Source organism: Cupriavidus sp. DL-D2, from assembly GCF_039710735.1.
In the GTDB taxonomy this organism is placed as follows: Bacteria; Pseudomonadota; Gammaproteobacteria; order Burkholderiales; family Burkholderiaceae; genus Cupriavidus.
Genome location: NZ_JBDKXK010000014.1, coordinates 1 through 230236, shown reverse-complemented (window position 1 = coordinate 230236; position 230236 = coordinate 1). Strand labels below are relative to the sequence as shown.

The window sequence follows — 230236 nt, the reverse complement described above, 5'->3', positions numbered from 1 at the left end:
CGCGAATTCGGTGAGACCGACCTGATCGAGCAAGTCCATCGCACGCGCATCCAGCACGTCGAGCGAGCGCTCGCTGCGCCAGAACTGGAACGCGGTGCCGAGTTGACGCTGCAACCCGATGCGCACGTTCTCGCGCACGGTCAGGTGCGGGAACACGGCGGAAATCTGGAACGAGCGAATCACGCCGCGCCGCGCAATCTGTGCGGGCTTCTCGCGCGTGATGTCGATACCGTTGAAAAGAATGGTGCCCGTGGTGGGCTCCAGGAACTTGGTGAGCAGGTTGAAGCAGGTGGTCTTGCCCGCGCCGTTCGGCCCGATCAATGCATGGATCGAGCCGCGACGTACGCGCAGATTGACGTCGCTCACTGCGGTGAACCCCTTGAATTCCTTCGTGAGGTTCTTTGTTTCCAGGATGATTTCCTGAGTCATAGTCTCCTGCCCGCCCTCTTGCTGCGATGCCGGGTTGTGCCCGGCAACTGACAATGGTTCGAACTCCGGCGCTGTCGCCATATTTGCCGCGTTGTAGTGGTTGTGATGAACGGCGCGGCTGCCGTAGATAACGATGCGCCAAGTGAAGACTCAGGCACCGTATACCGGCAACTATTGTGTGCGCCTGCTGCGTCGCAAAACATCGGGGTTTGCACTAGGCGTAATACATTCGCCACGTGGCGCATAGGCGACGTGCGGCCCTGTACCGACGCCGCATGCGGGGCTGCCGCCCATACGACGCCGTGTATCGTGGAAGACCCTTATAGGGCGGCTACGCCGAAACCGGGGTGACGATTTCCGGCGAAATTGCTGCGCCGCTCGCACGCGCCTTGCGATCCGCGCGAATCATCTCGCTGGCACGCTCCGCGATCATGATCGTCGGGGAGTTGGTGTTGCCCGATGTGATGAGCGGCATGACGGAGGCATCGACCACGCGCAGCCCCGCAATACCGCGCACGCGGAGCCGGTTATCCACCACGGCGGCGGGATCGTCAGCGGCGCCCATGCGGCACGTACCCACTGGATGGAAGATCGTCGTGCCGATGGCGCCAGCGGCTTCGGCCAGTTGCTCGTCGGTCTGGAACGCGGGACCGGGCAGCCACTCCTGCGGCTTGTAAGGCGCCAGCGCGGGCGATGCCACGATGCGGCGCGTGAGCCGGATCGAATCGGCCGCCACCTTGCGATCTTCGTCGGTGGAGAGATAGTTGGGTGCGATGCGCGGTGCGCGCCGGAAATCGGCGTCCTCGATATGCACGCTACCGCGCGACGTGGGACGCAGGTTACACACGCTCGCGGTGAAGGCGTTGAAGGCATGCAGCGGATCACCGAACTTGTCGAGCGACAGCGGCTGCACGTGGTACTCCACATTGGCGCGCGCCTGGCTGTCGTCGCTGCGCGCGAACGCGCCCAATTGCGACGGCGCCATGCTCATCGGCCCGCTCTGGTTGAAGGCATATTGCAGGCCGATGCCGAGCTTGCCCCACCACTTCGACGCCTGCGTGTTGAGCGTGCGCACGCCATCCACCTTGATGACCGTGCGCAGTTGCAGGTGATCCTGCAGGTTCTCGCCCACGCCCGGCAAGGCATGGCGCACGCGGATGCCCAGCGCCTGCAGGCGCTCCGGCTGGCCGATGCCGGACAACTCCAGCAGTTGCGGCGAATTCACGGCCCCAGCGGCCAGGATCACTTCCTCGGTCGCTTGCGCCTCCGCCGGCTTGCCACCGCCCAGGTATTGAACGCCTGTGCAACGACGGCCATCGGGTGTATCGAACGTCAGCGCACTGACCTGCGCGCCGGTCACGATGGTCAGGTTGGGCCGCTCGGATGCCTTGCGCAGGAATGCCTTGGCCGTGTTCCAGCGGATGCCGCGACGCTGGTTCACCTCGAAATAGCCCACGCCGAAGTTGTCACCGCGATTGAAATCGTCGGTGCGCGGAATGCCCGCCTGCTCGGCGGCATCGATGAATCGTTCGAGGATGTCCCAGTGCAGCCGTTGCCCCTCCACGCGCCATTCACCACCCGCGCCATGGAATTCGTTGGCCCCCCGATGATGATCCTCGCTGCGCTTGAACAGCGGGAGCACGTTCTCCCAGCGCCAGCCGTCATCGCCGGTGAGGCTGGCCCATGCGTCGTAGTCCTCGCGCTGGCCGCGCATGTAGATCATGCCGTTGATCGACGAGGAGCCGCCCAGCACACGCCCGCGCGGATAGCCCAGCGACCGGCCGTTCAGGCCCGCCTCTTCCGCCGTGCGATACAGCCAGTCTGTACGTGGATTGCCGATGCAGTAGAGATAGCCGACCGGAATATGGATCCAGTGATAGTCATCCTTGCCGCCTGCTTCGAGCAGCAGCACCTTCACGCCGGGGTCCTGCGTCAGGCGGTTGGCCAGCACGCAGCCGGCGGAACCGGCCCCCACGATGATGTAGTCGTACGTCTCCATGTCCCCTTGCATCCTTGCAGGCCCTGAGGGCCGTGGCTGTCATTGTCGGAATGCCGGAGATCATCGCACGACTTTCACCGCGCGGGCGTCAGGGCTTTACCGGAACCTCCAGGTGGCGGCCCAGCCATTCGTCCAATGCGGCGAATACCTCGCCACGCAACGGCTGCGTCTCGTTGAAGATCTCGTGGTAGCCGGTATCGAACCAGTGCATCTCCGCAACCCCTTCCGGAATGCCGTCGAAGAACGTGCGGCTGCCCTGCGGATCGACAAGGGTGTCCGCGCCGCCGACGAGCATCAGCGTGGGGACTTCGAGCCGCCCTGCATCGCCCTGCGCCTGCGCCATGCCGCGCAGGAACGATTCGAGCACACTGGCGCTGATGGTGCTCTGCACAAGCGGATCGTTACGGTAGTCGCGGACGACTTCTGCGTCATGCGACAGCATGCGTGCATCGATGGGATTCGGCACGCGCATACGCGGCGCCAGTGCCAGCAGCACGCGCTGCAGCGTCAGCATCGTGTTTGACAGCTTCAGTGCGAGCGCGGGTGACGAGAAGATCAGCGCACGAATCGGGCGCACACGCGCCGTGGCGAACTGCGCCGCGACGAGTCCACCCATGCTGTGGCCGAGCACCATCGGCAGCTCATGCCACTGGCGCTCGGCGGCATCGTAGATTTCTGCCAGGTCATCGACGTAGGCCGTGGGGCCGGGGACCACCATGCGCGGACCGCCACTGGCACCGTGCCCACGGTGGTCGTAGGCACGTACGCGCAAGCCCCTTTCGCATAACGCAGCCGCAACGTGGTCATAGCGCCCGCTGTGTTCGGCCAGGCCGTGGACGAGCAGGACGGTGCCGAGAGGTTCTGCGGTAGCGGGAAGCCATGTACGGACTAACAGTTCGGTGCCATCGCGCATGCGTTGGCGGGATTGGGTGGCGGTCATGCGTGGGTCTCCCGAATTGTTTTTTGATCTTTTGTTTTGCGCCCCTCTCCCACGCAGTGGGAGAGGGGTTGGGGGAGAGGGCTGGAGGTTCTGCTTGCCTACCACCTCGAAATTTGAACCGCTTGCCCTCTCCCCCGCCCCTCTCCCGCAAGGCGGGAGAGGGGAGAAAACCAATAGCGAGAGATACTCAACCTTCCCTACCCATGACACCCCGCCCTTTCCATATCCGACAAAATCGGACAATCCGGCCTGTCATCACCGGAACACGCTTCCGCCAAAGACTTCAACGTATCCCGCATCGCAGCCAGCTCGGAGATCCTGACTTCGAGATCCGCCACGTGCTTCAACGTCAGCGCTTTCACATCGGCGCTGGCCCGTCCGCGATCGTGCCAGAGCGATAGCAGTCCGCGGATCTCGTCGAGCGAGAAGCCGAGATTACGGGCGCGGCGCACGAAGCGCAAGGTGTGCACGGCGCGTTCGTCGTAGCGGCGATACCCGCCATCGCTACGCGGCGGCGCATCGACCAGGCCGATGGACTCATAGTGCCGGATCATCTTCGCCGACACGCCGGATGCCTGCGCGGCTTCTCCAATGTTCATCGCGATGTCTCCTTGTCGATCTCCGGATGCCAGCGGCGCAGCAGCAGCGCATTGCCCACCACGCTGACGCTTGAGAACGCCATCGCCGCGCCTGCCACCACGGGATTCAGCAGCCCCGCCGCAGCCAGCGGAATGCCCACCACGTTATAGACGAAGGCCCAGAACAGGTTCTGACGAATCTTGCGCACGGTGCGATGCGAAAGCGACAGTGCATCGGCCACCAGCGACGGGTCGCCACGCATCACCGTGATACCGGCTGCATGCATCGCGACATCGGTGCCCGTGGACATTGCCACACCGACATCGGCAGCGGCCAGCGCGGGGGCATCGTTGATGCCGTCACCGACCATCGCCACCACGGCGCCGCCTTGCTTGAGTGCCGCCACACGCGCGGCCTTGTCCTGCGGCAGCACTTCGGCCTGTACTTCATCGAGTCCGAGCAACTCGCCCACACGCGCCGCAGCGCCGGCGTTGTCGCCCGTGAGCATGACGGTGCGAATGCCTGCATCGCGCAATCGTGCGATGGCCGCTGCAGCACCGGGCTTTACAGCATCGCCGAATGCCACGAGTCCGAGCACGCGCGATGCCGCCACGTCGATCAGCCACGACACCGTGCGACCTTGATCGCGCAATCGATCCGCTTGCGCACCGAGCGCACCCGCGTCTGCGTGTAGCGACACACGCAGCCCTTCGCTGCCGAGCTGAAGTGTTTGTCCATCGACCACGCCTGCGATGCCACGTCCCGGCAACGCGTGCACATCGGTGGCAACAGGCACCGCAATGCCGCGCGTACTGGCCATCGCCATCACCGCACGCGCCAGCGGATGTTCGCTACCGCTCTGCAGCGCGGCGAGCTTCGCGAGTACGACCGCGTCATCGCCATCCACAGCATGCAGCGCCACAACCTCGGGCTTGCCGACGGTCAGCGTGCCCGTCTTGTCGAAGGCCACCACGGACACGCGATGCGCGAGTTCCAGCGCCTCCGCATCCTTGATCAGAATGCCTGCGCGCGCACCCGCGCCGGTGCCCGCCATGATCGCGGTTGGCGTGGCCAGACCCAGCGCGCAAGGGCACGCGATGACGAGCACGGCCACCGCGTTGAGCAGCGCGGTGCTCCAGTCATGCGCCACCAGTCCCCACCCGAGCAACGTGGCCAGGGCGATGCCAAGCACCACGGGCACGAAGACCGCGCTAACGCGATCGACGAGTCGCTGGATCGGCGCCTTGGCGGCCTGCGCATGCTCCACCATGCGGATGATCTTCGCGAGTACGGTCTCCGCGCCCACGGCCACGGTACGCGCCACCAGCAGTCCATCCTGGTTGATCGCGCCACCTGTGAGCCGATCACCGCGTTGGCGTACTACCGGCACCGGCTCGCCGGTCAGCATCGATTCATCGACGTGGCTGCTGCCTTCGATCACTTCCGCATCGACGGGAATCCGTTCACCGGGCCGCACCACGATATCGTCGCCCACGCGTACCTGCGCCAGCGGCACGGTCTGCTCCACACCGTTGCGGCGGACCTGCGCGGTATCGGGACGCAACGCGGCCAGCGCGCGGATTGCCTCGGCGGTCTGGCGCTTGGCGCGCGTCTCCAGCCACTTGCCGAGCCGCACCAGCGTGATGACCACTGCCGCGCTCTCAAAATAGAGATGCGGCATGGTGTCGCCCGCCGTGAACATCTGCCAGAGGGAGAGTCCATAGGCAGCCGATGTACCCAGCGCCACGAGCAGATCCATGTTGCCGGCCCCGGCGCGCACCGCCTTGTAGCCGGCCTTGTAGAAGCGCCAGCCGAACACGAACTGCACCGGCGTGGCCAGCAGCCACTGGAACCAACCGGGCAGCATCGCGTGGATGCCGAACCATTCGAGCACCATCGGTGCCACCAGCGGCAACGACAATGCGGCAGAGATCGCCACCGGCCATGGGCCCGACCAGAAGTCGGCTCGCGGCGTGGCCGTACCCGGTGCTGCGATGGTTTCCACCACGGGCTGGGCGCCATAACCTGCGAGCGTCACGACCTCGGCCAGCGTCGCGGCATCGGCAGCACCGCGCAGCACGGTCACCGTGGCGCGTTCCGTCGCCAGGTTCACCTGGGCATCGACCACCCCCGGCAAGGCGCGCAGCGCGCGTTCTACGCGGCCTACGCAGGATGCGCAGGTCATGTCGGCGATATCGAGTGCGATTTCGTCATGCGGCACTTCGTAGCCCGCCGCGCTCACGGCTTGCGCCGCCGCAGCCAGCACCGCACCGTTGTCGGCCTGGAGGGTGGCCTGCTCCGTGGCGAGGTTCACGGCCACATCGCGCACACCCGGCACCTTGGCCAAAGCGTTTTCCACGCGCCGCACGCATGACGCGCAAGTCATGCCTTCCACGGGAAGGCGCCATTCGGAGGGGTTCAGCGAGGAAGCTGGCGTGGTCATGGAAGCGGACTCAGGGCATCGGCAATACAGGCACTGTGGACCTTACCACCATTGGAAGGTCAAGGTTTTCACGCAATGCACGCCCGCGTTGCGCTGTCCCTTATCTTCCCCTTGCGCTTCCCACGATGGGAAGGTTCATACTCCAGTCCGAGATCGTTTCTTTCCTCCCCATTTCAAGGAGTTTCCATGATCCAGTTCCAGGTAGAAGGCATGTCCTGCGGCCATTGCGTGAGCGCCATCACCAAGGCCGTGCACGCGGTGGACCCGGCTGCACAGGTCAGCGCCGATGTGCCCACGCAGGCGGTCAAGGTAGAGTCCGCCGCAGACCGATCGGCACTGCAGCAGGCGATCGAAGGTGCGGGCTATCCGGTTAAGAGCGCCGCATAACGTACAAAGGGCACCCCGAGGGGTGCCCTTCTTCACTGCTGGTCCCCGCAGGGGATCAGAAGCGGTAGCCGACGTTCAGGAAGGTCACGATCGGGTCGATCTTGATCTTCGTGTGCGACTCGACCTTGGCGCCGTTGGCCAGCGTGGTCGTGAAGTTAGCCGTCGTGGAGATCGGCACATACGACACCGACAGACCCACGAACCAGTTATCCGTGACAGCGTAGCTGGCACCGATGTTGAACACCGGATTCCAGGACGACTTGGCCGTGGCGGCCATCGTCGAACCCGGGCCGAATTCGCCCTGAACAAAACTCTGGTTCGTCACGGTCTCGCCCGTGAACCACGTGTAGTTCACACCGATACCGACGTACGGGCGGAATTTCGTCTTGGCATCGAAGAAGTGCCACTTCGCCACGATGGCCGGGCTCCACTGGCGCACCGTGCCGAGCTTGCCGTACTTCTCGTAGCCACGGTCACCGCTCACGTCATGCTTCGGCGGCACACCCAGCACAAACTCGGCCGAGATGTTGTCGGTGAAGAAATGCGACATCGTCAGGCCCAGCGTATCGGCCGAATCGATCGTGGCACCGGTGTTCTGGCGCTGCAGACCACCCGTCGGGCGACCGGCGACGGAATCGATGGTCAGAAATTCGGAATGCCCCTGGGGCATCACCCGCATCCAGCCGAAGCTGACGATGTTACTGCCCGCGGACTGGGCCTGTGCGACGCCAGCCAGTGCCATGGCGGCGCCTGCCACCAGCATCTTCTTATAGATCTTTTTCATTGTTCCTCTTGCTCCATCCTCTTTGAATACAACCACTGCTGGGTCGCATTATCCTGCGCGGCCCGCGCAGCCTGTTTCAAACACGGAACGGGATCATAGAAGAAATGCCCTAAAGGCAGGGTTAACCCAAAACAGCGGGTGACCAATTAGGAGTTTTCCGAAAGAAAGCGACGCGTCAGCGCAACGGTTCTGTTTCAAAACTGAGAAACATTACCCACAACATGGCTATTTTGACGAGTCAACGGCGCTGGCCAGCACGCACGCGGCGAGGTCCCACAGCGCATAGCCCACGCTCTTGAACACCAGCGGGCTGCCGGCCTTCGTCCGCAGCGCCTCGCCCTGCAGAATCGCAGTCTGGAAGGGCTGCACGTCGTTCCAGTCGATACCGGCCTGCAACAGATCCCCGGCTTCGTCCTCGATCCCGAACAGGGTGTCGGCCAGCAGACGGCCACTGGCTGCGGCGGCATGGCAGAGCTGCGGGGGCAGTTCGCACATGTCGGGGCGGAAAGCGCCGACGCCCGCCACGAAGTGCCGGTCCGTCCAGAGTCCGCTATCGAGATCGGGCAGCACGGCGGTACGGCTCGATGTCACCGTGACCACCATCGATACGCGCGGCAGCACTGCAGCCACCTCGTCGATCACCTCCGCCTCCACGCCTAGCTCGCGCGCATGGTCGGCCAGTGCCTCTGCTTTGGCCCGTGTCCGAGACTGGAACCACACCTTGCGCACCTGCAGCCCGGCGACGAAGGCTTCGAGGTGCGTCTCGGCCTGCACCCCAGCGCCGACGATCAACAGTTCGCCGTCCGGCACCGGAGCGAATTGTTGCGCGGCCAGCAATGACACCGCAGCGGTGCGGCGACCCGTGACCGTGGGTCCGTCGAGCATGGCGATGCGCTCGCCGGTATGGGCATTGGCGACGAGCACTTCGCCGAGGATCGTTGCAAGGCCGCGCCGAGGGTTGTCCGGATGCACCGTGATGTTCTTGGTCATCACCAGGTCGCGGTTGCGCGCCGGCATCACCAGCAGCGTGCCAGCACCGTGCTGTGCATCGCCAATGGGCAGCGCGATGCGTGGTGGCGCCATGGCCGTGCCATCGCGCAACTCGCCAAGCATGGCGGCGATGGCCTGCGCCAGTTCGGGATACGGCAGACGGGCGGCCGTGGCGGCGGCATCGAGCGGCTGGAACGAATGGGTCATCGGAAAGCCTTGCAGGTCACGTCAGGAGGCGAGCATTGTCGCCGACACCAGCGACAGGCAGGTTCAACGCCGCGCAGAGACCTTCTGCGGCCCAGCGTCCTTCACGCTGGCGCCGCGCACCTCGATGCCGATGTCATGAACGACCTTGCCTGCGGCATCCACCAGTTGTACACGATGCCGTCCCGGCCACGGCAGCCATGCCACCTGCCCGCCGCGGCCCAGGGGCTTGCCATCCATTCGCCAGCTCACCGCATTCGCAGTCTGACCGGTCAGACCATCGGCATGGAACCAGACGCGTTGCGCAGCAGGCGGAATATCCGGATCGAGCGCGAAGATCGTGCCGTCGGCGGGGCTTGCGATGGCTGGCGCGCTCTGCGTCTTGCCCGTGGAGCCCACGCGGATCTGGCTGACTGCCGTCCCCGTCACGAAGACTTCCTCGCGCGCCGGTTCGAGATTGCCGTCGAACGTCAGCGCCACACGCTCCACGCCCGCAGGCATCGTGGGTGCCTGGCTCGGCGTGCTGCCATGCAGGGCCTCCATGACCTCGTGCCAGACCGGCGCCGCACCCGACACACCGGACACGTCATGCATGCTCGCACCGCTGGCATTGCCCACCCACACGCCCACGGTGTAGCGCTGCGACCAGCCTACCGCCCAGTTGTCGCGCATGTCCTTGCTCGTGCCGGTCTTCACCGCCGTCCAGAAGCGCGTGGTCAGCGGACTGTCGAGTCCGAACGTGCGCGCTCGCGCATGGCGATCCGACAGCACATCGCCAATCACGTACGCCGAGGCTGGCGACATCACAGTGCGCGGCGCAGCGACCGTAGTGGACGTCATCCGCGCAGGCGAATACGCCCCCGCATTCGCGAAGCTCCGATAGGCATTGGTCAGCGACAGCAGCGATACATCGGCACTACCTAGCGCGAGGCTATAGCCGTAGTAATCGCCCGACTGCGTCAGCGGCAGACCGAGCGCAACAAGCCGGCGATGAAAGCGATGCGGCGTGACCATGACGAGCGTGCGCACGGCCGGCACGTTCAATGACGCACCAAGCGCCGCGCGCAGGCTCACCCAGCCCGCATAGCGATGATCGTAGTTCTGCGGAATGTAGAGGCCACCGCCTGTGGGCAGATTGACGGGCCGGTCATCGAGCAACGATGCCGCCGTCAGCCTGCGTTCCTCGATGGCCTGCGCATAGAGGAACGGCTTCAACGTGGAACCCGCCTGCCGCAGCGCCGCCGCGTGATCGACCTGCGCCGCCGCCGACAGCGCGCCCGACGATCCCACGTAAGCGAGCACGTCGCCACTGACGTTGTCGATGACGACTACCGCACCGTCCTCGACATTGCGGCCCGACAGTTCACGCAGATGTCGGTCGAGACTGTTCACGGCCACGCGCTGCAAGTTGGCATCGAGCGTGGTGGCGATGCGCGGTGGCAGTGGGTTGCCTGCCGGTGTCATCGCACGGGTTTGCGCGATCACGGCACGCGCCAGGTGCGGCGCAAGATTGCCACGCCGCGTCGCCATGCCGTCGCCAGGCAGGCTAACCGCTTTCGCGAGCATCAGCGCCGTGAAGCCTTCGAGTCCGTCGCACTCGCGCGGCTGCTTCATCTCGCGCAGGATGCCGCACGCGCGCTTCGATACCTGTTGTGCGGAAGCATTGGGGCTGCGCACGAGCGCCACGGCCACCGCCGACTCCCGCGCATCGAGTCCGCTCGGCGCCTTGCCGAACAGCGTCTGCGACATCGCCGACAAGCCAACGAGTTCGCCGCGAAACGGCACGAGATTCAGATAGGCTTCAAGAATCTGATCCTTGCGCCAGCCGCGTTCCAGCGACGCTGCACTGACAACCTGCCCCACCTTCTGCCCGACGCTGCGGCCCCGCCCCGTGCGCAGATCCTCGTCGAGCAGGCCCGCCAGTTGCATCGTCAGCGTGGACGCACCACGCGTGCGCGTGTTCCACAGATTGGCCCACACCGCAGCGGCCACGCCCTGCCAGTCCACGCCGCTGTGCGCGTAGAAGCGCCGGTCCTCGGACATCACGATGGCCGTACGCAGCGCTGGCGAGGTATCGGCAAGCGCCACCCAGTCACCGCGCCGTGCCTTGAAATCATCGCGCACACGCGCCACGGTTTCTCCATGCCGATCGGTCACGACGATATCGGCGCTGCGCCAGTTGTCGCGTACCTCGCGGAAACCAGGTACGGCGTGGGCCGTAACCGCCGACATCAGCAGGCAGGCCGCAGCCACAAGGCGGATACGAGAGCAGAGGCGCAACTTCAGCATGTCATCTTTGCTCGCCACACTCGCTGCAGACGCTGCGTTCGCGCGGTCCCGATACCAGGCCCGCCACCAGCAACACCTGCGCAATCGCATAGGTCCACCAGATGCCGAGCTGGTAGGTATCGAATGGCGACAGGAACTTCGCCATGCCGATCATTGCGTCGGACGCCACAAAGAACAGCGCACCGATCGCAGCCAGCGGCGTGGGCAATCTCGCCATCAGTGCCGAACACGCCATGATCGCGACGATCACGATATAGGCGCTCACGGCCACTTTCAGTTCGCCAAGGTTCGGCCAGAACCGGCCCAGCATCGCACCCGCAGCACCGAGCACGATGCCGCAACCGACCAGTCGATGCGGACGCAGATCTTCGATCAGCGGAATGAAAATCCGCATGTAAGCCATATGCGCCAGCAGGAACGCGCCGAGTCCGCCCAGGAACGAAATCCGCAGCCCCGGTAGCGCCAGCAGCAGATCGCCAAGTGCGGAGAACAGCAGCGCCGTGACGAGCCAGCGCCGCTCCTGCTTCGGCTGATGGAACCACGCCGCGCGCGCCAGCAGCAACGCCATCGCTGCCTTCCATAGCGGCTGATAGGCAATCCTGCCCGTCAACGGCGCGCCAGCCGGCAGATCCAGCGAGACCTGGAACAACAGCAGTCCATAGGTGATGCCGGCCAGCGTGCCGACCAACCACCATTCACGCACGCGCGGGGGCATCCGCATGGTGATGAAGGTCACTTGCCAGCTCCTACAACGACCTTCTGGTTAGGCGTTTCGCCAAAGACATCGGGCGCGTACATGGCTTCCACACGCGATGGCGGCAATGCAAACTCGCCAACATTGTTCAGCCGCACCGTGTACTCCACCTGCAGCGCGCCCTTCGGCACATAGCTGAAATATTCGCGATACGCCTCGGTGGTGCGCTCGGTGAAGTCGGACCATGCCTTCTTCTCGTCGCGCGTGGCAATCACCGAATCACGGCCCAGGCCGCTGCCGAGGATCGTGGCGCCAGTGGGCACCGGATCGCTGACCACCACCCACGTCATGTCGGACTGTGCATCGATATCGAGCTTCACGCGGTATGTATCGCCGCGCGACCACTTGCCCGCCACCGCCTGCTCCACCGGTGTCACGGTGCGGCGCACACGATAGCCCGCCGAGACCGGTTCGGTCAGCGGCACCGCCGCCAGTGCGCGCACCGTGGCCCACGGACGGCCCGTGCCCTGCTGCTCCACCTGCAGCGCGCCGAGTGCGGGGTTGCCTGCGGACGTTGCCGGCCACGGCAGATCCACCGCGCCGCTGGCCACGCCTTCGGTCTGCTTCGCCTTGCTCCAGTCGAACGTACGCGTGGCATCGCCGAGCGTGGCGCGCGCCGTGCCCGCCACCGGTGTTTTCTCGTAGACCTGCGCGTAACGCTTGATCGCCAGCACGCCCCACGCATTGGCCGTGGTGGTCATCCATGCACCGCGCGTCTGGCGGCCGAGCAGGCCCGTCACCAGTTGCGGTACATCGTCCTTCCACGTGGGCAGCTCGGAAGCCAGCGCCAGCAGCTTGGCCGCGTTGACATCGCCGCCCTGCATCAGCCACCACCAGTTGTCGCTGCGTTCAGTAGAGAACACCAGCCGCGTGCCCTGCACTGTCAGGCGACTACGCAGCAGTTGCGTGGCATCGGCCATGCGCTTGTCGCGCTCGGGAACGTCCTGCATGCGGGAGAGAATCGAGAGCCAGTCGATCAGCGCCGCAGTCGGCCACTGGTCAGGCAGGATCTGGATCGAGCCGAGCATGCGCGCCTGTGCGCGGCCGCTACGCGACAACGCTTCGATGGCGGCGAGCTTGCGCACGTCGAGATCCATCGATGCCGAAGCCGGCGCCCAGCGCGGCGGGGTGATGCGTCCTTCCACGAACGCGATCAGTCCACGCTCCATCTGCTCGCGCTGCGCATCGGGAATGCGCATTGGCAGGCCAGCACGCGACGCCTCGTTGGCAATCGTCAGCAGATACGCGGTCAGCACCTCGCTGCCCGATTGCCCATCGCTGCGCAGCGGGAAGTAGGAAGCCAGCCCGTTAGTGTCGAGATACGACGGCAGTTGCGCCATCAGTGCATCCCATGCCGATGCATCGGCCAGACCCAGGGACTTTGACGTACGTTGCTCCAGGCAACTGAACGGATAGTTGCGGAACCACTCGCGCACGCCCGGCATGCCACCTGCCAGCGACGATTGCAGCGAGACCTGCATGCCACCACGCAACCGGCCCGATGGATCGGCCAACGCGCCAGCAGGCGCCTGCACCGGCACGGACAGGTTCGGCGTGAGCTGCGCGAGCATCGCCTGCTGCACCGTCACCGGCACGGCGGGCACAATCTGCTGCGATACCTTGAGCTTGTCAGTGGCACCGCCGCCACCCTTCTCGGTAGCGGCAACTTCCCAGAGGATCGTGCCGCTGCGAGAGTACGCGAGCAGCGCAGGCGCGGTGATATCCCAGTTGACTTCGCGCGCTTCGCCCGCAGGAATCTGCACCGTTTGCGTAGGCAGCGTCTGCGCATCGACCAGCGTCGCGCGGGCCGTGGCCTCGACCGTCATCGCGCGCTGCGTGGTATTGCGCAGCGTGAACATCGCACGGTACTTGTCGTCCTCGCGCACCAGCAGCGGCAGGCCCGAAATCATCTGCAGGTCCTGCGTCGCGGCAATCGATGCACTACCCGTGCCGAAGCGGTTCACGCCGAGGTCCGCCACGGCCACGATGCGGAAGCTCGTCAGCGAATCATTGAGCGGCACCTCCAGCGTGGCCTTGCCTTCCGCGTCGAGCTGCACGCGCGGATTCCAGAGCAGCAGCGTGTCGAACAGTTCGCGCGTCGGACTCTTGCCGCCGCCACCACCGGCCGGCACCGCCTTGCGGCCATAGTGGCGTCGTCCGATGATTTCCATCTGCGCCGTGGACGTTTCCACGCCATAGCTACGCCGCTGCACCATCGCATCGAGCAGGTTCCAGCTACCGTTCGGCATCAGTTCGAGCAGCGCCTGATCCACGGCAGCCAGCGCCACTTCGCCATTCGCTGCGGGCTTGCCATCGGGCAGCTTGACCTGCACCACCACGCGCGCCTTGCCGCGCACCGGATACGTCGCCTTGTCAGGCGTCACCGAAACATCGAGGCGATACGCTTCACTGCCCACGCGGATCTCCGCGAGGCCCAGGCGGAACGCTGGCTTCGACAGGTCCACCAGCGGCGACGGCGCCACGTACTCCTTGCCCTCGCTGCGGAACGCACGCCACCAGTCCAGGGGCTGGCGCCAGCCCCACGAGAAGAACGAGTACCACGGCACTTCACGCAGGCGTCCGCGAATGCTCAGGACCGATACATACACGTTCGGTCCCCACTCCGGCTTCACCTTGAGCTTGATCGTCGGATCGCTGCCGTTGAGTTCGACGACCTGCGTTTCCAGGATGCCTTCGCGCTCGATGGCCACCAGTGCCGTCGCGCGGCGGAACGGCATGCGCACCTGGAACACGGCGGTGTCGCCGGGCGCATAGCTCTTCTTCTCGGGCAGTACATCCATGCGGTCGTGGTTCTCACCGCCGAACCAGAGTTCACCCTGGCGCGTCACCCACACCGTGGTGGCCGCCTGCGCCATGCGGCCATCGGCATCGCGCGCATTGGCAATCAGTTCGACTTCGCCGGCCTGCGAGAGCGCCACCTCGCAGCGCGCCCTGCCCTGCGCATCGGTGCGCGCTTCGCACACCACGCCGAGGTCCTTCGTCTCGCTACGGTTGTCGTAGCGGTAGAAGCCGCCCACTACACGCTTGCGCGCAGATGTGGTGATGCGGGCACGCGCCTTGATCTGCACGGGCGAGTCCGCAATCGGCTTGCCTTGCGTATCGACCACCACCGTCTGCACCGCCAGCTTCTGGCTGACCGATACCCAGCTTGCCGCGCGAATGCCCACCACCACGGCCGAGGGCCACAGCGAGACGTTCTGGCGCAGCGTCTGGATCTCGCCGTTCGGATCGGCAAAGCCGGCTTCGAGCACGAGGTCGCCCGGCGTGGTCACCTTCGGCAGATCCTTGATCGTGACCTTGCCGTTGCCGTCCTTGTCGAGCGTCATCGGCAGCTTGTCCGCCACGAGCTTCTCGCTCTCGCGTGCACTCTCGCTGTCCTGGTCTTCTTCCTCGTCGCCGCCGCTGCTGCTCGACTGCTGCTGCGCACGCGGCGGGTTGAACGAGAACTCGTCGTAGTCCGCAAAGTTCACGGACTTGCCGCGCAGCAGTGCGGAGACACGCACCGGCAGGCCCGCCGCACCACCACCGTTCAGGTAGTGGATCTCCACGCCCACCGGCACCTCGGTGGGCGCCACCAGTGCGTTGCCCTTGATCTTCGGGTCCTTGGTGATCGACAGCGAACCCGACATCACCGGCAGGCGGAACGCTTCCACACGGAAACTGCCGCTCTCCAGCGTGCGATTGTTCGTGTAGACCAGCGCCACGTCATAGACGCCGAGCTTGGCCGATGGCGGCACCTGGAACGTGTTCTCTGCACTACGCCCGCCCGTCGCGGTATTGCGCCACGCCAACGGCATCTCGTACTTCTGGCCGCTGCCCTGATGCGTGATCACCAGCGTCTCGGGCATGTCCTTCGGCAACGTAAAGCCCTGTGCGGTCTCGTTGCGGATCAGGTGCTTCATCGACACCGTCTCGCCAGCACGCACCAGCGTGCGATCGAAGATGGTGTGCGCGCGAACCGTCTGCTTGGTGCTCAGGTCCGTGGGCACGTTGAAGCGCCAGTTCTCGATGCCGCGCGTCCAGTCGGACATCACAAACGCCATGTCGGCCTTGCCACGCGCCTGCGGATGATCGGCGGCGATGCGTGCGGACACGAAGTAGCCATCCATGCCGTTGGCGCAGTCCTTGTGACGGCGATCCGGCAGCTTGGCAAAGCGCGCCACGCCCGTGGCATCGCTGACACCTTCGCCCAGCAGTTCGCCATCGCAGTTGCGCACTGCAAGCCTGGCATTGGCCACGGGCTTGCCATCGTCAAGCGTGGTGACCCACGCCATGCCGCTCATGTCACCTTCACCCTCACCGCGTGCGAGCTTGAAATGCACGCCGAGGTTGGTCACGAGCACGGCGGTCCGCACGTACATCGGCGCCTTCTTGCCGAGCAGCGCTTCACCCAGCATCGGCGACGCGATTTCCACGACGTGGAAGCCGGGCTCCGGCAACGGAATGCCCACCACTTCGAAGGGGCGCGGGTTGGTGTCGGTCGACTTGGGAATGGCGAGTGTCCTGGCGCCCGTCACGCCGTTGAGCAGCGACACCGCACGGGTTTCCACAGCCGGTGCATCGCGCGGGCTGCGCACGCTGTACGGCGCCTGGCCGGTGCGGATCGCGGCGATCTGCTCCTTGGTCCAGGTGTTCTCGTGCATGCGCTTGACCATGCCGAACCAGCGCAGGATGGCGCCGTCGTCATCGACCTTGAGCCGCGCCACGGTGCCAGCCTCGGCACGCACGGACAACGTGGGCAGGTCTGCCTCGACGTTGCGCAGCGTCACCGGCAGCAGCGGCGGAAAATCATTGGGCGACTTGCCGCGCGGCACATCGGCAAAGCGCTCCACCACGCCGAACGGTGCGGCGGCGAACTTGGCCAGCGGCGGCAACGTGGCCGTGGTCAGCTTGATCGGGAACAGGTCGGCATTGGCGAGCGCGCGGCCGCTTTCGTCCTTGAGATCCTTTGGCGCTTCAATCGTCAGACTGGCCTTCTCCGCGAACGGCCCCTTGAACTGCACCGACGAGACGGGTGCATCGGCAGCCTCGTCCGGATCGAAAGCGGGCTTCTGCGGACCCGATGGGCCTTTGAGCACGATGCCTTCGGCCAGCTTGCGTGGCACCGGCGACGAGAACGTGACCGTCATGGGCCGCAGCGGTGTGCAAGGTGCCTCGGCACGTTCACGCTCGCAGGTGAAACCCGCGGTAAAAGGTTCGCGCACGGTGAAGTCGAAGCGACGCGCCGCAGTGGTGGCCAGCCCCGATGGCGTGGCAATGCCGGCGTCGAGCACCAGTTGCATCCGCGCGCCGCCGGGCAGCCGCTGCTGGCAGGCCAGCAGGTGGATAGCGTCACCCTCGCGCTTGGCCACTTCCTTCCAGTGCAGCGCCTCGATGACGGTGTCGCGATCCTTGCCGGTCAGCAGCCGCACGGGGATGCGCTCTCCAAGACCTTCGGCCTGGCACCACGCATGCTGGCGAATCGAGCCCGCAGTGGCCGCACCGTTGAAGCGCAGCGCAAAGACCTGGTCTTCCTCGACCTCACCGCCCGAGGGGCGGGCCGATACAACAATCGGGCCGCCCGTCTCGAACTTGTATTCGGTCTTGCCGGCGAAGTCCTTGCCGGCCACGCTCTTGAGTCCGCTGCTCATCCGTACCGTGCAGCGCACACCGGGTGGCAGGTCGCGTTCGAAGTCGTAGACCCAGTTGGTGGCGTTGACCCAGCGGCCCGAGCCGCCCACGCTGCCGCCCGTGCAGGAGACCGCAGCAGGCGGCGCGGCCTTGAGGTCGCCCATCGGCACCATTGGCTCGTCAAAGCGGATCGCCACCTGGCGGACCTGCGGGTTCACCCCTTCGGGCGAAAAGCGCGTGACCTGCGCCGCCGTGGCGGCCGGCGACCACGCCAGCGCACTCAATACCAGACCTGCGGCGGTGGCGCGTGCCACCGTGGCGATCTTCCCGATCATGCTGACTTCTCCGGATTTTTGGCTCCGGGCGAGGGTGACACGCGCCGATGCCAAGCGCAAGCCTCGGCACATTTCGGCAGAACTACATTCCGGGTCAGCGCAGATGCGACAGCGGCAACGCCCCCTCACGCTTGAGGGCCGTCAGGACGATATTCGAACGCACGCTTTCCACACCGGGCACGCGCATGAGCCGTTTCATCGTGAATTCGGCCAGCGTGGGCAGGTCCGGCACCACCACGCGTACCAGGTAGTCAGCCTCGCCGGCCACGGTGTAGCACTCCTGCACTTCTTCAAGCAGCAGGATTTCCTCCTTGAACCGCTCGATGATCGTGTCGCCATGGTGGGCCAGCTTCACACTGATGAAGACCAGCACCCCCAGCCCCAGCGCCTGTGGCGACAGGTTGACCCGATAGCCGGTGATCACGCCATCGGCTTCCAGCTTCGCGAGCCGCCGCCCGACCTGGCTGGGCGAAAGGTGGACGCGCTCGGCCAGTTGCTGGTGGGTGGAGCGTCCGTCGCTCTGCAGCGCCGCGAGAAGCGCCAGGTCGTAGGGGTCGAGGTCGGTGGGGCTCATGGCGCGCAGGAATTCCGCATGACGAATCGAAGATGTGCGGATTATATGCATCGACATCGCAAAAATCACTGCTTTTGCGGCCAGTCCGCGCGCTTGCATGGCTAGACTATGCGTAAAACCCGCATCGGAGACACCCCATGAACCTTTCGGCCGCCACGACCGAAGCCGCAACGGAAGCCAGCTTTGCCGGCACGATGACCGCGAAGCTCCAGGAACAGTTCGAAGCCGGCCTGCTGTCCGGCCAGGAACTGCGCGCCGACTTCACCATCGCCCAGCCGGTCCACCGCTATACCGAGACCGACCATGCGATCTGGCGCAAGCTGTACGACCGCCAGGCGTCGATGCTGCAAGGCCGTGTCTGCGACGAGTTCCTGCAGGGTCTGGCCACACTCGGCATGGAACGCGACCGTGTGCCCGAGTTCGATCAGTTGAACGAGATGCTGATGCGCGCCACGGGCTGGCAGGTAGTGGCAGTGCCGGGACTGGTGCCGGATGAAGTGTTCTTCGATCACCTGGCCAATCGCCGCTTTCCGGCAAGCTGGTGGATGCGCAAGCCGGAGCAGCTCGACTACCTGCAGGAGCCGGATTGCTTTCACGACGTGTTCGGCCATGTGCCGCTGCTGATCAACCCGGTGTTCGCGGACTACATGGAAGCCTACGGCAAGGGCGGCCTCAAGGCCGCGCGGCTGGGTGCGCTCGACATGTTGTCGCGCCTGTACTGGTACACCGTGGAATTCGGCCTGATCCAGACGCGGGACGGTCTGCGCATTTTCGGCGCGGGCATTCTGTCGAGCCAGGGCGAATCGATCTACAGCCTCGACTCCGCCAGCCCGAACCGCATCGGTTTCGACCTGCACCGCATCATGCGCACGCGCTATCGCATCGACACGTTCCAGAAGACGTACTTCGTGATCGACGATTTCGAACAACTGTTCGATGCCACGCGTCCGGATTTCACATCGCTGTACGCCGAACTGCGCGCGCTGCCGACGCTGGGCGCCGGTGACATCGCAGAAGGCGATCAAGTGATCCAGGTGGGCAACCGCGAAGGCTGGGCCGATAGCGACGACATCTGAACCGCCGTACCATCGTCTTTTATCCTTTTGATCGAGCCCGACATGACACCCCTTTCCCAAGAGGCACGCAAGCCTCTGCTCGCTACCCTGCCCGGCTGGACCCCGGTCAAGGACCGCGACGCCATCCAGAAATCGTTCAGCTTCGCGGACTTCAACGCCGCGTTCGGCTTCATGACCCGCGTGGCCCTGCGCGCCGACAAGGTGGATCACCACCCCGAGTGGTTCAACGTGTACAACCGTGTTGACATCACGCTGTCCACCCACGACGCCAACGGCCTGACGCAGCGTGACATCGACCTTGCGCAGTTCATCGAGAAGGCTGCTGCGGGGCTGGTGCGGTAGACGATCTGCAACAATCGCGACTTTCGTAAAGCTGCGATTTTCACCGTTCCCTTGTCTCGATATCGTCGCGCTCCTGATCCGGCGTGTGACGATTCCGTGGATGCAACGTCCACGGTCTGAACTGATTCCTGTATGTCGCGCCGATCCTCTTTCGGAGCGAGTCGGTGCGGGACAACGGGAACGGTCGGAAACATCTTCTACAAAATGCAGGGCGTTTGGCGATAGGTACTCTGCTCGCCCTGCCCCTGCTTGCCATGGCGCAGACTGCGCCTACCCTTCCCCAACGCGACACCCAGGAACAACTGCGGCAGCAGGAGCGCGAGCGCGCCCTGCGTGAGCGCGAGGAAGTCTCACCCGACGCCAGACTGGAAGCACCTGCGGTTGCCGCTTCCGAACGAATTCCGGAAAACGAATCGCCCTGCTTCCGGATCGACCGCATCACGCTGACAGGTGATGCGGCAGAGCGATTCCACTGGGCTGCGAATGCGGCCAACGCATCGGATGTTTCCGACGATCCCGCCATCGGCCGATGCCTGGGGTCGCAAGGCATCAACGTCGTCATGGCCCGTGTGCAGGACGCCATCGTCCGCAAGGGCTACGTCACCACGCGCGTACTGGCTGCGCCACAGGATCTGAAGACGGGCACGCTGACGCTGACCGTTATCCCCGGCCGCATCCGCGACATCCGCTTCAGCGACGATTCCAGCATGCGCGCGACGTTGTGGAATGCAATGCCCGCGCATCCGGGTGACATCCTGAACCTGCGCGATATCGAACAGGCGCTGGAGAACTTCAAGCGCGTACCCACGGCCGAGGCCGATATCCAGATCACGCCCGCCGAAGGCCCCGACGCGCAGCCCGGGGAGAGCGATCTCGTCATCCGCTGGCATCAAGGCATGCCGTTCCGCATCAGCGCCACAGTGGACGACTCGGGCAGCAAGCAGACCGGCAAGTACCAGGGCAACGTCACGGTGTCGTTCGATCACTGGTGGACACTGAACGATCTCTTCTACGCGAGCCTGAATCACGACCTGGGCGGCGGCGGTGCAGGCAGCAACGGCACGCGTGGCTACACGGTCCATTATTCGGTTCCCTATGACCGCTGGCTGCTCGGCATCACTGCCAGCGGCAACCAGTATCACCAGACCGTATTCGGCTACAGCCAGAACTATCGCTACAGCGGCGAAAGCCGTAACGCCGATCTCCGCCTGTCTCGGCTGCTGTATCGCGATGCCTCGCGCAAGACCACCGCCTACGCGCGCGGCTGGGCGCGTGGCTCCGGCAACTACATCGACGACACCGAGGTGCGGAACCAGCGCCGCCGCACGGCGGGCTGGGAACTCGGCCTCGTACATCGCGAGTTCCTCGGCCATGCATCGCTCGACACCAACCTCGCCTATCGACGCGGCACCGGTGCGATGGCCTCGCTGCGCGCCCCCGAGGAACGGTTCGATGAAGGCACGTCACGTCCGGAAATCCTGCTTGCCGACGCACAACTGACCGTGCCCTTCGTGCTGGCCGCACAGCGCCTGCGTTACACGGGCGCCGTACGTGGCCAGTGGAACTTCACGCCGCTGGTGCCGCAGGACCGCTTCTCCATCGGCAACCGCTACACGGTGCGCGGCTTCGATGGCGAATCCACGCTGATCGGCGACCGGGGATGGTTCGTGCGCAACGAACTGGCCCTCTCGCTGGCCGGGAGTGGATTCGAACTGTATGCCGGTGCGGACTACGGGCAGGTCAATGGACGCAGCGCGGCGTACCTCGTGGGCACGCAACTGGCCGGTGCCGTGATGGGCATGCGTGGTGGGTATCGCGGCCTCCATGCCGATCTCTTTATCGGCAAGCCCCTCTACAAGCCAAGTGGCTTCGTCACCGCCAGCACGACGGCGGGCTTCAACGTGAGCTGGTCGTACTGAACCGCCACGCGCATTCCTTTCTCGGAAATGGGTCAATGAACAAGCGTCTGTACCGCATCGTCTTCGTGCTCGGCCAGGTCTCACTGGTCACCACTGCCACCGCACAGATCGTCGCGGACCCAAACGCACCGGGCCAGCAGCGGCCCACGGTCCTGACCGCGCCCAATGGCACGCCGCTGGTCAACATCCAGACCCCGAGCGCGGCCGGCGTGTCGCGCAACGCGTACAGCCAGTTCGATGTGCAGGAACGGGGCGCCATCCTGAACAACGCCCGCCAGAACGCGCAGACGCAACTAGGCGGATGGGTGCAAGGCAATCCGTGGCTCTCGGGCGGCACGGCACGCGTGATTCTCAACGAAGTGAACAGCAGCAACCCCAGCCAGTTGCGCGGCTACACGGAAGTGGCCGGTGACCGGGCGCAGGTGGTGATCGCCAACCCCGCAGGCATCACGTGCGATGGCTGCGGCTTCCTGAACGCCAATCGTGTGACGATGACCACCGGCACGCCCATCGTCAACGGCGGGAACCTGGAAGGCTATCGCGTACGTGGAGGCGGCATCGACATCACGGGCCACGGCATGGACGTGAGCCGCGTGAGCTACACCGAACTGCTTGCGCGTGCGGTGCGCGTCAATGCCGGCATCTGGGCAGAGGACTTGAAGGTTGCGACAGGTGCACACGATGCCGATGCCACGTTGGCCTCGATCACACCGGCGAGCGGTTCTGGTTCGGCACCGGCCTACGCACTCGATGTCAGCGCGCTCGGCGGCATGTACGCGGGAAAGATCGCACTGATCGGCACGGAACACGGCGTTGGCATGCGCAATGTCGGGCATATCGGCGCACAGGCGGGCGAACTGTCGGTGACCAGCGATGGCCGGTTGGAGAACACCGGTGTCCTGCAAGCGATGAGCGATGCGCGCATTGCCGCGGTGGCCGTGCGCAATGCCGGCACGATGATGGCCGGCGCCACGCTGGCAGTCACCGTCGGTGAAGCCATCGACAACCGGGGCGGCGCCCTGTACGCGGCCGACAACGTCGAGCTACGTGGCAGCACCGTTGCAAACGGTGACGATGGTTTCGTCGCGTCGTCTCGCGGCAGCATCGACATCGCCACGCAACATGCCGTCGACAACGCAGGCGGCACGCTACAGGCCGCAAAGGGACGACTCGGCATCTCGGCATCGACGCTGCACAACGTGGAAGGTTCGGTGCTCGGCGCGGATGTCGATATCGATACGCGCAGTGGAGAACTCGGCAATACCGCTGGCAGGATCGCCGCGCTCGATGGAGTGCTCGATATCCGCAGTGGCGCACTCGACAACAACGCTGGGTTGCTGCAGGCATCCGTGGCACTGCATGTCGATACTTCGGGACAGGGGCTGACCAATGACCTCGACGGCCATATCGGCAGCGCCGGAAGCCTTTCAATCGCGGCTGGCTATCTCGAGAACGCAGGCACGATCATCGCCGATGGGCGCGCGGACATCGACACCGACTGGATAGGGAACAAGGGCACGGTACAGGCGCATGGACTGGCGTTGCGTACGACTTACATCGACAACCTGCTGGCCGGGGTGATCCAGGGTGGCACGACCACCATCGTGGCGCGCAACACACTCTTCAATGAAGGCCTGATCGATGGCGGCTTCACGCGTGTGGAGTCCGACTATCTATACAACTCCGGCTCAGCCCGGCTCTACAGTGACCGACTGGCCATCCAGGCGAGACAGCTGTTCAATAACAAGCATGTCGACGACGACAAGGCCAGCACCCCCACCATCGCCGCGCGCGAGCAACTCGATATCGGCGCAGGCGAGATCATCAATCGCGACCAGGGGCTGATCTTCAGCGGGGGCACGCTCAACATCGGCGGCGCGCTCGACGAATATGGCTACGCCACAGGCCGCGCCGACTACCTCAGCAATACCAGCGCCACGATCGAATCGCTCCGTGACATGTCGCTCGCCACGGAGTCGCTGCGCAACACCGACCACAGTTTCCGTACCGAGCGCGTACAGGTGGGCGATTCCGTCCGCAGACAAACTGTCCAGCCGCAGAACGATCCGAACCAGTACGACCTCGACACGCTGCAATGGGAATCATGGAGCCGTGCAGGCCGCTATCGCGGCAAGGCCGACGCCGACTCCGCCATCGCCGGGCAGCCCATCCAGAACTACACGGACTACGACTTCACCGAAACGCGCTCTGTCGACCGCGTGACACAGAGCACACCGGCCATCATTCGCGCGGGCGGGTCGATCGATATCGATGGCGAGGACCTGCTCAACGCCTACAGCCAGATCATGGCCGGCGGCGCGCTGACTGGGGAGGCGGACAAGATCGAGAACCGCGATGCCCTGGGTTACGAGGTGATTCAGCGCGTTGGCACCAGCCAGTACACATATGGGCGATGGCGCGGCGGCGTGCGGCGCTACACCACTCGCGAGCGAGATCCAAAGATTGCTTACACGCCCGCCGACGAGTATCGCAGGTTCGACCTGGGCCTGGCGGTCATACGTGCAAACCACCAGGGAGAGGACAGCGGCAACGGCATCGAGGGCCGCCGTGCGAATGGCGACACCCGTGTGCGCCTTATCGAAATCGCCACGACGGGCAGCGACGATCCGTCAACAGTCCGCACCATCGACTTCCGCCCCGAGATTCCGTCGGGCAGCCTGTTCCGCCCAGGCAGCGGCACCCACCTGATCGAAACCGATGCGCGATTCACCGACTATCGGCAATGGCTGTCATCGGACTCCATGCTCGATCAACTCGGCATCGATCCCGCGACGATCGAGAAACGTCTGGGCGACGGCTTCTACGAACAGCAGCTCGTGCGCGAACAGATCGGGCAGTTGACCGGCCGACGCTTCCTCGACGGATACCGCAGCGACGAAGCGCAATATCGCGCGCTGCTCGCCAATGGCGTCACGGTGGCGCGCGACATGCAATTGCGTCCCGGCGTCGCGCTCACCGCTGCGCAGATTGCACAACTCACAAGCGACATCGTGTGGCTCGTCGAGCAACGCGTCACGCTACCCGATGGCACCACTGCCACCGCACTCGTGCCGCAGGTCTACGTCCGCACGAAACCGGGCGATCTCAGGGGCGACGGCACGCTCATCGCCGCCAACGTGGTCGACCTGTCGCTGCGTGGCGATCTGTCCAATACGGGCACTATCGCCGGGCGCCGCGCCATCCGGCTCGATGCCGCGAACGTGCGCAACCTCGGCGGTCGCATCACGGGCGATGCGGTCGGCGTGCGGGCGCGTGAGGATATCGAGAGCATTGGTGGAACCATCGATGCAGGCTCTGCTTTGCGGGTCGTGGCCACGCGTGACCTGCGGCTGGCCTCGACCACTCGCAGCAGCGAGACACAGTCGGGCGAGAGCACGTTCAGCCGTACCAACGTGGATCGTGTGGCGGGTCTCTACGTCAGCAAGCCAGGTGCCACGCTCACGGCGCTGGCGGGCCGAGACATGGTGCTCGACGGTGCACAGATCTCGAACACGGGCAAGGCAGGCAAGACCGTCATCGCAGCAGGCCGCGACCTGACGCTTGGCACCGTTCGCGTTGGCGTGCAGGAAGACAACGTGCGCAACGCGGGCAACGCCCTGCGTCAAGGCAGCACGCAGGAGATCGGCACATCGATCCGCACGAACGGCGACGTCACCCTCTCGGCGGAACGCGACCTCCGTGCGCGCGCCGCGCAGGTGACGAGCGATGCGGGCGCGCTGCTGGCGGTGGCGGGTCGCAACACCACGCTCACGGCTGGCGAGAACACCAGCAACTGGAGCGAAGACCGCGATCAACAGCGCAGCGGTCTGCTCGGATCGTCTCGCACCACCACGCGCGACAGCCTGCGCGAGACAACGTCGCTGGCCACCACGTTCAGCGGCAGCACCGTCGAGCTTCATGCGGGTCAGAACATCGACATCACAGGCAGCAATGTCGTCTCCGATCTCGGCACCAGGGTCGTGGCCAGGGGCACGCTCTCGATCGAGGCAGCGCAGAACACCACCACCGAGAGCCACTTCAAGGAAACGAAGAAGAGCGGCTTCCTCTACAGCGGCGGCACGGCGTTCACCATCGGCACACAGCAGCAGAGCAACGACGCACGCAACACCCGGACTTCGGCAGCGGCGTCCACCATTGGCGCGACCCAAGGCGATGTCACGCTGATTGCCGGCGACGCCTATCGGCAGACAGGCAGCCATGTGGTGGCGCCCAAGGGCGACATCGGCATCTTTGCCAGGAAGGGCGAGATCGTGGAGGCGCGCGAGGCGAGCCAGAGCACCGAGGAAAGCCGCTTCCGGCAATCGGGGCTGACCATGGCGGTGACCGCTCCTGCCATCGCGCTCATCGAAACCGCGCAGCAGATGAAGCGCGCAGGCGGCAATACCTCGGACACCCGCATGCAGGCACTGGCCGGCGCCACGACCGCACTGGCAGCGAAGAATGCGGCCGATGCCGTGATGGCCGATCCGAGCAGCGGTGGCGGTGTTGGGCTCTCGATCACGGTGGGCAGCAGCCAGAACCAGAGCCGCACCACCAATCGGGCGGATGTGGCAGCGCGCTCGACCGTCGCGGCAGGCGGCAACGTGCGCATCATGGCGACGGGCAACGGCCAGGATTCGGAACTGACGATTCGCGGCGCAGAGGTACGCGCGGGAGAGGACCTCCATTTGAAGGCCGAGGGCAAGGTGCACTTGCTGGGCGCAGAAAACGTATCGGACATGCGCCGGCAGAGCAAGAGTTCCAACGTCGGCATGGGGGTCGGGTTTCAGGCAGGCCAGGGCGGCACATCGTTCGGCGTGACGGCCAGCGCGAGTGGCTCGCGCGGCAAGGGCGAAGGCACTGATCGCACGTGGACCCATTCGCGGGTCGATGCCGGCCAGACACTCAAGATCGAATCGGGCGGCGATACGGAGCTGAATGGTGCCGTGGCCCGCGGCCGGATGATCGATGCGGACATCGGCGGCCATCTCCAGATCGGCAGCCTGCAGGACATCCACGACTACAAGAGCAAGGACCAGAGCGCGGGTGGCAGCGTCACGGTGGGTGGCGGCCTCTCCGGCAGCGCGAACATCGGGCAGCAGAAGATCGACAGCCGCTATGCCAGCGTGACCGAGCAATCGGGCCTGAAGGCGGGCGACGGCGGCTTCGACATCCGCGTGAAGGGCAACACATCGCTCGACGGCGGCGTGATCACCTCGACGCGCAAGGCAGCGGAAGAAAAATTAAACCGCCTCGACACCCGCACGCTGACCACCAGCGACATCGACAACAAGGCGAGCTACACGGCCAGCAGCGTCAGCATCGGCGGCGGGTTCGCGTCGAAGGGGAGCAGCAAGCAAACGGGCGGCGACGATGGGAGCACTGCGGGGAGCACTGCAGGCGGCGTCGACACAGTCGGCACGAACCAGCAGGGGCAAGCCGCCACGGGCGGCGACAAGGTGCCGGGCAGCAACCTGCCATCGATGGGCGGATTCAGCGCCGCACCACCCGTGGCCATCGGCGCCAAAGGCAAGTCGAGCAGCACCACGCGCAGCGGCATCAGCGACGCCGCCATCACCATTCGCGATACCGAGGCGCAGCAGGCGCTGACGGGCAAATCGGCTGACGACACGCTGGCCGAACTGAACCGCGATGTCTCCAGCGAAGTCGACGGCAGCAATGCGCTCAATCCGATTTTCAACGAGAAGGAGATCAAAGCCGGCTTCGAGATCGTCGGCGCGTTGCAGCGGGAGACGGGGGCGTTTTTGAACAATCGGGCGAAAGAAGCCGACGCCATCAAGCGCGCCCGCGACAACGAGACCGACCCCGCGCGCCGCGCCGATCTGGACGAGCAATACCAGGACGCCGCCAAGTGGGGCCCCGGTGGCACATATCGACGCATCACCACGGCACTCACCGCTGCCGCAGGCGGCAACGTCACCGGATCAACCACACAGTTCGTGCAGGGCGCAGCGGTCGGCTATCTGCAAGGACTCGGCGCCACCGGCGTCAAACAGATCGCCGCCGGCATCGGCGATGGCACCCCGGGCGCCGAATCCGCACGCGCCGCCCTGCACGCCATCGTCGGCTGCGCAGGCGCGGCAGCCGCAAGCCAGTCATGCAGTGCTGGCGCGATGGGCGCAGCGACCAGCTCGGTCGTTGGCTCGCTGATGGCACCCGCTGATGGTCTGACGAACGAACAGAAGCAAGCCCGCCTCGATGCGATGCGCAGCCTCGTGGCGGGCATCGCCAGCGTCGGCGACATCGACGCCGGCACTGCGGCCAATGCGGCGACGATCGAAGGGGAGAACAATCAGTTCGCGCCGCGTCCGAATCCACAGAACAACGGCGGCATAGTTGGCGGCGGCGGAAAAACAGGGCAGCCCCTCGATCCTTTCAAAACCCCAGCCCGGCCCGCCGATCCGGGCGAAGCCACGGTCATGGGGCAGCCCGACGAGTCGGGCGCCAACGGCGCCAAAGTGCTGATCCAGCCGGTTTGGGATCTGCTGGAAGACGGGGTAGAGCGGGTCAAGAACCCGCTCTATATTCCGCTGAAGGTGGTGGAGGGGTTGGGGGCGATATTTAGTGAGGGCAAATCGGGGCAAGATGCACCTCGATATGCGCCTACCGAAAAGCACGCTCGTGGTGGTTGGGGAACACCGATGGATCTGGACGACCGCACTGCCCAGGAAGTCTTGAACAATTCGATCCAGGATGGAAAGCAACGATATGGAATTAAGGATGGAAAAATTTATGAGTTTCAACCCGACAATGTCGGCGGCTGGCATGGTTATCCCATCCCTGGCAAGGAAACTTCGGCCGATGTCCTGAGGGAATTCGTTCGTCGAGGGGACCTCAGCAAATCACAGTACGGAAAATCCAGGAAAGGAAAATGATAAATAAACTACGCTTGAATTTCGATGCCATCCTTGGTGCATCCCCGAAGCAACTTGGTTTCAATGAGGATGCACAACTCGGGTCGGTGCAGTTGGCAATAGTGATGCCATCGCGTCATGAACCCGTGGAGGTAATGACAGTAAATTGGGATATTTGCGCACCCCTGACATGGCTTAGAGAAAACAAGAAATATCTGCTGGACGAAGATATACCGCCATTCATTGAATGGGGAGGGTCAATACATCATTCCATTGAAAAATTCTGGGACAGAGAGGATTTCAGCGACGCCGAGGAAGATCAGAACTTCAACTATAGGAAGCGACATGAACTCTGCTTCGCCTTTCGGGGCATCCAAATCCCTACCATCTACATCGGGAAGGGGATAGACGGCTGGGAAGTATCAGGCGTGCGTGAAGAAACGCAATTTTTTTACCGTGTCGATCTGCCCGAATTTTTTGATGATTTGGATAAGAAATTTCCGTCTACCGAAGATGGCCAAAAAATTAATTATTAAGGTAGGTTCATAAGATATGAGTAATAATAATGAAATGCAGAATAAATACCGATCGACATCCACGATTATTAACATTTGACGATGCGTTTTCGGAGCATGGCCTTCGCACGATCAAGGGCGGTGGCTATGCGGACCTATCAATCGGACTTGTAGAATGGTTGTCGGATGTCACTTTTCGAGACAACAAACTACATCATTTTTCGCTGTGCGTTGACGATGCCTGGAAATGTATCTCAAATCTCAGTCCCAATATGAGATTCTGGTTAGTGGGCGGCGATCCTAGTTGGCGACCAAACGATCGCATCGCTAGATACAAGCGACCGACTAGAGATCCTGAGATTCAGAGAATGCTCAGCGGAAACCCAGATGATGTAATCGAGCTACTACTGGAAAAGCAAAACGGCTTGAAATACTCGCTCGCCGTTCGAATACAGTATGAAAAGATTCGAGAAATGATTTCATTTTTTTACCAATCCAATTTCTCGTTCCTGGTTGCTACGAACTCATCACCCGATTGGTATAACGTGCTGGGGAAGGGAATCCCGTCGAAGGACTGTTGGAGCAGATGCGATGAGTTCGCTGCGACCATCATCAGAGCAGGAGGCTTCGTAATACGACGGGTTGGTTTTTTTGATGATCTTGAAATTGGGGTGCAGGCGCTAGCCCCGTCGGGCTTAGTCCAACAAGTTCGCGCCAATGCAGAAAAGTCTGGACATATCCGGACTGCCCCATCGAAGACGTCCATGTGATAGATCGTTACCAGATCAACTAAGTCGCCGTTCCTAGATCCAAAGAGGCAGTTCACCACGTCCAGCTTCACTGCCCTCCCCATCCCCGCCCCCCCACCCCCGTCAGCCAACTGAAAGGCAACGCCCAAAACTGTCGGTACAATTCGTGACATTGTTACAACCGCTCAAAGTCACGGTCTGCCATGCGTATCCTGCTGATCGAAGATGATCGTCAAATCGCCAGCGGCGTGGAGGCTGGCCTGTCGCGGGCTGGGCACCAGGTTCGCGTGGTGCATGACGGCGTCTATGCCACTGACCATCTGCTCAAGGAGCAGCATGACCTCGTTATCCTGGATCTGGGCCTGCCCGGTATCGATGGGATGACGCTTCTTGCGCGCTATCGGGCGCGCAACCGCACCACGCCGGTGATCATTCTCACCGCGCGGGACGAGCTCGAAGACAAGCTCTCCGGCCTCAATGCCGGTGCGGACGACTATCTGGTGAAGCCTTTCGCGCTGCCCGAGCTGGAAGCGCGCGTGCGCGTGCTGCTGCGTCGCAGCCAGCATGGCGAGGCGGCGCCGGAGCGCGATGTGCGTCTGGGTCGACTGCGGCTGTCGGGCAATGATCGGCGGATGTTCGTCGATGGCCGGCCGCTGGAGTTGTCGCCGCGCGAGTTCGCGGTGCTGGAGTTGCTGCTGCAGCGCCAGGGTCGTGTGGTGAGCAAGGCACAGTTGCAGGATCACCTCGCCACGTTTGCGCACCCTGCCGGTGAAGGCGGCGATACGGTTGGCGATACGGCGATCGAGGTCTACGTGCACCGGGTTCGCAAGAAGCTGGAAGATGCGGACGTGGAAATCGTCACCGTGCGCGGCTTTGGTTATCTGCTGCAGATCCGTGCCGGACACTGAGCCCTGCCCTGCAGAGCGCTCGCCCGCGCACCCTTCGACGTCCTGAATCGCCATGTGGCCGCGTTCGCAATCCTCCTCCGCTCAGCCAGGCGAACCCACCGCGCGGGTGAAGAACCGGCGCGGCAGCACGATGCTCCGCACGTCGAACCAGAGTCTGCGGATTCACCTGCTGCGCGCGCTGGCCACGCCGCTGTTCGCACTGGTGCTGACCAGCGGATCGCTGTCGTACTGGCTGGCCGCTCACTACACCACGCAGGTTTTTGACCGCGCCTTGTATGGCGTGGCCAACAACATCGCGCAGCAGATCCGCATTGCCGGCCCGCGGCTGGAACAGGACATTCCAACGATTGCGCAGACACTGGTCGAAGCCGAAGGCTCGGATCGCATCTACTGGCGCATCCATGGGCCTGACGGGCTGATCGGTGGCATGGACACCTGGCTCGGCTATGGCACGGGCCAGACATCGCTGCACGATGCGAGGCTGTTCTACGCGTGGTTCAGCGGCAAGCAGGTGCGTGCGGTGCGGCTGCCGGTCAGCCTGCCGAGCGCGGCCAACGATGAACTGGGTACGACGGCGGAGCCGCAACTGCCGCGTGGGCCGATAGTCGTGGAAGTGGCGGAGTTGCTGGATCGGCGGGAAACGGCGGCCAACGAGATCCTGCTGTCGGTGTCGGTGCCGCTGATCCTGTTGCTGCTGGTGGGTAGCCTGATCCTGTCGCACGTGCTCAAGGAAGAGCTGGTGCCGCTGCAGATCCTGACCGACAAGCTGAATCGCCAGACGGCCAGGTCGATGGCCCCGCTCGACGAGACCCAGGTGCCGGCCGAGGTGGAGCCGCTGATCCGGGGCCTCAATGCGCTGCTGTCGCGACTGCGCGATGCGCTCGATGCGCAGCGCAAGTTCATCGCGGATGCCGCGCACCAGTTGCGCACGCCGCTGACCGCCGTGAAGCTTCATGCCGACCGGGCGATGGAAGCCGATACGCTGGAGGTGGCCCGCCAGGCGTTGCGTGAAGTACAGACCGCATCGGACCGGGCCGTGCGCTTGTCGAATCAGTTGCTGTCGCTGGCACGTGCCGAACCGGGCCTGTCGCTGGAGCGGCTCGGGCCCGTCGAACATTTCGACCTGGCGGAACTGGCGTTCGAAGTGGGGGCGGAATGGGTGCCGCAGGCACTGGCGCGGCGCGTGGATCTCGGCTTCGAAGTCCTGCCCGGCCCAACGTTCACGGGCAGCGCGCCAGCCGTGGTGCGCGGCAATCGGCTGCTGATGCGCGAAGCGCTATCGAATCTCGTGGATAACGCCGTGAAGTACGTGCCGGCTGGCGGCCGCATCACCGTGCGCGCCGGTGGCGAGACGATGGGGCATCGCGGCATGGCCGTGGTGATGGTGGAGGACAACGGTCCCGGCATCGCCCCCGCGCGCCGCGAGGAAGTGTTCAAGCGCTTCTTCCGCGGCGATCACACGCCGGGTACGCAACCGGCGCAAGCGGCACCGAGTGGCGCCGGCCTGGGCCTGGCCATCGTCAACGAGATCGTGTTGCTGCATCAGGGCACGATCCGTATCGAGGACGCTCCCGCGCCTCAGCCCACCGCATCGGCAAGTTTTGCCCCCGCTATCGCAGGCGCCGAGGATGGTGCGGCGCCCGAGATCCAGGAGCGCCGTGCGTCGATGCGCTTCGTGATCCGGATTCCGTGCGAAGCGCCGGGCACGGCGCAGGGCTGATTCCCGCTTACTTCTTGTCCTTCGGGGCCAGCATGGTGTGGCGGCACTTCGGGCTGCCGCAACGGCACTCGTATTCCTTCTTCAGCTTCTTGGTATAGCGCGCGTCAATCACCAGACCGTAGTCATAGAACAGCTCTTCACCTGCGGCGATATCGCGCAGCGCGTGGATAAAGACCTGTCCCTTCTTCTCGCGCGCCTCGCAGTTCGGTTCGCAGGCGTGGTTGATCCAGCGCGCCCGGTTGCCGCCGTACTTGGCGTCGATCACGTTGCCGTCTTCCAGACTGAAATAGAACGTGTGATTGGGATCGGTCGGATCGTGCGGATGGCGGTTGAGCGCCTCCTTCCACGAGATGTGCTCGCCCTTGTACTCGATCACCCGCTCGCCCTCGCCAATGGCGCCAATCGCGTATACGCCCTTGCCATGCACGCCAGACTGTCGCACTTCGATGCGATCGCTGGCGGTTTTCTTCTTGCCTGCCTTCTTCTCTTTGGCGTCCTTGGGCTTGTCCGACATGTGCTGAGGTTCCTGGGGGTGGGGAAATGGGCCGCCGGTCCAGTCCGGCGCGAACCGGATGATACCTGCGCGCCATGCGCAGGTATACGCTCGCCCGACGTATACCGATGTGGATAACCGCGCCATTTTCTGTGGATAAGCGCGCGTGTTTCGTGTGGGCTGCCTGGGGTTGGCCTGGGGAAGGTATACGAACAAGTCAGCACGTATACGTGACCCCCTTCCATCGAACGGATGAGTCATCCACGGCGGCCAACATTTCCTCCCTACGGTTTCGGTATACGTAAACGCTTGATCCTATTCACGTATACGTACTTATCCACAGAAACGGGCGGTGCTTATCTATCACTACTATTTGTATACATGAAAGAAAGATGTAAACCGTACGGTTGAGATACGAAGGAGGGGCGTATACGGCGGCCCTCTGGAATTTCCCTCTTTTTTTGCTGCGATGAAAAAATGAGCAGTCAGAACGCTGCCAGCAGGGGGGCGATGAATCTGCAGGTCCGGTATACCGCGTATACCGGCGTGACTTGACCACTGTAAGTCCCGATGTGCCTTCCGCGGTCCTCAGAAGCTCTTGGAGGCGTTTTGCCGACGTATACGTCCCCGAGCCGCTCTTGGCGCCCAAAACGCCGTATACGCCTTCTGAGCGCCTCTGACGCATTAGATGACGTATACGCAGGGGTATACGTCGCGGCGGCGAGCTGCGAAACGGCTGCTCGAAAGACCCCCGGCCAGTACTCCAAATCCCCGCGAACCGTGTCCTGAGGCGGGTTGGCGGCGACTCTCCGTAACAAACCTTTCCCGGTGCGGCGTGTCCGACACGGTATGATGTGGCCCGCGGCGTCTTTGCCAGGGCGGCTTTCCCGAGGAAAGTCCCAGGGCCGGACGTCAGTTTTTCCAACTCGATACGGAGTGAAGCATGACGAAAACCGAACTGATCGACGCAATCGCAGCTGGCGTGGACGGTCTGACCAAGGCCAAGGCCGAGCAAGCCCTGAACGTGACGCTGGGCGCCATCATGGACGCCGTTGCCAAGGGTGACACCCTGAGCCTGATCGGCTTTGGCACGTTCAGCAAGGGCGAGCGCGGCGAGCGCATGGCCCGCAACCCGCGCACCGGCGAAGAAATCAAGGTCGAAGCTGCGAAGACCGTGAAGTTCAAGGCAGGCCAGAAGTTCAAGGACGCCGTGAATCAGTAATGCCGACGGGCACGTTGCTGGCCCGGTCCGCATGACCCCGCCGTGCCGCCGCCGGAGCCCTTCAGCGGCACAGGCGCGCAGCGCGCGGGGACGTTATCCACAAAGCATTCCCCTCGGATTCACGTGCAGAATTGCACAGTTGGCAGCACCGTTACGGACGCTGTCTGCATGAGTCAGAAATCCCCGTTCGCGCTTGTCTGAACAAGGCTTTGCGCGAAATCAGGAATCCCGGGTCGGCATGACCGCCCTGCTTGTCGATGCGCAATTCTCCACAGCGTTATGCACAACGCTTTCCACACAAGGTTCCACAGCGTTCTCCACAGGCCGTGAAGCGCGCCTGGCGAACTGTTGCGAGCGTTCTGGCAGTCGCCCTGGTCTGCGGTTGCACCACGGCGCCACCGCGCACCGCGCGTCCGCAGGCGGTGCCATTGCCTGACTATGAGCGGGTGAGTACGCCACCCGGCGCGACGCCGCGCGAACGCATCGTCGATATCGCGCTGCAGGAGTGGCGCAAATGGGGCAGCCAGGTCGTACACATCGCACGTGACGATACGGCTTGCGTGACGCATAGCCCGCTGCCCGCCCCGAACCTCACAGCCGCCGCAGAGACGGGTGCGCCGAATTCCCGGAATGGTGCCGCTTCCGGTGCGTCGGCGGATGTCGATGCCGAAGAGCATGGCGATAACGCCAGTTGCCTGCGCTTTCCCGATGGCACGGGCATGGAAGCCACGCCGCAAGGGTGCCGCATGGCGCAACGCTATTGGGGCATCGTGGGCGAGGCGCCCGACTGCCGGCAGGTCACGCAAGGTGCGTGGGCGTGGTCGGCGGTGTTCATTTCCTGGGTCATGCGTCGCGCGGGACTCGACAATGACCAGTTCCTGACCGGCCAGTCGCATTCGATGTACGTGGTGGACGCGCGCGACGGCATCCTGCCGCGTCCGGCCTTCCACGTCGAACCGCTGCCGGCGCTACCCCGCCCCGGCGACATGATCTGCGCCGGCCGGGGACGCGACAAATACATCGACGATCCCGCCGATATCGGTTTTGGCACGACACCCATGCATTGCGATATCGTGGTCGAGGTCGATCGCGCGGCGAAGGTGGTCAAGGCGATCGGCGGCAATGTCCAGCAGTCGGTATCGATGGACGTGATCGACCTGAACGACGCTGGCCAGCTCGACGGCTTCACGAACTCGCACCTGCCGTGGCTGCTGATCCTGCGTAACGACCTGCAGTAAGGCGCGAGCAACGGGCAGCGACCTGATTCGATACCGGTAGTCGCTTCACACCATCGCCCCGCTGCATTGACGCAAATGTGGGTGGCGCGGAACACTGCGCGTTCGGTTTTTCGCCTTTCGCCTGCATGTCCACGCCTTCGCTTTCCAATCCGCTGGTCTCCCCCACCCTCGCCCGCCGACTCCTTGCCGAAGCACTGGGGACGGCCCTGCTTGTTGCCATCGTCGTTGGGTCGGGCATCCGCGCCGAACAACTGGCGGCCGGCAACACGGCCCTCGCCCTGCTGTGCAATGCCTTGGCCACCGGCGCAGGACTCGTCGCGTTGCTGATATCGCTCGGGCCGGTCTCGGGTGGGCACTTCAACCCGGCCGTCACGTTGGCACATCTATTGTCCAGACGGATTTCAATGACCACCGCATCGGGGTATATATTCGTCCAATTGATAGGTGCGATGGCGGGAGTGGTTGCTGCGCATGCAATGTTCGGCCTGCCCTGGATATCGATGTCGATGCAGGCGCGTACCGGTGCGCCGATGTGGTGGAGCGAATCCCTGGCCACGTTTGGCCTGATCGGGCTTGGGATTGCCACCGGTCGTCATCGACCTGCCATGCTGCCATTTGTCGTGGGCGGCTACATCATGGCGGGATACTGGTTCACCTCATCCACCTCGTTCGCCAACCCCGCCCTGACTATCGCCTGTGCCTTCACCAATACTTTTACAGGTATTCGTTTTATGGATGTGATGGCTTTTATTTTTTCTCAGATATTTGGTGCGACGAATGCAGTGGCGTTATTTGATTGGTTGAGTGGATATCAGTCACCCAGAAATCCCATCCAATCATCCATCATGGAGCGGGGATCACAAGCCCCGCTTACCAGCGTCGATTGAGCTGGACGCCAAAGATCGAGCCGCTGGCCTGAGTGGCCCAGGCGTCAGCCGGCGCGGCGAAGGTGATGCCGTCCACATCGTTGGCGCGGCTATACGTGTAGAAGGCCCGCAGATTTGCGTTGCCGGTGGCCTTGCCGAGCGTCAGCGTCGGTGCCACGGTGAACGCCGTACGCTGGCCGCCCACCCCAAACCCGGACGAAATCTGGTCGTGCGCCACCTCGAAGGTCAGCTTGAACTGGTCGCTGGCCACAAAGGCCGGACGCACGCGCGTGGCAGCCCATTGCAGGGTGCCCATATGGGAGCGGTCCAGTTGCAGGCTCGATTCCACCGATCCGGCCAGGCCGGATTTGCCCTTCCACTCCATGGATTCCGCTACGCGTACCCGCGAGAGGTCCGTCCCCATGCCGGTGTATCCGGTCATGGCGGTGCGGGAACCCTGCCCGTACTGCACGCCCAGCCGATTGGTGCCGAACAGCACGCCTTTTTGCTCGTGCATGGCGGAAGCCCACCAGGCGCTGCCGGTATCGGCGATTTCCTGCAGGGGTTCTACACGCGTGAAGCCAAGTTGGACAGAACCCTGGTCATTGGTGCCGATCGGGGACGTCCGCACGGTGTGATAGCTGGGCAGCTTGGCGCCATTTAGATCGTTACGCGCGGTGTATTGATAACTCAGCCCGTAATTGCCCACTTTGGCGTTGTCGATGCCGAACCGCATGGACGATGAGTTCGGCGGCAACAGGCCCGACGACATCAGGAAGGCGTTGCTGTCCCGGCGCCCGGCCCAGACGCTGGCCTCGTTAAGAACCGAGATGCCGGACAAGCCGCTGACCGAGGTGTAGAAGTTAGGCAGCAGCGCGTAGGGATCCACGGCAGCGGCCGTGCCGTTGACCGAGGTGGTGTTGGTCCCCTTGGCCTGCGCCACGAGCTGCACCTGCGTGCCGCCGCCCATGTCCACGAGCGATTCGCGGATCTTCACTTCCCCCGAACTGGTACAGGCCAGGCCCTGGCCGAAGCCAGCCGAGGGTGTACCACCGCCGGGGCAGGCTCGTTGGGTACCAGCGCGGTCTTCCACCGCCGCGCGTCCGCTATAGCCGAGTCGCCACACGGAGTCGCCCGCCGGGTCATCGGCAGGTAACTGGGAGCGGAGAACTGGCGGAGCATCGGATGGCGTTTCTGAAGTGGAAGATTCGCCACCCTCCTGCGCAGCCACGGGTGCCTGGCGCGGTGCGGCGGCCAAGGCGGGAAACTCGCCCAACCGGTTCGGAAACAGCACCAAAGGTGGCGGCGGCGGCGCCAGCGCATCGGGCGGCCCGACGAAGTCGGGATTGACATCTGCAACGGTGGTCTCGGCAGGCGGCGCGGCTTCCGTGGCGGTGGATTCCGTATTTGACGCAGCCTGAATCAGCGCCGCCAGCGGATCGGCCGCCGCCGGTGCAGCAGGCGCTGCGGATGTCGTCGCAGCCACGGGTACGGCACCCGCAGCCACTGCGGAGTTGGGCTGCGCCGTACCGCGTTCCGCGATCATCGGCGGCGGAGCCAGACTGGTGCTGGCCGATGTGTTTCCCGTCAGGCTCCCCGATTGCGCACATGCCGTCATCCCCCACGCGGCCAGCACGGCAAATGCCAGGCGACGGCGGGCGAAATATCGGAACGGAGGCGAAACGGATGGCGGCATGGATACAACGGAACCGAACAGAACCGGCAGAGCCAGCACCGATGGAAGCTTGGGGAGTGAGGGCTCTGGTTTTAACAGTCGGACTTTTTGACCGCAAGCCGGGTTACAAAATCCATCAATCGTGCCGAAAAGCGTGCGAAATCCCACATCGCGAAACCTTTTTGAAACCTTTTCAGCCGTCGACCGGCTGCCTTCCAGGCACCGTTTTCGAGCATGCGGGAAAACCGTTGCAGAACTGCTACCGACTAGCGAAAACCCCCATCCTGCCGGCACTCCGTGCCCAAAACGCCACAGCTATAATCGTCCGACCTGTCTTCCAGGCCACGCCTTGGGGTCAAGGCAGTCTGCATACATATCAATATAAAAGAGGAGATATTCATGGAACGCCGTTCCTTCCTGTTGAAAGCATCGGCTGTCGCCGCCACTGGCGCGCTCGCCGCCTGCGGCAAGGAAGACAAGCCCGCCGCCCCCGCCGCCTCGGCCAGCGCGCCGGCGGCCCCGGCCGTGGTGGGTAGCAACCCGGCGGTGGAATGGCGCCTGGCGTCGAGCTTCCCGAAGTCGCTGGACACCATCTATGGCGGCGCCGAACTGCTGAGCCAACGGGTGAAGGAACTGACCGACGGCAAGTTCAACATCAAGGTGTTTGCCGCCGGTGAAATCGTGCCGGGCTTGCAGGTGCTGGATGCGGTGCAGAACCAGACCGTGCAGATTGGCCACACGGCCGGCTACTACTATTTCGGCAAGAACCCGACGCTGTGCTTCGACACGACGATCCCGTTTGGCCTGACCGCGCGCCAGCAGAACGCATGGATGATGCAAGGCAACGGCATGAAGCTGATGCGCGAGTTCTTCAAGGAATACAACGTCGTCAACTTCATGGGCGGCAACACCTGCGCCCAGATGGGCGGCTGGTTCCGCAAGGAAATCAAGACCGTGGCGGACCTGCAGGGCCTGAAGTACCGCGTGGCCGGGTTTGCCGGCGTGGTGCTGGCGCGCCTGGGCGTGGTGCCGCAGCAGATTGCCGGTGGCGACATCTACCCGGCGCTGGAAAAAGGCACCATCGACGCGGCCGAATGGGTGGGTCCGTACGATGACGAGAAGCTCGGCTTCTACAAGGTGGCACCGTACTACTACTACCCGGGCTGGTGGGAAGGCAGCGCGCAGCTGTCGTTCTACGCTTCGCAACCGGAGTTCGACAAGCTGCCGCCGCTGTACAAGCGCGCACTGGAAACGGCCACGATCGAGGCGCACACGAACATGATGGCGAAGTACGACACCGTGAACCCGCAGGCGCTGGCCCGTCTGCTGGAAAATGGTGTGAAGCTGCGTCCGTTCTCGAAGGAGATCATGGAGGCATGCTTCAAGGCCACGCAGGAAGCGTACGCCGACGAAAGCGCCAAGAACCCGTCGTTCAAGAAGATCTTCGAAGACTGGCGCGTGTTTCGCAACAACGAAGCCGCCTGGTTCAACGTGGCCGAGCAGTCGTTCTCGCAGTTCAGCTTCACGCGCAAGCTGTAACCCGTTTCGGACGATGCAGCGAAACCCGGCTCCGGCCGGGTTTTTTTCATGGCGCACAGCATGGGGGCAGGTTCATACGCAACCGGGCCACCGCGGGTAGAATCCGCCGCACCACAGGATATCTCCCATGCAACTCGGCATTCTCTACGCCTTGCTGGCGTACATCATCTGGGGCCTGCTGCCCCTCTATATCAAATCGCTGCACGGCGTGGCGCCCCTCGAAATCCTGCTGCACCGGATGGTCTGGTCGCTGGTGTTCCTCGGCGCGATCCTGTTGTGGCGCCGTCACTTCGGCTGGCTGCGCGAGGTGGCGGCCAACCCAAAGCTGATCCTCAACTTCGCGGCCAGTGCGGGACTGCTCTGTTGCAACTGGTTCCTCTATATCTGGGCGGTGTCCGCGGATCGTGTGGTGGATGCCAGCCTCGGCTACTTCATCAATCCGCTGGTCAGCGTGCTGCTGGGTGTGTTGCTGCTGCACGAACGCCTGCGCTGGGGTCAGTGGCTGGCTATTGCCGTCGCCGGGGCCGGAGTGCTGTGGCTGACGTGGTCGGCGGGACATTTGCCGTGGATCGCGCTCGGCCTGGCGGCATCGTTCGGCGGCTACGGCCTGCTGCGCAAGACGGGTGCGCTGGGTGCGCTCGAAGGCTTGTCGCTGGAGACGCTGCTGTTATTTCCGGTGGCCGCCGTCGCGCTGGGTTCTCTTTTCATCACCGGGCACGACACCACGCGTGCAGCCACGCCGCTCACGCAGATGCTGTTGCTGCTGGCCGGGCCGGTGACGGCGGTGCCCTTGCTATTCTTCGCTGCGGGCGCCCGCCGGATTCCGCTCTCGATGCTCGGCATCCTGCAATACGCGGGACCGACGATCCAGCTCGCGCTGGGTATCTGGCTGTGGCACGAGCCCTTCCCGCAGACGAAGCAGATCGGCTATGCCCTGATCTGGATCTCGCTGGCGATCTACGCTGTGGAAGGATTGGTCGTCAGTCGCTGGAAATCGCGAGAGGCGATTGATACGAAAAATAAAGCTCATAAAATTTAGCCATTAAAATTCGTGCGATAGATATAAAGATGGGCGTGTGATCGCCGTTTCCTTAAATTGGCGACCACACTATACTGTACATCCATACAGTAATCCAACGTCTCCTCTGACTCATGGCCTCCGTACCCCGGCGAATTGCTCATCTCGACATGGATGCGTTCTACGCATCGGTCGAACTGCTGCGGTACCCGGATCTGCGCGGCCAGGCCGTGGTGATCGGTGGGGGCCGCAACGCGATACCGGAGACGTTGCCGGATGGCAGCCGCCGCTACGCGCGGCTGCGCGACTACGTGGGGCGCGGCGTCGTCACCACATCCACCTACGAGGCGCGGGCGCTGGGCGTGTTTTCGGCGATGGGCATGATGAAGGCGGCCAAGCTCGCGCCCGACGCCATCCTGCTGCCGACCGACTTCGACGCTTACCGCCGCTACTCGGGACTGTTCAAGGCCGCTGTACGAGCATTCACGGAACAAATAGAGGATCGCGGGATCGATGAGATATATATCGATCTTACGAATATTGAGGGTGAGGCCAGGCAGGTGGCTGCGGATATCAAGGCTGCGGTGAACGATGCCACCGGCCTGACCTGCTCGATCTGCGTGGCGCCGAACAAGCTGCTGGCCAAGATCGGTTCGGAACTCGACAAGCCCAACGGCCTGACCATTCTGACGCCTGCCGATATTCCGCTGCGGATCTGGCCGCTGCCGGCCCGCAAGGTCAATGGGATTGGTCCGAAGGCGGCGGAGAAGCTGGCGGCCATTGGCATCGAGACCGTGGCGCAGCTGGCCGAGGCGGATCTGGCGCTGCTGCAGACCCATTTCGGACGCAACTATGCGGCGTGGCTCGTGGAAGTGGCCCACGGCCGCGACGAGCGCCAGGTGGTGGTCAGTTCCGAGCCCAAATCCATGAGCCGCGAGACCACCTTCGAGCGCGACCTTCATCCGCGCGGGGACCGTCCCGTGCTATCCGAGCAGTTCACGAAGCTGTGCATGCGGGTGGGCGAAGATCTGCGGCGCAAGGGCTACGTGGGGCGCACCGTCGGCATCAAGCTGCGCTTCGACGATTTCCATACGGTCACACGCGATCTGACGATGACCGCGCACACCGCCGATGGTGGCGACATCCGGCGCGGCGCCACGGAATGCCTGAAGCGCATTCCGCTGGAACGCCGCATCCGGCTGCTTGGCGTGCGCGTGAGTGCCTTGATGCCAGCCGCCGAGCAGGGCGACAACCCCGCGCCGGTACAGGAGGCATTCCGGTTCGACGAGGACGGTTCCGAAGACTCACAAGTCGACGCACACGACGAAAGACAGGAGGAGGACGACCGCGCCGAGCCACCGGCCTAAGCCCTCCGCCCTGCACGCCTATCTATCTCCCGGTAGAATCGGCGGCTTCCCCCGGTACGCCGAAACAGGTGCGGGGAGTTCTCCACAAGCCGCCCCATGACCTCCACCACCGCACAACGCGCGGCCGCGCCCGCTGCATGGATCACGCCGCTGCTGGCCGTGGCCTGCGGCATGATCGTCGCGAATCTCTACTATGCCCAGCCGCTGGTGGGGCCGATTGCGCAGGCGCTTCACCTCTCGCCGGAGGTGGCGGGCCTGATCGTGACGCTGATCCAGATTGGCTACTGCGTAGGCCTGCTGCTGCTGGTGCCACTCGGCGATATCGTCGAGAACCGCAAGCTCGTGCTGACGCTGGTAGCCGGGTGCGCGGTGGCGCTACTGGCTGCATCGCTGTCCACCCATGCTGGCGTGTTCCTGGTGGCGGGATGCGCGATCGGACTGTGCTCCGTGGCCGTGCAGGTGCTGGTGCCATTTGCCGCACACCTCGCGCCCGAACACATGCGCGGCCGGGCCGTCGGCAATGTCACCAGCGGCCTGCTGATGGGGATCATGCTGGCGCGCCCGGTGGCGGGCCTGGTCTCGGACGCATTCGGCTGGCACGCCATCTTTGCTGCCTCGGCCGTTGCCATGGTGCTGCTCGCCGTGGTGCTGGCGCGCAAGCTGCCGCAGCGCCGCCCCGCGCCAGGCGTTCACTACATCGCGCTGCTCGGTTCGATGATTCACCTGCTGCGCACCGAGCCGGTGCTGCGTCGCCGTGCGGCGTACCAGGCCAGCATGTTCGGCGTGTTCAGCCTGTTCTGGACCACCACGCCGCTGTACCTGGCCGGGCCGGCCTTCCGGATGTCGCAGACCGGTATTGCGATCTTTGCGCTGGTGGGCGTGGCGGGTGCCGTCGCCGCACCGATGGCAGGCCGCTATGCGGATCGCGGTCACAGCCGCCAGATGACCGCGCTCGCCCTGGCGCTGGGGGCGGGATCGTTCCTGCTGAGCCGACTCGGCGTGGAAGGATCGACGCTCTCGTTGTTGTCGCTCACGGCTGCGGCCATCCTGCTGGACTTCGCCGTCTCCACGAATCTGGTGATCGGCCAACGCGCCATCTTTGCATTGTCCGAGGCGCACCGCAGCCGCCTCAATGGTCTCTACATGGCGATCTTCTTCGTGGGCGGCGCCATCGGGTCATCGGTAGGCGCGTGGGCATTTGCGCGGGCCGGCTGGCCGCTGGCAAGCTGGATCGGGTTTGCGCTGCCCGCGCTCGCCCTGCTCTACTTCCGCACAGAACGTCGTTGATCCCGTAGACCGGTCTGCCGCGCGACGCCGGGCGTCGCGCGGCACCTGCCGTCCTTCCTCCCCTTCCCCCCTTCTCCTTCTCCTTGCGCCACCGCAATTCCCTGCGATAGCCGCCGCCAGGCGCCTGCACTACACTGTGCCGGTTGCGCCGCAGGACACGCCTGCGCGCCATCATTGCCGCACGCTGCATTTCTCATTGCCACCGCCTGCCGAATGCCGACGTTGTCGACGGCGCGAAACGCGGGCCTTGCCGGGAGAGACGTTCCGATGAGTTGGCGCAAATTGCTACCGAGCCCGCGATGGCTGCCTCGCGAGGTGCTGATGCATCCGCATCGCGTGGTGGTAGTGGGTTTCGGTATTGCCATGGTGTTGATGATCAGCGTGGGTGCGCGCGATCTCTACCTGTTGCGTGAACGCGTACTGGGCGCGCGCCAGCATGACCTGACCCTGCGCGCGCTCGGCATCGATGCGGTGATCTCTGCCGAACGTTTCAAGCTCGAATTCGTACGCGACTACGCGCAGCAGCTGATCTCTATCCAGCAAGGTCCCGACGCATTGCCGACCGATACGGTGATCGAGGAAGCCTACGCCGCCCGCAACCACGCCGAATGGACCATGGCGGTCCCCGAGGGCGATGCTTCCGTGGTGGGCGTCTCTGCGGACAGGCTGCATGGCCTGGAGGGATTCGAGCGTCGCGACGCGGATCTGCGTTCGGATCTCTACGCCGCGCGCCAGCTCAGCCATGTGCTAGGCATCAGCCAGCGCAGCAACGACGATACCGAGAGCGTCGTCACGTTTATCTCGAGCAACGGCTTCTATGTCACCTATCCGCCGCTGTCCGAGGCCAAGGCCGGCGAGCTGATGCAACGTTTCAGCCAGATGCCCTACTACCGCAATCTGCTGCCCGACCGGAATCCCGAGCGCATCATGCGGCTCGCGCCGATCTACACGCAGTTCGAGAGCACCCGGCAACGCACCACGACGCTGAGCATCCCGGTCTACGTGGGCAATCGTTTTCGTGGCGTGGCGGCGCTCGATGTGGACCTGCCGAAGTTGCGCACGCTGATCGGCGAACCCGAACAGCATGGCGCCGTGCGCTATCTCATGGATCGCAACGGCGCGATCTTCGCAACGAGCGACAGCCGGGAGCGGATCGACCTGCGCTGGCCCGCCGATGTGGGCGCGCGGTGGCGCCACACGTCGCTGGCCGACTTGTTTGCCAAGGGCAACGGCATGCTGCATGTCGATGGGCAATATCTGCTGTTCCAGCAGGCCGGCGGGCGCGGCAACTGGCTGATCTTCGAGACCTTCGATGACGCCGATGTCTATCGCGCGGTGTTCCAGCGGACCAGCCTGCCGCTGCTGGCGATCTGGCTGGCGTTGCCGCTGCTGATGCTGGTCACGCTGCGCGTGGTCAACCACCTGTTCAGCCACTACCTTGCCGTCGGTGAAAAGCTGCAGGCGATGGCGGAGACCGACCCGCTCACGGAACTGGCGAATCGTCGATCGTTCAGCAACCGGTTCGCCGTCGAATCCGCGCGGCGGCACCGCGACGGCGAGCCACTGGCCATGCTGATGCTCGATATCGACTTCTTCAAACGCGTGAACGACAGATGGGGCCACGCCAGCGGCGACCAAGTGCTGCAGGCGTTGTCGCACGCGCTGCGCAACAACCTGCGTGAAATGGATGTGCCCGCACGAATCGGTGGCGAGGAGTTCGCAGTGCTGCTGCCGGGCGACACGCTGGCGGAAGCCACCGCTACCGCCGAGCGTCTGCGCGCAATCGTGGAGACGCTCGGCGTTGTACCGGCGCCCGATGCGCCGCCAGCCGGGATGGCCGACGGACGCATCCGCTTCACCGTATCGATTGGCGTCGCAGAAGCCGGGATCGACGGGTGCCAGACACTCGATGCCATGCTGGCGACGGTCGACCGCCGTCTTTATGCCGCCAAGGCAGCGGGACGCAATCAGGTGTGCGCGGCGGATGGGCAGGACGGCAATGCAGCGGCGCCGCCAATCCAGGCATGAGGCAGTTCATGGTCGTCTCCCCAGAAACCAGTGACAGGTCACGCGTACGGTCAGCGCAGCAGGAATGCGATGTCGTCGGCCGTGATGACCGAGACAGGAATACCTTTGCGACGCTGGAACAGGATGTGCTGCTGCACGCGGCTGCGCTGGTCCGCGAACGTGGCCGGATCGATCGGCGTACCAGCGCGCACGTAGTGCTGTACCAGCAGCTTGTAGGCACGATGGCGGATCTGCAGCGTCTCGTTGTCCGCGCGTAGCCTCTGCCATTCGGAGGGACTCAGATCCAGCGTGTGATTCAGTTCATCGACCGTGCGCGTATGCAGGTCGCGATACAGATCACGCTCGGCCTCGGCGCGATGCAGCTCGTCGCGCAGCGCCATGATCTTGTGCTGCAGCTTCAGCGTCTGCCCGACCGCTGCCTGCATGCCCTTGGCGGCTTCCAGCGCCTGGTTGGCGGCGGCGACCGTGCTTTTCCACAGGCCGCGATCGGCCCCCACGTCGAGCTCCGGCGGCCAGCCGTCCGACGTCTTGATCGATGTATCCATGCGTGTTGACCCCTTAGACACTCTGCTTCTTTTTTAAAACACCCGACCTACCCGAAACCTGCATTTCCGGATACCCGAGATCCGGAGTGGCCGTCGCCTCGTCGTGCGGCGGTCCTTGTCTGCATGCGGAGGTGTTCCGCATCGTCGTCTGCGCCCGTGTCGGTGCGGCAGATGACCGAAGTCAATCGTAGAGAGATGTCGGACGTCCGCCAAGTCAAAGATGTGCAGATCAGATATGGGACACCCGACGATGCCAAAAAACGACAAGGGCCATGCAGACGGACACCGGCACGGGCCCGCGACACCCACGTAAACCCCGAGCATAAAGCTGTCGTTTTGACAGGAATTTGACAGTTCGGCGCTCCTAGAATCCGGCCCAGGATGCCAATAAAACCCAGGAGACTCACCATGCCCCGCTCGCTTGCCCGATTTACTCACGCCTTCGTTGCCACGGCCACGCTTGCGGCCGCCGTGGTGGCAGCGCCCGCCTACGCGGTGGACAACCTCAAGGTGATGATCGGCGCCAATCCCGGCGGTGGCTACGACCAGACCGGCCGCACCATCGGCGCGGCCATGATTGCGGCGGGCACGGCCAAGAGCGCGTCCTATGACAACAAGGGCGGCGCGGGCGGCACCATCGGCCTGACCCAGTTCGTGAACACGGACAAGGGCAACCCCAATGCGCTGATCGTGACCGGCGCGGTGATGGTGGGTGCGATCGAGACCAACAAGCCGCCCGTGACGCTGAAGAACGCCACGCCAATCGCGCGACTGTTCGCCGACACGATGGTGCTGACGGTGGCGGCCAATTCGCCGATCAAGTCGCTCAAGGACCTGACCACGCAACTGAAGGCCAACCCCGGCAGCGTGAGCTGGGGCGGCGGCTCGAAGGGTTCGATCGACCACATCCTGGCCGGCCTGATTGCCAAGGAAGTGGGCGTGGATCCGAAGAAGGTCAACTACGTGCCGTTTGCCGGCGGTGGCGAGGCATCGGCATCGATCCTGGGCGGCCACGTGACCGTGGGCATCGCTGGCGTTTCCGAATTCCTGCCGTTCATCAAGACGGGCAAGATGCGCGCGCTGGCCGTGACGTCGAAGGACCGCACCGCCGAGATCCCCACGCTCAAGGAGCAAGGCGTGAACGTGGAGATCTACAACTGGCGCGGCGTCTACGGCGCGCCCGGCACCACGCCCGAACAGCGCAAGGCCATGATCGATGCCGTGGTCAAGGGCACCGAGAACAAGGTCTGGAAGGACGCGCTGCAGAAGAACGACTGGACGCCGTTCCTGCTGACCGGCGACGAGTTCGGCAAGTTCGTGGATGCGGAATCCGCGCGCCTGGGTAGCACGCTGCGCGAACTGGGCGTGGCGAAGTAATTCGCGCAAGCACGTCCCGCGCGATTCGCATTACAAGAACGATCCAAGAGATCGGCATGACCGGACGCACCGCGTGGTGCGTCCCCTCGCCTTACCCCACCACATCCCCCGCACAGCGCGGATGGCTCGTTCATCCGGGAGCGCCATCATGAAACCGTCCCACGTCTGCATCGGTGTCGCCGTCCTGGCGCTGTCCGTATTTTTCTTTGCCGGCCTGCCGGGCATTTCGGGCGAGGAAGGCTACGCCGGCCTGTCGCCGCGATTCGTGCCCACACTCGTCGCCATCGGCCTCGCCGTATGCGGTGCGTTGCTGACATGGCAAGGCGTGCGCGGCGGCTTCCGCAACATGCCGGAGGAAGATGCCGAGCTGCCCGCGGCGCCGCACAACTTCAAGGGCTTCCTGTGGGTGGCAGCCGGCCTCGTGGCCAACATGGCACTGATCGGCATGCTGGGTTTCGTGTTCTCGTCGACGCTGATGATGGTGTGCGTGGCACGCGGTTACGGCAGCCGGCGCATCGTGCGCGATGCGCTGATTGGCTTGCTGCTCACGGTGCCGATGTGGGCACTGTTCGATTTCCTGCTCGGCATCAACCTGCCGCTGCTGCCGGTGGCGGGCTTCTGAGTCCGCACCTGACTGCCAACAACGGGAGGCTTCTGACATGGATACCCTGAACCAACTCATGCACGGCTTTGCCGTGGCCATCACGCCCATCAATCTGCTGTGGGCACTGGTGGGCTGCTTCCTCGGCACCGCCATCGGCGTGCTGCCCGGCATCGGCCCGGCACTGACCGTGGCCATGCTGCTGCCGCTGACCACCAAGGTGGAACCGACTGCCGCGCTGATCATGTTCGCGGGCATCTACTACGGCGCGATGTACGGCGGATCGACGACATCGATCCTGATGAACACGCCGGGCGAATCGTCGACCATGGTCACGGCGATGGAAGGCAACCTGATGGCCAAGAACGGCCGTGCGGGTCCGGCACTCGCCACCGCGGCGATTGGCTCGTTCGTGGCGGGCACGATCGCCACCGTGCTGCTGTCGATGTTCGCGCCGGTGGCGGCGGACGTGGCGCTGCAGTTCGGCCCGGGCGAATACTTCATGATCATGCTGCTGGCCTTCACGACGGTCTCTGCCGTGCTGGGCTCGTCGCTGCTGCGCGGTATGACTGCATTGTTCCTGGGTCTGGGCATCGGCCTGATCGGCATGGACTCGTTGTCGGGCCAGACGCGCTATTCGATGAACGTGCAGGAGTTGTACGACGGTGTGGATATCGTCGTGGTGGCCGTGGGCCTGTTCGCCGTGGGCGAGGCACTGTTCAACGCGTTCTTCCCGCAACCTGATGGCAGCTTCAACAAGCTGAGTTCGGTGCATATGAATCGCTCGGACTGGAAGCGCTCGGTGCCCGCGTGGATTCGCGGCACGCTGATCGGCTTTCCGTTCGGCCTGATTCCCGCAGGCGGCGCAGAGATTCCCACGTTCCTGTCGTACGCCACCGAGAAGAAGCTGTCCAATCACAAGGAAGAGTTCGGCAAGGTGGGCGCCATCGAAGGCGTGGCGGGTCCCGAGGCAGCCAACAATGCCGCAGTGACGGCCACGCTGGCCCCGCTGCTGACGCTGGGCATTCCTACCTCGAACACGACGGCCATCCTGCTGGCCGCATTCCAGAACTACAACCTGCAGCCGGGTCCGATGCTGTTCCAGACATCGGGCGATCTGGTCTGGGGCCTGCTCGCATCGCTCTACATCGGCAACGTGATGCTGCTGGTGCTGAACCTGCCGGCCATCGGCCTGTGGGTGCGCATGCTGCGCGTGCCCACGCCGCTGCTCTATGGTGGCATTCTGATTTTCGCGGGACTCGGTGCCTATGGCATCCGCCAGTCGTGGTTCGACCTGCTGCTGCTGTTCGTGATCGGACTGCTCGGCATGGCAATGCGCCGTTTCGATTTTCCGACCGCACCAGTCATCGTCGGCCTGATCCTCGGCCCGATGGCCGAGAAGCAGCTGCGCAATGCACTGTCGATTGGCCAGGGCGACTGGAGCCTGTTCGTGAAGCAGCCGATCTCCGCCACGATCCTGGCCATGACGGTGGCCGTGGTGGTGGTGCCGCGCGTGCTGCGCTGGCATGCCACCCGCTCGACGTCGCGTGCGGAGGCCGACAACGCCGCATAAGCGCCGCATGAGCGGTAAGTCCGGCCGGCTGGAGCGCGGCGGGCGCGATTCTGTATCATTGGCGCAAACAACACCTCTGCGCGCCGAGGAGACCGGAACGTGCCTGCCGCCACTTTCACACTTGCCGATATCGAGGCCACGCTTGAGCGCGTGCTTGCGCCCTGGGTGCGCGAGTTGGGCTTGCGCGCCGCAGCCGTGGATGCCAGCGGCGTAACGCTGCGCCTGCCATTTCGCGAGCATTTCCGCCATGCAGGCGGCGTGGTGTGCGGCCAGGTGCTGATGTCGGCCGCCGACACCGCGATGATCGTCGCCATCTCCGCTGCGCTCGGCGAGTTCCGTCCAATGACGACGGTGACCCTCACCACCAACTTCATGCGTCCCGTGATCGACGGCGATGTGCTGGTCCGCGCCAACGTGCTGCGGCTCGGCAAGACGGTCGTGTTCGGCGAGATCGAACTGACCGGCCAGGATGGCAAGCTCGCGGTGCAGGCGACAACGACCTACGCGCTGCTCTGACCGACATGGCTTCTTCTTCCTCTTCCCCGATATCCCCGATATTCGACCAGGTCGTCTTTGCCGGCGGTGGCAACCGCTGCTGGTGGCAGGCCGGATGGTGGGACACGGTGGCGCCTGAACTGCAACTGCGTCCGCGCGTGATCGCCGGGATCTCGGCTGGGGCCGCCACGGCGTGCATGATTTACGCGCACGATTCGCACCAGACCATGGCGTACTACCGCGATGTGCTGGCCGACAATTCGCGTAATGCCTATTGGGGCAACCTGCTGCGCCGCGAGCGCGTGTTTCCACACTACGGCATCTATCGCAATGCGCTGCTCTCGCTGTTTTCCGACAATCGGCTGGAGCGGCTGAAGGGTGCGCCCGAGATTCGCATCGGTGTGGCGCATATCCCGCGCTGGAGCGGTCCGCGCCTTGCAGTCGCAGCAGGGCTGCTCGCGTACAACATCGACAAGCACCTGCTGAAAACGCTGCATCCGCGGCTGGGCCGCTCGCTTGGGTTTCGCCCCGAGTTCGTGCGCGCGCAGGATTGCCGTTCGCCCGAGGACCTTGCCGATCTATTGCTGCAATCGGCATCGACGCCGCCCTTCACGCCCGTGCTGCGACGCAATGGCCGCGCGGTGCTCGATGGTGGCCTGGTGGACAACGTACCCGTGGATGCGCTCGACGATGCACCGGGCAATGTGCTGGTGCTGGTGACGCGTCTCTATCCGCGTCCGCGCCGCTTCATCGTCGAGACGGGCGGCCAGCGCCGCCTTTATCTGCAACCTTCGCAACGCGTGCCGATTTCAAGCTGGGACTATACGAAGCCCCAGGCGATGACACACGCATACGACCTGGGCCGGCGTGACGCCGAGACATTCCTGCGCGAATGGCCCGATATCAGGAAGGATTTACTGCCGGCGCAATAAGCCCGTTGTCTTCGGGGAACGCGCTGCCATGGCGCCGGTCGATCGTTTGGTAGGCGGCAACTGCCGCGAGAGCCAAGGAGGCATGAATGACAAAGCGTCAGGCATCACCCGAGATCGTCTTGCAGACAACTACGCAGACAACTACCCAGGCATCCACCCGTCCCCGCAGGCGGGCCAGCGAGGTCAGCGCCGAACCCGTCGTGGAGCGCGTACCGCGCAAACGCGATGCCCGCTCGAAGATGCGCGAGGCCGACCTTGTCGTGATCGGCGCGGGTTCGGGCGGCGTGGCTGCCGCGCGGCGTGCTGCATCGCATGGCGCGCGCGTGATCCTTGTGGAGCGTGACGCCATCGGCGGCACCTGTGTCAACCGGGGATGCGTGCCGAAGAAGATGCTGTCGTACGGTGCAGGCTGGGCGTCGATTCTCTCCACGTGCCTGTCGCACACAGGCGGTAAGGAAGACTGGCGCGATGCCATCGTGCGCGTGAATGCCGAGGTGGCGCGCCTCAATGCGTCGTACAAGCAGCGCCTCAATGAAGCAGGCGTCGAGATCTGGCACGGTGAAGCGCAATTCAACGATCGCGGCGATATCGTCGTCGGCAACGAAGTCATCCGCGCAAAGAAGACGCTGATCGCCACGGGCGCGCGTCCCGTGCCGCTGCCGGTGCCGGGCGGCGAACTCGTGACCTCCTCCGACGATGTGTTCACGTGGCAGACCGTACCCGCTTCCATCGTCGTGATCGGCGGTGGTTACATCGCTGTGGAGATGGCTTCGATTCTCTCGCGCTACGGCGTGAAAGTAGACCTGCTCGTGCGAGAGGACAGGCTGCTGAAACGCTTCGATCACGACATTGCAGCAGCGCTTGCCGATGCGTTGGTGGCCAAGGGCGTGCGCATCCACTTCCGCGCGGAAGTCACGATGGTCTCGCAATCGAACGGCGCGATGGACGTCTGCTACAAGCAGGAGAACAATCCGGGCCGCATGCAAACGGTACGCGCGCAGGCCGCGCTGGCGGCCATCGGACGCAAGGCGAATGTGGAAGGTCTTGGTCTCGAAGCGCTCGGCGTCAAGCTGGGCGATGACGGCGGCGTCCGCGTGGATCGGCAGTTCCGCAGCTCGGTGCGATCGATTCACGCCATCGGCGATTGCATGGCCGGCAACATCCACCTGACACCGGTTGCCGTGGCACAGGGCCGCTGGCTGGCGGATCGACTCTTCGACAAGCGCGGCGATATTGCTGATTTCGATGCCGTGCCCACCGCGGTGTTTTGCGAACCAGCCATCGGTGCGGTGGGCCTGACAGAGGCCGAAGCCATTGAGGCCGCCGGCGGCAAGGCCGATCGCGTGCGGACCGAAATCAAGCGATTTGTCTCGCTCGAAAGCCGCTTCGGCGGCGTGCCGCAACAATCGGTCTTCAAGCTCGTGTTCAATGCACGCAGTGGCCGCGTCCTTGGCGCGCATTTGATGGATGGCGCGGCGCCGGAGATCATCCAGGTCTTTGCCGTGGCGCTGCGGCTCGGCGTGAAAGCCTCGCATCTGAAGACGACGATGCCGCTGCATCCCACGGTGGCGGAAGAACTGTTCGGCTAGGCAGGCAGGCCCATGCAAAAAGGCCACGCGATATGCCGCGTGGCCTTTTTGCCTAACTCCAACCTTCAGCGCGCCGAAACGCGCTCGACGTCAGGCAGTTTCCACTCCTTGTCGAAGAACGGCTTCTCCGGACCATAGAGACGGAACAGCAATTCGAAGCTGCCCTTCGGATCGGTTGAGACCCAGTTGGCTTCCTTGCCCTTGGGCGCCTTCGGGCCGAAGTAGACTTCGACCACGCCATCGTTTTCCTTCTGCACACCCGTCGTCGTCGATGCCACGCTCGCGCGCGGCACATTGCGAATCAGCGCGTGCGTATTGCGGTCATAGGCCGTGACCGACCAATACTGCTTGACCGGCGGATTCGCGGGCACGCGCAGGCGATACGTCTGCTTGCCATCCAGCGCCTTGCCGTCCTTGTCCTTGTTCACCATGAGATAGAACTGCGCGGTGCCGATGCGCTTGATGCCCGTGAAGCCCAGCGTGTAGGTCACGCCGCGCGCATCGACCGGATACTCGTCGACGTTGCCGTAACCGGTGGACACGGCACGAATCACCTCCGGCATCGCCGCAGGGAACCAGCGGTACTCGGGCACCATGCGATAGAAGCCCAGGTCATAGCGTGCGGATAGCTCCTTGTTAGCTTGTCGCGCAGCGGCATCGAGCGCCTTCTGCATATTGGCGTCGGGCTGATACGGCTTGCCCTTTTCGATGCCAAGCGTCTTGAGCTGATCGATCATCACGCGGTCGCGCTGGATCCACGGCTCCTTCTGCACCACGTCGTTGAGCGTCTTGAAGAACGATGCGTCATAACGAATCGTCGAATCGAATGGTACGTCGTAGGCATCGGTGAAGCGCGTCGGCGTCGGCGCACTGGCCTGCGACAGCGGATAGATCTTGACGCGCTTTCCGTACGCCACCGCTTTCGCCACATCGGCTTCACTGTGGCTAGCCAGGTTCGAGCGCATCAGCGCGAAGCCACCATAGGTGTCCGAACGCAGCACGACATAACCTTCAGGCGGCGTGTCACGATAATCCGGCGGCAGAATCAGATACTTGCCACCCTTCCCCTTGTCCGCGCCATCGGGACCGGCATCTTCGAGCGGCATCTGCCACGTCGTCACGATATTGGCTGCCAGTGAGCCACCCTCGGCCGGCGGAATGTCGATCACGAGCGGCCCCGAGACCTTCGTGTTCACGAATGACATGAAGTAGATCGAATCCGGATTCGGCGTCAGCGTCTGGTTCTTCCAGTTCACAGGCTCCGACCAGTAAACGATTTCGTTCTCTTTGGCCGACGTACTACGCAACATTGCCTGCACCATCAACTCGGTATTGACCGCCGGCATCCCCCAGATCACTGCCTCCACGGCACGGCGCTGTACCGGGTCATTCGAGGTGCCCGGCGAAGCAGCCCCCGCATGGGTTGCCGCCACACCGGCCAGTATCAGGATGGAAGTAAGCGCTTTCCGCATGGTGATCTCGCATCGTATGAATGCGGATCAGCGTAACGCAGCCAAGTGCCTGCGCAGCAGCGTGGCGATGTGAATGTTTTCGGGGGCGGTGTTAAGTGGAATCCCCAAACGGAATCCCCAAACGCAAAAACGGACGCCGAAGCGTCCGTTTTCATGTTCTGGTGGCCTGGGACGGAATCGAACCGCCGACACAAGGATTTTCAAAACGTGCCGCCGATTCGAAACCCTTGCCAGATAAGGCTTTGCGGGTAGTTCGGAAACGTAAAGCGGCCTGAAACTCGACACAACCCGTCACATACCCGGCACACCCTGGAATATTCACGGCACACCCCTCTACGCTGGGGGCTGCGGCCGCCGGCCTACTTCTTGTCTGTGATCGCGGACAGGCCTTTCACATTGAACCAGTTCTTCGATGGCAATAGAGGCGACTCAAATCGATTGCCGCTCCTTCTGCGCACGGATCGAATGAGCGCGTCCATGGCCTCCGCAAGCCCCTCCTCCTTGTATGCAATCGACGGGGTGCCGTCGGTGTAGCATGGCACGCTCGGATGCTGGATCGCGTCTAGATAGTCATCGAATGTGTCGCGGCCAACAGCCATGCCGTAAATTCTCCAGGCATATTTCTTACCCAAGTAAAAGCCATCTGTGGGCTGGTGCTTAACACGCTCTTTAGACTTTTGCGTCTCCGCGGAACGAATCTGCTCGCCGAGCATCCTGGCTACATAGTGGCTCTTAGCCGGTTCTACCTCGGTTGCCTTCGCGGTAGCAGATGGGTCTACCCAGTTGAGGCCGTCTTCGACGGTATAGCCGATGTTGTACTGATGCCCGGCGTCCAGCAATGGCTCTTTGTTTGCGACAAATTGATAGATGGTGTTCGTCGATTCTGGCGTGAACGTGTGAAGAAATTTCCCGCCCACGTGGGGAGAGATCCTGTAGTTGCTGACGATTAGGACTGGGGTGGTCAGCAGGTCGCGGGATTTCATTTCACCTCCGATCAATAACAGTTATCTCAAACGTGCGCCAGAATGCTATTCCGTTAGTTCCGCAGGGGGAGCGTTACCTGCGGTTCGAGCGCTTGCAATACTGCATGGGCGTTCAAAATATCCTGGTAGAGGCTTGCGTGCTTCGGTGCTTTCACGGTAACAACCAGAGCGTACCGAATACGATCTGCGCCAGGAGCGACCCCGCCTGCGTCACGCGCGTTGTAATGCACGTCAAAAACCGACTCTTTTAGGCTGGATCCGCGGAACGAGTTTTCTGCATGTAGGACGGTTTCCCATTTGTGCAAATCCGCACGCAGTTCTGCTTCCGTGCGCCATTCGTTGGCTGGAAAGAAGCTATATGGCGTCGGGTGCTGTGCTCCCTCCTTACGCTTACCAACGTGTGGACGGAATGTAATTCCCAGCCCCGCCTTCGTATAGTTGCTCGAATCTTGCGGATCAACCGGACTGGCGTAGCAGAACGTAGCGCTCAGGGTCACCATCCCTTCCAAAGGAGCCAGTGGCAGAGGCACCGGCGCACGTAGGAACTTGCCAGGGCGCAATTCACCCTGATAGATGATGCGCGCAATACCATCGCCGCACGTAATTAAGGTATTCAAATCAATCGGGACCATGCCCCAGCCCACTGAATCCACAGGTTCACTGTCCTGTGTTTCGCATCCATGGATCATCAGGGCCTTGATGGTCAGAGGAGCAACTTCGCTGCCGAGAATCGCGCGAATTCCAACGGCCGTGCGCAATGCAAAAGGTGCAGCGAAACTTGTCCCCAGAGTCGCAACTAGATCTCGCCGGTTGCCCGGCGCAACAACGTGAAAATACTCACGCGGCGAGCCTCCAAAGGCGACCAAGTCGGGTTTTCGACGTCCCGGGCTGCGGCCTGGTCCGACAGCGCTGTAGCTGGATTTGATCCAGTCACTAGTGGTTCGATCGACCGCGCCCACCGCCAACGCATTGACGCTATCGGCGGGTACTTGAATGCGATTCAGAGCAGCTTCGGCGTCATTCTCACCATTGTTGCCGACCGCTACGCTCATCAAGGTTTCGCCATCGCTGAGGATGTTGTCGATAACGGAAGTCCACGCGTGGACATCATTGTCCTCAACGCAGAGATCGGGTCCCAAGCTAAGGTTTACAAATTGGTAGGATCGCGAAAGGAGTACCGTCTCAACATGGCCAAGCGTACGGTACAGCTCATACGGATCCTCCTCGTCCGACTTTGCGTCCAAAACGCGATGATGGTCGACCGATGCATAGGGGCGAAGTGCTTGACCGCCTGGCTCAATTGGGCCGAATAGGAGTGCTGACGTTACACCAAGCCCATGCGCCAAGTAGTGCTCCACATCGTCCGCTTCTTCGTCTGAGCGAAAATACCGTCGCACATAATCACCGACAACGTGGACATCGGGTAGGCCGCCATCCAGCACCGCCACTTTAGGCTCTCTTGACAAAGGTTCGCCCGAGGGAAGCTCGAACGATACGGCTACCGGGGTATTCCGCGTTAGCGGCCTAGCGGCACGAAGTCGAGGCATCTCGCGGATGACTCGCATTAGAGTGAACAGCGCAAGCTGCTCTAACCGCTCTTGTGGTCCCTCGACTGGCAGGAAAAGCAATTGTCCCGCCTGAAACTCGAAGGCTGGGTTGACGACGAAACCACACAACCGAGCGTAATTGGCAAATAGGGCTCGCATGCGCGCGGGGTCTTCGTCGGACGGTACATGCAAGCCAACCTCGAAAACGTGCTTCCCGCTACCGGAGCCGCGCCGGATGCGATCCACCGGATTCATCGGAGCAATGCTCTCGATCTGAGCAAACTCCATCGCTTCACGGGTCGCCGGTTCTAGCTGTTGTGCATAGGCGCCAAGGTTACGGAGGACCGAGCGTTCCCCAGCAACAAAGAGCTGCGTGGTGTCGGCTTCGGGCGGCGCTTTTGCTGAGGTCTGCTTTCTCGGTCGTACGCGCTGCGTACGACTGCCCAAATGCTGCAAGCCGGCGGCTTGGAGCAAATGCTTTGGAAAGTAGGACTTCGCAATGTAGGCGGGGTGGAGCGTAAGCATGGCCACCGCCAAATCATCAGGGCAAGCAGTTGCTGGCAATCCAGAAAAAGCTTGATTACTAGCAACGATCTGCGGCAAAAGAGCCCGCTTCGCTTCCTCCAGCGTATAAGGATGTGCCTTGTCGCCCGGATTCTTCTTTGGGGCGTCAATCGGATACGTCAGAAGCTCACCTTTGCCGATCAGATACCTTGCTGCCATTATTTGAGTCCCCTTCCTTGCCGCGGCGACGGGCCGGCATGTTTGCGAATTGTGTCTCTAGCCACACCGGTCAGCCTGTTGATCTCCTGGTGCGAGTGCTGACCATCCTTAGCCATTTGAATAGCTATCTCCAACCTTTGTGCCTTGGGTAGGGCTTCGATATTGGATCCAACGATTTGCGCTACCAGGATCTCGATTGGAGCGTGATGCAATGCATGTCCACGTCGAAGTGACGTGACAGCGCGTTCGACATCGGAGAGTGTTTTGCCTTGCAACCCGGATGCCAAAGTACTCACCCATGGTGACAATGCCTCGATGTCCTGACCGAGGAAGCGGCGCACAGCCTCCAACGTCGCGCTCGCATCAGGAGTGGAGAATTCCAAGACAGCATCGAACCTCCGCCACAAAGCGGGATCCACCAACTCGGGGTGGTTGGTAGCAGCCAGCAGCAAACCTGTATCTGGCCACTGGTCCACCTCTTGAAGAATCACAGTGACGAGACGCTTCAGTTCTCCGATATCGGATTCGTCACTGCGTCGCTTTGCAATTGCGTCAATTTCGTCCAGAAGCAGAATCGCAGAATTCGCCTTGGCATAGTCAAGTGCAGCCCTAAGGTTGTTGCCGGTCTTTCCCAACAGGCTGCTCATGACTGCCGTCAAATCTAGTACCCACAGAGGCTTGCCCAACTGGCTGGCGATCCATCGCGCCGAGTGCGTCTTCCCCAAGCCTGGTTGGCCAACAAGGACCGCTGAACGCGTCGGGGCAATCCCCCGCGCAAGCAGCTTCTCGCGCTCCTGTCGCTCCAGAACAATCGCCTCGATCTGACGCTTGAGTGAGTCGGAAAGCAAGGGCGCTTCCAAGCCCCCGCGATCATCAAACTCCTTTATCAATGCAAGGCGAGAGTCACGGTCAATAGGCAAGGGAGCATCAGAGTGAGATGTGTCACGGCGCAATACTGAGCCCCCTGAACTCCGCGTTTGCGTCGCCTTCAGACTCTGGTCCAACATCGCCGCCAATTCGGGGTTGTGTTGCCGATACTTCCGCACAAGCCGGGCCAAAAGCAGGCGCACATCCTCGTAGGATTGTGATGCGGCGAGCCTTGCTAAAATAGCGAAATCCTTTCCGATTTCTTCAGTTACGTCTTTCATACCGCGTATCCCTAGGTTTTTCCCGTGCGGAACAAGGGATTTTACTTTTTTCAGAACTGGCGAAGTTTATGACGAAAGTGAAGAATGTGGAAGTAAAACCTCGCCGAACGGGCTTCAAGAGAGCTGTGGATCACCTGAAGAGGTGGTGAAGCCTCTTCACTGTATATATGTACAGTATAAATCAGGGCTGCAGCTAAAGTCGGTGGGGGGACGGGAAAAAGGTAACTTCGGTAACCTGTGGATGAGAATCGACCGGAAAGCCTTACCAGACAAGGATTTGCGGATTTCAGTGAAAAGGTAACATTGGGGTAACTTTAGGGTAACCAGATTACCTTTAGTCGGGGTAACTTGTAGGCTTCACTATCTCTAATAAAATCAATCACTTACGAAGAGGTTACCTTTTGTGTTACCTCAGATTACCTTTTGTAGGTAACCTGGGGCGCCCTTATAAATCAATGAGTTAGCGTAGATTCGTGGGGTGGGTTACCGAGGTTACCTTTTTCCTGACATGCCCCCGTTCCATAGCTTTTGCCGGTGCATCGAGAGGGCCTGGTCAGCAGAGGCCATCACCAGCGTGGAACACCTGTGCGGGACACTGCGCGAGCTGCGTAAATCTGCGTAAGTGCCTGCACAGGGCAAGTTGCCTACGGCCCCAGTGCTGGCGCGGCGGGCGGCGGGTTGCGTCAGTGCGTAAAAACCACTCGATGAAGCGCCCGGGTGAGGCGGGGTCTCCACCGCGCACTGAGGGCCAAAGGCTGGGGGTGCCCGAAAAATTCCGCAAGCGGCCTCAGCGCCGAAGCCTCGGGCAGGCGCAAGGCGGCCCGTGGCGGCCCGCAGGCGCGCCTGATGACACGGGAGGTGGCGTAGGACGTGGAAACGAATAGAGGCGCTGTGCACGCCTCCATGTGGATGCCGGCACGATAAGCCGGGGGTCAGGTCTGTGGGTATATGCCCAGAGCCGTGGCGATCTTCTCGCTGGTGGAGCGGCGCAGCTTGTCGCTACCGGTTCGGTCGATGCCGACGTACGCCACGTTGTAGCGTTCAGTCACGCGCTTGATGGCGGTTGCCTGTTCTTCGTAGTCGATGCCACGGAGCTAGTGCTTCCGCTCTCCATGCTCATGCGCGGCATGGTCGATAGCTGAGAGTATTTCTGCCACTGGTCGCCTCGTCCCTTCGGCAACCGTGAGATGTGGGTGGGCGATGACCCTAATGGCGGCGGCGACTACAGTGCCGCGCCGGTTGTCGTGGCGCCCGCTTCTACCAGGCGGCAAGTTCCGCGTGCGGGAGAAGCGACCGACGCCGTGTCATCGATGAGGATGCACATCAGCAGGTGCTCGAAGTCCGCGCCCCCGTAATCCAACCGCAACTGGCCGCTGTTGAACAGGTTGCAGCCACTCGCCCACGGAATCGTCAACAGATGACGATCTGCCGCCACTGGCAATCAACGCAGCGCCTGCCGCGCTGCGGACTTGCATTTCTCACGTCAACGCGAACGCGGTCTTCTTTCTCCTGCCGCAATTGATCGGCGTGCCAGAGCAGAACGGGTACGCGTCTTTGGAAGGACTGGAAGGCGTCGAGGAATAGATCCGCCGCCACTTCTCATGAATGGCCATGCTTGACGCGACGCGCCGCAACTTTTGGAAACGCTGTACGCCCGCCGGCATTCTGTGCGACCTGTTATGCCCGTCACCTTGTTGTTAGCGACCGCGCCACAACAGGATGCTGTTGCGATGACCGAGGCGCTATCGGGACACTGTGTTCGTTCTGCGCAGCATTGAGCAACGCCGAGCATTTCGGAGCCATGTTGCTCGAATCCTTTGAACCTAGATGAGGAAGACAAATGATGAGTCTGCAAGCTGGAACCTCCACGGCTAGCACCGCTCCCGGCCTCGTCCTGCGTGACACCGGAATAGCGGAAACGGAACGCTTCATGCGACTGCCTGAGGTCGTAGCTGTTTGCGGTCTGCCTGCTTCGTCCATCTACGACAGGATGCGGCGCGGCGAATTTCCGAAGCCCGTGCCCTTGGCAGGCAAAAGCGTCGCCTGGCTCTCCAGCGAGATCCGGCAATGGATGCAGTCACGCATTGCGTCACGTCGCACATAACCAATACCACCATGACCACACTACTCACTGAGGCCTTTCAGGCCACACTGGACCGATACCGTGAAGCCGCGGCCGCGTTCAATTCCGCGCGAGACAACGTAAGCAGGCTCGAAGCGGACTTGGAGAGGCACACCAAGGCCGCTGATGCTGCCGATGCCGAAGCACTCGCAGCGCGCAGTGAAGCGGCGGCGCTGATGCGGGACGCCAGCGCATCGATGAAGCAAATCCGCGAGCTGAAGGGGAAGGAGCGTGCCGCCTACACGCTTGGAGAGGACTACCGAGCCATCATCGCCGAGATCCAGCTTGCTTTGGATGAGGCGATTCTCGAAGCGCGCATCGCACAGTGCGCCGAAGAAGACGCCTACAGCGGGGTCGTATATCGGCGAGCAGAAGAGCTGTTTAGCTCCGCAGGCGAAACGCTACAGCCCTTCATCCATGCGATCCGCATCCTCGCAAATGCGTACGCATGTCAGGGACGTCGACCGGGAGGCGCGCAGTGGGCACAGCTCGGGTACGAGACGTCAACGGATGTCGCTCTGGCCGACGCCTTTGCAGTTGTCCGCAAGGGCGTCAGCGGTTACCAGGCTGCGGAAGAACAAGACGATGTCCTTACCAGCATCGAGCGCCCAGCCGGTCTCGGCAACTTCGAACCTGCCTACGGAGCGACAGTGCAAAAGCTGCGATCTGAATTCTCTCAACGCAAAGCACGGCTCCGCGAAGCCGCCGTGAGCGCTGTCAACTGAGGACGATGATGCAAGCAGAAAAATGCCCGAAGTGCCGTTCCCTGACTCCTGCCGAAGGCTACGTCGAGTGCGGCAGTGGAAATCGCGAGGCCCTGTATCGCTGCAAGAACTTGCGGTGCGAGCACATGTTCTCCCGCTCGGACAGCACCCGCCTCACCGAAAACACGGAGCGGTACTCGTCGCAACACGGCGACACCATCACAACTGACTGCTGACACGCCCGCGCGGGCGGCTGTTGCTGATATAGCTGGCTGCCTTCGCGAAGGAGCACTTGTTTCCTATGAGAATGGACTGCCCACATTGCGGCTCGAAAGCAAGTATTCGCACCAGCCGCCCTATCTCTCGCATGACGCGGGAGCTCTACTGCCAGTGCGCCAATCTCGACTGTGGCCACACTTTTGTCAGCCTGGTCGAAGTGGTACGCACACTTTCTCCGAGCTGCATTCCAGACCCTGACATTGCCCGGCAGCTCGCGGGCCGCTCCGCTAACGCGATGCCGGCCCCCTATCAAACCTCAATCCAACCATTTTCCACTCCGCTGAAGCCGGGGAGATAGCAGCCTTGACACCCTGGAGCAGATGATGAAGAATTCAACCGTCATCGAAACAGCGGTGACCGGGCGTGAGAACCCGAAGTAACCCAAGGCGGACGGCCGCCCATGCGGCATTTTTTTCGTCCAAAGCGCACGTGCGCGCCTACACTCAATGGCGGGCCGGGCGGGGCAGCCCTCGGGCTGGCCGGTCACCTTGGGTACCGGTTCTCACCCTCGCTGTCAGGCCCGCCACCCCTCACGTGAGAATGAGCGGCGGGCCTCTACCATACCCAAGGAGGCCGCAATGCGTGCTGGTGCCCTCGCTCGTCCCGAGCAAACTTCATTCCCCCAAATCCTCGCCATTGTTCGTGTCGCCCTGCGCGATGCGGTTGACGCACCGACAGAGCGCGCGTCGCTGGACATCGTTGGCGACGCGCTCGTTGCCGTTGCTGCTATCGCCCAAGCGGAGGTGCGAAATGCATGACGCTCCGCGCCTCTCGGGTAACCAGCTCGCCTTCTTCCGCCAACGCGATATGTTGTTGCAGCTCCTATCGCAGATCCACCCCGCAAACCGTCGATCAAAAGTCGAGCTGTCCAGCGCTGTTGCCCAGATCAATGCGCTGAACGAGAGCATTCGGGAAACCGCACAAGATAGCTGCCATGAGCTGCTGAGAGTAAGCGCGGGGCTAGACGGAATTCTGCGCTTCCTTGACCTTGAAAGCGATCGGTCCCCTGCCCATCACAGCTTGCATTGCTTACTGAGCCCTCTGAAACAACGCCTGGACGAAGCGCTGAGCCATGTCCATGACATGCTGTGAGGGAGTCCATGCATACACACCATAGCCCCCCCCTTTCGCGCTTGGTTTGACGACCCTCAGCCCAACGTCGACTTACATGACGCGGCCGAGCGTCTAGATCATCTGCGCTGCGGCGCCGAAAGCAACTCTCACGGCCCTTGTTACACCGAGAAGGACTCATCGCTGTTGAGCTATGACGACGTACGCTCGTGGAAGGATTGGTCTACCCACACAGGGGGCTCCTGCATTAGTCTCCTAATCCATTGTCTACCCGATACCTGCGGTCCTTTCGGCGGAAAAGGTTTGCGAGATTTTTCTTTATTGCGACGAGACTGTCACGGTGTGCCGGTGGCGCTAGAATTCTTTGCACATAAGACTGTGCTGGGTCTTGCCACGAAGACTCGTCTTTTTTCTCACTCCCCGAATGGGACAGGGGCCGAATCAACTACGACGTATCGAGCAAGCTGCCAGTGACCAGCCCAAGCCACTTTGCTGGTGTCGAGACTGCAAGCCGATAGTGAGGCGATCAGATGTCCATGAGGTCGCCGTCGAAGCATGCCGTTACTCGATACGCCAGTAGAACAAAAAAGCACCGCTGACAAACCGAGCTTATGAGATTTCATCCAAACGGCCCCTCTATACCGGATGTTCTTCTAGAACGCTGTGACGCCGGTCGCGTCGTCTTTCTGTGCGGTGCCGGAGTTTCGACCCCGTCTGGAATGCCGACGTTTCTGGGTCTCACTCAGTACGTCATAGACGCACTTGCCCCCCCAGCCGACTCAGAGATCATGGTTGCGTTTGCACCGTGGCTGGACAAGCAATCTGCGGCTCACGTCCCACTCGACCAAATATTCAACCTCCTTCACCATGAGTACGGCAAAGCTGAAATAAATGCTTTGGTCACAAAGCGATTGCAGGCGTCTCCTATGGCGAGCAGAGATCTCGCACGTGAGCACCGTCTGATCAAGCGGATCTCTTCGAACCAAAGCGGCGTGCCCCAGATTGTTACGACAAACTTCGACCGCTTGTTTGAGGTGGGGCAGCAAGATGACAAGCTTGACGTGCATGTACCGCCTGCTTTTCCCGACCTGAATTTCGGATCGAAGATTGATGGGATCACCTATCTACACGGGCGACTCGTAGACGCGAACTCAGAAAATCATCCGTACGTCTTGAGCAGCGCTGACTTCGGACGTGCCTATCTCTCTGAGGGGTGGGCCACCAACTTCATCAGGCATCTCCTAGAAAGGCATACCGTCGTATTAGTCGGCTATCAGGCGGAGGATCCTCCGATCAAATATCTGCTTCAGGGCCTCAACCATGACGGCCAGTATGACCGGTCCAAACTCTATGCTTTTGATCGCGGGCACCCCGAAGAAATTGAAGCCAAGTGGCGTGACCGAGGTGTGTCGGCTATTGCCTATTCCGATCATCCGGAGCTGTGGAAGAGCATGGAAGCTTGGGCAGACCGTGCCGACGATCCGCGCCGATGGCGTGCGACCATAGTAGCGAAAGGCGAGCAAGACCCGAAGGAGCTGTCCTCCCATGAACGCGGTCAAGTTGCTCACGTCCTTCGCACTGTGCAAGGCGCAAAATCATTTGCAGAGGCGGATCCCACGCCGCATCCCGAATGGATATGTGTGATGGACGTGAACGTCCGCTCGGCGAAGCCGAGTAGTCGATACGGTGACAAGGCTGAAACTTTCGATCCTGTGACCGCCTACGGACTGGATGACGATGTGAGCGATATCTCGGAGGATGATCGCGAACGGGGTGTCAGCAACGACGATCTCTTGGTTTGGCGCGACGAAGATGACAATCCACATGATTTCCATCGACTGTGTGGACGACAACCCCAAGGCTGGGAGGTGACCCCAAGACGGCTGGGTCACCTGATCACCTGGCTTTGCAAAGTTATGGATACCCCCGTACTGGCTTGGTGGGCGATTCGCAAGAATGGATTGCATCCTCGACTGCTGCATATGCTCGAATGGCAATTGGAACGCTCGGGGGCTGCTCTCCCCAAGCGTGCCCGTCATATGTGGAACCTGATCCTCGAACACCATCGGGATCCTCGCAATCGTCAGCTGCACGACGAATGGTTCGACCTGAAGAGGCGGGTCGATGCAGAAGGTTGGACAGCGAGATCCTTAAGAGAACTTTGGAGGGTCGCAATGCCGCGATTAAGGATCAAGCCTCCGTTTGGCCTGCATCAGTCCAAGCCTCCCTTGGCAACTTGGGAGGAAGTGGACTTCGGAGATCTCGGTCAGTTCGACGTCTTGTTTCTTGATCAACACAATGAAGATGTAGGCGTACCCGACGATCGCTTGCCGCAGGTATTTAGCATCTTGGAGGAACAGTTGACCGTCGCAATAGGTCTACTTGAAGACATCGATACAAACTACTTCCATACGCCAACCTGCTATCCGGGTCGTGAGGCCGAGGGCGAAAAATACGATACAAATGCTGTTGCAGCAGTGACTTGGTTCATTCAAGTCTTTGACCGGCTGGCCGTTGTGCGACCAGAACTGGCCAAGGCACATGCTGCGACTTGGCCAGCGACAGATCGATTCTTTTTCCGAAAGCTCAAGCTGTATGCATTCAGCAAAGCAACCGTCTTTGAGGCTGATCAGGTTGCCAACGAAGTCTTGTCCATGGATCAAGAAGGATTTTGGGATATCTCGTTGGTCCGAGAGCTACTTTTTCTTCTTTCAGACAGATGGAATGAGTTCTCACAGGATTGCCGAAGGCAGCTTACCGATCGCATCCTGAAGGGCCCCGATCGACGCGCCCACTGGTCTGACGAAGAGTTTCCAGCCTTTCGGGATGAGTTCGCCGCCAGGTATGCCCGGTATCTCGAACTACACGCCTGTGAACTAGTAGCGGAACACAGTGCACAGCTTGCGGAATTGATCAGAGGCATTCCAGGATGGAGCGACACTTGGGCGAGCTCCACGGTGATCGAACGGGGCTCTTACTCGGGTTGGGTACGTACCGACGAGAAGCCCGATCCAGTGCAGCACCTTCCCGATAGCGAGGTAGTCGCAAAGGCAAAGGAAGGGCTGAAACGCGATTTTGGAAGTTTCATAGAGCAACGGCCGTTCACTGGTTTGGTGAAAGCCAATCCACGCAAGGCATTGTCTGCGCTGACGATTGCTGGACGACGGGAGAACGACTACCCAGAGGTGCTTTGGGCGGCCATGATCAATGAATTGCCTGCAGACATCACGCCGAGGCTGCGACGTGCGTTTCTGCATCGAGTAGCGCGACTTCCCGAAGCAGCCATCGTTGAACTGCGCCATACCTTGGGTCGATGGCTGGCAAGTAACTTCGTTGCGATCCTTGAATTTGATACAGCTCTTGGTTGGGCGGTCTACGATCACATCGTCGCTGGAATTATTAGCGGCGGAGAAGATGCAACGAAGAGCGGTGTGGGCGAAGTCCGTCAAGGCGGAAAAATCATCCCGCGTTCTCGGCGTACGTTCGACCATGCGCTGAATGGACCCATCGGCATGTGTGCCGAGGCCCTTTTTGCTGCAGTGCCTGGTGAGACGCAGGAGGCAGGTTCACAAATTCCTGATTACATAAAGTTCCGAGTCGAGCGCCTCTTTTCCGCGTCTGGTGAGGGTTCGGATCATGCGGTGTCGTTAGCGAGTTCAAAGCTGAATTGGTTGATGTTCGTTGATCCCGCTTGGACTGAGCGATGTCTTTTACCAATGCTGGCGTTCGACCATGCCGCGTCGGAACCTGCTTGGAACGGGTTTCTTCATGCAAAGGACGTTCCTTCTCCGCCTGTGAGTGAGCTTATTAAGCCGCTCCTGCTTGGCTTAGTCTCGTGGGTCGAAGGAGCTTCTTGGGATAGAGATCTCACAACGCGAGCAGCTCAGTGGCTAGGCTTTATGCGCGTATTTCGCCCGGACGAGGCAAGCGGCCTTTCGCGAAGCGAAATGCGCTCGGTCGTTCGAGCGATGTCTGACGATACTCGAAGCCGGTTCATCTATTGGCTTGGACGGGTCGGACAGAAGAATGAAAGCGGATGGGCCGATCACGTCATCCCCTTTATTTGCCACGACTGGCCAAGAGAACGCCGATACAGGACTTCGGGATCTATGCGGGCGTGGATCGGAATGCTTGATGACACGGGAGATAGCTTTCCCAGCGTCTACGAAGTCGTGAAGGAGTTTTTGGTGCCGGTAGAGACAAACGATCATCCGTTCTATCGATTCACCCGGGAGATCAGTGGGGAAAAGCCGCTCAGCGTGTTGTTTCCGGAAGCGACGCTGGATCTGATAGACAGAGCTACACCTCAGGTACTTTCGCGGCCGTCGTACGAGTTACCCCAAGTGCTTGCACTGATCGCGGAAGCCGATCCCGCTTTGACTTCGGACCCACGCTATTTGCGGCTCATTGACTTGGTCGAACGTAGTTAGATCGCGGCCCAATTCCGCAAATCACCCCAGTACTAGACAGCCACTTTGCGTTTTTTGCGCTGAGGGCGCCGTCAGTGAAGACCTAGGTGGAACAAGCTGCGGCGTGGCTCTTCACTACGCCGGATACGGTTTCGGAATGCATCCGGCTCCATGCCTGCCGGCCGCGAAGATGTGGCGGGCGTGGGTGCTGGTCGATATCGATGTGATAGATTGGATTCGTAAAGGTACGGGAACGGGCCGCATGCACTTATTCAAAAGAACAAAGAATGGTCCCTGGTGGGTCGACCTCGGTATCGACGGTACGCGAGTTAGACGCTCTACTGGCACCACGGACCGTCGGCAGGCGGAAGAGTTTGCCGCCAAGGTTGCGAGTGATTACTGGCGGCAAAAGAAGCTCGGCGAGCGCCCGGCGGTGAGCTGGGAAACGGCCGTGGTCCACTGGCTCAAGCAGAACCAGCACCTGCGCTCGCTGGAGACCGTGAAGCAGCGCCTGCGCTGGCTGACCGGCCAGCTCGCCGGCACGGCGGTGCGCGCGATCGACCGTGACCGCGTCAATGCCCTGATCGCGGCCAAGCTGGAGGACGGGGTGGTCGGCGCGACCGTGAACCGGCACATGGCCGCCCTGTCGGTCATTCTCAACCACTGCCGGCAGGAAGGATGGGTCGACGTTGTGCCGCCGATCCGCAAGCTGCCGGAGGGCGGCAGCCGCCTGACCTGGCTGACGCGGCCACAGGCGCTGCGCTTGCTGGAGGAGCTGCCCGGCCATCTGCGGCCCATGGCCCGTTTCGCACTGGCCACCGGCCTGCGCGAGTCGAACGTCAGGTTGCTGGAGTGGGCGCAGGTGGATACGGCGCGGGCGATTGCATGGATCCACGCCGACCAGGCCAAGGCCAAGCGGGTGATTTCGGTGCCGTTGAATGGGGATGCGCTGGAGGTGCTGGCCGAGCAGCGCGGCGAGCACCGGGACTACGTGTTCACGTATCAGGGGGCGCCAGTCGGGCGGATCTACAACCGCGCTTGGCAGAAGGCGTGCGTGCGAGCGGGGCTGGATGGGCTGCGGTTCCACGATCTGCGCCACACCTGGGCGAGTTGGCATGTGCAGGCTGGTACGCCGTTGCCGGTGCTCCAGCAGCTGGGCGGCTGGGCCAGCTACCAGATGGTGCTGCGCTACGCGCATCTTGGCCGGGATCACATCGCGGTCTACGCGGACAACGTTGGCACGCTACGGCACAAACACGGCACACTGCCACAAAAGGAAACGGGCGCCGAAGCGCCCGATCCCTTGTCAAATCTGGTGGCCTGGGACGGAATCGAACCGCCGACACAAGGATTTTCAATCCTCTGCTCTACCGACTGAGCTACCGGGCCAAAGAAGCGAAACTATAACTGCCAGTATCGCCCTCGTCAAGCGTTTTGTGGCCGGGTCACTGTTCCGGCGGTTCAGGCTTGTTGCGGCCCAGTTCCACGCCGAGCTGCTTGAGCTTGCGGTAGAGGTGGGTGCGTTCGAGGCCGGTCTTTTCGGCGACGCGCGTCATGCTGCCGTGTTCGCGCACCAGGTGGTATTCGAAGTACGCGCGTTCGAACAGGTCGCGTGCTTCGCGCAGCGGCATGTCGAACGAGAAGTGCATTTCGCCTTCCGGGACGCCGCGTGACGGATTGCCATTGACCGTGGCTTCGGCCGGGAGCGTCTCCACGGGGAGGGTATCCGCACTGGCCGCGTCGGGCACGCTTTCGGGGGGTGCGGTCGTGGCGGGCGCGGACGGTGCGCTGCGCGGACGCTCCACGCCCTTCGCCAGGCCCGCTTCCACGGCCGACAGCAGCTTCTGCAGCGCAATCGGCTTTTCCAGGAAATTCAGTGCGCCGATCTTGGTGGCCTCGACAGCCGTATCGATCGTGGCATGCCCGGACATCATGATGACCGGCATCGACAGGTAGCCCTGTGCGGACCATTCCTTGAGCAGCGTGACGCCATCGGTATCCGGCATCCAGATATCGAGCAGCACCAGGTCAGGCGTAGCGGACGCGCGGAACTCGCGGGCCTGCTGGGCGTTTTCGGCCAGCTCCACCACATGTCCTTCGTCACTGAGGATTTCCGAGAGCAACTCCCGGATACCCATTTCATCATCGACTACGAGGATCGTTGCCATACTTCCCCTCTTAACCCCACCGCAGCGCGACCGGAGGCACCGGCGCGCAAGATTGACTAAGGCAGCTTAACGAACAGGATCGAGATCTGCGCTCCCGCGATCTCGGTGCCGTTCATGCGGTTGCGCAGTTCGATCCGCGCACCATGTTCGTCAATGATCTTTTTCACCATCGCAAGCCCCAGACCCGTACCCTTGGCTTTCGTGGTCACGTACGGCTCGAACGCACGGCTCAGGATGCGTGGTGCGAATCCGGGACCATTGTCCGTAATGGACAACTTGACGGCTCTCCGGTCTTCGCCGGCAGAATCTTTGTATTCTACAGTCTCGGTGTGCAGAGTGATATGGGGCGCCGCCCTACCGGCCGCCACGTTGTCTGCCGCCGCATCCTGCGCATTCTGCAACAGGTTGTGGATCACCTGCCGCAGTTGCGTCGGATCGCCCTTTATTTCAGGCAAATCACGGGCCAGCGTCGGATGAATCACCGGATGCTCATGCACGTTCGGATCGTCGATGCCATACAGATGCAAGACTTCTGCCACCAGGCTGTTCAGCGCCAGTGACTGCATCACCGCCGGCGGCGTCCGCGCGTAATCGCGGAAGTCGTCCACCATGCGTTTCATCGCCGCCACCTGGTTAACGATCGTTGCCGCCCCGCGCTTTAGCACTTCGGCGTCGGAGACCTCCAGTTTCGGCGACAGCTTCATCTGCAACCGCTCGGCGGAAAGCTGGATCGGGGTCAGCGGATTCTTGATTTCATGGGCCAGGCGCCGCGCTACCTCGCCCCATGCCACGGAGCGCTGGGCCGAGATCACGTCGGAAATATCGTCGAACACCACCACGTAGCCCGGCTCGTCGCGGCTGGCGCCCGGCAGGTGGGCGCCGCGCACCAGTAGCGTGAGCGGTTGTTCCTCACCCTGGGGCAGTTCGATCTGTTTCTGCCAATGCTGCGCGCCGCCGAGCACCTCGCTGGTGGTCTGCTCGGAAAACGCCTGGCGCACGATGTCGGCAAAATCGCCCATGCCCGGAATCTGCTCCACGGGCTGGCCCAGCACACCGGCAAACGGCTGCCGGAAGATCCGCTCGGCGCCGGGGTTGGCCGTGATCAGCGTGAAGCGCCGATCGAACACGAGCACGCCGGCTGTCAGATTCTGCAGCACGCTTTCGAGATAGGCTTTCGATTGCTCCAGCGCCACGCGGTTATCTTCTACCGCGATGCGCGCTTCGGACAACTGCCGTGTCATCTGGTTGAACTGCTGTGTGAGTTGTCCGAGTTCGTCGCGGCTTTTCAGTTCACGCTTGGGAGAGAGATCGCCCTCGGCGACCTCCTTCGTTCCCTGCAGCAGCATCAGCAACGGACGCGCAAGCTGCCCGCCCAGCAGCAGCGCCAGCATCACGGCAATGAACACGGCCAGGAACAGCGTCAGCGTCAGCGTGCCGATGTACATCTTGCGCAGGCCAGTGCGGCCAAGCGCCTTCTCCTGGTATTCCTGGTAGGCACGCTGGACTTCGTCCGCATTGCGCGCCAGCACTGCCGGCACGGGGTGCAGTACCTGCAGGTAACGTTCCTCGCGTACCGTGTCGCCGATCAGTCCGAAGCCTGTAGCCGGCGCATCCTCGGGACGCCGTTCGACGGAGAGTCCAGAGCCTGCCCAGCGGCTGCCTATCGACGACTGGGGCCGTGGCCTTGCAGCCGTTGCCGCACTGGCCTGCGGCGGTTCGTCCGACGCGGCTGGCGCCGGCCCAAGCGGAATGATGACGCGGATGCGGTACAGGTGGCTGCTGTCGATATTGACGGGCTTCTCGCCAGCGGACGGGTCGGTGCCGCCTTCCACAGCCGCGTAGCCGCCGGCCATGCGCGCCTGCTCGGCGAGTACACCCGACGGAATATCGGGTACGAGCGAAGCATAGCTGCTCGATGCCGTGGCCAACACGCGCCCGCTGCCCGTGAAGATCGCGGCTTCCTGCACGCCATATTGCTCGCGCAGGCGATTCAGTTGCAGTGAGGTGGCCATGCCCGAGGCGCCGGTGAGCTGGTCCGCCATGAGCCGTGCCTTGCCCTGCAGATCGGCAAGTTGGCTGTCGATCGTCGAGCGGCCCAGGTTCAGGCCCGCTTCCAGGGCTGTCTCCACGCGCACGTCGAACCACGATTCGATACTGCGAGAGACGAACTGCAGCGACACCAGGTAAATCAGCACGCCTGGCAGCACGCCCACCACGCCGAAGAACACGGCGAGCTTGCTCATCAGCCGCGTGCCGAACTTGCCGCGCCGGTAGCGGATATAGAGCGTCAGCGCGAGCGCGCCCACCGTCAGGACCAGCAAGACCCCGACGACGAGGTTGATCTTGAAAAGCAGCGTGAAATAGCGGTCGAAGAACTCGGTATTGGCGGAAGCCCCGGCGAGCAGGCCCACAAGCACCAGGGCGAGGAAGACGATGATCCCCACCACCACGCGATACAGCATGCGGCGGAACCTGCTGTCCCACGGATTTCCGTTCATGGCTGGCTGGCCGGCTGCACCAGCTGATTCGGGGACAGTGCGTTCGACAAGGTCTGCGCGAACGGTGTACGTGCGTCAGCCGATGGGGCAGGTGCAGGAGCGGTGGAAGACGCGCCCGGCATCGCAGGCGGTGCGGGTGGCGCCACGGGCGGCGGCGCTGGCGCGGGCACCGGCTGCGGGGTGTCGAAGTTCGTCGGCACGGTGTAGTTGAAGCGCTTCCATTCGGAAGACAGGTTCCAGTCGCGTGTATTCACCGCGTTGACCTGGAACGGCTTGGGGAGCTGGCTCAGGTCGAGCCGCATGCGTGTCTCCACGTGATACGTCTCGCCCGGCTTGACGTCGCGGCGCTCGAAGACTCGCCATCCGCGCACTTGCTGGATGAACTGCAGTGCGCCCTTGAGCCGATTGAACGGCAGTTGCAGGCCGCCCGTGGAAACGCGGTACTGGCGCGTCAGCGGCTGGTACGAAAGCCGCACCGAGCGCGTGATGTTGACCGGCTTCTCGTCGAACCAGTACCAGCGGGGCCGCGACAGCTGGAAATCGACCACGAAATAGAGCGAGATACCTTTATGCAGCGCGTCTTCCAAAGCCGGGGGCAGATCGAAGTCGAACGACGTGGCGAGCTCGAACGCGCCGTCCGTGTACTCGATGCGTGCGTCATTGGTTTCGATCAATTGCGCGCGGGCCGGAAGCATCTGCACGCCGAGTATCAGCACCAGCAGCACGGCCAGTGCCCATGCGCGTACCGCGCGGCCTGGGGCACATAGGTCGGACAGGCGCTGCAGGCTGGGCATCGGTGGAAGTATCAGGCGCGTTTCTGGAAGCGGGCGTAGTAGAAGCCATCGTGATCCGACGGCAGGCTTGCCTTGCCGGCGATGTCGCTGCCAGCCGTTTCAGGCGCCTCGATACCGGGCAGGAGCTGGCCCGGCGCCTGCAATCGTATCGCATCTGGCAGCTGCGCACCAAACCAGCGCGCCTGCTCTTCGCCTTCCGTTGGGAAAATAGAACAGGTGACATATACGAGGATGCCGCCCGGTTTCAGCAGCGGCCAGAGCTGCGAGACGATGCGACGCTGCTCGGTCATCAGCTTGGCGATATCGGTCTCGCGGCGCAGCCAGCGGATGTCCGGATGGCGGCGCACGATGCCCGATGCGGAGCATGGTACATCGGCCAGGATGCGGTCGAACTGCTGCCCGTCCCACCAGTCCTTTGGGCGGCTGGCATCGCCGACGATGACCTCGGCACGCTGCTCCAGGCGAGCGAGGTTGTCGTGGATGCGCGCGGCGCGCTGTGCATCGCTTTCCACGGCGGTCACGTGGATATCGGCCAGTTCGAGCAGATGGCCCGTCTTGCCGCCCGGTGCCGCGCAGGCGTCGAGCACGCGCATGCCGTCGGCGACTTCGCACAGCGGAGCCGCCAGTTGCGCGCCGGCATCCTGCACCGAAACGTCGCCCTCGGCAAAGCCGGGAATCTGCGATACCGGAAACGCACGCACCAGGCGCACGGCCTGGTCGCCCACGGCGGTGCCGGCCATGCCCGCGTTGGCCAGTGCTTGCAGATAGTCCTTCACCGAAATACGGCGCGTGTTGACGCGCAACGTCATCGGGGGCCGCGCGTTGACGGTGTCGGCCAATGTGCTCCATTGATCGGGGTAAGCCTGGCGCAGCATCTTCAGCCACCAGTGCGGCAGGTTCCAGCGCGCTTCATCGTCCTTGAGGGCGGCGGCCAGCAGCAGTTTCTGCTCGCGCAGGAATCGGCGCAGCACGGCGTTGACCAGGCCGCGCGCATGCGCAGTCTTGGGTTCGGATGCCGCAGCGCTCACGGCCTGGTCCACCACCGTGAACGACGAATAGCCGCCCCGGCCCACCTTGGTGCCGTCACCGTCCTCACCTTCAAGCAGCAGCGCCAGCGCCACGGCCAACAGGGAGTCGACCAGCGCGCCGGGCGGCCGCGTCACCAATTGCGTGACGAGTGCGCGCGTGGTGCCGAACTGGCGCACCGACCGATAGGCCAGGTCCTGGATGGCGCCGCGTGTGGCGGCGTCGCGCACGCGGTCCAGCCGCAAGTGCGTGGCAACATCCTCGATGGCCTGCGGCAAGGCCGTGCCTTCGTGTACGCCGCGAACAGCCGCGGCGGCACCGAGCATCTGGAAGGCAAGGGAATCGTGTTGCAGGCGCATGGGGAAATACCGAAAAGACCGAAAAGCGGTGAAAAAACGACGTGAGAAGATCGGCGGATACAAAAATGCCCGCCGGTCCCTGAGGGAACCCAGCGGGCAGTTTACCCGTTGTCGCCGGATAGACCGGCAAACCCGTCGATCAGGCGGGGTACGTGCCCGTCTGCGCCATGTGCATCAGGCGCGCAATGCGCTCTTCCGTGGCCGGGTGGGTCGAGAAGAGATTGGCGATGCCGCCACCGGACAGCGGGTTCATGATCATCATCTGCGCGGTGGCGGGGTGTTCCTCCGCTGCCTGGAACGGAATGCCCTGTGCATAGCGATGGATCTTGTCCAGCGCGCTGGCCAGCGCCTGCGGATCGCCACTGATCTCGGCACCGCCCCGGTCTGCTTCGAACTCGCGGGCGCGCGAAATCGCCATCTGGATCAGCGATGCGGCCAGCGGCGCCAGCAGGGCCACCGCGATGCCCGCGATGGGGTTGGTACGGTTGCCGTTCTGGTCGCGCCCGCCGAAGAACATCGCCATGTTGGCCAGCGCCGAAATGGCACCGGCCATCGTCGCGGCTATCGTCGAAGTCAGGATGTCACGGTGGCGTACATGCGCCAGTTCGTGCGCCATCACGCCGCGCAATTCGCGGTCGGACAGTACGCGCAGGATGCCGGTGGTGGCCGCCACGGCAGCGTGCTCGGGATTGCGGCCCGTGGCAAACGCGTTCGGCGCGTCCTCGTTGATCAAATACACGCGCGGCATGGGCAGGCCGGCGCGCTGGGCCAGGTCCTGCACCATGTTGTAGAACTGCGGCGCGGTGCTGGCGTCCACTTCCTGCGCGTTGTACATGCGCAGCACCATCTTGTCCGAGAACCAGTAGGAAAAGAAATTCATCCCGAGTGCTATCAGCAGCGCGAACATCATGCCGCTACGGCCACCGATCATGCCGCCGATGACGATGAACAGCGCGGTGATCGCTGCCATCAGCATGAAGGTCTTGACCCAGTTGAACATGGCTTTGGTCTCCAGATCCAAATCGTCCAGTACGCGTACCCGCCCCTGCGGACGCGATGACGGTTAGATAGGGCCAGGACTCCAGAAATTCAATGTCGTTCGCAGGGTTTCAGGCGCGGCATGTGGCATGTCAGGCGCTCAGGCCGCACCCGGCACCAGGCAGCGCGTGCCGGCGGGCAGCGGCATGCCTTGCAGGAACTGCTGCGCGGGCTGGCGCCGACCGCCCGGCTTCTGCAACTCGGTCACCTGCAACGCACTTCCGTCGCCGCACGCGATGATCACGCCGGCGGCGTCGGCAGCCAGCACGGTGCCCGGCGGCTGGGACTGCCCTGCCGGCGCGGCCAGCGGCAGGGCCTGCCAGCACTTGATGACGGTGTCGCCCACCTGGATCGTGGCGCCCGGGAACGGATTGAATGCGCGCACCTGGTTCGCCAACTGCGCCGCCGGGCGTGTGAGATCGAGCGGTGCCTCTTCCTTGGCGATCTTCTCGGCATACGTCACGCCGGCTTCGGGCTGCGGCGTGGCGGTCAGCGGCTGGCCGGCAGCGAGCTGGCGCAACGCATCGACGATCATCCGGCCCCCCATTTCGGCCAGCGTGTCATGCAGGCTGCCCGTGGTGTCCTGCTGACCGACGGCCACGGCTTCGCGCGTGAGCATGTCACCGGTATCCAGGCCCTCGTCCATCTGCATCAGCGTGATGCCCGTCTCGGCGTCCCCGGCCTCGATCGCGCGATGGATGGGTGCCGCGCCGCGCCAGCGTGGCAGCAGCGAGCCGTGGATATTCAGGCAGCCCAGGCGCGGCAGTTCCAGGACTTCCTTCGGCAGGATCAGGCCATACGCGGCCACCACCATCACATCGGGCGCAATCTGCGCGAGCGTGTCCACGGCGGCCCCGGCCTCTTCGGGGTACTTGCCGTGGCGGCGTAGCGAGCGGGGTTGCAGCACGGGGCCGAGTCCCCTCTCCACGGCAAACTGCTTGACCGGGCTGGCCTGCAGTTGCATGCCGCGGCCGGCGGGACGGTCGGGCTGGGTCAGCACGGCCACCACCGGAAACCCGGCAGCGTGGATGGCTTCCAGGGCGACACGCGCGAATTCGGGCGTGCCGGCAAACGCGACGCGCAGTGGCTGGACTTGGGTCATGGCAACAATACGGAGTCAAAACGACACCGGCCGCATAGCGGCCGGTACGTGATCGGGATTCGGATCGTGTAACGATAGCAGAGGCCGCACGCGTGCGGCCCCACTGTTACATCCGCGAGCGCACGCGCTTCTGCAGCTTGCTCTTGATCCGGTTGACCTTGAGCGGCGACAGATATTCGACGAATACCTTGCCATCGAGGTGGTCGATCTCGTGCTGTATACATACGGCCAGCAGATCGTCGGCGTCGATTTCCCAGGTCTCGCCGCGCTCGTTGAGCGCACGCACCTTGACGCGGTCCGGGCGCTCCACGCGGTCGTAGACCTCGGGCACGGAGAGGCAGCCCTCTTCCCACACCTTGCGGTTGTCGCTGGCCCAGACGATCTCGGGGTTGATGAACACCATCAGCCCATCGCGCGACTCGGATACGTCGATCACGATCACGCGCTCGTGGACGTCCACCTGGGTGGCCGCCAGGCCGATGCCGGGGGCTTCGTACATGGTTTCTGCCATGTCGGCGACGAGCTGGCGGATGCGGTCGTCCACCACCGCCACGGGCGTTGCCACCTTGTGCAGGCGAGGATCGGGATAGGTGAGGATATCGAGTTTGGCCATGATGCTGGAGCGCAACGCCGGGTGCTGTCCACTGCCCGGCCAGCGTTGCGGCGTGCGGTGTTTACATGCAGAATCGGGGCGCTAGTACAAAAATTCAAGGCGCGCCGCAGCAGGCACGCTCTACCTAGGGTCAATCCGGTTGGTCTCCCGACCGGTTCAGGAAAATGCGCGATATTACCAAACAACAGGCGGCGTCGGGCCGCAGGCTGCACGCGTTCACCCTCGCCATGCTGAGTGCTGCATGCGTCACAGCAGGGGCGGCAGCGGCTGTCCAGGCTGCTGAGCTTGCCATCTCCCCAGCGCAGCGCGCCGAGGCGGACATCACCGCCCAGCAGGGTATCCCAATTTCGGAACTCGCTACCGATGCCCCCGGGCAGTACACGGTGCGCTCGGGCGACACCCTGTGGGGGATCTCGGGCAAGTACCTGCGTCAGCCATGGCGCTGGCCGGCGCTGTGGGGCATGAACCGGCAGCAGATCGGCAATCCGCACCTGATCTATCCGGGCCAGATCCTGTACCTGGTCCAGCGCGATGGCCGCGCCTATCTGTCCACCACCGCACCAGGCGGCGCGAGCGGTGGCGATATCCGCCTGTCGCCGCGCGTGCGGGGCGAGGGCGATAGCAACAACGCCATCCCCAGCATTCCCTCTTCCGATATCGAACCGTTCCTGAAGCGTCCCCTCGTGGTGGACCAGCAGACGGTGGCCACGTCGGCCCGCATCGTGGCCCTGACGGATGCCCGCGTGTACATGGGCCGTGGCGACACCGGCTACGTGCGCGGCATCGCGCCGACGGACTCCGTAGGCAGCGACTGGCAGGCATTCAAGCCGGCCCAGCCCGTCTACGATCCGATCACGCAGGCCGTGCTCGGCTACGAGGCCCAGTACCAGGGCAATGTGCGCCTGACGCGCGGCCCGGAGGGTCCCGATGCGGTGGCGACGGTGCAGGTCACCCAGTCGCCGCAGGAAATGGGAGCGGGCTCGCTGCTGTTGCCGCAACCCGCGCGTGAGCTGGTGAGATACGTCCCGCACGCGCCGGACACCAATATCGAAGCCCGTATCGCGGCGGTCTATGGCGGCGTCGAGTACGGCGGCGCCAAGCAGGTGGTGGTGCTTAACCTGGGCACCAACGCCGGGCTGGAGCCGGGCCATGTGCTGGCGCTGTCCCGCACGGGCGGCCAGGTCAAGGATGCCACCGACGGCAATCGCACGATCACGCTGCCCGACGACCGGTACGGACTGGCCTATGTCTACCGTGTGTTCCCGGGCATCGCCTACGCGCTGGTGACAGACGCCACCAACGTGATGAAGGTCGGCGACCTCGCCAAGACGCCGCAGTGACCAGTGGGGGCGGCGCCGAGGCGCCGTCCCGCTGCGCTTCCCGATGACCGTATCGACTCGCGATCCCACTGAAGTTGCCGCCTGGGTCCGCCTGACCACCACCCCCGGCGTTTCGGCCCGCACCGCTCGCAACCTGCTGGCCGCATTCGGCTTGCCGGAAGCCGTGCTGTCCCAGGAGCCTGCACGACTAGGCGAAGTGGCCGAACCCGCGGCCGTTCGGGCGCTGGTGGCGCGGCCCGACGAAGCCATGGCCGCACGCATCGACCGGACATGCCGATGGCTTGACGCGCCGGACCACGCCGTCGTAACCATGGCCGATGCTGCCTATCCCGCGCGCCTGCTTGATCTGGCCGATCCGCCGCTGGTGCTCTATATCAATGGCAATGCAGCGCGGCTGCAGGCGCCGTCGCTGGGTATTGTCGGCGCGCGGCACGCCACGGCTCAGGGCGAGCGCAATGCACAGTTGTTCGCGCAGGCGTTTTCCGCGAAGGGGCTGACCGTGGTGTCGGGGCTGGCGCTGGGGATTGACGCCGCAGCGCACGCGGCAGCGATCGAGGGGCCGGGCAACACCGTGGCTGTGGTCGGCACCGGTGTCGATATCGTCTATCCGGCGCGACACCATGGGCTGGCGCACCGCATCGTGGACGCCGGCGGGGCGATTGTCAGCGAGTTTCCGCTGGGTACGCCGGGCCGGGCGAATCACTTTCCGCGGCGCAACCGAATCATCGCCGCGCTGGCGCGCGGCGTGCTGGTGGTGGAGGCTGCCGAGCGGTCGGGATCGCTGATCACGGCGCGGCTGGCATCCGAGATTGGTCGGGAGGTCTTTGCCATTCCCGGCTCGATCCACGCGGAGCTCTCGCGCGGTTGTCACAAGCTGATTCGTCAGGGGGCGAAGCTGGTGGAATCCCCGGAAGATGTTTTTGAGGAATTTGCTGATCTGGGTACGCCGCAGCGGGTGGCGGGGCAGGCGGCTGTCGCCGTTTCTCGCGAGGCTGGCACCATGACGGGGGACGTGTTCGGTGGCGCCCTGTCCTATGATCCTGTCAGCTTCGACGCCTTGTGCGAACGGGCGGGGATGGTGGCGGAAGCGGCGTCTGCGGCCCTTTTGCAGCTTGAGTTGGCCGGGGCGGCGGAACGGCTGCCGGGCAATCGCTTCCGGCGTCTGGCATGATCCGCGGTATCGCGTTCGCCTCATACTTCGCTTGCAATGGCCGTTTACTACCCCGAGCAGGACCCTGGCGCCGTCAGCCGGGCCTTGGCCAACCGTCCCGCCGGACGGCTCGTGGCCTGCCTGTGTGCCGACTGGTGCGGCACCTGCAAGCAGTATGTGGCCGGGTTTGCCGCGCTGGCCGAGCGGTATCCGAACGATTGTTTTGTGTGGATCGACGTCGAAACCCACTCCGACTACCTCGGTGAGGACATCGACATCGAAAACTTTCCTACTGTATTGATTCAGCCCATCGCAGGCGGCGCGCCACATTTCTACGGAACGGTGCTGCCACACCTCGACGTGCTGGAGCGGATGCTGATAAAAGGCGCCGCCATGCCTGCGGCAGCATCGGAGATTCCTCAAGTGCTGCCGTGGCTACTTGGCCTGGATGCCCGGGATAGCTGAGGCGCGCTCGGTGTGGTGACGGCAGTGGCTTGCAAGCCCGTCGAAACCGCGCTTATTATTGGCGCCTCAAAGCCCAGGCGTGCTGTTCACATAGTTTGCCGTGAATTTCAAGAGGCGCAGGCTGCTCATTTTGGGGCGCCGCGTCACAAGGACCCGTTGAATGTCTAAAGCCCTCATCATCGCGGAAAAGCCATCGGTTGCCGCCGATATCGCGCGCGCCCTCGGGGGCTTTACCAAGCACGACGAATACTTCGAGAGCGACAACTACGTGTTGTCCTCGGCCGTGGGCCATCTCGTGGAGATCGCGGCACCCGACGATTACGAAGTCAAACGGGGCAAGTGGAGCTTCGCCAACCTGCCCGTGATTCCACCGCATTTCGATTTGCGGCCCATCGCCAAGACCGAGTCGCGCCTCAAGGTGCTGAACCGCCTGATCAAGCGCAAGGATGTGACCGCGCTGGTCAACGCATGCGACGCGGGGCGCGAAGGGGAACTGATCTTCCGCCTGATCGCGCAGCAGGCCAAGGCCAAGCAGCCGGTGAGCCGGCTGTGGCTGCAGTCGATGACCCCGCAGGCAATCCGCGACGGCTTTGCCGCGCTGCGTGCCGACGAGGAAATGCTGCCGCTGGCCGATGCCGCGCGCTGCCGCTCCGAAGCCGACTGGCTCGTGGGCATCAACGGCACGCGTGCGATGACCGCGTTCAACAGCAAGGGCGGCGGCTTCTTCCTGACCACCGTGGGCCGGGTGCAGACGCCGACGCTGTCGATCGTCGTGGAGCGCGAAGAGAAGATCAAACACTTCGTGCCGCGCGATTACTGGGAAGTGCGCGCCGAGTTCATCGCGGCGGCTGGCCTCTATGAAGGCCGCTGGTTCGATCCCAAGTTCAAGAAGAACGAATTCGATCCCGAGGCGCGCGAGTCGCGCCTGTGGAGCGAGGCCGAAGCCAAGAGCATCGTGGCCGCGTGCCGCGACAAGCCGGGCACGGTCAGCGAGGAGTCGAAGCCGTCCACGCAGCAGTCGCCGGCACTGTTCGACCTGACCACCCTGCAGCGCGAGGCCAACTCCCGCTTCGGGTTCTCGGCCAAGAACACGCTGGGTCTGGCCCAGGCGCTGTACGAGAAGCACAAGGTGCTGACCTACCCGCGTACCGATGCGCGCGCGCTGCCGGAGGACTACCTGGACACGGTCAAGCAGACCATGGACATGCTGGCCGACAGCTCGCCGAACTACCTGCCGCACGCCAAGAAGATCCTGTCGAGCGGCTGGGTGAAGCCGAACAAGAAGATCTTCGACAACAGCAAGATCAGCGATCACTTCGCTATCATCCCGACGCTGCAGGCACCCAAGAACCTGTCCGAGCCCGAGCAGAAGCTGTACGACCTGGTCGTGCGCCGCTTCCTGGCCGTGTTCTTCCCGGTGGCCGAGTTCCAGGTGACCACGCGCATTACCGAGGTTGCCGGACACCACTTCAAGACCGAAGGCAAGGTGCTGGTCAATCCGGGCTGGCTCGTGATCTACGGCCGCGAGGCGCAGGGCAAGGACGACAAGGACGCCAACCTGGTGCCCGTGCAGAAAGGCGAGAAGGTCAAGACCGACAAGGTCGATGCGGTGGGCCTGACCACGCGGCCGCCGGCTCGCTACAACGAAGCCACGCTGCTCTCGGCCATGGAAGGTGCTGGCAAGCTCGTCGACGACGACGCGCTGCGCGAGGCGATGGCCGGCAAGGGCCTGGGTACGCCAGCTACGCGCGCGGCCATCATCGAAGGGCTGCTGACCGAGAAGTACCTGGTGCGCGAGGGGCGTGAACTGATCCCTACGGCCAAGGCGTTCCAGCTGATGACGCTGCTGCGCGGGTTGGGCGTGCAGGAACTGACACAGGCCGAGCTGACAGGCGAGTGGGAGCACAAGCTGTCGCAGATCGAGCGCGGCCGGCTCAAGCGGGATGAGTTCATGCGCGAGATCGCGCAGATGACGCAGCAGATCGTGAAGCGCGCCAAGGAATACGACAGCGACACGATTCCCGGAGACTACGCCACGCTGGACACGCCATGTCCGCAATGCGCGGGGCAGGTCAAGGAGAACTATCGCCGGTTTGCCTGCACGGCCTGCGATTTCTCGATCAGCAAGATCCCGGGTGGTCGCCAGTTCGAGATCAACGAGGTTGAGGAACTGCTGCTGAAGAAGGAAATTGGTCCGCTGCAGGGCTTCCGCAGCAAGATGGGACGTCCGTTTGCCGCCATCCTGAAGCTCGCCCACGACGACGAAGGCCATTGGAAGATGGAGTTCGACTTCGGCCAGAACGACGATGATGGCGACGGCGAGCCGGTGGATTTCAGTGAGCAGACGGCGCTGGGCCACTGCCCGAAGTGCAATGGCTCGGTGTATGAGCACGGCATGAAGTACGTGTGCGAGAACGCCGTGGGTCCGGAAAAGTCCTGCGATTTCACGACCGGCAAGATCATCCTGCAGCAGGAAGTGTCGCCAGAGCAGATCGGCAAGCTGCTGTCGGCCGGCAAGACGGATCTGCTGACCGGCTTCAAGTCGTCTCGGACAGGACGCAATTTCAAGGCGTTCCTGGTCAAGCAGCCTGACGGCAAGATCGGCTTCGAGTTCGAGGCGCGCGAGCCGAAGGCCGGCAAGGCCGGCGCGAAGCCTGCAGCCAAGACGGCCGCCAAGGATGATGGTGCGGAAGCGGCGCCAGCCAAGACCGCTGCGGCAAAGAAGGCACCGGCCAAGAAGGTAGCTGCGAAGAAGGCGCCGGCCAAGAAGGCGGCGACGAAGACTGCAGCCGCCAAGACACCGGCAGCCAAGAAGCCGCGTGCTACGGCCAAGCAGACGGCTGACGCGGAAGAGTAACCGCTCACCATTCCCGGTGACGGCAAGCAAGACGGCGAGGTGAAAACCTCGCCGTCTTGCTTGGTGCTCTTGCTGCCACAGGTTTCAGCTTTGGCTGTGCGCCTTGGCAACCGTCTCGCCGCCCCGCTGTTTGCCTTCCTCGAGCAGGAAGTCGATGAAGGCGCGTACCTTGGTGGGCAGGAATTTCCGGCTCGGGTACACCACGCTGACGTCGCGGCGCGGCAGCTGGTATTGCGGCAGGACGTGCATCAGGCGTCCCGCCTCGATATTCGGACGTGCGAGGTAGGACGACAGCATGGCGATGCCCATGTCGGCCAGCGCAGCCTGATGCGCGAGTTCCGCATTGCTGCACAGCAATCCCGGACGGATGGGCACCGTGACTTCGCCCTCGGGGCCGGACAGCGTCCATTCGTGCTCGGCAGTTGGCAACCGCATCGCGATGGCGCGGTGGCTGGTCAGATCGTGGGCGGTACGCAGCGGCGGATGGTCGCGCAGGTATCCCGGCGATGCGCAGAGCACGATCTCCGCCGAAATCAGCGGGCGCGCCACGAGGTGCGATCCCAGGCCCAGGTCCGACAGCATGACCCCCACGTCGCGCCCTTCCTCGACGATGTCGACCATCCGGTCGGACAGTTGCACGTCGAAGACGATATCGGGATAGATGCGATGAAACCGTTCCAGGGTTTGCGGTAATAGGTGCAAACCGAACATGACAGGCGTGATCAGCCGCAGCGTGCCTGATAAAGACTGGCTGCGCGCCGTAACGATCGACTCCGCTTCCTCGACGTCTTCAAGAATCTGCGCGCAGCGCTGGAGATAGGTTTCGCCGGCATCGGTCAGCGAGAGGCTGCGCGTGGTGCGGTTCAGCAACCGCGTGCCGAGATGGCTTTCCAGATCGGCGACGTAGCGGGTGACCACGGCGTTCGACATTTCGAGTTGCTGCGCCGCACGGGCAAAGCTGCCCAGTTCGACCACCTTGGCGAACACGCGCATCGATTGCAGTCGATCCATGACATATTCCCCTGGCTGCTGCCTGAATTTTTCCCTGTGGAGGGTAATTTATTGTTGAAACCACAATCAATCATTGTGGATCGAGCTATTTATGCATATCAGGGAAATGCCTAATATCGAGTCACTCGATGCCGCAACGCAGCAAACTCCCGACTCAGCCGGCATCCGCATGAAAGTGAAGAGAACATCATGAAGCGCCAAATTGCCCTGATTGTTGCCGTGACCGCAGCCCTCTCTGCCGCCCCCGCCTTTGCCAAGGCCGGCAAATTCGACCCCTACACCGATGGCGCCAAGGCCACGAAGTTCGATCCGTACACGGACGGTGCCAAGATGGGCAAGTTCGACCCGTACACCGACGGCGCCAAGGCCCCGTTCGACGTGTTCACGGATGGCGCCAAGCTGTAAGCTGCCCCGCACATTGTAAAAAGCCCGTACCTGGTTGGTACGGGCTTTTTGTTTTGGGGATCGCGGATGATAGAGACCCAAACAAAAAATGGGCCTCAAGGGCCCATTTTTTGTTCCACCTCACGACCTATCAGTCGTGGTAATGGCGATGATGCTTCTTGTGCTTGCTGCGCTTGTAGTAGCGGCGGTCATCGTCGTACGAGTTGCTGCGCGAGACGTTGCCGCCCAGTGCGGCACCGGCTGCACCACCCAGGCCGGCGCCGACCAGGCCGCCGGTGCGGCCGCCCATGGCGTTGCCGGCTGCGGTGCCTGCGCCGCCGCCCAGGGCGCCGCCGATGATGGCGCCCGTGCGTTCGCGGCGGTTCGAGGTCAGTGCACCACCTGCGCCGCCGCCTACGGCACCGCCGAGCACGGCGCCGGTGCTGCCACCGAGCGCGCCGCCGACTGCGGCACCTGCCACGCCACCCAGGCCACCGCCGAGGGCATTGTTCAAATCACCGCCTGCAAACGCCGGCAGGGCTGCTGCCGAGAGAGCAAGGGCCAGAGTCAGGGTGCGGAGATGGCGAGACATTCGAATTTCCTTTAATTGTTGTATCTGGGAACGGAGTGTAGAGAAGGAGCCCTGCCCTTGCTGTAACTAGATGTGAAGCCCTGTAACCCGCCGGAGAAACGGTATCGGCGCGTTAAAAACTGATGTTCTGGCGCCACATCGTGCAATTTGCCGTCACAAATGGGCAAGCGGCCTTCCCATGAAAAACGGCTCCATGAAGGAGCCGTTTTCCGTACTGCCGGGCTGCGATGGTTCAGCAGCACTTGCCCTGGCCGCCGCCGTACCGTGCTTCCTGGCGTTCGCGAAAGAACTCCTCGTACGTCATGGGTGCGCGGTCGGGGTGGGTGGCTTCCATGTGGGCCACGTAGGTCTGGTAGTCGGGCAGGCCAACCATCAGCCGCAACGACTGTCCCAGGTAACGTCCCATGGTTCCGATCCGTTCGAGCATGATGGCGGCCTCCTCAATTCAGATAGCCAGTGATCAGGACTGCACCGATGCCTGGGCCGGCAGCGGTTCGAACGGCGTCTCGCTGTCCGTGCGCTTCGTGATACCGCGTGCCTGCATCGCGGTCTTGAAACCGTAGAACACGATCGACAGCACCACGAACATGAACAGCGCGCACAGGCCGGCGTCCAGATAGTCGTTGAAAACGATGCGGTGCATCTGCTCCATCGACTTGGCCGGGGCCAGCACCTTGCCTTCGGCAATGGCGGCGCTGAACTTCTCGGCGTGGGTCAGGAAGCTGACCTTGGGGTCCGAGTGGAACAGCTTCTGCCAGCCCGCGGTCAGCGTGCAGATCAGCAGCCAGCAGGTGGGCACCAGCGTGACCCAGGCGTACTGGCCGCGCTTCATCTTGACCAGCACGCACGTACCCAGCACCAGCGCCACGGCAGCCAGCATCTGGTTGGAGATGCCGAACAGCGGCCACAGCGTGTTGATGCCGCCCAGCGGATCGACCACGCCCTGGTACAGGAAGTAGCCCCAGGCCGCCACGGTCAGGCCGGTGGCGATCAGGTTGGCGGTCAGCGACTCGGTCTTCTTGAGGGCCGGCACGAAGCTGCCCAGCAGGTCCTGCAGCATGAAGCGGCCGGCACGGGTGCCTGCGTCGACAGCGGTCAGGATGAACAGGGCTTCGAACAGGATGGCGAAGTGGTACCAGAAGGCCATCATGGCCTGGCCGCCCACCACCTGGTGCAGGATGTGCGCGATACCCACGGCCAGCGTCGGAGCGCCACCGGCGCGCGAAATGATCGTGTTCTCGCCAACGTCCTTGGCAGTCTGGATCAGCACGTCAGGCGTGATGACGAAGCCCCACGTGGATACCGTGGCAGCCACGGCTTCCGGCGAGGTGCCGATCACGGCCGCCGGGCTGTTCATCGCGAAGTACACGCCGGGCTCGATCACCGAGGCGGCAACCAGGGCCATGATGGCGACGAACGACTCGGCCAGCATCGCGCCGTAGCCGATGAAGCGCGCGTGCGATTCGTTCTCCAGCAGCTTGGGCGTGGTGCCCGACGAGATCAGCGCATGGAAGCCCGACACGGCGCCGCACGCGATGGTGATGAAGAGGAACGGGAACAGGTTGCCCGACCACACCGGACCGCCGCCTGCCGCAAACTGCGTCAGCGCCGGCATCTTCAGTTCGGGCGCGACGATCAGGATACCGATGGCCAGCGCGATGATCGTGCCGATCTTCAGGAACGTGGAGAGATAATCGCGCGGCGCCAGCAGCAGCCACACGGGCAGCACGGCGGCCACGAAGCCGTAGCCGATCAGCATCCACGTCAGGGCCTTGCCGTCGTACGTGAACAGCGGCGCGAGCGTGGCGCTTTCATGCACGTACTGGCCACCGATGATGGCAAGCATCAGCAGCACGAAGCCAATCACCGACACCTCGCCGATACGGCCCGGGCGGATATAGCGCGTGTAGATACCCATGAAGATGGCGATGGGAATCGTCACCGCCACGGTGAACGTGCCCCACGGGGAATCGGCCAGTGCCTTCACCACGATCAGCGCCAGCACCGCCAGGATGATGATCATGATCATGAAGCAGCCGAACAGCGCGATCATGCCGGGGATGGTGCCCATCTCCGACTTGACCAGGTCGCCCAGGCTGCGGCCATCGCGGCGCGTGGAGATGAACAGGACCATGAAGTCCTGTACCGCACCGGCAAACACCACGCCGGCCAGCAGCCACAGCATGCCGGGCAGGTAGCCCATTTGCGCGGCCAGCACGGGACCGACGAGCGGTCCGGCACCGGCAATCGCGGCGAAGTGGTGGCCGAACAGCACCGCCTTGTTGGTCGGCACGTAGTCCAGGCCGTCGTTGTGCCGCCACGCGGGCGTCATGCGTTTGGGGTCGAGCTGCATCACCTTTTCGGCGATGAACTTGCTGTAGTAGCGATAGGCGATCAGGTAGATGCAGAGCGCGGCAACCACGATCCACAGTGCGCTGACGGCTTCACCGCGCGACAGCGCGACGGTGGCGAAGGCAAATGCGCCGAGTACGGCGACGGCCAGCCACAACAGGTGTTGTCCGATGCGATTCATGTTGAAGGGTCTCCTCAGACCGGCTGAAAGTACCTGCGTCGACAGAAAAATCGGGTAGAGGGGGCGGTGCCGGATAGCGGACGCTGACAATCGCGCGGAAAGCGGGTCTCCTCGATGTCTGCGGCGCCCGGTCTGTACTCGTCTGGTCCCGGATCTGATCGTGCAGGCAGGCAGTGCATCCCGGACCAGCGATAAAAGCCAGGGCCGCGGTGCACCTACTGCGTCGATTTGTGCCGGGGCCATGCCCGGGCGCGAACCGGCGTGTAGTATTGACACCCGCCCATGTCGGCACAAGCGCGAAACTACGCAACAAGCATGCGTAGTAGTACGTATGCCGACGAAGTCAAGCGGCCTCCCCGTCATCGGTGTTTACCCCCGGTACAGATGAAACTCCGTCAAAAGATACTTTTGCTCGCCGTGGCGCCGCTCGCCGTCGCGATGATGGGCATTGCGCTGGCCGTCAAATTCCAGGCCACTGCCCTTGCCCGCCACGAGCGCGCGCTGGTGGAATCCGCCTATCTGCAGAGCAAGGAAACCGAGCTGCGCCACTACGTTGACCTGGCGCAGAGCGCCATCGCGCCGATGGTGGAATCGGGTCGCACCGACATGGCCACGCGGCAGGCGGCCATGGCGGCGCTGGCGCGGCTCGACTACGGTCCCGATGGCTATTTCTTCCTCTACGACCTGCAGGGCCGCAACCTGATGCATCCGCGCCAGCCTGAACTGGTTGGCCAGGATTTGTGGCTGATGCGCGACCCCGAAGGGGCGCTGACGATCCAGAAGCTGATCGCGGCGGCCAAGGAAGGGGGTGGCTCGGTGCGCTACATGTGGCAGAAGCCATCGTCGAAGCAGCTCGCGCCCAAGCTGGGCTACGTGGTGGCTGTGCCGGGCTGGAACTGGATGCTTGGCACCGGCATCTACCTTGACGATGTGGAGCAGACGCTGCGCAGGCTCGATGCGCGCGCGGAGACCGATATCCGCGAGACCATGGCGTGGATCGGCGTGATCGCGGGGATCAGCATCCTGCTGGTGGCGGCCAGCGGCCTGGCACTCAATATCAGCGAGCACCGCGAGGCCGATGCCAAGCTGCGTCAACTGGCGCAGCGCGTGGTGCAGTCGCAGGAAGACGAGCGCGCGCGGCTGTCGCGCGAGCTGCACGATGGCATCAGCCAGTTGCTGGTCTCCGTGAAGCTGGTGCTCGAAGCCGCTACCAACCGCATCCGGATCGCGCCGACGGAAGGTGCTTCAGTGGCGCCGATCCTCGGCATGGCGCTGAACCGGCTGGATTCCGCTTTCAATGAAGTGCGACGCGTGGCGCGCAACCTGCGCCCTGCCTTGCTCGATGACCTGGGCCTGTTCGCTGCGCTGGAGCATCTGGCGCGCGAGATGCAGGCGGGCAGCACGCTGACCGTGGCGGTCTCGCAGGCGGGGCCACCGCGCACGCTGACCGACGAGCAGGCGACTGCGCTGTTCCGCATCGCCCAGGAAGCGCTGACCAATGTCGAGCGCCATGCGCATGCCACGCATGTCGATGTGCAGCTCGACTTCGGGCCATCGGCCACGCGGCTCACCGTGCGCGACAACGGCACGGGTTTCGATGTGGCCCGCATGCAGCGCGATCCGCAGCGTGGCATTGGCCTGCGCAACCTGCGCGAACGCATGGCGGCGCTGGGCGGCCAGTTCGACGTGGTATCGACACCCACCGGCACGCGGCTCGTGGCCGCGCTGCCTGTGAACTCCCGCATTCCCGAAATATCGCTGTCATGACCGTTCTGCACGAAGACGACCTCCATCCTCCTTCCGGCGCGCCGGCCCGCGTGTTGCTGATCGACGATCACGCGCTGGTGCGCGATGGCATGCGCATGCACCTGTCCCTGCAGCCCGGCCTGGAGGTAGTGGGCGAGGCCGACGATGGCGAAGGCGCACTGGCATGGCTGGCCAATGCCGCGCCGGGCAACCTGCCAGAACTCGTGATTACCGATATCGGGATGCGCGGCATGGGCGGTATCGCACTGGCCGGCGCGTTGCACGACCGGTATCCCGAACTCGCGGTGCTGATCGTGTCGATGCACGACAACCTCGAATATGTGCGACAGGCGATCCGGGCCGGTGCGCGCGGCTACGTACTCAAGGATGCGCCCGCCGACGAACTGATGGCGGCCATCCAGGCCGTGCTGGCGGGCCGCGTGTTCTACAGCGCGCGCATCGCCCGTGGCATGGCCGAGCATGCGGTCAGCCCACTCGATGCGCTGACACCGCGCGAGCGCGACATCCTGCAGGGCATCGGCAAGGGAATGGCCAACAAGGAAATCGCCGCGCAGCTCGGCGTATCGGTGCGTACGGTGGAGACGCACCGGCTCAATCTCAAGCGCAAGCTGGCCATCGAAGGGCGCGCCGGGCTGGTCAAGTATGCGGTGCAGCAAGTGGGTGACGGCGGCGATACCAAGCCGTCTGCGTAGCGAATACGGGTTCGCGTCAGGGTTTGAATCGGGTATTCCCTACATTGTTCGCGTGATCCGCACTGCCTAAGATCAATTCAACCCAAGGCCCGATGCTTGTCTGCATTGCCAGACTTGTTTGCGTAGTCCGTACCGGTTCCAGAAAAAAATACGACGCGTCCTGGCCTCGCACTGAATCTTCCAGTTCCTTTTCGTCCCGCTTTTCCGCGTTGGCCACTGCCTGCGCGGAGGGAGGGACAGCCGTGCAGTGGTTGTTCGTTCAACACACAAGGGGAGACGGTCATGGCAGCAAGGCGCAAGGACGGCACGGACGGTGCCGCGGAGACGGTTTCACGGCGGGGATTCATTGGCGGCGCCACAGTGGCGGCCGCAGGCGCGGCAACCATGGGCTTTCCAGCCATCGTCAAGGCGCAGGGGCCGGTGACGATGCGGTGGCAGAGCACATGGCCAACCAAGGACATCTTCCACGAGTTCGCCGGTGACTTCGTCAAGAAGGTCAACGACATGTCCGGCGGCGATCTCAAGATCGAGTTGCTGCCGGCGGGCGCAGTGGTCAAGGCATTCGACCTGATCGATGCGGTCAGCAAGGGCACGCTCGACGGTGGCCATGGCGTGATTGCTTACTGGTACGGCAAGAATTCGGCGCTGGCGCTGTGGGGATCGGGTCCCGGCTATGGCATGGACCCGAACATGCTGCTGGCCTGGCACAAGTACGGCGGCGGCAAGGAGCTGCAGGAAGAGATCTACCGCAGCCTGAATCTCGACGTGGTGTCGTTCCTCTACGGCCCGATGCCCACGCAGCCGCTCGGCTGGTTCAAGAAGCCGATCACGAAACCCGAGGATTTCAAGGGACTCAAGTTCCGCACCGTGGGCTTGTCGATCGATATCTTCACGGGACTCGGCGCCGCAGTGAATGCGCTGCCGGGCGCGGAGATCGTACCGGCGCTGGACCGCGGCCTGCTGGATGCCGCCGAGTTCAACAATGCGAGTTCGGATCGCGCGCTGGGTTTCCCGGATGTGTCGAAGGTCTGCATGCTGCGCAGCTTCCACCAGTGCTCCGAGCAGTTCGAGATCGTGTTCAACAAGAAGCGGTACGACGCGCTGTCGCCCAAGCTGCGCGCGCTGATCGCCAATGCCGTGGACGCAAGTTCCGCGGAGATGTCGATCAAGGCGATCGATCGCTATTCAAAGGATTACCTGGCGCTGCAGCAGCAGGGCGTGAAGTTCTACGCCACGCCGAACAGCGTGCTCCAGGCGCAGCTCAAGATCTGGGATGAGATCGTGGCGCGCAAGGAGAAAGAGAATCCGATGTTCAAGAAGGTCAACGATTCGATGCGGGCGTTTGCACAGCGCACCACGCGCTGGCAGAACGACACCAATGTCGAGTACCGCATGGCCTCCCAGCATTATTTCGGCGCAAAGAAGGCGTAGCGCGCGAGCCGTACTCCGACGGAGCCACCTGTGCAAAAACTGCTGCTCGGCATCGACCGCATCAGCACGTTCGTGGGACAGGCCGGTGCGTGGCTGATCATCGCGTTGACGCTGATGATCAGCTACGAGGTCTTCTCGCGCTACGCGCTCGACGCGCCGCACGCCTGGGTGTTCGACGCCAGCAACATGCTCTATGGCGCCCTGTTCATGCTGGGTGGGGCATACACGCTGGCCAAGCGTGGACACGTGCGCGGCGACATCCTCTACGGCTTTCTCGCGCCCCGTGCGCAGGCCACCATCGACCTGGTGCTGTACCTGGTGTTCTTCTTTCCGGGCGTGATCGCGCTGGCCTGGGCGGGCGTGGATTTCTTCGAGGTGTCGCTCGCGCAGAACGAGCATTCGTCGATTGCCGCCGACGGGCCGCCTATCTATCCGTTCAAGGCCGTGATTCCGGTGGCGGGCGCGTTGCTGTTGCTGCAGGGCGTGGCGGAGACCGCGCGCTGCGTGCTGTGCCTGATGCAGGGACACTGGCCCACGCGCGAGGATGACGTGGAAGAAGTGGACGTCGACAAACTCAAGCAGATGGTGGGACAGGACAGCGTGCTGACAAGCGCAGACGCCACCGCTGATGCCGCGCGCACGAACAGGACCGAGGGGACGGTGCGATGAGAAAGGAACTGTGGTTCGGCGTGTCGCTGATGATCCTGATCGTCGGCGCGGTGGCGTTTTTCATGCCCTCGCCTGCCGACTGGACCAACGGTCATCTCGGCTTGCTGATGCTCGCGCTGATCGTGGTGGCGATCATGCTCGGCTTTCCCACGGCATTCACGCTGATGGGCATGGGCGTGTTGTTCGCGTGGCTCGCATATCGGCATGCGAACCCCGAGATCGCGGTGGCGCAGACGCTGGACCTGATGGTGCAGCGGACCTATGCCGTGATGACCAACGACGTGCTGATCTCGATCCCGTTGTTCGTGTTCATGGGCTATCTCGTGGAGCGCGCCAACCTGATCGAGAAGCTGTTCCGCAGCCTGCATCTGGCACTGGCGTGGCTGCCCGGTTCGCTGGCGGTGGCAACGCTGATTACTTGCGCGGTGTTTGCCACGGCCACGGGTATCGTGGGCGCAGTGGTGACGCTGATGGGACTGCTCGCGTTTCCGGCGATGCTGCGCGCGGGTTACAGCACGCAGCTATCGGCGGGTGCGGTGACCGCAGGCGGATGCCTGGGCATTCTGATTCCACCATCGGTGCTGCTGATCGTCTATGGCGCCACGGCTGGCGTATCGGTCGTGCAGCTTTATGCAGGCGCGTTTTTCCCGGGGCTGATGCTCGCGGGACTCTACATTCTCTACGCCGTCATCATCGCCAAACTGAAGCCATCGATGGCGCCCCCGCTCTCGGCAGAGGAACGACGGATTCCGCTGTCGGGTTTCGCTACGACGTTGCGCGATCACTTCAGCGAACGTGCGCTGCCTGCACTGCTCATGGCCGTGAAGGGGCGTCGCAATGCCAGCGTGCCGGCTGGCTACATCGTCCGCCAACTTGGCGTGGTGCTGATGCCAGCGATCTTCGTCGCGCTGATGATGAGCCTGATGTATGCGGTGGTAACGGCGCCGCGTGCCGCGCAGGGACCGGCCATTTCCGAAATGGGCGCCATGGTGGAGAGCACCGAATCGACGGGCTTCGATGATCTGCAGGCGCCGCCCGCCGATGCCACGACCAGCACCGACAGCCTGCAGCCACCACCGACGACGGAGAGCGTCACGCCCAAGCCCGCTGCGCCATTGGATGCGGCACCTGCTGCGCAGACCAGCGCACCTGTTGCGCAGGAGATTGCCGAAGCCGGATCACGGCCCGCGCCGATGTGGTTCTGGATCACGCTGGCAGTGCTCGTTGCCGTGCTCGCGGTCTTCTACTGGTTCTTCAACTTCGCGCGGCTCGAAGTGTTCAAGATGCTGCTGGCATCGTTCTTCCCGCTGGCCGTGATGATTCTCGCGGTGCTTGGGTCGATCGTGTTCGGCCTCGCCACACCTACCGAGGCCGCAGCGGTGGGTTCGCTCGGCGGCGCGCTGCTGGCCGCCGCGTATGGGCAGCTCAACTACACCGTGGTGCGTGACTCGGTGTTCCTGACGGTGAAGACCAGTGCGATGGTCTGCTGGCTGTTCGTCGGCTCGTCGATTTTCTCGGCGGCGTTCGCGTTGCTGGGGGGGCAGGCACTGGTCGAACAATGGGTGCTGTCGATGGACCTGTCGCCCGTGCAGTTCATGATCCTCGCGCAGATCATCATCTTCCTGCTCGGCTGGCCGCTGGAATGGACGGAGATCATCATCATCTTCATGCCGATCTTCATTCCACTGCTCGACAACTTCGGCATCGACCCGCTGTTCTTCGGTTTGCTGGTGGCACTGAACCTGCAGACCGCGTTCCTCTCTCCGCCCGTGGCGATGGCCGCGTTCTACCTCAAGGGCGTGGCGCCACCCCACGTCACGCTGAACCAGATCTTCGCCGGCATGCTGCCCTTCATGGCCATCCAGATCGTGGCGCTGGCGCTGCTGTATATCTTTCCGGGGATTGGGTTGTGGTTGCCGCAGGTTCTGTATCGGTGAGTTGCTTGATCGGCAGTTGACCCGCTCACCCTCACCCCCAGCCCCTCTCCCGCAACGCGGGAGAGGGGAGCAAGCCAAGGGCTTTTGAAACGCTGTCGGTTAGCTCCCCTCTCCCATGAAATGGGAGAGGGGTTGGGGGTGAGGGCCGGAGGTTCTGCTTGCCGACTGCGTCGCAACTTGCACCCCTAGCCCTCTCCCCCGCCCCTCTCCCGCAACGCGGGAGAGGGGAGCAAACCCACAGCACTTGCGAGCGCCAACCAACAAAAAAGCCGACCAGCTTTCACCAGTCGGCTTTTCCTAAAAGCAAAAAACGAAACTCAGCCCAGGCGTTTAGCCAGTGCGTCCTTCGTTTCCACCAGTGCTTGCGGCAGGTTGTGCTTGAGTTGCGTGAACAGTTCGTCGTGCAGTGCCAGTTCCTGTTGCCAGGCGGCGTGGTCGATCGACGTGACTTGTTCGAACTGCTCGGCCGTGAACGGCAGGCCGTTCCAGTTCAGGTCGGTGTAGCGCGGCGACGTGCCGAAGACATGGTCCACGCCTTCGCCGCGGCCTTCCACGCGGTCGATCATCCACGACAGGACGCGCATGTTCTCGCCGAAGCCCGGCCAGACGAAGTTGCCGTCGGCGTCCTTGCGGAACCAGTTCACGCAGTAGAACTTCGGCAGCTTGGCGCCAGAGGCTTCCAGCTTCTTGCCGAGTGCGAGCCAGTGGCCGAAGTAGTCGCTCATGTTGTAGCCGCAGAACGGCAGCATCGCGAACGGGTCGCGGCGTACCACGCCTTGCTGGCCAGCAGCGGCGGCGGTGGTTTCCGAGCCCATCGTGGCGGCCATGTAGACGCCTTCGGTCCAGTTACGGGCTTCGGTCACCAGCGGCACCGTGGTGCTGCGGCGGCCACCGAAGATGAAGGCGTCGATGGGCACGCCGGCCGGGTTGTCCCAGTTGTCGTCGATCGACGGGCACTGCGAGGCCGGGGCGGTGAAGCGGGCGTTCGGGTGCGCGGCCTTGGCGCCGGTCTCCTTGGCGATAGCAGGCGTCCAATCCTTGCCCTGCCAGTCCACCAGGTGCGCCGGGGCTTCGCGGGTCATGCCTTCCCACCACACGTCGCCGTCATCGGTCAGCGCCACGTTGGTGAAGATGACGTTTTCCTTGAGGGTCGCCATCGCGTTGTAGTTGGTCTTCTCGCTCGTGCCCGGGGCCACGCCGAAGTAGCCGGCTTCCGGGTTGATGGCGTAGAGACGGCCGTCCTGGCCCGGCTTGATCCACGCGATGTCGTCGCCGATCGTCGTGATCTTCCAGCCTTCGTAGCCCTTGGGCGGGATCAGCATCGCGAAGTTGGTCTTGCCGCAGGCCGACGGGAATGCAGCGGCCACGTGGTACTTCTTGCCCTCGGGCGAGGTCACGCCCAGGATCAGCATGTGCTCGGCCAACCAGCCTTCGTCGCGGCCCATGGTCGAGGCGATCCGCAGTGCGAAGCACTTCTTGCCCAGCAGCGCGTTGCCGCCGTAGCCCGAACCGAACGACCAGATCTCGCGCGATTCCGGGAAGTGGACGATGTACTTGGTCTTGTTGCACGGCCATGCCACGTCCTGCTCGCCAGCAGCCAGCGGCTTGCCCACGGTGTGCACGCACGGCACGAACTCGCCGTCGGTGCCCAGCACGTCATACACGGCGCGACCCATGCGCGTCATGATGCGCATGTTCACGGCCACGTACGGCGAATCGGACAGTTCGACACCGATGTGCGCGATGGGTGAACCGAGCGGGCCCATCGAGAACGGCACCACGTACATCGTGCGGCCACGCATGCAGCCGTCGAACAGGCCCGACAGCGTCTGGCGCATTTCTGCCGGTGCAGTCCAGTTGTTGGTGGGGCCGGCGTCTTCCTTCTTCTCGGAGCAGATGAAGGTGCGGTCTTCCACACGTGCCACGTCGGAAGGGTCCGACAGCGCCAGGAACGAATTCTTGCGCTTGGCCGGGTTCAGGCGGCGCATGGTGCCCGCAGCGACCATCAGTTCGCACAGGCGGTCATATTCTTCCTGCGAGCCATCGCACCAGTAGATCTGGTCCGGCTTGGTCAGGGAAGCGATCTCGGCAACCCAGGCGACCAGTTTCTGGTTCTTTACCCAGGCCGGCACGTTCAGGGCCGGTGTGCCTTGCATTGTGGGGTGGTTCATATCTACTGCTCCAAAGCGAAAAAGAAACCTTGCAATGTCCAACCGGCGCGAGGGGCCGGGTGCGGAGTGAGCGGGGAAGACCGGCTACCGGGCCGGGCGCCTGCCGGGAAAGAAGGCAAAACGCTCGCATACGGTGTGGTCACATCCCGTTACAACTCGGCGGCGACCAATTGAGGGCAAAGGGTCGCGGGGGTCCCTGCGGCTGCGATACAGTTGCGCTTCGTCCGTTTCTGACGGACGGCAGGGGCCGGTCGGGCATTGTCCGGCGGCGAACAGGGAGTGGGAGCTTGGCTCGACCAACCTGTCGCGTCGCGGAAGCGGGCAAGAATACCACTCTACGGGCCCCCTGTTTTTTGCTGCGCAGCATTGTCGCCCCTGTCAAAATGGCTGTTCGAATTCCTGCGCTTGTCTGTCGTGGATGTTGCGTCAGGGAAGCCAACAATACTGTCCGGCGCGCGCTGATTCTGTGGCCGCGCGCACCAAGCCCCCGTTCAAAGAGTCACCAATGAAGATTGCCGTTCTCGACGATTACCAGGACGCCGTGCGCAAGCTGCCCTGCTTTTCCCTGCTGGAAGGGCATGACGTGAAGGTTTTCAACAATACCGTCAAAGGTGTGGGCCAGTTGGCCGCGCGCCTCTCCGATGTGGAGGCGCTGGTGTTGATCCGCGAACGGACGCGGGTGACGCGTCAGTTGCTCGAGAAGCTGCCCAAGCTGCGCATCATCAGCCAGACGGGCCGGGCCGGTAGTCATGTGGATATCGAAGCCTGCACCGACCGTGGCATCGTGGTGCTGGAAGGCGTGGGATCGCCCGTGGCACCCGCCGAACTCACGTGGGCGTTGATCATGGCGGCCCAGCGCCGCATTCCGCAGTACGTGGCCAGCCTCAAGCATGGCGCCTGGCAGCAGTCGGGCCTGAAGTCGACCACGATGCCGCCGAATTTCGGGCTGGGCCAGGTGTTGCGTGGCCAGACGCTGGGGATCTGGGGCTACGGCAAGATCGGCAAGCTGCTGGCTGGCTTCGGGCGTGCGTTCGGCATGAACGTGCTGGTCTGGGGCCGCGAGGCGTCGCAACAGGCGGCGCGCGACGACGGCCTGAACGTGGCGGAATCCGTCGAGCAACTGTTCGCCGACAGCGACGTGCTGTCGCTGCACCTGCGCCTGAACGACGAGACGCGCGGCATCGTCAAGCTGTCTGACCTGCAACGCATGAAGCCCACGGCGCTTTTCGTGAATACCAGCCGTGCCGAGCTGATCGAGGAAAACGCGCTCGTGGCCGCGCTGAACCGGGGCCGCCCCGGCATGGCAGCCATCGACGTCTTCGAATCCGAGCCGATCCTGCAGGGCCACGCGCTGCTGCGCATGGAGAACTGCATCTGCACGCCGCACCTGGGCTATGTGGAGCGTGACAGCTACGAGCTGTACTTCCGCACCGCGTTCCAGAACATCCTCGACGTGCTGGGCGGCAAGCACGACAGCATCGCCAATCCTAAGGCCCTGACACCGGCGCTTTCGCGCTGAGTTTCGTCCCTGCCTCACCCCTGCCCCGGCGCGCGCTTGGCGCGTGTGCCGGGAGCGTCTGTTTCCCCACATTACCCATCCTCAAACGCGTGGACGAGCCGGTACACTCGGTTCACAAAGTCAGCGCGTGGCACCAGCGAAAAGCTGGGCACCCGCGCGGGCCCCGCACACGCAAGGAGGGCGTACCGTGGCCGAATCCGATCCGCGTCCCAATCCAATGGGCACCGGCGGCCCTGCCGTCCGGCGCGTACTGGCTGTCAATGTGGGGACGGCGCTGCCGCTGGTCGTGGCGGGTGCCGGAACCGAGGCCGTGGTCATGTCGGCCATTCGCAAGCACCCCCTCAGCACCCAGCATCACCCTATCGCGGTGGGCGTGCATCGGCTCGGCATGGCGGGCGATGAACAGGTGGACCGCACTGTCCACGGTGGCCCGGATCGCGCCGTCTATGCCTATCCGATCGAGCATTACACCTGGTGGAACACCCGGCGGCGCGAAGCCGGCGTGGAAGAAGCCGAGCGTCCGCTGGCGTTTGGTGCGATGGGCGAGAACCTGACCACGCAAGGATTGCTCGAAACCGCACTGTGGGTGGGAGACCACCTCTACATCGGCGATGTCGAGTTTGTGGTGAAATCGACACGTCGCCCCTGCTTCAAACTGAATGCCGCCCTGGGCTATGCGCATGCCGTGCGCGACATGACCCGCAGTGGCTTTTCGGGCGTGTACCTGGGCGTGGCGCGCCCAGGTGTCATACGGGCTGGCGATGGCGTGGTGCTGGTTCCAGGGCCACGTGAAGTGTCGCTCGAAAGCCTCAATCGGCGGGAAAACGCCTGAGTTTTCCGCCGAAACCTCCCCTTTCCCGCGTTATTCCCCAGTGGCCCGAACCGGCTTTTCTGCTAATGTTTTAGGTCTGATACAAGCATTTTGGCCACCGCCGGGGGCCTGCCATCCCGCCGGCCCTCCATCCGTCCCCATCGATGCTGTAATGGCTTGTAATACAACGCGCTTTGCCTGGATGGGCGAGGCGCGGTACTAGTAGCGGTTCGCGCGGGCAAAATCCGGTGCCAAGACGCCGGGTGCCACGTTTTGGGGAGCGCGCCATGCGGCAATTGAGGGTCCTCACATGAAATCAGATGGGATCGACCAGCCGAAAGGCTTTGTCGATGGGAACTGGAGCGCGGCCGCCAGCACGGGCCGTGGCCGTACATCGCCATGGGTAGTGGTGATCGCGGTACTGGTCGTGGCAATTGCCGGGTGGTTCGGCTGGAAGACGTGGCTCGCCCCGAAGCCTGTAGCCAAGGGCCCCAGCGCTGCGGCTGTGGCTACTGCCCTCGTGCAGCAGGGCGACGTGCCCGTGGAAGTCAACGCCAACGGCACCGTGACGGCCATGCAGAGCGTGGACGTGCGCCCACAGGTATCGAGCACCGTGCGCACCGTGCATATCAAGGAAGGCCAGACCGTGAAGCCGGGCGATCTGCTGTTCTCGCTCGATTCGCGCATGGACGAAGCCAATCTGGCAAAGGCCCGCGCCCAGCTCATGCGCGATCAGGCAGATCTCTCCGATGCCCGCCGCACGCTGGCGCGCAGCCAGGAACTGCTGCAGCGCAATTTCATTTCGCGCAGCGCCGTGGATACGGCCCAGGCGAAGGTGGATGGCTTCGAAGCCACGATCCGCGCTGACCAGGCTGCCATCGAGGCCAGCCAGGTAGCCATCAGCTACGGCACCATCCGCGCGACGATTGGCGGACGCACCGGCATCATCAATGTCTTCCCCGGTTCGCTGGTGACGCCGACCAATGCGTTGCCGATGGTGACGGTGGCACAGATTGCGCCGATCACGGTCACGTTCACGCTGCCGGAGCGGCAACTGGCTTCGCTGCGCGATGCGCTGCGTGCCGGCCCGGTGGCCGTGACGGCCCAGCCCAACGACGGCAACAAGAGCCCCGTCACGGGCAAGATCACGTTCGTCGACAACACGGTGGACCCGCAGTACGGCAGCATCCGCGTCAAGGCGATGTTCGACAACGCGGAAAGCCGGCTCTGGCCGGGCACCTATGCCAACGTCAGCGCCACGGTGCAGACGTTGAAGGATGCGCTGAGCGTGCCGCCGCAAGCCGTGGTGACAGGTCCCGAGGGCCGCTTCGTCTACGTGGTGCAGCCGGACAGCAAGGTGGCGCGCGTGCCGGTGAAGGTCATCGTCACCACCGCGGCAGCCGCCGTGGTCGAAGGCGTGCAGCCCAAGGCCCGCGTGGTGATCGAGGGCGCGCAGAACCTGCGTCCGGGCACGCTGGTGCGCGAAGTGCTGGCGCGTGGTGCCGCAGCATCGGCTCCAGCGGCAGCACCCAACGGCAACGGACACTGACATCATGAGTTTGTCCGAGCTTTGTATCCGCCGGCCCGTGATGACGGTGCTGCTGTGCCTGGCCGTCATCGTCACCGGCATCGTGTTGTATCCGACGATTCCGATTGCCGCGCTGCCCAGCTTCAATTCGCCGGTGATCCAGGTCACCGCCACGCTGCCCGGGGCGAGTCCCGAGACCATGGCGGCTTCGGTGGCCACGCAACTGGAAAAGCAGTTCGCGACGATTCCGGGCGTGACCGTGATCAGTTCGTCGAACACGCTCGGCAACTCCAGCATCACCATCGAATTCAACAGCGACCGCAGTATCGACGATGCGGCCGTTGACGTGCAGGCCGCGCTGTTCCGCGCGCAACGTTCGTTGCCGATCGAGATGACGGTGCCGCCGTCGTACCGCAAGGTGAACCCGGCGGACGCACCGGTGATCTTGCTGGCCATCAATTCGCCATCAATGAGCCTGGGCGAACTGAATGCATTCGGCGACAACCTGATCTCGCCCACGCTGGCCACATTGCCCGGCGTGGCGCAGGTGCAGGTCTACGGTCAGAAACGTTTCTCGGTGCGCGTGCGTGCGCACCCTGATGCACTCGCCGCGCGCGGTCTCACGCTCGACGAGCTCGCCACGGCATTGAATCGCGCCAATGCCAACACGCCGGTCGGTACGCTCGATGGCGCGCGACAGACGCTGACCATCCAGGCCAATCGCCAGATGACGAGTGCGGAAGCGTTCCGCAACATCATCGTGGCGAGCCAGCCTAGCGGCGCCGTGGTGCGACTCTCTGACGTGGCCGATGTGGAAGACAGCGTCGAGACTATCAAGACCGGTAGCTGGCTCAACAACGAACGCTCCATCGTATTGGCCGTGCAGCGCCAGCCTGATGCCAACACGGTGGCCGTGGTCGATGCCGTCAGGAATGCGCTGCCGCGCCTGAAGCAGCAGATGCCGGAATCGGTCAACGTGGCCGTGGTGAACGACCGCTCGGTATCGATCCGCGAATCGATCCATGACGTGCAGTTCACGCTGGCGCTGACCGTGGCGCTGGTGGTGCTGGTCATCTTCCTGTTCCTGCGCCGCGCGGCGGCCACGCTGATTCCCACGGTCTCGCTGCCCATCTCGCTGATCGGCACCGTGGCGCTGATGAAGGCGTTCGGCTACAGCCTCGACAACGTATCGCTGCTGGCCATCACGCTGGCCGTGGGCCTGGTGGTGGATGACGCCATCGTGATGCTCGAAAACATCGTGCGCCATATCGAGGAAGGCGTGCCGCCGCTCAAGGCCGCGCTGGTGGGTTCGCGCGAGATGGGCTTCACCATCCTGTCGATCTCGATTTCGCTGGTGGCCGTGTTCATCCCGATCTTCTTCATGCCGGGGGTGATCGGCCTGCTGTTCCACGAATTCGCGGCGGTGGTGTCGCTGTCGATCCTGGTCTCGGCGCTGGTCTCGCTGACGCTGATCCCGATGTTGTGCGCGCGCTTCCTGTCGGCGGAGAACGTACCTGTCGATGAATCGCAGCATGCCTATGGCGATCACGCAGCGGGCGCGCCCGTGCATCGGTTGGTGCAGAAGCAGACCATCGGCATGCGCTCCACGCAGTGGTTCGAAGACCTGTTCGAGTGGACGCTGCACAACTATGCGCGCGGGCTGGACTGGTGCCTGGCGCATCGCCGCTTCGTGCTCGGTATCGCGGGTCTCACGTTCGTGATTACCGCCGTGATGTTCGTGAAGATTCCGAAGGGCTTCTTCCCCGAAGAAGACATCGGCCAGATCCAGGTAAATGCAGAAGGGCCGCAGGACATTTCGTTCGAAGCGATGTCCGAGCGCCTGCGCGATGCTGCCGAGCGCATCCGCGCGAATCCGTCGGTGAAGAGCGTGGTGGCATCGATTGGCGGCGGACCGTCGCCGGCCATCAACACGGGCCGCATGTTCGTGGAACTGAAGCCGCTTGGCGAGCGCGTGAAGATGCCGCAGGTGGTGGAGTCACTGCGAAAGGATGTCTCGGGCGTGCCGGGGCTGCAGGTGTATTTCTCGCCCGTGCAGAACCTGCGCCTGGGCGGCCGCCAGAGCAAGAGCCGCTACCAGTACACGCTGCAGAGCGTGAAGGCCGGGCAGTTGCAGGAGTTCAGCGACAAGCTCATGGCCAAGATGCGCGCCGAGCCGATCTTCCGCGACGTGACGAGCGATTCGCAGCAGTCGGGCCTTGAGGCGCACCTGACCATCGACCGCGACAAGGCCAATGCGCTGGGCGTGCAGATCCAGGACGTGCGTACGGCGCTGTACACCGCGTTCGGCGAGCGGCAGGTCTCGACGATCTATACGCCCATCGATAACTACTACGTGATCCTGACCGCCGCCGATGTGGATCGCGTGGATGAGACCGCGTTCTCCAAGCTCTACGTGCGCAGCAAGACGGGCCAGATGGTGCCGGTGTCGGCCTTTGCCACCACCGAGCGCCGCGTGGGACCGATTGCGGTGAATCACCAGGGGCAGTTGCCCTCGGTGACCGTGTCGTTCAACCTCGCGCCGGGTGCGCCGCTGGGCGACGCGTCGAAGCTGATGGATCGCTACAAGCAGGAACTGGAAGTGCCCGCGTCGATCTTCACGAGCTGGGGCGGCGATGCGGCCGTGTTCCAGTCCTCGCAGGCCACGCAGGTGGTGCTGCTTGTGGCGGCGCTGGCGGTGATCTACACGCTGCTGGGCGTGCTGTATGAGAGCTACATTCACCCGCTGACGATTCTCGCCGGCCTGCCCTCGGCGGCAATTGGCGCTTTGGCTACGTTGTACCTGTTCAACGTGGAGCTATCGCTGATTGCGACGATTGGCGTGCTGATGCTGATCGGCATCGTGAAGAAGAACGCGATCATGATGATCGACTTCGCGCTGGCTGCGCAGCGCGAACAGGGCATGCATCCGGCGAAGGCGATCCGGCAGGCGTGCCTGCTGCGCTTCCGTCCGATCATGATGACCACGTTCGCCGCCGTGATGGGCGCCCTGCCGCTCGCCCTGGGTCTGGGTGCGGGCGCCGAACTGCGTCAGCCGCTGGGCCTGGCGGTGGTGGGCGGCCTGCTGTTCTCGCAAGTCATCACGCTGTTCATCACGCCGGTGATCTACCTGGCGCTGGACAAGTACTCCGGCACCGGCCCGCTGCAGATCGACGCCGAGGGCAACCCGCTCGACGTGAAGCAGCCCGAGGCCGTCACGCACTGATGTTCCCTGCTCCCCTCCCGCGCAGGCGGGAGCGGGAGTCAGTCTTTTCCGATCGTTCTCCGTCGCGCCTCGTCGTTCTCCAACAACAACAGGGCACCTTGCACAACGGCTCTTGTCGATTCGGAAATAAACGAGAATAATTCTCGTTTCCGGCGCGACGCCCACACACCAACCACAGGGCCCGCCGTGCACGCATGCCAGCCATCCGCCCCCTGACGCGAGGACCTCATCGGCCACGCGGCATTTCAGCCAGCCAGCGTTATCGCTTTCCATCAGGGGGAAAAACCGATGACATGCCGTTGGCTGGCGCGCTCATGCGCCAATTTCAGGACGACACCTGTCGCCACACTTTGCGCCATGCTGAGCGCACCGCTATGTGCCGAGGAGGTGCGGCAACTCGGGGAGGTGGTGGTCACCGCCACGCGCACCGAGGAACGCGCCGATGCGGTGGCGTCCACCATCACGGTGGAAGACGCGCGCAGGATCGGGCAGGCCATGCCCGTTGACGAGACCGGCCTCTTTGCCGACGAACCCGACATCGACGTGCCGCGCGACCGTCGCCGCTTTGGCGCGGGCAGCGTGAACATCCGGGGCATCGAAGACAACCGGGTGCTACAGATGGTCGATGGCGTACGCCTGCCCGACTACTACAGCGGCGGCGGGCCGTCGAATATCTCGACATCCACGCGCGAGGCGCCGGAGTTCTCGTTCCTGAAACGCGTCGAAGTACTACGTGGTCCCGCATCGAGCCTCTATGGTTCCGATGCCATCGGCGGCGTGGTGTCGTATGCGACGAAAGATCCCGTGGATCTGATGCGCGGTAAGAAAGCTGGTGCCGAAGCGGGGCTCGAATGGAATGGCATCGATGACGGCTTCCGCCAGACCGTGGGCGTGGCCGGCGGCAACGACACGGTGCAGGGCCTGTTCATGTACGCGCACCGCACGTCGCATGAAATGCAGAACATGGGTGCGAACGATTCGACCTCGATCTACCGCACCACACCGAATCCGCAGCGCGGCGAGACCAATGCCTATCTTGGCAAGGTGGTGCTGAACGCCACGCCCCGGCAACGTTTCCGCCTGACCTATGAGCGGCGCGATGCGCACAGCAGCACGAACATGCTGCGCCTCACGCCCGCGCTGCCTCGCGTGACGCAGGCCGATGGCACGGAGGAGATGAAACGCGACCGTATCTCGCTCGATTACGAATGGCGTCCTGCCAATGCGGTGCTCGATCGGCTCACGGCATCGGTGTACTACCAGCAGAGCAATTCGGGCACGCACACCGATCAGGTGCGCAGCGGCACCAGCGCGGGATGTTCGGGCACGCGGCCTGGACGAAACCTCTGCAATGTGGGACTCGATTTCGGATTCGAGCAGGCGCAGACCGGCTTCAACGTGCAGGCCGACAAGGGTTTTCGCACGGGCAGCGTCGAGCATCGGCTGATCGGCGGCGTGGACTTTCTCCAGACCACTTCGGAGGAAATGCGCGACGCGACCGTGGTCAACACCACGACCGGTACCACTGTGAAATCGCTGGCTGGCGAGAACTTCCCGCTGCACGATTTCCCCAAGGGAGAGACGCGTCAGATCGGTGTGTTCGTGCAGGACGAACTGCGTTTCTTCGATGGCCGTTTCACGCTGACGCCGGGCCTGCGCTTTGACCAGTACTCGCTCGGTCCCGATGACGATTCGCTGTATCACAGCGCAAACGGCAAGGCGCCTATCGACAAGAGCGATTCGAACCTGTCGCCGAAGCTGTCCGCACTGTGGCAGGCGACGGATCGCATCAACGTGTGGGCGCAATACGTGTTTGGCTATCGCGCGCCGAGCTATCGCGAGATCAACGGCAGCTTCCGCAATCCGGTGCAGGGCTACGGCGCAGCGCCGAATGGCGATCTTGACCCCGAGAAAAGCCGCTCGTTCGAAGTGGGCGTGCGCTACACCAGCGACACCGTGCAGAGCAGCGTGGCCATGTACGACAATCGCTACACGGACTTCATCGAACAGGTGATGCTCCGTTGTCCGTCCGATCCGTCGTGCCTGTCTGGCATGCGCGCGACCTACCAGTACCGCAATCAATCGAAGGTGCGCATCTATGGTGCGGAGTGGCGTGGATCCTGGCGCTTCCTGCCGCAGTGGCGCGTGGATGGCGCGGTAGCGTATGCGCATGGCACGAACGAGCAGAAGGATCAGCCGCTCAATACGGTGTCGCCATTGCGCGCATCGGCGGGACTGACATGGGAGCCGCAGCGTGAGGATGGTCCCGGTGCCGGACTGCGCTGGCGCGGTGCGAAGGCCGTGACGCGCACGGACGATTCGCGCACGCAGTACTTCAAGCCCGGCGGCTATGGCGTGGTCGATCTGCAGGCATGGTGGCGCTTCGGCAAGCGCGCCACGCTGACACTCGCGGTCAACAACCTGTTCGACAAGAAGTACTGGCTCTGGGGCGATGTGCGCCAGACCGGCGTGACCGCGACAGACCCTGGCCTCGATTTCTATACACAACCAGGCCGGACGGTGGCGGCCAGCGTCAAGGTCGCGTTCTGACGCACGCATGACGCACAAGCCATCAGGAGGAGACACGATGCTTCAACAATCGATATTGGCAACGGCGCGGTGGCTGGCGTGCCTGGTTGTGCTGCTGGTTGCGATGATGGCGATGTCCGCGCATGCCGCCGCGCCGGGCATCCACATCCTGACCACATCGCCGGTGCCCGCCGGTAAGTTCGAACCCCTGCGCGAGATGGCCGCGCAGCACGGCATGACGCTGGAGGCGCGCTATATCGAGAAGCTCTCCGCGCAGGAACTCGGTAGCTTTGCGACGAAGACGGATCTGCTGATCGTCGATGCGCCGCGCGACCATATCGTCACGGCGATGCTCGCGCAACTCGGTCCGTTGTGGACCACATCGACCACGCCGCGCGTCTTGCTGGCGACGGATCGATACGAGGCACGCGGTGTCGACGATGCCTTGGCAAAGCGCATGCATACCTACTACGCGAACGGTGGCCGCGCCAACTTCGATGCGATGCTGCGCACCGTGGCGTCCGCGCAGTTTCGCTTGCGCGCGGATGCATCGATCCCACCGCCGGTGATATTTCCGAAGGCGGCGTACTACCATCCCCGCTTGCCAGACGTCATCACGACCACGCCTGCGGAAGCGTTGAAAGCATCGGGTGCAGACGGTATGCCGGTGATCGGCATCGCCATCCACCAAGCCTATGTGTCGGGCCTCGACAGCGCGTTCATCGATGACCTGATCGCGCGCATCGAATCGCGTCACGCACGCGCCCTCGTCTTCTATGGCCCGATCATGGAAGCCGATGCCATCACGCGCATGGTGGCGCCGGATGGCAAGCGCCTCGTCGATGTGCTGATCAATGGCCAGATCATGCTCAATCCGCAGGGACGCAAGGCCGAGTTCGAAACACTCGGTGTGCCGGTGTTGCAGGTGATGCCCTATCGCAAGGGCGATGCCGCCGATTGGGCTGCCGATCCACATGGCATCAGCCTGACGGATACGCCCTTCTACCTCGTGCAGCCCGAACTAGCAGGCGTGATGGACCCGATGCTCGCCGCCGCCACGTCGAAGCGCGATGGCGCCATCGTCGGCATTCCGGAGCAGGTCGATGCCGTGGCAGGCAAGGCGGTCGCGCTCGCGCGGTTGCAGTCCACGCCAAATGCCGGGAAGCGCGTGGCCATCCTGTTCTACAACTACCCGTCCGGCGAGAAGAATCTGTCTGCATCGTTTCTTAATCTGCCGCGCAGCCTTGCGAGTACGCTTGCTGCATTGCAGGCGACGGGCTATCGCACAGACAAGCTCGATGAAACGACGTTGCAACGCGAACTCGGTGCACTGCTGGCGCCGTTCTATCGCACCGGCACACTGCAACCGCTGCTCGCATCCGACCACGCGGTGTGGATGCCGATGTCGCGCTATCGCGCATGGTTCGATGCGCAGCCCGCCGCGTTGCGTGACAGCGTGACGCAGCGCTGGGGACAGCCCGAGCAATCGTCGATGGCCACCACGCGCAATGGCGAGCCGGGCTTCGTGATTCCGCGCTTGCAGGTTGGCAATGTGGCCTTGATGCCGGTGCCGCCGCGTGGCGAGCGCAGCGCCACGGACGAGAAGGCGCTGTATCACTCGACCAAGACGCCGCTCAATCATTTCTACATGGCGGCGTACCTGTGGGCGCGGCAGGACCGCGACGCGCTGGTGCACTACGGCACGCATGGCACGCAGGAGTGGACACCGGGCAAGGAGCGCGCGCTGGCCGTGACCGATGCGCCCTACCTCGTGCTCGGCGATGTGCCGGTCATCTATCCCTACATCGTCGATGATGTGGGCGAGGCGATCCAGGCCAAGCGACGTGGCCGCGCGGTGATCGTCAGCCATCAGACGCCACCGTTCCGGCCCGCAGGGCTGCACACCGACCTGACGCATCTTCACGATCAACTGCACGCGTACCTCGCACAGGACGAGGGCGCGGTGAAGGACACGCTCGCAGCCGACATCCTCGCACGCAGCAAGTCGATGCATGTGTTCGAAGACATGGGCTGGACCGAGGCGCGTGCCCGCAAGGATTTCGTCGTGTATCTCGATGCGCTGCACACGCACCTGCACGATCTCGGCGGCACGCTGCAACCTTATGGGCTGCACACGTTTGGACACTCGCAGGACGAGGGCTTGCGGCTGTTCACGACGATGGCGATGCTCGGCAAGGACTGGCTCAAGCGCGTGTTTCCCGAAGAGCCCGAGGAACTGTTCGCGGTGGACTTCGCGCAACTGACGAAGACCGCGCCTTATGCGCTGGTGCATCGCTATGTGATCGAGAACGCGTCGCTCGACACGTTGCGCGATCCAAAGCAGCGCGAGGACATGCAGCGCGCGCGGCAACTGTATGCGAGCCTCGACACGCAGCCGGAGGCCGAAGCATTGCTGACCGCGCTCTCGGGACAGTACGTGAAGACCGGTACGGGTGGCGATCCCGTACGCAATCCCGGTGCGTTGCCCACGGGCCGCAATCTCTATGGCTTTGATCCTTCAAAAGTGCCGAGCCGCGAAGCGTGGAAGGCTGGACAGGCCGCTGCGGAAGCGATGATCGCGGACTGGCGCAAGCGTCATGGCCAGTGGCCGAAGAAGCTGGCGTTCTCGCTGTGGAGTGTGGAGACCATGCGCCATCAGGGCATGCTCGAAGCGCAGGCGATGGCCGTGCTCGGCATTCGTCCGAAATGGGATGACGGTGGCCGCGTGACCGGTGTGGAAGCGATACCGTCGAACGAACTCGGACGTCCGCGTGTGGATGTGGTGTTGTCGGCCACGGGTCTCTACCGCGATCACTTTCCTAACCTCATGAAGTGGCTTGCGGAAGCGGTAAAGCTGGCGGCGGCGCAGCCGGAAGCGGACAACAACGTAGCCGCGAATACGCGTGCGATGCGCGCGCAGTTGGTGAAGGCGGGCGTGCCGCAGGATCGGCTCGACGGGCTGGCCGTCACGCGCATCTTCGCGAGCGAATCGGGCAACTATGGCACGGGTCTCGACGACGCCACGCAAGCGACCGATTCGTTTGGCAGTGGCAAGGCCGCCGATGCAAAGCTCGCCAATGTCTACCTCGCGCGCATGCAATACGCCTACGGCCCCGACGAGAAGCATTGGGGCGAGAAGCTGCCGCAGACCAATCTCTATGCGGAGAATCTCAAGGGCGTGGACGGTGCGCTGCTGGCGCGCAGTTCCAATCTCTACGGCATGCTGACCACGGACGATCCCTTCCAGTATCTCGGCGGCATCGGTCTCGCGGTGCGGCACCTGACCGGCAAGGCGCCCGAGCTGCTGATCTCGAATCTGCGCGATGCCAATCATGCGAAGACCGAGACGGCGGCGAGCTTTCTCGCTGCAGAACTGCGCACGCGTTACTTCCATCCGGGCTGGATCGAAGGCATGAAGGCCGAGGGCTATAGCGGTGCGTTGAACGTGCTCGATACCGTGAACAACTTCTGGGGGTGGACGGCGACCTCGCCCGAGATCGTGCGCGACGATCAGTGGACCGAGTTCGCGGAGGTGTACGTCAACGACAAGCACAAGCTCGGGTTGAACGAATGGTTCGCGCAGCACGCGCCGCAGGCACAGGCCCAGGTCATCGAACGCATGATGGAGGCCGCGCGCAAGGGCTACTGGCGCGCCGACGCCGCGATGTTGAAGACCTTGGCGCAACGATATGACGCGCTCGCAAAGGATCACGATATCCGCAGCGGCAATCGGCAATTCAATGCGTATCGGGAGACCGTGGCGACGGCGCAGGCCGGGTATGGCATGCAAACGCCTGCTGCACCGGTGCCCCCGCGCGCTGCGCCGCCCGCAGCGAAGGCAGCGGAACCGACACCTCCGGCTCCCGCTGCGCCGGCCCAGCCTCAACCGCAGCCCGTCCAAGGCATGCGGCTCGAAGTGCGCAAACCGCCTGCTGCGGCGCTTGTGCCAGTGCTATCTTGGCTGGCGGGTGGCATCGCGCTGGCCGCAGCGCTGATCGGCGGAGCCCTCAGCGCACGACGGCGACTGACGGATTGAGATGTGTCGAATATCCAAATTAAGAATTTTTAATCGTATAAATTCGCATCAAGTATTACTCGCATAGATATCATGACTCCTACTTTGCTTGAAACCCTGATGTATGACGTCGGCCAGATGTTTCTGTACCCGACGCTGGCGCTGATCGGCCTGCTGTTCCTCTATGCGTTCTGGGCGCTCGGCGATTTTGCGATGCAGGCGTGGCTGCGTGGCCGCCATCCGATGGAGTCGGGGCGTGGCTACGTGCTGGTGGCCTGGGCGCGCCGGCACAAGGTGAGCCACTCTGACGCGCTCGACGTGGCGGCGCACAAGCTGCTGGAGCGTCCGCGCATCGCCACGCGCGTGGCGCCAATGCTGGGGCTGGTGGCCACGATGATCCCGATGGGGCCCGCACTGAAGAGTCTGTCGGGTGGCAACCTCGCCAATGTGGGCGAGAACCTGACGATTGCGTTTTCAGCGGTGATCCTGGCGCTGATCGCTGCCAGCATCACGTTCTGGGTGGTCAACGTGCGTCGCCGCTGGCTGGCCGAGGAACTGGTCTGGCTCGGCCAGTCGCGCCCGACGTGGGAGGCCGACGAATGAAGTTCCTCGAAGAAAGCGAGGGCGACGATCCGATCCTGTCGGTGGTGAACCTGATCGATGTGTTCTTGGTGGTGATTGCCGCGCTGCTGGTGACCATCGCGCAGAATCCGCTGAATCCGTTCACCCATGAAGATGTGACGATCATCACGAACCCTGGCAAGCCGAACATGGAAATCGTGTCGCGCCAGGGCGAGAAGATCGTCCGCTATCAAGCGAGCGGGCAAGTGGGATCGGGCGACGGCATCAAGGCCGGCGTCGCGTATCGCATGAAGGATGGGTCGATGGTGTATGTGCCGGAGACTCACGCTGTGCAATCGTCGTCATCGCAACAACCGGAAGCCCCCAAACCATGATTCGTCCTTTCATCTGCCTTGCCGCGGCTGTTGTTGTTGGTGCGTGCGCCACCACCGCCCCCACGCCCGACACCATCGGCCAGCGCTTTGCGGGCAAGTCCTATGTGCTGCTGGGCGAAGTGCATGACAGCGCCGCCGCGCAGCAACAGCGCCTGCAGGCCCTGACGCGCGCGGTGGAAGCGGGCTGGCGCCCGGCCATCGCGATGGAGCAGTTCGACCGCGAGCGCCAGGCCGACATCGATCGTGCGCGCCGTGAGCGTCCGCGCGATGTGGACTACGTGATCGCGCAGGCATCGGGCAAGAGTGGTTGGGATTGGGCGCTCTACAAGCCGGTGATCGCGCTGGCACTGCAATACGATTTGCCGCTATTGGCCGCGAATTTGTCGCGCGCCGATGCGGCGAAGATCGTGCGCGGTGGATTCGGTGATGTGTTCGCTACGTCGCAGCAGAAAGCGCTTGGATTGGATCGTGCATTGCCTGCGGACTTGGTTGCGGCGCAGACCGCGACGCTTGATGCGGGGCACTGTGGTCACTTTCCGAAGACGATGCTGCCTGGCATGCTGAACGCGCAGGCCGCGCGCGATGCGGTGATGGCGGAAACGCTGCGCCCTTATGCGAGCCGTGGTGCGGTGTTGATCGCGGGGAATGGTCATGTGCGCCGCGATGTGGGTGTGCCGCGCTGGCTGGGTGACGATGCGCGCGTAATCAGCGTTGGGTATCTGGAGATGGACTCGCCGGATGCGGGGTATGACACGGTGGTGCGCGTGCCGACGAAGGATCGGGAAGATCCATGCAAGGGTGCGGTGATGGCGAAGTAGTTTTCTCGCTCTCGGTTTTCTCCCCTCTCCCGCTTGCGGGAGAGGGGCGGGGGAGAGGGCAATCCGTGCAAATTGCGACGAGGTCGGCAAGCAGAGCTGCCCGCCCTCTCCCCTAACCCCTCTCCCAGAGGGAGAGGGGAACAAAACGCAGGGAGTGATTGCGCCAATCACCCCACCAACAAAAACTCCATCTCCGCGCGCACACCCCTGCCCTGCGCACCTTCGCGCAGCGTCACCTTGCCACCAAACCTCGCCGCCATCTCCCGCGAGATCGCCAGCCCTAGCCCTGACCCCGGCTCCGCGTTCCCCACGCGTCGATAAAAGCGCGCAAACACCTTCTCGCGTTCCGCTTCGGGAATCCCGGGGCCATCGTCTTCCACAATCAGCACTGCATGTCCATCGCGTCGCGCAGCGGATAGCGTGATGCGGCTGCGTGGCCCTGCGTACTGGATCGCGTTGTGCACGAGATTGGCGAATGCTTCGCGCAACAATGCCGCATCGGCGCGTACGGGTAACGTCAGACCGGCGGGACGTTCCCAGCCGAAATCCTGTTGCTTGCCGCGTGCCAGGGGCAGGTAGTCGAGCGCGACCTGTTCGGCCACCGCCACGGCATCGACGACCGCCACTGCAGCGTCGTTATCGGAAGCATCGCGCGATGGCTGACGGGCGCGGGCCAGTGCCAGTAACTGGTTGGTAAGACGTGCCGCCTGCTCGAGTTGCACAACGATGCCACCGACAGCCTCGCTGGCCGCCGCGTGCGAGTTTTCGTCATGGCGACCCTGCAACTGACGCTGCGCGAACTCGGCCTGTGTCTTGAGGATGGCCAGCGGCGTGCGCAACTGGTGTGCCGCATCGGCAATGAACTGCGTCTGCGATTGCGCCATGGCCTCGGAGCGCGAGACATGCAGGTTCACCGCATCCACGAGGGGCCGCACTTCCACGGGCACATGCTCGAATTCGAGTGGTGTCAGGTCTTCAGGCGAACGCGCGCGGACATCGGCGCGCACGCGTTGCAGCGGCTTGAGCACGTAGGTGATGCCGCCGATCAGAATCAAAGCGGACAACAGGATCAACCCCACGTCGCGCAGCAATGCGCTGCGCCAGACGTTGCCGATCAGTGCCGCGCGCGGCTCGGCGGTCTCGGCCACCTGGATGATCACGCGCATGCGTGCGTCAGGGCGATACACGGGGCGCGCCATCGCGGCAATGCGTACGGCATCGCCGCGATAGACGGCATCGTAGAAGCGCGGTTGGTTGTTGACGAGCGTGCCCTTCGGCAGTGGCAGGTCGTCGTAGCCGGTGATGGTCTCGACGCGCCCATCGCGCTCCATCGAGATGCGATAGAACACGTGCGTCTGCGCAGCGGTCTCGAACATCTCCATTGCCGCGTCGGGCAAGGTGAGCTGCACGCTCTCCCCCGCCATGCCGATGGCGTTGTCGATGGTACGCACCGAGCCGTAGAGCGAACGGTCGTAAGCCGTGTTGGCCGCATCGCGCAAGGTGCCGTAGGTGAACCACGTATCCACGGCCATCATCAGCGCCAGTGCAGGCACGAGCAGGATCAGCAGTTGGCGCCGCAAGCTGCCGCGCAGCGGAAGCCACGTACGCTGGCGCGAACGCTCAGGCATCGGTGCCCGGCGTGGCAGGCGGCGCAGTTTCGGGTTCGAGCAGATACCCGAAGCCACGCAGCGTGACGATGGTCACGCCGTGGCCGCTCAACTTCTTGCGCAGACGATAGACGAGGACTTCGATGGCATCGGGACTGACATCGGCATCGAGCGAGAACACCTTGTCGAGCAACTGGGCCTTGGTCAGCGGTTGCCCACTGCGGGCCAGCAATGCACCGAGCAATGTCGATTCACGCGGCGTCAGCGAGAGCGGCGCACCGCCTAGTGTGAAGCTGCGGGTCTCGCCATCGAACACCAGCGTGCCGCATTGCAGGCGCGGATGGGCGCGGCCCCGGCTGCGGCGGATCAGGGCGAGGATGCGCGCTTCGAGTTCTGCAATCGCGAACGGTTTGGGCAGGTAGTCATCCGCGCCGAGGTTCAGGCCACGCACGCGCTCGTCGAGCGTGTCCTGTGCAGTGAGGATCAGCACGGGCGTGCGGTCGTCACGGCCACGCATCGCCTTGAGCACGGCCAGCCCGTCCTTGCCGGGCAGGCGCAGATCGAGCACCACGGCGTCGTATTCCTCGGCCATCAGGCGGGCGTCGGCTTGCAGGCCGTCCGTGACGTGCTCGATGACGAAGCCGCCCTGCTCCAGCGCGCGCCCCACCCAGCGGGCCAGTTCCACCTCGTCTTCCACCAGCAGAATGCGCATGCCGGATCTCCTCCACACCTGTCGTTCTGTTTGTTCTGTTCCGTTCGCGCGGGCCGCGCCGGGCGGCCCTGCGGGCGCCTATAATAACTCCGCCCTCGCCCCCCTGTTTGACTCCCGGTTTTCCCAAGCACACCGTGCCCCATTCTTCCGGCTTTCCCTCCGATCCGCCCAGCGTCGCACGACGTCGATTGCTGCTCGCCGGCAGCGCCATGGCGACGGGCTGGCCCGCACTCGCACAGCCCGCTCCCCGCGTGCCCGCCGGCTATCCCGCACAGTATGCGGAGATCATCGCTGCCGCGCAGAAAGAGGGAACGGTGACCGTGTATGCCTCCACGGACATGGACGTGGCAAAGCCATTGATCGCAGGATTCGAGGCGCGCTTTCCGGGTGTGCGGGTGCGTTACGAAGATCTGAACACGGTGGAACTGCATGAGCGGTTCCTGTCCGAAAACGGAACCGGAACCCGCGCCGATGTGCTGTGGAGCACGGCGATGGACCTGCAGATCAAGCTGGTGAACGATGGACACGCCCAACGCTACGAATCTCCCGAGCGCGCCGGACTGCCCGGCTGGGCCGTGTGGCGCGATGAAGCATGGGGCACCACGTTCGAACCGGCAGTGATTGTCTACAACCGTCGCCACTTCGCCAATGCGCAGGTGCCGGCCAGCCGCAGCGGTCTGGCGCGACTGCTGCAGGAGCACGCGCCGCAGTGGCGCGGCAAGGTAGTGACCTACGATGTGGAGCGATCGGGCGTGGGGTATCTGCTCGCCCAGCAGGACGCGCGCATGGGCAGCGAGTTCTGGTATCTGGCGCAGGCGCTGGGCCGCGCAAAGGTGGTGCTGTCGGCGTCCACGGCAGAGATGATCGAAGGTATTGCCAGCGGCCGGCTGGTGCTCGGCTACAACCTGCTGGGATCGTACGCGCTGTCACTGATCGAGCGCGGCGCGGACATTGGCGTGATCGCGCCGCGAGACTACACGTTGGTGATGTCGCGCGTGGCATTCATTGCGCGAAAGGCCCCGCATGCCAACGCGGCGCGGCTGTGGCTGGACTATCTGTTGTCGCGCGATGGACAGGCGCTGCTCGGCAAATCCACATCGCAGCTCTATACGATCCGCACCGATACGGACAGCACGCAAACCGCCAATGCGCTGGCCGAGCGGCTGGGCTATGCGCTCAAGCCCATCAGCGTGGGGCCCGGCCTGCTGGCCGCGCAGGACACGCTGCGCAAGAATGCATTCCTCGCGCGGTGGCGCGAGGCGCTGAGAAGCTAGCGCGTTGGCAAACTAGGCGGGGGTGATCGAAGGGGCAGTGGCCTGGGGCTGACGCTCGCAGAGCGCGGCCATTTCCGCGTCGAGGGGCGCCATCGGACGCGGCACGTAGCCCACGCGCAGCGCGGGCGAAAGGCGCAGGGTATCCACGAACGTATCGGCCAGACGCTCGGCCTCATGGTTCATGTCGAAATCGGTCGGAGAGAAGAGCCAGTGCGCCAGCACCCCGCCGATGGCGGCATGAAAGGCGTTGACGGCCAGGTCGAGTTCGAGATCGGCGGGCAACTGGCCGCGTTCCATGGCCAGGCGCAGATGCTCCCGCATCTTGACCGTGCCGTCCTGATGGGACTGGCGCTGGCGCTCGAAGATCGCGCCGTTGTCCTCCACCATCTCGCACTTGTGGAAGATGATCTCGAAGACGCGGCGCCACTGCGGATTGGTCACGGTCTGGCGGAACACGAAGGCGCAGATATCGCGGATGCCGCCGAGCGGGTCGGCCTGCAGCGCCAGCCGCTCGGGCGCGCATAGCGCCTCCACCGGCAGGTTGACGCGGTCGCACATCGCCGCGAAGACATCGCTCTTGTTCTTGAAGTGCCAGTAGATCGCGCCACGCGTGACACCGGCTGCCTCCGCAATATCTGCCAGCGATGGGCGTGCCACGCCACGGGCGTGGAACACGGCTTCCGCCGCATCCAGAATCCGGTTGCGTGTCTCCAGCGCTTCTTCCTTGGTACGTCTGACCATTTCCTCTCTCACCCGCGTCCAAGTTGGCCGCCCGGGTCTCCTGACGCTTCACCCCTTCGGATGAAGCCCCTTCCAGATTGCACGATGTCGCACGACAGCACTGGCGGCCCGAATCGTACAGCGAACGGAACAATCGTGCTTGTACAGACCGAACATTCCATTGCAAGCAATCATCACAGAGTGTTGCAAACGCCGCACACGGCAACTTTCACTTACATACATGCGCGGATGTATCTATACTACGCGTTTGTTCGGGGATCAGCCAAGGCGTTTTTTTGTGACGCAATCGGCGTTTTACGAATCGCCCGGTTATTTAACTGGCTCCCCTCCACTTGCTTGCCCGCCGCGCCCCGTCCCCGGGGTGCGTAGCACCGAGGCTGTGTTCTGGCCGTTCCGGTGCGTGCGGCGAATCTACAAAATTGCCATCACGGGGTTATCGATGAGGAAGTCCCAACGTATCCGTTGCGTCGCCGCTGCCGCTGCAGCCACTGTGGCCGCGCTGCTCGTGTCCGCCTGTGGCGACAAGGCGCCCCAGGGCGGCGCAATGCCGCCGCCGGAAGTGGGTGTGGTCACCGTCACGCCGTCCACGGTTGCCGTTGTCAATGAACTGCCGGGCCGTCTGGAAGGCGTGCGCACCGCCGAAGTCCGCGCCCGCGTGGAAGGCATCGTGCTGTCGCGCAACTACACCGAAGGTGGCGAGGTCAAGGCCGGCCAGGTGCTGTTCCGCATCGATCCGGCCCCGTACCAGGCGCAGCTGGCTTCCGCCAAGGCCCAGCTGGAGCGCGCCGACGCGAATGCCGTGTCCGCGCGGCAGAAGGCCGAGCGCTACAAGCCGCTGGTGGCCGTGAACGCGGTCAGCAAGCAGGAATATGACGATGCCGTGGCCGCTGCTGGCCAGGCCAACGCCGATATCGCCGCCGCCAAGGCTGCCGTGACCACGGCGCAGATCAACCTGGGCTACACCACCGTGACAGCGCCGATTTCCGGCCGCGTGGGCCGTGCGCTGGTAACCGAGGGCGCACTGGTCGGCAAGGGCGAAGCTACCAAGCTGACCACCGTCGAACAGGTCGATCCGATCTGGGTGACCTTCACCCAGCCTGCCTCGGAAGTGGCGCGCCTGCGCGCCGCGATTGCCTCGGGTCAGGTCAAGGGCGTGAACGGTGGTGCCCGCGTGCACCTGTTCCCGGAAGCCAGCGACAAGGAATACAGCGCCACCGGCAAGCTGTTGTTCACCGACATGACCGTGGACCCGACCACGGGCGCCATCACGCTACGTGCCGAATTCCCGAATCCCAAGCGCGAGCTGCTCTCGGGCACGTTTGTGCGCGTGAAGATCGAGCAGGGTATCGACGAAGGCGCACTGACCGTGCCGCAGCGCGCGTTGATCCGCACCGCGCAGGGCGCGAGCGTGATGGTGGTAGGCGCCGACGGCAAGGTTGCCGCCGTGCCGGTCAAGGCACCGCAGGCCATCGATGACCGCTGGGTGGTGACCGAGGGCCTGAAGGGTGGCGAGAAGGTGATCGTGGAAGGGTTGCAGAAGGTGCAGCCGGGCGCGCCCGCCAAGGCCGTGCCGTTCCAGGACCCCAAGACGGCGCAAGCCGCCCCGGCATCGGCGCCGGCTGCAGCGGAAGGCAAGGCGGAAGCCAAGCCCGACGCCAAGCCTGCCGCCAAGCAGAGCTGACCCCCGTCTCAGACCAAGCGTAGACAAGCCTTTTTAGGGAGCCAGATTCATGGCGAAGTTTTTCATCGACCGGCCGGTGTTCGCGTGGGTGCTCGCGCTGATCATCGCGCTGGGCGGCATATTGGCGATCCTGCAGCTGCCGATCGCCCAGTATCCGAATATCGCGCCGCCGATCATCACGGTCAGCACCACGTACCCGGGTGCCTCGGCCAAGACCATCGAGGATTCGGTGGTCACGCCGATCGAGCAGGAGCTCAACGGCGCCCCCAACCTGCTCTACTACGAGTCGCAAAGCGAATCGTCGGGGCTGGCCACCATCAACATCGCGTTCGCGCCGGGTTCCAACTCGGACCTGAACTCGGTGGAAGTGCAGAACCGCCTGAAGCGCGTGGAAGCGCGCCTGCCGGCGGAGGTGCGCCAGCAGGGCGTGCGGGTCGACAAGGCCGGCAACAACTACATGATGTTCATCACGGTCTCGTCCAAGTCCGGCAATTCGGATGCGATCGAGCTCGGCAACTTCGTCTCGGCACAGGTGGTGGATTCAATCCGCCGCGTGCCGGGCGTGGGTGCGGCCGACCTGTTCGGCACCGAGTACGCGATGCGGATCTGGCTGGATCCGGCCAAGCTGACCGGGTACAACCTGACGCCGACCGATGTCACGGCAGCCGTGGCCGAGCAGAACATCCAGGTGGCAGTGGGCGAACTGGGCGGCACGCCGTCGCCCAAGGGCACGGAACTCAATGCGACGGTCAACACCGAAAGCCGTCTGACCACGCCGGAGCAGTTCTCCAACATCCTGCTGCGCGTGAATCCGGATGGCTCGTCGGTGCGCATCAAGGACGTGGGCCGCGTGGAACTGGGCGGTGCCGACTACTCGACGCTCGCCCGCATCAACGGCAAGCCTGCGTCGGCCATCGCCATCAAGCTGGCCCCGACGGGCAACGCGCTGCAAACGGCTACCGCCGTGCGCGCGAAGATGGAAGAACTGCAACGCTTCTTCCCGCCCGACTACGAATTCAGCATCCCCTACGACACCTCCGCGTTCGTGAAGATCTCGATCGAGGAAGTGGTCAAGACGCTGCTGGAAGCCGTGGTGCTGGTGTTCCTGGTGATGTACCTGTTCCTGCAGAACTTCCGCGCCACGCTGATCCCGACGCTGGTGGTGCCGGTGGCGCTGCTGGGCACGTTCGGTGCGATGCTGGCGTTCGGGTTCTCGATCAACGTGCTGACCATGTTCGGCATGGTGCTGGCGATCGGTATCCTGGTGGACGATGCGATCGTGGTGGTGGAGAACGTGGAGCGGATCATGAGCGAGGAAGGTCTCTCGCCACGTGAAGCCACGCGCAAGGCCATGGGCCAGATCACGGGCGCCATCGTCGGCATCACGCTGGTGCTGACCGCCGTGTTCATCCCGATGGCGTTCTTCTCCGGCTCGGTGGGCAACATCTATCGCCAGTTCTCGCTGTCGCTGATTTCGTCGATGGTGTTCTCGGCCATCCTGGCACTGACGCTGACGCCGGCCCTGTGCGCCACCATGCTCAAGCCGGTGGAAGCAGGCCATCATCACGAGAAGAAGGGCTTCTTCGGCTGGTTCAACCGTACGTTCGCCACGGCCTCCACGGGCTACCAGGGCATCGTGGCGCGCATCCTGCGCCGCAGCGGCCGCTACCTGATCATCTACGCGGTGATCATCGCGGGCGTGGTGCTGCTGTTCCAGCGCCTGCCGTCGTCGTTCCTGCCCGATGAAGACCAGGGCTACATGATCACGGTGGTGCAGCTGCCGACCGGTGCCACGCAGGAGCGCACCATCGGCGTGCTCAAGCAGATCGAGGACTACTACCTGCAGAAGGAATCGAAGGTGGTGGACCAGATGATCACGGTTGCCGGCTTCTCGTTCTTTGGCCGTGGCCAGAACGGTGGTATCGCGTTCGTGCGCCTGAAGGACTGGAAGGAACGTCCTGGCGACGAGAACACCGCGCAGGCGCTGGTGGGTCGTGCGTTCGGCGCACTGTCCTTCATCAAGGACGCGATCATCTTCCCGCTGAATCCGCCGGCTATTTCGGAACTGGGCAATTCGTCCGGCTTCGACTTCCGTCTGCAGGATCGTACGGGTCAGGGTCACGCCAAGCTGATGGAAGCGCGCAACATGATGCTCGGCATGGCGGCGCAATCGCCGCAGTTGCAGGGCGTGCGTCCGGAAGGCCAGGAAGACGCGCCGCAGTTGCGTATCGATATCGATCGCGAGAAGGCGCGTGCGCTGGGTGTGCCGGTGGCGGAAATCAACCAGACGCTGTCGATTGCGTTCGGCTCCTCGTATGTGAACGACTTCATCTACGAAGGCCGTGTGCGTCGCGTGATCGTGCAGGCCGAGGGCGCCGACCGACGCCTGCCGGACGACCTCACCAAGCTGCGCGTGCGCAATGCGAATGGCGACATGGTGGCGTTTGCCGCGTTCGCCTCGTCGAAGTGGGTCATGGGTTCGCCGCGCCTGGAGCGCTACAACGGCATGCCTGCAGTGAAGCTTGCGGGTCAGGCCGCACCGGGGCAATCCACCGGCGCTGCCATGCGCGTGATGGAAGAGAACTTTGCGAAGCTGCCGCCGGGCTTCGGCTACGAGTGGTCGGGCCAGTCGTACGAAGAACGCCTGGCCGGTTCGCAGGAGCCGATTCTCTACACGCTGTCGCTGGTGATCGTGTTCCTGTGTCTGGCTGCGCTGTACGAGAGCTGGTCGATCCCGGTGGCAGTGCTGCTGGTGGTGCCGCTTGGCGTGATCGGCGCACTGCTCGGCGTGACGCTGCGTGGCATGCCCAACGACGTGTACTTCAAGGTGGGCCTGATCGCGACGATTGGTCTGTCGGCGAAGAACGCCATTCTGATTGTGGAGTTCGCGAAGGATCTGCAGGCGCAGGGCCGCAGCCTGATCGACGCCACGCTGGAAGCGGTGCACCTGCGGTTCCGCCCGATCCTGATGACGTCGATGGCGTTTATTCTGGGCGTGCTGCCGCTGGCGATTTCCACGGGTGCCGGTTCGGGTAGCCAGCGCGCTATCGGCACGGGTGTGATGGGTGGCATGATCACGGCCACCGTGCTGGCAATCTTCCTGGTGCCGGTGTTCTTCGTGGTGGTGCGCGGACTCTTCAAGGGCAGCAAGGCTCAGGAAGAACGCGAGCAGGCACGTCTGGAAGGCAAGGAAATCTGACGATGACGCTGACAATGACGAAGCATTTGACCGCATTGCTGCTGGTGGCCGGCGTATTGAGCGGTTGCACGCTCGCGCCGCGCTACGAGCAGCCGGCCCCGCCGGTGGCGGGTGCCTATCCGGCCGCGCCCGAAGGCTACGCCGCTGCCGAAGTGAAGACCGGCGAAACGCGCCGGGCCAATGACATCGGCTGGCGCGAGTTCTTTACCGATCCGCGCCTGCAGGTGCTGATCGCCACGTCGCTGGAGAACAACCGCGACCTGCGTACGGCTGCCCTGCGAATCGAGGAAGCGCGTGCGCAGTACCAGATCCAGCGCGCGGACTTGCTGCCGACGGTGAACGGCAACGCCAGCTATCAGCGCGGCAAGTTCTCGGGCCTGACCTCGGGTGTGGGCCAGTCGTTCACGGGCAGCACCTACCAGGTGGGTCTGTCGGTGACGCAGTGGGAGCTGGACTTCTTCGGCCGCGTGCGCAGCTTGTCGAACGCGGCACTGGCGCAGTACTTCGCCACCGAGGAAGCGCATCGCGCGGCCCATATCTCGCTGGTATCGGAAGTGGCCAAGGCGTATCTGGCCGAACGCGCTGCCGCCGAACAGTATGAGCTGGCACGCAATACGTATGAAGCCCGCAAGAGCACGTTCGAACTCGCGCAGAAGCGTTTCGATGCGGGCGCCACGTCGGCGCTCGACCTGCGCGACAACGAATCGCTCGTCGCACAGGCGCGCGTATCGGCTGCACAACTGGCTCGCCAGCGTGCGCAGGCACAGAACGCGCTGGAAGTGCTGGTGGGCATGCCCATCGCGCAGATTCCGAACCTGCCCGCGCCGATGCAATTGTCGGATGAACGCATCATCAGCGACATTCCGGAAGGGCTGCCGTCTGACCTGCTCACGCAGCGTCCCGACATCCGCCAGGCCGAGCAGACGCTGCTGTCGGCCAACGCGAACATCGGTGCCGCACGCGCAGCGTTCTTCCCGCGCATTACGATGACGGCAAGTGCCGGCACCATCAGCCCGTCTTTCTCGGGGCTGTTCGATTCGGGCACGGGCATCTGGTCGTTCTCGCCGTCGCTGGTGCTGCCGATCTTCGACACGGGCCGTAACCTGGCGAACCTGGATCTTGCCAACGTGCGCAAGAATATCCAGATCGCCAACTACGAGAAGACGATCCAGACCGCGTTTGCCGAAGTGGCCGACGCACTGCAGGCACGCGGCACGCTTGAAGAGCAGGTGGCAGGGCAGGAGCAGCAGCGCAACGCGGAAGCCGCGCGCTACGAGCTGTCGCGCCTGCGCTTCCGCAGCGGCGTGGCGAGCTACCTGGACGAACTCGATGCACAGCGCCAACTGTTTTCTGCAGAGCAGGCATTGGTGCAGGCGCGGCAACTGCGGCTGACCAATGCGATTGATCTGTATCGCGCCCTGGGTGGTGGGTTGAATGAGACGGCGCCGGTGGCGCAGGTGAAACCTCAGACGACTACGCAGTGATGGTCTAGCGGGAAAAGAGAAAGGGCGAAGCTGGTGAGGCTTCGCCCTTTTTGTTTGGCGTGGTGGAGAGTGATGCGTTGACCCTCACCCCAGCCCCTCTCCCGCAAAGCGGGAGAGGGGAGCAAACAGTTAGAACTTATACGTCGCCGCCAGAAAGAACACGATCGGATTCGGCCGCAACGTCGTCTTCGACGTAGACAGCACCGTGCCGTCCGATGCCTTGATCGTCATCGTCGATTCGCTCTTGAGCGGGATATACGTCACCGCGCCCGTCACGCCCCAGTGCTCGTTGAAGTTGTACGTGCCGCCGATGTTGAAGATCGGTGCCCATGACGACGAGGCATCGGCATGCACCGAGGTCGGTCCCGGAATCCCCGCACCAGCGGCCAGCACAGCACCGAGGTTGTTGTTGACCGAGTCTGCGAACGCCGGATTCACCTTGATGTCCGTGAAGAAGTTGTAGGACACGCCAATGCCCACGAACGGGCGGAACGTGACACCGGGCGAGCGGAAGTGATACTGCACCATCGCAGCCGGACTCCATTGCCGCGCCCGCGAGATGATCGGGTTCAGCGATGGGTCACCAAGGCTCTGTTTGCCCAGCGCACCGGCAGGCCCTGGCGGAATCAGTTCACCATGGCCGTAGATCTTGAACGTGGGCGGAATGCCACCCACACCCGTGATGGCGATATGGTCGGTGACAAAGTGGCTGAACGTGAGTCCCAGCGTGTCCGAGTTCGACGTGGACAGGCCGCTGCCCGGCGCCGAGAAGCTCGACGGCAGACCCAGTGGATAGTTGATCGGCACATCCACCACGTTGGTGGTCAGCGGCCCGCTGGTGCCGAAGGTCTGGATGTGGAACCAGCCTGCCGAGACGACGTTGTCGCCCTTCTTCTGCGCATGCGCGGGGGCTGCGGCGAACAGGCCGAACATCGCCACGACGGCCAACAGGCGAGATAGCGTTGCGTAACGTTGATGCTTCATCGATGGTCTCCCCGATTATTGTTATTCGACGAAGGCGCCAACCGTGAAGTACGGCGCGCCATTGTTGGTTTCGATGAAGCCGAACACGCCGCCCGTGAACATCAGCTTGCCGGTGATGCCGGGCGTGCCCTCCTTGCGCGTGGTGGTGATCACACCGGCCGTGGTCTGCGAGTAGTCGAGCTTCAGCGCGATGGCACGCGTGGCATCGGATGCGTGGAACGGATCGAGCTGCGCGGCTTCTGCGCCGATCAGTGCCGTGACCTTGTAGTCGAAGTTGCTGTCCACGCCGATGTACTCGCCATTGACACTGCCCTGCGACCAAGACACCGCTGGCGCCATCATGCCGATGCCGATTTCGTCATCCGCACCCAGCGGGAGATCTTTCGCACTGGCATAGCCCACGCGGATCATGATCGGCACCAGTTGTCCGCGCAGCTTGCCGACGATCAGGTACGCGCGGCCCATCACGGCCCCCAGGCTCGGAGGCTGCTCGCCTTCATAGTTCGTGGAAAGCAATGCACCGGTAGCCTGCGGCACGAACTTGTTGCCCTTCTGTTTGCACGTTCCGCCCGCCTTGTTGTCGCAGACGGTGAACGAGCCATCGGCTGCGAGCGACATGCGATAGTCCTGCGCCACCGTGGCGAAGCCCTTCGACGGAATCTCGTGAAAGCCCGAGCCGTTGTAGACGCCGGCGATCTTGCCGAGGTCGGTCTCGGTCTGCGCGAAGCCGATGAACTGGAAGTACGGGAACGTGGTGTCGGGCACCGCACCCGCGCCAAGGAAACCATTGAACTGGATGCGCGCGCCCGGAATGGTGCCACCCATCACCCCTTCACCGAGGAACAGCTTGGCCGGACGCGCCGGATCGAGGCTCGCACCCTTCAACTCGAACGCGCACTGGTTCAGCTTCTCTGTAGGCAGCGCGGTTTCCTGCGCGAGCGTACCCGTCATCACGTTCTGACCGTCGGTGGGGTCCGAGCGAGTCGGTGACACCGTGCCCGTGGTGCGCGGCACCGACGAGTCGAGGAAGGTCACGGCCCACGTCTTCTTCGTGGTGTCGATCTGCACCTTCACCAGTTCGCCGGAACCCGTGCCGCCGATGTACGGCGTGGAGTAGTCCACCGTGGCCGGACACAGGCGCGGCACGCCCACTGCCGCAGGCGATGGCGAACCGCCCCCGCCGCCTCCCCCGTCGCCGCCACCGCACGCGGACAGCAGCGCAATCGTGGCGAGGGCCGGTACGAGGCGCACGCGCGAGCGCCGTGCGGAAGCGTTGGGATAGTCGCGGAGCGCGAGCCATTGCGGCAGTTGCATCATGATGATGTCTCCTTTGGGGCTTTCTTATTTGGACTGTCTTGTGGGGTGTGAGGCAGGGTTCGTAGCGCTTATCGGCTTGCCACGGCACTGACGCGGAATGTCGGGTTCGCATCCGGGCCGAACAGATGCGCGTAGACCGGACCGGTGGTGATCAGTGCACCGCTGGTGCCGCTGTTATCGACGGTGGTGACTACGCCAGGCTTGGTTTGCGTGAAGTCCATCTGGAAGGCACCGGTCGGCGTGAGCGAAAGATCCTGCGGATCGAGCAATGCGGCGACGTTGTCTTGCAGTGCCGAGGCCGAATATTTGAAGTCGCTGCCCGAGCCGATGTAGCCGCCCTTCAACACGGCGGCGGTCGTCGGTGATACAGATGCCAGCAAGCCGATGCCCGATTCATCGTCGACGCGCAGCTTGAAGTCGAGCGGATTCAGATCAATCTCCGCAAAGCCCACGCGCACCAGCACCGGTACAAGTTTTCCTTCGAGCTTGCCGACGATCATCACGCCGCGTGCACGGCTGTAGTTGTCCTGCAGCAGCGCGGCCTTGTAGAGATACGGATACGGCTGCATCTCGTTATCGTTGGCGCTTTCGAACGCACCGTCCGCAGTGCGCAGCGTCCATGGCTGCCCCGTGGACTTGCATGTGCCAGATGCCACCGTGCAGGTGCCGTCGGCGTTCAGCGTCTCGACCGCATTGATCGTGGCCGGCGCATAGTTGGTGCCGTTGAGCAGTTCGCCGCTCGACGGTACGAGGTGATAGGCGAGCATGTTGTACTGGCCAGCCACCTTCGCGAAGTCGGTCTCGGTTTCCGCGAAGGCAATCACCGGGTACATCGGGAAGGTGCGCTCAGGAATGACCCCGAGGCCGCCCAGGCCGGGATTGTTGTAGGCAATCGTCGCGCCGGGAATGCCGCCGCCCGCTACGCCATGACCGATGAAGAGGATCGGCGGATTGGCCGGATCGATGATGGCCTGCGAAATGCCGTCGGATGCCGTGGCCGTCTTCAGTTCGTAGGCACAGTTGTTCTGCGCTGCAGTCGGCAGCGGTCTGGTCGGATGCGTCATCGTGCCGGTCAGCGTCACACCGGCGCGCGTCGGCGAGACGGTGCCGGTTTCTTTCGGCACGGCTGATTCGAGAATCTGGATGCGATACGTGCCCTGCCGGCTATCGAGCTGGATCTTCAAGAATTCGCCCGCGCCGGAGCCGCCCGTGTAGGTGGTGTTGTAGTCGAGCACGCTCGGACAGATATCGGCCACCGGTGCATTGGTGGTGGGGCCCGATGGGGTGCACGTTCCTTGGGTGGCGCACTGCTGCGCCGAGGCTTGTGGCGTGCTGCCGCCGGGTTCGCCATCACCGCCGCCGCAAGCGGCCAGTGCGATCGTCAGGCTTACCCCAGCAACGGCGAAAATGGTGCGTCGAAAGTTCGACTGATCCATGGTTGTCTCCTGTTTTTATCGTCGGCGCGACGGATTTTTTTTGATGTCGCACAGTGGTCGGAATCTCGCGTTTCAAGCGATGACGCGCAATAGAGCGCACGTTCCAAACACGGTGGCCGCGCCGCAGTGCCTTGTCGGCCAAAGCGATCCGCAGATCGTTCAAACCGCTCGCACACGGTGTTGCGAGCGAATTCAAACGGGGGGAGCGCCAGGCCGCAGTGGGTATTCCATATGGATCAGCGGAATCAGAACTTGTACTCGCTGTTGGCGGGATCGAATGCCGAGGCATCGAACGTTTTCTTCACGGCCTTTTCAAAGACGATCTTCTCCACCATGTTGCCGTCCGCATCCCACGCGGTTTCCTGACGCGGCCATGGATGCTTGAGATCGAACATCAACTGCACCTTCTTCGCGTAGTACTTGGGCGGCCCCTCGGGCAGTTCCCACGTCAGCGCCACCATGCGCACGCCCTGCTCCTGCACGATATCGACGCGGCTGTATTTCTCGGAGAGACCTGCGGCGCGCAGCGTCCTGGCATCGCGCTCCAGCATCGACAGCACGAACTGGAAACCGAGATCGCGCACGGTGTGATTCGATTGGGATTTCGCGAGCGATCCATCGATCGATGTCCAGATCGACGTGAAGCCCAGCACGCCGCCCAGGTGGCCGTACATTTCCTCTTTACGCTTGGTTTCGTCGTAGATGATTTCCTGTCCCGACTGCGCGCCGTTAGGCAACCACTTCGCATAAAGCTGACGCGGCATATGGCGATAACGGATGAGCATGCGCGCGGGCTTGTCCTGCCATTGGCCGTTCAGACGCTCCTGTCGCGTCATCGCGTATTCGTATTCGGGATAGCGATTGATTTCCTGTCGCGCCCACGTCAGCAATGCCTCGGGTTGCAGCGCATCGAACACGGCCAGCACCTGCGCATCGGGTTGCGCGGCCAGCTCACCACTGGCGATCTGCTTGGCGAACAGCGTGGTCTGCTGCGACGTGGGCAGACCGTCGTAAGGCGTGGCGGCGCGGCTCTGCGGTGCCGGTGCGCCTTGCGCATGCACATCGAACAGGCTCAGCGTTGGCGCGGTCATCATGCCGAGGGCGCCGCCAATCGCGGCAATCGTGATCATTTGCTTCATCGCGTGTCTCCAGTACTCCGGTGTATTTCGACTTTTTTCATACGACAGGCAAGACGGGTCCCTCCCGCGCATGTCGGCAGACAGCGGGCTCATGGGCGCGACAGGGACGTAACGGGTCACGCCGCGCTTGGGGCGTGGCGATATCGCACGTGTGGCGTTGGGGAGCGGCGGCCCCGGTCAGGGCCGCCGTGATACTCGCCTGGTGACTCGGCTAAAGGCTCGGCTACGTTCGGGGACGGGTACGCATCCAGTCATCAAGCGGATTGCTGGGGAAGGCACAGTGCTCGCGGCGTACCGCCATGCTGGCGGTGGCCGAGCGCGTCGTGCCCTCGTTGCGTACCGTGCGCGCACTGCGGCGTGCGCGATTCACTGCGGCTGCCGTGGCGGCAGCGGCTTGCTGGGTTTCGCTTTCCACCGTGGCTGCCAGCGCAGCCATGTGAGCCTGTTCATCGGCATGCTGCGACTCGCCGATTTCAAAGACATCGTGCAATGCGCCAAGCTCCTGGGTCTCTGGCGACGGTGCCTTGAGGGCAGCCACCACCATCGACGTCAACTGGGCGAGCACCTCGGTGTCGCTCATGCGCTTGCCTTGGGTGAAGGCCGGCATCAGGTTGCCCAGTTCATCGCCCGCCAGCACACCCGCCAGTGCCTTCAGCGCGAAATGCAGCCGCCAGCCCAGGTCTTGCCGTGGCACATCGGGCAGCGCGCGTGCAAACGCTTCGAAGAAGCGTCCGAACACGGGTGCATAGTGTCCCATCAGCCAGGACTGGATGAAGGGCGAGGTATCGGAATACACGCGCCCCAGCAGCCTGAGGAACGATGGTCCGCCGATCTCGGGCTCGCGCGCCATCTGGAGCGCGGGCACGAACAGCGCACCCATCACGTGTTCGCAGCGGATCTCGTTACCCGGCCAGCGCGCCTCGCAGGCATCCAGCAAGGCCAGCCGCCGGGTATTGAGCGGATCCAGCCGGCGTCCGAGCACCGACTGCATCATGATTTCCTTGCTGCGAAAGTGATAATTGACTGCGGCCAGATTGACGATTGCCCGCGACGTCACCTGTCTGAGAGAAGTGGCTTCGTAACCTACCTCGATGAACAGTTTCTCGGTCGCATCCAGGATGCGGGCCTTTGTATCTCCTGCCGTGGTTTTCCCGGTCTTCATGGGGCGTCTCTCGCTCAAATACCGCTGTGGACCCCTGCAAAAAAGTCAATCAATCCACTCGCTGCCCAAGCTCCATGCTCTGTCGGCATACGGATGCTTGAAACGGTTGTAAGCAGCCTACTCTACCGATTGCACCGTTTCACAAGTCCATTTTTCGAGGTCTGCCTCTAAAATGCAAGCCCCGATTCTGCATGACAAAAATTCTTATCACGCCGTGATGGTCTTTTTCAGTGTGGATGCATTCTGCGCCGTCAGTGCGAACACTGACAATTGGGGGTTCGCACCTATGCTGGTGGGAAATACCGAGCCATCTAATACGGATAGGTTATTTAAATGGTGATGGCGGCCCGCGCTATTTACCACGCCACGGGCAGGGTCATCGCTCATGGCGCAGCCACCCATCAAATGCGCCGTGAATAACAGCGCGCGAAATTTTTTCAATGGCAATTGGCCGATGGATTCGCGTGCCTCGGCCCAGCTCGAATAATGGGCGGAATCCAGATGGGCCGGGCGGACACGGCGTGCGCCAGCCGCGAACTGGGCTTCGGCCATGCTCAGGTACGCGCGGCGCACCCCATCCCAGAGGTAATCGCTCACGTCGTAATCCAGCACCGGACTGCCGTCATCGGTAATCCTGACACGACCGCCCGGACTCTCGGGCACGAAGCCATCGCGCAACAGCGCCAGCATGGCGTTGGTATGCGGCAACGCCGCCATCTCTTGGCGCAGGTCGTTGCCGATCGCGTTGAACACGCCCGCGCTGATGCCGGGGAACATGGGCGGGACTTCGAGCTTGTAGCCCATCGGCCCTGTTGCGCCGTCGCGCCACTGGAAATGATCCGATGCCACCGACTGCGGCGCGCCATAATAAGGATCAATTTTCTCCGGCATTTCTGCGATGCTCAAATTCACCGGATGAATAAACGTGCGTAGGCCGACTTGCTTGTGCGGATCGGGCACGCGTGAGCGCAGCAATAGGGCCGGCGAGTTGATCGCCCCGCCCGCTACCACTACATGCCGGGCGCGCACGGTGACCGCGATGCCGCTGGGTGTGTAGCCATCGGCGCCGATCGCGTCGGCGGTCAGGCCGCGTACAGACTTTCCGTCATGGTCGAGGGTGCGCACGCGCAGCCGGTGCACCAGCGTGGCGCCATGGGCCAGCGCGGCGGGGATCGTCGAGACGAGCATCGACTGCTTGGCGTTGACCGGACAGCCCAGGCCGCAATAGCCCGAGTTCCAGCAGCCCTTCACGTTGCGGGGAATCGCATGCCACTCCCAGTCCAACGCCTGGCAGCCGCGCTGAAGCACCGCGTTGTTGGGGTTCGGGTCCATCGCCCACGGCGCCATGTTCAAGCGTGCCTCGATCTGCGCGAACCATGGCGCCATGTCCTCCACGCTATGCCCCGTCACCGCGTGTTCGGATGCCCAGTGCGCCAGCGTCTGCGGCGGCGTACGAAAGCTCGATGACCAGTTCACGGTGGTACTGCCGCCCACCGACCGGCCTTGCAGGATCGAGATCGCACCGTCCGAGGTGGCGCGGGCTGCAGCCTCCTGGTAGAGCTCGCGATAGGCGCGCGCTTCGTCCATGTCCTTGAAGCTGTCGGACGTGTGCAGGCCCCCTTCTTCGATCATCAGCACAGTGAGGCCGGCCTGGCTCAGGATCTCCGCCGCGATGCCGCCACCAGCGCCCGTGCCGATGATGACCACGTCGGCCTCCAATGTGCGCGGGGCGGTGAACGTGGCGGCGTCGAGCACCTTCCAGCCGGACGCGATGCCGGCGCTGTAGATATCGGGAATCGGCATGTCGGCCCTTGCTGTTAGCTGTGAATGGCGCGATAGATCGCGGCGTTGGGACCGGGGTAGCCGCTGGCGCTCCAGGTATCGGGCACCACGTAGTAGCCCACGCCGATCAGCTTCACCAGCACCACGCCGCCCGCATTGAGCGTGGCGAACCGGCTGCTACGCCAGCGGCCGAGGAAGCCGCGTACCTGTTCCGGCGTGGCCTCGCTCCACGGACTGCGCACGCCGGCCACGGCCCAGCGCAGCGGAGTGCTGGCCAGCAGGTCGAGCAGCTTGCGCAATTCGTCGCGGCCGTTCTGACCCATGGCGGCGATGGTCACGTCGATGTTCTTCACGGCCGCCGTGCTCCTTGTCTCGCGCTGCGCGGTGGGCATCGTTTCGAGTTCGCTGATCACGGCGGGCAGCACCGCGCGGAACAGCGCCACGTCATCGGGTCGCAGGAAGGCCATGCCGGCCTGCGGTGGCGCGGCGGGCGAGCAGCCCGTCAGCGCGGGCAGCAGCGCCGAGCAGGCAATGGCCGCGCAGAACCCGCCGCCGACCTTCAGGAAATGCCGGCGCGAAGGTGCCGAGGGATGGTCCGCTGGAAGGTCCGGGGGAAGGTCCGGTAGGGGCATCGTGTCTCCATTTTTTCTTATGTGGCTCAGGTATCCCGAGGCGTTGTGATTCTGCCGAACCCGGCGAAATTTATTTGCGGCGACTGTCAGGTTTCAAACGCACGACCGACATCCGCCGCCAACGCCAATTCCGCATGGCCGGGCTGCGTTTGATGTGCGCGCTCCGCCACTGGAAACGCGCCGCAAATAGAGCAATTCTTCCAACGAGCAGTTTGACGGGGCGCGAAACCGGTTCCTATGATGACATCGACCAATGTCACAATCAACGATGGCGTTGATCGCGTCCGACAGTCACGGACGGCATCAGCCCACCCCATGGAAAGGCGCCATATGAATGCTCCAGCGGATCTCCCCGATTACCTGTCGGCAGACAGCCCGGAGGTTGCGTGCGATATCGCGATCATCGGTAGTGGCTTTGCCGGACTCGGCATGGGTATCCGCCTGAAGCAGTCGGGCGTGGAGGATTTCCTGATCTTCGAGCGCGCTGGTTCCATTGGCGGCACCTGGCGCGACAACCACTACCCGGGCTGCGCCTGCGATGTGCAATCGCACCTCTACTCGTTCTCGTTCGCGCCCAATCCGGACTGGTCGCGCATGTTCTCGCCGCAGCCGGAAATCCGCCGCTACCTTGAACACTGCACCGACAGCTTCGGATTGCGTGAACACCTGCGCTTGAACCACGAATTGCGCAGCGCGCAGTGGGACGATGCCGCAGCGGTCTGGCGGCTGCAGATGGCCGATGGGCGCTGCGTGCGCGCCCGCGTGCTGATCTCGGGCATGGGCGGGCTGAGCCGCCCATCGATCCCGAACATCCCTGGCCTCGATACCTTCGCCGGCACGATGTTCCATTCGCAACAGTGGCGCCATGACTATCCGCTAACAGGAAAGCGCGTGGCGGTGATCGGCACCGGCGCCAGTGCCATCCAGTTCGTGCCGCAGATCGCACCGGCTGTGGCGCAGCTCGATCTCTACCAGCGCACGCCACCGTGGATCATGCCCAAGCCAGATCGCCGCGTGTCGGCGTTCGAACGCGCGATGTTCCGCCGCCTGCCGTTCACGCAGCGGCTCGCACGCACGGGGCTGTACTGGATGCTGGAGTCGCGCGTGCTGGGCTTCGTGATTCATCCGAAACTGATGAAGGCCGTGGAGCGCATCGCGCGCCGCCATCTGCGTCGCCAGGTGCCGAACCCCGTGCTGCGCCAGACGCTGACGCCGGACTACACCATTGGCTGCAAGCGCGTGCTGATCTCCAACGACTACTACCCGGCGCTGTCGCGCAGCAATGTCGATGTGGTCACCACAGGTATCGACCATGTGGAAGCCGACGCGGTAGTGCTGCGCGACGGCACACGCCGCCCTGTGGACGCGATCATCCTTGGCACGGGTTTTCACGCGACCGATCCGTTGCCGCGCGGCGTGATCGTGGGCCGTGAAGGACGCGATCTGCTCGATGCCTGGCGCGATGGCGCCGAGGCGTACCTGGGCACCACGGTATCGGGCTTCCCGAACCTGTTTTTGATCGTCGGCCCTAACACCGGACTCGGCCATAGCTCGATGGTTTTCATGATCGAGTCGCAAGTGAACTACGTGCTCGATGCCCTCGCACAAATGCGCCGCGAGCGCGTGCAAGCGGTGGATGTGCGCCCGCCCGTCCAGCAACAGTTCAACCACGGCATCCAGCAGAAGCTGGGCCACGCGATCTGGTCTGAAGGTGGTTGCGCAAGCTGGTACATCGACCCGAACAACGGCAAGAACACCACGCTCTGGCCCGGCTTCACATGGCAGTTCCGGCAGGCCACACGCACGTTCCGCATGGCCGAGTACGAACGATGGCCCGTGCGAGATCACGATGCAGACACGGCGCATCAAGGCGCCCACCACAACGTGCCCACCGCTACGGTGCGCGCCTGAGCCGTCCCTAAAAAAACAGAAGCGAACCTGGATTGACCGAGGAGAGATCGATGAAGGATTTCCGCAACAGGGTGGCCGCAATTACGGGCGCCGGTTCCGGCATGGGCCGCTGTCTGGCGATACAACTGGCGCAGGCCGGCTGCCACGTGGCGCTATCGGATCGCAATGAGGCGGGGCTGGCGCAAACGCTTGCCGAGGTGCAGCGCGCAGCGCCCGATATCCACGCAACCACGCATGTTGTGGATGTAGCGGATCGCGCTGCAGTGTATGCGTGGGCCGATACCGTGGCGCGCGATCATGGCCGTGTCAACCTGATCTTCAACAACGCGGGCGTGGCGCACTCCAGCACCGTGGAAGGTATGAGCTACGACGATCTCGAATGGATCATCGGCATCAACTTCTGGGGCGTGGTGTACGGCACCAAGGCTTTCCTGCCGCACCTGAAAGCCAGCGGCGAAGGGCATATCGTCAACACGTCGAGCGTATTCGGCCTGTTCGCGCAACCCGGCATGGGCGCTTACAACGCGAGCAAGTACGCCGTGCGCGGCTTCACCGAATCGCTGCGGCAGGAGCTGGATTTGATGGATTGCGGCGTGTCGGCCACGACCGTGCATCCGGGTGGCATCAAGACCAATATCGCGCGCGACAGCCGGGTCTCGTCCAGCGTCAACGGCCTGCTGGTGCGCGATGAACAGCAGGGCCGCGAGGAGTTCGAGAAATTCTTCATCACCTCGGCGGACAAGGCCGCGCGCGTGATCCTCGATGCCGTGCGTGCCAACAAGCGGCGCGTGCTGGTGGGCCCCGATGCATACGCCGCCGATGCGATGGCGCGCTTGCTGCCTGCAGCGTACCAGTCGCTCGTGGTACGCGAGACGCGCCGCAAGCGTCGGCAGTTCGTGCAAGGCGACGCTCCCGCATCGGCGCCCGGCGGAGAACGCGCATGACGCGCGCCGCCCTGCCTCGCGAAGCGGTGCTGCAGGCACCGCCCGGTCGATTCACGCGCTGGTTCGGCCAGGGCCGCGTGGGTTTCACGAGCCTGTCGCGCGACACGCTCGCGCGCCGCTATGCGCTGCCAACCTCGCGCTGGGTACAGGTCATGGGCGCACTTGTTCACTACACCGAAGAAGGCGTGGCCGAGGGCGAGCCACTGGTGCTGATCCACGGGTTCGGCGCGTCGCTGCACACGTGGGAAGGACTGATGCCGATGCTGCGCCAGCGGTATCGCGTGGTCCGCCTCGATATTCCACCGTTCGGTCTCACCGGCCCGCTGCGCGATGCACGCGGTCGCGTGGTCACGATGGATGTCGATGTGTATCGCAGCTTCATCGACAGCTTCCTGCTGGCCGTGGGTATCTCGCGCGCCACGCTGATCGGCAACTCGCTGGGCGGGTTGATTGCGTGGGATCTCGCCGCACGCCGGCCCGCGCTGGTGGATAGGCTCGTGCTGATCGATGCGGCGGGCTTTCCGATGAAGCTGCCGATCTATATCGGTCTGTTCCGGCACGCCGTGGTGCGCTGGTCGGCCCCGTGGATGTTGCCCGAAGCGATCATCCGCGCGGCCACACGCGATGTGTACGGCGATGCCAGGCGCGTGCCGGAATCCACGTTCCGGCGCTACGTCGATTTCTTTTATGCAGCAGGCAGCCGCGAAGCGGTGGGCCGCATGGTGCCGAGGCTCGATTTCGATGCGTTGGATACCGAGCGGCTGCGCGGCGTGCAAGCCCCCACGCTGGTGTTGTGGGGCGAGCGCGACCGCTGGATACCGCCCGCGCATGCCGCGGCGTTCGCGGCACGTCTCCCCGTCGTGTCGCTGCACCGCTATGCGGGTCTCGGCCATGTCCCGATGGAAGAAGACCCGCAGCGCGTGGCGGCTGACCTGCTGCCCTTCCTCGACGGCGCCCGTGAGGCGTCGGTCCCTTCGACACAGGAGTCCTCGTCATGATGCCCGTACGCCGCGACGTTCATCCCCATCTGCCGCCCGAACGCATCTGCGATTGGCACGAGCGCGGGCAGCACGTCACCCACTTCATCAACGCGCTGTCGATCTTCTTCCCGGCCGGCGAACGCTTCTTCATGGACAGCGTGCGCAACTACCGCGACCGCGTCACCGATCCTGAACTCAAGCAGGCTGTGGCTGGCTTCATCGGGCAGGAGGCGATGCACACGCGCGAGCACATCCTTTACAACCGGTTGTTGGATGATGCAGGACTGCCAGCGTCGAAGCTCGACAACGCGGTGGCCAAGCTGCTTAACCTGCTGCGCAAGATCCTGCCGAAATCGTGGCAGCTCGCGCACACCATCGCGCTGGAACACTACACGGCGATGCTGGCCGGCGGCATGCTGTCCGATCCGCGCCACATGGGTGTGTCCGAGCCGGGATATCGACAGGTGTGGACGTGGCACGCGCTGGAAGAAACCGAGCACAAGGCGGTGGCGTACGACGTGTGGAACACGGTGATGAAGCCGGGGCCGTATCGCTACCTGCTGCGCGCGTTCACGATGCTGACCACCACGGTTACGTTCTGGGCGCTGGTGTTCGTATTCCACGTGCGGCTGGTGATGGCGGACAAGACGTGCCGCAACAAGCTGACGGGCTTCGGCAGCGTGATCAAGTTTCTGTGGGGTTCACCGGGCGTGCTGCGCAAGATGATTCCGGAATGGTTCGATTACTTCCGGCCGGGCTTCCATCCGTGGGACGAAGACAACCGCGCGGAACTGAGCCGCATCATGCCGCTGATCGAAGAGATCGAACAGACGGCCATCAAGGCCGGGGCGAGTACGCGTGCGCCGTCATTGAGGTCAGCGGCTTGATTCTGTTGCGATAGTGCTTCGCGCGCCTGCCCTCTCCCCCGCCCCTCTCCCAGAGGGAGAGGGGAGAAAACCGGCAGGGTTTGAATCCTCGTCGGTGTGCTCCCCTCTCCCGCTTGTTTTGCTCCCCTCTCCCGCACGCGGGAGAGGGGCCGGGGGAGAGGGCCAACGCATTGATTACCGCTCGCGCTTTTCTTCCTGAAGGCTCGCCAAAATCCCCGCCACCCGATCCCCCAGATACTTGTTCGCCGAAATCTCCAGTGCGCGCATCATCTCCGTCTCCAGCGTGACCATCGCCAGCGGACGAATCCGCCACAGCACATCCACAATGCGTGGCACTTCCGCAGGCGGCGGCAGTTGCCCTTCGCCGAAGCGGTCCAGTTCGCGCACCACCATGCCGACGATGCGATCGGACACGGCCTGGAAATGCCCGCGTGCATGCTCGATGATGTCGAGCAGATCATTGAGCGGAAAGCCCGCACGCGCCATTTCCACGCCTGCCGCCAGCGCACGCGGACTGCGTGCCAGATAGCCGAGACCATCGGGCTCCAGCAACCCCAACGCAATCGCGCGCTTCAGCACCGGCCGTGAAATCGCGCGGCCAAACATGCGCGCGAGTGCGAGATAGGAATAGTGGCGCGGTGCCTCGGTATTCCACGGACTGCTGATTGCGGTTTCCAGACCCAGGATCGAGCGCAGGTCGTGCCCCTCCACGATGGCCTTGAGCAACTCCATGATGTTGGCGAGCGTGTAGCCGCGCGCCAGCAGATGGTTGATCAGCCGCAGCCGTCCCAGATGCGTCTGCGTATAGATGCCCACGCGCCCGCGCCGCTCGGGCGGATCGATCAGCCCCTTGTCCTGGTACGAGCGGATATTGCGCACCGTAGTGCCCGCCACGCGCGCGAGTTCGTCGATCGTGTACTCGGGCGGTGTCGTGGATAGATCGGCGGACATGGCGGAATCTGGGGAGGCGACGGACTGGCCGTCGCGCGGGATCGAGGTCATGGGGGAAAATTCTAAACGAGTCGGGCGACGCTACAATGCGCCAACACATTCCGGCGCCCCCATGCATATCCGTTGGCTCGAAGATTTCGTCTGTCTGGCACAGGCCGGCAGCCTCGCGCGTGCTGCCGAACTGCGCAATGTCACGCCCCCGGCATTCGGACGGCGCATGCAGGCGCTGGAGGTCTGGGCCGGCGCACCGCTGATCGACCGAAGCGCGTTTCCGGTGCGGCTCACCGCCGAAGGCCGCCAGTTTCTCGAAGCCGCCCAGGCCGCGCTGCGCACGCTCGACGAGGCACGGATGTCGCTGCGTGCGGCGCATCGTGCCGATGCCAGCACCATCACGATTGCCACCGGCAAGACACTCGCCCGCTCGATGGTGCCCGCATGGCTGGCCGGCCTGCGCCTTGCGTTGCGCAACGATCCCGTGGGCGCGGGTTTCCGCACGCGGCTCTCCACGCACGCCACGCATGACGCGCTGGAGATGTTCACCGAGGGCGATGCCGACTTCCTGCTCTGCTACAGCCCGCATGATCTTCCCGTGATGCTCGACGACACCCGCTACATGTTCCATCCGGTGGGCGTGGAGCGATTAGTGTGCGTGGCAGCGGCCGATGCGCGCGGCGGTCCAACGTTCCGACTCGGACAGCGTACGGCAATGGTGCCGATGATCGCGTATGCCGAGACCCTGACCATGGGCCGCATGGTCAATCAGGAAATCGCGCGCCGCAAACTGGCCGGCAAGCTCGACGTGATTGCGGTGAGCGATTTCGCGGAGTCGGTGCATGAAATGGTGCGCCAGAAAATGGGCCTGGCGTGGCTGCCCGCGAAGCTGATTGCGGATGATCTGCATGCAGGGAGGCTGGTGCGTGCGGATGTGCAGGGCGATGCTGTGGACCTTGCGCTGGATATCCGGCTGTATCGGCCGAGAACGCAGATGCGGGCATTGGCGGAGGTGTTTTGGGCGGCGGCGATCAAGTAGCTCCCCTGTTGTTTTTCTCCCCTCTCCCCGTTTGTTTTGCTCCCCTCTCCCGCTTTGCGGGAGAGGGGCTGGGGGAGAGGGCCAGCGGTCCAAATTGCGATGTGGTCGGCAAGCAGAGCCTCCCGCCCTCTCCCCTAACCCCTCTCCCGCTCGCGGGAGAGGGGAACCAAAAACCAAGCCGGAAGAGCGGCCATGCACCACTTCCGCCCATTGCCAAAACAGCAACCCCCATTGCCAAAGCTGCACGATGTGCGTGCCGCGCGCTCTCTAACATCGGCGCAAACATTCAAAGCCCTGCCGGAGAAATCATGAAGACCCTGATGCGCGTGGCCGTTGCCGCTACCCTTGCCAGTGCCGCGTTCGCGGCGTTGGCCGCTCCCGCCTATCCCACCAAGCCGATCACGCTCGTCGTGGGCTATACCGCAGGCGGCAGCGTGGACCTCGTGGCGCGCACCGTGGCGCCGGAGCTGGGCAAGCGCCTGGGCCAGAGCGTGGTGATCGAGAACCTTGGCGGCGCTGGCGGCACGATTGGTGCGCAGAAAGTGGTCAAGGCCGATGCCGATGGCTACACGCTGCTGCTGGGTTCGGGCAGCGAAGTGTCGATCGCGCGCCTGACCAATCCGGCCGTGCGCTATGACGGCGAGAAGGATCTGGCGGCCATCACGTTCGTCGGCACGCAGCCGATGGTGCTGGTCGGCAAGCTGGACCTGCCTGCAAAGAACGCCGCCGAACTGATCGCGCTGGCCAAGGCCAAGCCGGGTTCGCTGTCTTATGCCTCGTCGGGCGTGGGCACGCCGCTGAACCTGGCTGGCGAGCTGATCAAGCAGCAAGGTCAGGTCAACATCACGCATGTGCCGTACAAGGGCGCCTCGGCCATGGCCACCGACCTGCTCGGCGGCCAGATCGACCTCGCCGTGATGGTGCTGTCCTCCGCCCTCCCCCATATCCAGGCCAATCGCGTGCGCGCCTATGGCGTGACCGAAGGCAAGCGCGCCAGCGTGGCGCCGAATGTTCCTGCGCTGGCCGAGACCCCCGCGCTCAAGGGCGTGGACATGGGGGTATGGTTCGGATTGATGGCGCCTGGCAAAACTGACCGGGCTATTATCGATCGCCTGAATATTGAGATGCAGGCCGTGCTGACCATGCCCGATGTGAAGAAGAAGCTGGCCGAGGCCGGCGTGGAGGTTTCACCGGCCAATCCGGCGCAGTTCGCCAGCTTCGTGAAGCGCGAGACGGCCAAGTACCGCACCATCGTGCAGACCGCCGATATTCGCCAATGAGCCGCCAATAAGCCACAGCCGAGGATGTACCAGATGACGCAGCGTGCCCCTACCTTCGACGCCTATGCGGTCGAGGTCGAGTTTCCCGATATCCGCCCCTACGCCGAAGGCAACAGCGGCGTGGCGTACGTCCACACGTTCGACAGCGGCATTGCAGGTCCGCACGTGATGATCAACGCACTGACGCACGGCAACGAGGTGTGTGGGGCGATTACGGTGGGCGGCCTGCTTGACCATGGCCTGCGTCCGCGCACGGGCAAGCTGACGCTGTCGTTTGCCAATGTGGATGCCTACGCGCGCTTCGATGCGTCCACGCCCGATGCGTCACGCTTTGTCGATCAGGACTTCAACCGCGTCTGGACCGCTGCTGTGCTCGACGACATGTCGCGCGATTCCTCGGAGCTGCGCCGTGCCCGTGCGATGCGTCCCATTGTCGATACCGTCGACCTGCTGCTCGATCTGCATTCGATGCATGAGAAGAGCCGTCCGCTGATCGTGTCGGGTCCGCTCGACAAGGGCATCGCGCTATCGCGGGCGCTCGGCACGCCTGCGGACGTGATCGTCGACGAAGGCCATCCGGAAGGCCGCCGCATGCGCGACTACGCCGATTTTGGCGATGCCGCGAGCGCACGCAACGCGCTGCTGATCGAATGCGGCCAGCACTGGGAAGTCTCCGCCGTGGACGTGGCCCGCGACAGCACCGCGCGCTTTCTGCTGAACGCTGGCATCGTCGAGAAAGCCGATCTGCCCGCCGGATGGCTGCGTCCGCTGCCCGCCACGCAACGCGTGATCCACGTGACCGAGCCAGTGGTGGCCAGCAGCATGGACTTCCGTTTTGCCGGCCCTTATACCGGCCTCGAAACGTTTGCCGACGCGGGCACCGTGATCGCCTGGCGCGATGGCGAACCCGTGGTCACGCCCTACGCCAACTGCGTGCTCGTCATGCCTTCTCTGCGCCAGCTCCGGCCCGGCGTGACCGTAGTGCGGCTCGGTCAGCTTGAACTATGAAACCGGTTGCATATATCACAACGTGATATTTTGCCGATTCCCTAGATTAAGCATTCTCTACATTCAAGGCGGCACTTCGGACATCCGATAACCGTGACGTGACGACCTGCCATCAGAGCGGGCGTTACCCGTGCGTCACGATGGTGCACGGCGTTAATCACGGAGCGCCCCTTGTATTCAAACTCTTCTCTTACCCTGCCGCGGCAGGCGTCGGCTGGCGGCTTGCGCGCGCGGGCCGGCAGCTGGAGTATCGGCACGCGCCTAGCGCTGGTAGTCCTTGCCGTCCAGATTGTCGCGTTCTGCGCCTTTTCGTTGGCGCTCTCGCTGAGCAGCATGCGCCAGCTCGAAACGCAGGCGCGCGAGGCCATCACCGCCGAAAGCCAGACCCTGCGCGAGCTGGTGGCCCAGCTCGACGACACCATGTTGCAGGAGGCCGACCGCTTCCTGCTGAGCTTTGCCGCCGTACTCCCCGGACCGTATGCCGTGGACCCCGCGCAGACCATCGAGGTGGCTGGCAAGGCCACGCCCGAGTTCCGCAGCGGCGACCTTGTGCTCAACAACAGCTTCGAGATCCCGGACAAGTTCTTCGCCAACACAGGCGGCGTGGTGGCCACGGTTTTCGCGCGTACGGGCGATGACTACATCCGTGTCACCACCTCGCTGAAAAAGCAGGATGGCCAGCGCGCCATCGCCACCGTGCTCGATCGCGCCAGCCCGGCCTACGCGGCGGTGGCTGCAGGCAAGTCGTACCGCTCGCTGGCCTGGCTGTTCGGCAAGCCCTACATGAGCAAGTACGAACCCGTGCGCGATGCCAGCGGGAAGATCGTCGGCGCGCTGTACGTGGGCGTGAACGTCGAGGCGGAACTCGCGGCGCTGAAAAACCGCATCCGTCGCAAGACGATCGGTGCCGATGGCCAGTTCATCGTGATCGACGCCAAGCCGGGCGCGGACCAGGGCAAGGTGATGGTGGACCGCTCCGGCAGCGAAGGGACTGTGCAGATCGATGCCAAGGATGCCGAGGGCAAGTCCTGGGTGCGTGACATGATCGAGGCGAAGGATGGCGACGTCATCAACACCGTGGCCATCGGCAACAACGCCGCAGTGGAGCGCCTGACCGCGTTCGCGACCTATCCCGAATGGAAGTGGCTGATTGCCGGCAGCGTGCCGACGGCCTCGCTGCGCAACGAACTCGAAGCCAGCCGCAACCTTTTCCTGGCCGGTGGACTGCTGGCTGCGCTGGTGGTGTCGGCCGCGTTCTGGTGGCTGCTGCGCCGTATGGTCAGCCAGCCGCTGGCGCATGCCGCCGATGCAGCAGGGCGCCTGGCTTCCGGTGATCTCACCGCGCGGCTGGAGACCACGCGCAATGACGAGATCGGCCAGTTGATGCGTGCGATCGATGGCGTGGGGCAGGGCCTCAGTGGCATCGTCGACAAGGTGCGCGGCAGCGTGGGCGCCATTGCGGGCAGCACGAGCCAGATTGCCAGCGGCAATGCCGATCTCTCGGCGCGCACCGCATCGCAGGCGGGCAGCCTGGAGCGGACCGTGGCGAGCATCGAGGAGCTTTCGGTCACGGTGAAGCAGAATGCCGACAACGCGCACGACGCGAATGCCGCCGTGGCGAGCGCCGCCGATGCGGCACGCGCCGGCGGCACCACGGTGGGCCGCGTGGTCACGACCATGGCCGACATCCATCGCAATGCGCAGCAGGTGGTGGACATCATCGGCATGATCGACGGCATCGCGTTCCAGACCAACATCCTGGCGCTCAACGCCGCCGTGGAAGCCGCGCGCGCGGGCGAGCATGGCCGTGGGTTTGCCGTGGTGGCGGGCGAGGTGCGTAGCCTGGCGCAACGCAGCGCAAACGCTGCGGGCGAGATCAAGCAGTTGATCGAGCGTACGGTGACCGATCTGAAGTCGGGCAACGAGGCCGTGCAGCAGGCGGGTACGGCCATCGACGATATGGTGCGTCGCGTGGAAGGCATTGCCGCGCTGATGGGCGATATCAGCACAGCCTCGCGCGAGCAATCGCTGGGGCTGGGGCAGGTGAGCAGCGCCGTGGCGGAGATGGATACAGTGACGCAGCAGAACGCCGCGCTCGTGGAAGAAGCCGCTGCCGCCGCCGAAAGCCTGCATCACCAGGCGCAGGAGTTGCGCCAGGCGGTGGAGGTGTTCAGGCTGGCCTGATCGTCCCGGCCAGCTTGGACGTAGCCCGCTCAGGCCACCGGGGCCGGGGCGGGCTGGGCGGGTGCCGGCGCTGGTGCTGCTTCGGGCTGGGGTTGCGGCTTCAGTCCGGGGAAGAGTTCGTCCACCAGTTCCTCGATCTTCATGTCGGGCGGAATGAAGTTGCTCAGGTTCACGCCACCCGCGCTGCGGTTGGCGTTGAAGATGGCCTTGCCCACGCGCTCGCCGTTGCGGTACACGGTGATGTCGGCGGCGGCCAGGAAGGGCGTGATGTAGTTCTGGCGCTGTGCCACGTACATCGCCGTCATCGGGCAGGATGCCATGGACGAGTTCGGCGGCAGCAGCTTCACCTCGAAGTTGCGCACGCGCAGTGCCTTGATGAAGCTTTCCACGTAGGCATTGTTGCTCACCTGGTTGGTGACCACGCAGAACAGCGAGCCATCGGCACCGACCACGCGGTTGCCATCGACACGGAACTGCGCCGGGCCGCCATAGGCACCGGGCTGGAAACCGGCAATCGGATCGACCTGATCCGCGCGATCTACCGGCAACACGCTCTGGTAGGTGGAACAGCCCGTGGCCAGCAGGGCCAGCGTGGCGGCAATCGTTACTCTCTTCATCATGGGTCCTGGATCGCGTCGGCGAGGGCGCCGGCCGCCCGGACCCGCATCCATGGCGGTTCAGGGGCGCATTGCCGGCAGCATGCCTCCGTAATGTAGGCGTGCCGGCCATGGATCAAAGCGCAGAACAGCGAGGGACTGATGCCGCAAATCGCCGCGCAACCCCCGGATCCCGAAGCGATGCCTCGATGTGATGCCTAGTTGGCGCCGCCGCGCAGCAGGCAGTCCGACAGCAGCGGCGTACCGCCCTCGCCAACCCCTGCGCCGTTGCATTCCACGGCAACCTTCTGGCCGCGGCGGACCATCGTTGCGCGCGCTTCCACCTCGCAGGCGCGGGTGCCCGGACCGCAGATCTGGTCCTTCAGCAGATCGGCTCGCACTACCACGCCGGGATTGTCGGTGCGGATTTCGAGGTACACGTGCGCGTGATCGCGCCGGATCCCACTCGCCACACCATCGACGATGAGGTACTTCCCCTTGTAGCGATCATCGGCTGCGGCGGCGTCGGCGGCGTAGTCGGTAGCCAGCGCATCGGCCGGATATTGCGGCAGCAGGTCGGCAGGGCGGTTCGGATCGATACTGATCGGGTCCAGCACGCCGTTGCGCGGAATGCCGCGCGGGAGGCTGGCCGGCGGTTCGGCCGGGGTGGAGGCTGCAGCGGTATCGGTGGTGGTGTTGGTGGGGACGATTTCACCGGTGTCGTTCCCTACGAACCACAGCAGGACAAGGACAACGACAGCGACGGCGGCAACGAGGATCTGGCGGGAATTGCTCAACATCTTGGGGGCGGGCCGGACGCATCTGGCCGGGATAGGCAGGTAAGTAGGTCGCCAGTGTAGCGCGTCCTAGCCCGGTTCCGCGCCCGCCAGCAGGAACGTCCGCGCGGCGGCGAGGATCTCGTTCGACAGCGGCGTGCCCATCGTGGCGCGCGACAGCATCAGCGCTCCGGCCAGCGTGGCCATCTGTGCGACGGCTTTGCTGCGGGCCGCCGAGGCGTCATCGCCCGGCTGGATGGCGGTCAGGATCTGCAAGAGGTCTTCCACGCCATCATGGAAGGCCGCACGCACGGGCTTGTCCACGGCTTCACGCGCCACGTCGTTGGCCAGTGCCGCCACGGGGCACCCCGTGCCGGAGCTATTGCGGTTACGCGTCGAGAGATAGCCGTCGATCAGGGCGGCAAGCGCGGCATCATTGTCGGCGGCGTCGGCCACGCGCTTGCGCCAGCGCCCTTCGGCTTCCTCGAAGGCACGGGTGCAGGCGATGGCAGCCAGCGCATCCTTCGATTCGAAATGGCCGTAGAAGCCGCCGTGCGTGAGGCCGGCGGCACCCATGAGGTCCGCCACGCTGACACCGTTGAATCCCTGCTCGCGGAACAGCCGCGACGATACCTGCTCGATGACTACGCGGTTCTTCTCCGCTTCCGCTTTCGATACACGCGGCATGATGTGCTCCAGAAAGCTGTGTGGGCGATGGTCCGCCACATCGCATGACAAGTCAACGCAGCGGACTTCAAATGGAATAGACCCTCGGCAAACGATCCCGCTCCCGGTTTGCTCCCCTCTCCCATTTCATGGGAGAGGGGAGCTACCGAGGCGCAGCGCAACATCAAACGATAGTCGCCCCCTGACTCCCCAGCGCCACAAGGTATTCCTCCACCCCATACGGCGCCGTGTGCCCTTGCCCCGCCAGAAAGAAGTCACGCAGGATATCGCCCTGCTGCTCCAGCTTGTAGTCATGCAACGCCTTGCCCGCAATCAGTCGATAGCGATACTGGTTGAACCCCAGGAAGTGCAGCACCTGTTCGCACCCACCGCGCCACAACACATTGACCCCGCGCTGATGCTGCCAGACATGCGCCATCTCATGGATGAACAGCGCCTGCAGCCCCAACCCGGCCCGGCTGAAGTCATCGATCCCACGCAGCTTGCGCCCAAGGTAGATGTTGCCGTTCGGCGTGATGATGTAGCGACCACCCTGCCAGAAGACGAAATTGCGATGAAGGATGCGGACAGACGCGTAATCGACCGCGTCAGCAAAGATCTGATGGGCGAGGGCGATTTCGCCGGGGGTGAGGGGGCGGTTCATGACCATTGGAACGGCGTGAGTGCAAGATGCAGCATCAATGGGGTTGCGACAACAGGATCACGCTAGTGGTCGTCGCCATTCAAGCCGTTCGAGTCGAGTTGTAGTTGCTGCTGCTCTCGCTCGAGCTGCTGAATGCTCTTCTCCGGCGTTGGCAAGCTTTCAGGCATCGTGCCTCCAAGCTCCACAATCGTTTGACGGACTTTGGCTCCAACCTCAAAGTGGGTGGCGTTCGCCTGTGACTTACCGCGAACGTTGTCTCGCCTCAGCTTCTCTTCGGTCTGCGTTGCGCGAAACAAATTTGCCGCAAGCTCGGTGCTGCCCATATGGTCGAGGATTCGTTGCGTCTTCTTCAGACGCTTGGATCCGTGGATATCCTTTGCGCCAAAGCCACCATAAAGTCCGCGGTAGCCGTGGTCTTGAAAGATTGCGTAGTCGAGACCGGTTTTGACACCAGCGCTCTTTGCAGCAGCTGTCAACGCCTTGTTGTGATGGACCAATTCCCCACGCAGCATCAAACGTCGTTCATCCTCAGAGAAATTTCCAAACCTTGGCGAGTCATCCGCTAGTTCCTGCCGCCTGGTCTGGATCGCAAAGTACGTCTGCCCCTGAGCAATTGCAAGTTTGGACGGATCACCATTCTGTACGACCAGATAGCAGGCATATCTCGACAACTCGCAGTCTTCAATGGCGCGACGGGCTTTAGAACCGATGGAAACCATTTTCGTGATGTGACGAAAATGGTCTGCTGGCGTTTGACCGGATTTCTTGCACGCTTCGACGGCCTTGTCGACCACCCGGCGGAAGCTCTCCCAGTTTGCATACTCCAGGATGGGCTGGAGATCTCTGGCGTACCAGAACTCGGAATCTTCCTCGTTCGTTTGCCGGGTACTCTCGAAAGTACTGGTGGTCTTCGCGGTAGTTTGCTGGGTAGTCATGGCTTCATGGATGGCACTGTACAAAAACACAGTGTCATCCATGATGGCCCGAAGGATGTTGACCTGGACGAAGACCCCGCCGTGGTTACCGATCTGCACGGCATTGCGCCGCGCAGGTCGATACTCACTTCCCAATACAAAACCGCGTAAAGATCGTCCCCAGCAGATCGTCGCTCGTGAACTCGCCCGTGATGCTGTTCAGGTGATCCTGCGCGAGCCGTAGTTCCTCGGCGAACAGGTCGAGCGCCTGGGCGCTTTGCTCGGCGCGTTCCACGGCGCAGTCGAGGTGGGACTGCGCGCTGCGCAGGGCGATGAGGTGGCGTTCACGGGCCAGGAAGGTGCCTTCGTTGCCGGATTGCCAGCCGATCAGGCGCAGCAGTTCGCGACGCATCAGATCGATGCCGGCACCGGTGCGTGCGGAGATCCAGATCTCGGTGGGATTGGGGCCGTTGGCGGCCACAACGTGCGGCCGGTTGCCGCCGAAGCCCATTTCGCCAGCCGATGGGGCGAGGTCGATCTTGTTGACCACGCGCACGATGGGCGAGCCCGGTGGAAGTTGGCCGCTCAGGCGATCGTCGATGTGGTCGTCGGTCTCCGAGATGCCGTGTTCGAGGTAGTCGGCAGCATCCACGAGGTGCAGCACGATATCCGCGCGACGAATGGCCTCCCACGTGCGTTCGATACCGATGCGCTCCACTTCGTCGGCGGCATCGTCACGCAGGCCGGCAGTGTCGATGATGTGCAGCGGGATGCCGTCGATCTGGATGGTCTCGCGCACACGGTCGCGCGTGGTGCCGGCGATGGGTGTGACGATGGCAAGCTCCGCGCCGGCCAGTGCGTTCAGCAGCGACGACTTGCCGACGTTCGGTTGACCCGCCAGCACCACCGACAACCCTTCGCGCAGCAACGAACCCTGGCGCGCCTGCTTCAACACGCCCACCAGGGCTTCACGAATGCGCGTGAGTTGGCCGCGTGCATCGGAGGCTTCGAGGAAGTCGATTTCCTCTTCAGGAAAATCGAGCGTGGCTTCCACCAGCATGCGCAGGTGGATGACCTTTTCCACAAGCGCGTGGATGGCGCTGGAGAACTCGCCTTCCATCGAACGCGCGGCCGAGCGGGCGGCGGCTTCGGTGCTGGCTTCGATCAGGTCGGCCACGGCTTCCGCTTGCGCCAGGTCGAGCTTGTCGTTCAGAAATGCGCGGCGCGTGAATTCGCCGGGTTCGGCCACGCGCAGGCCCACGGGCTTGCCTGCTTCGAGGCAGCGCGACAGCAGCATCTGCATGACCACCGGGCCGCCGTGGCCCTGCAGTTCAAGCACTTCCTCTCCGGTGTAGGAATTCGGCGCGGGGAAGTACAACGCCAGGCCATGGTCGATGACCTTGCCGCGTGCGTCGAGGAAGGGCAGGTAGGTGGCGTGGCGCGGTTGCAGGTTGCGGCCGCATACGGCGCGCATGATCGTGCCGACATCGGGGCCGGACACGCGTACCACGCCGATGCCGCCGCGTCCCGGTGCGGTGGCGATGGCGGCAATCGGTAGCTCGGTGAGGGTGGCAGTCATGGGCGCTATTGTCGCAGAACGTTTTGCGGATCGGAGGGGAGGGCGTCGTGAAGCGCGTCGGCGCAGCCCAGGCATTCGGCCATCAGGCGGCGCGCCACGCTCTCGTCGATCAGGTCACCCAGCGCGGATTGCCGGGCGACCAGTTTCTTGCGCAGGCGTTTGCGATAGCGGCCGGGGAGCACGTCGGATAGTGCCTCGATGGCATAGCGCAGACGCTTGTTGCCGATGCGGAGTTTGTGAACGTGATCAGTCTGGCCGTCGCGGGCGATGCGCGCCAGATCGCGAACATGGCGCCGGGCCTTGCGAATGCGGCGGGGCGCGAAGCCCTTCAAGCGCTCGTCGGATGTCTCCGAGGCGATATGAATCAGATCGCGATACAGGATAGGCAGCGGCGATTGCCGATAGTGCGCGAGCTTCTCCATCATTTCGGCGTGATCGGCCACGCGTCGCGCTTGCGCGGTCTGCACCAGCGTGGTCAACACCGGATCGTTGGGCTGCATCTCCAGCGCCGGCGCAAGGGTCTCCGCGATGAAGACATCCCAGTCGCGCACGGGTCCGGCAGCGCCGGCCATATCGTGCAGCGTACGCTTCCAGCGCGCCTTGACGTGCGCGCCAAGGACCGGCCCGAAGGCCCACGTCACGGCACGCAGGTGGCGAATGGCGACGCGTAGTTGATGTACATCTTCGATCTCGTCCCGATGCTGCAGCGCTTCGAGCCGCTTGTCGACAGCGCGCAGCCCGTGATCGCCCAGGATAACGAACGCCCGGGTGGGACGCATCTTGCGATGCAATGCTGGTTGACGGCTCATGGCGGTGTCTCTTGATCGTGACCGGCAAAGAGATTGACTGCGCAGGGGTCCGTCTAGTGTAGGCGATGGCGCACGTGGGTGGCGCATGCATCGCCCGGCGCCAACACTGAGCTATCGGGTGGCGACAATGAAGACCCGAGGGAAGGGCAGCAGTACCGTGCCGTCTGGCAGCGCCGGAAAGACTTTGGCCAGGGCCGTTTCGTATTGTCTGAGATAGGCGGCTTTCTCGGTCTCGTCGAGCGGTGCCAGGAACGGCCGCAGGCCGCTACCCTTGAACCACTCGACCACCGCCGCCGCGCCGCCCTTGAGCGGATGCTGGTAGATCGTGCGCCAGATATCCACGCGGCTGCAGTGCGGCTTCAGCAATTCGTAGTACCAGCGTTCGGAGGGCAGGGCGGTGCGCGTGCCAGCCGCCTCGGTCAGCTTGGCAGACCACGGGCCGTTCATGGCGGTTTCGCGCATCAGCAGGTGCGGCGGCTCGTTGAGATTGTCCGGCATCTGCACGGCGAGGCTGCCGCCCGGCGTCAGGCGGCTGACGAGCGAGGGAAACAGCGTGGCGTGGTCGGGCACCCACTGGAACACGGCGTTGGCCAGCATCACATCCCACGGGCCGGCGTCGTTCCATTGCGTGGCATCGGCAATATCGAAATGCAGGTCGGGCAGCCGCTTGCGGGCGGCGGCGATCATGTCGGTGTCGCTGTCCACGCCCGTGACTTCGGCATCGACAAATCGGGCGGCCAGCACCTCGGTGGAGTTGCCTGGGCCGCAGCCGATATCGACCACGCGCCGGGCATCCACCGGCGGAATGGCCGCCACCAGATCGCGCACCGGGCGGGTTCGCTCGTCCTCGAACTGTACGTATTGGCTGGCCGACCACGTCATGGCATGTCCCTTTCCGCTGCAGCGGGGTTGCTAAGTCTTATATAAGACTTGAAGCATACGCCTTGAGGCCAGCCGCGTGGCGGCGGCGATAAAAACAGACAACAAAAAACCCGGCGCGAGGCCGGGTTCTTCGTAATGCGGGGCAGAACCCCGGCAATCAGCTCTTGGCGATCGCCGCCGCCTTGCCCTTGCCGAGCATGCGGTTGATCTGCCATTGCTGGGCAATCGACAGGATGTTGTTCACCACCCAGTACAGCACGAGGCCGGCCGGGAAGAAGAAGAACATGAACGAGAACACCAGCGGCATGATCATCATGACCTTGGCCTGCACGGGATCCGGCGGGGTCGGGTTCAGCTTGGTCTGCACGAACATCGACACAGCCATCACGATCGGCAGGATGTAGAACGGATCCGGCACCGAGAGGTCATGGATCCAGCCCAGCCACGGCGCGCCGCGCATTTCCACCGACGACAGCAGCACCCAGTACAGCGCGATGAACACCGGGATCTGGATCACGATCGGCAGGCAGCCGCCGAGCGGGTTCACCTTCTCGGTACGGTACAGGGCCATCATCTCCGCGTTCATCTTCTGCGGATCGCCCTTGTAGCGTTCGCGGATCGACGTCATGCGGGGTTGCAGGTCCTTCATCTTGCCCATCGAGCGGTAGCTCGCGGCGGACAGCGGGAAGAACACCAGCTTGATCAGCACGGTCAGCGCGATGATCGACCAGCCCCAGTTGCCCAGGAAGCCGTGCAGCTTCTCCAGCAGCCAGAACAGCGGCTTGGCCAGGATGGTCAGCCAGCCATAGTCCTTCACCAGTTCCAGGCCCGGCGTGATCTGCTCGAGCATGTGCTCTTCCTGCGGACCCGCGAACAGGCGTGCCTGGGTGCTGACCGCCGCGCCCGGCGCGATCTGGCCCAGCGGCTGCTGGACACCCACGCGGTACAGGTTCGGATCGATCTGCTCGGCGTAGAAGCTGTGCTCCTTGCCGTTCTGCGGAATCCAGGCCGAGGCGAAGTAATGCTGCACCATCGCTACCCAGCCATTGTTCGTGGCGGGCGGCACGGTGGCCTTGCCCTTGGCGATGTCCTCGAAGCTGATCTTGTGGTACTTGTCGGCGTTCGTGTAGATGGCCGGGCCCGTGAACGTGCTGTAGAACTGCGACTGCTCGACCTTGCTGCCATCGCGCGCGAGTTCCATGTACAGCGTGGGCGAGATCGGCGCCGTGCCCGAGTTGGCCACGTCGAAGCGCGTATCGATGACGTAGCTGCCCTTGTTGAAGGTGTACGTCTTCGTGAACTTCACACCGTTCTTCTCGGCCGTCAGTACAACGTCGAGCTTGTCCTGGCCGGGTGCCAGCGCGCGTGCGCCGGGGGCAGCCGTGAACACCGTCGTGTGGTTCGGCAGGTCGCCGCCGATCAGGCCCGAACGTGCCAGGTACGTACGCGTGGCATCGCGTTCGAACAGCACCACGGGCTTGCCGTCCTTCTCTTTCTCGTGCAGCAGCTCGAGGCGCGACACGATGCCGCCAGCGGTATCGATCTCCGCGCGTACCTCGTCGGTGGTCACCACGACCTTCTCGGCCGAAGGCTGGGCGGCGCCCTGCGGGGCAGCCGGCACGGCGCCTGGCGCGGAAGCGTTCGTCCCGCTGGCCTTGGGCACGTCACCCTGGGCCGCGGCGCCGCTCGCACCACCGGCCGGAGCGGCCTGCTGTTGCGTATTGGCGCTCGGGAAGAACATCGACGCGTGGCCGTTGGCGCGCTGCCAGTTGTCGTAGAGCAGCACGAGGGCCATCGAGAAGATGACCCACAGGATAGTGCGTTTGATATCCATATCTCGCTATGGTCTGGGGGAATCAGGGTCTGGGGAGCCGGACCGTGACAGGCGGACGGCCTGGCGCGGCGGATGCGCGGGGCGCCGCGTCGGCCTTCCCGTTTACTGCGGGCTCGGGCACGGGATCATACCCGCCCTTTGCGAAAGGATGGCAGCGGCAAAGCCTGCACGCAGCCATCCACGTGCCGCGCGCCGGGCCATGGCTGGCGATGGCGTCGCGGGCATAGTCGGAACACGTGGGCAGGAAGCGGCACTGCGAGCCCAGGTACGGACTCAGGGCGATCTTGTAGACGCGCAGCAGGGCAAGCAGGATTCGCTTCATGGTGATGGTCAGGCGGGGGTGGCCGGCTGGCTGGCCGGCGTGGCCGGGTCGGGCGGGGCTGCAGCCGCTGCTACCGGCAGCGGCCTGGCCGCAACATCGAGCAAGCCGCTGAGTTCGGTCAGGCAGACCCGCCGGATCGCCGTTCGGCTGGCAAAGTCCGCACGCGGAAACTTGGCCTGCAACCGTAACAAAATGTCACGGCCAGCGAATTGGTCCTGCCGGCAGCGAAACAGTTCCCGCACCATGCGCTTTACAAGGTTGCGCTCGGCGGCGCGCGGCGCGAACTTCTTGCCGACGACGATGCCGAGCCGGCCCTGCTCCAGGCCGTTGGCGCACACATACAGCACGAAGTGCGGGCTGCGACGCCGGGGCCGCAAAGCAAAAACGGATGAAAACTCATCCGTCTTTGTGAGCCTCGCGGCTTTGGGGAAGGCATGGTCCGACACGCTGGTCAAAACTGCGGAGTCACCGGACTGCGGCACTCCTGGCCATCCTGAGAGCGAGGCGTCGGGCTGGGGCAGCGAGATCATCCGCGACAGTTGCCCGCCGCAATGCTCATTGCCCCCACCGGTCGCCCGGCCCTCAGATTGCCAGGCGCTTGCGGCCCTTGGCGCGACGTGCGTTGATCACGGCACGGCCGCCGCGGGTCTTCATGCGCACGCGGAAACCATGGGTACGCTTGCGGCGGGTAACGGAAGGTTGGTAGGTACGTTTCATGTTGCACTCTCTGGTTGATCCGGGCTTTCCGGGCGCCGGCCTATGCCGGTTCGCCTTGGCCGCCGCGTATGGTTCGCATGGGGCTGCCGCACAGCCGACGCCCGCCCATGGGGTAAGGTGGCCGCGGCTTTGCCGACGATTCTGGTTCTGTCTTGCTGCCGGCCGCCGTTGGACCTCATCGCATGGGACAAGGCGTTGACGCGATCGGGCGGCTTGCCTGAGGCCGCACATGCTTGCATGCGACGGTACTGGCCAGACCCGGCGATGCGCATACGTGATCCCCTGCGGCATCGCAGAACCCGCCATTTAACCGATTTTCGCAAAGCGTGTCAAGGCGCGGGACCGGCGGTGCCGAAAAAGCCGCCACAATGCCTCCCGGCCTGTGGGTAAACGCCGGTGCGCCATTGTCCACAATGCCTGGTGGGTAACAACGGACGGCTCCCGTATTCCTGCGGGGCGCTTCAAATGTTATCCAAGTCCTTGTTTCCGATGGATTATCTGCCGTTGGCGCCGCTTGGGTGAGGCGTGGCGGCGCAGGTTGTGCACACAAATCCACTGATTTTTCACAAGTTGTCCACAGGGTTATCCTTTGTGGATAACTTGGACAGGGGGGTACAATCCCGGTCCAAACACTACACGGGCTGCGTGGCGCACGCACAACCCGGGTCTTCCTGCCTTGGGTATACCTGCCGTATACCGTTTTTGAATGCCGTTGCCGTGCCTCGGGCACGATGGGCGGCATTTTGCTTTTCGTGGGTACACACTCCGAAGGGCGCACAAAAAAGAGGGAAGCCCCGTGGCGCGAGTGCCGCCTTGTCCGTGACGTGCCAATGAAAGTCGTGGCGCGATCACTTAGAAGAACACATGCAAGATTTCTGGCAGGCGGCAGCCGCGCAGCTCGAGCGCGAACTGACGCCGCAACAGTTCAAAACCTGGATCAAGCCGTTGGCGCCGGTCGCCTTCGACGAGGAAGCGCATGCGCTGCGGATTGCCGCGCCCAACCGCTTCAAGCTCGACTGGGTCAAGAGCCAGTTTTCGGGTCGTATCACCGCGCTTGCGTGCGAATACTGGGAAACGCAGGTTAGCGTTCACTTTGTTCTGGATCCCGCTGCGTCGGGCCGTGCTGCGACTTATACGCAGCAAGCCATGGATGCCAGTGCCGCGGGCCACGCAGGAATGGGTGCGAATGCCGCGCCTTATCCCGGCATGCCCACGGGTGCTCCGGGTGGCATGCCCACCCAGCCCTATGGCCAGGCTCCGTCGCAGATGGGCGGCTATCACGAGTATGCGCCGCAGCCAGGTCCGGCCCAGGGCGGGCAGGCTCCTTACCCCGCAGGCATGCAGAACCGGGCGGCCGCGCCAACCGGTAACCCCCTGCAGGGAGGAGCCGGTGCTCCAGCGCATGACCTCGCCGATATCGACGTGGCCCAGATGGACCCGGCCGAAGCCAGTGGCCGTCCGTACCGCGGCCAGCAGCAGCCGGGCACGGTGCCTGCGCAGCCGAACGACACCGTCCATGAGCGTTCGCGCCTGAACCCGATCCTGACGTTCGACAACTTCGTCACCGGCAAGGCCAACCAGCTGGCCCGCGCGGCGGCAATCCAGGTGGCCAACAACCCGGGCAAGTCGTACAACCCGCTCTATCTCTATGGCGGCGTCGGCCTGGGCAAGACCCACTTGATCCACGCCATCGGCAATTTCATGCTGATGGAGAACCCGCGCGCGCGCATCCGCTATATCCATGCGGAACAGTACGTGTCCGACGTGGTGAAGGCTTATCAGCGAAAAGCGTTCGACGAGTTCAAGCGCTATTACCACTCGCTGGATCTGCTGCTGATCGACGACATCCAGTTTTTCTCGGGCAAGAACCGCACGCAGGAAGAGTTCTTCTATGCGTTCGAGGCGCTGATTGCGAATCGCGCGCAGGTGATCATCACCAGCGATACGTATCCGAAGGAAATCACCGGCATCGACGATCGCCTGATCTCGCGATTCGATTCGGGCCTGACGGTGGCGATCGAGCCGCCCGAGCTCGAGATGCGCGTGGCGATTCTGATGAAGAAGGCTGCCGCCGAGAACGTGAGCGTGCCGGAGGAAGTGGCGTTCTTCGTCGCCAAGCATCTGCGCTCGAACGTGCGCGAACTGGAAGGGGCGCTGCGCAAGATCCTGGCGTTCTCGAACTTCCACGGCAAGGACATCACGATCGATGTCACGCGTGAGGCGCTCAAGGACCTGCTGACCGTGCAGAACCGCCAGATCTCCGTGGAGAATATCCAGAAGACCTGTGCCGACTTCTACAACATCAAGGTCGCGGACATGTATTCGAAGAAGCGCCCCGCGAACATTGCACGGCCGCGCCAGATCGCCATGTACCTGGCCAAGGAACTGACGCAGAAGAGCCTGCCGGAGATCGGCGAACTCTTCGGTGGACGCGATCACACCACGGTGCTGCACGCCGTGCGCAAGATTGCCGACGAGCGCAGCAAGGACGCGCAACTCAATCACGAGTTGCACGTGCTGGAGCAGACGCTCAAGGGCTGACCGGGGGCCAATGTCGCGCGCCGTATTCGGGCGCGGCGGCGTCCCGGAACCGGAATTCCGGGCCAGCCTTGCCGGGCTGGCATACTACTGGGTGCGCGTCCGGCGGCAAACGGGCGCCAGAATAACCTTGGATTGCGGTAACTGGCCTCAGATAAGGCTTTGCGGTGAGTCGGGACGCGTTGGCGGATTGAGCCGCCTGACCGTGGCATTTTGTGCACAGCCAGGCGCCCCGCCGGACTCGGCCCGCTTCACCGCAGCGGCTTATCCTTGGTACAATGCGGCATTAACTCCTTGATTCCTTTATGAATTTGGATCCTGGAGCTGCGCCTGATTCCGCGGTCGCCGACGACAAACGACGAAGGATAATTTCAATGCAATTGGTCAAAACCTCGCGAGACAACCTGCTGCGTCCGCTGCAAATCGTGAGCGGCATCGTGGAGCGCCGCCACACCCTCCCGATCCTGGCCAACCTGCTGATCCGCAAGTCCGGCTCGAACGTTTCCTTCCTCTCCACCGATATCGAGATCCAGATCACCACGCATGCCGAGTGCGGCGTGGGGAGCGACGACGTGGCCACTACCGTTGCCGCGCGCAAGCTGCTCGACATCCTGCGCGCGATGCCCGATGGCGACGTGGCGCTGTCGCTGAACGACAAGCGCATGTCCGTGCAATCGGGCAAGAGCCGCTTCGCACTGCAGACGCTGGCCGCCGAGGAATTCCCGACCGTTGCCGAAGCCGCCGAGTTCAACGCGAGCGTGAGCCTGCCGCAGAAGACGTTCAAGCATCTGCTGGCGATGGTCCACTTTGCGATGGCGCAGCAGGACATCCGCTATTACCTGAACGGCATGCTGCTCGTGGTCGATGGCAAGAAGGTGATGGCCGTGGCCACTGACGGTCACCGTCTGGCGTACTGCGGCGTTGAGCTGGAGAACGAGGCGGCGGGCGTGGGCTCGCGCCAGGAAGTCATCATTCCGCGCAAGACGATTCTCGAACTGCAGCGCCTGCTCGAAGACAACGACGATCCCGTGCAGGTACAACTGGCCGCGAATCAGGTGAAGTTCACGTTTGCCAACGTGGAACTGATCAGCAAGCTCGTGGAAGGCAAGTTCCCGGACTTCCAGCGCGTGATCCCGAAGGGCTACAAGAATGCATTCGCGATCGACCGCGTGCAGTTGCAGCAGGCGCTGCAGCGCACGGCGATCCTGACCACGGACAAGTTCAAGGGCGTGCGCTGTATCCTCGATACGCATGTGCTCAAGATCAGTTCGACCAACGCGGACCAGGAAGAAGCGCAGGAAGAACTGGAACTCGATTATTCGGGCGATGCGCTCGATATCGGCTTCAACGTGACCTACCTGCTCGATGTGCTCGCGAACCTGAAGAGCGAGCAGGTGCAGGTCAGCCTCGGCGACTCCAATTCGAGCGCGCTGATTACCGTGCCGGAAGACGACAACTTCAAGTACGTCGTGATGCCGATGCGCATTTGATGGCCAAGACCCAGTCGCCATCCATACACAATCGGGCACACACCGCATCAGGGGCCGGATCCTCGGGATCCGCCCCTTTTGCCGTTTTCAAGTAACCCGCAAAACGCGGACTCGCCGCACCCGCTGCCGCATGGCGCAGGTCCGGCTTTATCCGCTTTTGTCGTTAGTATCGTGAGTAGGAAAACATGACCGACCAGCAGAATCCGCAGCAGGAAAACACTTACGGCGCCTCTTCGATCCAGATCCTGGAAGGCCTGGAAGCGGTGCGCAAGCGTCCCGGCATGTATATCGGCGATACGTCCGACGGCACCGGCCTGCACCACCTGGTATTCGAGGTGCTCGACAACTCGATCGACGAGGCCCTGGCGGGTTATTGCACCGAGATCCTCGTCACGATCCACAGCGACAATTCGATCTCGATCGTCGACAACGGCCGCGGCATCCCGCCGGCCGTGAAGTTCGACGACAAGCACGAACCGAAGCGCAGCGCGGCGGAAATCGCCATGACCGAGCTGCACGCGGGCGGCAAGTTCAACCAGAACAGCTACAAGGTGTCCGGCGGCCTGCACGGCGTGGGCGTGTCGTGCGTGAACGCACTGTCCAAGTGGCTGCGCCTGACGGTGCGGCGCGACGGCCAGGTCAACCTGATCGAATTCGCCAAGGGCGAGGTGCAGAACCGTATTGTCGAGACCGTGAACGGTCCGGATGGCCAGCCCGTGGAAGTCTCGCCGATGAAGATCATCGGCGCCACCGACAAGCGCGGCACCGAAGTGCACTTCCTGGCCGATGAAGAGATCTTCACGAACGTCGAGTTCCACTATGAAGTGCTCTCGAAGCGTATCCGCGAACTCTCGTTCCTGAACAATGGCGTGCACATCAAGCTGGTGGACCAGCGCACGGGCAAGGAAGAGGATTTCGCGTTTGCCGGCGGCGTGAAGGGCTTTGTCGAGTACATCAATCGCGCCAAGACCACGCTGCACCCGAACATCTTCTACGGCAACGCGGAGAAGGATGGCATCTCGGTGGAAGTGGCGATGCAGTGGAACGATGGCTACAACGAGCAGGTGCTCTGCTTCACGAACAACATTCCGCAGCGTGACGGCGGCACCCACCTGACGGGCCTGCGCGCAGCGATGACGCGCGTGATCAACAAGTACATCGAAGAAAACGAGATCGCCAAGAAGGCCAAGGTGGAAACCAGCGGCGACGACATGCGCGAGGGCCTGGCCTGCGTGCTGTCCGTGAAGGTGCCCGAGCCGAAGTTCAGCTCGCAGACCAAGGACAAGCTGGTTTCGTCCGAAGTACGCCTGCCGGTGGAAGAACTCGTCAGCAAGGCGCTGACCGACTTCCTGCTGGAAACGCCGAGCGACGCCAAGATCATCTGCAGCAAGATCGTCGACGCGGCCCGTGCGCGCGAAGCCGCACGCAAGGCGCGTGAAATGACGCGCCGCAAGGGCGTGATGGACGGCATGGGCCTGCCGGGCAAGCTGGCCGATTGCCAGGAGAAGGACCCCGCGCAATCCGAACTGTTCCTGGTGGAGGGTGACTCCGCAGGCGGCTCGGCCAAGCAGGGCCGCGACCGCAAGTTCCAGGCAATCCTGCCGCTCAAGGGCAAGATCCTGAACGTGGAGCGCGCGCGCTTCGACAAGATGCTGTCCAGCCAGGAAGTGCTGACGCTGATCACGGCGCTGGGCACGGGCATCGGCAAGGAAGACTACAACCTCGAGAAGCTGCGCTACCACCGCATCATCATCATGACCGATGCTGACGTGGACGGTTCGCACATCCGCACGCTGCTGCTGACGTTCTTCTACCGCCAGATGCCTGACATCATCGAACGCGGCTACGTCTATATCGCGCAGCCGCCGCTGTACAAGATCAAGCACGGCAAGGACGAGCGTTACATCAAGGACGACAACGAACTGAATGCGTACCTGCTGAAGCTGGCGATGGAAAAGGCCGCGCTGATCCGTCCGGACGGCAGCGAGATCGCCGGTGATGCGCTGGGCGAACTGGCCCGCCAGTACCAGCTGACCGAAGGCGTGATCGGCCGTCTGTCGCGCATCGTCGATACCGATGCGCTGCGCGCCATCGCCGACGGCGTGACGCTCGACCTCGACAACGCCGCTGCTGCCGAGGCATCGGCTGTTGCGCTGAAGGCCAAGCTGGCCGAGATGCACGCCAAGACTCTGCTCGGCGCCGCCGTCAACGACGATGGCACCGCAGACGTCTACGCGCAGTTCGACGAGAAGACCGACAAGCACCGCCTGATGATCGCGCGCCGCCACCACGGCAACGTGCGACTGTCGCACCTGGACGCAGACTTCGTCCACGGCGCCGACTACGCCGCACTGTCCGGCGCCGCCAAGACGTTCCAGGGCCTGATCCCGGACGGCACCAAGGTCAAGCGCGGCGAAGGCGATCGCATGCGCGAACAGACCGTGGCGGATTTCCACCAGGCCATGCAATGGCTGCTGAGCGAAGCCGAACGCGGCGTCACGCGCCAGCGCTACAAGGGCCTGGGCGAAATGAACCCCGACCAGCTGTTCGAAACAACGCTCGACGTGACCCAACGCCGCCTGCTGCGCGTACAGATCGAAGACGCGATTGCAGCGGACCAGATCTTCACGACGCTGATGGGCGACGAGGTGGAGCCGCGCCGGAACTTTATTGAGTCGAATGCGTTGGTGGCTCGGAATATTGATGTTTGAGGGATGTGAACTGTAGGAAATCGGAATCAGCCGTACAAGGAAGGGGCTGTTCGCTGAACTGAGTTTTCAGAGTTTGTTGGATTAGAGTGCATTGCGTGCCTCGAAGGCTCGCGGCACGAGGCTCGCGGAAAAAGGGGCTGCGCATGACGCAGCCCCTTTTTCAATTCCGTGGGCGGCTTTCTTGCTCACACTGGTTCGTCGTACGAGCGACGTGGTTTCGAGACGCTGCCAGCCCTTCAGATTCTCCTGTCTGAAAAGCCAAATGCCCGTCTGCGGCAGATCATTTATCGAACGAGTCACCAGTATTTCTATAGAAGATCTGATCTTCCATCGTCTGTTGCAGGTGCTCTTGCAAGAGCGCTGTCAGCTTCAAATCTGGCGCTACATCATTCGGCCACAAGGCTTGATGTCCCGCCCTTCCATTTGACAGGTTCAGGACGAATCGTGAATGATTTTCAAGGATTTCATGTCGAGGAAATGGTTGCGCGTATCTGCAACTCCGCCAACACTGCCGAGGCATTTACGTTATATCGATTGGCGGCTCCGCTTCTAAAGGACTACAAATTTGTTTTCGCTTCCGATAGGGGAGGATCACCTGGCTTTACACTAAACCGAACATTTTCAGCTGGCGCGGCCATTCGTAGCTTGTTCAAAACCGAGCGGGTTATCGTGCTAGATGCGGAAACCGCCTTGGAGATGGAATCTGGACAAGCGACCTATCCGATTGACTACTCCATTTCGCTCGATACAAATGCCATGAGCTACCTTGTGCCACATATGGCAGGTAAGCGGGGCGGTGGCATCCCCGCAGACTTCCAGGAAGTCTTTGAGTTCATTGCGCGGCCTGATGTCCATGTTGATCCAATCCCCTACCTCACGGAAAATTTGCCACGGATCGCAGGTGGCGAGTCGGCTGATAAGATCTTTGATAACCTCAAAGCTTATGAGATTTTGCGTACCATTGATGTTGACTGGTTAAAGTCGAGTGGAGAAGTACGCTCAATCTTGTCCGATCAGGAGTTGGCCGCCACTGCGCAACAGCAAGTGTCCAGGATGTACTTGGACATTGAGGACAGTACGCTGATGGAAGGTCTGATCTCTAGGCACCAGTACCTTTATGCCTGCCTGGTCAAGATCGCGTCAATTCAACTGAAGTCACCGAGCGCAGGGATTGGCAAGAAAATGGCGGCTTTCCTAGAATTCTGTCATTCGACACTAGCCACTATGAGCATCCGGGAGGCAGCTGTTGCTCGGGCATATTTCATCCGCGGGAACGATCTCAAGTTCTTCGGAAAGATTCAAAAAAATTCAAAAAGCGATATCTTGAAATTGCTGCGAAACATGGCTTGGGACATGTGGCATGTTCGGCAACTGGAGCAGTCGATCACATTCGAGCCGAGCAAACAAGCAAGGTACTTCTTCCCTGCATTGTTGACGTTTGACCGCAAGTTTGTTGAGATCATGGATCTCTATCCGCTTAAAGCGTGTGCCTTCAAGATTGGTAGTTCCCAACCGATGCCGTTTTTCGACGGTGACCCATTCAGGCTAATTGCCACAGACGACGAGGACGGCACGTCAGCCGTAAAGAAATACTTTTCCGGCGACGCGATAGCGGCTAGAGAAGCGGTTCGTGACAACGTAAGAGCCAATTTCGCCAGCGTAGTTGCTTCTTTGGAAGCAGAACTCCTTGCTGTGGCGAGCACGTAACGAGCGTGCCACACGACCGTTGCAGGTCGCCAGGATGATATCGTGCCGATTCTTGCGCGATCCTGATCCAGACATGTCTGCTACGCCCCTCATCGATATAAAAAACCTCCAGCAAGCCGCTCTCGCCTTTGGCGAGGCACGCAACTGGGGCAAGTATCACAGCCCCAAGAACTTGGCCATGGCGTTGAGTGTGGAAGTGGCCGAGCTGGTGGAGATCTTCCAGTGGCAGACCGAGGAGGAGTCGCGCGGCATCATGGCCACCGACGAGCGCGGGCATGTGGAGCAGGAATTGGCCGACATCACGATCTACCTGACGCAACTGGTGACGGCGCTCGGCGTGGACCTTGATGCGGCGGTGCGGGCAAAGATGGAGATGAACGCGCGGAAATACCCGGCGCCGGGTGCCGAGCAGCCGTAGGCGCCGCTGGCTTGGACTTGCGTCTTGCGCAAATCACCTGCCAGTCACATGTCCGAATGCGGGCAGCCGCATCACGCAATTGCAGCTAGACTTCCCCGGATTGCCTCTCGTGGAGAATCGGCCATGGCGGTTAGCAAGGGCGGAGCAAAGGCGGCGACACAGATTCACATTGGTATCGGTGGCTGGAATTTTGCGCCGTGGCGCGACAGCTTCTATCCGGCGGGACTGGCGCAGGCGCGCGAGCTCGAATATGCGAGCCGTCACCTGACCGCCATCGAGATCAACAGCACGTATCACGGCACGCAGAAGCGGTCGTCGTTCGCCAACTGGCGCGATGCCACGCCGGACGGCTTCGTGTTCTCGGTCAAGGCGTCGCGCTTTGCTACCAATCGCCGTATCCTGGCCGAAGGGGCTGACTCGATCCATCGTTTCATTGACAGCGGCATTGCTGAACTCGGAGACAAACTGGGTCCGGTGGTGTGGCAGTTCGCGCCGACCAAGCAGTTTGTTGCTGACGATTTCGAGGCTTTCCTGACACTGTTGCCGGATTCGGTCGAGGGCGTGACGCTGCGCCACGTGCTGGAGGTGCGCCACGACAGCTTCATGTGCGATGACTACCTGAAGCTCGCGCGCAAGTACAAGGCCGCCACGGTCTTTACCGATTCGCCAAAATACCCGTCCTTTGCCGACCAGACCGCCGACTTTGTCTATGCGCGGCTGATGAACGCGCAGGAAGACATCGCCACCGGCTACGCAGCCAAGGATCTCGATCGATGGGCGGCGCGCGCCGCGGCGTGGGCGAGCGGCAAGGCACCGGATGACCTGCCGCGCGTAGAGACATCGGCGGCCAAGGCGCGCAAGGCGCAGCCCGTGTACCTGTTCTTCATCAACGGCGCCAAGGTCCACGCACCCGCGGCGGCAGGCGGGTTGCTGGAGCGGCTCGGCTGGACGCCGACGGAGACTGTGCCGGTGAAGGTGGCGGTGAAGATGCCGGTGAAGGCCGCCGTGTCGAAGGCCGCGCCAGTGAGTGCTGCGGCGAAGGCGCCTGCGAAGTCGGCCAAGCCTTCCACCAAGCCTTCCACCAAGACTGCGGCCAGGACGCCAGCCAAGGTGCCTGCGAAAAAGAAACCTGCTGCGAAGGCCACTGGCCGCGCTGCCACGTAGGCGAGGTGCACCGCGATGCCGGTAGCGTCGATTCACCAGGCCTCGCGCCGCAGTATTTCCCCGGCACAGGCGGGCGCGCCCTACGCCACGCTGCCCCTGGCGCCGGACTGGCTCGACGCGCTTGCCCGTCTGGGCCACGACGCCATGACGCCGCTGCAGGCTTCGATGCTACCTGCGGCGCTGTCCGGGCGCGACGTGATCGTGCAGGTCAGGCGGGATCGCCAGGCGAATGACCGCGACGACGATAGCGAACTCGCACTGGCCCTTGCCGTGCTCCACCGGCTCGATGCCCGGCGTTTCGATGTCCAGGCACTATGGCTCTGTCCTACGCCAGATGCCGCAGATCGCGTGGCGCGATGCATGCGCGGTCTTGCCCAGTCCGTGGGGCATATCAAGGTGGCGATGCTCTGCCATGGCGCGCCGATGCGGATGCAGATCGACAGCCTGATCCACGGCGCGCATATCGTTGTGGGAACGCCAGGACGCCTGCTCGACCACGTCGACGCCGCGACGCTCGACCTGCGCGCCATCAATACCGTGGTGTTCGACAAGGCGGACACGCTGCTGGAGCTGGGCTATGTCGACGATATCGCCTTCGTTGCCAGCCGCTGCCCCCGGCTGCGTCAGACACTGTTGATGCATGGGTCTGCCGATGCCGACCTGCCGCCCGACCTCGCTCGCCTGGGCCGGCTTTGGATGCGGCGTCCGCACTTGATCAGTCAGCCGGCCTAGCCCGCGTCGGGAATGCTTACAAAGATTCGTGAAAGTCACCCTGTAAGCATCGCCGTTCCTTTGCTAATCTGAACAAACGTGGCCTGACACCCGGGGGCGCAGCAGCGTTGCGCGGCGCAGCGAGACCATTGGGCCACGGCAAAGACTGTTTCCAAGACGGCAACAAGGAGTCGGTGACAATGAAAACCGCACGGCAGGTTCTGGAACACAAGGCATCTCGGGCCATCTACAGCATCCCACCCACGGCCACGGTCTATTCCGCGCTACAGCTCATGGCCGACAAGGGAATCGGCGCACTGCTGGTGATGGAACATCAAAAAATCGTCGGCATCCTGAGCGAGCGGGATTACGCGCGCAAGGTGATCCTGATGCAACGGACATCGCGTGAAACGCTGGTGCGCGAAATCATGACCTCGGCAGTGATCTACGTGCGGGGGGATCAGACCACCGACGACTGCATGGCGTTGATGACGCGGCACCGGATGCGTCACCTGCCGGTCATGGAGGGCGAGGAACTGCTCGGCATGTTGTCCATTGGCGACCTGGTGAACAACATCATCAGCGAGCAGCGCTTTGTGATCGAGCAACTCGAACAGTACATTACCGGCGGCACCCGCTAGGCCACCTCCCACCTTGTGACGAAGCACGCGCCTGGGGCAGGCGCGTGTGGAACGGTGCTGGCGCATGTCTGGTCAGCGAGGCTGCGCCAAATGCTAAGCATGCATATAATTATGCGGTTACTGAATAAGGCCGCAGGGTTTGACGTGCGGCTTGTCCTTTGCCTTAGCTCCCGCTGCCCTGCCGCCGCCCATCTGCATGTCGCCGTCCGCCTCCACGCAAACCGCCCCAGCCTCCCAAGCCGCCCCAGCCGCCCCTGACGCCCCACCAGCCATCCACGACCACGCCGCGATCATGCGCGTGATCGGCGGCATCGTGCTTTGCATCCTGCTGGCCGCGCTGGACCAGACCGTGGTGATCCCGGCCGTGCCGGCCATCGCCACTGACCTGAACGGCTTCGGCCACCTGTCCTGGATCGTCACCGCCTACCTGATCGTCTCCACGGTGACCACGCCGCTGTACGGCAAGCTCTCCGACAGCTTTGGGCGGCGGCGCCTGTTGATGGTCGCCATCACGCTGTTCATCGCCGCGTCCGTGGCCTGTGCCATGGCGCAGTCGCTGACGCAGCTGATCTTGTTCCGGGCGTTGCAGGGCGTGGGTGGCGGTGGCCTGATGTCACTGGCGCAGGCCGCTATTGCCGATGTGGTGGCACCGCGCCAGCGCGGCCGCTACCAGGGCTACCTGGCCACGGTCTGGGCGGTGTCGTCGATCGCGGGGCCACTGGTGGGCGGCTGGGTGTCGGACCACATGTCGTGGCGCTGGCTCTTCTGGATCAACGTGCCGCTGGGGCTGCTGGCCATGGGCCTTTGCTATCGCGGGTTGTCGCAACTGCGCCCGCGCGGCGGCAAGCCGCGTGTGGACTGGCTCGGCGCCTTCCTGCTGGCCGTGGCCATCGTCGCCTTCCTGCTGGCAATGAGCTGGGCAGGCGAGGCCTTCGACTGGATCTCAATGGAGATGGCTGGCCTGCTGCTGCTCACGCTGGCTGCCGTGGCATTGCTGGCCTGGCAGGAGCGCCGCGCGCCCGATGCCATGCTGCCGCCCCGGCTGTTCCGCAACCGGGCCTATGTGATGGGCGTGGGCGCCTCGGCACTGGCCGCGCTCAATATCTTCTTGTGCATCTTCGCCCTGCCGCTGCATTTCCAACTGGTGCGCGATGCCGACGCGTCGATGTCGGGCCTGCTGGTGGTGCCGTTCCTGCTGTCCACCGTGGCCGGCAACTTCGTGGTGGCGTGGCTGGCGCCCCGGCTGGGGCGCATGCGCGGCATCCTGACCGGGGGCTACGTGGCGGCGGCCGTGGGGCTGGTCTCGCTGGCGACGGTGACGGCAGCCGTTCCCACGGCGCTGGTGCTGGTGGCGATGACCGTGGCAGGAATCGGCCTGGGCATGACCATGGTCGGTACGCTGATCAGCGTGCAGAACGCGCTGGAGCGCCGCGACATGGGCGCTGGCACAGGCGCCCTGCTGGTGCTGCGCTCCTTGGGCAGCGCCGTGGGCGGCGCGCTGGCCGGCACGCTGCTGGCCATGGAGTTCCGTGGCGCCCTTGCCACGGCGGGCGTCACGCAGGCGCTGGATTTGGGCGCGCTGCGCCATGGTAGCGAGGCGATGGCGCAGTTGTCGCCCGCCGTGCGGCAGGTGCTCGCGGGCGGCGTGGAGTCCGGCTTCCACCTGATTTTTGCGGCGGGCGCGGTGGCGGCCATCATCGCGCTGCTGATTGTACGGCGCATGCCGGATCTGGAACTGCGCAGCAGCGTGACCGAACACGCCGCAAAGATTCAGATGGAGTAATTGCCGCTTCGCGCCTCGTTTGATCGCCGTCAAGAGGGAAACGCTCACGCCTCATTACTTTCGCCCATTGGCCTATCACGGCAAACCGATAACGGCGGGAGTGGGATCATGAGCAATGTGTTGTACGAAGCGGACGGCCACGTGTGCCTGGCATTCACGGATCTGGTGGACGAGGGTGAGGGCGAGGCCGTCCAGAGCAATCAGTTCCTGGTGGTCAATAACGGTCATGCCGCGTTGATCGACCCGGGCGGGCAGATGACCTATAACGAGCTCTTCCTGACCATCGCCCGGTACTTCCCGCCCAAGCGGCTCGACTACGTGCTGGCATCGCATGCGGACCCGGACATCGTGGCGTCGGTGGGGCGCTGGCTGACGGCGTCCGACAGCCGCGTGCTGATCTCGCAGATCTGGGCGCGCTTTCTTCCGCATTTCTGCCAGCAGGGCAAGACGGCGGGCCGTATCCAGGCGATTCCGGACGCCGGCATGGTGCTGCCGATCGGCGACAGCCATCTGGTCTGCGTACCCGCGCACTTCCTGCATTCCGAAGGCAATTTCCAATTCTACGATCCGCGCAGCAAGATCCTGTTCTCGGGCGACCTCGGGGCTTCCATGACCTCCGGGGAGGAAGCCGCCATGGTGGTGACCGATTTCGACGCTCATGCCCCGAAGATGCTGGGGTTCCACCGCCGCTACATGAGTGGCAACCGGGCGTGCCGGCTGTGGGCCGCGATGGCGCGGACCATGGATATCGAATGGATCGTGCCCCAGCACGGCCCATCGTTCCGAGGCCGCGAGATGGTCAATCGCTTCATTGACTGGGTGGACCAGTTGCAGTGCGGGCTGGACCTGCTCCAACCCGGCCACTATCAGGTGCCGCCGATGCCAACCTGAGCCGACGACGCTCCATGTGGCGTCGTTGCCGCTCCGCGCCATGACGCCTTTTTGCCGAGCGCGTAGACTTGCCTCCATTCCCCTTCGATGGAGCCTGAAAACGATGCCTCGCCACCTGTCCCGTCCGCGAACCTCGGCCCAAGCCGTAAACATCAAGCGGCTCCAGCGCCTGGCGCTGATGGGCGCGTTGGGGGCGGCCGCCATCGCCAGCCTGCTGCCCAGCCCGGCTCGTGCCGCTGGCAAGGGCGTGGAAAAGATCACCGTCTCGGCTACGCAGGGCGGCAACTGTCCGGCTACGCTGGATTTCCGGTTTCCGCGCCTGCAGGACGAATCGCCGCAGAACCTTTGCCAGTACGCCGGCAAGGTCGTATTGGTGGTGAACACGGCGAGCTATTGTGGATTCACACCGCAGTACGAGGGCCTGGAGCAGTTGTACGCCAAGTACCGCGACCGTGGCCTGGTGGTGCTCGGCTTCCCGTCGAACGATTTCTCGCAGGAGCCGGGCTCCTCGAAGGAAATCTCGGACTTCTGCTACAACACCTACGGCGTCAAGTTCCCGATGCTGGGCAAGTCCCACGTGCGCGGCAACGAAGCCAATCCGATGTACGCGCTGCTGGCCAAGGAGTCCGGCACGGCGCCGAAGTGGAATTTCTACAAGTACCTGATCGATCGCAAGGGCAACGTGGTGGGCAGCTTCAACAGCATGGTCAAGCCCGACGACAAGCAGTTCGTGGCCAAGATCGAGGAACTGCTCGGCGCACGCTGATTCGGTTGATCTCCCTATTTCCCCCGCAATAAACGAGAGAGCAGAACGATGAAACTGGTCCGCGTAGGAAATCCCGGTGCCGAGCGCCCTGGCCTGATCGACCGAGACGGCCGCGTGCGCGACCTGTCGGGCGTGGTGGAGGGTATCGGCCCGGATCAGCTGGCGCCGGCCGCGCTGGCCAGGCTGGCGGCGCTCGATCCGACCACGCTGCCCGTGCTGGAAGGCCAGCGCCACGGCGTGCCCTGGACCGGCGTCGGCAAGATCATCGCCATCGGCCTGAACTATGCCGACCACGCCGCCGAGGCCGGCATGCCGTTGCCCGCCGAGCCCATCGTGTTCCTGAAGGCCACGACCTCGCTGAACGCGCCGGACGATGCGGTGATGCTGCCGTTTGAATCGGTGAAGACGGATTGGGAAGTGGAGCTTGGCGTGGTCATCGGCACCACGGCGCGCAATGTCTCGAAGGCGCAGGCGCTGGAGCATGTGGCCGGCTACTGCGTGGTCAACGATGTCTCGGAACGCGAGTTCCAGTTGGAGCGCGGCGGCACGTGGGACAAGGGCAAGGGCTGCGACACGTTCTGCCCGACTGGCCCGTGGCTGGTCACGCGCGATGAAGTGCCCGATCCGCAGAAGCTGGGCATGTGGCTGGACGTCAACGGCGAGCGCATGCAGAAAGGCAGCACCGCGACCATGGTCTTCGACGTGGCGACGGTAGTCAGCTATGTGAGCCGCTTCATGACGCTGGAGCCCGGCGACCTGATCGCCACCGGCACGCCGCCTGGGGTGGGCATGGGCTTCAAGCCGCCGCGTTATCTGAAGGCCGGCGATGTGATGACGCTCGGCATCGAAGGACTCGGCGAGCAGCGGCAGGCAGTGGTGGCTTACGCGCAGCGCTGATTGACGAGTGATCCATTGCGCGGACTGCGCGAGATATCGTCATATGAAAAATAACGGGGAAAATCGGCGTGCTGAGGGTTCCCCGCTGAAACATCGTCTTTCAAAGCGTCGCGTTTGCAAACAAAGCGTCCGTTAAGGGCAACAGTTTTGGGGCCATTTGGGGCGCTTTCGCACGAAATCGGCAATCGGGGTTTTACCCTTCGGGGTCGCGTGAAATACTGTTTCTACATGTCAGCCAAAAAGAGCAAGCCATGTCTGAACACGCCCCCGAAATCGAGTCGATATTAAAGACCGTCTCGATCCGCATCGCCAAGGACGCACCCACGCGTTCGTTCTGCTCCCTGCACGACACGCTCGATTCGCGCGATGAGTTGCAGGACATCCGTCGCAGCATTCACCAGCATCCCGAACTCGCGTTCAACGAAGTCCGCACTGCAGAGCTTGTGGCCAGCAAGCTCGAAGGGTGGGGCTACGACGTGACGCGCGGCGTGGGGGGCACCGGTGTGGTCGCCACGCTGCGCTCGGGCAGCGGCAGGCGCAGCGTCGGCATTCGCGCCGATATGGATGCGCTGCCCATCCACGAGCGCTCCGGGCTGCCGTACGCCAGCGTGCACGAAGGCAAGATGCACGCGTGCGGCCATGATGGCCACACGACCATCCTGCTTGGCGCGGCGCGACAGTTGGCGCGTACTCGCCACTTCAACGGCACGGTCCACCTGATCTTCCAGCCCGCCGAGGAAATTGGCGCGGGTGGCGGCGCGGAGCGCATGCTGGCCGATGGCCTGTTCGAGCGCTTTCCGTGTGACGCCATCTTCGGGCTGCATAACCATCCAGGTGTCGAAGCCGGTACCTTCATGTTCCGCGCGGGGCCATTCATGGCGGCGTGCGACACGGTCAATGTCACGATTCGCGGGAAGGGCGGCCACGCGGCGCGTCCGCATCAATCGATCGATCCGATCCTGGTGGCAGGCAGCCTGGTGATGGCGCTGCAATCCATCGTCGCGCGTAATGTCGATCCGAATGAAACCGCCGTGGTGACCATCGGCACGCTGCATGCGGGCCATGCCCCGAACGTCATCCCCGATAGCGCGCGCATGGAAATCAGCGTGCGATCGTTCAGCGCCGAGGTGCGCGCGTCGATGGAGTCGCGGATTCGCCAATTGGTGACCGCGCATGCCGAGGGGTACGGCGCCACGGCCGATATCGACTACGTGCGCGGTTATCCGGTGCTGGTCAACAGCGAAGCCGAGACCGCATTCGCGCAGCAGGTGGCCGAAGAACTGGTGGGCCCTGAGCGCGCCATCGGCAATTTCCATCGCATCGCGGGTAGCGAAGACTTTGCGTACTTCCTGCAGCAGCGTCCCGGCTGCTTCGTGCGGATGGGCAATGGCGCAAACCAGCCGCTGCTGCACAACGCGGGCTACGACTTCAACGACGAGAACCTGACAGTAGGCGCGGCCTACTGGACGCGGCTCGTGGAGCGCTACCTGTCGGAGTAATCGGGATCGGGCAGGTAGTTGTCTACTTGAAGAACGCGCTGGGCGGCACGCCGAATTGCCGCCGGAACATCGTCGCAAAGGCGCTGGGGCTTTCGTAGCCCATGTCGAGCGCCACGTCCACCACCTTGTCTCCCGCGGCCAGCCGCTGCAGCGCGGCCAGCAGACGGGCTTGCTGCCGCCACTGGCCGAACGTCATGCCGGTCTCGCGGGCAAAGCGCCGCTGGATGGTTTTCGGGTCCACGCCGATCCGCGTGCCCCAGTCCGCCAGTGTCAGGTCCGTGTCGGGGTTGGCCAGAATCTCGTCGCAGATTTCGCGCAGGCTGCCGTCGCCGGGGCGGGGCAGATGCAGCGGCAGGGTGGGCACGAGCTTGACCTCATCGAGCAGCAGCCGCATCAGCCGGCCGTCGCGCGAATCGGATTCGTATTCCGGGGGGACGTCGATGGCCGCGAGAATCAGCTCACGCAATAGCGGGGAGATACCAAGCACCGTGCAGCGCGCCGGCAGGTCAGGCGCGGCATCGGGGCGGATATAGGCCGTACGCATCTGCACGCGGCCCACCATGCGGATCCAGTGCACCGTGCCGCCGGGCATCCACATGCCGCGTGTGGGCGGCACGATCCACTGACCTTCTGCCGTGGACACCACCATCACGCCGTGCATCGCGTGGATCAGTTGCGCGTGCGGATGCTGGTGCGGACGGGTGATGTGGCCTGGCACATAGTCGGCGGCCATGGCCGTGACCGGCATCTCGCTGCGGTCGTACTTGAGGTAGGCGGGTTTGGCCGAATAGGTGTCGGCGCGATCTTCGGCAAGGGGATCGCGCGGGGCATCGGCAGGAAGCGGCAGGCTGCCCGGTGTGCCGTGGTCGATCCATGGCACCGGGGGCTGGACGCGCGGCGATGCGCGACGATCACGTGGCATGTTGCGTGCTGTCCCTGACTGTCCGTTTTGCGAAAGTTGCGGCCCCATTCTCGCAGGACAGGCGCTTGTTTGCCAATTAGCATCACACTTTCCAGAAGAGACAACTGGCCAATGCGCCCCCTGCACCATGAGCACAACCGTCAACCAGGCCCCCCAGGCGCCTAGCGCCGCCGCTGCCCAGCGCGAGGAAGGCACGCGTTTTCGCGTGCTGTACGCGATCAGTTTCGCGCACTTCCTCAACGACATGATTCAGTCGCTGATCCTTGCCATCTATCCGATGCTCAAGGGCGGCTTCAACCTGAGCTTCACGCAGATCGGCCTGCTGACACTGACTTACCAGATCACCGCGTCGCTGCTGCAACCCATCGTCGGCCTGTACACGGACAAGCATCCCAAACCGCATTCGCTGGCGATTGGCATGGGCTTCACGCTGGGCGGTCTGCTGCTGCTGTCCGTGGCGCCGACCTACGGCGTGCTCTTGGTGGCGGCAGCGCTGGTGGGTACGGGATCGTCGATCTTCCATCCGGAGTCGTCGCGCGTGGCGCGCATGGCGTCGGGCGGCCAGCATGGGCTGGCGCAGTCGATTTTCCAGGTGGGCGGCAATGGCGGCAGCGCCATGGGGCCGCTGCTGGCTGCGTGGATCGTGCATACGCAGGGCAGCGTGGCGTGGTTCTCGCTGGCCGCGATCCTGGCCATCGCCGTGCTGTGGCAGATTGGCGGCTGGTACGGACGCCATCTGGCCGAGCGTGCCGCAAAGAAGAAGGCGGCGGCGCCGGTGGCCAAGCTGCCGACATCCACCGTGGTGCGCGCCATCGCCGTGCTGCTGATGCTGATTTTCTCGAAGTACTTCTACATGGCGAGCCTGAACACGTACTACACGTTCTATCTCATGGAGAAGTTCGGGCTGCCGCGCCAGACCTCGCAGATCTACCTGTTCCTGTTCCTGTTCGCCGTGGCGCTGGGCACTATCCTGGGTGGCCCGATCGGTGACCGCATTGGCCGCAAGCGCGTGATCTGGGCGTCGATCCTGGGCGTGGCGCCGTTCACGCTGATGCTGCCGCACGCCAACCTGTTCTGGACGGCGGTGCTGACGGTGATCATCGGCTTCATCCTGGCGTCTGCGTTCTCGGCCATCCTGGTGTTCGCGCAGGAACTGATCCCTGGCAAGGTCGGCATGGTGTCGGGCCTGTTCTTCGGGTTTGCGTTCGGCATGGGCGGCATCGGCGCCGCAGTGCTGGGCGGCCTGGCCGATGCGCATGGCATCCAGACCGTCTACGCGCTGTGCGCCTACCTGCCGCTGCTGGGACTGCTGGCCGTCTTCCTGCCGGATCTGCGCGAGCGCGCCCGCGCGGCCTGACGGGCCCCGGCCGGGACGGGATGGGGAGCACGCCTGTCAGGGCGTCGACCTCCGTCCCGGTTTTGCGGCATCATGGCGGGCATGAAGTCCGCCGTGCCCCCGCTCCCCACGCCCGCCATGTCCTCCCGTCCCGCATGCACCCACTGCCTTGCCCTGGCCGATGACTCGCGCCGGCGCGAGCCGCATCCCTGCCTGGCCCTGCGCAATACCGCCCCGCTGGTGAGCCAGAGCGCCGCTGGCGTGCCCTTCAGCATGATGTCGTTCATCTGCCGCGAGTGCGGCACCTCCTGGCGTCTCTACGATCGCGCCAACGAATTGTTCGTGTCGTGGGTGCCCGAGCATCCGCTGGTGCGATAGTCCGGCCTCGGGTGCAATAGCCGATCGGCTAGAATGGCGCCCGTCCTATACCTCTCCACGCCCCACCGCCCATGGCCGCGCTCCGATTCCTGCCGCTGGTTGCCACTGCAATTTCCGCCACCTTCACCGTCTGCGCGCCCGCCGTGGCCGCCGACAACTACCCGAGCAAGCCGATCCGCATGATCGTGGCCTATCCGACTGGCGGCATCAGCGACGCCGTGGCGCGCGCGCTGGGCGAGAAACTCTCGCTGCAGATGGGCACGTCGGTGGTGGTGGAAAACAAGGCTGGCGCTGGCGGCTCGATCGGCATCGATGCCGTCGCCAAGGCCGCGCCTGACGGCTACACGCTGGGCTTTGCCTCGACCAGCCCGCTGACGCTCAATCCGCACGTGGGCCGCGTCAACTACGATCCGCAGCACGATGTGGCCCCCGTGATGAGCGTGATGTACTCGCCGGTGCTGGTCGTTGCCACGCCGAGCTTCACGGGCAAGACGTTCCAGGATGTCATTGCCCAATCCAAGGCCAAGCCGGGTTCGGTGCGCTGGGCGACTTCGGGCCTCGGCACCGTGGGTCACGTGATGCTGGAGCAGATCAAGGCGAAGTCGAAAGCCGACATCACGCTGATTCCTTACAAGGGTGCCGGCCAGCAGATGAACGACGCGCTCGGTGGACAGTTCGAGGTCATGAGCACGAACGCCAGCCCGATGCTGACGCAGCACATGCAGGCCGGCCGCCTGCGTGCCGTCGCCGTGGGCGCGCCCAAGCGCCTGGAAGCACTGCCGAACGTGCCGACCTTCGACGAACTGGGCTATCCGAAGGCCAACCTCACCTCGACCTTCGGCATCTTCGCACCAGGCAAGACGCCGGCCGCCATTGTCAACCGGCTCAATGCCGAACTGAACAAGGCACTGGCCGAACCCGAGGTGCGCGAACGCCTGCTGCGCGGCGGCGAAGTGCCCACGGGCGGCACGGCGGCGCAATTCTCCGCGGCCATCCGCACCGAATCCGCCGAGAACGCGCGCATCGTCAAGGAAGCGGGCATCAAGGCCGACTGAGACCGGATCTTTCCGGCGCGAACTCAGCCCTCAGCCCTCAGACCTCAGACGTAGTCCAGCCGGCTGCCCATCCGGTAGACGTTGCGCAGCATGACGCCGTTGAACGGCCACAGGCCGAGCTTGGTCCGCACGCGCGACAGGTGGCTGTCGATGGTGCGCGCCTGCTCGTCCATGCCGGGGTTGTGCCAGACCGCCTCGGCCATCATCTGCCGCGAGACAATCGCGCCGAGGTGGCGGAACAGCAGTAATGCCAGCGCATATTCCTTGGGCGATACGGTGACGCGCACATCCCTCACCCAGACCTCGCGCTGACCTACCCGAAACCGGAACTTGCCGCAGACCAGCGGATCGGGAACGTCGGTAAAGGCATCGCGGAACACCGGCGCCGCGCCCAGGCCGGCCACCGCGGCGCGCCGACCCAGCGCCTCGATGCGAGCGAGCAACTCGGCATGCCGCGCGGGCTGCGGCACATAGGCATCGGCGCCGGCTATGAGGCAGCGCGCCACCACATGCTCCGCATCGCTCTCGCCCAGCATCATCACCGGCACGCCGTGGCCCAGCGTGCGGCGAATCCAGTCCAGCAGCTTGTCGGCGTCGGTGCCCACCACGTCGCGGTCCAGCAGCAGCATGTCGTAGGGCTCGCGATGCATCGCCTCGACCATGCTCTGTCCGCAGCGAAAGCGCGCCACGCTGTGCCCGCCCGGATGCAGGGCGCGCTCCAGCACCATGGCCCGCGCCGGATTGTCTTCGAGCGCTGCAATCTTCAAGATGGGTTTCCTCGCTTGGGTTGGTCCTGCCGGAGAGGCCAGGTAATGCGGGCCATGGTAGGGCCGGCCACCTTGCGGAAGAAAGTAAACATTTGTGCCCGACGCAAAAATGAGCATCGTCTTATATGGTTTAGGGGCGGGATTGCATCTAATGGACGTCATGCCCATTCATGGTGCCCGGAGGCGGGGCACGACCACGCATGACAACCTCAGGTTTCGGTTTCAGGATTGCTTCCTTCGAAGGCGATCGCGCGGATGCCGCGCGCATTCGCGATGTCTGCGCCAGCGCGGGATACGAATGCACCACGTTCGCCGAAGGGCGTCGCATGCTGCTGGCCTTGCGCAAGGTCGAGTTCGACCTGCTGCTGCTGGAGTGGGAGGTGGCGGACCTCGACGGCATGGAGGTACTGCGCTGGGCCAGGCGGCATCTCGATCCGCGCCTGCCCATCCTGTTCCTGGCCAGGCATGGCGAGGAAGACGACATGGCGGCGGCGCTGGCGGCTGGCGCCGACGACTACATGGTCAAGCCGATCCGGCGCACGGAGCTTGTTGCGCGCATGGCCGCGCTGTTGCGTCGCGCGTATCCCGATGCCCGCGTGAACGAGGAGGCGCCGCTCACATGCGGGGCCTATACCTTCGATGTCATGGCTCGCCAGGTCTCGCGCCATGGTGCGCTGGTGACACTGACGCCCAAGGAGTTCGAACTGGCGCTACTGATGTTCCGTAACCTGGACCGCGTCGTGCCGCGCGAACACATGGTGCTGGCGATCTGGGGCCGCGATATCCCGCCGATGTCGCGCACGATCGACACGCATATCTCGCGCGTACGCAACAAGCTGGAATTATGGGAATGCCACGGCGTGCGGGTACAACCCATTTATACGTACGGCTACCGGCTGGAGCGCGTCGACGCACATGGCCAGCCGATGGCATCGGACGGAAGAGCGCGGCGCAAGACGGGATAGGGGAGGCGCAGGAATAAAAAAAGGCACCCGAAGGTGCCTTTCCCAAAATCAGCTGATCTGAAATGCCGATCAGAAAATGTGGCGGATGCCAGCGGCAACGCCGGTCTGATTGTTCTTGCCCGGCAGTTCGGTCTGCACGCCGCCGGTGACCTTGTTGAAGTCCACCGTGCCATAGACCTGGGTACGCTTCGACAGCGAGTACTCGGCCAGCAGGACGCCGGTGTAACGGTTGCCGCCATTGTCGGCCACGCCGTTCTTGTTCTTGATGTGGTCGCCGTAGAACACGCCGGTCAGTGCCAGGGCCGGGGTGGCCTGGTACGTCAGGCCGATGTAGCCGATGGTGTCCTTGCGCGGGTTGGCCTGGGCGTTCTGCGTGCCGCCGCCGGTGTACGCACGTGCGTTCAGCCAGTCGGTCGTGTCCAGCGAGCCGGTGCGGTCCTTGCCGCCAATGTAGCCAGCGAACAGCTTGGCCGCGCCGAAGCCGACCTTACCTGCTGCGCCCCACATTTGCTGCTTGTTGCCAGCCTGGTCACGCACTTCCTGGTACACGCCACCGAAGCCGAACGGACCGGTTTCGTAGGAAGCGCGCGCGCCCCAGTACGAATTGGTCGTGGCCGTGCCCTTCGTGAAGCTGCCCGGTGCTTCGCCAAAGCCGTAGCTGGCGCCAACGCTCAGACCCTGGAAGGAGCCCGAGTAGCTGATGACGTTGTCGTTACGGAACTTGGTCAGGAAGAACGGCCATGCGTTGGCGGTGTAGTTGCCGATCGTCAGCGGATCGTAGTCACCGAAGAAGTTAAACCCTTCCGTGTACTGGCGGCCCAGCTTGATGGCGCCAAAGTCGCCCGACAGACCGACGTAAGCCTGACGGCCGAACAGACGGTTGCTCTGGTTGGCGCGGCCGGTATCCGGATCGAAGCCGTTTTCCAGTTGGAAGATGGCCTTCAGGTTGTTGCCGAGGGCTTCGCTGCCCTTCAGGCCCCAGCGGCTGTTGGTCACGGCGCCGTTGGTCAGTTGAACCTGGCTGTGATTGGCAGCATCCGAGTTCGTGGTGTAGCGGACGCTCTGGTCGACAATACCGTACAGCGTGACGGACGATTGTGCGAAGGCGCTGCCGGCAAACAGCGAACCCAGTGCGAGGGCCAATAGCGATTTCTTCATGGTGCTCCTTTTCTGTCTTGTGGTTGGACTACACCGGATCACGGCGCGCCCATTTGAATGACGTTTGCTCTTAACGCCGCGAAAATTTATCAAAACACGGCTGATTCCGACATAAATCCGAACTCAAGCTTGATCTACAGGAGACATTTGGTGCAAATCCGTTGGTTTGCCGCTACAAATTGTCATAAACCTCTGGAGTTGGTGCACGGCAGCACGCGCCACGCTGGTGCAGCGCGGTTGGAAAGCGGCGAGGGAATAGCGATTGCACAAAGTCATGCAGCCGTCTCATGGGACGGCTGCGTGCGGTGCAATATCCCCCGCGAGAGAGGGGAGGGTTATCCCTTAAATCCCGTTAAATGGCCCGTGATAATGGGCCGGGATTTTAAGGGCTCAGCGATTCAGCGATTCAGCGGTTCAGGGTAACCGCTTGAATCAGGCCTGGGGAATCTCGATCTTTACTTCGAGCACTTCCAGGTTGTCCTGGCGTTCGAGACTGACGCGCAGGTCCTGATCGCTGATCTTCACGTATTTGGAGATCACGGCCACCAGCTCGCGCTGGAGTGCCGGCAGGTAGTCGGCCGGCGCGGAATGGCCGGTGCGTTCATGGGCGAGAATGATCTGCAGCCGCTCCTTGGCAACCGAAGCGGACTTCTTCTTTTCCCCTAACAGGAAGGACAGGATCGACATGTGGATGAGTCCTCCTTACTTGTTGCCGAAGATGCGCGAGAGCAGCCCCGGTTTTTGATAGTCAGTGAAACGCAGCGGCTTGTCCTTGCCCAGGAAGCGGTCCACCACGTCGCCGTAGGCGTCCGCCACGTCGGTGCCTTCCAGATGGATGGCCGGCGTGCCCTGGTTCGATGCGTGCAGCACGGCTTCCGATTCCGGAACCACGCCGATCAGTTTGATACGCAGGATTTCCTGGATATCGGTCAGCGACAGCATCTCGCCGCCGTGCACGCGCTTCGGGTTGTAACGCGTGATCAGCAGGTGTTCGCGGATCGGTTCGCCTTCGCTGGCGCGCTTGGTCTTGGACGCCAGGATACCCAGGATACGGTCCGAATCGCGCACGGACGACACCTCGGGATTCGTCACGATCAGCGCTTCGTCGGCAAAATACATGGCCATCAGCGCGCCGGTCTCGATACCGGCCGGCGAATCGCAGACGATATATTCGAAATCCATTGCCTTCAGGTCGTTGATGACCTTTTCCACGCCCTCGCGCGACAGCGCTTCCTTGTCGCGCGTCTGCGAGGCCGGCAGGATAAACAGGTTCTCGCACTTCTTGTCCTTGATCAGCGCCTGGTGCAGGTTGGCTTCTCCCTGCACGACGTTGATCAGGTCATAAACCACGCGGCGCTCGCAACCCATGATGAGGTCGAGGTTGCGCAGGCCCACATCGAAATCGATCACGGCAGTCTTGTGGCCGCGCAGGGCCAGGCCGGCGGCGAAGCTTGCGCTGGTGGTGGTCTTGCCAACGCCCCCCTTGCCGGAGGTCACTACGATGATTTTTGCCATGGCTCTATGGTCCGGTTTGAGTGGAATTCGTTCCCCGATACGCGCTGCTTATTTCATCCGCAGCGGTTCGAGGATCAGTTTTTCGTTTGCCAGGCGAACCTGGGCCGATTTACCGAGCACGTCGGCCGGGAGCGCCTGCTCCGCGGTCCGGTAAATGCCGGCGATGGAAATCAGTTCGGGTTCCAGGCACGTGCAGAAGATGCGCGCATCCGGATTGCCCTTGACCCCCGCCAGCGCACGGCCGCGCAACGGGGCGTAAATATGGATGTTGCCTTCCGCGATTACCTCGGCGCCGTAGCTGACCAGGTCCAGGATCACCACATCGCCCTGTGAATAGACCTGCTGGCCCGAGCGCAGCGGCTTGTCGATCATCAGGGTGGGAATGTTGCGCGGGCCGGCTGCAGCGGTGGCCGCTGCCATGATCTCGGCAATGGCCGCCTGGGTGCCATTTGCGGTGTCTGCAGAGACGCCGGCGTCAGCATCCGGCGCGTTGCCAAGGGTTTGCCCTGAGTGATCCGCAGCGTGGGATGCGGCTTCGACGTCGGCCTTCGCCGCCTCGTCGCGGCCACCGCGCCGGCTCTGGCTGTCCAGCAGCGGCAGGCCGAAACCACCGGCCCAGTCACGCTGGGCGGCGCGTGCCACCACGCCGATGGCGCGAGCGTTGAGGGTGGAAAGGGTCTCGATCACGCGGTCCAGCGCCACGGTGTCATCGCCTTCCAGGCGGCGCAAATCCAGCGCCACGACGTCATCGGAGAAGAAATCGGGGGTCGATTCGAAGCGGGAGAGGAGGTCGTCCCGCAGCGCGTCCGTATCGGCGCTATGCAGTGCGAGAAGGAGGGCGTCGACATTGCCACTGCGCAGCTCGAAGCGTGGCGATTTCTTCTGAGACATAGTCGGTGGACCGTGGAAATGGGTCATTCTAACGTCGGAATTCCGGCGAACTGTAACAAATCTTGGTGTATCGACCCGTGAATGCTCAGGGGTGGACGATGCGGACCATATGGCGGCGCGACGTGGTACGCGCTGCACCGCGCGCGTGGAATTGCTAGCATGTCGCACCCTCACAGCGGAGTGCATATGGGCGCCATCGTCAACTGCGCAGCCTATCGGAACGGCAAGAAGGTCGGCCCGGTGGAGTTCGATGCCATCGAAACCGTGCTCGCGGAGCCGGGGACCTTCGTCTGGCTCGGCCTGCACGAACCCGACCTGACCCTGTTGCGGCGCGTGCAGCAGGCGTTCGGCCTGCACGACCTGGCCGTGGAGGATGCGCTGGACGCCCACCAGCGGCCCAAGCTGGAGAGCTATGGAGATTCCGTGTTCGTGGTGCTCAATACGGCGCAGCTCGCGGGCGAGGAAGTGGTGGTGGGCGAGACGCACCTGTTCGTCGGCCCCAACTATGTGGTCTCGGTGCGGCACGGCGCCAGTTCCACCTATGCGCCGGTGCGGGAGCGCTGCGAGCAGGATCCGCACGGCCTGGCCAACGGTCCGGGCTATGTGCTGTACGCGCTGATGGACTTCGTGGTCGATCACTACCTGCCCATCGTCACCAAGCTCGAAGACACGTTCGAGGCGCTGGAGCAGGGCATCTTCCGCGACGAATTCGACCGCGCCGCCATCGCGCGCCTCTATCACGTCAAGCACCAGGTACTGCGGCTGCGCAACGCGGTGTATCCGGTGGAGGATATCTGCGGGCAACTGATCCGCCTGCACGAGGCCCTGGTGCCGAAGGAACTGCGTGCCTACTTCCGCGATATCGAGGACCACTGCAGCCGCATCGTCCGCTCGCTCGACGTGGTCCGCGAAATGCTGACCACCGCCGTGCAGGTCAACCTGGCGCTGGTGACCGTGACCCAGAACGAGGTGGTCAAGCGCCTGGCCGGGTGGGGCGCCATATTGGCCGTGCCGACCGTGGTGTTCTCTCTATACGGGATGAACTTCACGTTCATGCCGGAGTTGAAATGGCATTACGCGTATCCGGTGGTGATCGGGGTCACGGCGACGGCGTGTGGATTCCTCTGGAGCAAGTTGCATCGGGCGGGTTGGTTGTAGGGCAGTTGAGTTTTCACTTGTTTTCTCCCCTCTCCCGCCTTGCGGGAGAGGGGAGCAAGGCCGGGCGGGGGAGAGGGCCAGCAGTGCAAATTGCGATATGGCCGGCAAGCAGAGCCTCCGGCCCTCTCCCCTAACCCCTCTCCCGCCTTGCGGGAGAGGGGAGAAAACCAGAGGGAGTGAGGCGCCATCGCCCATTTTTATATCTCGTTTACACCCCCCTTTCCCCTCTCTACCCCGTTTTTACCCCCCGATCCCTAACCTTCCATCCGTGAATCACTCGGCAGGCGCGATGCCTGCACACATGTCATGGACGGGATCTATTTCCTCGTATTGCTGGCTTTTGGTGCGCTGACGGGCGCGCTGCTGGCCCTGTGCGCCGCGCTCGGCGCCAACCTTCCTGCGGGGCGCGGTCAAGTCGACGACACCCCGGCGGCGAAGCATTCCGCTAGCGACAGGGGGCTCTGATGAACTGGACCGACCTGCTTAGCGGCGGCCTGGCCGTCGCCATCTTCATCTACCTGCTTGTTGCGCTGTTCCGGCCGGAGAAATTCTGATGGCTACCTCTCCCTACGCAGAGTTCTTCGGACTCCTCGCCCTGTTCCTTCTGATCCTGTTCGTGGTCGGCCCCTTCCTGGGCCGCTACATGCGGCGCGCCATCGAGGAAGGTAACTACGCCCTGACATCCTGGGGCCGCCCGCTGGAGCGCGGCCTGTATCGTGTAGCCGGCGTGCGCGCCGATGCCGAAATGAACTGGAAGCAGTACGCCATCGCCGTGATCGTGTTCAACGTGATCGGTGTGGTGGCTGTCTATGCGATCCAGCGCCTGCAAGGCATGCTGCCGTTGAACCCGCAGGGGTTTGGCGCCGTGTCGCCGGATTCCTCGTTCAACACGGCGATCAGCTTCGTTGCCAACACCAACTGGCAGGGCTATGCCGGTGAGTCGACGATGAGCTATCTCACGCAGATGCTCGCGCTGACCGTGCAAAACTTTGTCTCGGCAGCCACGGGTATCGCCGTGGTGTTCGCGCTGATTCGCGGCTTTGCGCGCCACGGCGCCAAGACCATCGGCAACTTCTGGACCGATATCACGCGCACCACGCTGTACGTGCTGCTGCCGCTGTCCGTGGTGCTGGCCGTCGCGCTGGTGGGACAAGGCGTGATCCAGAACTTCGACAGCTACAAGGAAGTGAATCTCGTCACGGCTGTGGAATACACACAGCCCAAGGTGGATGCCGCAGGCCAGCCGGTGCTCGATGCCGAAGGCAAGCCCGTGACCGAGGCAGCCAGGACTGATAAGCAGACGCTGGCCATGGGGCCGGTTGCTTCGCAGGAAGCCATCAAGATGCTCGGCACCAATGGTGGCGGCTTCTTCAATGCCAACTCGGCGCATCCGTACGAGAACCCCACGCCGTTCGCGAACCTGTTGGAAATGCTCGCGATCTTCCTGATCCCCGCCGCGCTGTGCTTCACGTTCGGTGAAATGGTCAAGGACCGGCGCCAGGGCGTGGCGGTCATCGCGTCGATGACGGTGATCTTCGTGGTGATGGCTGCGGCGGCAATGTTCTCCGAGCAGCAGATCACCGCGGCGCTGTCTGGCCTGCCGATCGACCACGCCGCTTCGGCGCTGCAGGCCGGCGGCAACATGGAAGGCAAGGAAGTGCGCTTCGGCATCTCGGCCAGCGCGTTGTTTGCCGCGATCACCACGGCGGCTTCGTGCGGCGCGGTCAATGCGATGCATGACTCGTTCACGGCCATCGGCGGTCTCGTGCCGATGCTGTTGATGCAACTCGGTGAAGTGGTGTTCGGCGGCGTGGGTTCTGGTCTCTACGGCATGCTGGTCTACGCCGTGCTTGCGGTGTTTATCGCCGGCCTGATGATCGGTCGCACGCCCGAGTATCTGGGCAAGAAGATCGAGGCGTACGAGATGAAGATGACCGCCGTGGCGATTCTGGTCACGCCGCTGCTGGTGCTTGTGGGCACCGCCATCGCGGTGATGGTCGAGCCGGGACGCGCCGCGGTGTTCAACCCCGGCACGCACGGCTTCTCGGAACTGCTCTACGCGCTGTCGTCGGCGGCCAACAACAACGGTAGTGCGTTCGCCGGTGTCTCGGTCAACACGCCGTTCTACAACGTGTTGCTGGCTGCGGCGATGTGGTTCGGCCGCTTCTGGATCATCGTGCCTGTGCTGGCGATGGCTGGTTCGCTGGCCGCCAAGCGTCGTACGCCGGTATCGGCTGGCACGATGCCCACGCACGGCCCGCTGTTCGTGACGCTGCTGGTGGGTTCGGTGCTGCTTGTTGGCGCGCTGACCTATGTGCCTGCGCTGGCCCTTGGCCCCGTCGCAGAGCAATTGCAGCCTGCCGCCGTGACGGCGGCTGCCAAGTAATCCGCGGAGAATTCGCATGCAACAACAATCCTCCGCGACGCGTGCCGCCAATACCGCACCGTCGCGCAACCCCGGCGCAGCCGCCACGCAGACACCCGCCCCGCAACATCCGCGCCCCCCGCGTGGCATGTTCTCGCCGGAGCTGGTGAAGCCGGCCATCGTCGATGCGCTGCGCAAGCTGTCGCCGCGTGCGCAACTGCGCAACCCGGTGATGTTCGTGGTCTACGCCGGCAGCATCCTGACGACGATCCTGTTCCTGCGCGCCTGGCTGGCGCCGGAGCAGGGCGCGGCGGGTGGCGAATCGGCTGGCTTCATTCTGGCCGTGTCTGTCTGGCTCTGGTTCACGGTGCTGTTTGCCAACTTTGCCGAAGCCCTGGCGGAAGGCCGCAGCAAGCAGCAGGCCGCTGCGCTGCGTGGCCTGAAGACCACCACCATGGCGCGCGTAGTGCGCACGGGCCGCAGCGATGCGCGTGCCGCGGGTGCCACCGAACCGCGTGCGGCTACCGAGCTGCGCCGCGGGGACATCGTGCTCGTGGAAGCGGGCGAGATGATCCCTGGTGACGGCGAGGTGATCGAAGGCGTGGCATCGGTCGATGAAAGCGCGATCACCGGCGAATCCGCGCCGGTGATCCGCGAGTCGGGCGGTGACTTCTCGTCGGTCACGGGCGGCACGCGCGTGCTGTCTGACTGGATCGTGGTGCGCATCACCACGAACCCCGGCGAGAGCTTCATCGACCGCATGATCAGCATGGTGGAAGGCGCCAAGCGCCAGAAGACGCCGAACGAACTTGCGTTGACCATCCTGCTGGTGGGCCTGACGCTGGTGCTGCTGCTGGCTACGGTCACGCTGCAACCGTACTCGCTCTATGCAGTACTCGTGACGCAGGCCGGCGTGCCGGTCTCGGTCACGGTGCTCGTGGCGCTGCTGGTGTGCCTGATCCCGACGACGATTGGTGGCTTGCTGTCGGCCATCGGCGTGGCGGGCATGAGCCGCATGATGGAAGCCAACGTGATCGCCACGTCGGGCCGCGCTGTGGAAGCCGCAGGCGACGTGGATGTGCTGCTGCTCGACAAGACGGGCACGATCACGTACGGCAATCGCCAGGCTTCGCGCTTCATCGCCGCGCCCGGCGTGACCGAGCGCCAACTGGCGGAAGCCGCCTGGCTGTCGTCGCTGGCCGATGAAACGCCGGAAGGTCGCAGCATCGTCACGCTCGCCCGTCAGCGTCCGGGCACCGCATCGCCGGAACTGACCACGCGCGGCATGGGTGCGCCCGTGTTCGTACCGTTCACCGCGCAGACGCGCATGAGTGGTGTGGATGTGACGAGCGGCAACATCGTGCGCAGTGTGCGCAAGGGGTCGGCCGATGCGCTGCGCCGCTACGTGACGGAGCGCGCCGGCAAGTTCCCGGATGCCGTGATGCAGGCCGTGGACGACGTGGCCCGCGCTGGCAGCACGCCGCTCGTGGTGTGCGAGTCGGTATCGGAAGGCACCGAAGACACCGTGCGCGTGCTGGGCGTGGTGGAACTCAAGGACATCGTCAAGACCGGTATCCGCGAGCGCTTTGGCGAACTGCGCAAGATGGGCATTCGCACAGTGATGATTACTGGCGACAACCGCCTGACGGCTGCGTCGATTGCGGCCGAGGCTGGTGTCGATGACTTCCTCGCGGAAGCCACGCCCGAAGCCAAGCTCGCGCTGATTCGCGAATACCAGGGGCAGGGTCGTCTGGTGGCGATGACCGGCGACGGCACCAACGATGCACCGGCACTGGCGCAAGCCGACGTGGCCGTGGCGATGAACAGCGGCACGCAGGCCGCGCGCGAGGCCGGCAACATGGTCGACCTCGACAGCAATCCGACCAAGCTGATCGAGATCGTGGAGATCGGCAAGCAGATGCTGATGACGCGCGGCTCGCTGACCACGTTCAGCGTGGCCAACGATATCGCCAAGTACTTTGCGATCATCCCGGCCGCATTTGCCACCACGTATCCGCAATTGAATCTGCTGAACGTGATGCATCTGTCCACGCCGGCGTCGGCCATCATGTCGGCCGTGATCTTCAACGCGCTGATCATCGTCGCGCTGATTCCGCTGGCACTGCGCGGTGTCACGTATCGCCCGCTTGGCGCGGCGGTGCTGCTGCGTCGCAACCTGCTGATCTACGGGCTGGGCGGCATCCTGGTGCCGTTTGCCGGGATCAAGGTGATCGACATGCTGCTGACTGCGGTTGGCTGGATCTGAAATTCGGAGCATCACAATGTCTGCAAAATCCACACTCGCCATGCAAGAACCCGCCCGCCAGCAGGGCATGCTGCGGCCCGCGCTGACCGTGTTCGTCGCGCTGTCGATCATCACCGGGCTGCTGTATCCGGGGCTGGTCGCCGGCATCGCACGCACCGTGTTCCCGCACGAGGCCGCCGGCTCGCTGATCGTCAAGGATGGCAAGACGGTCGGTTCCGAACTGATCGGCCAGCCGTTCTCCGACCCGAAGTACTTCTGGGGCCGCCTGTCGGCCACGGCGCCGATGCCCTACAACGGTGCGGCATCGGTGGGGTCCAACCTGGGCCCGACCAATCCGGCACTGACCGATGCGGCAAAGGCACGCATCGACGCACTGCGTGAAGCCGATCCGGGCAACAACGCCCCGGTTCCGGTGGATCTGGCCACCGCCTCCGGCAGCGGCCTCGATCCGCATATCAGCGTGGCGGCGGCTCAGTATCAGGCCGCGCGTGTCGCACGTTTGCGTGGCTTGCCGACGCTGAAGGTGGAAGCGCTGATCGCGGCGAATACGGAAGGGCCGGGGCTGGGCGTGCTGGGCGAGCCGGGGGTGAATGTGCTGAAGTTGAATCTGGCGCTGGATGCGGTGAAGTAAGCGCGTCTTCTCCCTGCTTGTTGCGCTGCTCTCCCGCCTTTTATTCTTTCTCCCCTCTCCCGCTTGCGGGAGAGGGGCGGGGGAGAGGGCCAGCAGTTCAAATTGCGGCACGTCGGCAAGCAGAGCCTCTTGCCCTCTCCCCCAACCCCTCTCCCGCTTTGCGGGAGAGGGGAGAAAAAAAAGGATGCGGGAGAGGGGAGCAAACCATCGCGACATCAAAACTCACCCCATGGCACAATCCCCCGCACGATGACCACCCCTCAACGTCCTGATCCCGACGCGCTGCTGCAACGCATGCAGGCGGAGGACGTGCGTGCTGCGCGTGGCAAGTTGCGTGTGTATTTCGGTGCGTCCGCTGGCGTCGGCAAGACGTTTGCGATGCTCGCTGCGGCGCGGGCATTGCGCGAGCAGGGTGTGGATGTGGTGATCGGCGTGGTGGAAACGCATGGCCGTGCCGAGACCGAGGCGCTGGTCGAAGGTCTCGAACATCTGCCGCTGCGCGATGTCCCCTACCGCGACCGTGTGCTGCACGAGTTCGATCTTGATGGCGCGCTGGCGCGTCGTCCCGCGCTGGTGCTGGTGGACGAACTCGCGCATTCCAACGCGGCCGGCAGCCGACATCCCAAGCGCTGGCAGGACATCGAGGAATTGCAGGCCGCAGGCATCGATGTGTGGACCACGGTCAACGTGCAGCACCTCGACAGCCTGAACCAGGCCGTGGGCGGCATCACGGGCGTGCGTGTCTGGGAGACCGTACCCGATACCGTGTTCGATGGCGCCGATGAAGTGGTGCTCGTCGATCTGCCTGCCGACGAACTGCTGCGTCGTCTGCGCGAAGGCAAGGTCTATCTGCCCGAGCAGGCGCGCCACGCGGCGCGTAACTTCTTCCGCAAGGGCAACCTGATCGCGTTGCGCGAACTGGCGTTGCGCCGCACGGCGGATCGTGTGGACGATGATGTCCGCGCGTATCGCGATGCCAAACAAATTTCCCCGGTGTGGCGCACGCGCGAAGCCGTGCTCGCCTGCATCGGGCTGGGCGATGATGCCGAACAGGTTGTGCGCAGCGCGCATCGCCTCGCGAGTCAGCTCGATTGCGACTGGCATGTAGTGACCATCGCCGCATCGCACCTGCTGCCGCCCGTGGACACGCTGCGCCTGCGTCTGCGCGTGGCGATGCAACTGGCCGAATCGCTCGGCGCCCGCACGGAGACACTCGCGGGCCATGACATGGTCGAGGCCGTGGTGGGCTATATCCGGCGCCACAATCTGACCAAGGTACTGGTTGGCCGCGCACGCACCGAATGGCGTGCCGAAGGCGGCGTGCTCGATCGTGCGCGCATCTGGCTGGCGCGTGCCTTGTCGCCGCTGCTTGGCGCCGGCAATCGATTGATCGGCAAGCAGTCGTTTGCCGATGCGCTGGCGGCAGGCTGCCCCGAAATCGATGTGGTGCGCGTAGCCGCAGACACCACGCGCGAAACCGTGCGCACGGAAACGCGGCCTGACACGCGCCATGAGGAAGACGCCGAGCCCTCGCGCCTGCGCAGCCGCGACTATGGCTGGGCGGTGGTGTGGTGTGCGGCGGCCACCGGCGTCTCGATGCTCGCGCGGCCGTGGTTCGACCAGGTCAACATCGCGATGCTGTTCCTGGTGGCCGTGGTCGTGGTGGCCCTGCGCCACGGGCGCGGACCGGCGGCGCTGGCGTCGGTGCTGTCCGTGGCATCGTTCGATTTCTTCTTCGTTGCCCCGCGCATGTCGTTCGCGGTCAGCGATGTGCAATACCTGCTGACGTTTTTCGTGCTGCTGGCGGTGGGTCTGGTCATCGGCCAGTTGACTGCGGGCCTGCGCGAACAGGCGTACGTAGCCGTGCGTCGCGAGACCGATGCGCGCACGCTGTACGAGCTGGCGCGCGAATTGTCTGCGGCATTGACGCCCGAGCAGATCGTCGAGATTGGTGGCCGCTTCCTGCGTGCCGCGTTCGATGCGCATGCGACGTTCTTCCTTGTAAACGAGAAAGCCCGGCTCGAACCGATCTCGTCGCCCCTGTCGCCTTCGTCGGAAGACCATGGCGGCGCGCGCTCGCCCAAGGGCGAAGCCATCGACACCGTGCTCGCGCAATGGGTGTTCGATCACGGCGAGCCTGCTGGCACTGGCACGCATACGCTGCCCGGCAGCACCGTGCTGTACCTTCCATTGAAAGCGCCGATGCAGACGCGTGGCGTGCTGGCCGTGGAGCCCCGCGCATGGCATGCGCTGGCGGAGCCTGCACTGCGCAGGCAGGCGGATGTCTTTGCCACGCTGATCGCGATTGCCATCGAGCGGCTGCACTATGTGGATGTGGCGCAGCGTGCGTTGCTCTCGATCGAATCGGAACGGCTGCGCAGTTCGCTGCTGGCGGCGGTCTCGCACGATCTGCGTACGCCGCTCACGGGCCTGCTCGGTATGGCGGAGACGCTGCAGCGCGCCGACCCGCCGCTGGCGCATGACGTGGCCGAAACCGTCGATGCCATCCACGCGCAGGCGCAGCGCATGCGCACGATGGTGGTGAACCTGCTCGACATGGCGCGCTTGCAGCAGCATGACGTGGCGCTGCAACGGGGCTGGCAATCGCTCGAAGAACTGGTGGGCGCGTCGCTGGTGTCGATGCGCGAGACGCTGCGCGATCATCGCGTGGAAGTATCGGATCTGTCCGTGCTGCCGCTGGTCGAGTGCGATGGCGTGCTGATGGAGCGCGTGCTGAGCAACCTGTTCGAGAATGCGGCCAAGTACACGCCGCCGGGTACGGTGATTCGCGTCTATGGCGATATCGTCGCGAGCCCGACTGGCGACACCGGTAGCGACGAAGTCCGCCTGATCGTCGAGGACGATGGTCCTGGCGTGCCGGTAGGACAGGAGCGCCGCATCTTCGAGAAATTCACGCGTGGAGAGCGCGAGTCCGCCACGGCAGGTGTCGGGCTGGGCCTGGCTGTTTGCGAGGCCATCGTGCAGGCGCATGGTGGCCGCATCTGGGTCGAGCCTGCCCGGCCCGGCGCGCGATTCATCGTGGCACTGCCGCGCGGCAATCCTCCCGTGATCGAGCCCGAACTGCTCGACGAGTCCATTCACTTTCCGCACTGAGATGCCCTTTGATTTCTCGCCGACCGTTCTGCTGGTCGAGGACGAACCCCACATCCGCCGCTTTGTGCGCGAATCCCTGCAGGCCGAGGGCTGCACCGTGCATGAGGCCGATACGCTCAAGCGCGGCCTGATCGACGCCGGCACGCGTCAGCCCGATATCGTGGTGCTGGACCTGGGCCTGCCCGATGGCGATGGCATGACGCTGATCCGCGAGATGCGTACGTGGACGGAAGTGCCCGTGCTGGTGCTCTCCGCACGCACCGGAGAAGAGGACAAGATCGCCGCGCTCGATGCCGGCGCCGATGACTACCTGACCAAGCCCTTCGGCGTGGGCGAACTCGTGGCGCGGGTGCGCGTGCTGCTGCGCCGCCATGCCAAGGCGAACCCGCAAGGCACGCCGCAGATATCGTTTGGCGATGTGCGCGTGGATCTGGCCAATCGGCTGGTGATGCGCGGCGAGGCGGCGGTGCACCTGACGCCGATCGAATACCGGCTGTTGGCCGTGCTGATCGCCCATCGCGGCAAGGTCATGACGCACCGCGAACTGCTGCGCGAAGTCTGGGGACCGTCGCACTCGGAAAGCAGCCACTACCTGCGCGTGTACATGGGCCACCTGCGCCACAAGCTGGAAGCTGATCCTGCCCAGCCCGTGCACTTGCTGACCGAAGTTGGCGTGGGATATCGGTTCGCAGGTTGATATTCGATGAAAGAATGTTGTTGGCTAATATAAGCAAAGCAATATTCTTCATCCGAATAAAGCAGCCCTTTCGCCGGCATCCTACACTGGAACGAGCCTGACACTTTTCTCGCCAGCCGCAGGATTCCGGAGCCACTGTCATGCCCTTCCCATCGATCCGCCTGGCCGGCTTGATCCTCGCCACGGCGCTTGGGCTGCCCGTCCTTGCCGCCACCGAAACCCCCGCTCCCGCACAAGCCCAGACCCGCGATGCCGTGGCCGCCTATGAGGCCGGCCATTTCGACATGGCGTTGAAGGGTTTTGCCGAGGCCGCGCAGAAGGGCAACCGGCTGGCGCAGTTCAACTACGCGATGATGCTGCTGCGCGGCGAGGGCACCCCGGCCAAGCCGCAGGAGGCGCTGGTCTGGCTGCGCCGCGCCGCCGACAACCAGATGACACATGCCCAGTTCACACTGGGCGATCTCCACGAGCGCGGCGGGCTGGTGCCGAAATCGCTGGAAGAGGCCAACCGCTGGTATGAGCTTGCCGCCAAGGGCGGGCATACGCAGGCCCAGATGGCGCTGGCGACGAACTACTTCACCGGACGTGGCGTGCCGCTCGACTACGGCCAGGCGTTTGCCTGGTACACGAAAGCGGCCAAGGGCGGTGACGGCAGCGCGCAGTACATCGTGGCCAGCTACTACGAGCGCGGCTATCCGGGCATCGTCGAGCGCGACGTGGAGCAGGCCAAGATCTGGTACGCCCGTGCGGCGGCCCATGGCGATCCGGGCGCGCTGGCCAAGCTGCGCTCGCTGCTGGAGGAAAGCCTGCGCGCGAAATCCCAGATGTAAGTCGGAGTAGGCGAGGCATGCAGGGTACAACTCTTGCTTGCCTGACACGGATGCAGTTTCGATTGATCGATGCTTGAGCAGGCAACCCCGGGGGAGGTCGCAAGTGGCCACGCATGTCGCGCTGAACCATGTCACACACTATCGCTATGACCGGCCGGTGCAGCTTTCGCCGCAGGTCGTGCGCCTGCGTCCCGCACCGCATTGCCGGACGCCGATCCTGTCGTACTCGCTGCGCATCGAACCGGTGCAGCATTTCGTCAACTGGCAGCAGGACCCGTTCTCCAACTACCTCGCGCGGCTGGTCTTTCCCGAGAAGACCACGGAGTTCCGCGTCACGGTGGATCTCGTCGCCGAGATGTCGGTCTTCAACCCGTTCGATTTCTTCCTCGAACCCTCTGCCGAAAAATTCCCGTTCGACTACGCCCCCGATATGGCGCACGACCTCGCGCCCTATCTGGTCAAGGATGCGCTGACGCCGCGCTTCAAGGCGTTCGTCGACAGCATCGATCGCAAGCCGCTGGCCACGCTCGATTTTCTGGTGGCGCTGAACCAGCGGTTGCAGCAGGACATCCGCTACCTGATCCGCATGGAGCCGGGCGTGCAGTCGCCCGAGACCACGCTGGAGAATGGCTCTGGATCGTGCCGCGATAGCGGCTGGCTGCTGGTGCAGACCCTGCGGCATCTGGGGCTGGCGGCGCGCTTCGTCTCGGGCTATCTGCTGCAACTGGCGCCCGATGTAAAAGCCGTGGATGGGCCGAGCGGTACCGAGAAAGATTTCACCGACCTGCACGCGTGGTGCGAGGTCTACCTGCCGGGCGCGGGATGGATCGGACTCGACCCGACTTCGGGCCTGCTGGCTGGCGAAGGTCACATCCCGCTGGCCTGCACGCCGGAGCCGGGCAGTGCGGCGCCGGTCAGCGGTGCGGTAGATGAGTGCGAGGTAGAGTTCGAGCACCTGATGTCGATCACGCGCATCTATGAATCGCCGCGCGTGACCCGGCCCTATACCGAGGCGCAGTGGACCGCCATCGACGCGGCAGGTCTGTCCGTGGATCGCCAACTGCAGGATCTCGACGTGCGGTTGACGATGGGCGGCGAACCGACCTTTGTCTCGGCCCGCGACCGCGACGGCGCCGAGTGGAATACTGACGCGCTGGGGCCTACCAAACGCGGGCTGGCGACGGAACTGGTCCACAAGCTGCGTGCCAGATATGGCGAAGGCGGCTTCCTGCACTTCGGGCAGGGCAAGTGGTATCCGGGCGAGCAGTTGCCGCGCTGGGCGCTGTCGATCTGCTGGCGCGCCGATGGACTGCCGTGCTGGCAAGACTCGTCACTGTTCGCCGATGAACGCGCGCCCGAGGCGCATACCTCGGCAGACGCCGAACGCTTCCTGCAGACGCTGACGCGCCGGCTTGGTCTCGACACCGATACCATCGCGCCCGCCTACGAGGATGTCTGGTACTACCTCTGGCGCGAGCGCAAGCTGCCGGTCAATGTCGATCCGCTCGAAGCGCGCCTCGACGACGAGATGGAGCGCGCGCGGCTGCGGCGCGTGTTCGATGCGGGGCTGTCGGCCGTCACCGGCTACGTGCTGCCGCTGGCGCGTGAAGAAGAGGGCGATGGCTGGCTCACTAGCCGCTGGTTCCTGCGCGACGAACACATGTACCTGCTGCCCGGCGATTCGCCGATGGGCTACCGCCTGCCGCTGGATTCGCTGCCGTGGGTCAGCAAGGCCGACTATCCGCACCAGTTCGACCAGGACCCGTTCGCGCCGCGCGCACCGTTGCCGGCAGCACCGCCGTTGCGGCGCCAGTTGCAAGGCGCTGCGGCAAGCGCCAACAGTCAGCCCGCGTTGGCTACGCGCCGGGCCCAAGCACGCGGTGAGTCGGGTGACGGCTATGGCAAGGCATCCACGTCGATGCCAGCGCGCGGTCAATCGGCCAGCGATGTGGTGCGCACCGCGCTCTGCGTGGAGGTACGGCATCCGGGCCGTGCCGCAGGGCCCGCCGCCGAACTGAAATCCCCCAACGACAAACGCGGCATCCTCTACGTCTTCATGCCGCCGCTGACCGCGCTCGACGATTACCTGGCGCTCGTGGCCGAGGTGGAAGCCACGGCGGCCGAGACCGGCATGAAGGTGGTGCTCGAAGGCTATCCACCGCCGCGCGATCCGCGCCTGAAGCTGTTGCAGGTGACACCCGACCCCGGCGTCATCGAAGTCAACATCCACCCGGCCGCGAACTGGGCCGAACTGGTGGATCACACCGAGTACCTGTATCAGGCCGCGCACGAGACGCACCTCTCCACCGAGAAGTTCATGCTCGACGGGCGGCACACCGGCACGGGCGGTGGCAACCACTTCGTGATGGGCGGCGCCACGCCAGCGGACAGCCCGTTCCTGCGCCGCCCCGATGTGCTCGCCAGCCTGATCGCGTACTGGCACAACCATCCGTCGCTGTCGTACCTGTTCTCGGGCCTGTTCATCGGACCTACCAGCCAGGCGCCGCGCGTGGACGAGGCGCGCAACGATCAGGTCTACGAACTCGGCATTGCGTTCGATGAACTGCGTCGACAACTCGATCTCTGCGAAGTCACTGGCGGCGGACACGTACCGCCCTGGCTGATCGACCGCATCCTGCGCAACCTGTTGATCGACGTGACAGGCAACACGCACCGCGCGGAGTTCTGCATCGACAAACTGTATTCGCCCGATGGCCCCACGGGCCGGCTCGGCCTGCTGGAACTGCGCGCGTTCGAAATGCCGCCGCACGCCCGCATGAGCCTGGTGCAGCAACTGCTGCTGCGCGCGCTGATGGTGCGTTTCTGGCGCACGCCTTACACAGCCAAGCTGTCGCGCTGGGGCACGGCGCTGCACGACCGCTTCATGCTGAGCACCTTCGTGCAGATCGATTTCGACGACGTGCTGGCCGAGATGCGCGCCGCCGGGTTTGTGTTCGAGTCGGCCTGGTTTGCACCGCATTTCGAATTCCGCTTCCCGCGCGTGGGGGAGGTGGATGTGGCGGGCCTGTCGCTGTCCCTGCGCAACGCGCTGGAACCGTGGCACGTCATGGGCGAGGAGGGCGGCGTAGGCGGCACGGTGCGCTACGTGGATTCATCCGTCGAGCGGATCGAGGTGCGCGTGCTGGGCATGAACGACAACCGCCACGTCGTCACCGTGAACGGGCAGACCGTGCCACTGCAGCCCACGGGACGTGCCGGCGAGTTCGTGGCCGGGGTGCGCTACCGCGCGTGGGCACCGCCGTCGGCGCTGCATCCCACCATCCCGTCGCATGCGCCGCTGACGTTCGACGTAGTGGATACGTGGATGGATCGCAGCCTTGGCGGGTGCCAGTATCATGTTTCGCACCCCGGCGGCCGTAATTACGAGACGTTCCCGGTCAACGCATACGAGGCGGAAAGCCGGCGCCTGGCGCGGTTCTTTTCGATCGGGCACACGCCGGGACGTTCCGTGGCGCCGCCGGCGCGACGCAGCCTGGAGTTTCCGTTCACGCTCGACCTGCGCGATGTGGTGCCGTGATGACCGCCACTCGCCATTGATCCCTTCATCGCTTTGCAGGAGAACCCCCAGCCGTGCCCTCGCAGCCGTCGCTACTCTCCGATGGACCTGACGGACCTGCCGCACTGGCGGGCCAGTCGGCGCCGCCCGTGCCCGACGGCCATCGCGACGAACTGCGCCTGCCAGACGGCACGTTGCGCGAACCCTGGGTCCGCTTCTTCTCTGAACTCGACGACCTGCGTCCCGATGCGCTGAACGCGCACGCGGCGGCGGTGGCGCGCCAGATCCGCGACAACGGCGTGACGTACAACGTCTATGCCGATCAGGGTGGCGGCACGCGCGCGTGGCAACTCGAACTCTTTCCGTTTCTGGTGTCGGAGTCGGATTGGGCGGCCATCGAAGCGGGCGTGACGCAGCGCGCCACGCTGGCCAACGCGATCATGGCCGATATCTATGGCGAGCAGACGCTGCTCAAGCAGGGGCTGCTGCCACCGGGGCTGGTGTACGGGCATCCGGGCTATATGCGTCCCCTCAAGGGCTATCGGCCACCGAACGAGAGCTTCCTGCAGACCATTGCTGTCGATCTCGTGCACACGGACGATGGCTGGACGGTGATCGCGCATCGCACGGAAACACCATCGGGCATGGGCTACGCGCTGGAGAACCGGCTGATCATCTCGGGCCAGTTCGCCGATGCGTTCCGCGAGATGCGCGTGCGGCGCCTGCCGCCCGCATTCGCGCAATTGATCTCGACATTGGCGCAGGCCGCGCCGGCCGGCACTGCGGACGGCGGCACGGCCCCGGGCACGGGGCGGCAGATCGTGCTGCTCTCGCCGGGACCATTCAACGAGACGTACTTCGAACACACGTTCCTGGCGCGCTACCTCGGCATTACGCTGGTCGAGGGCAAGGACCTGACCGTGCGCAACGATGTGGTCTACCTGAAGACGTTCGGCGGGCTGGAGCGCGTGGACGTGATCCTGCGCCGCCTCGACGATGTGTTCTGCGATCCGCTGGAATTGCGCGTCGATTCCACCATCGGCGTGCCGGGTTTGCTCGAAGCGATGCGTGCAGGAAACGTGGTGGTGTCGAACGTACCGGGCTCGGGCTTTCTGGAGTCTCCGGCGATTCACGGCTTCATGCCCGGCATCGCGCAGGCATTGCTGGGGGAGCAGTTGGTGCTGCCATCGGTCATGAGCTGGTGGTGCGGCGAGGCCGCCGCGCAGGAAGAAGCGATGCGGCTGCTGGGCGAGGCATTCGTGATGCCCACCTATCCGCGCGTGCCTGGCGATGCGCCGCTCGGACTGGAGCAGGGCCTGCAGAAACTCGGCGCATGGCGTGCGCGCATCGCAGCCACGCCTGATCGCTACACATTGCAGGCGCCGTTGCCGCTCTCGCACACCCCCTGCTGGGTGCCGAGTGCAGATGGCGGCGGCCGGATCGCCTCGCGTGCGGCCATGCTTCGCGTATTCGCGGTGGCCGATGGCAAGGGCGGATGGCAGGTGATGCCGGGCGGCTTCATGCGATTGGCGAAGCCGGGCATGGAAGCGGTGTCGATGCAACTGGGCGGCACCAGTGCCGACACCTGGGTGCTGTCGAGCCAACCCGCGCAAGGCTTGATGCCACTGCCGCAATCTGCACGCGCCGCGCGCGCGGGGACACCACCGCTGCCCGCACTGCAAGCGGCCACGCGTCCGCTCGCGGTGTCGAGCCGTGCGGCGGAGAATTTGTTCTGGGCCGGCCGTTACGCCGAGCGCGCGGAGAACGTGGTGCGCGTGTGTCGCCAGATCCTCGGCTCGATCGAATCGAATGACGAGACCGATGACGGCACGCTGAACATGATCGGCCAGCTTGCACAGTGGTTCGGACTGGTGCCGCCGCAGACACCATCGCCGCAGGCATCGTTGCGGGTGTTCGAACGCAGCCTGGTGTCGGCGCTGGCCGATGTGAGTGCGATATCGGGACTCATGAACACGTTGGCCGCGCACGCACGTGCCGCCAACGAGATCCGCAACCGGCTCTCCAACGACCACTGGCGCACGATCCTCGCGGCACGTAACGACTTCCAGGATGCGATGGCCGGTGCGCGGTGTGCCGCAGGCACAGCCGGTCACGCCGATGGCGCGTACGACCGCCTGCGCGTGCTGGGCGCGCTGGAACACCTGTCGATGCAGTTGGGCGCCATCAGCGGCGCGCAGGGCGATCGCATGACGCGCGACGAGGCGTGGCGACTGGTATTCGTCGGCCGACACATAGAACGGCTCGGCACGCTCGCGCTGTTTCTGGAAGTGGCGGAAGGCAGCGGTGCGCTGGAGTCGCGCAGCGGGTTCGATCTGCTGCTGCATTTGTTTGACAGCACGCTGACCTATCGCGCGTTGTTTCCGGGACGCACCGACGTGGCGGCACTTGTCGATCTGGTGGTGCTCGAGCCGACCAATCCGCGTGGCCTCTATGGCGTGCTGGACCGCCTGCGCGAGAAGCTCGCGCAACTGCCGACCGGTGCCACGGGGCAGAGCCGCGTGCCGCTGGCCGAATTGCTGCCGCCACTCGACGCATTGCCATCGCGCTCGCTGCTCTGCCAGAGCGAAGCAGGCCGATATCCCAAGCTCGCCGCACTGTGCGATCAACTTGGCGCACGCATGGCAAAGCTGTCCGATGAAATCGGCGGGCGCTATTTCAGTCACGCGGGCGTGGCGCCGGAGACGGACCTGCCATGAGCGAAGCCCAGAACACTGCGGCGGCGCCGCAGACCGTGCCACCGGATGCGCCGACCACGCTCGATGTGCACCACGTCACGCGGTATCAGTACGCGTGGCCCGTGGAACACGCCCAGCAACGTGCCGTGGTCACGCCGCCGCCGTACGCGTGGCAGCAGGTGGGCGATCACGCCACGGTTATCGAACCGGCGCCTCTGCACCAGCACGTGCGCACCGATGCGTTCGGCAACAATGTGCTGCACTTCATGCTCGACGCGCCGCACGAATCGATGCAACTGACTTCGCGCAGTACGGTGACGCTTGTACCGCGCTGGCGGGATTTCGATCCCGAGGCCGGACGCAAGTGGGAAGACGCGGCGCAGCAACTGCGCTACCGCGCGGGGCAGCCTTTCCATGCGGAATCGGAATTCGTCTACGCGTCGCCAAACGTGTCGCTGCACGCGGACTTGCGCGCCTACGCGCTGCGCAGCTTCCGGCCCGGCGTCCCGGTGGCGGCGGGCGCCATCGACCTGATGCATCGCATCCACGCGGATTTCGAATATCACGCCGAAACCACCGAAGTGCATACCCCTGCGCTGGAAGCCTTCGCGCAACGCAGCGGCGTGTGCCAGGACTTTGCCCAGGTGATGATCGGCTGCCTGCGTTCGATCGGACTCGCCGCAAGATATGTCAGCGGTTATCTCTGCACCGATCCACCACCGGGCGAGCCGCGCCTGCTCGGTGCCGATGCCTCGCACGCATGGGCCGGCGTCTGGTGCCCGGTCACGGGCTGGATCGATCTCGACCCCACCAACGACATGCTGGCCGATACGCGCCACGTCACGCTTGCCATCGCACGCGACTACAGCGACGTGCCGCTGCTGCACGGCGTGATCGTCGGTGGCGGCGAGCATACGGTGGAGGTGGAGGTCAGTGTGGTGCCGGTGACGCCGCCCCCGGCGTGACGTTCCCATCCATCTAGCTCCGCGCGCATCCATTCCCCGGTAGCGCGCCCTTTGGAATGATGGCCTCAGCCCCGGCGCACCGCGTCTGGGGTTCGTTGGAAGCCGCGGCTTCCGTTCGGGTCAACCTTCTGGAGCGAAACATGACGGGAATCGAATACTTTCGTGTGAATAGCGATGAGGCCGATGCGTCGGTCACTGGTACCAACAGCGTGGGTGTTGGACCGCGCGCCGTGGTGGAGGGCAACAACAGCGTGGCCATTGGCCTGGATGCCAGCGCATTCGGACCCGGCGATGCCGTGTCCGTCGGCTACCTCGCCAGCAGCCTCAGTTCGGGAACGGTGGCGATCGGTTCCAGCGCCAAGGCGCCGGGCCAGAACGGCATCGCCATCGGCTGGGCGGCCGAATGCGGCGGCCTCGACAGTACCGCGCTGGGCAGCAATGCTGCGAGCGCTGCCGAGAAGAGTACGGCGCTGGGTTGCGCCGCCGTGGTGACGGTGACAAACGGTGTGGCGCTCGGCGCAGGTTCCGTATGCGACCGCGACGCTTCGGTGTCCATCGGCACGGCAGAGCAGCCTCGCCAACTCATCAACGTGGCAGATGCCAGCGCACCGGGTGACGCGGTCAACTTTGCGATGTACCTCGCCATGCGCGCGGAACTGGCCAAGCTGCAGGCCAGGGTGGCGGCTCTGGAAAAACGCTGATCCATCCGCGCCAGTTGCCGCCGGAGGATTAGCGAGAGTAATCGGAGCGGTTGCTCCCCTCTCACGCTTGCGGGAGAGGGGAGCAAGCCGGGCGTTTCCAAACGCCATCCGCGCCGATGTTATCGACCCGCCTCCAGCGCGGCGATCCTTGCCCGCAGGCCTTCCAGTTCCCCAGTCACGGCACGCAGCTGGGCCAGATTGACGGCGTCGTTCAGTGCGGTGGCGTCCGCGACATTGACCAATTGCCGACGCGCGTCGGGACTGCCCACCGATACCGAGTTAGTGCGGTCGCATGTGGATCCGGCGCCAAGGGCAACGCCATTCGCCGCGGTCACCGCGGCAGCGCGACCCACCGCCGTGCCGTTGTCGGCAGTGGCACTGGACTCGTGGCCGAACACGGCGGAGCCCGCGTTTCCGGCTTGCGTGCGAGCGCCAATCGCGACACCGCCTTGCGCGGTAGCGCGGGCCTGCAGGCCTAGCGCCACCGTTTCTGCGGCCGATGCACTGGCATTGAAGCCAGCCGCCAATGCGGCCTGACCTCCGCCATTGGTCTGCGTGTTAAACCCGATCGCCACATCGCCAGAGCTTGCGGCATACGCCCGCACGCCGAACGCCTGGGCATAGTCGGCGGTACTGACCGAACTGCTGCCCACTGCAATCGAGCCCAGTCCGCCGAGGGCGCGGGCTGCATAGCCGATGCCGAGGCTGCCCGGGCCGGCAGCGCCAGACGCAGGGCCAATGGCCACGGCATCATCACCGCTCGCTACGCCATCGGACTTGGTGCTCTTCACGCGGAAGTAGCGGATGCCGGCCGTGCTGTTCTCCAGCGCAATCACACGTTGGTTGGTCGCGTAGAGCTGTCGGCCGTTGACTGCATCGGTGCTGGCCTCGGCAATTTCGCCGTCACCCAGGTTCACGATGGGCCGTTTGCGCGCGCTGTTGCCCACGGACACCACATCGTCACGGTCGGCTGAGCTTTCGGCGCCCAGTGCCACACTGCGCGCCCCAATCGCTGCACTCAGGTAACCCAGTGCCAGCGCACTCTCGGCGCTGGCCTTGCTGTCCGCGCCGAACGCCTGTGCCGCGTGCGCCGACGCCGCCGAGTGCCCGCCGATGGCCAGTGCTCGTGTGCCGGTGGCCTGCACCACGCCGCCAATGGCCAGCGAGTTGTGCTCGCCGGTGGCGCGCGACAGGATGCCGAACGCCATGTTCTCCGTGCCGGTGGCCACGGCAGCCGGACCCACCGCCACCGTGTCGCCGCCTGTCGCGGAGGCGTCCTCGCTCCACCCAGTGTTCACTCGAAAGAAACGAATACCCTGCTGGTCTGCCATGGCAATGCTCCTAAAGTCGTCGAGTTCAAGAGAAGCCATCGGCATGCGGTACCTGGCACGGCATCACCGACGGCCAGGTCATCCTTCCAGACAACGAAGCGGCAAACCATGGATTGAGGGGGTGACGATGGGGTGGGGAAACCCCATGCGCCAATCCATTCCCTGTGGGGATCGTGGCACTGGAAACTGCTCGATGAGGCGCCTTATCCGCTAGCCGTTCTTTTCTCCCCTCTCCCGCGTGCGGGAGAGGGGAGAAACAAAAACGGCCACGCTCGCGCGTGGCCGTTTGCACTACCAAAGCCGAAAAAACTCAGCCCAGCTTCTTCTTCAGCAGGTCGTTGACCTGGGCCGGGTTGGCCTTGCCCTTGGTGGCCTTCATGGCCTGGCCCACCAGTGCGTTGAACGCCTTTTCCTTGCCGGCGCGGAATTCCTCGACCGACTTGGCGTTGGCGGCCAGCACGTCGTCGATGATCTTTTCCAGCTCGCCGGTGTCGGACATCTGCTTCAGGCCCTTCGCGGCGATGATCGCGTCGGCGTCGCCGCCCGACTCACCCGCCCACATCGCCGGGAACACATCCTTCTTGGCCGTGTTGTTCGATACGGTGCCGTCGGTGATGCGCGCAAGAAGCTTCGCCAGTTGGGCGGGGCGCACCGGCGCTTCGTCGATGCCGATGCCGTCGCGATTCAGTTGCGATGCCACGTCACCCATCAGCCAGTTGGCGGCGGGCTTGGCGCTGGCAGCGCCCACTTCCGTCACCACGGCCTCGAAATACGCGGCGAGCGATTTGGTCGCGGTCAGCGTGCTGGCGTCATAGGCCGACAGTCCGTATTGCGACACAAAGCGCGCCTGCATCGCGGCCGGCAGTTCGGGCAGTTCGCTGCGCACACGCTCGATCCATGCTGCGTCGATTTCCAGCGGCATCAGGTCCGGGTCCGGGAAGTAGCGGTAGTCGTGCGCGTCCTCCTTGGTGCGCATCGCGCGGGTCTCGCCGGTGTCCGGGTTGAACAGCACCGTGGCCTGGACGATATCGCGGCCGTCCTCGATCTCGGCGATCTGCCACTGTACTTCGTAGTCGATGGCCTGCTGCAGGAAGCGGAACGAGTTCAGGTTCTTGATCTCGCGGCGCGTGCCGAACTCCTTCTGGCCCACCGGGCGCACGGACACGTTGGCATCGCAACGGAAGCTGCCTTCCTGCATGTTGCCGTCGCAGATGCCGAGCCAGACCACCAGCGAGTGCAGCGCCTTGGCATAAGCCACGGCCTCTGCCGAGCTGCGCATTTCCGGCTCGGTGACGATCTCCAGCAGCGGCGTGCCGGCGCGGTTCAGGTCGATGCCGGTCATGCCCGCGAAGTCTTCGTGCAGGGATTTGCCCGCGTCTTCCTCAAGGTGGGCGCGCGTCAGGTTGACGGTCTTCTCGTAGACGCCCTGCTTGCCTTCCACCTGGATCGTGATCTGGCCGCCCTGCACCACGGGGATCTCGTACTGGCTGATCTGGTAACCCTTGGGCAGATCAGGATAGAAGTAGTTCTTGCGCGCGAAGATGCTGCGCGGCGCGATCTTCGCATCGATCGACAGGCCGAACTGGATGGCGCGCTCGACGGCACCACGGTTCAGCACGGGCAGCACGCCGGGCAGCGCCAGATCCACGGGCGAAGCCTGCGTGTTGGGCTCGGCGCCGAACGCGGTGGAGGTACCGGAGAAAATCTTGGAAGCCGTGGAGAGCTGCGTGTGCGTCTCCAGGCCGATCACCACTTCCCATTGCATGGCGTATTCCTTGTCTTTCTGAATCTGTATCTGTATCTGTATCTGAAGATGGGTTCGTCGAATCCAATACCCCGGTGTCAGGGGTCGGGACTCGCGAGCCAGGAGTCGAGTTGGGCCAGCGCGGCCACGCGGGCCACGGCATCGCCGCCCACGGTCACGCCGCTGCCGTGCCGTGCGGCGATATCGCGCCGCACATGAAGTTCACTGGTGCCGTCGAAGCCATGGTACGCGCCGGGATAGATCTCCAGCCGAAATCGCGCGCCGGGCTGGCGGGACTGCACCGCGTTCTGCAGCATCGCGCAGCGCGTGGCGGGCGTCCAGTCGTCGGCGCCGCCAATCATCAGCAGCAACGGCGTACGCAACCGGAAATCATGTTGCTGCACCGCGCGCCGGCAGCCGGGATAGAACGCCACCGCGCGCTCTACGTTGGGCGTGGCGGCTGGCCACGGGCGGCTGGCGTCGATCGTCGCCAGCACGGCCTGCGCACCGTTGGACCAGCCCAGCAGCACGATGCGCCGCGCGTCGATGGTCGGTTGCTTCGATACCCAGCGCAGTGCCGCCAGCGCATCGGCGCGCCGCGTGCGGTCGTCGATCGAGCGGGCATCGAGGGCTTCGGTGCAGATGCCCTGCGCCTTGCCGCGCGGGCTGAAGCTGTCGGGCATCAACACCGCATAGCCGCGCTCGGTGAGCCACTGCGCATACTCGCGATAGCGGCCCTGCAACGCGGCGGCAGGGTCGATCACTTCCTCGATCGTTCCTGCGCGCCTGGCTGCCACGCGCATGTCCACGAGACCGCCGCAGCCGTGCAAGGCCACCACCACCGGCAACGGCTGGCTGCGCGCGAGCGAGCCTTCACGCGGCGTGAACCAGTATGCAGTCAGGGCCGGCGTGCCCGGCTCGGCTGGAAGCCGGATGAGCGTGGCCGATGGTTCGTTTGCCGATGTGGTGACAGATGCTGTCGATCCATTGACCGGCGCCGTCAGCGGCACCACCGGCGTTGTCGGGGCCAGCGACGCCACCGGCTGGGCCGGTGCCGTGGGCATCAGCGCCACGCCCATCGCCAAGGCCGCCAGCGCGCCACGCAGCCAGCGCCCCACCCGGGTCGGAACCAGGTGCGAGGCAGTGGAGGCGGGAAGCGGCGGACGCGGCATGGAGATGAGGGTGATCGACGATAAGCGTCAGCGCGTAGTCGCGCAGGCGCCGGTGCCCGGCTCGAACATCACGGGCCAGGCTTCCTCGTAAATGCCCGGCGAGCAGCGCGCCTGACAGCCCGCATGCGCCAGCGTCACGCGGCGCGGGTCCTGCCAGACCATCAGCTTGCACGCGCTGCCGTCGTTGGCGCGCAACTCGATATGCGGCGTCTTGCGGACCTGACGGAAATCGGCCAGGTTGAAGCTGCACGAACCGCGCTTGCCTACCCACAGCTTCCATTGCAATTGCTGCACGGTGTTGTCCGCCACACGCAGTTGTGCGTCCTCGCGGAAACCATCTTCCTCGGTGCGCTGGCAATTGCCGACGAGGTCGATGTCGCGTGCCGCGATGGGCGTGGAGCGGCCCATGAACGGAATCTGGCAGCCGGCCAGCGTGGCGGCCAGCAGCAGCGCGGCAAGCAGCCGGGCAGAGACCGGCAGCTTGTGAGAGAGGGCAGACAGGCGCGTCATTGCTTCGTCACTCCGGCGTTCAGGCCGGACGGCGCAGGTGCCAGTCGGTGGCCTGCTGGAACGCATGGGCCACCTGCAGCAGGCGTGCTTCGTCGAAGTAGTTGCCGATCAGTTGCAGGCCTACGGGCATGTTGCCGTCGCCGAAGCCAGCCGGCACGCTCATGCCGGGCAGGCCAGCCAGGCTGGTGGACAGCGTGAAGATATCGGCCAGGTACATCTGTACCGGATCGGCCGTCTTCTCGCCCAGCTTCCACGCCACGCTGGGCGCCACCGGGCCCATGATCACGTCGCACTCGGCAAACGCGCGCTGGAAATCGTCGGCGATGATGCGGCGGATCTTCTGTGCCTGCAGGTAATAGGCGTCGTAATAACCGTGCGACAGCACGTACGTACCCACCATGATGCGGCGCTTGACCTCGGCGCCGAAGCCTTCGGCGCGGCTCTTCTTGTACATGTCGAGCAGGTCGCGGTACTCGGCGGCGCGATGGCCGTAGCGCACGCCGTCGAAGCGCGACAGGTTCGACGAAGCCTCGGCCGGCGCGATGATGTAGTACACCGGGATCGACAGTTCGGTCTTGGGCAGCGAGACGTCAACCAGCGTGGCGCCCAGCTTCTCGTACTCGGCCAGCGCGGCGCGCACGGTCCTTTCCACATCGGCGGAGAGACCCTTGCCGAAGTACTCGCGCGGCAGGCCGATGCGCAGGCCGGCCAGCGGCTGCGAGGCCGATGCGCCAGCACGCGGCTGACCCAGCAGGCGCGTGAAGTCTTCGTCCACACCGCCCTGCGCGGGCGCGAGGCTCGTGGAATCCTTGGGATCGAAGCCAGCCATCGTATTGAGCAGCAGCGCGCAGTCTTCGGCCGAATGGGCCATCGGGCCGCCCTGGTCCAGCGACGACGCGAACGCGATCATGCCGTAGCGCGACACGCGGCCATACGTGGGCTTGATCCCCGTGATGCCCGAGAACGAAGCCGGCTGGCGGATCGAGCCCCCCGTGTCGGTGCCGGTGGCGGCAGGCGCCAGGCCAGCGGCCACGGCGGCAGCGGAGCCACCCGACGAACCGCCGGGCACGTACTCGGTGTTCCACGGGTTGCGCACCACGCCCTGGTACGAGTTCTCGTTGGAGGAGCCCATCGCGAACTCGTCCATATTGGTCTTGCCCAGCGTCACCATGCCGGCGGCGCCCAGGCGCTCCACCACGGTGGCGTCGAACGGGCTTTCGTAGCCGGCAAGCATCTTCGAGCCGGCGGTGGACTTCCAGCCGCGCGTCACAAAGACGTCCTTGTGGGCAATCGGCACGCCGGTCAGCGGCGCGGCCTGGCCGTTGGCGCGGCGCTCGTCGGCGGCGCGGGCCTGCGCCAGCGTCAGGTCGGGATTGACGTCGACAAAGGCGTTGAGGTGTTTGGCGGCGTCGATGCGCGCCAGGTAGTCGCGCGCGAGTTCCTCGGCGGAGACGGTGCGCGCGGCCAGTGCGTCGGCGATCTGGCGCAGGGAAGTCACGGAATCAGCGGAAAAGGTCATGTCGGGTCAGATGGCGTCTGGATGGGAGGACGGACGGGCGGGGCCGCGCGTCACTCGATGACCTTCGGTACGAGATACAGGCCGTTCTCTGTGGCCGGTGCCGGGCGCTGGTAGTCGGCGCGGCGGTCGCTCTCGGTCACGGCGTCCTCGCGCAGGCGCTGGGCGATATCGCGCACGGCGGACAGCGGGTGGGCCAGCGGCTCGATGCCGGTGGTATCCACCGCCTGCATCTGTTCCACGAGGGTGAAGAAATTGTTCAGCTGGACAAGCGTCTGTTCGGCCTCGGCATCGGTGGTTTCGATGCGGGCCAGGTGCGCGATGCGCTTGACGTCGGAGAGTTCGAGAGCCATGGCTTGGTGCGGCGCTGCGAAGAGCGCACGGTTCAGTCCCAGGGGACCGGAGGTGTTGCGGCCGCACGCGCTGCGGGGGCGCGGGCACGGGGCCGGCGGTCACCTCGCCACGTCCGGGCGGCCGTCGGGGTGCCGGATGGGCGTCATGCGCCGGTCATCATGGCGCGAGCCAGGGCGTACCGGACGGATGCACCCGGGGACACCCCAGGATCGTCGAAGTTACAAGTTTTTCGGGGTCCAAACGCCCCGAAACAGCGTGAATTATAAGGTATCATTACGCGCTGCAGGCTTCCCGCAACGCGCACTCCACTTGGGCTGCGGCAAGGTGGCCTGACGGTGATGCCATCGGCACAGCCGCAGGTTCCGAAAAGGAATCGGGCAAATGTCGAAGCGGCATCCCAGGTGCAGTTTTCGATGCGGAACCCGGCTTTCAGCGGTTGGGCGTCGCAGACTTGCAACAGAGTGCAATGGCAGGGTGCAACAGTAGTGTGCCTGCTCCATGGCCGGACCGAGGATTAACGGCCGGTTTTCATCGCATTTTCAGTCGTAACAAACTGGTTCCTCCGATTAGGCTTCTGCATTGTCAGGTTTTTTGTCCTGGCAGGCCCACTGGCGGCGAACTTTCGCGCAGAGTTTAATCAAAGGTTCCCGTAGGTCCGGCGTGCTGCACGCGCCGGCGCGCGGAAACGCCGCAGGTGCCCGGGGCTCGACGCACCGGTGGCAACGGGCGCGCCGGGGCCGGGCTGGCAATTGCCGCCCGCACCTGGGGGACCGTGAACCATCACCCTTGCAAACGTATTCGTGGCCGGGCCGCATGCGGCGCCGGCCGCTTCGCATACTCGCGAACCAACAGAAGACAGGATTCCTGATGTTCGGATTTCTCCGTAGCTATTTCTCCAACGACCTGGCCATCGACCTGGGCACCGCCAACACCCTGATCTACATGCGCGACAAGGGCATCGTCCTGGACGAGCCGTCGGTCGTGGCCATTCGCCAGGAAGGCGGTCCCAACGCCAAGAAGACGATCACCGCCGTGGGCAAGGAAGCCAAGCAGATGCTGGGCAAGGTGCCGGGCAACATCGAGGCCATCCGCCCGATGAAGGACGGCGTGATTGCCGACTTCACCGTGACCGAGCAGATGCTCAAGCAGTTCATCAAGATGGTGCACGACACCAAGCTGCTGCGTCCGAGCCCGCGCATCATCATCTGCGTGCCGTGCGGCTCCACCCAGGTGGAGCGCCGCGCCATCCGCGAATCGGCGCTGGGCGCCGGTGCCAGCCAGGTGTACCTGATCGAGGAGCCGATGTCGGCTGCCATCGGCGCGGGCCTGCCCGTGTCGGAGCCGTCGGGTTCGATGGTCGTGGATATCGGCGGCGGCACCACCGAGGTGGGCATCATCTCGCTGGGCGGCATGGTCTACAAGGGTTCGGTCCGCGTGGGCGGCGACAAGTTTGACGAGGCCATCGTCAACTACATCCGCCGCAACTACGGCATGCTGATCGGCGAACAGACCGCCGAAGCCATCAAGAAGGAAATCGGCTCGGCGTTCCCGGGTTCGGAAGTGCGCGAAATGGAAGTCAAGGGCCGCAACCTGTCCGAAGGCATTCCGCGCGCGTTCACGGTGTCGTCGAACGAAATCCTCGAAGCCCTGACCGATCCGCTGAACCAGATCGTCTCGGCCGTGAAGATCGCGCTGGAACAGACCCCGCCGGAACTGGGTGCCGACATCGCCGAACGCGGCATGATGCTGACCGGTGGCGGTGCGCTGCTGCGCGACCTGGACCGTCTGCTGGCCGAGGAAACGGGCCTGCCGGTGCTGGTGGCCGAGGATCCGCTGACCTGCGTGGTGCGCGGCTCCGGCATGGCGCTGGAACGCATGGACAAGCTCGGCAGCATTTTCTCGTACGAGTAACACGAGGCCGGGGGCGCGACGTGAAGCCTGGCGTCGCCGCTCCCCTCCATCCCCTGATGTCTTCCCCCGCCAGCCCGTTCCGGCGCGCCCTGCAAGGGCCGCCCGGACGCGCTGGCGGAATGGTTTCGCCCGCGCACCGGTAAATGGATTACTCTCCACCGCCGCTCTTCAAGCAAGGTACATCGGCAGTCGCGCGTCTGGTCGTCTTCGTGGCGATCGCGCTGGCGCTGCTGATCGTCGACGCGCGCTTTGACGCCATGCGCATTGCCCGCCAGGTGGCCGCTACCGTGCTGATGCCGGTGGAGCGCCTCGTCCTGGTGCCGCGCGATGCGATGCGCGGCGTCTTCGACTACGCCCAATCTTCGGTCACACTGGCCACCGAGAATCGCGAGCTGCGCCGCAGCGCCGTGGAGCAGGCCAATGCGGCCGTGCGCCAGGCGCAGCTGGAGGCCGAGAACGGCCAGTTGCGCAAGCTGCTGAATCTGGAACAGCAATCGGCCACGCCGGTGACGGCAGCCGAAATCCTGTACGACGCACGCGACCCGTACAGCCAGCGCATCGTCATCGACCGTGGCAGTTCGCAGGGCCTGCGTGCCGGCTATCCGGTGATCGACGAGCGTGGCGTGATCGGACAGGTCACGCGCGTATCGCCGTTCCAGTCCGAAGTGACGCTGCTGACCGACAAGGACCAGGCGATTCCCGTGCAGGTGGTGCGCAACGGCCTGCGCAGCGTGGCCTTTGGCGGCGCGCGTGCCGGCCTGCTGGATCTGCGCTTCATGGCCGCTTCTGCCGACCTGCAGCAGGGCGACCTGCTCGTGACGTCGGGCCTTGACGGCACCTATCCGCCGGGATTGCCCGTGGCAAAGATCGTCCAGATCGAGCGCAAGGCCGACACCGCATTCTCGCGCGTGTACTGCGAGCCCGTGGCCGGCGTGCGGTCGCACCGCCAGTTGCTGGTGGTGCGCTACGAGTCGGGGCTGGCGCCGCGTCCGGCGCAGGAGGCTGCACCGACCAAGGCCGAGAAGGGTGCCCGTTCGGCTGCGGCGCGCGCCGGTGCCGAGCAAAAGGCCGCCGACAAGTCCGAGAAAGCCGACAAGCAGAAATCTCCGGAGTCCGCCCAGTGACGACGTCCCAATACCTGCTGCGCCCGGTCAATCCCGTTTTTATCGCACTGACCTTCGTGCTGGCGTTCCTGTTCAACCTGATGCCGTGGGGCACCACGCTGTGGATCCCGGACATGGTGGCGCTGGTGCTGGTGTTCTGGAACATCCACCAGCCCCGCAAGGTGGGCATGGGCGTGGCGTTCCTGCTCGGCCTGCTGATGGATGTGCATGACGCCCGCCTGCTGGGCGAGCACGCGCTGGCCTATACCCTGCTGGCGTACTTTGCAATCACGATTCACCGCCGCGTGCTCTGGTTCTCGGTCTACACCCAGGCCCTGCACGTGATGCCGCTGCTGTTCATCGCGCACGCGGTGCCGGTGCTGATCCGCCTGGCCATGGGTGCGCCGTTGCCGGACTGGCCCCTGCTGCTGGCCCCGGTTATCGAGGCCGTGTTGTGGCCGATGGCCACCGCGCTGCTGCTGGCGCCGCAACGCCGATCGAGCGACGTCGACGAGACGCGTCCGATCTAGCGCCAGCTCCCACACACCCTGACACCGCCGCCCGCAGTACCGCCATGACCGAAATCCGCAACGTCGAACTGGAAATCGGCCGCTTCCGCATCCGCGTGGCGGCTGCCGCCCTGTTCACGGTCATCTGCTTTGGCCTGCTGATGACCCGCTTCGTGTGGCTGCAGTGGTACAAGCACGACCAGTACTCGGCCAAGGCCGAGGACAACCGCATCTCCGTGGCGCCGATCGAGCCGAATCGCGGCATCATCATGGACCGCAACGGCGTGATACTGGCGCGCAACTACTCGGCGTACACGCTCGAAATCACACCGTCCAAGCTGACCGACACGCTCGACAACACCATCGAGGCGTTGTCGGGGCTGATCGATATCCAGCCGCGCGACCGCCGCCGCTTCAAGCGGGTGATGGAAGAATCGCGCAGCTTCGAGAGCCTGCCGCTGCGCAGCCAGCTGACCGACGAGGAAGTGGCCAAGTTCTCCGCCCAGCGCTTCCGCTTTCCGGGCGTCGATGTGCGCGCTCGCCTGTTCCGCCAGTATCCGCTGGGCGAATCGGCCAGCCACGTGGTGGGCTACCTCGGCCGGATCTCGCAGCGCGACCAGGAGCGGATCGAGGCCATGGACGAGGCCAACGACGCCGAGGGCGCCAAGTACGATCCGCGCAAGGACGCTGACAACTACAAGGGCACCAATTACATCGGCAAGATCGGACTGGAACAAAGCTACGAGACCGAGCTGCACGGCCTGACGGGTTTCGAGGAAGTGGAAGTCAGCGCGGGCGGGCGTCCCATCCGCACGCTGTCCACGTCGCCGGCCACGCCCGGCAACAACCTGATCCTCTCGCTGGACATCCGGCTGCAGCAACTGGCCGAACAGCTCTTCGGGGATCGCCGTGGCGCGCTGGTGGCCATCGAACCGGAAACCGGCGACATCCTGGCGTTCGTCTCCAAGCCGACCTACGACCCCAACCTGTTCGTGGAAGGGATCGATTCCAAGACCTGGGACGAACTGAACAACTCGCCGGACAAGCCGCTGCTGAACCGGCCGCTGCGCGGCACGTATCCGCCGGGCTCCACGTACAAGCCGTTCATGGCGCTGGCCGCGCTGACCACGGGCAAGCGCACGGCCGCGTGGGGCATGCACGATCCCGGCTTCTTCACGCTGGGCAACCACACGTTCCGCGACGACAAGCCGGGCGGCCACGGCTGGGTGGACATGCAGTCATCGATCGTCCAGTCGTGCGATACCTACTACTACGCACTGGCACGCGACATGGGTGTCAATGCGATCCACGATTTCATGAAGCCGCTGGGCTTTGGCCAGATCACGGGCATCGACATCGAGGGCGAGAGCAAAGGCATCCTGCCGTCCACCGAATGGAAGCGCAAGGCGTACCGCAAGCCGGAGCAGCAGAAGTGGTATGACGGCGAAACGATTTCGCTAGGGATCGGACAGGGCTACAACAGCTTCACGATCCTGCAACTGGCCAATGCCGTGTCGATCATCGTCAACAACGGCGCGGCGATGAAGCCTCACCTGGTGAAGGCGGTGGAGAACTCTGTCACGCGCGAGCGCACGCTGACCGTGCCCAAGGAAAGCTACCGGCTGCCGTTCAAGCAGTCCGATATCGACGTGATCAAGAAGGCGATGGTCGCCGTGACGCACAACGGTACGGCGGCACGCGTGTTCGCGGGCGCGGCGTACGAATCGGCGGGCAAGACCGGCACGGCGCAGACGTACACGCTGGCCAAGGGCGAGAAGTACAACCACCATGCGCTGGAGGAGCGCAAGCGCGACCACTCGCTGTACACCGCTTTCGCGCCTGCCGACAAGCCGAAGATCGCACTGGCGCTGATCGTCGAGAACGCCGGTTTCGGCGCAGCGGTGGCGGCGCCTATCGCGCGCAAGGTGATGGACTACTACCTGCTGCGCAAGTGGCCCGAGGAACTGCAGGCCAGCGCGCCGCCGCCCGAGGAGCGCGAGCGCGCCGGTGGCCGGCCGCCAGTGGATACGCCCAGCGTGTTCACCACGGGCCTGACCGCCAATGCGGCCTCCGCCACGGTGATGCAGACGGCACCGGGCGCCATGACCGAAGCCTCGGCCAGCGCCAGCGCGCCGGGCGCGGTGGCCGCGGCGTCGGTGCCATCGGCCCGGTCGGCGTCCGACTCCATCGCCACGCAACTGGACCCGGCCGCGATTGCGCCGGCCTCGGCGGTGGCGACGCTCGATGCCCGCATGCTCCGGGCGCTGGGCCACAGCAAGCCGGCCGCCTCCGCACCGCCGGCACCTCCCACGCCAGCGCGCGCCACCCCGGCCGCTGCCTCCGCGCCGGCGCCCAAGCCGCGTGCGCGGCCGGTCAAGCCCGCCGAAGTGGCGGACGCCGGCGCGCCACGCAACAACGCCTCACAGTAAAGGAGACGCGCCATGGACAAACGCCGCGTCATCTCGATGATCCGCACGGCCCTGACCGGCTTCGACAAGCCGCTGGCCCTGATCGTCTTCCTGCTTTTCGCCACCGGCATCGTGGCGCTGTATTCCGCCGCCATCGACATGCCGGGGCGCGTGGAAGACCAGCTTCGCAACATCCTGCTGTCGTACGTGGTGATGATCGTGATTGCCTTCATGCCCACGCAGTTGCTGATGCGGATTGCGGTGCCGCTCTACACGGTAGGGGTGGCGCTGCTGATCGCCGTGGCGATGTTCGGCCTGATCCGCAAGGGGGCGCGGCGCTGGCTCAATGTCGGGATGGTGATCCAGCCATCGGAGATCATGAAGATCTCGATGCCGCTGATGCTGGCGTGGTACTTCCAGAAGCGCGAGGGGGTGATCCGATGGTTCGACTTCATCGTGGCGCTGGTCATCCTCGGCATTCCGGTGGGCCTGATCGCCAAGCAGCCCGACCTTGGCACGGGGCTGCTGGTGCTGGCCGCCGGACTCTACGTGATCTACTTCGCCGGACTGTCGTGGAAGATCATCTTGCCGCTGCTTGGCATCTGCGTGGTGGCGATCTCGCTGCTGCTGACCTTCCAGACCGATATGTGCAAGCCGGGCGTGAACTGGCCGGTACTGCATGACTACCAGCAACACCGTGTCTGCACGCTGCTGGACCCGACCACCGATCCGCTCGGCAAGGGCTTCCACACGATCCAGTCGATCATCGCGATCGGGTCGGGCGGCGTGGCCGGCAAGGGCTGGCTCAAGGGCACGCAGACCCACCTGGAGTTCATCCCGGAAAAGCACACCGACTTCATCTTCGCGGTGTATTCGGAGGAGTTCGGGCTGATCGGCAATGCCGTGCTGCTGGTGCTGTACCTGCTGCTGATCTTCCGGGGGCTTTATATTGCCGCCAACGCGCCGACATTGTTCTCACGGCTGCTGGCAGGCTCCATCACGCTGATCTTCTTCACCTACGCATTCGTGAACATGGGCATGGTGAGCGGGATCCTGCCCGTGGTGGGTGTGCCGCTGCCGCTGCTGAGTTACGGGGGCACGGCGCTGGTGACGCTGGGCATGGGCATCGGCATCCTGATGAGCATCTCCCGCCAGAAGCGATTGATCCAGACCTGAGCCGGACCCGAGTCGGCTACACTGCGCCTCGTAAAAGTACGGACTGAACACAGTAGAAGCCTATGAACGCCCAAGACGTCGCCGCCTATCTGCAAAGCAACCCGCAGTTCTTCGAGGACCACGCCGAACTGCTCGCCACCGTGCAACTGACCAGCCCGCACAGCCATCGCGCGGTGTCGCTGCAGGAGCGCCAGATGGAAATCCTGCGCGAGAAGAACAAGGGGCTGGAGCTGAAGCTGGCCGATCTGGTGCGCCATGGTCACGAGAACGACCGCACGCAACAGCGCCTGCACGATTGGCAACTGCGCCTGCTGGCCGAGGTGGATTCCCACGCGCTGCCGTATGCGGTGCAGGATGGGCTGCAGCAGGTCTTCGACGTGCCCGCCGTGGCACTGCGCCTCTGGAACGTGGGCGAGGCGTTTTCCCATATGGAAGTGGCGCAGGCTGCCAGCGACGATCTGCGTCTCTTTGCCGAAGGTCTGCGCGCGCCGTTCTGCGGCCCGAACAGCGGCTTCGAGGCGGCTGCGCTGCTGGAGCGGGACGATATCGCCTCGCTGGCGATGGTGACGCTGCGTCCGCCGGCCAAGGCGGGCGAGGAGGTTGCGGGGCCGGCATTCGGCCTGCTGGTGCTGGGCTCGCCCGAGACGCGACGCTTCCACGAAGGCATGGGCACCGCCTATCTGGCGCAGATCGGTGAAGTGGCCGGTGCCGCGCTGAACCGCCTGCGCGACTGACCCTTTCGCCATGCGCAGCCACCAGCAGGGCAAGGATGATGCGGCGGCAGGCAATTCGTCGCAAAAGCCGACACCCGATCCGCTGGTGCTGCAGTACCTCGACTGGCTGGCCACCAACCGCAAGCTGGCCGAACACACGCTGACGAGCTACGCCCACGACCTGGCCGTGCTGCAAGAGAACGCGCAGCGCCTGACAGCGGGCGTGCCGCTGCTCTCGCTCGAAACCCGACATATCCGATCGTTCGCCGCCCGCATGCACGGCGGCGGTCTCTCCGCGCGCACCATCGCCCGCTCGTTGTCGGCGTGGCGCGGCTTCTATCTGTGGGCGGCCCGGTATGGGCACGGCGTGACGGCCAATCCTGTGGATGGCGTGCGCGCGCCCCGTCGCGGTCAGCCGCTGCCGAAGGCGCTGTCGGTGGAGCACGCCGTCGCACTGGTGTCGCACCGCACTGGCGATACCGCGGAGGCGGTCCGCGACCAGGCGATGTTCGAACTGTTCTATTCCAGCGGGCTGCGACTATCCGAGCTGATCCAGCTCGACGTGCACTATGCGGAAGAAGGCGACTACCGCTCGGAAGGCTGGCTCGATCTCCGCAGTGCCGAGGTGACCGTGATCGGCAAGGGCTCGCGCCGGCGCACGGTGCCGGTGGGCAGCAAGGCCGTGGAGGCGCTGCGCGCCTGGCTCGGCGTGCGGCAGACGCTGCTGCGTCCCGACGCCACGCCCGACGATACGCATGCGCTGTTCCTCGGTACGCGGGGCCGACGGATCGCATCGAGCACCGTGCAGCAGCGTATCCGCCAGCAGGCGCTGGCAGCCGGCGTGCCCAGCCACGTCCATCCACACATGCTGCGGCACTCGTTTGCCACCCATGTGCTGCAATCCTCGGGCGACCTGCGCGCGGTGCAGGAAATGCTCGGCCATGCGAGCGTGTCCACGACCCAGGTCTACACCTCGCTGGATTTCCAGCATCTGGCCAAGGTCTACGATCAGGCCCATCCGAGGGCGGGACGGGGCGGCAGGAAGAAGTCCACCTCCGCGCCCAAGGCCGATACGTCGTCGGACGAAGAAGACTCGGAAGACTAGCGGCGGCTCACTTCCACTGAGAAAGGATGTTCTTGAAGCGTTCCATCTCGGGCAGCAGCCACTGTCGGAAGGCTTGCACCTTGGGCGTTTCCAGGCTGGCGTGCGTGGAGACGAAGTAGAGCAGCCACGGACACGGAATGCTGACGTTGAACAGCCTGACCACGCGCCCGGCCAGCAGGTCGTTGTAGGCCAGCGTCGAGCGGATCAGCGCAATGCCCTGGCCTTCGGCGGCGGCCTGCAACAACAGTGACGAATCCTGCAGCATCAGGCCCTTGGTCGGCTCCGCCCAGTCCAGCCCGGCGGCTTCGAACCACGGTTTCCACGGATCGCCCTCGCCGCGCAGCAGCGGCATGCCGGCCATGTGCGCGGGCTGCTCGGGCAGGCGCCCGCCGTTGAAGTTCGGGCTGCAGACCGGGAAGAACACGTCCTCGACCAGCCGCTCCGTATAGAGGCCCGGATACTGGCCGCTACCCATGCGCAGGGCCGCGTCGACTTCTTCATTGGCAAAGTCCACCAGCGCGTTCGACGACAGCAGTTCCACTTCCAGTTCCGGGTGCTGCTCGATAAAGCTGCCGATGCGTGGCGTCAGCCAGCGCGCGGCAAAAGACGGCATGGTGCTGATGGTCAGGCGTTTGTCGCGATTGCCGGATTGCAGCACGCGCGTGGCATCGGCAATCTGCAGCAGCGCGTCGCGGACACGCTCGGCATAGAGCCGGCCACTGGTGGTCAGCACCACGCGCTTGCCGCGCCGCTCGAACAGCGGCTGCCCCAGTTCTTCTTCGAGCGCGCGGATCTGATGGCTGACCGCACCGTGCGTGACGAACAACTCCGAGGCCGCGCGAGAAAAGCTCTCGTGGCGCGCTGCCGCCTCGAAGGTGCGCAGGGCGGCCAGCGCCGGCAGGCGCGGAAACTCCCGCTTCCAGCTGCGCGCGTCATCCGGACTCCAACTCCCGCTCCAGGCCATGGCGGCACCCCTTTCCCTATGTGAGTCGTGCTAACAAGACACCGCAATATATATCGTTTTGCCGCGCTGTTGGGAGTCACTAGAATCCAATGCACCGGATCCCGCCAACAACACCCGGAACTGTTCTGGTCCAGTCACCAAGCCAGTTCCGGCCATTCCGACAATACGGCGGCGCCCCCGGGAACCTGGAGAACCACCATGAAAGCCTTGCTCACAACGACCGTCTTTACGCTGAACCCAGGCGAAGTCACCGCACTGTCGATGCACGCCGCCCAACGTCTGTTTGTGGAAGATGCCAAAGGTGTGGATATCTGGGTGACCCGCGAGAACGATTCGGAGGATTACTGGCTCCGTTGCGGCAGCAGCCTGCTGTTGCGGCGCGGTGACGAGATCGTGCTGAGCATCGATCCGCGTGCCTCGGGGCCAGTCCGGCTGGCACTGATCGCCGAAGCACGCCGTCCGGCGCTGACCCTGGCCGACCTGCCGCACCTGCTGCTGCGCGCTGGCAAGCGGCTGGTGCGCGGCACCGAATGGACCCCGGCCGAGGAGAAGGTCCGCGCCTGAAAGCCGTCTCCGAAGGGCCGGCCTGCCCAGCGTAGGCCGGCCCTTTTCGTTACACTCTCGGGCATGCATCCGATCCAAGTCATCGATCAGGGCCGCCAGCCTTACCAGCCCTGTTTCGACGCCATGCGGGACTTCACCGCCGCACGTACTGCCGAGACCCCCGACCAGATCTGGCTGGTCGAACATCCGCCGGTCTACACGCTCGGCCAGGCTGGCGATCCCTCGCACCTGCTGGCTCCCGATGACGCGATTCCCGTCGTGAAAATCGATCGTGGCGGCCAGATCACTTATCACGGTCCAGGCCAGGTCGTGGCCTATCTCTTGCTCGATTTGCGCCGCCGCCGCCTCATGGTGCGCGAGCTGGTGACCGATATAGAGCAGGCCGTACTGGACACGCTCGCGGCGTATAATCTCGCAGCCGAACGCAAGCCCGGCGCACCTGGCATCTACCTGTCCGACGGGCCGCACCAGGGCGCCAAGATTGCCGCGCTCGGCCTCAAGATCCGCAACGGCTGCAGCTATCACGGCGTCAGCCTCAACGTGCAGATGGACCTGAACCCGTTCCTGCGCATCAATCCCTGTGGCTATGCCGGACTGGAAACAGTCGACATGGCAACAGCGGGCGCCACCTTCGCGGTGGGCGACGATGCCGGCGCGGAGCCATCGCCGGTGACTGCGGCACAACAACCCGCAATCGCACACCGTCTGGCGGCGGCCCTGTGCGAAGTCCTGACGGCGCGCGAATCGCGTGCGCAGGTCAGCGGGAACGCCGCCGCCGAGGCCGCCTGAGATGGCACGCCCGGCCCCGAATCAACGCCACACATGCACGCGGCCGCGCGTGCGGAGAACAGTATGAGCGACGCACTGATCGCCACGTCCAGCGAAGTCCCGCAAGCCCCCGCAGAATACGACGCGACCAAGAAGCAGAAGTCGGCCGAGAAGACCGCGCGCATCCCCATCAAGATCGTGCCGGCCGAGCGGCTCAAGAAGCCGGAATGGATTCGCGTGAAGGCCGCCACTGGCAACTCGCGCTTCTACGAGATCAAGGACATCCTGCGCGCGAACAACCTCGTCACCGTGTGCGAGGAAGCGAGCTGCCCGAACATCGGCGAGTGCTTCGGCAAGGGCACAGCCACGTTCATGATCATGGGCGACAAGTGCACGCGCCGCTGCCCGTTCTGCGACGTGGGCCATGGCCGCCCCGATCCGCTCGACGTGAACGAGCCGGGCAACCTGGCGCGTACCATCGCCCAGCTTCGCCTGAACTACGTGGTGATCACCAGCGTGGACCGCGATGACCTGCGTGACGGCGGTGCGCAGCACTACGTCGATTGCATCTCGCAGACCCGCGAACTGTCGCCGAACACCCGCATCGAGGTACTGGTGCCCGATTTCCGTGGCCGTCTGGACAAGGCCCTGGACATCCTGCAGAACGCGCCGCCCGATGTGATGAACCACAACATGGAAACGGTGCCGCGCCTGTACAAGCAGGCTCGCCCCGGCGCCGACTACGCGCACTCGCTGAAGCTGCTGCAGGAGTTCAAGCGCCGCAACCCGGACGTGGCAACGAAGTCGGGCCTGATGGTGGGCCTGGGCGAGACCGACGAGGAAATCCTCGAAGTCATGCGCGACATGCGCGCCCACGACATCGACATGCTGACGATCGGCCAGTACCTGGCACCGTCGAACCATCACCTCCCGGTGATGCGCTACGTCCACCCGGACACCTTCAAGATGTTCGAGGAAGAAGCGTACAAGATGGGCTTCACCCACGCCGCCGTCGGCGCCATGGTCCGCAGCTCGTACCACGCTGACGAGCAGGCGCATCTGGCAGGGTTTGCCTGAGCGGACGTCTCTGAGGTGACACGCCCTCGCTGATGGAGCGAGGCGTGTCATCTGCTCAATCCTCGGCGCAGAATCGCGTCGAGCGCAGCGGTAGCGAGCCTGCCGCGTTTTCCCCAGGTACGGGCGCGAATCGCGGCCACTGACGTTCGGGCACACTGAACGTCCCAGACCTGCATTTCATATAAGCCATCCTTGGCGATTCCGAGCAAGTGACGGAACCTAACGCGCATCGCTCCCATTGGGCAATCGTGCCCGTTCTATCGTCGTCGCTGTAGCGGCTTTCTACCGGCGTCGTGGCGATCAGCATATGCGGATGTCTGGAATCGGCCTGCACCGACCGTGCCATCTCTGCCTGCGCGAGAAACTTCAATGCCTCGGTGAAGTAGAGCATGCCTGTGGTCAGGGCAATCACGAGCGACAGCATCGCAGTTCCCACGAGGAACGACCTGACACGCCGCATCAGCCGCCAATAGATCGATAACGTTGCAACGGTCAGCGCACTGCATACAACCAGAGAGAGTTGCAGCAGATCTTTCATGGGGTCCCATTGCTCGCCGTATCTGGGTGTCAGCAATGTCAACGCGGGGGTGAGTGCGAGAAGGACCAGGGCGGCAGAGAGCAGGTAGCGAGACATTGTCGAATCCTCGTTTGTAGACGAGCGGACCAATCAAGCTGCTAACAGCGCTGGCCCCGCGAACGTAAAGTAGTAGCCGGCAATGGCAACGACAGCCCCGATCCCATTGGCCCACGCCCATCTGCGACCCGGCCATCGTGCAAATGCCAGCGCATTGACCACGCCGAAGTACATCGACGGTCCCAAGAAGAACAAGATCAGGACAAGATAGTTTTTGATCGATGGATGGTCGCAATGGTCGAGATCCCAGCAATTGGGGTCTCTCTTCGTATTCCATGTGACTGGCCATTCAAATTGGCTCAGGACATAGAGGCTGGTCCACGTCAGCATCAGCCCGGCAATGCAGCCGCAGACGGAGATGAGAAGCCGTTTCATCGAATGTCCCAGAAGAGGATTTCCACTGAGTTCGATAGGTCGGAGTAACCGTAAGTGCGATCGGAGTAGAACGAGTCAAGGCCCGCCCAACGCCCTAATGTCGAAACCGCGCCGGCAAGGCTGGGAATCGTCAATCGAGAGCCATTCCATAGATCGATATGGCCACCAGTCAGTGTGTTGTCGCCGTCGCCATCCTGTCGCCAGTAGCCGAAGAAATAGATGATGCCGGTTCGGCCACGAACATGCTGCTTCCAGTCGGGACCTGTGATGTTCCGTGGTGCTCTCGGAAGCCCGCAGAACGGCATCTGCTTTAACCACGTTGCCATTTCATAGGCGCGCAAGGCGACCGGTTTTCCTTGGAGCAGGTCACGCCCCAATCTTTGCTTGCCCGGCATCCTTGGCACATATTTCTCGGAGAAGGATTTCATTGGCACGCCGACCCTATGTAGCGTGGCGCTGAGACGAATCGCGCATTGATTCTTGTAGTTGGGATTTGCGTGAGGTGCGCCTCCAACATAGTTCTTCCACAAATCCCTGAACCTGATCGGTTCCACATCCAGACAAACTTTCGACTGTGGAACGTGCGTCGTCTTCACCCGGAATTTGCCGGTCGCCCGAACGCGGTGTTGCGCTACAACTGACATCAGGCATCCTCCCCTGCTGCAGCGTCGCCCCAACTGATGGAATAGCTTCCTTCCCCGTGCGATGGAATGCGCGGGAGAGTGCCGTCAGCCGGAATCTCGCCGCGCTGGACGGTGCCGTCTGGCATGCGTATCGCATAGCGCATGCCCGCGAGCGAGGGGGCAGCAATAGCCCTCAGTTGCACTTGCTCGTCGAACAGAACTGTCAATTCGTCGGCTGGCGTCGCTTCAGTTGGCGTAACAGCGACGGCTTTATCTGCGGCACGTGCGGTTACACGGGCGAGTGGTCTGCCGAAGACATCGAACCCCATGGCTGCCAGTTCGCTGTTCGTGAAGATGTGCGATGAGTGTCGCGTCGACGCCAGCATGACGGGTGCCGGCTTGCATTTGCAGATGCAAAGATCGCCGTCCAGGGCTTCCCCCTTTCCCATCCAGTCATTCGGATGCCTCGGGCCGATGCCGACGATTTCCCCGGTCGTCTTGCAGGCGGGACAGAAGACTTTCGCGCCGAGGAACGTCATCCGCTTTCCCATGATGATGCAATCGGCGATGCCTTCGAGAACCTCGCCTCCTGCCGAGGACTTGTCTCCTTCCACAAGGCAATAGCGAATCATTGTCCGATGCTCCTTCCGGTGATCGAGCCGGCCAATCTAGCACCGCCTTTCCCGCCGGAAGGACACCAACGCCGCAATGCTTGCCTCTCGTCAAATTGATGCGCGAGGCCGTCTCGGAAGGTTCTGAAAACGGGTTCGAATGTCCTCGTCGTCTTTCAAATAGCTTTCGATGTAGGAGATCGATGCATCTCTTTCGCCCAAAACGTACGCGAACTTCCCCCTAACAGTGCACAAACACTAAGGGTTCCCCCGAGGTGCCGGGCATGGTCATGTTTCGATAACATGAATTTATCGATAAATCGTCAATGAAATTCGATTGAATCACATCGGGTTTGTTGGCGACGTCGCGCGGGGTGTCTGTGGTGCCTACACTACCTGGACCCTCAACGCGATTTTTCATGGCCCCCTCATGCCTCAATGCACCGTTCACCGTCTGGCCGAGCAGGCTCTCCTTTACAGCGTGGCACCGCCGGCGTCGCTCGACGTCCAGCGCCGTATCTGGGCCATGGCCGAGCGTGCTGCCGACTGGCGGGGTGTGGTGGATGTGGTGCCGGGCATGAACAATCTCACGCTGTCGTTTGACGAGACGGCCGATGTGGCCGCGCTGGAGCGCAACCTGAAGGTGGCGTGGGCGTCGGGCGAGACGCGCAATGCCACGGGCAAGCTCGTGGAGATTCCCGTCCGCTACGGCGGCGAGTTCGGGCCCGATATTGCCGATGTGGCCGCGCATACGGGACTGTCGCCGCAGGAAGTGGTGCGCCGTCATGCGGCGGGTGAGTACGTGGTGTATTTCCTCGGATTCCAGCCGGGATTCGCATATATGGGCGGACTGGCGCCGGAGCTGGCCACGCCGCGTCGTCGCGAGCCGCGTCTGGCGGTGCCGGCGGGTGCAGTGGGCATCGGCGGCGAGCAGACGGGTATCTATCCGGCCGTGCTTCCGGGAGGCTGGCAGTTGATCGGCCATACGGAGGCCCAGTTGTTCGTGGCCGACCGTGATCCGCCGTCGCTGTTCGCGCCGGGCGATACCGTGCGCTTTATCGCCGAGGAGGTGCTGCTGTGATCGAGATCATTCGACCTGGCGCGCAGGCGTCGGTGCAGGATCTGGGCCGTGTGGGATTCCGGCGCTTCGGTGTGGGCCGTTCCGGTGCCGCCGATGGGCTGGCGCTGCAGGTGGGCAATCGACTCCTCGGCAACGAGCCGGGCGCGGCGGCTATCGAGTTCACGCTGGGCCGTGCCGCGTTGCGGTTCGAGGCCGATATGCGCGTGGCACTGACCGGCGCCGAATGCAGCGCCAACCTCGACGGCGTGCCCGTGTGGTCGTGGCATGCCTTCGACGTGCGCCGTGGCGAGACGTTGACGCTGCCCGCAGCGCGCGGCGGCACGCGCACCTACCTCTGCGTGGCCGGTGGCATCGACGTGCCGCAGGTGATGAACTCGCGTAGCACGGATCTCAAATCGAACTTCGGCGGCTTCGAAGGCCGCGTGCTGCGCGATGGCGATCGTCTGCCTGCGGGCCGGCCTGGTATCGAGGAAGACCGCGACTGGCTCGGCGTGGCTGCGCCGGGCTGGGCGTTGCCCGCCAATCGCGAGGGCAGTGCGCTGACCATCCGCTTGCTGCCGGGGCCCGAGTATCCCGATTTCGAGCCGGCGTCGCAGCAAGCGCTGTGGTCGGCAGACTGGACCATCACGCCGCAGAGCAACCGGATGGGCCTGCGTCTTGAGGGTCCTGCGCTGGCGCGTCGGGCCGAGCGCTCGGCAGATCTGCTGTCGCATGGGGTGATGCCGGGCGTGATGCAGGTGCCGCCGAACGGCCAGCCCATCGCGCTGATGAGCGATGCGCAGACCACGGGCGGCTATCCGAAGATCGGCACCGTGATTGGCGCCGACCTCTGGCGCCTGGCGCAGGTGCCACTCGGTGCAACGGTGCGCTTTGCCGAGGTGTCCCTCGAACAGGCTGCCGCCGCACAGGCGGAAGTCGACCGCTATCTGCGGCAGATCGACCAGGCACTGCGCTGGCAGGGCGCCGGCATGCAGATTGCCGCACGACGACGAACGACGACTCGCTTCGTTGCCTGAACGCTTCGCCTGAGTCTTCCAAGCCCCCACAACTACCGTCCCCTACGGAGAACGCCCATGCAAATCGACCTCAATGCAGACCTTGGCGAAGGCTGCGGCAATGACGAGGCGCTGATCGCGTTGATCAGCTCCGCGAACGTCGCGTGCGGCTGGCACGCGGGTGACGCGGCCACCATGCTCCAGACCGTGAAATGGGCGCTGGAGAAGAACGTGGCCATCGGCGCGCATCCGAGCTTTCCGGATCGCGAGAACTTTGGCCGCACCGAGATGCAGCGCGATCCCGAGGCGGTCTACGCCGACGTGCTGTACCAGATCGGCGCGCTCGACGCGATGGTGCGCGCACAGGGCGGCCAACTGGCGCATGTGAAGCCGCATGGCGCGCTCTACAACATGGCCGTGCGCGATCCGAAACTGTGTGCGGCCATCGTGCGCGCCGTGACGGACTACAACCCCAAGCTCGTCTTCTTCGGACTGGCCAACAGCCAGATGATCACGATGGCGCGCGAGGCGGGCCTGGCGGTCAAGGAAGAAGTCTTCGCGGATCGTGGCTACAACCCCGACGGCACGCTGGTGAAGCGCGGCACGCCGGGCGCGTTGCACGACGACGAGGAAGTGGCTTTGAACCAGACGTTGTCGATGGTGCGCGACCAGCGCGTGCAGGCCATCGACGGCACCTGGGTACCGATTCGTGCCGAAACCGTGTGTCTGCACGGCGACGGCGCCCACGCGCTTGCCTTCGCGCGCCGCATCCGGGATCGGCTCGGCGCGGAAGGCATCGCCATCCGTGCCGATGCCTGAGGGGATTCGCCCCGCAGGCATCGGTTGATTTCACGCAGTCCTTCACGTATCGCTTCACGCGTTATCAGGTGTTTCCCATGGAACCGGCTGTCAATCTTTGGCCCCTGCTCGGGGTCGGCGTCATCATCATCGGCTTCGTCTTGCGGTTCAATCCCATGATGGTGGTGGCGGCTGCCGCCATCGTCACGGGGATTGCTGCGTCGATGCCGCTTACGCAGATCTTTACCGCGATCGGCACCGCCTTCGTCAAGGCGCGCAGTCTGCCGCTGATCATTCTGCTGCCGCTGGCCGTGATCGGCCTGCTGGAACGCCACGGTTTGCGCGAGCATGCGCAGGCGTGGATCTCGCGCATCAAGTCGGCCACGGTGGGCCGCCTGCTGATCGTCTACCTCGCTGTGCGCGAACTGACCGCCGCGATGGGCTTGACCAGCCTGGGTGGCCATCCGCAGATGGTGCGTCCGCTGCTGGCCCCGATGGCCGAAGGCGCGGCCGAGAACCGCTTCGGCCATTTGCCCGAGCCGGTGCGCCAGCGCGTGCTGGCGTTCTGCGCCGCCACGGACAACGTGGGACTGTTCTTCGGTGAGGACATCTTCGTGGCGTTCGGTGCCATCGCGCTGATGCACACGTTCCTGCTGGCCTCGCACATCGACGTGGAACCGCTGCATATCGCCGTCTGGGGTATCCCGACCGCCATTTGCGCCTTCCTGATCCATGCGGTGCGCCTGAAGCGCCTGGACATGTGGCTGGAGCGCGAGCTTGGCGCGCAGAAGCCGGTGGGCATGCCGGCCACCGCTGGTGCGAAGGGAGAGTAAGCGATGATCATCTCGATCCAATACCTGTACTGGCTGGCCGGCTTTGTCCTGCTGATCACGTCGCTGATGACGTTCTCGGACAAGGCGCATCCGCGCCGGTTGTCCACGGGCCTGTTCTGGCTGCTCTATGCAGTGATCTTCCTGATCGGCGACAAGATTCCGCCGGCCATCGTCGGCGTGGCTGCGGTGGTGATGGCGCTGATCGCCGGGTTCGGTGGCGTGGGCATCGGCAAGCATGGCACGTTGCCCGAGGAAAAACGTCGCGCCAGCGCGAAGCGCCTCGGCAACAAGCTGTTTGTGCCGGCGCTGTTGATTCCGCTGATTACGGTGATCGGCACGGTGGTGTTCAAGGATGTGAAGGTGGCGGGCCTGCCGCTGCTCGATCCGAAGAACGTCACGTTCGTCTCGCTCGGCGTCGGCTGCCTGGTCTCGCTGGCGGTGGCGTGCTGGCTCACGCGTGAAACGCCGGTGCAGGGTCTGCGCGAATCGCGCCGCCTGATCGAATCGCTGGGCTGGGCGCTGGTGCTGCCGCAGATGCTGGCGATGCTCGGCCTGGTGTTCTTCGATGGCGGCGTGGACAAGGCCGTGGCGCACCTGACCACCTCGTACATCAACATGGACTACAAGTTCGTGGCTGTGGCGGTGTACTGCATCGGCATGGCGCTGTTCACGATCATCATGGGTAACGGCTTTGCCGCGTTCCCGGTGATGACGGGCGGCGTGGGCGTGCCTATCCTGGTGGGCGTGTTCCATGCGAACCCGGCAGTGATGGCGGCCATTGGCATGTTCTCGGGCTACTGCGGCACGCTGATGACGCCGATGGCAGCCAACTTCAATATCGTGCCGGCTGCACTGCTCGAACTGAAGGACCGCAACGCAGTGATCCGGGCGCAGGTGCCTTCGGCGCTGGGCATCCTCGTTGCCAATATCTTCCTGCTGTATTTCCTGATGTAAGGACATCGCCATGACCCGTACCGTCTTGCTGACCGGCTTCGAGCCGTTCGAACAGGAACCGATCAATCCGTCGTGGGAGGCGGTGCGGGCGCTCGATGGCGCGCATATCGGCGATGCCGTGGTCGTTGCGCGGCAACTGCCTTGCGTGTTCGGCAAGGCCATCGACGCCATGGATGCACTTGTCACGTCGCTGCGTCCCGATGTGGTGATCGCGGTGGGGCAGGCGGGCGGCCGCACGGAGCTGTCGATCGAGCGCGTGGCGATCAATGTGGACGATGCGCGCGTGGCCGACAACGTTGGTGCCCAGCCCATCGACGTCACGATTGCCGCCGATGGTCCGGCCGCTTACTTCGCGTCGCTGCCGATCAAGGCCATCGTAAGAGATCTGCGTGCAGCGGGCGTGCCGGCGATGGTGTCGCAGACGGCGGGCACCTTCGTTTGCAATCACGTCTTCTATGGCCTGATGCACGCGCTGGCGAAGGCATCGAGCGTCGCACGTGGTGGATTCATCCACATCCCCTATCTGCCGGAGCAGGCCGCGCGACACCCTGGTGCGCCGAGCCTCGCGCTGGAGACGCTGATCGCGGGGCTGCGCGTGGCGGTGGCCACCACGTTATCGACGCAGCAAGATATCCGCGAACAGGGCGGGCAACTGCACTGATTCACCTCGCGCGGCGGAGCGCTAAGGCTGCTTCGTCTCGCGATGACTTTGGCTGTCCGTAGCGGCGGCCACTGCGCGTGCGGTGGCGCGGCGGCGTGCAATGCGCTGCAACCGGCGCCGCAGGCTGACCTGCTCGAAGCGCCAGATCACATACGTGAACGCCATGAACGGCCACAGCCACCCAAGCCACTGCGCCAGGCTGTTGAAATGGATGAAGCGGCCCATGCGCCATCCTTGCTCGGACACCCACGCATAAGGATTCGACGGCAGCACATTGGTCAAGGCGACCAGCCCCGTCAATGCCACCACTGCCAGCACGGCACGGAGCCAACGTGGTAGCCGCAGCAGTAACACCAGCACCAGCGAACTCGTCAGCAACGCAAAACGGCCGCCTTCGGAGAGCCAGTTGAACGCGTTGTCATCCGGAAACTGCAACTCGGACACTGCGGCCTTGATGATCAGCGCGGCGGTGAGCAGTGCAGCCAGAATGCGCAGCATCGGCGCGGTCCGCCGCATGGCGATCGACGCAAACAACCCCGTGCCGATCCAACTCGATGCGGTCACGGCTGTCTCCAGCAGCAACTGCGTTTGCATGTCGTCGGTGCGGATGCCGATGTTGTCCTGCCACGCAATCAGCGCGGGGAAGTACGCCTGCACCCACGCCATTGGCCATGAATCGGGATCGGTGAGCCACTCGCGCACGATGCCGCCCATGCCGAACAAATGTTCCTGCGGGAAGATCTGCGCGAAGGGCCACAACATCACGAGGACGATGGCAAAGCTCGCATGCGGTTCGAACCATGCGAGCCGCAGGCGCGTCAGCGTGCCCCGATCGATCAATGCGCCGGTGAACGGTGCCACCACGGCGGCCCCGAGCAGTGCCCCGAGCGCATTGGTGATCAGGTCAATGTTCGACGAGATCCGCGTGGGCAGCCAGGTCTGCAGCGCTTCCATCACGGCGGATAGCAGCGCGCCGGCCACGAAGGCGATCAGCGTGGCCCGCGCCCCGGAGACACGCGGGTGCAGGGACAACACCACGAGTGCGCCGAACGGGCAGTAGCCGATGACGTTCGTCAGCAGGTCGAACTCGGTGATGTAGCGCGGCTTGGGTGCGCTCAGGAATGCGAACGGCGAGATACCGTTGTTGGTCCAGCCGGTGAACGGATACAGGCTGGCGTAGGCCACCAGCAGTGTGAAGCAGACCAGCCCCACGCGCGCCAGCGGCGAATGGCGGGGCAGCCATCCTTCAAGTTCGGGCTGGCGCAAGTCCTGCGGCGGTGTGGGAGGCGGGGCGCTGTCCGAAAGCATGACGGCTCGCAACCGTTACAACGGGTTAAGCACTGTACGCCTCATTGGCGCGGCGCCGTGGCTTTTGGCGTGTCCACGGGCGGTATCGGCACGCTGTCGCGCGATGGCGGATTGGCGCGCGGCAATGCGGCGGGGCCGGTGGCCGTCGCGGCTTCCAGCGGCAACGCGGCTGCCCAGTCGAGGATGGCGGCGATCACTGCGTCACTGCTCGCGGCCAGCGCCTTCACACCGCCTGCGCCATCGGCACTCGTCGCCTGCTGCTCGGCAACGAATGTCTTCTGCCCGATCAGGTTCTTGTGGAATACCGTGGCGCGCGCACGCACCACGCCACGGCTGCTGGTGGCCGTATCGAAGACCTGTTCGAAACCCAGCAGGTCCACCTTGATGGCTGGCACGCTGGTGTCGCCATACCAGGTCAGTTCGCCCCGGCCCGACACCGCATCGCGCAGCCGGTCGTCGAACAGCCGCGTCGGGGCGTCGACCCAGCGCTGCGTCGCGTACGACTGCAACCGCTGCGCCTGCGTGTACTGCAGACGGTAGTAGATGCCACGGCCATCCATCCACGTGGGACCATCGGTCTCGGCCACGCGCAGCTTGGGCAGGCGGGCAGGCGGTTGCGATGGCGCGGCAGCCAGCGGGCCGAGGTCATAGGTGGTGGTGCTGCGCGACTGAGGCAGCACGCCGCAGCCGGTGAGCACCAGCAACGTGGCCAGTGTGGCGATGCGCGCGAAAGGGATGAGGGCGGAAGCATTCATGGCGGATTCTCGGCTGGGGCGCTCGGTGCGCGTCATGTTCGGGTTCAAGGCGCCTGGAAGCCCGGCTCGCCCGGACCTGCTGTGGGCGACGGGCCGCCGAACAGCACGCTGCTGGGCTGGTCGTTGAACTGGCCGGCTGCGCGGTCGATGCTGCGCGCGGTCTGCCGTGCGTCGCGTGCCAGGCCGTTGAGTTGCGGCAGCGTTTCCTGCGTGAAGATGCCGGCGGCCTTCTGCACGGAATCCGCGGCACCCTGCATGTTCTCGCCTACGCGATTCACCGTGGACATCACCGTGCCATTCGGATTGGCCAGGTCGTCGGCCAGCCGGCGCGTGGAGGCCAGCGTGGCGTTGAGGTTTTCCACGGCCTTGGGCAACTGGTTCACGGCCGGTTGCAGGGACTTGGCGAGTTTCGAGTAATCCTCGGCGGTCTGGTGCACCGAGTTGATCGCCGACATGAGCTCGTCGCGATTGGTGGTCTGGAACATCTCGTTGAGCGATGCCATCAGCGATTCGGTCTGCGTCAGCAGCGAGTCGCCACGCTTCTCCAGTTCCTCGAAGAAGCCGGGCCGCATCACGATCCGCGCCGGTTCGCGCGCCGAAGTGGGCAGGCGCGGCGAGTTGGTGCTGGCGCCCTCTTCGCGCGCGGTATCGTCCAGTTGCACGTACGCGATGCCGGTGACACCCTGAAAACCGAGCGTGGCATAGGTGGTGCGCGTGATCGGCGTGTCCTGGTTGACGGTGATGCGCACGATGATCTGGCCCGGCACCTGCGGATCGAACTTGATGGATACCACCTTGCCCACGTCGAGCCCGCGATACTTCACATCGGCCTGCGGCCCGAGCCCGTTCACCGTGGAACGCGTGATCAGGTCGTACGGCACGCGCACGGCGTGGTCACTACTGAACCAGAACAGCGCGAACAGCACCAGGATGGCCAGGCCGATGGTGAACACGCCGGCAAGAAAGGCGTTCGATTTGTTTTCCATCAGGTGTCTCCACTGGGCGCTGCGGAGTTGCCGGACCCGTGCGGGGCGGGCAGCGCCTGCAGCGCGCGCTGGGCGCGGTCGCCCAGAAAATATTCACGAATGAAAGGATGATCGACCCGGATGACTTCGGGGATGGGCGCGGCGGCCAGCACCTTGTGGTCGGCCAGCACGGCCACGCGGTCGGACAGCGCCACAAGGGTGTCCAGGTCGTGCGTGATCATGACCACGGTCAGGCCTAGCTCGCGGCGCAGTTCGCGGATCAGGTCCACGTAGTCGTCGGACGCCATCGGGTCCAGGCCGGCAGTGGGTTCGTCCAGGAAAACGAGTTCCGGTTCCAGTGCCAGTGCGCGGGCCAGCGCCACGCGCTTGATCATGCCGCCCGAAAGATCGGATGGCATCTTGTCGGCATCCTTGGCCGAGAGTCCCACGAGTTGCAGTTTCAGCAGCGAGGCCTGGCAGATCAGGTTGTCCGGCAACGCGCGCAATTCACGCAGCGGCAGCGCGATGTTGTCGATCACGGACAGTGCCGAGAACAGCGCGCCGCGCTGGAACTGCAATCCCCAGCGGTTGCGCAGGGCCTGCAGTTGCGCGGCGGTCAGCGCGGCCGGGTTCTCGCCAAACACGCGGATGGTGCCGGAGGTGGGCCGGTCGAGCCCGACAATCTGCCGCAGCAACACGGTCTTGCCGGTGCCGGAGCCACCGACGATCGACAGGACTTCGCCACGATAGACGTCGAGGTTCAGGCCGTCATGCACCACGTTGTCGCCATAGCGTTTCACGAGGTCGCGCACCTCGATGATTTTCTCGCGTGGCGTACCGCGCTGGACGTCGGGTGGCATGGAATCGGTCATAGCCCCACGTCCTTGAAGAGGATGGCGAAGATCGCGTCGGCGATGATCACCACGGTGATCGACGTCACCACCGATGCCGTCGTCCCTTCGCCCAGGCTCTGCGTGTTGGGCCGGATGCGCAGGCCATAGTGGCAGGCCGTCAGCGCGATCAGCATGCCGAATGCCACGCCCTTGCCGAGCCCGAGCCACAGGTTGGCAACGGGCACCGCATCGGGCAGCTGGCGCAAGAAGAAGGCAAAGCTGATGCCGAGCTGGAAGCGCGCGGCGGTCATGCCACCGAGCAGGGCCATGAGATCCGTCCACGCTACCAGCAGCGGCATGGCGATGGCCAGCGCGATCACGCGCGGCATGATCAGCCGGAAGCCGTGCGAGATGCCCATCACGCGCATCGCATCGAGCTCCTCGGTCACGCGCATCACGCCGATCTGTGCGGTGATGGCCGAGCCCGAGCGCCCCGCGATCAGGATGGCCGCCAGCACCGGGCCGAGCTCGCGGATCACGGCCATGCCCAGGATGTTGACGATGAAGGTGCTGGCGCCAAAAATCCGCAGCTGGTTGGCGGACAGGTAGGACAGCACGATGCCGATCAGGAACCCCACCAGCGCCGTGATGCCCAGCGCCTTGTAGCCCACGTTGTAGATATTGGCCGAGATCTCGCGCCACGGACCACGCTGCGGCGCACGCAGGAAGCGGAACAGGTCGAAGGTCAGCTGGCCGAGCATCGTGATGCCCACCCCGAGTTGCGCGAAGAACGATATCAGCGCGGCGCCGAAGAGCGTGATCGGATTGAACCGGTCGACCATCGTCTTCTTCCAGCCATCGGTGCGCAGCCCGGCGATGCGGTCGAACACGCGGCGCTGGCCCTCGTTCAGTTCCACGCGCTCGGGCATGCGGCCGTTCCACGCCTGCCAGATCAGTTGCGCACCGATGTGGTCGAGCCGTGTCACGGCGGCAAGAGACCAGCGCGTGTTGTCGGGTGCGCCGGCAAGCTTCTGCAGTTGTCCGCGCAGGCCCTTGGCCTCATGGCAGCCGGCAAGCGCGAGCGCGGTCCAGTCGCCCTGCAGGCTGACGCTGCAGGCGCCGTCCTGGCGCGAGATGTCGATGGCGGGCGTCGGGGGGCTGTCCAAAAGAGGGTGATGATGTGATGGCTGAGTCCCGATTCTATGCTACCCATCGCCGAGTTGCCGCCAGACATCCTCTGACACGGCCACAGCTACAATCTCGGCAGCCCCGCGCCCGCGTTTCGTTACCCGGATTTTTCCTACATGCCCGACCGCTCAACCTCCACGCCGATCTCTGCCCTCACCGACGATGCTGCCGCGCTGCCGGCGTGGCACATCGATGAAAGCGTCTTGCGGCGCACTCTCGATGGTGGCGCGGCGCGAGACTGGCAGGTCGATGTCGTGGCCGAGACGGGTTCGACCAATGCCGACCTGACGCAGGCATGCCGCTCGGCAACCTGGGACGACGCGCGGGCCCAGGTGCGCGTGGCGTATCGGCAGACAGCCGGTCGCGGTCGGCAAGGGCGTCCGTGGCAAGGGCAGGCTGGATTGACATTTTCGGTAGCGATGCCGCTGGCACTGGCGCCGGCACGCCTCAGCGGACTGAGCCTGGCTGTAGGGCTGGCCGTGGCGCAGGCGCTGGAGGATTGCGGGGCGGCGACGGCGGTGGGGCTCAAGTGGCCGAACGACCTGCAGGTGGATGGCCGCAAGCTGGCCGGCATCCTGATCGAGTCGGTGCCTGCGGGGCCGCAGCGCCTGTGGGCCGTGATCGGCATCGGCCTGAATCTCGTACGCGATGCACGCATGGAAGCGGCGCTGGGTCGCGACCTGTCGGGCGTGGCCGAGGTGCTGCCGACTTTCGATCCGCATCGCGATCCCACGCGCATCCTCGGTGCCGTGCTGAACCGGCTGGCGGCGATGCGCGAAGTATTTCTGGCCGAAGGTTTTGCACCGCTGGCCCCGGCATGGTCTGCGCGCGACGCGTTCCGCAACGAGCCGGTGCGGCTGCTGCACGACGGCGCGGTGGTGGCCGAGGGGCTGGCGCGTGGCGTCGATGGCGAGGGCCACCTGCTGCTGGAGACGGCCAACGGGCTGGAGCCGATCACCAGCGGCGAAGTCTCGCTGCGTGGAGCCCCGGCATGAGCGCACTGCTGATCGACATCGGCAACACACGGTTGAAGTGGGCATGGTGCGACGATAGCCAGCCGCCACCCCTTGCACAGACTACCCAGTCGGGTGCGCTGCCCACGCCGTGGCAGCACGCCGGTGCGGCATCGCACGCGGTGCCGGCCGAGCGGGCCGCGCTGGTGGGTACATGGCGTCATCTGCGAGGTGCCGGGGTGGCACCGGCTGTCTGGATCGCCAACGTGGCCGGTGCCACGCTGGCCGGAGAGGTCGAGGCGCTGCTGGCCGAAGCATTCGGTGACATGCCGGGCGATGTGCCGCTGCAATGGGTACGCACGGTCAGCGCGTACGGCAACCTCGTCAATGGGTATCGCGAGCCCACGCAGCTTGGCGTGGATCGGTGGGTCGGCAGCATCGGCGCGCATCGCTGGCTGCCCGGGGAGACGCTGCTGATCGTCACGGCCGGCACGGCGACGACGCTCGATATCGTCACGGCCACGCCGGAAGGGGCGCGCTTCGAGGGTGGGCTGATCCTGCCGGGGCTGGAATTGATGCTGGGCACGCTGGCGCGCAACACGGCGCAACTGCCCGAACTCGATGTGCTGGACACCGGTGCGGGCGCCGCGCGCGCGGTGCGAGCGTTGGGCGCAGACAACACTCACGATGCCATCGCTGCAGGCTGCCTGGCTGCACAGGCCGGTGCCATCGAGCGCAGCTGGCGCGCGTTGGGCGAACGCGGGCCGGTGCGCTGCCTGCTGTCGGGTGGAGCGCGCCACGCGGTGGCCGGCGCGCTCGCGATGCCGTTCGAGATGCACGATAATCTTGTGCTGCTTGGGTTGCATGCGATGGCGCAACCTGCCTGATCGGCCGACCCTGGCTCCTACTGACAAACACCTGCGCGCTTCCCCATGTCCCGGAAAGGTCTGAACGTCCTGCTGATCGCCCTGTTGGTGGCCAACGCCTTGCTGCTGGCGGCCTTGCTGGGCGCGTTCGGTCCGCAGCCCTTCTCAGGGTTGTTCGAAAGCCCGCGCGAGCCACAGCGTGTGGATCAGCAGGTGCGCGGCGAACGGATGGAACTGCAACCGCGCGACGACGCGTCTGCGCCCGCCGCCACGCCCGCACCGCGCAGCGCCACGCCCGGCAAGGTCACGCTGGCATCGACATCGGCGCCCGTGCGGGCCGAGGATAGCTGCATGGAAATGGGTGGCTTCACGGCGCAGTCCGTCGCTCACGCACGCGAGGATCTGGTGGCGATTGCAGCGGGCAGCACGTTGCCGGTAGATCAGTTCGAACGCAGCGAACAGGTGCGCTGGTGGGTGCATCTGCCCGCGCAGGCCACGCGCGAAAACGCCGACCGCAAGCTGGCCGAACTACGCCGCCGCAAGGTGACGGATGTCTCGGTGGTCAGCAATGAGGAAGCGGAGTCCTTCACGGTATCGCTAGGCCTGTTCCGCGAACGGGAGCGCGCGGATCGATTCCTGGAATCCCTGCGAGGCCAGGGCGTCCGCACGGCGCTGATCAGCGACGCCCCGCGCAATATCTCGCGCCAATGGCTGCGCGTGGCAACCACGGACGAAGCGCTGCGCGCGCGGATGGAAGAGGTGCGCCAGCGCTATGGGGCGGAGGTGATGCAGGCTTGCAAGGGAGGGATGCAGGCGCGCGTCGAAGGCGCGGCGCGGGGCTGATGGTTTTCTCCCCTCTCCCGCATGCGGTGTACAGACCGGAGACATGGGTAACAGGTGTTCGGAGACA

186 protein-coding genes, 1 tRNA gene and 1 pseudogene are annotated in these 230236 nt (G+C 64.0%); 110 read left to right on the top strand and 78 right to left on the bottom strand.

Annotated elements, in window-relative coordinates; all coding sequences use genetic code 11:
- The 5 genes from ABDB81_RS11260 to ABDB81_RS11240 all read right to left on the bottom strand — a co-directional run.
- Positions 1 to 429: ATP-binding cassette domain-containing protein (locus ABDB81_RS11260; RefSeq protein ID WP_346811136.1), on the bottom strand; the 429-nt coding region annotated here is incomplete at its 3' end.
- Positions 430 to 760: 331 nt separating this feature from the next.
- Positions 761 to 2428, bottom strand: a complete 1668-nt coding sequence (locus ABDB81_RS11255; protein ID WP_137926219.1) for an FAD-dependent oxidoreductase — start codon at positions 2426 to 2428, stop codon at positions 761 to 763.
- Between the two features lie 88 nt (positions 2429 to 2516).
- A complete protein-coding gene (locus ABDB81_RS11250; protein WP_346811134.1) occupies positions 2517 to 3368 on the bottom strand; it encodes a lysophospholipase in 852 nt (283 codons plus the stop codon).
- A gap of 197 nt (positions 3369 to 3565) precedes the next feature.
- Positions 3566 to 3967: a Cu(I)-responsive transcriptional regulator gene (cueR, locus tag ABDB81_RS11245; RefSeq protein ID WP_137926217.1), complete on the bottom strand. Its 402-nt coding sequence runs from the start codon at positions 3965 to 3967 to the stop codon at positions 3566 to 3568.
- Positions 3964 to 6390 (bottom strand): heavy metal translocating P-type ATPase, encoded by a 2427-nt coding sequence (locus ABDB81_RS11240; protein WP_346811132.1) that lies wholly within the window; start codon positions 6388 to 6390, stop codon positions 3964 to 3966. The genes cueR and ABDB81_RS11240 overlap by 4 nt, the downstream gene beginning before the upstream one ends.
- Before the next feature lie 186 nt (positions 6391 to 6576).
- Between ABDB81_RS11240 and ABDB81_RS11235 the strand changes: the two genes are divergently transcribed.
- Entirely contained in the window at positions 6577 to 6777 is a 201-nt protein-coding gene (locus ABDB81_RS11235) for a heavy-metal-associated domain-containing protein (protein ID WP_137926215.1), read from the top strand.
- A 55-nt stretch (positions 6778 to 6832) separates the two neighbouring features.
- Here the strand turns inward: ABDB81_RS11235 and ABDB81_RS11230 are convergent, their stop codons facing one another.
- From ABDB81_RS11230 to ABDB81_RS11205, 6 genes are all read right to left on the bottom strand, one after another.
- Entirely contained in the window at positions 6833 to 7561 is a 729-nt protein-coding gene (locus tag ABDB81_RS11230) for an OmpW family outer membrane protein (RefSeq protein WP_137926214.1), read from the bottom strand.
- 225 nt (positions 7562 to 7786) lie between these two features.
- Positions 7787 to 8758, bottom strand: coding sequence for a delta(1)-pyrroline-2-carboxylate reductase family protein (locus tag ABDB81_RS11225; RefSeq protein WP_346811130.1), 972 nt, complete (start codon positions 8756 to 8758; stop codon positions 7787 to 7789).
- Positions 8759 to 8821: 63 nt separating this feature from the next.
- Entirely contained in the window at positions 8822 to 11044 is a 2223-nt protein-coding gene (pbpC, locus tag ABDB81_RS11220) for a penicillin-binding protein 1C (protein WP_346811129.1), read from the bottom strand.
- 1 nt (position 11045) lies between these two features.
- Positions 11046 to 11780 (bottom strand): lysoplasmalogenase, encoded by a 735-nt coding sequence (locus ABDB81_RS11215; RefSeq protein ID WP_346811127.1) that lies wholly within the window; start codon positions 11778 to 11780, stop codon positions 11046 to 11048.
- Complete coding sequence (locus ABDB81_RS11210; protein WP_346811126.1) at positions 11777 to 17764, bottom strand: MG2 domain-containing protein; 5988 nt, start codon at positions 17762 to 17764, stop codon at positions 11777 to 11779. Before ABDB81_RS11210 ends, ABDB81_RS11215 begins: the two co-directional genes overlap by 4 nt.
- A gap of 94 nt (positions 17765 to 17858) precedes the next feature.
- On the bottom strand, positions 17859 to 18338 hold the full coding sequence (locus ABDB81_RS11205) for an Lrp/AsnC family transcriptional regulator (protein ID WP_346811124.1): 480 nt from the start codon (positions 18336 to 18338) through the stop codon (positions 17859 to 17861).
- 137 nt (positions 18339 to 18475) lie between these two features.
- Here ABDB81_RS11205 and phhA point away from each other — a divergent pair, with 137 nt between their 5' ends.
- The 8 genes from phhA (at position 18476) to ABDB81_RS11165 (ending at position 32442) form a co-directional block, all read left to right on the top strand.
- The gene (gene phhA, locus ABDB81_RS11200) at positions 18476 to 19414 is read left to right on the top strand and encodes a phenylalanine 4-monooxygenase (RefSeq protein ID WP_137926208.1); all 939 of its coding nucleotides are present in this window, start codon (positions 18476 to 18478) and stop codon (positions 19412 to 19414) included.
- 42 nt (positions 19415 to 19456) lie between these two features.
- The gene (locus ABDB81_RS11195; RefSeq protein ID WP_137926207.1) at positions 19457 to 19756 is read left to right on the top strand and encodes a 4a-hydroxytetrahydrobiopterin dehydratase; all 300 of its coding nucleotides are present in this window, start codon (positions 19457 to 19459) and stop codon (positions 19754 to 19756) included.
- Positions 19757 to 20010: 254 nt separating this feature from the next.
- The gene (locus ABDB81_RS11190; protein WP_346811151.1) at positions 20011 to 21675 is read left to right on the top strand and encodes a ShlB/FhaC/HecB family hemolysin secretion/activation protein; all 1665 of its coding nucleotides are present in this window, start codon (positions 20011 to 20013) and stop codon (positions 21673 to 21675) included.
- A gap of 35 nt (positions 21676 to 21710) precedes the next feature.
- The gene (locus ABDB81_RS11185) at positions 21711 to 28571 is read left to right on the top strand and encodes a hemagglutinin repeat-containing protein (RefSeq protein ID WP_346811122.1); all 6861 of its coding nucleotides are present in this window, start codon (positions 21711 to 21713) and stop codon (positions 28569 to 28571) included.
- Positions 28568 to 29086 (top strand): hypothetical protein, encoded by a 519-nt coding sequence (locus ABDB81_RS11180; protein ID WP_346811121.1) that lies wholly within the window; start codon positions 28568 to 28570, stop codon positions 29084 to 29086. The genes ABDB81_RS11185 and ABDB81_RS11180 overlap by 4 nt, the downstream gene beginning before the upstream one ends.
- Positions 29087 to 29433: 347 nt before the next feature.
- The gene (locus ABDB81_RS11175; protein ID WP_137926204.1) at positions 29434 to 29835 is read left to right on the top strand and encodes a hypothetical protein; all 402 of its coding nucleotides are present in this window, start codon (positions 29434 to 29436) and stop codon (positions 29833 to 29835) included.
- A 182-nt stretch (positions 29836 to 30017) separates the two neighbouring features.
- Positions 30018 to 30722: a response regulator transcription factor gene (locus tag ABDB81_RS11170; protein WP_137926040.1), complete on the top strand. Its 705-nt coding sequence runs from the start codon at positions 30018 to 30020 to the stop codon at positions 30720 to 30722.
- Positions 30723 to 30774: 52 nt separating this feature from the next.
- A complete protein-coding gene (locus ABDB81_RS11165; RefSeq protein ID WP_160473156.1) occupies positions 30775 to 32442 on the top strand; it encodes a sensor histidine kinase in 1668 nt (555 codons plus the stop codon).
- A gap of 7 nt (positions 32443 to 32449) precedes the next feature.
- On the opposite strand, the gene ABDB81_RS11160 is transcribed toward ABDB81_RS11165, so the two are convergent.
- On the bottom strand, positions 32450 to 32956 hold the full coding sequence (locus ABDB81_RS11160; RefSeq protein ID WP_137926038.1) for an SET domain-containing protein-lysine N-methyltransferase: 507 nt from the start codon (positions 32954 to 32956) through the stop codon (positions 32450 to 32452).
- A 922-nt stretch (positions 32957 to 33878) separates the two neighbouring features.
- Between ABDB81_RS11160 and ABDB81_RS11155 the strand changes: the two genes are divergently transcribed.
- The 3 genes from ABDB81_RS11155 (at position 33879) to ABDB81_RS11145 (ending at position 36282) form a co-directional block, all read left to right on the top strand.
- On the top strand, positions 33879 to 34157 hold the full coding sequence (locus ABDB81_RS11155; RefSeq protein ID WP_019451897.1) for an HU family DNA-binding protein: 279 nt from the start codon (positions 33879 to 33881) through the stop codon (positions 34155 to 34157).
- Between the two features lie 257 nt (positions 34158 to 34414).
- Complete coding sequence (locus ABDB81_RS11150) at positions 34415 to 35395, top strand: DUF2272 domain-containing protein (RefSeq protein WP_346811120.1); 981 nt, start codon at positions 34415 to 34417, stop codon at positions 35393 to 35395.
- Between the two features lie 125 nt (positions 35396 to 35520).
- Positions 35521 to 36282 carry an MIP/aquaporin family protein gene (locus ABDB81_RS11145; protein WP_346811119.1) on the top strand — a complete coding sequence of 254 codons (762 nt, stop codon included), beginning with the start codon at positions 35521 to 35523 and terminating at the stop codon, positions 36280 to 36282.
- Here ABDB81_RS11145 and ABDB81_RS11140 read toward each other — a convergent pair.
- Positions 36266 to 37957, bottom strand: a complete 1692-nt coding sequence (locus ABDB81_RS11140; RefSeq protein WP_346811117.1) for a carbohydrate porin — start codon at positions 37955 to 37957, stop codon at positions 36266 to 36268. The two genes, ABDB81_RS11145 and ABDB81_RS11140, sit on opposite strands and share 17 nt — an antisense overlap.
- Positions 37958 to 38335: 378 nt before the next feature.
- On the opposite strand from ABDB81_RS11140, the gene ABDB81_RS11135 reads away from it, so the two are divergent.
- The 5 genes from ABDB81_RS11135 (at position 38336) to ABDB81_RS11115 (ending at position 45175) form a co-directional block, all read left to right on the top strand.
- Positions 38336 to 39475, top strand: coding sequence for a TRAP transporter substrate-binding protein (locus tag ABDB81_RS11135; protein ID WP_137926034.1), 1140 nt, complete (start codon positions 38336 to 38338; stop codon positions 39473 to 39475).
- Between the two features lie 127 nt (positions 39476 to 39602).
- On the top strand, positions 39603 to 40514 hold the full coding sequence (gene rarD / locus ABDB81_RS11130; RefSeq protein ID WP_137926033.1) for an EamA family transporter RarD: 912 nt from the start codon (positions 39603 to 39605) through the stop codon (positions 40512 to 40514).
- Positions 40515 to 40627: 113 nt separating this feature from the next.
- Entirely contained in the window at positions 40628 to 41860 is a 1233-nt protein-coding gene (gene dinB / locus ABDB81_RS11125) for a DNA polymerase IV (RefSeq protein WP_346811115.1), read from the top strand.
- 96 nt (positions 41861 to 41956) lie between these two features.
- Positions 41957 to 43147 carry an MFS transporter gene (locus tag ABDB81_RS11120; RefSeq protein WP_137926032.1) on the top strand — a complete coding sequence of 397 codons (1191 nt, stop codon included), beginning with the start codon at positions 41957 to 41959 and terminating at the stop codon, positions 43145 to 43147.
- 267 nt (positions 43148 to 43414) lie between these two features.
- Positions 43415 to 45175, top strand: a complete 1761-nt coding sequence (locus tag ABDB81_RS11115) for a diguanylate cyclase (protein ID WP_346811113.1) — start codon at positions 43415 to 43417, stop codon at positions 45173 to 45175.
- Positions 45176 to 45225: 50 nt separating this feature from the next.
- Here the strand turns inward: ABDB81_RS11115 and ABDB81_RS11110 are convergent, their stop codons facing one another.
- On the bottom strand, positions 45226 to 45720 hold the full coding sequence (locus ABDB81_RS11110) for a hypothetical protein (protein ID WP_137926030.1): 495 nt from the start codon (positions 45718 to 45720) through the stop codon (positions 45226 to 45228).
- A 408-nt stretch (positions 45721 to 46128) separates the two neighbouring features.
- Here ABDB81_RS11110 and ABDB81_RS11105 point away from each other — a divergent pair, with 408 nt between their 5' ends.
- The 6 genes from ABDB81_RS11105 (at position 46129) to ABDB81_RS11080 (ending at position 52287) form a co-directional block, all read left to right on the top strand.
- Complete coding sequence (locus ABDB81_RS11105; RefSeq protein ID WP_137926029.1) at positions 46129 to 47097, top strand: tripartite tricarboxylate transporter substrate-binding protein; 969 nt, start codon at positions 46129 to 46131, stop codon at positions 47095 to 47097.
- A 148-nt stretch (positions 47098 to 47245) separates the two neighbouring features.
- Positions 47246 to 47719 (top strand): tripartite tricarboxylate transporter TctB family protein, encoded by a 474-nt coding sequence (locus ABDB81_RS11100; protein WP_137926028.1) that lies wholly within the window; start codon positions 47246 to 47248, stop codon positions 47717 to 47719.
- A gap of 37 nt (positions 47720 to 47756) precedes the next feature.
- Positions 47757 to 49271, top strand: coding sequence for a tripartite tricarboxylate transporter permease (locus tag ABDB81_RS11095; protein ID WP_137926027.1), 1515 nt, complete (start codon positions 47757 to 47759; stop codon positions 49269 to 49271).
- Positions 49272 to 49370: 99 nt separating this feature from the next.
- Entirely contained in the window at positions 49371 to 49787 is a 417-nt protein-coding gene (locus ABDB81_RS11090; protein ID WP_346811110.1) for a PaaI family thioesterase, read from the top strand.
- Between the two features lie 5 nt (positions 49788 to 49792).
- Positions 49793 to 50698: a patatin-like phospholipase family protein gene (locus tag ABDB81_RS11085; RefSeq protein WP_346811108.1), complete on the top strand. Its 906-nt coding sequence runs from the start codon at positions 49793 to 49795 to the stop codon at positions 50696 to 50698.
- 86 nt (positions 50699 to 50784) lie between these two features.
- Positions 50785 to 52287 (top strand): FAD-dependent oxidoreductase, encoded by a 1503-nt coding sequence (locus tag ABDB81_RS11080; RefSeq protein ID WP_346811106.1) that lies wholly within the window; start codon positions 50785 to 50787, stop codon positions 52285 to 52287.
- Positions 52288 to 52352: 65 nt separating this feature from the next.
- Here ABDB81_RS11080 and ABDB81_RS11075 read toward each other — a convergent pair whose 3' ends face one another.
- The 6 genes from ABDB81_RS11075 to ABDB81_RS11050 form a co-directional block, all read right to left on the bottom strand.
- On the bottom strand, positions 52353 to 53759 hold the full coding sequence (locus ABDB81_RS11075) for a DUF1254 domain-containing protein (protein WP_137926023.1): 1407 nt from the start codon (positions 53757 to 53759) through the stop codon (positions 52353 to 52355).
- A gap of 359 nt (positions 53760 to 54118) precedes the next feature.
- Positions 54119 to 54742, bottom strand: coding sequence for a hypothetical protein (locus ABDB81_RS11070; protein ID WP_346811104.1), 624 nt, complete (start codon positions 54740 to 54742; stop codon positions 54119 to 54121).
- Between the two features lie 53 nt (positions 54743 to 54795).
- A complete protein-coding gene (locus ABDB81_RS11065) occupies positions 54796 to 57012 on the bottom strand; it encodes a S8 family peptidase (protein WP_346811102.1) in 2217 nt (738 codons plus the stop codon).
- A complete protein-coding gene (locus ABDB81_RS11060; RefSeq protein WP_346811100.1) occupies positions 57012 to 58160 on the bottom strand; it encodes an ATP-binding protein in 1149 nt (382 codons plus the stop codon). The genes ABDB81_RS11065 and ABDB81_RS11060 overlap by 1 nt, the downstream gene beginning before the upstream one ends.
- A 932-nt stretch (positions 58161 to 59092) precedes the next feature.
- The gene (locus ABDB81_RS11055; RefSeq protein ID WP_346811098.1) at positions 59093 to 59209 is read right to left on the bottom strand and encodes a hypothetical protein; all 117 of its coding nucleotides are present in this window, start codon (positions 59207 to 59209) and stop codon (positions 59093 to 59095) included.
- Positions 59210 to 59382: 173 nt separating this feature from the next.
- Positions 59383 to 59595 carry a hypothetical protein gene (locus ABDB81_RS11050; protein ID WP_346811096.1) on the bottom strand — a complete coding sequence of 71 codons (213 nt, stop codon included), beginning with the start codon at positions 59593 to 59595 and terminating at the stop codon, positions 59383 to 59385.
- 405 nt (positions 59596 to 60000) lie between these two features.
- On the opposite strand from ABDB81_RS11050, the gene ABDB81_RS11045 reads away from it, so the two are divergent.
- The 7 genes and pseudogenes from ABDB81_RS11045 to ABDB81_RS11015 all read left to right on the top strand — a co-directional run.
- Entirely contained in the window at positions 60001 to 60264 is a 264-nt protein-coding gene (locus ABDB81_RS11045) for an AlpA family transcriptional regulator (protein WP_346811094.1), read from the top strand.
- Positions 60228 to 61007 carry a hypothetical protein gene (locus tag ABDB81_RS11040; protein WP_346811153.1) on the top strand — a complete coding sequence of 260 codons (780 nt, stop codon included), beginning with the start codon at positions 60228 to 60230 and terminating at the stop codon, positions 61005 to 61007. Before ABDB81_RS11045 ends, ABDB81_RS11040 begins: the two co-directional genes overlap by 37 nt.
- Positions 61008 to 61287: 280 nt before the next feature.
- Positions 61288 to 61563 (top strand): ogr/Delta-like zinc finger family protein, encoded by a 276-nt coding sequence (locus ABDB81_RS11035; protein ID WP_346811092.1) that lies wholly within the window; start codon positions 61288 to 61290, stop codon positions 61561 to 61563.
- Between the two features lie 280 nt (positions 61564 to 61843).
- Positions 61844 to 62023 (top strand): hypothetical protein, encoded by a 180-nt coding sequence (locus tag ABDB81_RS11030; protein WP_346811091.1) that lies wholly within the window; start codon positions 61844 to 61846, stop codon positions 62021 to 62023.
- Positions 62016 to 62357, top strand: a complete 342-nt coding sequence (locus ABDB81_RS11025; protein WP_346811090.1) for a DUF1484 family protein — start codon at positions 62016 to 62018, stop codon at positions 62355 to 62357. The genes ABDB81_RS11030 and ABDB81_RS11025 overlap by 8 nt, the downstream gene beginning before the upstream one ends.
- 698 nt (positions 62358 to 63055) lie before the next feature.
- Positions 63056 to 66766: an SIR2 family protein gene (locus ABDB81_RS11020; RefSeq protein ID WP_346811088.1), complete on the top strand. Its 3711-nt coding sequence runs from the start codon at positions 63056 to 63058 to the stop codon at positions 66764 to 66766.
- A 136-nt stretch (positions 66767 to 66902) separates the two neighbouring features.
- Positions 66903 to 67886: pseudogene (locus tag ABDB81_RS11015) on the top strand (site-specific integrase); the annotation flags it as partial.
- Positions 67887 to 68058: 172 nt separating this feature from the next.
- Here the strand turns inward: ABDB81_RS11015 and ABDB81_RS11010 are convergent.
- From ABDB81_RS11010 to def, 8 genes are all read right to left on the bottom strand, one after another.
- Positions 68059 to 68134: transfer RNA gene (locus tag ABDB81_RS11010), tRNA-Phe, on the bottom strand.
- Positions 68135 to 68190: 56 nt separating this feature from the next.
- Positions 68191 to 68913 carry a response regulator gene (locus tag ABDB81_RS11005; RefSeq protein ID WP_137926022.1) on the bottom strand — a complete coding sequence of 241 codons (723 nt, stop codon included), beginning with the start codon at positions 68911 to 68913 and terminating at the stop codon, positions 68191 to 68193.
- 56 nt (positions 68914 to 68969) lie between these two features.
- Positions 68970 to 71411 (bottom strand): PAS domain-containing sensor histidine kinase, encoded by a 2442-nt coding sequence (locus ABDB81_RS11000; protein WP_137926021.1) that lies wholly within the window; start codon positions 71409 to 71411, stop codon positions 68970 to 68972.
- The gene (locus tag ABDB81_RS10995; RefSeq protein ID WP_137926020.1) at positions 71408 to 72205 is read right to left on the bottom strand and encodes a DUF4390 domain-containing protein; all 798 of its coding nucleotides are present in this window, start codon (positions 72203 to 72205) and stop codon (positions 71408 to 71410) included. The genes ABDB81_RS11000 and ABDB81_RS10995 overlap by 4 nt, the downstream gene beginning before the upstream one ends.
- Positions 72206 to 72216: 11 nt before the next feature.
- A complete protein-coding gene (gene rsmB / locus ABDB81_RS10990; protein ID WP_137926019.1) occupies positions 72217 to 73590 on the bottom strand; it encodes a 16S rRNA (cytosine(967)-C(5))-methyltransferase RsmB in 1374 nt (457 codons plus the stop codon).
- 139 nt (positions 73591 to 73729) lie between these two features.
- The gene (htpX, locus tag ABDB81_RS10985; RefSeq protein ID WP_137926018.1) at positions 73730 to 74590 is read right to left on the bottom strand and encodes a zinc metalloprotease HtpX; all 861 of its coding nucleotides are present in this window, start codon (positions 74588 to 74590) and stop codon (positions 73730 to 73732) included.
- Between the two features lie 138 nt (positions 74591 to 74728).
- The gene (gene fmt / locus ABDB81_RS10980; RefSeq protein WP_346811084.1) at positions 74729 to 75730 is read right to left on the bottom strand and encodes a methionyl-tRNA formyltransferase; all 1002 of its coding nucleotides are present in this window, start codon (positions 75728 to 75730) and stop codon (positions 74729 to 74731) included.
- 106 nt (positions 75731 to 75836) lie between these two features.
- Positions 75837 to 76343 carry a peptide deformylase gene (def, locus tag ABDB81_RS10975; RefSeq protein ID WP_137926016.1) on the bottom strand — a complete coding sequence of 169 codons (507 nt, stop codon included), beginning with the start codon at positions 76341 to 76343 and terminating at the stop codon, positions 75837 to 75839.
- A gap of 164 nt (positions 76344 to 76507) precedes the next feature.
- On the opposite strand from def, the gene ABDB81_RS10970 reads away from it, so the two are divergent.
- From ABDB81_RS10970 to ABDB81_RS10955, 4 genes are all read left to right on the top strand, one after another.
- Positions 76508 to 77683: a LysM peptidoglycan-binding domain-containing protein gene (locus ABDB81_RS10970; RefSeq protein WP_346811082.1), complete on the top strand. Its 1176-nt coding sequence runs from the start codon at positions 76508 to 76510 to the stop codon at positions 77681 to 77683.
- A gap of 43 nt (positions 77684 to 77726) precedes the next feature.
- Positions 77727 to 78854, top strand: a complete 1128-nt coding sequence (dprA, locus tag ABDB81_RS10965) for a DNA-processing protein DprA (protein WP_346811081.1) — start codon at positions 77727 to 77729, stop codon at positions 78852 to 78854.
- 36 nt (positions 78855 to 78890) lie between these two features.
- The gene (locus ABDB81_RS10960; RefSeq protein WP_137926013.1) at positions 78891 to 79298 is read left to right on the top strand and encodes a thioredoxin family protein; all 408 of its coding nucleotides are present in this window, start codon (positions 78891 to 78893) and stop codon (positions 79296 to 79298) included.
- A 160-nt stretch (positions 79299 to 79458) separates the two neighbouring features.
- Positions 79459 to 82155 (top strand): DNA topoisomerase III, encoded by a 2697-nt coding sequence (locus tag ABDB81_RS10955; RefSeq protein ID WP_346811079.1) that lies wholly within the window; start codon positions 79459 to 79461, stop codon positions 82153 to 82155.
- Positions 82156 to 82239: 84 nt separating this feature from the next.
- Here the strand turns inward: ABDB81_RS10955 and ABDB81_RS10950 are convergent, their stop codons facing one another.
- A complete protein-coding gene (locus tag ABDB81_RS10950) occupies positions 82240 to 83166 on the bottom strand; it encodes a LysR family transcriptional regulator (protein WP_137926011.1) in 927 nt (308 codons plus the stop codon).
- 189 nt (positions 83167 to 83355) lie between these two features.
- Here ABDB81_RS10950 and ABDB81_RS10945 point away from each other — a divergent pair, with 189 nt between their 5' ends.
- Positions 83356 to 83571 (top strand): hypothetical protein, encoded by a 216-nt coding sequence (locus ABDB81_RS10945; protein ID WP_346811077.1) that lies wholly within the window; start codon positions 83356 to 83358, stop codon positions 83569 to 83571.
- A 130-nt stretch (positions 83572 to 83701) separates the two neighbouring features.
- On the opposite strand, the gene ABDB81_RS10940 is transcribed toward ABDB81_RS10945, so the two are convergent.
- The 3 genes from ABDB81_RS10940 to ABDB81_RS10930 form a co-directional block, all read right to left on the bottom strand.
- Complete coding sequence (locus tag ABDB81_RS10940) at positions 83702 to 84142, bottom strand: hypothetical protein (RefSeq protein ID WP_137926009.1); 441 nt, start codon at positions 84140 to 84142, stop codon at positions 83702 to 83704.
- A 232-nt stretch (positions 84143 to 84374) separates the two neighbouring features.
- Positions 84375 to 84569, bottom strand: a complete 195-nt coding sequence (locus ABDB81_RS10935; RefSeq protein WP_346811075.1) for a YbdD/YjiX family protein — start codon at positions 84567 to 84569, stop codon at positions 84375 to 84377.
- Between the two features lie 33 nt (positions 84570 to 84602).
- The gene (locus tag ABDB81_RS10930; protein ID WP_137926008.1) at positions 84603 to 86675 is read right to left on the bottom strand and encodes a carbon starvation CstA family protein; all 2073 of its coding nucleotides are present in this window, start codon (positions 86673 to 86675) and stop codon (positions 84603 to 84605) included.
- 384 nt (positions 86676 to 87059) lie between these two features.
- Here ABDB81_RS10930 and ABDB81_RS10925 point away from each other — a divergent pair, with 384 nt between their 5' ends.
- From ABDB81_RS10925 to ABDB81_RS10905, 5 genes are all read left to right on the top strand, one after another.
- The gene (locus tag ABDB81_RS10925; protein ID WP_346811073.1) at positions 87060 to 88442 is read left to right on the top strand and encodes a cache domain-containing protein; all 1383 of its coding nucleotides are present in this window, start codon (positions 87060 to 87062) and stop codon (positions 88440 to 88442) included.
- Complete coding sequence (locus ABDB81_RS10920) at positions 88439 to 89134, top strand: response regulator transcription factor (protein WP_160473172.1); 696 nt, start codon at positions 88439 to 88441, stop codon at positions 89132 to 89134. Before ABDB81_RS10925 ends, ABDB81_RS10920 begins: the two co-directional genes overlap by 4 nt.
- A 282-nt stretch (positions 89135 to 89416) precedes the next feature.
- A complete protein-coding gene (locus ABDB81_RS10915; protein WP_137926005.1) occupies positions 89417 to 90565 on the top strand; it encodes a TRAP transporter substrate-binding protein in 1149 nt (382 codons plus the stop codon).
- A gap of 30 nt (positions 90566 to 90595) precedes the next feature.
- Positions 90596 to 91234: a TRAP transporter small permease subunit gene (locus ABDB81_RS10910; protein ID WP_160473173.1), complete on the top strand. Its 639-nt coding sequence runs from the start codon at positions 90596 to 90598 to the stop codon at positions 91232 to 91234.
- Positions 91231 to 93171, top strand: coding sequence for a TRAP transporter large permease subunit (locus ABDB81_RS10905; RefSeq protein ID WP_137926003.1), 1941 nt, complete (start codon positions 91231 to 91233; stop codon positions 93169 to 93171). The genes ABDB81_RS10910 and ABDB81_RS10905 overlap by 4 nt, the downstream gene beginning before the upstream one ends.
- Before the next feature lie 317 nt (positions 93172 to 93488).
- Here the strand turns inward: ABDB81_RS10905 and ABDB81_RS10900 are convergent, their stop codons facing one another.
- The gene (locus tag ABDB81_RS10900) at positions 93489 to 95342 is read right to left on the bottom strand and encodes a phosphoenolpyruvate carboxykinase (GTP) (protein ID WP_137926002.1); all 1854 of its coding nucleotides are present in this window, start codon (positions 95340 to 95342) and stop codon (positions 93489 to 93491) included.
- Positions 95343 to 95847: 505 nt separating this feature from the next.
- On the opposite strand from ABDB81_RS10900, the gene ABDB81_RS10895 reads away from it, so the two are divergent.
- The 9 genes from ABDB81_RS10895 (at position 95848) to ABDB81_RS10855 (ending at position 110741) form a co-directional block, all read left to right on the top strand.
- Entirely contained in the window at positions 95848 to 96861 is a 1014-nt protein-coding gene (locus ABDB81_RS10895; RefSeq protein WP_137926001.1) for a D-2-hydroxyacid dehydrogenase family protein, read from the top strand.
- Positions 96862 to 97048: 187 nt separating this feature from the next.
- Entirely contained in the window at positions 97049 to 97693 is a 645-nt protein-coding gene (locus ABDB81_RS10890; protein ID WP_137926000.1) for an MOSC domain-containing protein, read from the top strand.
- A 289-nt stretch (positions 97694 to 97982) separates the two neighbouring features.
- Positions 97983 to 99221 (top strand): efflux RND transporter periplasmic adaptor subunit, encoded by a 1239-nt coding sequence (locus tag ABDB81_RS10885; protein WP_346811069.1) that lies wholly within the window; start codon positions 97983 to 97985, stop codon positions 99219 to 99221.
- A gap of 4 nt (positions 99222 to 99225) precedes the next feature.
- On the top strand, positions 99226 to 102423 hold the full coding sequence (locus ABDB81_RS10880; RefSeq protein ID WP_346811068.1) for an efflux RND transporter permease subunit: 3198 nt from the start codon (positions 99226 to 99228) through the stop codon (positions 102421 to 102423).
- Between the two features lie 357 nt (positions 102424 to 102780).
- Positions 102781 to 104973 carry a TonB-dependent hemoglobin/transferrin/lactoferrin family receptor gene (locus ABDB81_RS10875; RefSeq protein ID WP_346811066.1) on the top strand — a complete coding sequence of 731 codons (2193 nt, stop codon included), beginning with the start codon at positions 102781 to 102783 and terminating at the stop codon, positions 104971 to 104973.
- Positions 104974 to 105010: 37 nt separating this feature from the next.
- Complete coding sequence (gene cobN / locus ABDB81_RS10870; RefSeq protein WP_346811065.1) at positions 105011 to 108988, top strand: cobaltochelatase subunit CobN; 3978 nt, start codon at positions 105011 to 105013, stop codon at positions 108986 to 108988.
- Positions 108989 to 109060: 72 nt separating this feature from the next.
- Positions 109061 to 109570 (top strand): MotA/TolQ/ExbB proton channel family protein, encoded by a 510-nt coding sequence (locus tag ABDB81_RS10865; RefSeq protein ID WP_249359465.1) that lies wholly within the window; start codon positions 109061 to 109063, stop codon positions 109568 to 109570.
- Complete coding sequence (locus ABDB81_RS10860; RefSeq protein WP_137925995.1) at positions 109567 to 109923, top strand: DUF2149 domain-containing protein; 357 nt, start codon at positions 109567 to 109569, stop codon at positions 109921 to 109923. Before ABDB81_RS10865 ends, ABDB81_RS10860 begins: the two co-directional genes overlap by 4 nt.
- On the top strand, positions 109920 to 110741 hold the full coding sequence (locus tag ABDB81_RS10855; RefSeq protein ID WP_346811062.1) for a ChaN family lipoprotein: 822 nt from the start codon (positions 109920 to 109922) through the stop codon (positions 110739 to 110741). Before ABDB81_RS10860 ends, ABDB81_RS10855 begins: the two co-directional genes overlap by 4 nt.
- A gap of 167 nt (positions 110742 to 110908) precedes the next feature.
- Here ABDB81_RS10855 and ABDB81_RS10850 read toward each other — a convergent pair whose 3' ends face one another.
- A complete protein-coding gene (locus ABDB81_RS10850; RefSeq protein ID WP_346811061.1) occupies positions 110909 to 112369 on the bottom strand; it encodes a sensor histidine kinase N-terminal domain-containing protein in 1461 nt (486 codons plus the stop codon).
- Positions 112362 to 113060, bottom strand: a complete 699-nt coding sequence (locus tag ABDB81_RS10845; protein WP_137927940.1) for a response regulator — start codon at positions 113058 to 113060, stop codon at positions 112362 to 112364. The genes ABDB81_RS10850 and ABDB81_RS10845 overlap by 8 nt, the downstream gene beginning before the upstream one ends.
- Positions 113061 to 113269: 209 nt before the next feature.
- Here ABDB81_RS10845 and ABDB81_RS10840 point away from each other — a divergent pair, with 209 nt between their 5' ends.
- Positions 113270 to 114334 carry an ABC transporter substrate-binding protein gene (locus ABDB81_RS10840; protein ID WP_283205157.1) on the top strand — a complete coding sequence of 355 codons (1065 nt, stop codon included), beginning with the start codon at positions 113270 to 113272 and terminating at the stop codon, positions 114332 to 114334.
- 12 nt (positions 114335 to 114346) lie between these two features.
- Here ABDB81_RS10840 and ABDB81_RS10835 read toward each other — a convergent pair whose 3' ends face one another.
- Positions 114347 to 115075 carry a TetR family transcriptional regulator gene (locus ABDB81_RS10835; RefSeq protein WP_137927941.1) on the bottom strand — a complete coding sequence of 243 codons (729 nt, stop codon included), beginning with the start codon at positions 115073 to 115075 and terminating at the stop codon, positions 114347 to 114349.
- Positions 115076 to 115514: 439 nt separating this feature from the next.
- Here ABDB81_RS10835 and ABDB81_RS10830 point away from each other — a divergent pair, with 439 nt between their 5' ends.
- From ABDB81_RS10830 to ABDB81_RS10820, 3 genes are read left to right on the top strand one after another with little or no spacing between them, the layout of a single operon-like run.
- The gene (locus tag ABDB81_RS10830; protein ID WP_137927942.1) at positions 115515 to 116756 is read left to right on the top strand and encodes an efflux RND transporter periplasmic adaptor subunit; all 1242 of its coding nucleotides are present in this window, start codon (positions 115515 to 115517) and stop codon (positions 116754 to 116756) included.
- Positions 116757 to 116805: 49 nt separating this feature from the next.
- Complete coding sequence (locus ABDB81_RS10825) at positions 116806 to 119955, top strand: efflux RND transporter permease subunit (protein ID WP_346811058.1); 3150 nt, start codon at positions 116806 to 116808, stop codon at positions 119953 to 119955.
- A gap of 14 nt (positions 119956 to 119969) precedes the next feature.
- Positions 119970 to 121439: an efflux transporter outer membrane subunit gene (locus ABDB81_RS10820; protein WP_346811149.1), complete on the top strand. Its 1470-nt coding sequence runs from the start codon at positions 119970 to 119972 to the stop codon at positions 121437 to 121439.
- A gap of 129 nt (positions 121440 to 121568) precedes the next feature.
- Here ABDB81_RS10820 and ABDB81_RS10815 read toward each other — a convergent pair whose 3' ends face one another.
- The 7 genes from ABDB81_RS10815 to ABDB81_RS10785 form a co-directional block, all read right to left on the bottom strand.
- On the bottom strand, positions 121569 to 122423 hold the full coding sequence (locus tag ABDB81_RS10815) for an OmpW family outer membrane protein (RefSeq protein WP_346811056.1): 855 nt from the start codon (positions 122421 to 122423) through the stop codon (positions 121569 to 121571).
- A gap of 21 nt (positions 122424 to 122444) precedes the next feature.
- On the bottom strand, positions 122445 to 123740 hold the full coding sequence (locus tag ABDB81_RS10810; protein ID WP_346811055.1) for a DUF2957 domain-containing protein: 1296 nt from the start codon (positions 123738 to 123740) through the stop codon (positions 122445 to 122447).
- Between the two features lie 68 nt (positions 123741 to 123808).
- Positions 123809 to 125176, bottom strand: coding sequence for a DUF2957 domain-containing protein (locus tag ABDB81_RS10805; protein ID WP_346811053.1), 1368 nt, complete (start codon positions 125174 to 125176; stop codon positions 123809 to 123811).
- Positions 125177 to 125421: 245 nt separating this feature from the next.
- Complete coding sequence (locus ABDB81_RS10800) at positions 125422 to 126315, bottom strand: DUF1571 domain-containing protein (protein ID WP_137927946.1); 894 nt, start codon at positions 126313 to 126315, stop codon at positions 125422 to 125424.
- A 223-nt stretch (positions 126316 to 126538) separates the two neighbouring features.
- Positions 126539 to 127477 carry a TetR/AcrR family transcriptional regulator gene (locus ABDB81_RS10795; RefSeq protein WP_137927947.1) on the bottom strand — a complete coding sequence of 313 codons (939 nt, stop codon included), beginning with the start codon at positions 127475 to 127477 and terminating at the stop codon, positions 126539 to 126541.
- Between the two features lie 207 nt (positions 127478 to 127684).
- The gene (locus ABDB81_RS10790) at positions 127685 to 129280 is read right to left on the bottom strand and encodes a GMC family oxidoreductase (protein ID WP_346811052.1); all 1596 of its coding nucleotides are present in this window, start codon (positions 129278 to 129280) and stop codon (positions 127685 to 127687) included.
- 14 nt (positions 129281 to 129294) lie between these two features.
- Positions 129295 to 129891 carry a hypothetical protein gene (locus ABDB81_RS10785; protein ID WP_160471084.1) on the bottom strand — a complete coding sequence of 199 codons (597 nt, stop codon included), beginning with the start codon at positions 129889 to 129891 and terminating at the stop codon, positions 129295 to 129297.
- A 330-nt stretch (positions 129892 to 130221) separates the two neighbouring features.
- Here ABDB81_RS10785 and ABDB81_RS10780 point away from each other — a divergent pair, with 330 nt between their 5' ends.
- The 4 genes from ABDB81_RS10780 to ABDB81_RS10765 are packed head-to-tail and all read left to right on the top strand — an operon-like array spanning position 130222 to position 134613.
- Positions 130222 to 131802 (top strand): NAD(P)/FAD-dependent oxidoreductase, encoded by a 1581-nt coding sequence (locus ABDB81_RS10780; protein ID WP_346811050.1) that lies wholly within the window; start codon positions 130222 to 130224, stop codon positions 131800 to 131802.
- A gap of 50 nt (positions 131803 to 131852) precedes the next feature.
- Positions 131853 to 132746, top strand: a complete 894-nt coding sequence (locus ABDB81_RS10775) for an SDR family NAD(P)-dependent oxidoreductase (RefSeq protein WP_346811049.1) — start codon at positions 131853 to 131855, stop codon at positions 132744 to 132746.
- Complete coding sequence (locus ABDB81_RS10770) at positions 132743 to 133744, top strand: alpha/beta hydrolase (protein WP_346811048.1); 1002 nt, start codon at positions 132743 to 132745, stop codon at positions 133742 to 133744. Before ABDB81_RS10775 ends, ABDB81_RS10770 begins: the two co-directional genes overlap by 4 nt.
- Positions 133741 to 134613, top strand: a complete 873-nt coding sequence (locus tag ABDB81_RS10765; RefSeq protein ID WP_137927953.1) for a metal-dependent hydrolase — start codon at positions 133741 to 133743, stop codon at positions 134611 to 134613. The genes ABDB81_RS10770 and ABDB81_RS10765 overlap by 4 nt, the downstream gene beginning before the upstream one ends.
- 174 nt (positions 134614 to 134787) lie before the next feature.
- Here ABDB81_RS10765 and ABDB81_RS10760 read toward each other — a convergent pair whose 3' ends face one another.
- A complete protein-coding gene (locus ABDB81_RS10760) occupies positions 134788 to 135564 on the bottom strand; it encodes a MerR family transcriptional regulator (RefSeq protein ID WP_346811147.1) in 777 nt (258 codons plus the stop codon).
- Positions 135565 to 135676: 112 nt separating this feature from the next.
- Between ABDB81_RS10760 and ABDB81_RS10755 the strand changes: the two genes are divergently transcribed.
- The 4 genes from ABDB81_RS10755 to ABDB81_RS10740 all read left to right on the top strand — a co-directional run bounded on the left by ABDB81_RS10755 (position 135677) and on the right by ABDB81_RS10740 (position 141066).
- Positions 135677 to 136594 (top strand): LysR substrate-binding domain-containing protein, encoded by a 918-nt coding sequence (locus tag ABDB81_RS10755; protein WP_346811047.1) that lies wholly within the window; start codon positions 135677 to 135679, stop codon positions 136592 to 136594.
- Between the two features lie 308 nt (positions 136595 to 136902).
- Positions 136903 to 137874, top strand: coding sequence for a tripartite tricarboxylate transporter substrate binding protein (locus ABDB81_RS10750; protein WP_346811046.1), 972 nt, complete (start codon positions 136903 to 136905; stop codon positions 137872 to 137874).
- A gap of 33 nt (positions 137875 to 137907) precedes the next feature.
- Entirely contained in the window at positions 137908 to 138882 is a 975-nt protein-coding gene (locus ABDB81_RS10745) for a M14 family metallopeptidase (RefSeq protein WP_346811045.1), read from the top strand.
- Positions 138883 to 139215: 333 nt separating this feature from the next.
- Positions 139216 to 141066 (top strand): Cache 3/Cache 2 fusion domain-containing protein, encoded by a 1851-nt coding sequence (locus tag ABDB81_RS10740; RefSeq protein ID WP_346811044.1) that lies wholly within the window; start codon positions 139216 to 139218, stop codon positions 141064 to 141066.
- A gap of 29 nt (positions 141067 to 141095) precedes the next feature.
- Here the strand turns inward: ABDB81_RS10740 and ABDB81_RS10735 are convergent, their stop codons facing one another.
- From ABDB81_RS10735 to rpmH, 12 genes are all read right to left on the bottom strand, one after another.
- Positions 141096 to 141683 (bottom strand): Sbal_3080 family lipoprotein, encoded by a 588-nt coding sequence (locus ABDB81_RS10735; RefSeq protein ID WP_137928275.1) that lies wholly within the window; start codon positions 141681 to 141683, stop codon positions 141096 to 141098.
- Positions 141684 to 141880: 197 nt separating this feature from the next.
- A complete protein-coding gene (locus ABDB81_RS10730) occupies positions 141881 to 142462 on the bottom strand; it encodes a hypothetical protein (RefSeq protein WP_346811043.1) in 582 nt (193 codons plus the stop codon).
- Positions 142463 to 142528: 66 nt separating this feature from the next.
- The gene (locus tag ABDB81_RS10725) at positions 142529 to 143125 is read right to left on the bottom strand and encodes a TetR/AcrR family transcriptional regulator (protein WP_137928267.1); all 597 of its coding nucleotides are present in this window, start codon (positions 143123 to 143125) and stop codon (positions 142529 to 142531) included.
- 163 nt (positions 143126 to 143288) lie between these two features.
- Positions 143289 to 143768, bottom strand: coding sequence for a hypothetical protein (locus ABDB81_RS10720; protein WP_346811042.1), 480 nt, complete (start codon positions 143766 to 143768; stop codon positions 143289 to 143291).
- A 62-nt stretch (positions 143769 to 143830) separates the two neighbouring features.
- The gene (dinD, locus tag ABDB81_RS10715; protein ID WP_346811040.1) at positions 143831 to 144802 is read right to left on the bottom strand and encodes a DNA damage-inducible protein D; all 972 of its coding nucleotides are present in this window, start codon (positions 144800 to 144802) and stop codon (positions 143831 to 143833) included.
- A gap of 25 nt (positions 144803 to 144827) precedes the next feature.
- Complete coding sequence (mnmE, locus tag ABDB81_RS10710; protein ID WP_346811038.1) at positions 144828 to 146261, bottom strand: tRNA uridine-5-carboxymethylaminomethyl(34) synthesis GTPase MnmE; 1434 nt, start codon at positions 146259 to 146261, stop codon at positions 144828 to 144830.
- 5 nt (positions 146262 to 146266) lie between these two features.
- The gene (locus ABDB81_RS10705) at positions 146267 to 147070 is read right to left on the bottom strand and encodes a CHAD domain-containing protein (protein ID WP_346811036.1); all 804 of its coding nucleotides are present in this window, start codon (positions 147068 to 147070) and stop codon (positions 146267 to 146269) included.
- Positions 147071 to 147181: 111 nt separating this feature from the next.
- The gene (tam, locus tag ABDB81_RS10700) at positions 147182 to 147952 is read right to left on the bottom strand and encodes a trans-aconitate 2-methyltransferase (protein WP_160471102.1); all 771 of its coding nucleotides are present in this window, start codon (positions 147950 to 147952) and stop codon (positions 147182 to 147184) included.
- Between the two features lie 157 nt (positions 147953 to 148109).
- Positions 148110 to 149786 carry a membrane protein insertase YidC gene (gene yidC / locus ABDB81_RS10695; protein ID WP_137928272.1) on the bottom strand — a complete coding sequence of 559 codons (1677 nt, stop codon included), beginning with the start codon at positions 149784 to 149786 and terminating at the stop codon, positions 148110 to 148112.
- A 22-nt stretch (positions 149787 to 149808) separates the two neighbouring features.
- Positions 149809 to 150108, bottom strand: a complete 300-nt coding sequence (gene yidD, locus ABDB81_RS10690; protein ID WP_160471106.1) for a membrane protein insertion efficiency factor YidD — start codon at positions 150106 to 150108, stop codon at positions 149809 to 149811.
- Between the two features lie 8 nt (positions 150109 to 150116).
- Positions 150117 to 150554: a ribonuclease P protein component gene (gene rnpA, locus ABDB81_RS10685; protein ID WP_346811145.1), complete on the bottom strand. Its 438-nt coding sequence runs from the start codon at positions 150552 to 150554 to the stop codon at positions 150117 to 150119.
- Between the two features lie 136 nt (positions 150555 to 150690).
- Entirely contained in the window at positions 150691 to 150825 is a 135-nt protein-coding gene (rpmH, locus tag ABDB81_RS10680) for a 50S ribosomal protein L34 (RefSeq protein ID WP_008650850.1), read from the bottom strand.
- Between the two features lie 864 nt (positions 150826 to 151689).
- Here rpmH and dnaA point away from each other — a divergent pair.
- The 13 genes from dnaA to ABDB81_RS10615 all read left to right on the top strand — a co-directional run bounded on the left by dnaA (position 151690) and on the right by ABDB81_RS10615 (position 168041).
- Positions 151690 to 153366, top strand: coding sequence for a chromosomal replication initiator protein DnaA (gene dnaA, locus ABDB81_RS10675; protein ID WP_137925866.1), 1677 nt, complete (start codon positions 151690 to 151692; stop codon positions 153364 to 153366).
- A 371-nt stretch (positions 153367 to 153737) separates the two neighbouring features.
- Positions 153738 to 154853: a DNA polymerase III subunit beta gene (gene dnaN / locus ABDB81_RS10670; protein WP_137925865.1), complete on the top strand. Its 1116-nt coding sequence runs from the start codon at positions 153738 to 153740 to the stop codon at positions 154851 to 154853.
- A 185-nt stretch (positions 154854 to 155038) separates the two neighbouring features.
- On the top strand, positions 155039 to 157564 hold the full coding sequence (gene gyrB, locus ABDB81_RS10665) for a DNA topoisomerase (ATP-hydrolyzing) subunit B (protein WP_346811033.1): 2526 nt from the start codon (positions 155039 to 155041) through the stop codon (positions 157562 to 157564).
- A 444-nt stretch (positions 157565 to 158008) separates the two neighbouring features.
- Complete coding sequence (locus ABDB81_RS10660; RefSeq protein WP_346811031.1) at positions 158009 to 159271, top strand: hypothetical protein; 1263 nt, start codon at positions 158009 to 158011, stop codon at positions 159269 to 159271.
- A gap of 73 nt (positions 159272 to 159344) precedes the next feature.
- On the top strand, positions 159345 to 159689 hold the full coding sequence (locus ABDB81_RS10655) for a nucleotide pyrophosphohydrolase (RefSeq protein ID WP_346811030.1): 345 nt from the start codon (positions 159345 to 159347) through the stop codon (positions 159687 to 159689).
- 123 nt (positions 159690 to 159812) lie between these two features.
- On the top strand, positions 159813 to 160853 hold the full coding sequence (locus tag ABDB81_RS10650; protein WP_346811028.1) for a DUF72 domain-containing protein: 1041 nt from the start codon (positions 159813 to 159815) through the stop codon (positions 160851 to 160853).
- A 15-nt stretch (positions 160854 to 160868) separates the two neighbouring features.
- Positions 160869 to 161585, top strand: coding sequence for a DEAD/DEAH box helicase (locus ABDB81_RS10645; RefSeq protein ID WP_346811026.1), 717 nt, complete (start codon positions 160869 to 160871; stop codon positions 161583 to 161585).
- Between the two features lie 179 nt (positions 161586 to 161764).
- On the top strand, positions 161765 to 162205 hold the full coding sequence (locus ABDB81_RS10640) for a CBS domain-containing protein (RefSeq protein WP_137925831.1): 441 nt from the start codon (positions 161765 to 161767) through the stop codon (positions 162203 to 162205).
- Between the two features lie 292 nt (positions 162206 to 162497).
- A complete protein-coding gene (locus tag ABDB81_RS10635) occupies positions 162498 to 163988 on the top strand; it encodes an MDR family MFS transporter (RefSeq protein ID WP_346811143.1) in 1491 nt (496 codons plus the stop codon).
- Between the two features lie 108 nt (positions 163989 to 164096).
- On the top strand, positions 164097 to 164879 hold the full coding sequence (locus ABDB81_RS10630; protein WP_137925830.1) for an MBL fold metallo-hydrolase: 783 nt from the start codon (positions 164097 to 164099) through the stop codon (positions 164877 to 164879).
- A 178-nt stretch (positions 164880 to 165057) separates the two neighbouring features.
- A complete protein-coding gene (locus tag ABDB81_RS10625) occupies positions 165058 to 165645 on the top strand; it encodes a glutathione peroxidase (protein ID WP_160473186.1) in 588 nt (195 codons plus the stop codon).
- Positions 165646 to 165693: 48 nt separating this feature from the next.
- On the top strand, positions 165694 to 166542 hold the full coding sequence (locus ABDB81_RS10620; RefSeq protein ID WP_160471114.1) for a fumarylacetoacetate hydrolase family protein: 849 nt from the start codon (positions 165694 to 165696) through the stop codon (positions 166540 to 166542).
- A 251-nt stretch (positions 166543 to 166793) separates the two neighbouring features.
- Positions 166794 to 168041 carry a M20 aminoacylase family protein gene (locus ABDB81_RS10615; protein WP_346811023.1) on the top strand — a complete coding sequence of 416 codons (1248 nt, stop codon included), beginning with the start codon at positions 166794 to 166796 and terminating at the stop codon, positions 168039 to 168041.
- A 22-nt stretch (positions 168042 to 168063) separates the two neighbouring features.
- Here ABDB81_RS10615 and ABDB81_RS10610 read toward each other — a convergent pair whose 3' ends face one another.
- A complete protein-coding gene (locus ABDB81_RS10610; protein WP_137925827.1) occupies positions 168064 to 168963 on the bottom strand; it encodes a helix-turn-helix transcriptional regulator in 900 nt (299 codons plus the stop codon).
- 127 nt (positions 168964 to 169090) lie between these two features.
- Between ABDB81_RS10610 and ABDB81_RS10605 the strand changes: the two genes are divergently transcribed.
- The 3 genes from ABDB81_RS10605 (at position 169091) to ABDB81_RS10595 (ending at position 171732) form a co-directional block, all read left to right on the top strand.
- Positions 169091 to 170320 (top strand): MFS transporter, encoded by a 1230-nt coding sequence (locus ABDB81_RS10605; RefSeq protein WP_137925826.1) that lies wholly within the window; start codon positions 169091 to 169093, stop codon positions 170318 to 170320.
- Positions 170321 to 170392: 72 nt separating this feature from the next.
- Entirely contained in the window at positions 170393 to 170677 is a 285-nt protein-coding gene (locus ABDB81_RS10600; protein ID WP_137925825.1) for a hypothetical protein, read from the top strand.
- Positions 170678 to 170748: 71 nt separating this feature from the next.
- The gene (locus tag ABDB81_RS10595; RefSeq protein ID WP_137925824.1) at positions 170749 to 171732 is read left to right on the top strand and encodes a tripartite tricarboxylate transporter substrate binding protein; all 984 of its coding nucleotides are present in this window, start codon (positions 170749 to 170751) and stop codon (positions 171730 to 171732) included.
- A gap of 44 nt (positions 171733 to 171776) precedes the next feature.
- Here the strand turns inward: ABDB81_RS10595 and ABDB81_RS10590 are convergent, their stop codons facing one another.
- The gene (locus ABDB81_RS10590) at positions 171777 to 172499 is read right to left on the bottom strand and encodes a response regulator transcription factor (RefSeq protein WP_137925823.1); all 723 of its coding nucleotides are present in this window, start codon (positions 172497 to 172499) and stop codon (positions 171777 to 171779) included.
- Between the two features lie 200 nt (positions 172500 to 172699).
- On the opposite strand from ABDB81_RS10590, the gene ABDB81_RS10585 reads away from it, so the two are divergent.
- Positions 172700 to 173464 carry a response regulator transcription factor gene (locus tag ABDB81_RS10585; RefSeq protein WP_137925822.1) on the top strand — a complete coding sequence of 255 codons (765 nt, stop codon included), beginning with the start codon at positions 172700 to 172702 and terminating at the stop codon, positions 173462 to 173464.
- Between the two features lie 69 nt (positions 173465 to 173533).
- Here the strand turns inward: ABDB81_RS10585 and ABDB81_RS10580 are convergent, their stop codons facing one another.
- The 4 genes from ABDB81_RS10580 to minC all read right to left on the bottom strand — a co-directional run bounded on the left by ABDB81_RS10580 (position 173534) and on the right by minC (position 177028).
- On the bottom strand, positions 173534 to 174622 hold the full coding sequence (locus tag ABDB81_RS10580; RefSeq protein ID WP_137925821.1) for a porin: 1089 nt from the start codon (positions 174620 to 174622) through the stop codon (positions 173534 to 173536).
- 432 nt (positions 174623 to 175054) lie between these two features.
- Positions 175055 to 175309 carry a cell division topological specificity factor MinE gene (gene minE, locus ABDB81_RS10575; protein WP_061959726.1) on the bottom strand — a complete coding sequence of 85 codons (255 nt, stop codon included), beginning with the start codon at positions 175307 to 175309 and terminating at the stop codon, positions 175055 to 175057.
- A 15-nt stretch (positions 175310 to 175324) separates the two neighbouring features.
- Positions 175325 to 176137, bottom strand: a complete 813-nt coding sequence (minD, locus tag ABDB81_RS10570) for a septum site-determining protein MinD (RefSeq protein WP_137925820.1) — start codon at positions 176135 to 176137, stop codon at positions 175325 to 175327.
- 48 nt (positions 176138 to 176185) lie between these two features.
- Positions 176186 to 177028 carry a septum site-determining protein MinC gene (gene minC / locus ABDB81_RS10565; protein ID WP_346811018.1) on the bottom strand — a complete coding sequence of 281 codons (843 nt, stop codon included), beginning with the start codon at positions 177026 to 177028 and terminating at the stop codon, positions 176186 to 176188.
- A 186-nt stretch (positions 177029 to 177214) separates the two neighbouring features.
- Here minC and ABDB81_RS10560 point away from each other — a divergent pair, with 186 nt between their 5' ends.
- The 13 genes from ABDB81_RS10560 to ABDB81_RS10500 all read left to right on the top strand — a co-directional run bounded on the left by ABDB81_RS10560 (position 177215) and on the right by ABDB81_RS10500 (position 195968).
- Positions 177215 to 178186 carry a magnesium and cobalt transport protein CorA gene (locus tag ABDB81_RS10560; protein WP_137925867.1) on the top strand — a complete coding sequence of 324 codons (972 nt, stop codon included), beginning with the start codon at positions 177215 to 177217 and terminating at the stop codon, positions 178184 to 178186.
- A gap of 306 nt (positions 178187 to 178492) precedes the next feature.
- The gene (locus ABDB81_RS10555; RefSeq protein ID WP_171020317.1) at positions 178493 to 178651 is read left to right on the top strand and encodes a hypothetical protein; all 159 of its coding nucleotides are present in this window, start codon (positions 178493 to 178495) and stop codon (positions 178649 to 178651) included.
- Entirely contained in the window at positions 178651 to 178740 is a 90-nt protein-coding gene (gene kdpF, locus ABDB81_RS10550) for a K(+)-transporting ATPase subunit F (protein ID WP_109582419.1), read from the top strand. The genes ABDB81_RS10555 and kdpF overlap by 1 nt, the downstream gene beginning before the upstream one ends.
- On the top strand, positions 178740 to 180572 hold the full coding sequence (gene kdpA / locus ABDB81_RS10545) for a potassium-transporting ATPase subunit KdpA (RefSeq protein WP_137923663.1): 1833 nt from the start codon (positions 178740 to 178742) through the stop codon (positions 180570 to 180572). Before kdpF ends, kdpA begins: the two co-directional genes overlap by 1 nt.
- 16 nt (positions 180573 to 180588) lie before the next feature.
- A complete protein-coding gene (gene kdpB, locus ABDB81_RS10540) occupies positions 180589 to 182817 on the top strand; it encodes a potassium-transporting ATPase subunit KdpB (protein ID WP_137923662.1) in 2229 nt (742 codons plus the stop codon).
- 16 nt (positions 182818 to 182833) lie between these two features.
- On the top strand, positions 182834 to 183448 hold the full coding sequence (gene kdpC / locus ABDB81_RS10535) for a potassium-transporting ATPase subunit KdpC (protein WP_202126638.1): 615 nt from the start codon (positions 182834 to 182836) through the stop codon (positions 183446 to 183448).
- A 249-nt stretch (positions 183449 to 183697) separates the two neighbouring features.
- Positions 183698 to 186562: a sensor histidine kinase KdpD gene (locus ABDB81_RS10530; RefSeq protein WP_137923661.1), complete on the top strand. Its 2865-nt coding sequence runs from the start codon at positions 183698 to 183700 to the stop codon at positions 186560 to 186562.
- A gap of 1 nt (position 186563) precedes the next feature.
- Positions 186564 to 187259, top strand: a complete 696-nt coding sequence (kdpE, locus tag ABDB81_RS10525; RefSeq protein ID WP_137923660.1) for a two-component system response regulator KdpE — start codon at positions 186564 to 186566, stop codon at positions 187257 to 187259.
- Positions 187260 to 187399: 140 nt separating this feature from the next.
- Entirely contained in the window at positions 187400 to 188089 is a 690-nt protein-coding gene (locus ABDB81_RS10520) for a tetratricopeptide repeat protein (RefSeq protein ID WP_346811014.1), read from the top strand.
- A 103-nt stretch (positions 188090 to 188192) separates the two neighbouring features.
- Positions 188193 to 191627 (top strand): transglutaminase family protein, encoded by a 3435-nt coding sequence (locus tag ABDB81_RS10515; RefSeq protein WP_346811012.1) that lies wholly within the window; start codon positions 188193 to 188195, stop codon positions 191625 to 191627.
- Between the two features lie 53 nt (positions 191628 to 191680).
- Positions 191681 to 194323 (top strand): circularly permuted type 2 ATP-grasp protein, encoded by a 2643-nt coding sequence (locus ABDB81_RS10510; RefSeq protein ID WP_137923657.1) that lies wholly within the window; start codon positions 191681 to 191683, stop codon positions 194321 to 194323.
- Entirely contained in the window at positions 194320 to 195267 is a 948-nt protein-coding gene (locus tag ABDB81_RS10505; RefSeq protein ID WP_346811010.1) for a transglutaminase family protein, read from the top strand. Before ABDB81_RS10510 ends, ABDB81_RS10505 begins: the two co-directional genes overlap by 4 nt.
- 140 nt (positions 195268 to 195407) lie before the next feature.
- Positions 195408 to 195968: a hypothetical protein gene (locus ABDB81_RS10500; RefSeq protein WP_160471128.1), complete on the top strand. Its 561-nt coding sequence runs from the start codon at positions 195408 to 195410 to the stop codon at positions 195966 to 195968.
- 119 nt (positions 195969 to 196087) lie between these two features.
- On the opposite strand, the gene ABDB81_RS10495 is transcribed toward ABDB81_RS10500, so the two are convergent.
- The 6 genes from ABDB81_RS10495 to gatC all read right to left on the bottom strand — a co-directional run bounded on the left by ABDB81_RS10495 (position 196088) and on the right by gatC (position 202594).
- On the bottom strand, positions 196088 to 197299 hold the full coding sequence (locus ABDB81_RS10495) for a hypothetical protein (protein WP_304523572.1): 1212 nt from the start codon (positions 197297 to 197299) through the stop codon (positions 196088 to 196090).
- A gap of 310 nt (positions 197300 to 197609) precedes the next feature.
- Complete coding sequence (gatB, locus tag ABDB81_RS10490) at positions 197610 to 199064, bottom strand: Asp-tRNA(Asn)/Glu-tRNA(Gln) amidotransferase subunit GatB (RefSeq protein ID WP_160471131.1); 1455 nt, start codon at positions 199062 to 199064, stop codon at positions 197610 to 197612.
- A 77-nt stretch (positions 199065 to 199141) separates the two neighbouring features.
- On the bottom strand, positions 199142 to 200176 hold the full coding sequence (locus ABDB81_RS10485) for a dienelactone hydrolase family protein (RefSeq protein WP_346811140.1): 1035 nt from the start codon (positions 200174 to 200176) through the stop codon (positions 199142 to 199144).
- A 66-nt stretch (positions 200177 to 200242) separates the two neighbouring features.
- Positions 200243 to 200725 (bottom strand): hypothetical protein, encoded by a 483-nt coding sequence (locus ABDB81_RS10480; protein WP_137923651.1) that lies wholly within the window; start codon positions 200723 to 200725, stop codon positions 200243 to 200245.
- Positions 200726 to 200744: 19 nt separating this feature from the next.
- On the bottom strand, positions 200745 to 202244 hold the full coding sequence (gatA, locus tag ABDB81_RS10475) for an Asp-tRNA(Asn)/Glu-tRNA(Gln) amidotransferase subunit GatA (RefSeq protein ID WP_346811007.1): 1500 nt from the start codon (positions 202242 to 202244) through the stop codon (positions 200745 to 200747).
- Between the two features lie 50 nt (positions 202245 to 202294).
- Positions 202295 to 202594: an Asp-tRNA(Asn)/Glu-tRNA(Gln) amidotransferase subunit GatC gene (gatC, locus tag ABDB81_RS10470; protein ID WP_137923649.1), complete on the bottom strand. Its 300-nt coding sequence runs from the start codon at positions 202592 to 202594 to the stop codon at positions 202295 to 202297.
- Between the two features lie 868 nt (positions 202595 to 203462).
- Here gatC and ABDB81_RS10465 point away from each other — a divergent pair.
- The 7 genes from ABDB81_RS10465 to xerC all read left to right on the top strand — a co-directional run bounded on the left by ABDB81_RS10465 (position 203463) and on the right by xerC (position 211520).
- Positions 203463 to 204506 (top strand): rod shape-determining protein, encoded by a 1044-nt coding sequence (locus ABDB81_RS10465; RefSeq protein WP_019450345.1) that lies wholly within the window; start codon positions 203463 to 203465, stop codon positions 204504 to 204506.
- 143 nt (positions 204507 to 204649) lie between these two features.
- On the top strand, positions 204650 to 205630 hold the full coding sequence (gene mreC, locus ABDB81_RS10460) for a rod shape-determining protein MreC (protein ID WP_137923648.1): 981 nt from the start codon (positions 204650 to 204652) through the stop codon (positions 205628 to 205630).
- Positions 205627 to 206139: a rod shape-determining protein MreD gene (gene mreD / locus ABDB81_RS10455; RefSeq protein ID WP_137923647.1), complete on the top strand. Its 513-nt coding sequence runs from the start codon at positions 205627 to 205629 to the stop codon at positions 206137 to 206139. Before mreC ends, mreD begins: the two co-directional genes overlap by 4 nt.
- A gap of 44 nt (positions 206140 to 206183) precedes the next feature.
- Entirely contained in the window at positions 206184 to 208547 is a 2364-nt protein-coding gene (gene mrdA, locus ABDB81_RS10450) for a penicillin-binding protein 2 (RefSeq protein ID WP_160471138.1), read from the top strand.
- Positions 208548 to 208559: 12 nt separating this feature from the next.
- The gene (gene rodA, locus ABDB81_RS10445) at positions 208560 to 209702 is read left to right on the top strand and encodes a rod shape-determining protein RodA (RefSeq protein ID WP_137923645.1); all 1143 of its coding nucleotides are present in this window, start codon (positions 208560 to 208562) and stop codon (positions 209700 to 209702) included.
- A 62-nt stretch (positions 209703 to 209764) separates the two neighbouring features.
- Positions 209765 to 210436, top strand: a complete 672-nt coding sequence (locus ABDB81_RS10440) for a DUF484 family protein (protein ID WP_137923644.1) — start codon at positions 209765 to 209767, stop codon at positions 210434 to 210436.
- Positions 210437 to 210446: 10 nt separating this feature from the next.
- Positions 210447 to 211520 (top strand): tyrosine recombinase XerC, encoded by a 1074-nt coding sequence (gene xerC / locus ABDB81_RS10435; protein WP_346811003.1) that lies wholly within the window; start codon positions 210447 to 210449, stop codon positions 211518 to 211520.
- Between the two features lie 7 nt (positions 211521 to 211527).
- On the opposite strand, the gene ABDB81_RS10430 is transcribed toward xerC, so the two are convergent.
- Positions 211528 to 212484, bottom strand: a complete 957-nt coding sequence (locus ABDB81_RS10430) for a transcriptional regulator GcvA (RefSeq protein WP_346811001.1) — start codon at positions 212482 to 212484, stop codon at positions 211528 to 211530.
- A 198-nt stretch (positions 212485 to 212682) separates the two neighbouring features.
- On the opposite strand from ABDB81_RS10430, the gene ABDB81_RS10425 reads away from it, so the two are divergent.
- The 3 genes from ABDB81_RS10425 (at position 212683) to lipA (ending at position 214893) form a co-directional block, all read left to right on the top strand.
- Positions 212683 to 213048 (top strand): DUF2917 domain-containing protein, encoded by a 366-nt coding sequence (locus tag ABDB81_RS10425; RefSeq protein WP_137923641.1) that lies wholly within the window; start codon positions 212683 to 212685, stop codon positions 213046 to 213048.
- Positions 213049 to 213111: 63 nt separating this feature from the next.
- The gene (gene lipB / locus ABDB81_RS10420; RefSeq protein WP_346810999.1) at positions 213112 to 213837 is read left to right on the top strand and encodes a lipoyl(octanoyl) transferase LipB; all 726 of its coding nucleotides are present in this window, start codon (positions 213112 to 213114) and stop codon (positions 213835 to 213837) included.
- 63 nt (positions 213838 to 213900) lie between these two features.
- On the top strand, positions 213901 to 214893 hold the full coding sequence (gene lipA / locus ABDB81_RS10415; protein WP_160471145.1) for a lipoyl synthase: 993 nt from the start codon (positions 213901 to 213903) through the stop codon (positions 214891 to 214893).
- A 55-nt stretch (positions 214894 to 214948) separates the two neighbouring features.
- Here the strand turns inward: lipA and ABDB81_RS10410 are convergent, their stop codons facing one another.
- From ABDB81_RS10410 to ABDB81_RS10395, 4 genes are read right to left on the bottom strand one after another with little or no spacing between them, the layout of a single operon-like run.
- Positions 214949 to 215527, bottom strand: coding sequence for a hypothetical protein (locus ABDB81_RS10410; protein ID WP_346810997.1), 579 nt, complete (start codon positions 215525 to 215527; stop codon positions 214949 to 214951).
- A gap of 33 nt (positions 215528 to 215560) precedes the next feature.
- Complete coding sequence (locus ABDB81_RS10405; protein WP_346810995.1) at positions 215561 to 215902, bottom strand: hypothetical protein; 342 nt, start codon at positions 215900 to 215902, stop codon at positions 215561 to 215563.
- Positions 215899 to 216546, bottom strand: a complete 648-nt coding sequence (locus ABDB81_RS10400; RefSeq protein ID WP_346810993.1) for a type VI secretion system amidase effector protein Tae4 — start codon at positions 216544 to 216546, stop codon at positions 215899 to 215901. The genes ABDB81_RS10405 and ABDB81_RS10400 overlap by 4 nt, the downstream gene beginning before the upstream one ends.
- Positions 216546 to 217157, bottom strand: a complete 612-nt coding sequence (locus ABDB81_RS10395; RefSeq protein ID WP_346810991.1) for a PAAR domain-containing protein — start codon at positions 217155 to 217157, stop codon at positions 216546 to 216548. The genes ABDB81_RS10400 and ABDB81_RS10395 overlap by 1 nt, the downstream gene beginning before the upstream one ends.
- A gap of 409 nt (positions 217158 to 217566) precedes the next feature.
- Between ABDB81_RS10395 and pxpB the strand changes: the two genes are divergently transcribed.
- The 6 genes from pxpB to pcp all read left to right on the top strand — a co-directional run bounded on the left by pxpB (position 217567) and on the right by pcp (position 222458).
- A complete protein-coding gene (pxpB, locus tag ABDB81_RS10390; protein ID WP_137923638.1) occupies positions 217567 to 218217 on the top strand; it encodes a 5-oxoprolinase subunit PxpB in 651 nt (216 codons plus the stop codon).
- The gene (locus ABDB81_RS10385; protein WP_346810988.1) at positions 218214 to 219233 is read left to right on the top strand and encodes a biotin-dependent carboxyltransferase family protein; all 1020 of its coding nucleotides are present in this window, start codon (positions 218214 to 218216) and stop codon (positions 219231 to 219233) included. Before pxpB ends, ABDB81_RS10385 begins: the two co-directional genes overlap by 4 nt.
- A 57-nt stretch (positions 219234 to 219290) precedes the next feature.
- Positions 219291 to 220031, top strand: a complete 741-nt coding sequence (gene pxpA / locus ABDB81_RS10380) for a 5-oxoprolinase subunit PxpA (RefSeq protein WP_346810987.1) — start codon at positions 219291 to 219293, stop codon at positions 220029 to 220031.
- Positions 220032 to 220108: 77 nt separating this feature from the next.
- A complete protein-coding gene (locus tag ABDB81_RS10375; protein ID WP_137923635.1) occupies positions 220109 to 220843 on the top strand; it encodes a DUF969 domain-containing protein in 735 nt (244 codons plus the stop codon).
- A 3-nt stretch (positions 220844 to 220846) separates the two neighbouring features.
- Positions 220847 to 221797, top strand: a complete 951-nt coding sequence (locus tag ABDB81_RS10370) for a DUF979 domain-containing protein (RefSeq protein WP_346810985.1) — start codon at positions 220847 to 220849, stop codon at positions 221795 to 221797.
- A 10-nt stretch (positions 221798 to 221807) separates the two neighbouring features.
- The gene (gene pcp / locus ABDB81_RS10365) at positions 221808 to 222458 is read left to right on the top strand and encodes a pyroglutamyl-peptidase I (protein ID WP_346810984.1); all 651 of its coding nucleotides are present in this window, start codon (positions 221808 to 221810) and stop codon (positions 222456 to 222458) included.
- Positions 222459 to 222479: 21 nt separating this feature from the next.
- Here the strand turns inward: pcp and ABDB81_RS10360 are convergent, their stop codons facing one another.
- Genes ABDB81_RS10360 through ABDB81_RS10340 form a run of 5 tightly spaced genes read right to left on the bottom strand, consistent with a single transcriptional unit; the run spans position 222480 to position 227455 of the window.
- Complete coding sequence (locus tag ABDB81_RS10360; RefSeq protein WP_137923632.1) at positions 222480 to 223766, bottom strand: VanZ family protein; 1287 nt, start codon at positions 223764 to 223766, stop codon at positions 222480 to 222482.
- A gap of 41 nt (positions 223767 to 223807) precedes the next feature.
- Entirely contained in the window at positions 223808 to 224521 is a 714-nt protein-coding gene (locus ABDB81_RS10355; RefSeq protein WP_237379994.1) for an ABC-type transport auxiliary lipoprotein family protein, read from the bottom strand.
- 44 nt (positions 224522 to 224565) lie between these two features.
- Positions 224566 to 225507, bottom strand: a complete 942-nt coding sequence (locus ABDB81_RS10350; RefSeq protein ID WP_346810982.1) for an MlaD family protein — start codon at positions 225505 to 225507, stop codon at positions 224566 to 224568.
- Entirely contained in the window at positions 225507 to 226346 is an 840-nt protein-coding gene (locus ABDB81_RS10345; protein ID WP_137923670.1) for an ATP-binding cassette domain-containing protein, read from the bottom strand. Before ABDB81_RS10345 ends, ABDB81_RS10350 begins: the two co-directional genes overlap by 1 nt.
- Before the next feature lie 8 nt (positions 226347 to 226354).
- Positions 226355 to 227455, bottom strand: a complete 1101-nt coding sequence (locus ABDB81_RS10340; protein WP_346811138.1) for an ABC transporter permease — start codon at positions 227453 to 227455, stop codon at positions 226355 to 226357.
- Positions 227456 to 227623: 168 nt separating this feature from the next.
- Between ABDB81_RS10340 and ABDB81_RS10335 the strand changes: the two genes are divergently transcribed.
- Genes ABDB81_RS10335 through ABDB81_RS10325 form a run of 3 tightly spaced genes read left to right on the top strand, consistent with a single transcriptional unit; the run spans position 227624 to position 230169 of the window.
- On the top strand, positions 227624 to 228502 hold the full coding sequence (locus tag ABDB81_RS10335) for a biotin--[acetyl-CoA-carboxylase] ligase (RefSeq protein WP_137923628.1): 879 nt from the start codon (positions 227624 to 227626) through the stop codon (positions 228500 to 228502).
- Positions 228499 to 229347: a type III pantothenate kinase gene (locus ABDB81_RS10330; RefSeq protein ID WP_346810979.1), complete on the top strand. Its 849-nt coding sequence runs from the start codon at positions 228499 to 228501 to the stop codon at positions 229345 to 229347. Before ABDB81_RS10335 ends, ABDB81_RS10330 begins: the two co-directional genes overlap by 4 nt.
- A 45-nt stretch (positions 229348 to 229392) precedes the next feature.
- Positions 229393 to 230169: an SPOR domain-containing protein gene (locus ABDB81_RS10325; RefSeq protein ID WP_160471159.1), complete on the top strand. Its 777-nt coding sequence runs from the start codon at positions 229393 to 229395 to the stop codon at positions 230167 to 230169.
- Positions 230170 to 230236: the final 67 nt, after the last annotated feature.

Bases quoted from the DNA above. Each gene is read 5' to 3' on its own strand.
- ABDB81_RS10930 (WP_137926008.1), bottom strand. From the start codon at position 86,675: ATGAATCGCATCGGACAACACCTGTTGTGGCTGGCCGTCGCCGTACTC.
- ABDB81_RS10625 (WP_160473186.1), top strand. From the start codon at position 165,058: ATGGGCGCGTTGGGGGCGGCCGCCATCGCCAGCCTGCTGCCCAGCCCG.
- ABDB81_RS11170 (WP_137926040.1), top strand. From the start codon at position 30,018: ATGCGTATCCTGCTGATCGAAGATGATCGTCAAATCGCCAGCGGCGTG.
- ABDB81_RS11030 (WP_346811091.1), top strand. From the start codon at position 61,844: ATGCGTGCTGGTGCCCTCGCTCGTCCCGAGCAAACTTCATTCCCCCAA.
- fmt (WP_346811084.1), bottom strand. From the start codon at position 75,730: ATGACCCAAGTCCAGCCACTGCGCGTCGCGTTTGCCGGCACGCCCGAA.
- ABDB81_RS10560 (WP_137925867.1), top strand. From the start codon at position 177,215: ATGGGCGCCATCGTCAACTGCGCAGCCTATCGGAACGGCAAGAAGGTC.
- ABDB81_RS10345 (WP_137923670.1), bottom strand. From the start codon at position 226,346: ATGCCACCCGACGTCCAGCGCGGTACGCCACGCGAGAAAATCATCGAG.
- dinB (WP_346811115.1), top strand. From the start codon at position 40,628: ATGGCCTCCGTACCCCGGCGAATTGCTCATCTCGACATGGATGCGTTC.
- rodA (WP_137923645.1), top strand. From the start codon at position 208,560: ATGGACAAACGCCGCGTCATCTCGATGATCCGCACGGCCCTGACCGGC.
- ABDB81_RS11070 (WP_346811104.1), bottom strand. From the start codon at position 54,742: ATGAAATCCCGCGACCTGCTGACCACCCCAGTCCTAATCGTCAGCAAC.
- ABDB81_RS11185 (WP_346811122.1), top strand. From the start codon at position 21,711: ATGAACAAGCGTCTGTACCGCATCGTCTTCGTGCTCGGCCAGGTCTCA.
- ABDB81_RS10935 (WP_346811075.1), bottom strand. From the start codon at position 84,569: ATGCTCGAACGGATCGGAACCATGGGACGTTACCTGGGACAGTCGTTG.
- ABDB81_RS11205 (WP_346811124.1), bottom strand. From the start codon at position 18,338: ATGAGCCCCACCGACCTCGACCCCTACGACCTGGCGCTTCTCGCGGCG.
- ABDB81_RS10630 (WP_137925830.1), top strand. From the start codon at position 164,097: ATGAGCAATGTGTTGTACGAAGCGGACGGCCACGTGTGCCTGGCATTC.
- ABDB81_RS10905 (WP_137926003.1), top strand. From the start codon at position 91,231: ATGAGAAAGGAACTGTGGTTCGGCGTGTCGCTGATGATCCTGATCGTC.
- ABDB81_RS10880 (WP_346811068.1), top strand. From the start codon at position 99,226: ATGAGTTTGTCCGAGCTTTGTATCCGCCGGCCCGTGATGACGGTGCTG.
- ABDB81_RS10355 (WP_237379994.1), bottom strand. From the start codon at position 224,521: ATGAATGCTTCCGCCCTCATCCCTTTCGCGCGCATCGCCACACTGGCC.
- ABDB81_RS10955 (WP_346811079.1), top strand. From the start codon at position 79,459: ATGTCTAAAGCCCTCATCATCGCGGAAAAGCCATCGGTTGCCGCCGAT.
- cueR (WP_137926217.1), bottom strand. From the start codon at position 3,967: ATGAACATTGGAGAAGCCGCGCAGGCATCCGGCGTGTCGGCGAAGATG.
- ABDB81_RS10860 (WP_137925995.1), top strand. From the start codon at position 109,567: ATGAAGTTCCTCGAAGAAAGCGAGGGCGACGATCCGATCCTGTCGGTG.
- dnaA (WP_137925866.1), top strand. From the start codon at position 151,690: ATGCAAGATTTCTGGCAGGCGGCAGCCGCGCAGCTCGAGCGCGAACTG.
- yidC (WP_137928272.1), bottom strand. From the start codon at position 149,786: ATGGATATCAAACGCACTATCCTGTGGGTCATCTTCTCGATGGCCCTC.
- ABDB81_RS10865 (WP_249359465.1), top strand. From the start codon at position 109,061: ATGACTCCTACTTTGCTTGAAACCCTGATGTATGACGTCGGCCAGATG.
- mreC (WP_137923648.1), top strand. From the start codon at position 204,650: ATGGATTACTCTCCACCGCCGCTCTTCAAGCAAGGTACATCGGCAGTC.
- ABDB81_RS10820 (WP_346811149.1), top strand. From the start codon at position 119,970: ATGACGAAGCATTTGACCGCATTGCTGCTGGTGGCCGGCGTATTGAGC.
- ABDB81_RS10500 (WP_160471128.1), top strand. From the start codon at position 195,408: ATGACGGGAATCGAATACTTTCGTGTGAATAGCGATGAGGCCGATGCG.
- ABDB81_RS11095 (WP_137926027.1), top strand. From the start codon at position 47,757: ATGGATACCCTGAACCAACTCATGCACGGCTTTGCCGTGGCCATCACG.
- ABDB81_RS11145 (WP_346811119.1), top strand. From the start codon at position 35,521: ATGTCCACGCCTTCGCTTTCCAATCCGCTGGTCTCCCCCACCCTCGCC.
- minC (WP_346811018.1), bottom strand. From the start codon at position 177,028: ATGTCTCAGAAGAAATCGCCACGCTTCGAGCTGCGCAGTGGCAATGTC.
- ABDB81_RS10845 (WP_137927940.1), bottom strand. From the start codon at position 113,060: ATGCGCATTCTGCTGGTGGAAGACGAGGTGGAACTGGCCCGCTGGGTG.
- ABDB81_RS11210 (WP_346811126.1), bottom strand. From the start codon at position 17,764: ATGATCGGGAAGATCGCCACGGTGGCACGCGCCACCGCCGCAGGTCTG.
- ABDB81_RS10895 (WP_137926001.1), top strand. From the start codon at position 95,848: ATGAAGATTGCCGTTCTCGACGATTACCAGGACGCCGTGCGCAAGCTG.
- ABDB81_RS10725 (WP_137928267.1), bottom strand. From the start codon at position 143,125: ATGCCGCGTGTATCGAAAGCGGAAGCGGAGAAGAACCGCGTAGTCATC.
- ABDB81_RS10465 (WP_019450345.1), top strand. From the start codon at position 203,463: ATGTTCGGATTTCTCCGTAGCTATTTCTCCAACGACCTGGCCATCGAC.
- ABDB81_RS11040 (WP_346811153.1), top strand. From the start codon at position 60,228: ATGGATGCAGTCACGCATTGCGTCACGTCGCACATAACCAATACCACC.
- ABDB81_RS10395 (WP_346810991.1), bottom strand. From the start codon at position 217,157: ATGATTCGCTATTGCCTTGTGGAAGGAGACAAGTCCTCGGCAGGAGGC.
- ABDB81_RS11020 (WP_346811088.1), top strand. From the start codon at position 63,056: ATGCCGACGTTTCTGGGTCTCACTCAGTACGTCATAGACGCACTTGCC.
- ABDB81_RS11045 (WP_346811094.1), top strand. From the start codon at position 60,001: ATGATGAGTCTGCAAGCTGGAACCTCCACGGCTAGCACCGCTCCCGGC.
- ABDB81_RS10740 (WP_346811044.1), top strand. From the start codon at position 139,216: ATGCGCCAGCTCGAAACGCAGGCGCGCGAGGCCATCACCGCCGAAAGC.
- ABDB81_RS10480 (WP_137923651.1), bottom strand. From the start codon at position 200,725: ATGACGCGCCTGTCTGCCCTCTCTCACAAGCTGCCGGTCTCTGCCCGG.
- ABDB81_RS11075 (WP_137926023.1), bottom strand. From the start codon at position 53,759: ATGCGGAAAGCGCTTACTTCCATCCTGATACTGGCCGGTGTGGCGGCA.
- pxpA (WP_346810987.1), top strand. From the start codon at position 219,291: ATGCAAATCGACCTCAATGCAGACCTTGGCGAAGGCTGCGGCAATGAC.
- ABDB81_RS11135 (WP_137926034.1), top strand. From the start codon at position 38,336: ATGGAACGCCGTTCCTTCCTGTTGAAAGCATCGGCTGTCGCCGCCACT.
- ABDB81_RS10945 (WP_346811077.1), top strand. From the start codon at position 83,356: ATGAAGCGCCAAATTGCCCTGATTGTTGCCGTGACCGCAGCCCTCTCT.
- ABDB81_RS10885 (WP_346811069.1), top strand. From the start codon at position 97,983: ATGAAATCAGATGGGATCGACCAGCCGAAAGGCTTTGTCGATGGGAAC.
- minD (WP_137925820.1), bottom strand. From the start codon at position 176,137: ATGGCAAAAATCATCGTAGTGACCTCCGGCAAGGGGGGCGTTGGCAAG.
- ABDB81_RS11105 (WP_137926029.1), top strand. From the start codon at position 46,129: ATGCCCCGCTCGCTTGCCCGATTTACTCACGCCTTCGTTGCCACGGCC.
- ABDB81_RS10835 (WP_137927941.1), bottom strand. From the start codon at position 115,075: ATGGTCAGACGTACCAAGGAAGAAGCGCTGGAGACACGCAACCGGATT.
- ABDB81_RS10440 (WP_137923644.1), top strand. From the start codon at position 209,765: ATGAACGCCCAAGACGTCGCCGCCTATCTGCAAAGCAACCCGCAGTTC.
- ABDB81_RS10350 (WP_346810982.1), bottom strand. From the start codon at position 225,507: ATGGAAAACAAATCGAACGCCTTTCTTGCCGGCGTGTTCACCATCGGC.
- ABDB81_RS10335 (WP_137923628.1), top strand. From the start codon at position 227,624: ATGCCCGACCGCTCAACCTCCACGCCGATCTCTGCCCTCACCGACGAT.
- ABDB81_RS11195 (WP_137926207.1), top strand. From the start codon at position 19,457: ATGACACCCCTTTCCCAAGAGGCACGCAAGCCTCTGCTCGCTACCCTG.
- xerC (WP_346811003.1), top strand. From the start codon at position 210,447: ATGCGCAGCCACCAGCAGGGCAAGGATGATGCGGCGGCAGGCAATTCG.
- ABDB81_RS10995 (WP_137926020.1), bottom strand. From the start codon at position 72,205: ATGCCCAGCCTGCAGCGCCTGTCCGACCTATGTGCCCCAGGCCGCGCG.
- ABDB81_RS11160 (WP_137926038.1), bottom strand. From the start codon at position 32,956: ATGTCGGACAAGCCCAAGGACGCCAAAGAGAAGAAGGCAGGCAAGAAG.
- ABDB81_RS10555 (WP_171020317.1), top strand. From the start codon at position 178,493: ATGGACGGGATCTATTTCCTCGTATTGCTGGCTTTTGGTGCGCTGACG.
- ABDB81_RS10825 (WP_346811058.1), top strand. From the start codon at position 116,806: ATGGCGAAGTTTTTCATCGACCGGCCGGTGTTCGCGTGGGTGCTCGCG.
- gatC (WP_137923649.1), bottom strand. From the start codon at position 202,594: ATGGCTCTCGAACTCTCCGACGTCAAGCGCATCGCGCACCTGGCCCGC.
- ABDB81_RS10375 (WP_137923635.1), top strand. From the start codon at position 220,109: ATGGAACCGGCTGTCAATCTTTGGCCCCTGCTCGGGGTCGGCGTCATC.
- ABDB81_RS10800 (WP_137927946.1), bottom strand. From the start codon at position 126,315: ATGAAGCAAATGATCACGATTGCCGCGATTGGCGGCGCCCTCGGCATG.
- ABDB81_RS10960 (WP_137926013.1), top strand. From the start codon at position 78,891: ATGGCCGTTTACTACCCCGAGCAGGACCCTGGCGCCGTCAGCCGGGCC.
- rpmH (WP_008650850.1), bottom strand. From the start codon at position 150,825: ATGAAACGTACCTACCAACCTTCCGTTACCCGCCGCAAGCGTACCCAT.
- ABDB81_RS10970 (WP_346811082.1), top strand. From the start codon at position 76,508: ATGCGCGATATTACCAAACAACAGGCGGCGTCGGGCCGCAGGCTGCAC.
- ABDB81_RS10900 (WP_137926002.1), bottom strand. From the start codon at position 95,342: ATGAACCACCCCACAATGCAAGGCACACCGGCCCTGAACGTGCCGGCC.
- htpX (WP_137926018.1), bottom strand. From the start codon at position 74,590: ATGTTCAACTGGGTCAAGACCTTCATGCTGATGGCAGCGATCACCGCG.
- ABDB81_RS10360 (WP_137923632.1), bottom strand. From the start codon at position 223,766: ATGCTTTCGGACAGCGCCCCGCCTCCCACACCGCCGCAGGACTTGCGC.
- pcp (WP_346810984.1), top strand. From the start codon at position 221,808: ATGACCCGTACCGTCTTGCTGACCGGCTTCGAGCCGTTCGAACAGGAA.
- ABDB81_RS11115 (WP_346811113.1), top strand. From the start codon at position 43,415: ATGAGTTGGCGCAAATTGCTACCGAGCCCGCGATGGCTGCCTCGCGAG.
- ABDB81_RS10850 (WP_346811061.1), bottom strand. From the start codon at position 112,369: ATGCCTGAGCGTTCGCGCCAGCGTACGTGGCTTCCGCTGCGCGGCAGC.
- cobN (WP_346811065.1), top strand. From the start codon at position 105,011: ATGCTTCAACAATCGATATTGGCAACGGCGCGGTGGCTGGCGTGCCTG.
- yidD (WP_160471106.1), bottom strand. From the start codon at position 150,108: ATGAAGCGAATCCTGCTTGCCCTGCTGCGCGTCTACAAGATCGCCCTG.
- ABDB81_RS11165 (WP_160473156.1), top strand. From the start codon at position 30,775: ATGTGGCCGCGTTCGCAATCCTCCTCCGCTCAGCCAGGCGAACCCACC.
- kdpB (WP_137923662.1), top strand. From the start codon at position 180,589: ATGCAACAACAATCCTCCGCGACGCGTGCCGCCAATACCGCACCGTCG.
- ABDB81_RS10605 (WP_137925826.1), top strand. From the start codon at position 169,091: ATGAGCACAACCGTCAACCAGGCCCCCCAGGCGCCTAGCGCCGCCGCT.
- ABDB81_RS10520 (WP_346811014.1), top strand. From the start codon at position 187,400: ATGCCCTTCCCATCGATCCGCCTGGCCGGCTTGATCCTCGCCACGGCG.
- ABDB81_RS10495 (WP_304523572.1), bottom strand. From the start codon at position 197,299: ATGGCAGACCAGCAGGGTATTCGTTTCTTTCGAGTGAACACTGGGTGG.
- pbpC (WP_346811129.1), bottom strand. From the start codon at position 11,044: ATGCTGAAGTTGCGCCTCTGCTCTCGTATCCGCCTTGTGGCTGCGGCC.
- ABDB81_RS10325 (WP_160471159.1), top strand. From the start codon at position 229,393: ATGTCCCGGAAAGGTCTGAACGTCCTGCTGATCGCCCTGTTGGTGGCC.
- ABDB81_RS10410 (WP_346810997.1), bottom strand. From the start codon at position 215,527: ATGTCTCGCTACCTGCTCTCTGCCGCCCTGGTCCTTCTCGCACTCACC.
- ABDB81_RS10705 (WP_346811036.1), bottom strand. From the start codon at position 147,070: ATGAGCCGTCAACCAGCATTGCATCGCAAGATGCGTCCCACCCGGGCG.
- ABDB81_RS11005 (WP_137926022.1), bottom strand. From the start codon at position 68,913: ATGGCAACGATCCTCGTAGTCGATGATGAAATGGGTATCCGGGAGTTG.
- ABDB81_RS10610 (WP_137925827.1), bottom strand. From the start codon at position 168,963: ATGCCACGTGATCGTCGCGCATCGCCGCGCGTCCAGCCCCCGGTGCCA.
- ABDB81_RS10745 (WP_346811045.1), top strand. From the start codon at position 137,908: ATGACGCAGCGTGCCCCTACCTTCGACGCCTATGCGGTCGAGGTCGAG.
- ABDB81_RS10720 (WP_346811042.1), bottom strand. From the start codon at position 143,768: ATGAACCGCCCCCTCACCCCCGGCGAAATCGCCCTCGCCCATCAGATC.
- gyrB (WP_346811033.1), top strand. From the start codon at position 155,039: ATGACCGACCAGCAGAATCCGCAGCAGGAAAACACTTACGGCGCCTCT.
- ABDB81_RS10755 (WP_346811047.1), top strand. From the start codon at position 135,677: ATGCATATCCGTTGGCTCGAAGATTTCGTCTGTCTGGCACAGGCCGGC.
- ABDB81_RS11035 (WP_346811092.1), top strand. From the start codon at position 61,288: ATGAGAATGGACTGCCCACATTGCGGCTCGAAAGCAAGTATTCGCACC.
- ABDB81_RS10810 (WP_346811055.1), bottom strand. From the start codon at position 123,740: ATGATGCAACTGCCGCAATGGCTCGCGCTCCGCGACTATCCCAACGCT.
- ABDB81_RS11150 (WP_346811120.1), top strand. From the start codon at position 34,415: ATGCGCAATTCTCCACAGCGTTATGCACAACGCTTTCCACACAAGGTT.
- ABDB81_RS10585 (WP_137925822.1), top strand. From the start codon at position 172,700: ATGACAACCTCAGGTTTCGGTTTCAGGATTGCTTCCTTCGAAGGCGAT.
- dnaN (WP_137925865.1), top strand. From the start codon at position 153,738: ATGCAATTGGTCAAAACCTCGCGAGACAACCTGCTGCGTCCGCTGCAA.
- ABDB81_RS11190 (WP_346811151.1), top strand. From the start codon at position 20,011: ATGGCGCAGACTGCGCCTACCCTTCCCCAACGCGACACCCAGGAACAA.
- ABDB81_RS10400 (WP_346810993.1), bottom strand. From the start codon at position 216,546: ATGTCAGTTGTAGCGCAACACCGCGTTCGGGCGACCGGCAAATTCCGG.
- mrdA (WP_160471138.1), top strand. From the start codon at position 206,184: ATGACCGAAATCCGCAACGTCGAACTGGAAATCGGCCGCTTCCGCATC.
- ABDB81_RS10915 (WP_137926005.1), top strand. From the start codon at position 89,417: ATGGCAGCAAGGCGCAAGGACGGCACGGACGGTGCCGCGGAGACGGTT.
- ABDB81_RS10770 (WP_346811048.1), top strand. From the start codon at position 132,743: ATGACGCGCGCCGCCCTGCCTCGCGAAGCGGTGCTGCAGGCACCGCCC.
- ABDB81_RS10950 (WP_137926011.1), bottom strand. From the start codon at position 83,166: ATGGATCGACTGCAATCGATGCGCGTGTTCGCCAAGGTGGTCGAACTG.
- ABDB81_RS10615 (WP_346811023.1), top strand. From the start codon at position 166,794: ATGTCTGAACACGCCCCCGAAATCGAGTCGATATTAAAGACCGTCTCG.
- ABDB81_RS10530 (WP_137923661.1), top strand. From the start codon at position 183,698: ATGACCACCCCTCAACGTCCTGATCCCGACGCGCTGCTGCAACGCATG.
- ABDB81_RS10925 (WP_346811073.1), top strand. From the start codon at position 87,060: ATGAAACTCCGTCAAAAGATACTTTTGCTCGCCGTGGCGCCGCTCGCC.
- ABDB81_RS11225 (WP_346811130.1), bottom strand. From the start codon at position 8,758: ATGACCCATTCGTTCCAGCCGCTCGATGCCGCCGCCACGGCCGCCCGT.
- rarD (WP_137926033.1), top strand. From the start codon at position 39,603: ATGCAACTCGGCATTCTCTACGCCTTGCTGGCGTACATCATCTGGGGC.
- ABDB81_RS10815 (WP_346811056.1), bottom strand. From the start codon at position 122,423: ATGAAGCATCAACGTTACGCAACGCTATCTCGCCTGTTGGCCGTCGTG.
- ABDB81_RS10655 (WP_346811030.1), top strand. From the start codon at position 159,345: ATGTCTGCTACGCCCCTCATCGATATAAAAAACCTCCAGCAAGCCGCT.
- kdpF (WP_109582419.1), top strand. From the start codon at position 178,651: ATGAACTGGACCGACCTGCTTAGCGGCGGCCTGGCCGTCGCCATCTTC.
- ABDB81_RS11140 (WP_346811117.1), bottom strand. From the start codon at position 37,957: ATGCCGCCATCCGTTTCGCCTCCGTTCCGATATTTCGCCCGCCGTCGC.
- ABDB81_RS10795 (WP_137927947.1), bottom strand. From the start codon at position 127,477: ATGAAGACCGGGAAAACCACGGCAGGAGATACAAAGGCCCGCATCCTG.
- ABDB81_RS10595 (WP_137925824.1), top strand. From the start codon at position 170,749: ATGGCCGCGCTCCGATTCCTGCCGCTGGTTGCCACTGCAATTTCCGCC.
- minE (WP_061959726.1), bottom strand. From the start codon at position 175,309: ATGTCGATCCTGTCCTTCCTGTTAGGGGAAAAGAAGAAGTCCGCTTCG.
- ABDB81_RS11120 (WP_137926032.1), top strand. From the start codon at position 41,957: ATGACCTCCACCACCGCACAACGCGCGGCCGCGCCCGCTGCATGGATC.
- rsmB (WP_137926019.1), bottom strand. From the start codon at position 73,590: ATGCGCCTGCAACACGATTCCCTTGCCTTCCAGATGCTCGGTGCCGCC.
- gatB (WP_160471131.1), bottom strand. From the start codon at position 199,064: ATGCAATGGGAAGTGGTGATCGGCCTGGAGACGCACACGCAGCTCTCC.
- ABDB81_RS10805 (WP_346811053.1), bottom strand. From the start codon at position 125,176: ATGGATCAGTCGAACTTTCGACGCACCATTTTCGCCGTTGCTGGGGTA.
- phhA (WP_137926208.1), top strand. From the start codon at position 18,476: ATGAACCTTTCGGCCGCCACGACCGAAGCCGCAACGGAAGCCAGCTTT.
- ABDB81_RS10855 (WP_346811062.1), top strand. From the start codon at position 109,920: ATGATTCGTCCTTTCATCTGCCTTGCCGCGGCTGTTGTTGTTGGTGCG.
- ABDB81_RS11080 (WP_346811106.1), top strand. From the start codon at position 50,785: ATGACAAAGCGTCAGGCATCACCCGAGATCGTCTTGCAGACAACTACG.
- ABDB81_RS10750 (WP_346811046.1), top strand. From the start codon at position 136,903: ATGAAGACCCTGATGCGCGTGGCCGTTGCCGCTACCCTTGCCAGTGCC.
- ABDB81_RS11180 (WP_346811121.1), top strand. From the start codon at position 28,568: ATGATAAATAAACTACGCTTGAATTTCGATGCCATCCTTGGTGCATCC.
- gatA (WP_346811007.1), bottom strand. From the start codon at position 202,244: ATGACCTTTTCCGCTGATTCCGTGACTTCCCTGCGCCAGATCGCCGAC.
- def (WP_137926016.1), bottom strand. From the start codon at position 76,343: ATGGCCAAACTCGATATCCTCACCTATCCCGATCCTCGCCTGCACAAG.
- ABDB81_RS10425 (WP_137923641.1), top strand. From the start codon at position 212,683: ATGAAAGCCTTGCTCACAACGACCGTCTTTACGCTGAACCCAGGCGAA.
- ABDB81_RS11100 (WP_137926028.1), top strand. From the start codon at position 47,246: ATGAAACCGTCCCACGTCTGCATCGGTGTCGCCGTCCTGGCGCTGTCC.
- ABDB81_RS11155 (WP_019451897.1), top strand. From the start codon at position 33,879: ATGACGAAAACCGAACTGATCGACGCAATCGCAGCTGGCGTGGACGGT.
- ABDB81_RS10405 (WP_346810995.1), bottom strand. From the start codon at position 215,902: ATGAAACGGCTTCTCATCTCCGTCTGCGGCTGCATTGCCGGGCTGATG.
- tam (WP_160471102.1), bottom strand. From the start codon at position 147,952: ATGACGTGGTCGGCCAGCCAATACGTACAGTTCGAGGACGAGCGAACC.
- ABDB81_RS11175 (WP_137926204.1), top strand. From the start codon at position 29,434: ATGCTCAGCGGAAACCCAGATGATGTAATCGAGCTACTACTGGAAAAG.
- ABDB81_RS10370 (WP_346810985.1), top strand. From the start codon at position 220,847: ATGATCATCTCGATCCAATACCTGTACTGGCTGGCCGGCTTTGTCCTG.
- lipB (WP_346810999.1), top strand. From the start codon at position 213,112: ATGCATCCGATCCAAGTCATCGATCAGGGCCGCCAGCCTTACCAGCCC.
- ABDB81_RS10840 (WP_283205157.1), top strand. From the start codon at position 113,270: ATGGCGACGGGCTGGCCCGCACTCGCACAGCCCGCTCCCCGCGTGCCC.
- ABDB81_RS10780 (WP_346811050.1), top strand. From the start codon at position 130,222: ATGAATGCTCCAGCGGATCTCCCCGATTACCTGTCGGCAGACAGCCCG.
- ABDB81_RS10635 (WP_346811143.1), top strand. From the start codon at position 162,498: ATGCGCGTGATCGGCGGCATCGTGCTTTGCATCCTGCTGGCCGCGCTG.
- kdpC (WP_202126638.1), top strand. From the start codon at position 182,834: ATGTCTGCAAAATCCACACTCGCCATGCAAGAACCCGCCCGCCAGCAG.
- kdpE (WP_137923660.1), top strand. From the start codon at position 186,564: ATGCCCTTTGATTTCTCGCCGACCGTTCTGCTGGTCGAGGACGAACCC.
- ABDB81_RS10785 (WP_160471084.1), bottom strand. From the start codon at position 129,891: ATGCCCCTACCGGACCTTCCCCCGGACCTTCCAGCGGACCATCCCTCG.
- ABDB81_RS10505 (WP_346811010.1), top strand. From the start codon at position 194,320: ATGAGCGAAGCCCAGAACACTGCGGCGGCGCCGCAGACCGTGCCACCG.
- ABDB81_RS10600 (WP_137925825.1), top strand. From the start codon at position 170,393: ATGGCGGGCATGAAGTCCGCCGTGCCCCCGCTCCCCACGCCCGCCATG.
- ABDB81_RS11060 (WP_346811100.1), bottom strand. From the start codon at position 58,160: ATGAAAGACGTAACTGAAGAAATCGGAAAGGATTTCGCTATTTTAGCA.
- ABDB81_RS10760 (WP_346811147.1), bottom strand. From the start codon at position 135,564: ATGTCCGCCGATCTATCCACGACACCGCCCGAGTACACGATCGACGAA.
- ABDB81_RS10765 (WP_137927953.1), top strand. From the start codon at position 133,741: ATGATGCCCGTACGCCGCGACGTTCATCCCCATCTGCCGCCCGAACGC.
- ABDB81_RS11230 (WP_137926214.1), bottom strand. From the start codon at position 7,561: ATGAAAAAGATCTATAAGAAGATGCTGGTGGCAGGCGCCGCCATGGCA.
- ABDB81_RS10830 (WP_137927942.1), top strand. From the start codon at position 115,515: ATGAGGAAGTCCCAACGTATCCGTTGCGTCGCCGCTGCCGCTGCAGCC.
- ABDB81_RS10775 (WP_346811049.1), top strand. From the start codon at position 131,853: ATGAAGGATTTCCGCAACAGGGTGGCCGCAATTACGGGCGCCGGTTCC.
- ABDB81_RS11255 (WP_137926219.1), bottom strand. From the start codon at position 2,428: ATGGAGACGTACGACTACATCATCGTGGGGGCCGGTTCCGCCGGCTGC.
- lipA (WP_160471145.1), top strand. From the start codon at position 213,901: ATGAGCGACGCACTGATCGCCACGTCCAGCGAAGTCCCGCAAGCCCCC.
- ABDB81_RS11000 (WP_137926021.1), bottom strand. From the start codon at position 71,411: ATGAACGGAAATCCGTGGGACAGCAGGTTCCGCCGCATGCTGTATCGC.
- ABDB81_RS10790 (WP_346811052.1), bottom strand. From the start codon at position 129,280: ATGCCGATTCCCGATATCTACAGCGCCGGCATCGCGTCCGGCTGGAAG.
- ABDB81_RS10640 (WP_137925831.1), top strand. From the start codon at position 161,765: ATGAAAACCGCACGGCAGGTTCTGGAACACAAGGCATCTCGGGCCATC.
- ABDB81_RS11250 (WP_346811134.1), bottom strand. From the start codon at position 3,368: ATGACCGCCACCCAATCCCGCCAACGCATGCGCGATGGCACCGAACTG.
- ABDB81_RS11085 (WP_346811108.1), top strand. From the start codon at position 49,793: ATGGCTTCTTCTTCCTCTTCCCCGATATCCCCGATATTCGACCAGGTC.
- dprA (WP_346811081.1), top strand. From the start codon at position 77,727: ATGACCGTATCGACTCGCGATCCCACTGAAGTTGCCGCCTGGGTCCGC.
- ABDB81_RS10650 (WP_346811028.1), top strand. From the start codon at position 159,813: ATGGCGGTTAGCAAGGGCGGAGCAAAGGCGGCGACACAGATTCACATT.
- ABDB81_RS10735 (WP_137928275.1), bottom strand. From the start codon at position 141,683: ATGAAGAGAGTAACGATTGCCGCCACGCTGGCCCTGCTGGCCACGGGC.
- pxpB (WP_137923638.1), top strand. From the start codon at position 217,567: ATGCCTCAATGCACCGTTCACCGTCTGGCCGAGCAGGCTCTCCTTTAC.
- ABDB81_RS11240 (WP_346811132.1), bottom strand. From the start codon at position 6,390: ATGACCACGCCAGCTTCCTCGCTGAACCCCTCCGAATGGCGCCTTCCC.
- kdpA (WP_137923663.1), top strand. From the start codon at position 178,740: ATGGCTACCTCTCCCTACGCAGAGTTCTTCGGACTCCTCGCCCTGTTC.
- ABDB81_RS11235 (WP_137926215.1), top strand. From the start codon at position 6,577: ATGATCCAGTTCCAGGTAGAAGGCATGTCCTGCGGCCATTGCGTGAGC.
- ABDB81_RS10940 (WP_137926009.1), bottom strand. From the start codon at position 84,142: ATGTCTCGCCATCTCCGCACCCTGACTCTGGCCCTTGCTCTCTCGGCA.
- ABDB81_RS11065 (WP_346811102.1), bottom strand. From the start codon at position 57,012: ATGGCAGCAAGGTATCTGATCGGCAAAGGTGAGCTTCTGACGTATCCG.
- ABDB81_RS10330 (WP_346810979.1), top strand. From the start codon at position 228,499: ATGAGCGCACTGCTGATCGACATCGGCAACACACGGTTGAAGTGGGCA.
- ABDB81_RS11110 (WP_137926030.1), bottom strand. From the start codon at position 45,720: ATGGATACATCGATCAAGACGTCGGACGGCTGGCCGCCGGAGCTCGAC.
- ABDB81_RS10620 (WP_160471114.1), top strand. From the start codon at position 165,694: ATGAAACTGGTCCGCGTAGGAAATCCCGGTGCCGAGCGCCCTGGCCTG.
- ABDB81_RS10430 (WP_346811001.1), bottom strand. From the start codon at position 212,484: ATGGCCTGGAGCGGGAGTTGGAGTCCGGATGACGCGCGCAGCTGGAAG.
- ABDB81_RS10580 (WP_137925821.1), bottom strand. From the start codon at position 174,622: ATGAAGAAATCGCTATTGGCCCTCGCACTGGGTTCGCTGTTTGCCGGC.
- mnmE (WP_346811038.1), bottom strand. From the start codon at position 146,261: ATGACTGCCACCCTCACCGAGCTACCGATTGCCGCCATCGCCACCGCA.
- ABDB81_RS11025 (WP_346811090.1), top strand. From the start codon at position 62,016: ATGCATGACGCTCCGCGCCTCTCGGGTAACCAGCTCGCCTTCTTCCGC.
- ABDB81_RS10645 (WP_346811026.1), top strand. From the start codon at position 160,869: ATGCCGGTAGCGTCGATTCACCAGGCCTCGCGCCGCAGTATTTCCCCG.
- ABDB81_RS10730 (WP_346811043.1), bottom strand. From the start codon at position 142,462: ATGTTGAGCAATTCCCGCCAGATCCTCGTTGCCGCCGTCGCTGTCGTT.
- ABDB81_RS10920 (WP_160473172.1), top strand. From the start codon at position 88,439: ATGACCGTTCTGCACGAAGACGACCTCCATCCTCCTTCCGGCGCGCCG.
- ABDB81_RS10875 (WP_346811066.1), top strand. From the start codon at position 102,781: ATGCTGAGCGCACCGCTATGTGCCGAGGAGGTGCGGCAACTCGGGGAG.